We start from the raw sequence: 230,686 nt of genomic DNA, 5'->3' as shown, positions 1-230,686 counted from the left end.
ACGACTTCAATGCTTGAGATCGGCACGCCGAATTCTCTTGCAAGAAAGCGCACGATATGATCGGTTGCCTTGCCGTTGCAAGGCGTAGCCGTGATACTGACCTTGAGCTGATGCCCTTTAATTTGGCCAATAGTATTTTGTTTTGCGCTTGGCTTGCCGAGAATATTCAGGATGAGTGTATTGCCCTCCCAGGAAAAAAACGAACGCTGCATTGTATGACACGCTCCGTTGGTTCCTGGGTTGACTGGGTTACGTTTCATGGCGCCATCCTGACTCCCTGAAGCTAGCCACTCGCGGAAAAGCGACGCTCCTCACTTCCTGAGCATGGCTTTCAAGTTCACAGAAAGGCTTGAGCTCATGAGGTCTGCCGCGAGGCTATATATTTTGACAGAGCAATTCTCGCTTCCTACAGCCAAGTAACGGCCATTTGGCGTGAATGCGATCGCATGTGTCGAATCATCAAGTGATAAGCGCGAGTGTGCTGGTATATCAGTCGTAGTTGACCAGGTGTTAACGTTTCCATTGCAGCTCACAAGCCATTTGCCGTCTGGTGAGAATGCAACACGGTTCATGGTGGACCCATGCAGAGCCTGTCTGAGCGTGGGTAGATAAGAGAACGTTTGTTTAAGGGTAGGCACATCCGTTTGGATTGACCACATTTGGGCGGTGCCATTGGCATTGCCTGCGGCTAACCACTTACTGTCTGGAGAAAACGTCACAGAGGTTACGTTTTCAGCTGAAAGCATGCGTAAGAGTTTAGGCGTTTTGGTTTTTAAAGTGTCAGAGTCGATTGACCATAGCCCAATCTTGCAGCCAGAGTAAGCAGCAAACCATTGTTTATTGGGCGAAAGTGCAATATTTTCCAGTGTGCGGTGAGGCTCCGACGTATGTATGTGCTGTTGTAAAACCTGAGCGATGCCGGGCCGCAGCTCTTCAGCTACTGCTAGCCAGCTAGTTGCATTAAGCGAATAACAGTAAGCTGAAGGCTTGGTTTTGAGTGGAATGGAAATTGGCTTAAAGTCAGTTTCTTTAAGTTTAGCTGGCGTAGATTGCCGCCAGGAGCCAATTGCCTGCGTCGCGTGCTCCACTGGATTGTCGTTAAAGGGGGAGTCTAAACGAGGTGCTGATTCAGAATGAGCTTCAGGAACAGGCGACGTATTATGGTTGAACGCATAAGTGCGCAGAGTAGAATAGGCCGATTGAAGTAAGCTTAGAGGACTCAATAACATGAATGATTCCTGAATAAAAACCGTTAATTTAGAGTGCCGCGCTTTATTATGGTGCTTGATAAAGCAGCTAGAACCGAGACTATTGCAATTGGGCTGAATGCATAGGCCGGAAAGTTTTTGCATTTGATTTTACAGGATTCTCGATAGCCATCATGGTGGTAGAGCGCTTATCTTGATGCAATGTCCAGGATCTGTGCATGTGCAAAGAGAGGCCGTTAGTTTCTACCTCCCACAAGTTGATAGAATGGTCTGATCCCCTGGTTAACAATAATGGATTTTGAGCCAGTGTAGGTTGCCACATAACGGATAATAAGTCTTTGCTACAGTGTCGAATAACGGCCCGAGATTGGCCAGGATCTAGTGACCATATGCTAAAAGTATTATTAACACTGGTTGCAGCGAGTTGTTTGCTATCTTCTGAAAACACGAGGCAGTTGATAGCCGCCATATGCCCTTTAAACGTATAGCGCAGACTAGGCGGCGTGGTTTGGTTTGCTGCAAATGACCAAAGCCTGATGACGCCATCAGTGCTACCTGAAGCTAGCCAAAGATTATCAGGTGAAAAGGTAATGCAAGTCGCATCAAAAAATGTGTTAACAGTATCTGTTAGTTTGAAGCTATTAACTGTGCCATACACATAAATAAATTGATTGCTGCTTGAGGCTAGCCACTGGCCATCATTGGAGAATGAGACCTGATAGATCGAGTCAGAAATGGATAGTTTACGGAGTAATTTTGGCTCTTTCTGGTCGTTGAGCGACCATATAAAAATTTTCTTGAAAATTGTGCCTGCGGCTAGCTGAGTGACCTCTGCCGTTTGTAAAAACGCCATGCTACTTACGCTCAGTCCGTCACAGCTTAATGTGTTATAGAAGTCAGCAGGCTGGTTATTTTCGATTTTTCGTAAGTGAATCATGCCATTGTAGCTAGCTGAAGCCAACCACCGGCTATCTTCAGAAAAAGCGATGCTGCTGACCCAATCGGTATGGCTTTTAAGCGCGTGCTGTGCGGTGGAAGTACGCGACCATAATTGAACGGTTGCATTCGTACTTGAGAAAGCGAGCCATTTACTATCACGTGAGACGACACTACATATGATCGGCGGCTCTTCAGCTAAATTCTGTGGCGCTGGAAGAGCGGGCGGGTTGGATTCGGAATTTGACGAGGTGTGTAATGAGGAGAGCGGTTTAGTATTGAGTGTCTGTGCGAGCGCGGCAATACAAGATGAATTGGAATAATGACGAATATTTGACAGCATAACTTACTTAGTAAAAACATTATTTGATTTATTTATTAGAATAAAATTCCTAATATATTTATGTTATCACAACTTGAGCAAAGAATAAAAGGAGTTTCGTCTGGAGCGAGACTGAATCCTGAGGCAGGATAAAGCGGATGGATGTCTGATTTTAGATGAGAATGCTGCATTTTATTTTTATAAAATGCAGGATCTCGATTAAAACATTGGCTTTTTTAAAGCGAGTTTACTGTTTACCCGTACTACCGAAGCCACCCTCTCCGCGTGTGCTTGGCACAAAATCATCGACAATATTAAATGCAACTTGCATGACAGGTACGATGACCAGTTGAGCTAACCGCTCAAAGGGTGCCAGCGTAAAAAGAGTGTGTCCTCGGTTCCAGGTGGAAATCATTAACTGCCCTTGATAATCGGCATCAATTAGCCCCACCAAATTGCCCAGCACAATCCCGTGTTTATGCCCCAGCCCTGAACGTGGCAAGATAAGCGCGGCATAGCCGGGATCCTGCAAATGAATCGCTAATCCTGTGGGCACTAAGGCGGTAGCGCCAGGTTCAAGCGTTAGCGGAGCATCAAGACACGCGCGCAAATCAAGGCCAGCGCTACCGGCGCTTGCATAGTGCGGTAATTGGTCGCGCATGCGTGGATCGAGGATTTTAATATCGATTTTCATGTTTAATTCGTGGTGGCTAGGCGTTGGGCAATTTCAGCGATTAATGTGCGCGCAAGCATTTGCTTATCCATGCGCGGTAGTGGGGTGGCGCCTTTTGCGTCAAACAAGGTGACTTCGTTATCCTCGCAGCCAAAAGCTTTAGGCCCAAGATTACCAACTAAAAGCGGCACATTTTTGCGGATGCGCTTTTCCTGTCCATGTTTTTCAAGCTCGTTACTTTCTGCGGCAAAGCCGACGCAAAAAGGGGGCTTGGGCAAATGGGCGACCTGCTGCAAAATGTCTGGATTCTCAACAAAAGTGAGGCTCGGCACAGCAGACGCGCTATTTTTCTTAATCTTTTCGGCGCTGATCTGGTCAACGCGCCAGTCGGAAACCGCTGCGACGGCAATAAAAATATCCGTTTCAGCGATTTGCGCCAGCACAGCATCTAACATTTGCTGAGCAGTTTGTACGTCGTGACGAATAACCTCGGCTGGCGTAGCGAGAGAGGTTGGACCTGCAATGAGCTGAACTTGGGCGCCACTTTGTACTGCTGCGCGGGCTAGCGCAAAGCCCATTTTGCCACTTGAACAGTTAGTCAGGCCGCGCACCGGATCGATCGGTTCATAGGTCGGGCCGGCTGTAATGAGCACCCGCTTGCCGCTAAGCCATTTGGGTTGGAAAAAGCCTGTGATGGCTTCCATAATGGTTGCGGGCTCAAGCATGCGACCTGCGCCCGTTTCGCCGCATGCTTGTGGTCCTGCATCGGGGCCAAGCACGATAATATTATCGGCGCGCAGTTGAGCCAGGTTGCGCTGTGTCGCTGGGTTTTGCCACATCTGTTGATTCATTGCCGGGGCAACGAGAAGTGGGCAGGTACGCCCAAGCGCTAAAGTGGATAAAAGGTCATCCGCATGCCCATGCGCAAGCTTTGCCATAAAGTCAGCGGAAGTGGGTGCAATCAGAATGGCATCTGCGGCGCGTGAGAGATCAATATGTGCCATATTGTTACTTATGCGCGGATCCCATTGGCTGGTATACACCGGACGGCCCGACAAGGCTTGCAGGGTGAGCGGCGTGATGAATTGGGTCGCGGCATCGGTCATGACGACTTGTACACTCGCACCCGCTTGGCTTAGAAGACGGGTGAGCTGCGCTGATTTATAGCAGGCAATCCCGCCGGTGAGGCCAAGCACCAAATGTTTGTTGAGTAGATCCATGTTAGCGTGTGCGGCGTACACGCCGCAGCTCATCAATAACCAACAAAATAGCGCCGCAGGTAATGGCACTATCGGCTACATTGAAAGCAGGCCAATGCCAGCCGCGTAAATGAAAGTCGAGAAAATCAATCACATGTCCATACCAGAGCCGGTCAATCACATTGCCAAGCGCCCCGCCCAAAATCAAAGATAACGCGGTACAGAAAAGTTTCTGGCCGCTGTGTCGCTTAAGCAAATAGCTTATAAAAAGCGCCACGCTTATGCCTAGCCCGCTAAAAGCCCAGCGCTGCCATCCGCTGGCATTCGCTAAAAAGCTAAAAGCCGCCCCTTTGTTATAAACCAGCACTAAGTTAAAAAATGAGGTGATTGGATGCGAAGAGCCATAAGCGTAAAGATTCAAAATGGAAAGTTTGCTGAGCTGGTCGCTCAAGATAATGAGGAGCGCTAGCCCAAGCCAACCGATGAAAGTTTGGCTATTTTTCTGATTGGCCATTATGCAACCCTCCGTGTCGGCTCACCGGCGCCAAATAGATTGTTAAAACACCTCATACATAAAGCTGGATGGTCTGGCTCAGTGCCTACATCGCTAGAATAGTGCCAGCAGCGCTCGCATTTTGTATGGGCTGAAGGAGTCACTTGAATGCCTTCGCTATTTTCATGCGCAACTTTTACAACTGTTGCGGTTGACGTGATCAAGACGAACTTTAGATCATTACCTAGGCTGGCCAGTGCTTCATAGCGTGCACCCGTCATCTTGAGTTCGACCTCTGCTTGCAGCGATGAACCAATCTGGCCGGCAGTGCGCGCGGCTTCAAGCGCTTTAGTGACTTCGCTGCGTATGGAGCGGAGCAATTGCCATTTAGCGATGAGTACGTCAGCCTCCGCTATGACTGGATAAGTATGATGTGTCTCGGTGAAAATCGTGGTGGTGTCCGGCTGTAGGATGCGCCACGCTTCTTCGGCGGTAAATGATAAAAAAGGCGCGATCATGCGCAATAGGCTGTGGGTAATATGATAAAGCGCCGTTTGCGCTGCGCGCCGCGCGGGCGCATCGGGCGCAGACGTATAGAGGCGGTCTTTCAGAATATCAAGATAAAAGCTACCTAGATCTTCTGAGCAAAAGGTTTGCAGTTTAGCCACGGCTGGATGAAATTCATATTGCGCATAATGCGTCAAAATGTCTTCTTGCAGAGTCGCGGATAACGCAAGTGCGTAACGATCCATCTCAAGCCAATTCTCTATCGGCTGTGCATGTTGCGCGTAGGTAAAATCAGACAAATTCGCTAATAAAAAGCGTAACGTGTTGCGGATACGTCGGTAGCTCTCGACCACCCGCTTTAAAATTTCATCGGAAATGGAGAGCTCGCCTGAGTAGTCAGTTGAAGCCACCCAAAGCCGGATCACCTCAGCGCCAAGGGTATCCGTGATTTCCTGTGGCACGATCACATTGCCCACAGATTTTGACATCTTGCGGCCTTGTCCATCGACGGTAAAGCCGTGCGTGAGCAGTGCTTTGTAGGGCGGTTGGCCATCGAGCATAGACGCGGTTAAAAGCGATGAATGGAACCAGCCGCGATGCTGATCCGATCCTTCTAAATACAAATCAGCCGGAAAATGGGTGGCATCCTGATGGGAGTGACGTAGTACATGCCAATGAGTCGTGCCAGAGTCGAACCAGACGTCGAGCGTATCGCGGTTTTTTTCGTAATGATCCGCTTCTGCGCCGAGTAATTCGCGCGGATCGAGCGTCTGCCATGCTTCAATCCCGTTTTGTTCAACGCGCTTGGCCACTTCTTCCAATAGAGCAAGCGTGTTTGGATGCAGCTCGCCAGTTTCTTTGTGCACAAAAAAAGCAATCGGTACGCCCCATTGACGTTGCCGTGATACGGTCCAGTCAGGGCGATTGGCGATCATGCCAAACAAGCGCTGCTTCCCCCAAGCTGGATAAAAGTGCGTCGCCTCAATGCCTTCTAATGCGGTAGTGCGTAGGGTTTGATTGCCTTCCTTAGGCATCAGATCCATGCCAACGAACCATTGCGAGGTCGCGCGGTAGATAATCGGCGTTTTATGCCGCCAACAATGCATATAGCTATGTGTATAGAGCTCGCTTCTAAATAAGGAGTTGGCTTGCTCGAGGGCCTCAACAATTTTAGCATTGGCTTGCCAAATCGAAAGCCCGCCAAAAAGCCCAAGCGATGCGGCGTAACAGCCATTGCCCAGTACCGGATTAATGATTTGCTCGTCATTGAGCTGATGGGCTTTACACGAAATAAAATCTTCAACGCCATAAGCCGGTGCTGAATGGACGACGCCTGTGCCGGTATCTAGGGTGACATAATCGCCGAGGTAGATGGGTGCCGTGCGTTGATAATCGGCATGCAGGGTGGCCAGCGGATGGTTAAAGCGCAGTCCTGCGAGTGCTTGGCCCGGTACCGACGCAATAATCTTGCCGCTTAATTGATAGGCTTGGAGGCATGCCTCAACGCGCTCCGTTGCCAATATGAGCAAGCCACGTGGCGTATCAACCAAACTATAGCTGAATTCTGGATGTAGATTAAGCGCCTGATTGGCGGGAATCGTCCACGGGGTCGTGGTCCAGATAACGATCCAACCCTTGCTTTGCGGCAGCGTGCTTAGGCCAAATGCTTGAGCAATTTTTTCGGGTTCTGCGAAAGCAAAGCCTACATCAATCGTAGGATCGGTTTTATCTTTGTATTCGACTTCAGCTTCAGCTAAAGCTGAGCCGCAGTCAAAGCACCAATTCACGGGTTTTAAACCACGAAAGATATAGCCTTTCTCAAGGATCTTGGCGAAGGCGCGGATTTCATTCGCTTCATTCGCAAAAGCCATCGTGAGATAGGGCGCATCCCAATCGCCCAGTACGCCCAGGCGCTGAAAAGCTGTTTTTTGTCGCTCAATCTGTTCGTTTGCATAAGTGCGCGCTTTGCGTTGCACTTCGGTAGTGGGCAGCGCTTTGCCAAATTTTTTCTCAATTTGAATTTCAATTGGCATGCCATGACAATCCCAGCCGGGTACATAGGCGGCGTCAAAGCCAGCCAGCGTGCGCGCTTTCACAATCATGTCTTTCAAAATTTTATTCACGGCATGGCCAAGATGAATATCGCCATTGGCATAAGGCGGGCCGTCATGCAAAACAAATTTGGGGCGACCTTGGCAAACCTGGCGAATTTTTTGGTAAACCTTTTTCTGTTGCCATTCTTTAATCCATTGCGGCTCGCGCTTAGGCAGCTCAGCGCGCATTGGAAAAGGTGTGTTCAGAAGGTTAACCGGATATTTTGCGGCCGGCTTTGCATCAGTTTTCTGGTTGCTCATATTGATAATCAGAGGAGATAAAGAATGCTCGCGCGTTTTCTACGTCGCGCGCAATTGCGGTGCGTAACGTGGCAAGGTCGTTATATTTTTCCTCGCCGCGCAGTTTTTCTAGAAATTCAATGCGTAATAGTTTGCCATAAGCGTTGCCTTGCCAATCGAGTATATGCGTTTCAAGCAAAATTTGGCCTGAATTGTCGACTGTAGGCCGGATGCCAAGGCTGGCGACGGCGGGCAACGGAGCTCGGGCTAGCCCATGTACCGCCACCGCAAAAATCCCGGAAAGCGCTAGGTGTTGAGGCGCCACCCGGAAATTCAGAGTCGGAAAACCCAGCTCGCGGCCCAGTTTATTGCCATGTATGACATGGCCGCTCATCATATAAGAGCGGCCCAGCAAAACGCGGGCCAAGGCTAGGTCTCCAGTGCGCAAGGCCGTACGTATGGCAGAACTAGAGATGCGCTGGCTGTCATTCGTCAGGGTGGCGATTTGCTCAACCTCAAAATGATATTGTGTGCTGGCGGCTAGTAAGGTAGCGAAATCGCCCGCCCGTTTTGCGCCATAGCGAAAGTCATCGCCCACTAAAATCCAGCGCGTATTGAGACCTTGCACAATAATGTGTTGGATAAAAGCCTCTGCCGTTTGGCTAGCGAAGGTTGCATTAAATGGTTCAACCAGCACTTGGTCAACGCCATAGAGGCTTAAGGCTTCAAGTTTGTCGCGCAAAAGTGCAATGCGTGGCGGGGCGCTTGCCGGATTAAAAAATTCACGCGGATGGGGTTCGAAGGTCATCACGCACACTGGCAAGCCGCGTAGCTTAGCTTGCTCCCGCAGGCGCGTAAGCAACATTTGATGCCCGCGATGCACACCATCAAAATTGCCAATGGTTAAGGCGCAAGGTGCTGGGTTGCGCGCGTTGGAAAGACCTCTAAAAACTCTCACGTTCAGTCTCGATGCAGTTGTGCCCAGCCATGTGTCTGCTGTGACTGATGATGATACTCAGAGTGAATGAGGCGCTCTCGATTGCGCAAATGATCTGACACTTTCCGATGCGATACCGCCATAAGCTCAATTTCCGCCTATTTAACTGCTTGCTGTGCTGGGTCAATATTCCATAGAGCTAGGTCATTTCTTTTTGGGCTAGCTCAGATATGGGCGCTAGCAAGTATAGCACTAGGCGCTCATTGCTAAAGCGAATGAATCGGTCGTCTTTAATGTTTAACTCTAATGTTAAAATCCGTTAATGAAAAAAATTGTCATTCTAATTTCCGGGCGCGGCAGCAATATGGAAGCTATTGTGCGCGCCTGCGAGATGCAGCGTTGGCCTGCGCGCATTGCGGCTGTCATTGCCAGTCGGGCGGATGCAAAAGGTTTGCTCTTTGCTCGCGCGCACGGGATCGCGACGGTTGTGGTTGAGGCAAAAAACGATCCTGAGCGTGAATCATTTGAAGCCGCATTGGTAGCGGCACTGGATTCATTTACGCCAGATTTGATTGTATTAGCGGGTTTTATGCGAGTGCTTACGGCAACTTTCATTGAGCGCTATGCAAACCGTATCCTCAATATTCATCCTTCTTTGTTACCGAGCTTCCGAGGCCTAAATACGCACCAGCGCGCGTTAGACGCTGGGATTAAAGTGCATGGTGCAACGGCTCATTTCGTTAACGCACAGCTCGATGGCGGGCCAATCATTGCGCAGTCGGTAGTCCCGGTACTGGCGGGCGACGATGAAGCAACGCTGGCGGCGCGTGTCTTGGCAAGCGAACATATTCTCTATCCGCGCGTAGTCTGCTGGTTTATCGAGGACCGACTTACGCTTGAAGGCGCGCACGTGGTGCTGACCCCCCCTGAACCCCAATGCCTGATTACTGGCGCAGATCTAATATGAAAAAACTAGCCCCTTGGCTGATCGATCAAAGCGAAGCTTTGCTCAATGAATTATTAAAATTTACCGGCCCAGCAGATGCTGTGACGAGTCGTTTTTTCCGTTCCCAGCCGAAATTGGGTCATACCGAGCGAGGGATTATCGCGGAAGCCGTATTTGCTGTCTTACGCCGTAAACTTGAGTGTGCGCATTTAGCTGAAAGCGGTAGTAGTCGGCCCAACCGACGGCTGGCACTGCTCGGATTAATGCAAACGGTAGGACGTCAAAGCTTGCTGCCATCGGTATCTGCTGCTGAAGTGGAATGGCTTGAGCGCGTCTCAAAAATTGACCCGGCTAGCTTACCTCTGCGCATTCGCATGAATCTACCGGACTGGCTGGTCACCGCTCTCAGCCAGCAAATATCTGGGAAAAGTTTGAGCGCGGATGAAGGTGAGCGTCTGGCCGTCGCTCTTAACCACCCCGCGCCGCTCGATTTGCGCGTGAATTCAATTAAATCAAATCAAGCTGACGTACTCGCTCTGTTAGCCGAAGCAGGTATCGAGGCGCAGCCTACGCCATTTGCACCTTTGGGCGTGCGCGTGACGGGTAAGCCGGCATTAAATCGCTTGCCCGCGTTTGAGCAGGGGTATTTTGAAGTGCAGGACGAAGGTAGCCAATTGCTGAGCTATCTTGTTGCCCCCAAACGAGGCGAAATGGTGGTTGATTTTTGTGCCGGAGCAGGTGGTAAAACGCTTGCGTTAGGCGCACAAATGCGTTCCAGCGGGCGCTTATATGCGTTTGATGTGGCCGATCGGCGGCTTGCCAAACTCAAGCCGCGGCTTGCAAAAAGCGGTTTATCTAATGTGCATCCGGTACGCATTGATAGTGAACATGATGCAAAAATCAAGCGCTTGGCTGGCAAGATTGATCGGGTTTTGATTGATGCGCCCTGTAGCGGTTTAGGTACGCTGCGTCGCAACCCTGATCTTAAATGGCGGCAAACGCCCGTTTCAGTCGCTGAATTAGCGGTGAAGCAAGCCTCGATTCTCGCTAGCGCTGCGCGTCTGGTTAAGCCAGGTGGGCGTTTAGTTTATGCGACCTGTAGCTTACTCGCAGCCGAAAACGAAGCAGTGGTTGAGGCTTTTATGGCAGCCCATCCAGAATTTCAATTAGTGCCGGCTCATAGAGTATTAGCTGAGCAGCAGATTGATCTTAATACAGGGGATTACCTCTCTCTATGGCCGCATCAACACATGACGGATGGTTTCTTTGCCGCAGTGCTTGAACGCCGCGTTTAAAGTTCAAATTAGGCGGATCCCCAAAGACAGGATATAGGCGCAGCAAAGAGACGATCTCCGAATGGAATAATGTTTTCCCCATTGTAAAGAACAATCCCTAGCTTAAATTCATCTTGGCAGATATGTGCCAGTTTGCGTAGCCCTTTAAAATCATCGGCATAGACTGAAGCCGAGGCCTTAATTTCGATACCCAGTACCGCGCCGATTTCGTTCTCAACCACCAGATCGACTTCATTTTGTTCTTTGTCTCGATAGTGATGAAGCGTATACGCTTCATCACACCATGTGATTTGCTTCATGATTTCCGAGACAACGAAAGTCTCAAGAATTGGACCGAATAAGAGGCGGTTTTCTGCAATTCGTTCAGTGGTTAGGGCGAGCAAATTGGCCAGTAATCCAGAATCAAAAAAATGCAGCTTGGGCGTTTTAATCATTCGCTTAATCTGATTGCGGAACCAAGGTTTGAGGCGATAAACAAGAAATAATTGTTCAAAGACGGCCAAATATTTACTTGCGGTTTTACTATCCAGACCCAGTTGGCCCGCAATTTGAGTGAAATTGATCAGCTGTCCAGAGTGATGGGCGAGAATTTGTAGTAGGCGAGGTAGATGGTCAAGTTTCTCAATGCTTGAGACGTCCCGTACGTCGCGCTGTAAGAGCGCATGCAGATAATCACGCCGCCATGCGTAACGGCGTTTTGGATTTTGACGCACAAACATTTCCGGATAACCGCCGGTCAACACGGTTTGCACCAGGGCATGATCAATCATGACTTCCGCTGGTTTGACAAGTTTGCCGGCAAATGCATGCTTTAGGAATGCTGGCTTTTGATTGCGGATTTCAGCCAACGAAAGAGGTAAGAGATGTACGATTTCAATGCGTCCGGCTAAACTTTCCGACACGGTTGGCATAGTGAGTACATGGGTTGAGCCCGTGAGTAGGAAGCGTCCAGGCCGACGCTCATCATCCACGGCCTTTTTGATTGCGCGTAACAATTCGGGGGCTCGTTGCACCTCATCGATAATGGCATAATCAAGCTGGCGCACGAATCCGGTTGGGTCATTGCGTGCCGCAGCGAGCGCCGTGTCATCATCCAGCGTAATGTAGATAGCGTCTGTGCTGGCAAGTTGACGCACCAAAGTGGTTTTGCCGCACTGACGTGGGCCGTTAATCATGACCACCGGCGTGTCTTTAAGCGCTGTCAGGATGCGTTCAGTCGAAAAGCGTGGAAAAAGAGTTGTTTCCATTCCGGCCATTTAGGATTTATGCTCCGTCTAATTCGGATTTAAACTTCGTCTGATCTGGATTATAGTCTCGTCCAATTCGGATTAAAAGCTTTTGTAATTGACTCATGAACCTCTTTTTTAGTATCAGCGGACCGCTTATTTTGGCAGTATCCTTAGTGGCTGCAAGCGCTGCCCGCGGGCCAGTTGATTATTATAAGCCGCCGGTCGTATTGAAGGCGCAAGGCACGATGCAGGCTGCTTTTGTGCCACGTGATGATGTTGAAGGACTCATCGTAGACGCTGTGCAAGGTGCGCGCAAACAAGTACTCGTGCAAGCGTATCTGCTCTCTAATAAGCGAATTATCCAGGCTTTAATAAAGGCTCATGCGCGCGGCGTTGAGGTGCGCATATTAGTGGATGCTACGCGGCTAGAGGAAGGGCGTGATGCGCGTATAACCGCACTGGCCAAGGCGGGTATTTGGGTGCGCCGCGAAGTGAAGTATCGTAACGCGCATAACAAAATTATCATCATTGATGCTGACAGCGCACATCCAGTACTGATTACCGGCAGCTTTAATTTTACGTATACCGCGCAACGAAAAAACGCAGAGAATATGCTCATTATTCGGGATTTTCCGGCGCTTGCACATGAATATGCAAAGAATTGGCGGCGGCATGCGGATAACGCTTTGATGTATTGATTTTCGAGAGAGTTTTATTCCTGCAACAAGGGGCCGGTTGCGCAAGATTATCGAGTCATTCCGCCGCCGTGCACTGGTCGCCATACGCTATAACGCCCATGTTAAAGCACTATACGAACGCCTACGTACCCGCGGTAAATCGACTATGTCTGCCCTCGGTGCATGCATGAGAAAATTCGTCCATCTTTGTTTCGGCGTACTTAAATCACGCCTGCCATATGATGACAATTATGGAAAAATTGTTTGACTAAGAGGACGGTATCTTGTATGCAGAACTAGTCAACCAGAAAGGTCTTACTCGAGACAGATAATGCATTTTCTGAGAAAGCAAGCACATTCACTCCAGAAAAAGATTATGCCTCTCTAATAAGCATGCTGACCCATCAAAATTCGAAAATCAAGGTTAGCGAAGCAATGGCGAAAGTAAAGGAAAAATTAGGTAAGGATTATCTAGAATCGGATTGGAGTTAGCCCGTAACCGCTAAATTAACCTTTCAATTACCCACAGATTTAACGCGTTTAAAGCCTGTTAACAATGATCGAGTTCTGTTAACGTCATTGCTCGTACAGATGATGAGACCTATGGATGTTAAAAAGAAAGCGTGGCAAAGATAGCAGGGTAGGAAAGAGTGAAGATCAGAAATGGTTTGAAGAGGAGATAGGACAGAATAAGTTCCGCGATGAACGCCTTACGAAGAGATTTAGGCTGGTCCTAGAGCGTTTGTGGTCTTACGTTGGTCAGAGTATTCCGATGGCCTTTCAGGACTGGAGTAACACGAAAGCAGCCTACCGGTTTTTTTCGAATGCTAAAGTGAGCGAACAGGAAATCCTAAGTGGGCATTACGAAGCAACTCAAAAGCGGTTTGAAGCCTCAAGAGGCCCCATATTAGTATTGCAGGATACGACCGAATTCTCATATAAACGAGAGCATCCGGAGTGGATAGGCGCGACGCGTGAAGTTGCAGGTCGCAAAGACCAGATGGGGAAGAACATCAAATATACGGTGTGTGGGATTTTGATGCATTCGAGTCTGCTGGTTACCACACAAGGTGTTCCACTGGGGTTGGCAGCAATCAAATTCTGGACGCGCAAGAAGTTCAAGGGGACCAGGGCCCTCAAGTGTAAAATTAATCCAACACGCATTCCGATCGAAGAGAAGGAAAGTTATCGGTGGCTCGAGAATTTGCGGCAATCCACCGCATTGCTTAGCGATCCCCAGCGGTGTGTCCATGTAGGTGATCGCGAAAGCGACATTTACGAACTCTTCTGTTTAGCGCAAGAGCTCCAAACAAATTTCTTGGTTCGGACCTGTGTGGATCGGCTCGCAACAGATGGGAAGCATACGATCTCGCAAGAAATGGAAGAGGTTCGCGTTAATGGAATACATCGAATTACGGTTCGAGACTCTAAGGGTAAGGAGCATCGAGCTGTGCTGGAGCTTCGATATCATCGCATAAAGGTGTTGCCTCCCATCGGCAAACAGCGTCGTTACCCGCCTTTGCATCTGACGGTGATTCATGCATTTGAACGGGACGCACCTGCAAGCAGAGAGCCTATTGAATGGAAGTTGATCACCAATTTATCCGTGACTTCTCGCAAGCAAGCTATTGAAAAATTGGACTGGTATGCACTACGCTGGAAAATAGAGGTATTCCACAAAGTCCTCAAATCAGGCTGTAAGGCTGAAGAGTCCAAGCTGCGTACAGCTGAGCGGCTAGTCAATCTCATTTCTATATTCTGTGTCGTGAGTTGGCGTATCTTCTGGATGACTATGCTACATCGAGCTGCGCCAGATATATCGGCTGAAATCGCGCTGACGCCTTCTGAAATGCAGCGGCTTGATCAATTGGTCAAAGATAAGCCGAAAAATGTAAATGCCAATCCTCTTACACGGTACATCATTAAGCTAGCTCAACTAGGGGGCTATCTAGCTCGAACCGGTGATCCTCCTCCTGGTAACACCGTTATCTGGCGTGGGTTACGAAAACTTATTGATATACAGATCGGTTTTGAACTCGCTCATAATTGTGGGTAATTGCAAGTAAATTAACCGCACTTTGCTTGAATAAAACCCTAAACCTGCGCCCCAGCATTCGGATCATTACGATCATATTTCGGTTTAATCGGTTTAATCAGATCCTCGCGCTTGACCCCAAGCCACATGGCAATCGCTGCTGCAACAAAAACCGACGAATAAATACCGAACAAAATCCCGATCGTGAGCGCTAACGAGAAAAAATGTAGCGTGGGCCCACCAAATAATAACATCGCTAACACCATCATCTGGGTGCTACCGTGCGTGATGACGGTGCGCGAGATGGTGCTAGTAATCGCGTGGTTAATGACCTCGATGACCGTCAACTTGCGGGTTTTAAGGAAAGTTTCCCGGATCCGGTCGAAAATCACGACCGATTCATTGACTGAGTAGCCGAGCACAGCGAGCACTGCGGCTAGGACTGAGAGAGAGAATTCCCACTGAAAAAAGGCAAAGAAGCCGAGAATAATGATTACATCATGCAAATTGGCAACGATGCCGGCAATGGCATATTTCCACTCGAAGCGAAACGACAGGTAAATAATGATTCCGAGCACAACACAGAATAAGGCAAGCAGCCCATGCATCGCCAGTTCTTTACCGATTTGCGGCCCGACAAACTCAACTCGTTGTAGGCGAGCTTGCGGGGTACCTGTGTTGAGCGCCTTCATCACGTACTCGCTTTGCTGCGCAGATGACATTCCGGTTTTTAATGGCAGCCGGATCAATACGTCACGTGAGGTGCCAAAAGTTTGTACTTGCGCATCGCTATAGCCAAGCTTAGCCAGTGTGGCGCGCACTGGCTCAAGCTGAGCTTGCTGAGGGTAATTCACTTCAAGCACTGTCCCCCCCGTAAATTCAACGGATAAATGCAGTCCACGAGTGAGCAAAAAGAATACTGCCGCAACGAAGGTCAGCAATGAAATTGCGTTGAAAATCAACGCACGCTGCATAAATGGGATGTCTTTGTGAATACGGAAAAATTCCATTTCGTGCTCCAGATCAGCGTGACATATCTTGGCTGTCCGGTGTTGTCGGACGCCATATTTGGCCAATTGACAAAGACTTCAGCTTGCGCCGTCCGCCGTACCAGAGGTTGACTACACCACGCGCAAAGAAGACCGCCGAGAACATTGAAGTCAAAATGCCAATGCAATGTACAACCGCAAAGCCGCGGATTGGCCCTGAACCAAATGCGAGCAAGGCAAGGCCCGCAATCAAGGTGGTGACGTTTGAATCTAAAATGGTGGCCCACGCTTGTTGGAAGCCAGATGAAATCGCAGTTTGCGGCGGCGCGCCATGGCGCAGCTCTTCACGGATGCGCTCGTTGATTAATACGTTAGCGTCGATGGCCATGCCAAGGGTGAGTGCAATCGCAGCAATGCCGGGCAAAGTCAGCGTGGCTTGCAACATTGAGAGAACGGCAATCAATAGCAGCAAATTAAGCGATAGAGCCAAGACTGAAATCAGCCCAAATAGCATGTAGTACGCCAACATAAAAAGAGCGATTGCGGCAAAGCCGTACAACACTGAATCAAAACCTTTCTTAATGTTGTCGGCGCCTAAGCTGGGCCCAATCGTGCGCTCTTCAATAATTTCCATGGGCGCTGCCAGTGAGCCTGCGCGTAAGAGCAAGGCAAGATCATTGGCGGCGGCAGTAGAGGCGGAGCCCGTGATTTGAAAACTCTCGCCAAGTTCAGATTGAATCGTGGCGACTGTCAGGACTTCGCCTTTGCCTTTTTCAAACAGCACAATCGCCATGGGCTTGCCAATATTGTCGCGCGAAATGCTTCGCAGCACACGGCCGCCTGCGGCATCTAAGCGAATTTTGACAACCGCTTGCTGGTGTTCATCAAAGCCTGCTGCGGCATCGGCAATCCGGTCTCCGGTGAAGATAATCTGTTTTTTGAGGAGTACAGGGGTGTGATTGCCCTCAGTGAAAAGTTCATCGCCAGTGGGGACGGGGTCGTTTGCATTAGGGTAACGCGGTGCATTTGCATCGACGAGGCGGGCCTCAAGGGTTGCGGTGCGGCCGATAATGTCTTTAGCTTTAGCGGTGTCTTGTACGCCAGGCAGTTCTACGATGATGCGATCTGCGCCTTGTTGTTGAATAATGGGTTCCGCCACCCCGAGTTCATTGACGCGATTATGTAATGTTGCGATATTTTGCTTTAGCGCATTTTCTTGCGTGATGCGCAGCGCGTCTGGAGAAAACGTGCCAAGCACTTGATAGCCGTCGGCGGTGCTTTGCACGCTCCACTGCAATTCACTGAATTTGTCTAGGAGTAAGGCACGCGCAGCTTTGGCTGGCTCTTCGGCGATAAAATTGATGCGGATGGTATGTGCCACGCGACTCACGCCGCCGCTACGAATTGCGCGCTCACGTAGCAGTGTGCGAATATCGGTTGCGCTGGTATCGAGTTTTTTAGCCAGCGCGCCGGCCATATCAACCTGTAGTAGGAAGTGCACGCCGCCACGCAAATCTAAACCGAGGTACATGGGGAGCGCATGCAGTGCAGTCAGCCATTTAGGCGAGGCACTTTGTAAGTTTAGAGCAACGATATAAGCGGGATTGGCGGGCGTTTGATTGAGTGCTTTGGCCAGTAAGTCCTTGGCCCGTAACTGGGTATCTGTATCGGCAAACCGCACGCGTATGCTAGCGTTATTGGCGTTGTTGTCGAACGTAGCGCCAAGCGCTGTAATTTGGTTTAAAGCTAGCGTGCCTTCTACTTTTTTTAATATATCGTGATCGATTTTCACCGTGGCTCGGCCGCTTGAAATCTGCACTGCGGGCGTTTCGCCAAAGAAGTTAGGCAATGTATATAACAGACCGATGGCGAGCGCCATCAACATCACGATATATTTCCACAGAGGATAGCGGTTCATTGGCGGGCGTAGTGAAAACAGAGAAAAACAAAGGACGCAGCCCTATGTCTAGCGCTGCTTTTATTTGCAGGGCTGTCACAAAACCAGCGCAGATTCGCGCGCAGTTTGTGAGAGCCTTTTGCAGAGAGAGGTTTTATAGTGCTTTGATAGTGCCTTTGGGCAAGGTCGCCGTCACAGCATTTTTTTGCACGGTTATTTCAACGCCATCAGCGATTTCAATGCCGATATAAGCCTCGTTGACTTTGGTGACTTTACCAACAATCCCGCCATTCGTGACGACTTCATCACCTTTTGCCATGGCAGCGAGTAAGTTACGGTGTTCCTTCTGCCGCTTCATTTGTGGGCGGATCATAATGAAATAGAGTACCGCGAACATCCCGAGTAGGGGTAAAAAGCTCATCCAGTTAGGTTGAGCACTAGCAGCAGCACCAGCGCCTTGCGCAAGAGCATGGGTAATAAACATGCTAAATCTCCATGAGTGGATAGTCAAAACGGTTGGGCATTCTACCACCGAGTAGGTATTTTATATATATTTGCATATAGAAGTTGCGTATCCGCGCAAAACAGTAGGGTTTATCCTACGCCACGGGCGCGCTCAGCTTTAAATTTTTGCACAAATGCACCAAATCCGCGCGCACTAATCGCGCTACGCATTTCACGCATTAATTCAAGATAATAATGCAAATTATGGAGCGTGTTGAGGCGCGCGCCAAGGATTTCGCCAATCCGATGTAAATGATGTAAATAGGCCCGCGAAAAATTCTGGCAGGTATAACAAGGGCACGTTTCGTCGAGCGGGCGCGGATCTTTACGGTGCGCGGCATTCTTGATTTTTAAATCGCCAAAGCGAGTAAAGAGCCAGCCGTTACGCGCGTTGCGGGTTGGCATCACACAATCGAACATATCAATTCCGGCTGCCACGCCAGCGACTAAATCTTCCGGCGTTCCTACGCCCATTAGGTAATGAGGTTTATCGGCGGGTAAGCGAGGGGCGACATGATTCAAGATGCGCATCATGTCTTCTTTAGGTTCGCCTACTGAAAGACCGCCAATCGCATAGCCAGCAAAATCAAGTTCCATTAATCCTGCAAGCGATTCGTCGCGCAAGCTTTCGTGCATTCCGCCCTGCACAATGCCAAATAATGCATTTGGGTTGTTGAGTTGATTAAATTCGTTGATTGAGCGCCGCGCCCAGCGTAAAGACAAGTGCATCGAGTCAGCTGCTTGCGAGAGCGTGGTAGGGAGGCCTGCGGTGGTGTAGGGGGTGCACTCATCGAATTGCATCACAATATCTGAATTCAATTGGTGCTGTATCTGCATCGATACTTCAGGAGATAAAAAAAGGCGATCGCCATTCAGCGGTGAGGCAAAGGCGACACCTTCCTCGGTAATTTTGCGCAACGCACCGAGACTAAATACCTGAAAGCCACCTGAGTCGGTCAGAATAGGCTTTTGCCAGCTGATAAAGCGATGCAAGCCGTTATGGGCGGCAATTGCGTCCAGTCCTGGGCGCAGCCATAAATGAAAAGTGTTGCCGAGAATAATCTGCGCTTCAATCTGATCCAGTTCAACGGGCGCCATGGCCTTGACCGCGCCATAGGTGCCCACCGGCATAAAAACGGGCGTTTCAATGACGCCATGATTTAATTTGAGACGGCCGCGGCGGGCCTGGCCGTCGACATTGAGTAGGTCAAAAGTTAACATGGTCGGTGAGTTAAAAACATAGCGTCGCCATAGCTGAAAAAGCGATATTTCTGTGCGATTGCATATTGATAGGCGGTGTGGATGGTATCGAAACCAGCAAAGGCGCAAACCAGCATTAATAGCGTCGATTTTGGCAAATGAAAATTTGTGATTAATTGATCGACTAAGCGAAAACGATAGCCAGGAGTGATAAATATATCGGTTTCGCCACTGCCTGCGCGCAGCGGGTCGATGCCGGCTCCTTGGGCTGCGCTGATTTGTGCCGCGGCTTCTAATGCGCGCAGTGAGGTTGTGCCTACTGCGATGACACGCCGACCTGCCGCACGCGTGCGGGCAATTGCCTCAACCAGTGAGGGTGATATTTGATACCATTCACTATGCATGCGGTGCTCTGCAAGATTTTCGGTGCGCACCGGCTGAAAAGTGCCAGCGCCAACATGTAAGGTGAGGGTTGCGCGCTGCACGCCGTGCGCATCAAGCTGCGCGAGTAACGCTTGATCAAAATGCAACCCGGCCGTGGGCGCAGCGACTGCCCCTGGGTTGGCGGCATAGACCGTCTGATAACGAGTTTCATCGGTTGCATCGGGCGCGTGCGTGATATAAGGTGGCAATGGCAAACGCCCGTAACGTTCGATTAAGCTTAGGCAATCGGCTGGAAAGTGCAGGGTGTAAAAAGGTGCAGTAGCATCAGCTTTACTCGGCTCGCCGATAGTGACCTCAAATGCATCTGCCAGACGTAGTGTGCTGCCAACGGCGGGGCGCTTGCTTGCGCGCACTTGCGCGAGCGCTGTGCGTGCGCCGATAATACGCTCGATTAGCACCTCGATCTTGCCGCCGCTGGCTTTGCTGCCCAAAAAGCGCGCTTTTAGCACCTGTGTGTCGTTAAACACCAATAGATCGCCTGCCGCGATGCACGTTGGCAATTCTGCAAAGCGCCGATTAGTCAGGTGCGCTGGTGTGCACGTGTTGTCGACTTCAAGTAAGCGACTTGCGCTGCGGTTAGCGAGAGCCGTCTGCGCAATTAATTCGGCGGGCAGTTTAAAATCAAAGTCAGAAAGTGTATACATGTAAGGGGCCTATAGCTAAAGGCCAGCTTAGATAACGCGTAAAACCCAATATTGTACTTGTATCTGGTTAAAGCTCTACAGAAAGGCTGTGATGCCGGCATCTAAAATCTTATTACCTGAACCCTTGACTGAAATTCCGCCCGCTGTCACGCCGGCGGATCGGCCTAAGCCAAATTCTGGGCGGCAAGCGGATAAGCTGGCTAAGCTCGGGCTAAAGCGCGCGCTCGATCTGGTCTTGCATTTGCCGTTACGCTATGAAGACGAAACCACTGTCACGGCGATTGGGGATCTGCTGGCTGGTGCAACGGCTCAGGTTGAAGGGGAGATTACACACCATGAAATTACGTATCGGGGGCGACGTCAATTATGCATTACGCTCACCGACGAAAAAGGTGATCCGCTGGTATTGCGCTTTTTGAATTTTTACGGCTCGCAAGTTAAGCAACTGGCCGTGGGTGTACGACTCCGCGCACGCGGTGAAGTGCGCGGTGGATTTTTTGGCATGGAAATGGTGCATCCGGCGTATCGGATGGTAGCCCAGGGCGATCCCTTGCCGCAGGCGCTGACGCCTATCTATTCAACTTGCGCCGGCTTGAGTCAAGCGTACTTGCGCCGAGCAATCGAGAATGCGCTGACTTCGACTCCGCTGCCGGAACTGCTGCCGGATGCCCTGAATACCGAGATTATTGCGCCTCTGCAATTGCCGCCGCTTGCGGCCGCAGTGCGCGTGCTGCATCATCCGCCGCTTGGTGTGGATGCAGATGCATTAGTTGAGCGTACACATCCTGCGTGGCTCCGCATTAAATTTGAAGAGCTCCTGGCGCAGCAGTTGTCATTAAAGCAGTCGCATCTACAACGGCGTACCCGTTTAGCGCCAGCGCTTGTAGGTTGTATGTTGAGCGCAGCACTCCCGTTGCTTGAGCGTTTATTATCTGCACTGCCGTTCGCGTTAACGGCTGCGCAACAACGTGTGCAAAAAGAAATTAGCACGGATTTAGCGCTTCCTCATCCGATGCAGCGGCTTTTGCAAGGCGATGTGGGTAGCGGTAAAACGGTCCTGGCTGCGCTTGCTGCGGCGCAGGCGATTGATGCGGGTTACCAAGTTGCGCTGATGGTGCCTACTGAGCTTCTGGCTGAGCAGCATGTGCGTAAATTGCAAGGTTGGTTTGCGCCGCTTGGGATACACGTTGCATGGCTTACGGCAGGTCTTAAGGCTCAAGAGAAGCGCAGCGCCTTAGCGGCAATCGTGACGGGACAGGCGCAGTTGATCGTCGGTACGCACGCTATGATTCAGGATAAAGTCGAATTTGCCCGCCTTGGGCTCGTCATTATTGATGAGCAGCATCGTTTTGGGGTAGCGCAGCGCCTGGCGTTACGGGCCAAGGCGCAGGGCGAGGTCGATCATTCAAACTGGCAGCCGCATCAATTAATGATGAGTGCGACCCCTATCCCACGTACGCTGGCGATGAGCTATTACGCGGATCTCGATGTTTCCACCCTGGATGAGCTACCGCCTGGCCGTACGCCGGTTTTGACGAAGTTGGTGTCACAGGCGCGGCGTGATGAGGTGATTGAACGGGTGCGGCAAGTCGCGCTGGCTGGCCGGCAGATATATTGGGTGTGTCCATTCATAGAAGAAAGCGAGACATTGCAATTGCAAACGGCTGAGGATACTTTCACGATGTTATCTGCGGCGTTGCCTGAATTACAGATTGGTCTAGTTCATGGCCGACTTAAGTCCGCAGACAAAGCTGAGGTTATGGCGGCGTTCACGCGCCATGAGATTCAATTACTGGTTGCTACTACGGTGATCGAAGTAGGGGTTGATATACCCAATGCGTCGCTGATGGTGATTGAGCATGCTGAACGTTTTGGTTTGTCACAGTTGCATCAATTGCGCGGCCGCATCGGACGGGGGAGCGCTGCTTCCGCTTGTGTCTTGTTGTATGCTGGGCCATTGTCGTACGCGGCGCGGGCGCGCTTAAATACATTGCGCGCAACTAATGATGGCTTTGAAGTTGCGCGGCGTGATCTTGAAATCCGTGGTCCTGGCGAGTTTCTTGGAGCGCGCCAGTCTGGCGCTGCAATGCTACGTTTTGCTGATTTGCAACAAGATGCTTGGCTGATTGAGCCGGCCCAACGCGCGGCGGATTATTTGCTGAGCAAGCATCCAGAGGTTGTGGCGCAACACTTGAAGCGTTGGCTAGCAGGCCGAGAGAATTATTTAGAGGTATGATGGACCTATAGTAATTTGATGATAGCAGTAAGCGTGCCCATACTGAGCAAAATGATGATGCCCAGTATTGAGCTAAGTTTAATGGTCATGCGTAGCTCGAGCTTTTCAAAGTCGGACCGAATGGCTGATTCATATTTGCGCAAGTCGGTTTGAGTGGCTAATTCAGCCGCATTGTGCGAATCGCGCACTGCTGTTGCAATAGCTTTAGCTTGCGCGTCGGGTATATTGGCTTCTTTTAGCCTTTCGACAAATTGAAGTGTATCGAAGGTAGTTGCATTCATCTGATAACCTCCATTGTTTGGTTGAATTATAAACTAATTTGATGTTTTGCGAACATCCTTTTGACGTGTATTGAGCGTATCTGCTCAGGCACGTTGGGCTTGTATGCAAGATCAAAATAAGGTGGCCATTTCAATTTTTAGTGCTTTGATGCGCTTTAAAAAGTAGCTCAAGAACAGCGCGGCGCCTACTCTCCTTTTCGGGAGATTTTTTTAAATGCAAAAATCCTTTATAATCTTGGGTTTTCCGTTTACGCCTCCGCGGAAAACAAATAGGGAGAGCCTGCGACTAAAATACAAGCAGGAAAAATAAGGGGCGGTTTATTTTGGATCAATCATGAAAACATTTTCTGCTAAACCTGCTGAGGTTACGCATAAATGGTATGTGGTTGACGTGAAGGATAAGGTCCTCGGTCGTGTCGCCAGTGAAGTGGCGCGCCGTTTGCGCGGTAAGCACAAACCCGAGTTCACTCCACACGTCGATACCGGCGATTTTATCGTTGTCGTCAACGCTGCTCAGTTGAAAGTCACTGGCAATAAAGCAACTGACAAAAAGTATTTCCGTCACTCGGGTTACCCGGGTGGTATTTATGAAACGACTTTCAGCAAAATGCAAGAGCGTTTCCCAGGGCGCGCGCTAGAAAAGGCGGTTAAAGGCATGTTGCCTAAAGGCCCGCTTGGGTATGCAATGATCAAGAAGCTTAAGATCTATGCAAACGATTCCCACCCGCATACGGCACAGCAGCCGCAAGCCCTAGAAATCTAAAGAGACCGTTATGATTGGAAACTGGAACTATGGCACAGGCCGCCGCAAAAGTGCGGTTGCGCGCGTTTTTATCAAGCCGGGTAGCGGCAATATCATTGTTAATGACAAGCCAATTGCTGAGTACTTCTCGCGTGAAACATCGTTGATGGTTGTGCGCCAGCCGCTTGAGCTGACGGAGCATGTCAAAACGTTTGATATTAAAGTCAACGTAACCGGCGGTGGCGAGACCGGACAAGCGGGGGCGGTGCGTCATGGTGTGACGCGCGCCTTAATGGATTACGATTTGACATTAAAGCCGGCTTTGTCGAAAGCGGGTTTTGTGACTCGTGATTCCCGTGAAGTTGAACGTAAGAAGGTTGGCTTCCGTAAAGCTCGTCTGCCTAAGCAATTCTCGAAACGCTAATCGATTGCGCTGCTGCGCAATGGCGAGTAGATTTTTGCTTGAAAAAAGCCGCTTATGCGGCTTTTTTCAAATTGGAAAATAGTAGAAGTTTTTACCTATTTAAGCAGAAGCCAGCCGCATTAAAGCGCGTTGTAATGTCGGGATTCGACTTAAGCCGTCGATCGGCTCTATAATATCGAACCCCCTGTTTTTTTGGAGAACATGATGAGCGCGGCAATTGAAGTTTCTGCAGCGAACGCTCCCTCAACGCCATTGATTTTTACGGATAGCGCAGCGAGTAAGGTTAAGCAATTAATCGATGAAGAAGGCAACCCAGCGTTAAAATTACGCGTTTTCGTGCAAGGTGGTGGTTGTTCTGGTTTTCAGTACGGCTTTACTTTTGATGAAACCATTGCCGAAGACGATACGGTGATGGATAAAAACGGTGTTCAGCTCCTGGTGGATGCAATGAGCTATCAATATTTAGTAGGCGCTGAAATTGATTATAAAGACGACCTAAATGGCGCGCAATTTGTTATTAAAAATCCAAATGCAAGCACCTCTTGCGGCTGTGGCTCGTCATTTTCTGTCTGATGTTTATTCAGTATTAGTGTAGTTTTAAATCTAAAAAAATAATGTCGTCAATCCCTCCCATCGCACGGATGGCAAACGCGATCCGTGCGTTAGCCATAGATGCCGTGCAACAAGCGAATTCTGGTCATCCCGGTATGCCAATGGGCATGGCTGAAATTGCCCTAGCTCTTTGGCATCGTCATTTGAAACATAACCCTAATAACCCTAATTGGCCTGACCGTGACCGCTTTGTATTGTCAAATGGACATGGTTCAATGCTGTTGTATGCATTGCTGCATTTGACGGGTTACGATGGTTTGCCAATCGAAGAACTCAAGCATTTTAGGCAGTTGCATAGTAAAACTCCGGGGCACCCTGAAATTGGTGTAACCCCAGGGGTTGAAACCACCACGGGCCCACTTGGACAAGGTCTGGCAAACGCGGTTGGGATGGCGCTGGCTGAGGCGCTGCTGGCGCAAGAATTTAATCGGGACGAGCTCAAAATCGTCGACCACTATACTTATGCTTTTGTTGGCGATGGCTGCCTCATGGAAGGCATCTCGCATGAAGCATGTTCATTGGCGGGCACGCTAAAGCTAGCCAAATTGATTGTATTGTATGACGACAATGGGATTTCGATTGACGGTGATGTCAAACATTGGTTTGCCGACAATACTGCGCAGCGTTTTGAAGCCTATGGCTGGCATGTGATTCGTCAAGTGGATGGGCATGATATCGAAGCCGTCGATGCGGCGATTACGGCCGCGAAAAAAGCGCATAAGCCAACTTTGATTTGTTGCCAAACCGTGATTGGCAAGGGCGCTCCAACTAAAGCTGGGGGGCATGAGGTGCATGGTGCTCCGTTAGGCGCAGCTGAGGTCGCTGCCACCCGCGTCGCGCTCGATTGGCCTTTTGAGCCTTTTGTCATACCCGATGAAGTCTATGCAGCTTGGAATATGCGTGAAACCGGTGCGCGTGCTGAGGCTGACTGGCGTGAGCGCTTTGACGCCTATCGCGCTAAGTACCCGCAGCAAGCGGTTGAGTTTATGCGTCGCATGAAAGGCGAGCTGCCTACGCATTGGTCTGAGACGACGCGCGCCTTTATCGCGGGCACTCATGCAAAAGCTGAAACCATCGCGACTCGTAAGGCTTCGCAACAGACGATTGACGGTTTGGCTGCGATTTTGCCTGAATTGCTCGGCGGCTCAGCGGATCTGACGAGCTCAAATCTGACCAACTGGAAAACCGCAAAACCCGTGCGCGCTACTGAAGATGGCTTGCAATTCGGTAATCATATCAATTATGGCGTGCGTGAATTCGGCATGAGTGCGGTGCTCAATGGCATAGCCTTGCATGGTGGTTATCGACCATTTGGCGGAACTTTTTTAACGTTTTCTGACTACAGTCGCAATGCGCTGCGGGTCGCAGCTTTAATGAAGGCGCGCTCGATCTTCGTGTTTACGCATGATTCCATCGGTTTAGGTGAAGATGGCCCGACGCATCAACCCGTCGAGCATCTCGCGAGTTTGCGCTTGATTCCGCAGCTCGATGTATGGCGCGCGGCGGATACGGTTGAAACCGCGGTGGCGTGGGTGCAAGCGGTTGCCAGGCAAGGGCCTAGCTGTCTAGTATTTAGCCGCCAAAATCTGCTGTTTATCCAGCGTAGCGAGACGCAAATTGAGCATATCGCTAAGGGGGGGTATGTGCTACGCGACTGGAATGAAGAGGTCGTAGCGCACAAATTGATTGTGCTTGCGACTGGCTCGGAGGTTGAGCTGGCCTTAGCGGCGATTGAGCCGCTAGCACGGGTAGGTATCGCAGCGCGGGTTGTCTCCATGCCCTCAACGACGGTGTTTGACCGGCAGGAAGCGGATTGGCGCGAATATGTGTTGCCCAAAGGGGTTATGCGGCTTGCGCTTGAGGCCGGTTCGAGCGATTACTGGCGCAAATATGTTGGGCTCGAAGGTGGCGTGATTGGCCTTGATAGATTTGGCGAGTCAGCTCCGGCAGCCACATTGTTCGAGCATTTTGGCTTTACGGTGGAAAATATTGTCGAGCAGGCGCGCGCCCTTTTTATATAGCATCGATTGATGCAAAGTTTGTGTGCGCGTCGTAGCTCTACTTGATTGAACAGCTCGCTGCAGTGCGGCTATTTATCGAGTAGGCGATGGCGTGCGCGTTCATGACTCAGTTCAGTAATCAGGAGAGAAAAATGACGGTTCGCGTCGCAATTAATGGCTATGGCCGGATCGGCCGCAATACGCTGCGCGCATTTTATGAAGCAGGCAAAACACATGATCTAGAAATTGTGGCGATCAATGATTTGGGTGATGCTAAAACAAATGCGCATTTGACGCAATATGATACGACGCACCGTCAATTCCCCGGTACCGTAGAAGTGCAGGGTGAAGATCTAGTGGTGAATGGCGATCGGATTCGAGTGCTGGCGCAGCGTGATCCGGCTGCTTTGCCGTGGGGCGCGCTCGGGGTGGATGTGGTGTTGGAATGCACCGGTTTTTTTACCAGCAAAGAAAAGGCCAGCGCTCATTTGCAAGGGGGCGCGAAGAAAGTCATTATTTCAGCACCAGGCGGTAAAGATGTCGATGCCACGATTGTGTATGGCGTGAACCATCAGACGCTAAAAAAAGAGCACACCGTCATTTCAAATGCCTCATGCACGACGAATTGCCTGGCTCCTCTGGTTAAACCTTTGCATGACACACTCGGTGTGGTTAATGGTTTGATGACGACCATTCACTCGTATACCAATGACCAGGTGTTGACGGACGTTTATCATGAAGATCTACGCCGCGCGCGCTCGGCAACACAAAACATGATTCCAGCTAAAACGGGGGCGGCTTCAGCGGTTGGCTTGGTATTGCCCGAACTCAATGGCAAGCTAGATGGCTTTGCCATTCGTGTGCCAACCATCAATGTCTCGATTGTTGATTTATCCTTTGTGGCAGCGCGTGATACAACTGTAGATGAAGTCAATGCAATCCTAAGAGAAGCGGCTGACGGTCCGTTAAAAGGTATCCTCGCCTATAACACACTGCCGCTGGTTTCGACCGATTTTAATCACCATTCAGCTTCATCAATTTTTGATGCGACGCTGACTAAAGTATCGGGCCGACTCGTTAAGGTCTCTAGCTGGTACGATAATGAATGGGGCTTCTCAAATCGAATGCTAGATACAGCAGTGGCGTTTGCGAAAGCGAAGTAAACCCGTTTGAATCTCAAGTATTCTCTATAAGTTGGTCCAGAGCGGCCAACTTAGTCATAAGATGCGAACAGTTCTTATTCATATGGCTGAGGATACCTGATGCAAAGCTTTACGCGTAATCTTTCCCGTTTATTTCCACACTCAAGTAGTACTCCATCTGTTGCGCAAGAACTGGCCTTTAAAGAAGAAAAAAAGGGTTGCTCGTCGTCATCGCGGAACCGACTAAGTGACTCACTAGGGGGGGATATAGGTCCAAAGGCTAGCCTGCCGAGAGCTAAAGAAACCAGATCAAAATTGAATGTTGCACAGCCAGGACCAGGTCCTAAGGCCAAAAGACCTTCATCTGTACTGAGCGCCGCGGAGTCTATCAGCGAGACAGCCTCTGTAAAAGAGGCGGGAGATGGCCATGAGCACGGCCACGGCGCGGTCATGGTTGATTTGGATGAGGCCGTACATGCAGTTTATATTCTGCTTAAAAAATTGATCGAAGCGGGGCGCGCGAGCGGTGATGAAACTCTGACGTGGTTTAAAGAGCTGCAAGAAGAAGCGGAATTATTAAAAAATGCCCCCCTTGAGCATGCCGCGCATCAAGTGAGTCCTACCGGCGGAGTGGATTTTGGTGTGTCCATGGGAAGCTCCGGCTTGATTTCTGTTCTAGCGCTGTTTGCCATCAGAGAGGGTCTACGTGCACGAAAAACCGCGGCTGCCGAGTATCGAGAAAAAAGCGGACAGGCACGTAAGCTAGGCAAAGAGATCAAGAAGCTGGACGGCCTCATTCAAGAAATAGAAAAACTGTTGCACACCGCAGAAATGCAGGATGCGTTGGGGGACGTCTGCGCGTTGGCTAAACAAACTAGGCTGTGTAAACATCAAAAACTGCAAGACACGCAGTTTTCACGTGAGATGAAACGTCTTGACAAAAAAATTGGTGGAGCTTCGCTTGCTTCAGGCAGTACCATTTTAGCTAAAGCGCTAGCAGAAAGTGTCACGCAAATTGGCTTAGCTGCCAGTGCCCATCAGCTTGATGTTGCTCAATTGATTGCGCAGGGTTTACTCACCAGTTCAGCTGCAACCACTGCAACAGCGGTTGGAACTGCTTCGACGCTGGTGTTGGGACCGGCAGCTGCGCTCGGAGCGACTGCGCTTGGCGCCTATTTTGTTAAAAAATCACGCAAGCAAAAGCAGCAGATCCAGCAAGGCAAGGCGAGTGTCGATGCTGCTTGGGCCAAATTGCGAGCAGACATTGAACGCGGCACCGCAGAGTTATCAGCAATCGACGACTATTTAAAATTTCTAGGTATCAAATTAGCTCAGCGTGAAGAGTTTGCAAAATCCTTTCTGAAATGGAATAGCGGTTTTCTAACGGGTAGCACCGTTTATGCTGGCAGTACATTGGCGAAGATGGGCCTCACAGTGGCTTCCTTAGCCGGTGCTGGCGCTGCGGCTAACCCAGTTGGCTTAGGCGTGTTACTGGCGGCCACCATTGCGGGTGGTTTAACCATGACGGTTTGTTCGCAGCAATTCTTACATAGCCATGATAAGCAAAAACGCTACGATGATTATCAAATTGAAGATGATCTTGAATTAGACAAGGATTTCCTAGCTACGGTAGATATTAAACATGAGCAAGGTGAAAAAAAAGGTCTTGAATTGCGGTCTCGTTTTTATCAGCAGGCTCAGGCACGCGAAACTGTGCGGCAGAATTTGCTTGCGCAGGTCGCATTAGAAAATCAAAAACGTTATCGATGGATTCCGTATTCAACGGATCGAGAAAAAACGGCTGAATCTGAAAAACCACCTGTTTCAAAGCTTTCTTCCTTTAAGAAGAGCTTATATGCACGTTGGCAAGCGAGCGCAGAATTTACGAAAAAACTAATCACTAGCCATGATTACAAAGCCGCCCGAGAAATCTATCAACAGGTCCGGGCTGAAAAACGCAGTGGCTTTGGCAAACGCACCTTGAAGCAGTGGCTGGACCAAGCGGGCAATGATGCCGCTCAGATTGCTTTCATGCAGCAGGCGCTAGGATTACAGCTCGCTTATCTAGAGCAAAAACATAAGGTACAGCTCGAGTTACGGTCGGCATATGTAAACGCGGGAGCCATCAAAAGTTTTGTTGAAGATGACAGTATTCAGATAGGTTTTGACAGCGATCTTCAAGTGCGTGACGAGTTAATGGAAGAACTTAAAGATTTAGCTGGCAAGGGGCTAGATATTCCTGAGGGGCTCAGTCTGCAACTCGCTCATTTTGAGCGTAAATGTGACGCCCAGTCAGATTTTCAGTTGGCATATCTGAACCAGGCCGACGCTCGCATCAATGTGGAAACCATCAAAAATTTTGTTGAAAATGAGGATATTCAGTTAGGTTTTCAAGGTAATTTCATAAGGCGTGATACGTTAAAGAGCGAAATTAAATCTCTAAACGATAGTCAGCAAGATATTCCTGAGGAGCTCAGCCTGCAACTCGCTCATCTGGAGCGTCAATGTGACTTGCAATTAGATTTACAGCTGGCGTATCTAAATTTAGACTCTATCGATACAAAACCCATTAATACTTTTCTTAAAGGCATTGAGACCCGCTTAGGATTTGAAAAGGGTATCAAGTTACATGACGAAGTAAGAAGCTTACTTAAAGAACTAGAGGAGAGTCGGCTCAAAGGGCAGGAGCGGTCACCAGAAAATCTACTCAGACTCAAAGAGTCCTTTATGCTTTTACAACAAGGACGGAGTTCTCGTTCTAGACAAAAGTTGTCAACTGAAACTGCCCAGCCAACCATCGACTGTAACCTGCGCTTTGCAGAATATTTATTGGAGATAGCGCCAAAACGCTATCGCGATTTACGCGGCAAACTGATTGGAACCGAAATTCAAGCGGCGCGATTACGCGAGTTGGCTGGCCAAAAATTGAATCCCGGTTCACAAACCAGTGAGGTGGTTCAAGCTAAGGCTAAGTCCTCGAATTCAAGCAAGCCTCAGATAGTAAGAACAGAAACGACAAATACGACAAATACGACTCTCGTTCAAAGTAGGCGGAGTTCGTTAACGCTAAACTCTGATGCTGATACGATAGATCGTGCTTCATCAGCAATGCTCAGTAAACCTAAGGGCAGGCAGTTGACACTGTCCGCCGAGTTAGAGGCATGGCATAGGTATTATGAGCCTTGGGTTGATTCTAAATTGATCTAATTAAGTCTTCTTATGCGGACAGTTTTCCTTACGGCAGGAACCATATAAAGAAAGCGAATGCTCATGCAAGACAAAGCCGAGGCTTTGGGCAATTATTTGCTGACGCCGTTCAATTTCGGAGTCGTAAAATTCCTCGACTAAACCACAGTCAACACAAAGCAAATGATCGTGATGCGTGCCTTCATTGAGCTCGAATACGGCTTTGCCCGATTCGAAGTTGCTGCGGGTCAGTAACCCCGCCTGTTCAAATTGCGTGAGCACTCGGTAAACTGTAGCCAGGCCAATATCGAGTTCTTCGGTAAGGAGGGTGCGGTACACATCTTCGGCGCTCAAATGCCGGATCGTGCTATTTTGAAAAATCTCGAGGATTTTTAGCCGTGGCAGCGTCGCTTTGAGGCCAATGCTTTTTAAATCGGAATGATTGCTCATGGTTAGCTACGAGTCACAAGTAAAGGGTACAATGCATATCTTTATGCATCAGAGATGAGTGGACCGAGTCATAATGTATGGCGCGAGAAAGCACCCTCTTTTTAAACGGATGAGTGGTTCATAGTCTTCGGTAGGTTATTCGTTCCAGCAACCTATTTAGTCAAAATTTTTAAAATGAAATTGTTTTTTTTCACGTTTAACCGCTTCAGCTCATTGGCTTTTCCGCAGACCATAAGACGACGGCCCCTGGCGCTAGCGTGTGCGATGTGGTTGGCGGCTTGTTCGACCTATAACGACACAACTCAACGGATTGCCCAGCACATTACACCCTACCAGATTACTGTGGTGCAGGGCAACTTTATTTCCCGTGAAGCTGTCGCTAAATTGCAAGTTGGCATGCCGCGAGAGCACGTGCGCGCAGTGCTAGGCACGCCGCTTTTAATCGATACTTTTCATCCACATCAGTGGGATTATATTTTTTACTTTAAGCGTGGCGCAACTGAAGTGGTGCAGCGTCGCCATTTGGCAGTCTATTTTGAGCGTGATCAGTTATCGCGCTGGGTAGGCGGCGAAGATTTGCCTTCCGAAAATGAATTACTCGCTGAAATTGACGGCGACCGGCGCGCTAACACGCGTAGTAAACAGAACGCATCTGCGCGTTCGCCACGTGCTGATAACCCATGAGCGCGCTTAAAATTGCGCTCGCGGGTGCTTCCGGTCGCATGGGGCGGATGCTGATTGAGACCGTGCTTGCTACGCCCAGCGTGCAGTTGGTTGGGGTTTATGAACGCGCCAATAGTGCGCTGATAGGGCAAGACGCGGGGGCTTTTTTAGGCCAATGCACAGGCGTGAGCGTTTCGAATGAAATGCACACGGTGTTAGCGGCGGCTGACTGTTTGATCGACTTTACGCGTCCGGAAGGTACGCTGGCCCACTTACCAGTAGCCGCTGAACATGGCGTGAAGTTAGTGATTGGAACCACGGGTTTTACACCTGCGCAACGCGCCGAGATTGAAGCGGCCGCGAGTAGAGTGCCGATTGTATTCGCGCCGAATATGAGCGTTGGTGTGAATGTGACGTTTAAGCTGCTTGAGCTTGCCGCACGTTTTTTAGCGAGCGATTACGATATTGAAATTATTGAGGCGCATCACCGGCATAAAGTCGATGCGCCATCAGGCACGGCCCTTAAAATGGGCGAGATCGTCGCGCAGGCATTAGGCCGTGATTTGGCGGAAGTGGCGGTATATGGCCGTGAAGGCGTGACCGGAGAACGCACATCTTCAACCATTGGTTTTGCCACAGTGCGCGGCGGCGATATTGTGGGCGACCATACGGTCCTTTTTGCGGGTCCTGGCGAGCGGATTGAAATTACGCATAAATCAGCTAGCCGCCTGAGCTATGCTCAAGGCGCGCTACGGGCCGCACATTTTCTGGCGGATAAGCCCAATGGCCTATTTGATATGCAAGATGTGCTGGGGCTGCGTTAATTAAGCTGTAATCAGTATAGTCATCGCTTACGCTGCGGGTGCAGCGGCTATGCGACTTCATGCAATTTCCCATTTACTTTATTGAAAATTTTACCCCTTATGCAAGAAAAGTATATTCCTGCCGAGGTTGAATCGGCGATGCAGCGTCATTGGGCGCAACACAATGTATACCAGGCAAACGAAGCTGCGCCCCGGGACAAGAAGTTTTATTGCGTATCGATGCTACCTTATCCTTCTGGCAAGCTGCATATGGGGCATGTGCGCAACTATACAATCAATGATGTGATGGCCCGCTATCTGCGGATGAAGGGCTTTAATGTATTGATGCCGATGGGCTGGGATGCTTTTGGCATGCCAGCGGAAAATGCCGCAATGGCGAATGGTGTGGCGCCTGCGCAATGGACCTATGACAACATTGCCTATATGAAAAAGCAGATGCAGGCGATCGGACTAGCTATAGATTGGTCGCGTGAAATTGCAACCTGCGAGCCAGATTACTACAAATGGAATCAGTGGCTGTTTTTAAAGATGTTAGAGGCGGGAATTGTTTATAAAAAAACCGGCACGGTGAATTGGGACCCCGTTGACCAAACTGTATTGGCGAATGAACAAGTCATCGATGGCCGTGGCTGGCGCTCAGGCGCGTTAGTGGAAAAACGCGAAATTCCAATGTACTACATGCGGATCACGCAATATGCGCAAGAGCTATTAGATGCGCTTGATGATCTGGGCTGGCCTGAGCGGGTTAAGCTGATGCAACAAAATTGGCTGGGTAAGAGTGTCGGGGTCAATATTAGCTTCCCATATCAACTCGATGGAGAGCACAAACAGTTACGGGTTTTTACAACCCGTGCCGATACTCTAATGGGGGTTACGTTTTGCGCGATAGCTGCGGAACATCCGTTAGCGCTGCGTCTGGCGCAAAAGCGTCCAGAATTACAGGCCTTTATAGAGGCCTGCAAATTAGGGGGCAGCGCAGAAGCTGACTTGGCAACGCTCGAGAAAAAAGGCATTGCTACGGGGTTTTTTGTTCAGCATCCTCTGAGCGGGGAAGAGATTGAAGTATGGCTTGGTAATTACGTATTAATGAGTTATGGCGAAGGCGCAGTCATGGGCGTGCCGGCCCACGATGAACGCGATTTCGCTTTTGCGCTTAAGTATGGGTTGCCGATTAAGCAAGTCATTGCAGTCAATCAGCAACCTTACTCTAATACTCATTGGGCCGCTTGGTATGCAGAGAAAGAAAATGGCATCTGTGTGAATAGTGGGAAATACGATGGTTTAGCTTATGAGCCGGCCGTCCAAGCGATGGTGGCTGATTTAAGCGAACGCGGTCTGGGTGAGCAGCGTGTGGTTTGGCGTTTGCGTGATTGGGGGATTTCTCGGCAGCGTTATTGGGGGACGCCGATTCCCCTGATTCATTGCGCGGCATGTGGAGAGGTGCCGGTTCCCGAGGCGGATTTACCGGTTGTACTGCCGGAGGATCTCGTGCCAGATGGCAGCGGAAATCCGCTGGCCAAATCAGCTGCTTTTGTGAATTGTAGTTGCCCTAAATGTGGTGCGCCCGCGCGCCGTGAAACCGACACGCTAGACACCTTTGTTGATTCATCTTGGTATTTCTTACGCTATACCTGCCCGGCTGCGCAAATAGGTGGCAAACCGTCGATGATTGATGCGCGCACTGAGTATTGGATGCCAATGGATCAATATATCGGCGGCATTGAACATGCGATTTTGCATCTGTTGTATTCGCGCTTTTGGACCAAAGTGATGCGGGATCTCGGTTTGGTAACATTTTCTGAGCCGATTAAGAACTTGCTAACGCAAGGCATGGTGCTAAACGAAACTTTTTATCGTGAGAATGCTACGGGTAAGCGGATTTGGTTTAATCCGACTGAAGTCACCTTGCATCGTGATAGTAAAGGCCGAGCTTGTGGTGCGACGCTCAACACGGATGGGCTGCCGGTTGAGATAGGGGGCATTGAAAAAATGTCTAAATCAAAGCATAACGGAGTCGACCCACAATCCTTGATCGATCAATATGGTGCAGATACGGCGCGCTTATTTACAATGTTTGCCGCTCCGCCCGAGCAACAGCTTGAGTGGTCAAGTGCAGGGGTGGATGGCGCGAGTCGCTTTTTGCGTAGGCTGTGGGCCTTTGGCTATGCACAGGCTGAGTCAATGGCGCGCGCCGCCGCAGTACATTCCGGTGCGCTAACGGCTAGCCCATACTTAACTCATTTAACTGAGCCACAAAAAGCGTTGCGCCGCGACATTTATCGCATTTTGAAACAAGCTGAATTTGATTATCAGCGTGTTCAATACAATACAGTTGTCTCAGCGGCGATGAAAATGCTGAAGGCGCTTGAAGCTGCGGTAGACGCTCAAACGCACGAAAACACAGAAATGTGGAGCCTAGTGGTGCGTGAGGGATATGGAATTTTGTTGCGTATACTATACCCAGTAGTGCCGCATATTGGCTGCACCTTGTGGGATGGACTCGAGTTTAACGCTGAATTTGGCCGTACTTTATTAGATGCACCCTGGCCCGAAGTGGATGAAAGTGCGCTGGAGGCGATGCAAAGTGAGTTAGTGTTGCAAATCAATGGCAAGGTGCGAGGCGCGCTGACCGTTGCAAAAGAGGCTTCCCGTGCTGAAATTGAGCAAGCGGCGCTGGATCATGAGATATTTAAGCGCTTTAGCAATGGACAGCTGCCAAAGAAAATTGTGCTAGTGCCAGGGCGCCTTGTCAACCTAGTGATTTAAAGAGGTTTTTATGATGAGCGTCCGCTTGGCTGCAGTGCCGATGGTCTTGATCATGTTGCTAGCTGCTTGCGGTTTTCAGCTGAAGGGACGGCAGGATTATGCTTTCAAGCGCCTTTATATCGAGCCTTCTGGTATGGTGAGTTCGTCCATGACTGCGCGTTTAAAACGCATGATTCAGGCTGGCAGCGATACGCTTGTAGTCGATGAAGTGCGCGATGCCGGGGTGATTTTATCCATCTCGACTTCGCGCAATCAGCGCGCTTTAAGTTTGACTGCCCAAGGGGTGGTTGAAGAATATGAGCTGGTTAGCACCGTGACTTATGCATTAACGAGCACAGATGGCATGGTATTGGTTCCATCCAGTATGATGCGACTCAATCGGTCAATGACATATAGTGACCGCTACACACTCGCTAAGCAAACTGAAACTGAATTGCTGTATCGTGATATGGAAAATGACGCCATTGATCAATTAATGCGGCGCTTGGCTTTGGTCAATGCACTTAAACCTGTCAACGAGTCTGTGCCGGTAGTGCAACCGCGTGCGCCATTACCGCCGCCGCCGCTTTAAGTGACCTAGCAATAATCGATTGCGCTTAAGACAACACACTTATGCAACTGCGTGCTGATTCTCTCACGCGCCATTTACGTAACGAGCTTGCAAGACTCTATATCGTGTTTGGCGATGAGCCTCTTCTGGTACAGGAAGCGCTGGACGAAATCCGCGCCGCGGCCCGCGCTGCGGCCCGCGCTGCGGATTACACTCAACGCTCTATTTTTACAGTAGAGCGTGGTTTTGACTGGAGCTTAATGCTTGGTGTAAGTCAATCGATGTCGCTTTTTGGTGAGCGTCAATTGCTTGAATTACACCTCCCGAGCGGCAAGCCGGGCAAAGAGGGGGGGGAAGTTCTAAAAAGACTCGCTGCCGAGTCCTCGCCAGACAGGGTGATTTTGATCATCTTGCCGAGACTGGATGCCGCCACACAAAAAACCGGGTGGTTTACCGCTTTGCTCGAAGCTGGCATGGCGCTCCGCATTGATCGTATCGAGCGCGCGGCGCTGCCAGCATGGATCCGCCAGCGCTTAGCCGCTCAGGGCCAAAAGGTAGCGTCTGGCGAGGCCGGTCAGCGCACACTGCAGTTGATGGTAGAACGGGTCGAAGGTAATTTACTTGCCGCGCATCAAGAAATTCAAAAGCTTGGGTTGATCTATCCGCCAGGTGAATTGAGTGCTGAGCAAATCTGTGATGCGATATTAAACGTTGCGCGTTACGATGTTTTTAAACTGAGTGAGGCTATGTTAGCTGGCGATGTGCGCCGGCTCACCAGCATGCTAGAAGGTTTGCGTGGCGAAGGCGAAGCGCCTATGCTGGTATTATGGGTCTTGGTTGAGGAGCTACGCACGCTTTTACTGCTTAAACGTGGAATCGCAGCTGGCCGGCCGCTGCCGCAACTGTTGCGTGAGCAGCGCGTATGGGGTCCGCGCGAAAAACTCATTGGGGCTGCGTTAGCGCGTTTGAACGAAGCGGCGCTGCTGGCGGGCTTAGCGTTTGCGGCGCGCCTAGATCGCCAACTCAAAGGGCTTGTAAAACTTTGGGCAACCGAATCGCGTAGCGCTTTGCTGCCAGCAGATCCGTGGCACGGCCTGTTTGAGCTAGCCATGAGCGTAGCGCGGCCCAATCAATCAAAAAATGGTTTTTATGGATCTTGATCACTACATGACCAACCTCGGTCAACGCGCGCGTACAGCCTCACGAGTGATGGCGCGCGCGACAACCGCCGCGAAGAATAATGCGCTGGAAACGATTGCTTCTATGCTTGAGCAAGACATCGCGTTATTAAAAGAAGCCAATCAACATGATTGCGCGCAGGCTCAAGCAAAAGGCTTGGATGCCGCCTTTATTGATCGCCTTACGTTATCTGATGCAGCGCTGCGCACCATGATTACGGGCTTGCGGCAGGTGCTTTCATTACCGGATCCAGTGGGCGAAATCAGTGAACTTAAATCCCGTCCGACGGGGATTCAGGTCGGTCGAATGCGGGTGCCCCTTGGCGTGATTGGGATCATTTATGAAGCGCGTCCTAACGTCACCATTGATGCCGCCGCGCTGTGCCTAAAGGCGGGCAATGCGGTGATCTTGCGCGGTGGCTCAGAGGCGCTACAGAGTAATTTGGCGCTGGCGCGCTCAATCAGTGCTGGCTTGGCGGCAGCGGGTTTGCCCGCTGATGCGGTGCAACTGGTTGCCACAGCGGAGCGTGCCGCCGTGGGCAAGTTGGCGACCATGACTGAATATATCGACGTGCTTGTGCCGCGTGGCGGCAAGGGTCTGATTGAGCGCCTGATGCGTGAAGCCCGCGTGCCAATGATTAAACATCTAGATGGCGTGTGTCATGTATATATCGATAACGCTGTGGATCTGAACAAGGCGTTGCGGGTTTGTGACAATGCCAAGACGCAACGCTACGGTACATGTAATACGATGGAAACATTACTGGTTGCAGCCAGTATAGCGCCCCAAATTTTGCCCCCACTTTGTCGCTTATATCAGGATAAGGCCGTCGCATTACGCGTCTGTGCACAAAGTCGGGCCGTGCTTGAGCAAGCAGGGATTGGCTCTCTGACTAACGCAACCGAGGCCGATTGGCGCACCGAATATCTTGCGCCGATTCTTGCGATTCGGATGGTTGACGATTTAGATGCGGCAATTGACCATATTAATACTTATGGCTCAGCGCATACCGATGCAATTGTGACCGAAGATTATGATCATGCCCAACGTTTTTTGCGTGAAGTAGACTCGGCAAGTGTTATCGTGAATGCTTCAACGCGCTTTGCTGATGGCTTTGAATACGGACTAGGCGCGGAAATTGGCATCTCAAATGACAAGCTGCACGCGCGTGGGCCGGTTGGTCTAGAAGGTTTAACTTCATTAAAGTATATTGTCTTAGGTCATGGCGAAGGACGGAACTAAAAAACGGGGAAATAGGGTAAAACGTATGATGTTTTGTCCGTTTGAACCGGAATATTCCGCTATCTGAAATGACTGCAAAACTAATATGCCGCTGTGGTCAGCGGTCTGGCATAATATCCAGCCTGGTTATCTTTGCTATGTGTCGTGCGGCAATTTATGTCTGACAGCCTACGGTTATTGTAAAACCTGTCAGTTGGCCTCTTTTTCTAAAAAATACTCATGCTTTGGATTAAATCGTTCCATCTCGTTTTTGTTGTATCGTGGTTTGCGGGCTTGGCCTATCTGCCGCGTATTTATATGAACCTCGCACAAGAAACCGAGCCCGCAGCAGTCAAACGTCTGCTGCTGATGGCTCGTAAGCTCTTTCGCTTTATGACGATTATTGCGGTGCCCGCGCTTAGCTTCGGACTTTGGTTATGGTTGGTGGTTGGCATTGGCCTTGAAGGCCCAGGCAATGGCTGGATGCACGCGAAGCTAAGTATCGTTGCGCTTTTGATCGCGTATCATATTACCTGCGGTAAATTGCTGGCCGCGTTCGAGCAAGGGCGCAATAAGCGTAACCCATGCTGGTATCGCGGATTGAGTGAGTTGCCGGTATTAGGTTTGCTGGCAGTCGTACTTTTGGTGATTTTTAAACCGTTTTAAACCGTTTTGCATGTGACAAGCGGCATTGTGCTGAAAAAATAAGCTGCCTTTGGGCAGCTTATCGAAAATCATTTAAAAAATATTTAGCACACCACAATCCAGAAAAGATAAATGTGCTTAGGAATTTTCGGGGTTTGAAGAATTCTCTGTACGTGTTTCACCACACTCCGCTCAAAATGATGTTTTAGGCTAAATACCTTTGGCTAAAATGCGCAGGGAAACAAAAGAGGTGTACCGTGAGCTATTGCCTGTAATCTGTTCAAATCTATAATTTTCAGAAATGCAATAAAAAGGAAAATAAACGATGATGATCAACTCCGTGGGGGCAAGCTCTTCAAGCGCGCGTCCAAGCGCATCCGTGGTTTCGCCAAGCTGTAAAGCAACTGGCGGAGTATCAAACAACAATCGATTGAAGCGTAGCGAAAGGCCCCGAAGGAGCTTTTGCTACGCTATGAGTACAACATGTAAAAGTGAATGAGAGCCAATTCCATCGCTGGTTAGCGCTACCCTAATTTGTTTGAAATGGCATCTAAGATGCTTTACGTAATTCACGCGGGGTAAATCTAATCACCGAATGGGTTGGATCTGACCTGATATCGGTAGGAATTTCCCCTTTTTCCTCAAAGAAAAAACGTTTCTCTCCAAAAGCCGGGACTAAGTCATCTAACCAAGTCGCCTTGGGATCAAATTTGGCATAAAACGGCCGACGCACCCAGTCTGGGTTGCGCGCTTGTAGAAACTGTAGAGCAAACACTTTTTCGTTATGAATATTAACGATGCCATCGATTGCCACTTTACCCGGGAAAGCGCTCATGGACGGTCCGCGCACAGTACGAGCTAGGCCGGAGACGCTTTGATAAGCGGCCTGAAAAATCTCATAAGCTTTGGCGAGCGGCAATTGAAAATATTCATGCGGCCCAGTATCGCGCTCAACAAACATATAGTATGGAATCGCCCCTAGACGAACGCCTAAGGTCCATAATTCGGCCCATGCTTTAGCATCATCATTGATGTGGCGAATCAGCGGAGATTGCATACGCACTGTCGCGCCAGTTGAAAGAATACGTTTTAAGGCTTTTTGGGCAATCTCTTGACGTAATTCAATCGGGTGATTGTAGTGCCCCATCAGCGCTAAATTCTTGCCTGCTTTTACAACTTTCTCAAAAAGCCGCAATAAATCGTCAGCGTCTTTATCGGTCACAAAACGATGTGGCCAATAGGCAACCGATTTGGTGCCAATCCGAATATTCTGAATATGAGCCAGCTCTGCATCCAGTAGCGGTTCAATATACTCGGTGAGCGAGCGAGTATTCATAATGAGTGGATCACCTCCGGTAATCAACACATCGGTGACTTCTTTATGCTGCTTTAGATAAGCGGTGAGTTCGTTTGACTCTCTTGCATCGAATTTAAGTCCTTCCATGCCAACAAATTGTGGCCAACGGAAGCAGAACGTGCAATAAGCATGGCAGGTTTGCCCAGCGCTGGGGAAAAACAACACGGTCTCTTTATATTTATGTTGTAGGCCTTGTATCGGAGCGCCATCTAGCAAGGGGACGTTGTGCGTCATTTGACCGGCTGGATGCGGATTCATCTGCAAGCGAATTTTTTTTACTTGCGCTTCAATGGCCGCCTCATCTTTTTTAATCAGCACTAAGTCTCTGAGCTGAGCGTACTCTGCGGGCGGCAACATCGTTTGATGAGGAAACGTGAGGCGATAAATTGGATCATCTGGCACGCGATCCCAATCAATCAGTTCGCTCATCACGTATTGATTTGTGCGAAAGGGGAGTACGCGCGAAACAACAAGCACCGCCTCGCGCAGCTCAAGCGGAATTTTCTCCCATTGCGGTGATTGCTGGATCGATTGACGCGTATAGGGTTTAAATTTTGGTGGAGTTAAAACCTCTTGAGTCATGATATACACCCCTATTTGGTCTGATTTTTTTAAACATTGCGCTTAATTTAGCTTAATCCTGTGGCAACTTAGGCGCCTCGTGGTGACGGTTGACAAATACACCCGTCAGCGCCACAACGACCGCTAATGCTGCCGTAATGATCATCTCCATACGGTGATTCGGCTGGATAAACATGGCAATTAAAATAATAATAATTGCCACAATTACAATCCAAGTTAGCCATGGAAAGAGCCACATCTTAAGTTTTAGCTGATTGCCATTAGCGAGTAAGCGTGTGCGCAAACGCAGTTGAGAAATGGCGATCACCAAATAAACCAGCAAGCCGATGGCGCCTGAAGTCGCAAGCAAGAAAGTAAATACTTGCTTAGGCATCAAATAATTTGCAATGACCGTTAAAAAAGCTACGGCGGTAGAGGCTAACACGGCTAATGCTGGCACGCCATTGCGCGTGGTGCGTTGGATCGCCGCAGGAGCGTCGCCGCGCTGGCTAAGCGAAAAAATCATCCTGGAGGCGGTGTATAAAGCGGAATTGAGGCAGCTAATTAATGCGATGAAGACAATCACATCCACTAGCGCTTTGGCGTAGGGGATATTAATTAATTCAAGCACCCGCTGATACGCGCCGATTTCTGGCAAGAGCGGATCGTCCCATGGCACCAACGCAATCACGACAAAAAGAGAGGCTAAATAGAAGATGCTGATACGCCAGATGACAGAATTAGTGGCTCGGGTGATTTGCCGGACAGGGTTTTTAGATTCCACCGCCGCAATGGTCGAGACTTCTGCGCCAAATAAGCTGAACATGGCGATGACCATGGCCCCAAGAACCGCCTCGAAGCCGTTTGGCGCAAAGCCCCCCACGGTACTGAAGAGCGCATCCATGCCGCTCACACTGCTTGCTGGGAAGAGGCCCATGATAGCGCCTAAGCCAATGCAGATAAAGGTAATAATGGCCGTTACTTTGATCAATGCAAACCAGAATTCAAGCTCGCCATAATAGGCGACTTTTAATAAATTACTGAGAGTCAAAACAGCGGTGATGGCTAAAGCAAAGATCCAAGTCGCCGTGTTTGGAAACCATGAATGTAAAATAATGGCTGCGGCAGTTGCTTCTAGCGGAATCACTAAAACTTTACGCCACCAATAAAGCCAGCCAATAGTAAAACCCGCCCACCGGCCAATCGCATGATCGGCATAAGTAGAAAATGAGCCTGTATCTGGCAAAGCCACCGCCATTTCGCCTAACATCCGCATGACCAATAAAACCAGTGCCCCTGAAATCAGGTACGCAATGATTACCGCAGGCCCAGCCGCGGCAATTGCATGTCCAGAGCCAACAAATAAACCCGCACCAATTACGCCTCCAATCGAAAGCATTGCAACGTGGCGTTCCTTGAGTCCAGTATCGAGAGTACCGCGAGCTGTTGATGTGGCCGTTCGGCCGCTCAGTGCTTTGGTCATGCCTTTTTTCAATTTCTACTCCAATATTTTGAACATCCCGCTAGAATCACCAAGGTTTTTCTAACGCTAAATTAACCAGAGCCTTCCAAACCAGATAGATTGAATTCTGGAATATGCAATTCTGTCGATATATATTCACCTGAAAAAGCGAAAAAAAACAGTAGATTTACCTCTATTCTGGTGAATAACCTACTAAAATAATGCCTTCGCGTAAAGAAACGCGCAGTCTAACAAAATTTATGCCTTCACTCGAATTCTTTGCGCCTTGCCCGCGTGGCTTGGAGGCAGTATTTGCCGACGAGCTGCGTGAAATTGCACTCCAGACGCCTCTTACAGTGGGCGCTATTGCACCTGGCGGGGTATATTTTACCGGCGCATCTGCAGCTGCTATGGCAGTGAACTTGCATTCGCGTATCGCCAGCCGCGTCCTATTAAAAATAGCACGACAATCTTATCACAATGAAAACGATATCTTTGCGTTTACGTTTGAGCAGCCTTGGGAGGATTGGTTCACTGCGCAACAAACATTACGCGTGGACCTTACTGCGCTTAAAACCGCAAACCTGCGTAATTCAGGTTTTGCGGCCTTGCGTGTAAAGGATGCGATCTGCGATCGTTTGCGTAACACGACAGGAGCACGGCCTAATATTGATACCCTAACGCCGGATGTGCGCGTGTTTGCTTTTCTGGATGCGACGCATTGCACGCTTTATCTGGATACAACTGGCGAGGCGTTATTTAAGCGCGGCTGGCGCTTGGCGAAAGGCGCCGCACCGTTACGCGAAAACCTAGCCGCGGGTATCTTACGCCTCAGCGGCTGGACGCCCGCCGTGCCGCTCTATGATCCGATGTGTGGCAGTGGCACTTTTGTCATAGAGGCGGCCCAGATAGCGCTTGGTTTAGCGCCTGGAGGCGAGCGTCATTTTGCGTTTGAAAAACTTAAGTCCTATGATCTGAGCGCATGGCCCGCATTCAAGGCGGCAGCGCTTGAAGCGCGAGATGCAGCGCGTCGTATGCCTAGAGAGTTAAATATTTTTGGCAGTGATATTTCGGGGGATATGCTGGTCAAAGCACAGGCCAACTTAGAACGGGCAGGACTGCGTAATCTATGGTTAAAGCAAGTGGATGCGCGCGTAATGGCAGCGCCTACGGAAACGCCCGGCATCCTCATTGCCAATCCGCCCTATGGCGAGCGGGTTGACGTGCGTGGCTCAGCGTCGCGAGCGCGCAGCCAAGAGCGCGGGACGTACACGCAGCACGCCCAGCGGGGAGAATTTTTTCACCGTGAGCAGACCGATGAGGCCCACGAGGATTTCTTTCGCGCTTTGGGCGATGCCCTGAAGCAAAGATTTACCGGTTGGCAAGCCTTCGTCTTAACTTCCGACCGCAGTTTGCCTGGTCAAATGCGTTTGTGCGCAGCAAAGCGGACTCCGCTTTTCAATGGCCCGATCGAATGCCGGCTGTTCCGCTTCGATCTTGTCAAGGGTTCGCTGCGTGAGTCGCGCTCAAATAAGGAATAAATTGGAAGGGTTAATCTAGCGCTTTAACCATTTCCTCAATCACTTGCTTCGCATCGCCAAACACCATCATGGTTTTAGGCATATAAAAAAGCTCATTATCTAGCCCGGCGTAACCCGTTGCCATTGAGCGTTTATTGACAATCACGGTGCGCGCCCTATACACATCAAGGATAGGCATGCCTGAAATGGGCGATTGGGGATCGTTTCTAGCCGCTGGATTCACAATATCATTTGCCCCAAGTACAAGTGCGACGTCAGTTTGGCTAAATGCAAGATTAATCTCATCCATTTCAAACACTTGTTCGTAAGGTATTTCGGCTTCAGCCAACAGCACATTCATATGGCCGGGCATCCGGCCCGCGACGGGGTGAATTGCATAACGCACTTGGATGCCTTGGCTGGTGAGCTTGCTGGCTAATTCTTTAAGCGCATGCTGAGCACGTGCTACGGCGAGTCCGTAGCCTGGCACAATCACTACCGATTCAGCGTTGGCAAGTGCAAAAGCGGCGTTATCGGCACTCGCTGCTCGGACGGGTCGATCAATGCGCGCGGAATGAGTTGCCGAAGGCGCTTCCTGACCGAAGCCGCCCAGCAATACATTTAAAAATGACCGATTCATCGCGCGGCACATGAGGTAAGACAAAATGGTGCCAGATGCGCCCACGAGCGCGCCGGAGATAATCAGCATTTGATTATTCAGGGAGAAGCCAATGCCCGCCGCGGCCCAACCCGAATAAGCGTTAAGCATAGATACGATGACAGGCATATCTGCGCCGCCAATCGGAATAATCAGCAGTACACCTAGGGCAAAGGCGAGCACGGTCATTAAAATAAATGGCAACCAATTTTGCGAGAGCAAGAAAAGCACCCCAAAACCGAGCATCGTAAGCGCCAACATCAAATTTAATCGATGCTGGCCGGCATAAACGATCGGGTGTTTTTGCAACAGTCGGCAGCGGTACTTGCCAGCGAGTTTGCCAAAGGCAATCACTGAGCCAGAGCAGGTCATAGCGCCAATACAGGTGCCAATAAAAAGCTCAGCGCGATGACTGTAAGGCAAATACTCCGTAGTTGAAATTAGAAAAGCGGCTGGTTCAGCCACGACTGCATAGGCGATGCAAACGGCAGCAAGCCCAATTAATGAATGCATGGCAGCCACCAGTTCAGGCATTTTTGTCATTTCAATGCGGGCGGCTGCCAACATACCCAAGCCGCCCCCCGCCACAAGCGCGCCCAGTAACCAGGCCGATCCTGCTCCGAGAACGGGCGCTTGTTTGACGATGAGCGCACAGGTCGTAAGAAGTGCCAGCGCCATGCCGGCCATGCCGAACAGATTGCCGCGCTGTGCGCTTTTGGGGTGAGATAAGCCCTTTAGTGCTTGAATAAAGCACACTGATGCAAGCAAATACAGCAGCGTAACGAGGTTCATATTCATTGCGCATCCTGGTCGGTGAGCGAGCGGATTTTTTGGGGTGCATGGAGTTGGTTTTTTCCCTTTTTCTTTTTGAACATGGCTAACATGCGGTGCGTGACCCAAAAGCCGCCAAAAACATTAACTGCGGCCAGTAACACTGCGGCCGCGCCGAAGAGCCGGCTAGTAGGGTTACTTGTGAGTGCAGTGGCGAGCATTGCACCGACGATGACAATCGCTGAAATAGCATTCGTTACGGCCATTAACGGGGTATGCAGCGCTGGCGTGACATGCCAGACAACTTGATAGCCAACATAAATAGCCAGCACAAAAATAATCACATTAAGAGTTGTGTGATTGATCATATCCATTGTTGGTCTCCATGACAAAATTGAGTCTCCAGATTAAGCGCAAAGCGTATGAGCTGTTATTGGATGGCGCATCATCAGCGTGCGCCTTAGACTGAAAAACCGTGGCTTACGGTTTATGAGCGGGTTTTAATTGTTGGCCAGCATGGCACAGGAGTGTCGCGGCCACAATTTCGTCCTGCAAATTAATCGCCAATGCGCCGCTTGAATCAATAATGAGTTTTAGAAACGCCAGTATATTGCGCGCATAAAGCGTAGACGCGTCCGTCGCGGCGAGTGCGGGTAAATTGGTATAGCCGGCAATTTGTACGCCATGGCGAGTCACGACCTTATCCGCCTCGGCCAAAGCACAATTGCCTGCGTCCGGATTCGATGGGGTGCCCTGTCCAGCGGCCAGATCAACAATTACGGAACCGGGTTGCATGGTTTTGACCGTCTCTTCGCTGATTAATATAGGTGCAGGGTGACCTGGAATCAGTGCGGTCGCAATAATAATGTCGGCTTGCCGTATCCGTTCTTGTACTTGCGTTGCTTGGCGTTGCAACCAGCTGGCCGGCATGGGCCGCGCATAGCCGCCACTGCCTTCTCCGGCAGCACGCTCGTCGTCGGTTGCGTACGGCACGCTAATAAATTTTGCGCCAAGCGATTCTATTTGCTCTTGCACCGCCGGACGGGCATCGGATGCTTCTACCACCGCGCCGAGCCGTTTTGCGGTTGCAATGGCTTGTAGGCCTGCGACTCCCGCGCCAAGGACCAAGACCCGCGCCGCTTGCACGGTGCCGGCTGCGGTCATCAACATAGGTAAGAACCGGGGATACAATGAAGCCGCCAAAAGCACGGCGCGATAACCGGCGATATTAGCCTGTGACGATAAAACATCAAGGCTTTGGGCGCGGGTCGTGCGCGGGGCGGCTTCTAGTGCGAAAGCGGTCAGGCCGGCTTGGGCAAAACGCTCCGCCTGCTCAGTATTCAATGGATTAAGCATGCCCACTAAGACTGAGCCCGGTTTGCTCAAAGCCAGTTCAGCTGGATTGGGGGCGTGGACTTTAAGTACGAGATTAGCTGCGAATACAGTATGTGCCTCACCGATCTCAGCGCCAGCCATGAGAAACGCTTGATCACTGAACCAAGCGCGCGCACCGGCGCTCTTTTGTACTGTGACGCGGTGCCCTTGAGCCACGAGTTTGCTCACGGTCTCAGGCGTCGCCGCGATACGCGTCTCACCTGGATAGGTCTCCAGCGGGATACCAATATGCATTTTATTTTTCCTTGGTATGTGAATCAGATTATGGTGTTTTAAGTATTCTAACTGGATTGAACGGAATCCGATATTGGCTTATGGTGATGCTGAAACCATTCCGCAAAACTAGCGTCTTCAAGTGCATAAGATCGCGCGCGGATTTGAGCGCAAACATAGCGTTTAACCCAGCTTCAGTGGTGAGTGCGCATTGCGCTTCATCTACGATTAAAATAATCGGTTGTTGAGTAATATGGTGCAAAATGCGTAACGCGTCCGCCAAGGTGGTGTTTGGCGGCAAGCCGGATTGTTGAAAATCTAGCATAAGCGAGCCCATCACCGCGACTTTATCGAGTTTTGCCGCTTTTGCTAAACGGGCAATGATGCCGTCAAAGGAAGTGATCTTAGCTTTGATTGTTTCAGCAATGAGTGTAGCTGGACGGGTATTTTTGTCTGGCCATAGATCAACATAAATGGGGACCCATTCGCGCGCTTGAGCCTGCGGAATCAGATCTTCGTTAAGAAAAGTACTTTTGCCAACCCGTCGTGGCCCAGCCAAGAACAGGCCAGAACGTGAATTGGCAATCCCTACGCCCATGAGACTATCGCACGCTATGGGCTAATGCGGGTCGTTTATAGGTGAACTGGATGAGCATAAGAATACCCTTTTATGTAAGAATATTTTTAACGCCATAAATGATGGCTGGAGAAATAATTTGCCATAAAAGGCCTTGATTGAAGTAATAAGTTATGACTAAGCAACGTATCGTAGTAGGCATGTCAGGTGGGGTCGATTCATCGGTAGCGGCCTGGCTACTTAAACAACAGGGCTATGAAGTGATCGGTCTTTTCATGAAAAATTGGGAAGATGACGATGACGATGAATATTGCTCAACGCGCCAGGACTGGCTGGATGTTGTATCCGTCGCTGATCTGATTGGGATTGATCTTGAGGCGGTTAATTTTTCCGCGGAATACAAAGATCGTGTATTTGCTGAATTTTTGCGCGAATACGCCGCGGGGCGCACGCCCAATCCAGATATACTATGCAATGCTGAAATCAAATTCAAAGCTTTTCTGGATCATGCCTTTGCTTTAGGTGCGCAAAAAATCGCCACCGGCCATTATGCGCGCGTGCAGCAGGCAGCGAGTGGCAGTTTTCAGTTGCTCAAAGCCCATGACCTCTCGAAGGACCAAAGCTATTTTCTACACCGGCTGACGCAACACCAACTGGCGCGGACGGCTTTTCCTTTAGGCGAATTGCCCAAAACTAAAGTGCGCGAGCTTGCCGCCCAAATTGGCTTGCCTAATGCGCAGAAAAAAGACTCAACCGGGATTTGTTTCATTGGCGAACGGCCATTTAGAGAGTTCTTGAACCGCTATTTGCCGCATCAGCCAGGCCCAATGAAAACGCCCGACGGGCGCGTAGTGGGTGAGCATATTGGGCTAGCGTTTTACACGCTCGGGCAGAGAAAAGGGATTGGACTGGGCGGTAGCCGAGAAGGTAATGGTGAACCCTGGTTTGTGGCCACGAAAGATCTTGCGCAGAACACCCTTTATGTTGTGCAAGGGCACGATCATCCATGGTTAACGAGCTTAACGTTACAGGCGAGCGATGCGAGTTGGGTTGCGGGTGAGCCGCCGTCGGATAGGTTGATCTGCCACGCTAAAACGCGTTATCGGCAGACAGATATGCAATGTGTTGTAGAGGGGAGCGAGAAGGATCATTTTGCGTTGCGTTTTAATGCAGCGCAATGGGCTGTGACGCCTGGGCAATCCGCCGTATTGTATGACGGTGATATTTGCCTGGGCGGAGGGGTTATTGATCGGGTTAATGTTTAGACCGTGACGTTGCTGAAATGCATTTGCTTTGCATATTTTAAGCGTGTTGTAATTTTGCCTTTGCTGAGAGCTGACCTGTTCCCCGTAATTAGCTAGATACCTGAGTAGAATCCGATGGTTTATCCACGCCAATGCTAAAATCGCATCTCTATAAAAAAGCGATTCTCCCATGGCTGATACTATTTTTACCTCTTCTGACCCGATTCATACCCTAACCGCGCTTTCCCCGCTTGATGGCCGCTACGCAGCAAAGACGGAGGCGCTGCGCGCATGGCTCTCAGAAGCCGCCTTCATGCGTCATCGCGTTACGGTTGAAATTCATTGGCTGCTTGCGCTATCTGCCGCAGGCTTACCGGAGGTACCTCGTTTTTCTGCGCAATCTGAAGCTTTTCTGCTGCGGCTCATTGAGACCTTCAGCGTAGAAGATGCATTGCGCATCAAGCAAATTGAGCAGGTCACTAACCACGATGTCAAAGCGGTTGAATATTGGCTGAAGGAGTCCGTTAAAGGGCAAGCTGAGCTAGAGCGTGCAAGTGAATTTATTCATTTTGCTTGCACCTCAGAAGATATTAATAACACGGCTCACGGAATGATGCTTAAGGGCACTCGTGAAACCGTATTGTTGCCGGTGTTAAAGACGTTGCACGCGCGGCTAGTCGAATTGGCGCATGCTCAGGCTAGACAGCCCATGTTGTCGCGTACGCATGGCCAGCCGGCTAGTCCGACTACACTTGGCAAAGAAATTGCCAACGTTGCGGCTCGCCTATCAAGCGCGATTGAGTGCATAGCTGCTGTGCAGGTATTGGGTAAGATGAATGGTGCAGTGGGTAATTACAACGCCCACTTAAGCGCCTACCCAGAGCTTGATTGGCCTGAGTTTTCGCGCGCAGTAATTGAAAAACGGCTGGGATTAACTTTCAATCCGTACACGATTCAGATTGAACCACACGATTACATGGCTGAATTGTTTGATGCGATTGCCCGCGCCAATACTATCTTGCTTGATTTGAATCGTGATCTGTGGGGTTATATTTCGCTGGGTTATTTCAAGCAGAAAACTAAAGCCGGCGAAGTGGGTTCTTCCACCATGCCGCATAAAGTGAATCCGATTGATTTTGAAAATTCAGAAGGCAATCTGGGGTTAGCCAATGCGCTCCTGCGCCACTTGTCCGATAAATTGCCCGTTTCGCGTTGGCAGCGCGATCTGACGGACTCGACGGTGCTACGCAATATAGGCGTTGCTCTGGGTCATGCCTTGCTGGCCTATGAGGCCTGCCTGCGTGGGCTTGCCAAACTCGAGGTGAATCCACAGCGACTTAACGCTGATCTGGATGCATGTTGGGAGGTGCTGGGCGAAGCCGTGCAAACGGTGATGCGCCGTTATGGTGTGCCTAACCCGTATGAGCAGCTCAAAGACTTAACTCGTGGCAAGAGCATGACCCGTGAAGTATTGCATACGTTTATTCATACCTTGCCGATTCCGGAAGAGGCGAAAACGTATTTGTTAGCGCTAACGCCAGCCTCATATATTGGTAAGGCGATTGAATTAGCGGCACGTGTTGGTTAGTTTAAATAAAGGATAAAAATCCCTTGCTAGATATCAATATTTGGGTGATAATTAAACCAAATGGGTTGATCTGTGGAGGAGAAATGTTACGCGTGCCGAATTTGAGAGAATTAAGGAGGTTGGTTATGGCTATGGCAATATTTGATACATTAAGATGTTCTAAACGTCTGCAGGAAGCGGGGGTTCCAACTGCACAAGCAGAAGCTGAGGCAGAGGTTCTGTCTGAAGTTTTTGCCGTTAACTTACAAGAATTAGTAACCCAAAAGGACCTGTTGGCCACCAAAGAAGAGTTACGGCATGAAATAAAAGATGTGCGTAATGATTTGAGTAATCAAATAAAAGATGTACGTAATGAATTGAACAATAAGATAGACGGCGTACGTAATGAATTGAGCAATAAGATAGACGGTGTACGCAATGAATTGAGCCATGAAATCAAGGATTTACGATTTGGCCTTCTCAAATGGATCATCGGGCTGGCGATTGCGCAAAGCGGTTTATTGAGTGTGTTCAAATTTTGGCCGGCGGGTTTGACGGCGTAGCGTTATTGCTTATGGCTCGAATGGCGTTGGCAATCTCTTTTGCGATGCGTTCAATCGCCTGCCGGTGGCCTTCGACGATTGCATCATAGCGAGGTGTAATCGTCTCTTTTGTCATTGTGCTCTCTGCAAGCGTTGTGAAAGTAGGTTGCTGAGGCAATCCAACCGCTTGTACGCTCCAGATTGCATCAATCAATGTATGGCTACCTTCTTCTGCGTTGAGGGCGGATTCGAAGTGCCGCACATTTAATCTGACTCGATAGACAGGCCGATTGTCTGCATGTGGCGTTTGATAGACATCTAATGTGGAGAGTTGAGTGGCTAGCGAGGTTGATAAGACATAACGAATTTCTTCATTTAACGGCGCTAGCCAGCGTTGTTGCTCTTTGATTTCCGCCCGACCTGGGCGGGTGGTTATGACGAGCTGCGGGCGCGTGACTTGGGCGGGGATCTCAACGGGCAGCACTTCAATATAAAATGTCGGATCAGCAGGCGGTGCGACTGATGCTGCGGGCGGCACGATTGCGTTGCTCAAAGTATAAAAATGCGTGCGTGGCGAAGACGTGCAGCCACCGCTTATGATTGCTGCGCAGAGTGTGAGGCTAGCCATCAGCGCTGCTGAACGTCTTTTGCATCGGGCTCGCAGATAATAAGTCATTAATTGTCTCTCGATTTGCCGTGAATCAACGCTTCTGGATGTCGCTCTATATAATCAGCCAGTGCATTGAGCGATTGCAGGGTGCGAGTTAGAGCCGTCAACGCTTGATGAATATCGGTCTGTAATGGAGAACCCTGTTGTAGGGTCGCATTGGCGGCATCAAAGGTTTTCTGCGCAGACAGTAGCATATCCCTGGCTTGTGGTGCAAGTTGGGTCTCAAGCTGCTGGAGTAGATGGTTGGTGCGTTTAAGGGTGCTATTCAGATGCAAGCCAATTTCATCAAAGGGTATTTTATCCAGTTTGCGCACTAATTCAGTCACTTGCAACTGTAATTGGTCAAGCGTATTCGGTAGCGTTGGCAGTTCGAAAGGTTGGCGCGTCGGATCAAATTTGACCGGCGCAGCTTTGGGGAACATATCGAGCGCAACGTATAACTGGCCGGTTAGCAGATTGCCCGTGCGTAATTGTGCGCGTAAACCCCGCTTGCTTAGAGTTGTTAATAATTGTGCCTTTTGTTCCTGACCTTTGGGGTTGAATGCCTGAGCAAAGCTTTGGCTCAGCCGGTCGGGGTAGAGGATCGCTGTGACAGGCATACGTAGAGTGTGAGTTTTTGGGTTGTAATCCACACCAATCGATTCGACCTGGCCAAGCGTGATGCCGCGGAAATCGACGGGAGCGCCAACTGAAAGGCCGCGCAGGGATTGTGCAAAATTGAAGACAATCCGGATTGGCTGTGCACCCGTCCCCTGCATTGCATCTGCTTCATCCGCAGCGAGCTGAAAGTGGCTGTTGTTTGGGGCGGCTTGATTGAGTGTTTGGCCTGGCGGCGTTTGGAACGCGATGCCGCCGATGAACATCGCGACCAACGATTGCGTATTGAGATCAAAGCCATTCGCATTGAGGTTTAAATTGATTCCGCTAGCATGCCAGAAACGAGTATTGGCGCGCACATACTGATCATACGGCGCATGAATAAATATACTGAGCGTTACGCCACGGCCATCTTTATCGAGCTGAGACGCCACCACGCGTCCGACTGGCACGCGCCGGTAATAAACAGGGGAACCAATATCGAGCGAGCCGAGAGTGTCGCTGTGTAGCGTAAATGGCTGTCCCTTTTGATCGCCGGTAATCGCCGGGGGTGTTTCAAGGCCGATGAAGTCTTTGCATACTTGATTTGCTTGACCTGCATCAACGCCAATATAAGAACCGGATAACAAGGTATTCAGTCCCGATACGCCATTTGCTGCAATGCGGGGCCGCACCACCCAAAAACGCGTATCGGTAACGGCAAAGCTAGTGGCATTCCGAGTTAACTCAACCTCAACCAGCACTTGCGATAAATCTTTGCTTAATTTGATCTCTTTCACCTCGCCAATCTCGACATCTTTATATTTGACTTTGGTAATGCCTGGCTCAAGCCCCTCAGCGGTTTTAAAGCTAATGACGATGGTTGGGCCGGAAGCTAAAATGGCCTGCCCGGCAAGCCCAATGCCAATCAGCGCAGCGAGCAGTGGAATTAACCAAACCAACGAAGGGACCCAGCGTCCGCGCGGCTCGACAACCGGGGTGGGGAGCCGCGCCGCCAACGGTTGCTGGGCTGAATTTGAATTACGTGTTTTGGGTTTGGTCATGGTTGTTAATCGATAGAATCGAGGTTGTCCCACATCAAGCGCGGATCGAATTGCCGCGCCGCAAGTAACGAAAGTATCACCACTGCGCCAAACGCAAGCGCGCCGGGACCTACGGTAATAACCATGAATGAACTAAATTTGACCAAGCCTACGGTTAGCATGATGACAAAAATATCCAACATTGACCAGCGACCAACGCGTTCAATCAGTCGATATAGCGCTGTGCGTTGTCGGCGTTGCCAAGTTGCGTTGCATTGAGCGCTTAAGACAAGTAAGCTTAAGACTGCCAATTTGAGTAATGGGACCAAGATGCTTGCGATAAACACAAGTGTCGCTAGCGCCCAAGAGCCGCTTGTCCAGAAAAGGGCGATCCCGCTCATAATCGTGTCATCTCGGATGCCAAAAGGGGATTGGGTACGCATTACGGGTAATAAATTAGCCGGTAGATAGAGCATCGCAGCGGCGCTTAAGAAGGCCCAGGTGCGCGCTAGGCTATTCGGTTTGCGCAGATAAAGCCGGTGACCGCAGCGCATGCAGACAAGTGCATGCTCATAACGCTGGACTTGTTGGCAGATTGGGCAAGCCACTAAGCCAGCTTGTTTGGCGCTGAGATGTTTCATCTTGCAACAGTCTTGGCGGATGTGTCGGTCAGCGCGGGTTGACTTTCCGCTTGGCTAGCGGTTGCTGCTGTTGCAGCATGAGCAAGTTGCCAGAAATGCTGCGGATTAAATGCACTCAGTGGGGTAAGCAGTAACGTCAGCGCGCCGAAAGCGAACAGAGCCGGACCAGGAGTTACGTGCGCTAGACTCGATAATTTAACTAAAGTAATAAGCATGCCAAGCATAAATACTTCAAGCATAGCCCAGGGCCGCACGCATTGAATCATGCGGACTACTGTATTAAAGCCAGGGGCTATGCGGCCCGCTTGCAATGAAGTGAGCAAATAGATCAACGCAGCAAGCTCAGCTAAGGGGCACAAGAGGGTTGCGCTAAAAATAAGCGCGGCCACAATCGGCGCTCTTTCGCGCCAGAGTTGTTCAATGCCGCCAAGCAGAGTGGTTTGACTGGAGAGGCCTCTGATTTCGAGTGTAGCAATCGGAAAGCTGTTAGCAATGACGAACATAATCGTGCTCGCAAGTGCTAGAGCGAGTAGGGTGCGGGTATGATGTGCAATAGGCCGATCAAGTAGGGCCCCGCATTGTACGCAGCACGCAACCGATCGCTTGCTCAGTAGGATTTTGCGATGGAGGGTGTCGCACTTGCTGCAAGCAAGTAGTTCATCAGTTTGTGTATTTTGTTGTAATACCATAATCGCTTAATGATATAGAACGCTAAGACGGAATATAAAAAGGAGATTTTTTCATGACTCAGACACCAGCTCTTACCACTTCAGGTCAATATACCTCACCTGCCATCGCGTTGCACTGGTTGATTGCGCTTTTGATAGTCTGTACCTTTGGCTTAGGATGGGTGATGACGGATATTCCGGCGGGTACGCCAACTAAAATGCAATATTATGCGTGGCATAAATGGCTGGGTGTCACGGTCTTTATGTTTGCGGTTTTGCGTGTGTTATGGCGGGCTACGCATCGGCCGCCGGCGTTACCTTCTCAGTTACCCGTTTGGCAGCGTTGGGCCGCGCATTTAGTGCATTTTCTACTTTATCTGGTGATGTTTGCCGTGCCTTTGTTTGGCTATTTGTTGAGTTCATCAGCAGGTGCGCCGGTGGTTTATTTGGGCCTGGTGCCGCTGCCTGCACTGATTGAGCCTGCCCCCGCGCTGAAACCTATTTTTAGAGCGGCGCATATTTATTTAAATTATGCGCTTGCAACCTTGGTGCTCCTGCATTTGTTAGCCGCGCTTAAACATCGGTTCATTGACCGCAACGGCGTGCTTGCGCGTATGTTGCCATGCTGTAAGTGTAAGAAATAAGACTTGCTTTTTGGCCGTTCGGGCTTGCTAAGAAACCTGTTTTTTTATACAGTATATGGTATGCTAATTTGCAAAGCGGTATTTAGACAAAGCGCCGCCTGTCTCTACAAAGGATGATTCATGGAAGTAAGTAAAAAAGGTCAAGCGAATTTAACCGCTGAAAAAGGCAAAGCGCTTACTGCTGCGCTAGCACAAATTGAAAAGCAATTTGGCAAAGGCTCAATTATGCGTTTGGGCGACGGTGAAGTGGTTGAAGATATTCAGGTCGTTTCTACGGGCTCATTAGGGCTGGATATTGCACTTGGGGTAGGCGGCTTGCCGCGCGGCCGCGTGGTTGAAATTTATGGGCCAGAATCTTCAGGGAAAACCACGTTGACTTTACAGGTGATTGCTGAGATGCAAAAACTTGGCGGCACGTGTGCTTTTATTGATGCGGAGCATGCTCTTGATGTTCAATATGCAGCAAAGCTGGGTGTTAAAGCGTCTGACCTTCTGATTGCACAGCCGGATACAGGCGAGCAGGCGCTTGAAATTGCAGATGCGTTGGTGCGTTCGAGTTCGGTTGATTTAATTGTGATTGACTCGGTTGCCGCGCTTGTGCCTAAAGCGGAAATTGAAGGCGAAATGGGTGATTCTTTGCCTGGGCTGCAAGCACGCTTAATGTCACAGGCATTGCGTAAGCTTACAGGAACCATCAAGCGGACAAATTGCCTAGTTATTTTTATCAATCAAATCCGGATGAAAATCGGCGTGATGTTCGGTAACCCGGAAACCACAACAGGTGGCAATGCGCTGAAGTTCTATGCATCGGTACGGCTCGATATTCGGCGCATTGGCTCAATCAAAAAAGCGGATGAGGTGATTGGGTCTGAAACCCGTGTGAAAGTGGTCAAAAATAAAGTTGCTCCGCCATTTCGTGAGGCCATTTTTGATATTTTGTATGGCGAAGGCATTTCTCGTGAGGGTGAAATCATTGACCTTGGCGTACAAGCTAAAATTGTCGAAAAGGCGGGTGCTTGGTATAGCTACAACGGTGAGCGGGCCGGGCAAGGAAAAGATAATGCGCGGGAGTATCTGCGCGAAAACCCGGACATTGCGCGTGAGATTGAAAACAAAGTACGTGCTTCATTTGGTGTGAATGCAGTGACCAGCGCTGATGAAATTCAAGAAAAAGTTTAAACAACTGCCACCCAGCGGAAACCAGCAGGATTTCTCGTTCACCTGTTGGTTTTACCCGCTCTCAAGAGCCTAATATATTGCAACAATGTACGCTAAACCTAGTTTAAGGGCGCGCGCGTTGGGTTATCTGTCGCGGCGAGAATATAGCCGTGCCGAATTACATCGCAAATTAATCTCTTATGCAGATCCTGAAACAGATCTCAATCTTCTACTGAATGTTTTGCAAGATGAAGGTTATTTATCCGATGCGCGCTTTGCTGAAAGTGTGGCGCATCGTCGCGCGGCGCGTTGCGGAGTGCATCGGATTATTAACGAACTCAAGCAGCATGAGCTGGACGCGACGTTAATCGAACAGGTTAGTGCAGATTTACAGGCATCTGAATTCACCCGCGCTAAAGCTATTTGGCGCAAAAAATACGGGAACTTTCCCACGACCTCTATTGAGCGCGCGCGCCAAACGCGTTTTCTGGCGATGCGCGGGTTTGCTCACGCAACCATTGCAAGACTGCTCGGCGGCGGCGATGAAGATTGAGAGCTATGTTATGTTAAAATCAAGGGTTTCAAAGGCCTGTTTAAAGGAATCAGCGAATGAATATTCACGAGCACCAGGGTAAAGAAATCCTGCGCAAATTTGGGGTTGCTGTACCACGCGGCAAACCGGTGTTTACAGTTGATGAAGCGGTGCAAGTTGCGCAAGAGCTTGGTGGTCCGGTATGGGTTGTGAAAGCACAAATTCACGCCGGTGGCCGTGGCAAAGGCGGCGGCGTAAAAGTAGCAAAGTCGATTGATCAAGTGCGCGAATATGCAGGCCAAATTCTGGGCATGCAATTAAAAACGCACCAAACGGGTCCAGAAGGGCAAAAAGTGCGGCGTCTGCTGGTCGAAGAAGGCGCCGATATTAAAAAAGAGCTTTACCTTGGCTTGGTCGTAGATCGGGTGACGCAGCGCGTGACAGTTATGGCGTCTAGCGAAGGCGGCATGGAAATTGAAGAAGTCGCTGAAAAAACGCCTGAGTTGATTCATAAAGTAACGGTTGAGCCAACCCAGGGTTTAACCGATGCGCAAGCCGATCAATTGGCGACAAGTATTGGTATCCCATCAACTTCATTGGCGCAAGCGCGTACCATATTGCAAGGGTTATATCGGGCATTTTGGGAGACTGATGCCTCACTGGCTGAAATTAATCCATTGATTTTAACGGGCGACGGTCAAGTCATGGCGCTTGATGCTAAATTCAATTTTGATTCAAATGCGCTTTTCCGCCATCCTGAACTTGTTGAATATCGCGATTTAGATGAAGAGGATCCGGCTGAAGTAGAGGCCTCAAAATTTGATCTGGCGTATATTTCGTTGGACGGCGATATTGGTTGCTTAGTGAATGGCGCGGGCCTGGCGATGGCGACGATGGATTCAATTAAGCTCTTTGGTGGCGAGCCAGCTAACTTTCTTGATGTAGGCGGCGGCGCCACTACTGAGAAGGTAACTGAAGCCTTTAAAATCATGCTTAAAAACCCTGAGCTGAAAGCCATTTTAGTGAATATCTTCGGCGGCATTATGCGTTGCGATGTGATTGCTGAAGGCGTGATTGCCGCATCCAAGGCAGTGCAATTAAAAGTGCCGTTAGTCGTACGCATGAAAGGGACCAACGAAGATCTCGGCAAAAAAATGTTGGCCGAGTCTGGCTTACCCATTATTTCGGCCGACAGCATGGAAGAAGCTGCGCAGAAAGTCGTGGCGGCGGCTCAATAACTTAGGTCGTAATTCTGACTTAATTCCCCCGGATACGGATCATCATATTGAGCGGGCGCGTATTTTAAATACGCGCCCGCTCAAACGAAAAAGCTGAAAAGAGGCTGATATATGTCGATTTTGATTAACAAAGATACAAAAGTTATCACACAAGGGATCACGGGTAAAACCGGGCAGTTTCATACCCGTACTTGCCGTGATTATGCAAATGGCCGCGCTGCTTATGTAGCGGGCGTAAATCCCAAAAGAGCCGGCGAAGATTTTGAGGGTATTCCTATTTTTGGCAGTGTAAAAGAAGCCAAAGCAAATACCGGCGCTACCGTATCGGTAATTTACGTGCCGCCAGCGGGCGCTGCGGCAGCTATTTGGGAAGCGGTGGAAGCTGAGCTTGACCTTGCGATTTGCATCACCGAAGGGATTCCAGTGCGCGATATGATCGAGCTCAAAGATCGCATGCGTCGTGAGAATCGTAAAACGCTATTGTTGGGACCCAATTGCCCAGGCGTGATTACCCCTGATGAACTCAAAATCGGCATTATGCCAGGCCATATTCACAAAAAAGGCCGCATCGGCGTGATTTCGCGTTCAGGCACGCTGACTTATGAGGCGGTGGGGCAATTGACGGCGCTAGGTCTGGGGCAGTCTTCGGCGGTAGGCATCGGCGGCGACCCTGTGAATGGTTTGAAGCATATCGATGTATTGCGCCTTTTCAATGATGACCCTGAGACTGATGCAGTTGTGATGATTGGTGAAATTGGCGGTTCCGATGAAGAAGAGGCCGCTATCTGGGTTAAAGCGAATATGAAAAAACCTGTGGTTGGTTTTATCGCGGGCGTGACAGCGCCGCCAGGCAAACGGATGGGCCATGCCGGCGCAATTATCTCTGGTGGTAAAGGCACTGCTGATGAAAAACTGCAAGTCATGCAGGCATCTGGCATTAAGGTTACAAGAAACCCATCTGAAATGGGCCGCTTGTTGAAATCAGTACTATAAGCTAATCGACATAAATCGCGCTGGGCCTTTAAGGGAGGGATGTTCATGCTAGAACTGCTGACAGAACTTCATTGGGGCGCAGTCGCGCAAATTGTAGCGATTGATATTCTGCTGGGCGGCGATAATGCGGTGGTGATCGCACTGGCCTGCCGTAACTTACCCGCCCAACAGCGTATGCGCGGAGTATTAGGGGGGACCGCTGGCGCAATTCTGTTGCGCGTATTGTTAGTCGGTTTCGCGGTTACTTTGCTGCATATCCCCTTGCTGAAAATGCTTGGCGGTTTGATGCTGCTTTGGATTGGCGTCAAACTAATGCAGCCTGAAGCCGATGAGCATGACACCATTCGGCCTGCTGATCGGCTGCTGGGGGCCATCAAAACAATTATCATCGCAGATTTTGTGATGAGTCTTGATAATGTGATTGCGATTGCCGGCGCGGCGGAAGCAGCGCAGCCTGAACAGCGTATTTTCCTTGTCATATTTGGTTTGTTGCTCAGTATCCCAATCATTATTTGGGGGAGCCAGTTAGTGCTTAAGTTGTTGACGCGTTTTCCAGCGATTGTTGCAGCGGGCGCTGCATTACTGGGCTGGATTGCGGGTGGCCTTATCGTTAGTGACTCATTGGCACAGAAAATTCAAATACTTGCCACGCCGCTGGCGAGTTATATTGCGAGCGTTATAGGCGCTGTGCTGGTGGTAGTACTGGGTACAGCAATTAAAAGGCGCAGTGCGCGGCTAGGCAAATCCTAGCGTTATCTTTTAGTCGATCGGACGACTATCCGTATATTTCCCTCCTCATTATTCTCCCGCTTATAAGGCGTGTGGCGTGCTAGCCGCTGAATCATTCGGTATGCGCTAACAATAGTTCGCCTTCGCTTCTTATTTCCGGAGGTTTGTGCAATGGCGCAGTGGCTATATAACAGCATAATTTATTATTGGGGTTTCGCGCAGCGCGTGCATTTGCGTTCAAATCTCCGTTGGCTTGGTTTTACGCTGATTGAATTGATGATTGTGCTGGCGATTGTCGGCATTGTTGCTTCTTACGCGATTCCTGCATATCAAGATTATTTAGCCCGTAGTCGTGTGGGAGAAGGTTTATCGCTTGCCGTGTCAGCGCGGCTCGCGGTGGCGGAGAATGCAGCAAGTGGCGCGCCGTTCGAGAGCGGGTTTGGTCCGCCAGGTGCCACGCGTAATGTTGCGTCAATCCGTATTCTTCCGCAAAATGGGCAAATTGTTATTACATATACGCCGCGTGTAGCGCCGGCTGGCTCAAATGTGCTTGTGCTGGTTCCTTCAGCGCTGAATGATCTGGTTGCGACGAGTGCTCGGATTAGCTTGGCGGTAGATGTTGTGCAGTTAGGCTCGCTGAGTTGGGAGTGTTTTGCTGCGGGTAAAACGGCATCGTCTTTGCCAGCGCCTGGGCCGTTACCTGCTGAGTCGGCTACGCTGCCTACTCGGCTCGCTCCGGCAGAGTGCCGAATTTAAGATTAACGTCAGTTCGGGTTAAGCGAGCGCATTCTGGCTAATGGTGATGCCACATACTCGATATCGAGGAATTGAGTCCTTTTAATGCAAAGGCCCTTGATTTTGCTGTAACCCACCATTCGCAAAAGATTCAATCGTACGCTCAGGAATCGCGCTAGCATGAATATGCGAGATTCTCCATTTGCCGCATTCTTGCACTAACACATAGGTTGTTAGCACCAATTTAGGCTGCTCATCCGGATTAATCGAGTTATGCGCCTCAGTCACGATATAGATTGCGGTGCTTGGGCTTTCATAAGAACGCGTATCAAGCACTTGGATTTTGGGCGCGCCATATTCAAATTGCTGAGCTAAATTAGAGCGAATCGTATCTAGTCCATTAAAAAGAATGCCGTTCGCGGTAATAAAACTGGTCGCGTCCTCGTCAACCCAAAGCGCCATAATGTCTTCTAGCCTGCTTTCAGCGAGTGCATGGTAGTACGCGTGTAACGTATCAATGGCCGTATCAAATGGGCGAGTGAAGGAAGGCATGGCGTACTCTCTTAACTTTCTATTAGCAGCATCTCACGTAATTGCTCGAATACATGTTCTGGTTTGAGTTGACGTAAGCAATTTAAATGGCCTAACGGGCATTCGCGCGCAAAACACGGACTGCATTCAAGATGTAACCATTGTACTCGTGCGCGGTCAGTTAGGGGAGGGGTATGGCGTGGGTCGCTTGAACCATAAAGTGCCAGCAGTGGCCGGTGTAACGCAGCCGCCACGTGCATCAGCCCGGAATCATTGCTCACGACAACACTGGCGCTGGCAATTAGGGCGCACGCCTCATTGAGGGTGGTTTGTCCGCACAAATTACGCACGTGGGGCGTTTGTTCAGTGATGCGCGCGCCAAGCGGCGTATCTTGCGCTGCGCCAAGCGTAATAATTTGCGCGTAGGGGAAAGCATAGGCAATCAGTTGGGCAAGCGTTGCAAAATGTTCTGTTGGCCAGCGCTTGGCGGCGCCATATTCTGCGCCTGGGCAGAATGCGATGAGAGGTGCTTGCGCAGTCAGCTTAAAGCGTTGCAAAACCTGTGCAGCTTTAGGTTGATCGAGTGTAAGGCGTGGGACAGGAAGCTCAGCGGGCAACCCCGCGCGCGGCGCATAAGCGAGCGCTGCGTAATGGCGCACCATGGGCGGCCGCTGTGCGTTTTTACGTGGATTGGGGTGGCGCACATTGATGAGTCCATACCGGTGCTCGCCATGATAGCCAATGCGTAGCCGAATTTGCGCAAGCCAAGGGATTAAAGCGGATTTTGCTGAATTTGGCAGTATAAAAGCGGCATCGTAATGAGCTGCGCGCAGCGTCTGCGCTAGCTGCCAACGTTGTCGTAATTGGAGCTTTTTATGCGCGAGTTGGGTTGGGTAGACGTGATTGATTTCCGGCATCTGCTCCAGTATCGGCGCAACCCAGTTTGGTGCGATTGCATCAAGGGTAATCCGCGGATGTAGCTTTTTGAGCAGAATGAAAAGGGGCTGCGCCATAAGCGCATCGCCAATCCAATTGGGAGCGATGATGAGTGCACGTTGCATGAGGGGGAACTGGCTAAAAGATGAGTGGCTAAGTCGAGGCTAGGGCTGGACCATTCAAACAAACTTAAACAAGCAAAAATGCTGTTGGTGTTAAACGGATGTTGTATCGCCTGTCGCGGTTTCGTGATTGTCCAGCGCATAGCACGCGCCGCAATAAGGGCAACTCGCTGCGCCATGGCTCACATCAATAAAAACCCGTGGATGTGAACTCCAGAGAGGCATTTGAGGATTTGGGCAAAAAACGGGGAGGGCAGCCGGATTCACTTTGAGCAGTGGAGTTTGCATCATCTATCTTTCTCTTTAAATGGGGGTAAGCCAGTGGCTATATTGAGGGTTTTTACCGGCCACAATCTCGAAGAATGCACGTTGCAGCTTTTCTGTTAGCGGGCCACGCTGTCCCGTGCCGATGCAACGGTTATCGAGTTCTCGAATCGGTGTAATTTCAGCGGCGGTGCCAGTGAAAAAAGCCTCATCGGCGCAATACATTTCATCGCGGGTAATGCGTTTCTCAATCACTTCAATTTGATGAGCGCGCGCAAGCGTCATCACAGCATCGCGCGTAATGCCATCTAAGCAAGAGGATAGGTCTGGAGTATAAAGCCGGCCTTTTTTAACGATAAATACATTCTCGCCCGAGCCTTCTGATACGTAACCATCGGTATCGAGCAAAAGCGCTTCATCATAGCCGTCAATGCTGACCTCTTGGTGAGCGAGAATTGAATTAGCATACCAGCCGCTCGCTTTTGCGCGAACCAGTGAAACATTGACATGGTGCCGTTGTAGCGATGACGTTTTAACCCGAATGCCGCTGCTTAATGCTTGCTCGCCGAGATAGGCGCCCCAGGGCCAAGCGGCGATTGCAATGTGAACCGTGTTGCCCTTGGCTGAAAGCCCAAGTTTTTCAGCGCCAAGCCAAGCAATCGGGCGGATATAACATGATTCAAGTTGGTTCGAGCGGACGACTTCGCACTGAGCATTGAAGATAGTTTGCTGATCAAACGGCAAAGTCATTTGGAAGATTTTTGCCGAATTAAAGAGGCGTTGCGTGTGTTCGTTGAGGCGGAAGATCGCGGTGCCAGTCGTCGTTCGATAAGCTCGAACCCCCTCAAACACGGCCATGCCATAGTGCAAAGAATGGGTGAGGACATGGATATTAGCTGCGCGCCAATCAACTAATTGACCATCCATCCAGATTTTGCCGTCGCGGTCTGCCATTGACATAATGAGGTATCCTAAATACAGCTTTTGAAGATTAAGGTTTCTTATTATAAATCAGGCTTTATTGCATTCATCTAGCGCAGCGCGAAAAATGGTTAAAAGTTTTCCTTAGTCTGCCGAGAGACACCTCGTTAGCGCTGACTATTTTTCGTCGCTTATCGAAAAGCTTCCGATCTTTTGTGTGCGGAGTAAGATGTCAGTTTTCTGCAAAGTAGATGTTCTTACATAATACAGGTAAAATATCGTCCTTTTTCAGTGAAACAATGATGCTTTGCCAAGCAAGTTTGGCGCACATTGTGTTTGACGTTTAATGATTTTCACTCTTTTGCAGCTTCGATCTGCACTACGCCTCTAATGCCTGAGATTCTGCGCCTTACTGATTTGATTGCTGCTGGCAAATTGGCCGGCAAGCGAGTGTTTATCCGCGCCGATCTGAATGTGCCGCGCGATGAGACGGGCCGTATTACGGACGATACACGCATCCGTGCCTCTTTACCCGCGATCACTACAGCCCTTGCTGCTGGAGCCGCGGTGATGGTGACCTCCCATCTGGGGCGGCCGGTTGAAGGCCAGCTTAAACCAGAAGACTCTTTAGCGGCTGTCGCTCAGCGCTTGGGCGAGCTATTGGGCCGTACTGTGCCATTGATCAGAGATTGGGTTGAAACAGGCGTTAAGCTTGCGCCTGGGCAGCTCGTGCTGCTTGAGAATTGCCGGGCAAATCCAGGAGAAAAAGCGAATGCAGATGCTCTCGCCCAGAAAATGGCGGGGCTATGCGATATATATATTAATGATGCATTTGGTACTGCGCATCGGGCCCAAGCCTCCACGCATGGTATCGCAAAATATGCACCGATCGCGGCGGCAGGGCCTTTGCTTGCAGGCGAATTAAACGCATTGAAACGCGCGCTTGAGCAACCTAAGCGGCCGCTTGTGGCAATCGTTGGTGGTTCAAAAGTATCGACCAAACTCACCATTTTGAAGTCACTGGCGCATAAAGTCGATCAGTTGATTGTGGGGGGCGGCATTGCGAATACATTTATGTTAGCGGCGGGTTTGCCAATCGGCAAATCGCTTGCTGAAGCGGCTTTAGTCAGTGAAGCTAAGGCCATCATTGACTTGATGCAACAACGTGGCGCAGCGGTACCGATTCCGCTTGATGTCGTGACGGCAAAAACGCTGAGCGCCACAGCCCAACCCGAAATCAAGCCAGCCCATGCGGTGGCGGAAGATGACTTAATCCTCGATCTGGGTCCCACCAGCATGGGTCAATTGACAGCGCTATTGGCTAAGGCTGGCACCATCATCTGGAATGGCCCCGTGGGAGTGTTTGAGTTTGATGCCTTTGGTCAAGGGACTCAATCGCTTGCGCGAGCGGTTGCTGACTCGGCTGCATTTTCCATCGCAGGGGGCGGCGATACACTGGCGGCGATCACAAAATATGGCGTCTCTGAACAAATAGGTTATATTTCAACCGGCGGTGGCGCTTTTCTTGAGTTCCTGGAGGGCAAAACGCTGCCTGCTGTAGAGGCGCTTATGACTTGCTTAGAATCGGTAGATTGATTTTTACGGATGGGTTGCGTCACTCCGAATTGCCATGGCGATTCGGCGCGCTGGGTTGTGCGCCAGTGAGTGGATGCATCAACATAATTTTATAGATTTGAATTAAGGAGAAAGCACGTGCCTCTCGTATCCATGCGCCAATTGCTTGACCATGCTGCCGAAGAAGGTTATGGGCTGCCAGCCTATAACGTAAATAACTTGGAGCAAGTACAAGCGATTATGGCGGCGGCTGATGAAGTCAATGCGCCCGTGATTATGCAAGCATCAGCGGGTGCTCGCAAATACGCTGGCGAAGCCTTTTTGCGCCATTTAATTGAAGCTGCGGTTGAGGCTTACCCTCATTTGCCGGTGGTCATGCATCAAGATCATGGTCAATCGCCAGCCGTTTGCTTAAGCGCGATTCGTAGCGGTTTTACGAGCGTTATGATGGACGGCTCGCTGCAGGAAGATGGTAAAACCATTGCTTCTTATGAATATAATGTAGCAGTTTCAAAAAAAGTGGTCGATTTTGCGCATGCTATTGGCGTGACAGTCGAGGCTGAATTAGGGTGCTTAGGCTCGCTAGAGACAATGCGCGGCGATAAAGAAGATGGCCATGGCGCGGAAGGCGCAATGAGCCGTGAACAACTCTTAACCAATCCAGAGCAAGCGGCTGATTTTGTCCGGCAGACCCAATGTGACGCGCTGGCGATTGCCATTGGCACATCGCATGGCGCCTATAAATTCACTAAAAAGCCAACTGGCGATATTTTGGCGATTGAGCTCATCAAAGAAATTCACCGGCGCTTGCCAAACACGCATTTAGTGATGCATGGCTCATCTTCGGTGCCCCAGGAATTATTGGCTGAAATCCGAGAATTTGGCGGTGACATGCAACAAACGTATGGCGTACCGGTTGAAGAAATTCAAGAAGGAATTCGACACGGTGTGCGTAAAATCAATATTGACACGGATTTGCGGCTGGCTATGACGGGGGCAGTACGCCGCTTCTTAGTTGAAAACCCCAGCAAATTTGATCCCCGTGAATATCTAAAGCCTGCTCGTGCTGCTGCGCAAGCAATCTGCAAAGCTCGCTATCTCGCTTTTGGCTGTGAAGGGCAGGCGAGCAAAATTAAATCCATGCCGCTTGAAAAAATGGCGCAACGTTATCAAAAAGGCGAGCTTGCGCAACAGGTGCGGTAAGACTTAGCGCACTTGTACATAGGCAAAAATATTTTTTATGTTGTCCTCTACGCTTTATCAGTCGGCACTCTCTTCGCTCAGTCTATTAAACCGCGGCAAAGTCCGCGACAATTATGCGCTAGGCAAAGATAAGTTGCTGATTATTACGACCGATCGCATCTCTGCGTTTGATGTGATACTGAATGAACCCATTCCTGGTAAAGGCTGGGTTCTTAATCAGATGTCAAATTTCTGGTTTGCGCGCTTTGCGCATCACGTGCCCAACCATTTAACCGGGATTGCGCCTGAAACCGTGGTTGCTCCTGATGAGCTTGAACAGGTTAAAGGTCGCGCAGTGGTGGTTAAGCGGTTAACGCCCATTTTGGTTGAAGCTGTGGTGCGTGGTTACCTAGCGGGTAGTGGTTGGAAAGATTATCAAGCCACCGGAGCGGTATGTGGCATTGCTCTACCCGCTGGCCTGAAAAATGCGCAACAATTGCCGCAGCCGATTTTTACGCCAGCGGCCAAAGCTAATCTTGGTGAGCATGACGAAAATATTTCTTTTGCTGCGGTTGAAGCATTAATTGGGCCGGCATTGGCGGCGCAAATCCGGGATCTTAGCTTACTGCTTTACCGTGAAGCAGCGGAATACGCGGCAACCCGCGGGATTATTATTGCTGATACTAAATTTGAATTTGGCTTAGATGAGAACGGGGTTTTGCACCTGATGGACGAGGTCTTGACGGCGGACTCATCGCGCTTTTGGCCGGCTGACCAATATCAGGTGGGTGAAAATCCCCCATCGTTTGATAAGCAGTTTGTGCGTGATTGGCTCGAGACGCAATCTTGGTCAAAGACTCCACCTGCCCCTACATTGCCAGCCGCTGTGATCGAAAAAACAGCAGCAAAATATCACGAAGCGCTTGAGCGTTTAATGGGCGAAATTTAACCAGCTAATGTAAGGCTAAGCAGATGGAAAATGACCAGCGACAGAAGCCATTGATAGGCGTGGTAATGGGCTCCGCCTCGGACTGGGAAGTCATGCGGCATGCGGTGCACATTTTAAAAGAGTTTGGGGTGCATTATGAAGCTCAAGTTCTTTCTGCCCACCGTATGCCTGACGAGATGCTAGCTTATGCGCAGAATGCGCGCGCGCGCTCACTGGTGGCAATTATTGCTGGTGCTGGAGGCGCGGCGCATTTGCCGGGTATGCTCGCCGCAAAAACCACGGTACCGGTATTGGGCGTGCCGGTGCCAAGTCAATATCTGAGAGGGGTTGATTCGCTCCATTCCATTGTGCAAATGCCAAAGGGCGTGCCGGTGGCAACTTTCTCGATCGGCGAAGCAGGTGCTGCCAATGCCGCTTTATTTGCCATCGCGCTATTGGCTAATGTTTCTGCTGAATATGCTCACAAACTTGAACTGTTCCGCCAGCAACAACATGATGCTGCGTGTGCTGCAACTCTGCCTAATCTCTAATTCTAATGTTTGCTCCTAGCTTTCCAATTTTGCCTGGCGCGTGGCTTGGCATACTGGGTGGCGGCCAGCTTGGCCGCATGTTTTGTTTTGCGGCCCAAACCATGGGTTACCGGGTAGCCGTGCTGGACCCGAATCCAGCGAGTCCAGCAGGCGTAGTAGCGGACCGTCATTTCTGCGCAGCTTACGAGGATGAGGCCGTGTTGGCTGAATTTGCTCAGCTATGCGCAGCGGTTTCAACTGAGTTTGAAAACGTGCCAGCGGTAAGCCTTGAGTACCTAGCGCGCACAATCTATGTTAGCCCGGCGAGTCACTGTGTTGCGATTGCGCAAGATCGGATTGCAGAAAAGCGTTTTATGGAAAGCTGTGGGGTTGCGGTTGCGCCTCATCTCATCATAGAGTCGGCAGATAAGCTTACGCAGTTTAGCCAGCAACAGCTCAATTCAGTTCTACCGGGTATTTTAAAAACCGCCCGCCTTGGCTATGATGGCAAGGGCCAAATTAAGGTGGCGAGCGTAGCCGAACTACAGCATGCTTATGCTGAGCTTGGTGAGGTGGCTTGTGTGCTTGAGAAACAGGTGCCGATTGCGTATGAAGTCTCTATATTGATTGCGCGCAGCGTAAAGGGTGCAACTGCTGTTTACCCACTGGTACGCAATACGCATCAGCATGGCATTTTGATGCAAACGGTTGCCCCGGCGCCGAATGTGCCGCCAGCACGGGCTGATGCTGCAACTCGCACGGCCTTGGCGTTTGCCGAGCAGTTGCGCTATGTGGGGGTTCTTTGTGTTGAATTCTTTGTGCTGGAAGATGGCTCATTATTAGCCAATGAGATGGCTCCACGCCCACACAACTCGGGTCATTACACGGTAGATGCTTGCGCTACCAGCCAATTTGAGCAGCAAGTACGAGCCATGACAGGGCTGCCATTGGGTGACACACGACAGCATTCGGCGGCGGTTATGCTAAACCTGCTAGGAGATCTTTGGTTTGCTGGAGGGGCGCATCAGCAAACGCCGCCATGGCATGATGTGATTGGATTGCCAGCGGCACGGCTCCATCTCTACGCAAAAGAGGACGCACGTCCAGCCCGTAAAATGGGGCATTTAACGCTTACTGCGGCAACCTTGGACGAAGCTGCTGCTGCTGCGTGTGAAAGTGCGCGGCTGTTACAGATGATACCAACTAAAGCGGGTGGGCAATATCCGTTTGATTAGCACCTGCGGTATGATTTATTTTCTGGCATAAGCGCGGTGATTGTATTGTCAGAAAGCTTTGTGACTAGCCTTTCTGTAGGCCTCCTTCAATTAAATATTGTGCAACAGGCATAATGTCTATATGAATGCCTCCCGGTAATGATGTTCGGTGTTAAGCATCAATTGGACAAACTGCTTATCCATTTCATGCCTTTCTTTTGCCAGATAATCATCTCTGAAATAATCTTCGAACTCAATACATAATATCCGACCCTTCGGCAGCTCGGCCGCGAGTTGGCTCGTGCGCATATACGGTGTTTGCGCATCGGCTGTTGTTGTGGGGGCAGAAGAACCAGATGAATGGAGAACGTTCACGTCCGGATCTGTGAGCTCGGGTGCTCGACCTCCGACTTTGGGTTACCCTCAAGTCCGACGACGTTTGAGAAAGATTGGCTTGCCCGTCAGATCACGCTGGCAGCATAATCCGTTCGGATAAGGGATATGCTAAACGGGGACAAGGTCAGTATTTTAATTTGATGATAGCGTATCTCAATAGTGACTGCGGTTTTTATTTCGGCTAGATATAGTTTACTTCGTACTAGAAGCTTTAATACTCGAAAACTCTTTGTATATTGCTCGACAGGATTTTCTGTTGCTTGCTGCAAAACTCTAACTATTTTCTACAATGCGAGAAAAATATGCATTCACTTTGTAAGCCGTCGCCTTCTCTGCCAGGGCTAATTCCTAGTGTCACACAGGCTTCCTCTGAAAATTCGATTGATCAAAATAGACAAAATCAGCTTTGGGTTGCAGATGTATTACCTAGGAAGCAATTACTGTCACAAGAAAATTTACCGCGTGCAACATCATTACCTGCAGCTAACGGTCAAGCTATGTCAGCGATAGCGCGCTGTCCGCCTGAAGTGTGGGGAAACGTATTCAAGTACGTAGACGCAAAAGGTATTAAAAGTGTACGTAGGAGCTCCAAAGAGATGGATAGTATGGCCAGTCCAGAGCTGAGATTGATTACTTTGGATAGTGATAGCCCAAAAGATTTTGCAGAGGTAATGGTTTTACTCAAAAAAACGAGATGGAGAGCCAAACTCATTCTAGAAAATACTGCATGTACAAATGAAAATTTGAAAAACTTACCTACAGACATAAGGTATTTGAAACTCAGATTTCAGCGCGAAGCGCTCGATCCTAAGGTTATTGAGGCACTACCTGATTTGGAAAAATTGGAGTCTTTGGATCTAAGCGGCTCTCGGCGTTCTGGGGAGGTGATTGCCGCGCTTCTCAAGAAGACGCCCAATGTAAAAACGTTAAATTTAAGCAGGTGTAAGGCTATCGATCTTGAAGCCCTTAAGGCACTACCTGCTTTGGAAAAGTTGGAGTCTTTGGATCTAAGAGGCTCTAGGCTTTCTGGGGAGGCGCTTGCCGCGCTTCTCAAGAAGACGCCTAATGTAAAAACGTTGGATTTAAGCGGGTGTAAGACTATCGATCTTGAAGCTCTTAAGGCACTACCGGTTTTTGAAAAATTGGAGTCTTTGGATCTAAGCGGCTCGAAGTTTTCTGAAGCGGCGATTGTCGCGCTTCTCAATAAGACACCTAATGTAAAAACGTTAAATTTAAGCGGGTGTAAGGCTATCGATCTTGAAGCGCTTAAGGTACTACCTGCTTTGGAAAGGTTGGAGTCTTTGGATCTAAGTGACTCGGAGTTTTCTGAAGAGGCGATTGCTGCGCTTCTCAATAAGACGCCTAATGTAAAAAGGTTAGATTTAAGCGAATGTAATGGCATCGATCTTGAAGCCCTTAAGGCACTACCGGTTTTTGAGAAATTGGAATCTTTGGAGCTAAGAGACTCGGAGTTTTCTGAAGCGGCGATTGTCGCGTTTCTCAATAAGACGCCTAATGTAAAAACGTTAGATTTAAGCGGGTGTAAGGCTATCGATCTTGAAGCCCTTAAGGCACTACCGGTTTTTGAAAAATTGGAATCTTTGGATCTAAGCAGCTCCGGGCTTTCTAAAGCAGCTATTGTCGCGTTTCTCAAGAAGACGCCTAATGTAAAAAGGTTAGATTTAAACGAGTCCGAAGACATCGATCTTGAAGCCTTTAAGGCACTACCGGTTTTTGAAAAATTGGAATTTTTAAATCTAAGCAGCTCCGGGCTTTCTAAAGCAGCTATTGTCGCGTTTCTCAATAAGACACCTAATGTAAAAACGTTAAATTTAAGCTATTGTAATGACATCGATCTTGAACCCCTTAAGGCACTACCGGTTTTTGAAAAATTGGAATCTTTGGGTCTAAGCAACTCGAAGTTTTCTGAAGCGACGATTGTCGCGTTTCTCAAGAAGACGCCTAATGTAAAAACGTTAGATTTACGCGGGTGTAAGGCTATCGATCTTGAAGCCCTTAAGGCACTACCGGTTTTTGAAAAATTGGAATTTTTAAATCTAAGCAGCTCCGGGCTTTCTAAAGCAGCTATTGTCGCGTTTCTCAATAAGACACCTAATGTAAAAACGTTAAATTTAAGCTATTGTAATGACATCGATCTTGAGGCGCTTAAGGCACTACCGGTTTTTGAAGAATTGGAATCTTTGGATCTAAGCGACTCGGAGTTTTCTGAAGCGGCTATTGTCGCGTTTCTCAATAAGACGCCTAATGTAAAAACGTTAAATTTAAGCTATTGTAATGACATCGATCTTGAGGCGCTTAAGGCACTACCGGTTTTTGAAGAATTGGAATCTTTGGATCTAAGCGACTCGGAGTTTTCTGAAGCGGCTATTGTCGCGTTTCTCAATAAGACGCCTAATGTAAAAACGTTAAATTTAAGCTATTGTAATGACATCGATCTTGAGGCGCTTAAGGCACTACCTGTTTTGGAAAAATTGGAATCTTTGGATCTAAGCAACTCGGAGTTTTCTGAAGCGGCTATTATAGCGTTTCTCAATAAGACATCTAATTTAAAAACGTTAGATTTAAGCGGGTGTAATGGCATCGATCTTGAAGCCCTTAAGGCATTACCCGCTTTAAAAAAAATGGAATCTCTTCGGCTTAGATTGGTCGCTCTATAACCAGAGACTAGATCACACCTGGGTTACTCAACTTATCTGATTCCTGAAATTATGCAGGGAACGGTATTGCAATGCGCTATGAGGGTGTTGATCATTTTGTAATGCTCAAATGCAATGGCCAAGTTGTTCGCTGCGGCTACGGCATCCGGTTTTGGCATGAGGAGCGATGTAATCGCGCTTCATGGTCTTTACAAAGTCTCTGCCCCGCCATTACTTTGAGAGCTACAAATTTAAGTGAATGACTGTGTCCGGTTATTTAAGGGGCCAATCCACGATGATAGCGTATCTCAATAGTGACTGCGGTTTTTATTTCGGCTAGATATAGTTTACTTCGCACTAGAAGCTTTAATACTCGAAAACTCTTTGTATATTGCTCGACAGGATTTTCTGTTGCTTGCTGCAAAACTCTAACTATTTTCTACAATGCGAGAAAAATATGCATTCACTTTGTAAACTGTCGCCTTCTCTGCCAGGGCTAATTCCTAGTGTCACACAGGCTTCCTCTGAAAATTCGATTGATCAAAATAGACAAAATCAGCTTTGGGTTGCAGATGTATTACCTAGGAAGCAATTACTGCCACAAGAAAATTTACCGCGTGCAACATCATTACCTGCAGCTAACGGTCAAGCTATGTCAGCGATAGCGCGCTGTCCGCCTGAAGTGTGGGGAAACGTATTCAAGTACGTAGACGCAAAAGGTATTAAAAGTGTACGTAGGAGCTCCAAAGAGATGGATAGTATGGCCAGTCCAGAGCTGAGATTGATTACTTTGGATAGTGATAGCCCAAAAGATTTTGCAGAGGTAATGGTTTTACTCAAAAAAACGAGATGGAGAGCCAAACTCGTTCTAGGAAATACTGCATGTACAAATGAAAATTTGAAAAACTTACCTACAGACATAAGGTATTTGAAACTCAGATTTCGGCGCGGAGCGCTCGATCCTAAGGTTATTGAGGCACTACCTGATTTGGAAAAATTGGAGTCTTTGGATCTAAGCGGCTCTCGGCTTTCTGGGGAGGTGATTGCCGTGCTTCTCAAGAAGACGCCTAATGTAAAAAGGTTAGATTTAAGCGAGTATCATGCTATCGATCTCGAAGCCCTTAAGGCACTACCTGCTTTTGAAAAACTGGAGTCTTTGGATCTAAAATACTCGAAGTTTTCTGGGGAGGTGATTGCCGTGCTTCTCAATAAGACGCCTAATGTAAAAAGGTTAGATTTAAGCGAGTGTAATGGCATCGATCTTGAAGCCCTTAAGGCACTACCTGCTTTTGAAAAATTGGAGTCTTTGGAGCTAAGAGACTCGAAGTTTTCTGCAGCGGCGATTGTCGCATTTCTCAATAAGACACCTAATGTAAAAACGTTAAATTTACGCGGGTGTAAGGCTATCGATCTTGAAGCCCTTAAGGCACTACCTGCTTTTGAAAAACTGGAGTCTTTGGAGCTAAGAGCCTCTTGGCTTTCTGGGGAGGCGATTGCTGCGCTTCTCAAGAAGACGCCTAATGTAAAAAGGTTAGATTTAAGCGAGTGTCATGCTATCGATCTTGAAGCCCTTAAGGCACTACCTGCTTTTGAAAAATTGGAGTCTTTGGATCTAAGGGCCTCTCGGCTTTCTGGGGAGGCGCTTGCCGCGCTTCTCAATAAGACGCCTAATGTAAAAAGGTTAGATTTAAGCGAGTGTAATGGCATCGATCTTGAAGCCCTTAAGGCACTACCTGCTTTTGAAAAATTGGAGTCTTTGGATCTAAGGGCCTCTCGGCTTTCTGGGGAGGCGCTTGCCGCGCTTCTCAATAAGACGCCTAATGTAAAAAGGTTAGATTTAAGCGAGTGTCATGCTATCGATCTTGAAGCCCCTAAGGCACTACCGGTTTTTGAAAAATTGGAGTCTTTGGATCTAAGGGCCTCTCAGCTTTCTGGGGAGGCGCTTGCCGCGCTTCTCAATAAGACGCCTAATGTAAAAAGGTTAGATTTAAGCGAGTGTAATGGCATCGATCTTGAAGCCCTTAAGGCACTACCTGCTTTTGAAAAATTGGAGTCTTTGGAGCTAAGAGACTCGGGGTTTTCTGCAGCGGCGCTTGCCGCGCTTCTCAATAAGACGCCTAATGTAAAAACGTTAAATTTACGCGGGTGTAAGGCTATCGATCTTGAAGCCCTTAAGGCACTACCTGCTTTTGAAAAATTGGAGTCTTTGGAGCTAAGAGACTCGGGGTTTTCTGCAGCGGCGCTTGCCGCGCTTCTCAATAAGACGCCTAATGTAAAAACGTTAAATTTACGCAAGTATCATGCTATCGATCTTAAAGCCCTTAAGGCACTACCTGCTTTTGAAAAATTGGAATCTTTGGATCTAAGCGACTCGGAGTTTTCTGAAGCGGCTATTGTAGCGCTTCTCAATAAGATACCTAATGTAAAAACGTTAGATTTAAGCTATTGTAATGGCACCGATCTTGAGGCGCTTAAGGCACTACCGGTTTTTGAAAAATTGGAGTCTTTGGATCTAAAATACTCGAGGCTTTCTGGGGAGGTGATTGCCGCGCTTCTCAATAAGACGCCTAATGTAAAAAGGTTAGATTTAAGCGAGTGTAATGGCATCGATCTTGAAGCCCTTAAGGCATTACCTGCTTTTGAAAAATTGGAATCTTTGGATCTAAAATACTCGAAGTTTTCTGCAGCGGCGATTGTCGCGTTTCTCAATAAGACGCCTAATATAAAAAGGTTAGATTTAAGCGAGTATCATGCTATCGATCTCGAAGCCCTTAAGGCACTACCTGCTTTTGAAAAATTGGAGTCTTTGGATCTAAGAGACTCGGGGTTTTCTGGAGAGGCGATTGCCGCGCTTCTCAATAAGACGCCTAATGTAAAAAGGTTAGATTTAAGCGGGTGTAATGGCATCGATCTTGAAGTCGATAAAGCATTATCCGCTTTAAAAAATTGGAATCGGTCGCTCTATAACCAGAGACTAGATCACACCTGGATTACTCAACTTATCTGATTCCTGAAATTATGCCGGGAACGGTATTGCAATGCGCTATGAGGGTGTTGATCATTTTGTAATGCTCAAATGCAATGGCCAAGTTGTTCGCTGCGGCTACGGCATCCGGTTTTGGCATGAGGAGTGATGTAATCGCGCTTCATGGTTTTTACAAAGTCTCTGCCACGCCATTACTTTGAGAGCTACAAATTTAAGTGAATGATTGTGTCTGGTTATTTAAGGGGCCAAGCCAGCGGGTCAACCATTAAAAAGGCCAAACCTTGTTATAGCTGAATACCAATAAATAGCCGGCCCCATATCCAATTTTAATGCGCTTGTTCTAGCGTAAGTAAGGCCTGCTTGAGATGCAGCCCCCCTGCATAGCCCGTCAAACTGCCATTTGCTCCAATCACTCGATGGCAGGGGATGATCACAGCAATCTGGTTTGCGCCATTGGCCGCGCCTACCGCACGTGCCGCTGTTGGGCAGTCTAGGATACGGGCCAGCTCGCCATAACTCAGAGTTGTGCCGTACGGAATAGCGGTGAGTTGTTGCCAAACGCGCAGCTGGAAAGCCGTGCCTAATGGCGCGAGCGGCAAGTCGAATTGTGCTCGTTGACCTAAGAAATATTCCTCAATTTGCTGTTGGACAAAGGCTGTTTTAGCATTTTGCCATTCGACATTCATCCCCTGCAACAAACGACGCGCGGCCTGGGTTTCTCCGGCGAATGCCAGTCGCGCTAAAGCGCCTTCGGTGGTAACGATAGCCGTCATTTGCCCTAGTGGAGTGGAAAATTTTCCGCCAAAATAATGTGTTTGAGATTGCATGGTATCGCTCCTTAGGCTTGTGTTGCTACACTGGCCCAAACATGGCAGGTAGCGAGGCTGCGATGTGGGGCGAAAGGGGCCATTAGAGCAGTCATCTGTTCTAGGCTTGGCCTCAGTGGCAATTGATATAGGCGTTGTAGTCCTATCGCCAATCCGCTGTCGCCAGCCGGCATGCAGTCGGCTAACCCTAAACCGCGCATTAAAGTGTAATGCGTGGTCCATGGTCCCAGACCGCGTACACTGCGTAAGGTGCGTTCCGCGACTTGAGCCGAGCCTTGCGCTAAGCGCTCTAATGGCAATTGCCCGGAGCAGATGGTTTGCGCAGCATGAATCAAATATTCTGCTTTAGAGCGTGAATAACGTAACGCGGTTAATTCAGAGGGATCCATCGCAGCAATGCGTTCGGGTGATGGATGAGTATATTGACCGCCTGTGCCAGCTGGGTCACCGGCGTGTTTGATCAGGGCGCGCCGTAGTTGTACCGCAAAAGCTAGATTAATTTGTTGGCCGATGATGGCCCATGTGAGCGCCTCAAAAGCGCCTGGCGCTAGAGGAATGCGTAGACCACGGTGATTTGCAACGAGCGTTCGCACATATTCTTGTTTATTGGCTCTTGCCTCAAAACTGGCGTTGTCACTATATAAACCTAACATGCGCATAGCGATAACATGTGCGTTAACCATCGTTTGCGGCGCAGGTGCGCCATCATATTCAACCTCACACCAAGCACCTGACGTTTGCAAGGTGAGCTTGAGCTTCACCAATAGGCGGTTGAGTCTGAGTGGAATAGAGATCTGTTGACCACAGACGTGTTCAAAGATGCCCTCGCGATCTCGTCCATGGTAACAGAGCGCATCAAGTGCCCGAAAATCTGCCGGGAGTTGCAATAAGAAACTCTTTGACTCGCGTAAAGCCCGATAGGCGCCTGGCGTCATTGCGGTCGTGGCCAGAAACTGCCGATGGAAGGTGGCCTCGCTCTCAAAACCGGCTTCATGAGCTAGATCGATCACCCGCTCATTTGAATCAATTAAACGTTGGCAAGCGAAAGAGACTTGTTCTTGGCGCAATAACGCCGCCGGGGTTAGATGGGCATGAGTGCGGATGAGATCCGCTAAATTTGTGATGCCAATGCCTGCGGTTGCGGCGAGACTATTCACATCCTTAAATGCGCTAGGCTCAGCGCGTAGGCGTTCAATTAAGCCTTCATAGAGGGCCTCATCCCAACGCTTGCCGCGCGCAAAAAGATCTGGGCGACATCGTTTGCAGGCGCGCAAGCCGGCAGCAATTGCTTCAGCTTCACTAGCAAAGAAGCGTACATTGTCAAATTTAGGTTTGCGCGCAGGGCATGATGGCAAACAGTAAATGCCGGTGGTCAGCACGCCAGTGAAAAACCGCCCATCATACGTTTGGTCTTTGGCAACGCTCCGCTCGTACATGGTTTGTTTACTTAATTTCATTATGCTGTTCCAGTTTTCTGCTGAAGGTCGATTTTTCAACTGCCACGACTTAAAAACGAACGTGCTGTACATCTATTAGACTGCTGGTTTAGGCGTTGCTTGGTTTTCATTTAGAGCAACCGTCATTTTGTAGTAAATTGATCACTAACAGCTTACTTTGGTTAAATCTGGCCCACCTCTCACAGACACCGCTGGAAGTAAAATTCATGGTATTGTGGGCTAACGAGTGCTTTTTCTATGTGCCATACTGTGTTAACCGTTTTTTTTAATTTTGTTTGCCGATTTAGGTTAGGAGGTTTCGTCCATGCACGATAACTTCTTGTCCAAGTTCATCTTGTCTGATTCAGGGGGTAGCCCACCTACAGCTTTGCCCGTTGACGGAAGCGGCATTGCGCATGCAGCTCACGTGCTTGAAAGAGGGGAGTTGCTTGCGTTTCCAACTGAAACTGTCTATGGCCTTGGCGCGGATGCAGAGAACCCAGCGGCAATTGCGCGGATTTATGCAGCTAAAGGCCGACCTTTGAATCATCCGGTGATTGTGCATCTTGCTCCCAATGCAGATCTTGCTTACTGGGTCAGTGGAGCGCTTCCGTCGAGCGCGCGGGCGTTGATTGATGCATTTTGGCCTGGGCCGCTGACCCTGATTCTCTTACGTGCTGCCCATATTCCAGATGCGGTAAGCGGTGGTCAGTCTTCAATTGGGCTGCGCTGTCCGGCGCATCCGGTGGCGCAGGCGTTGTTATGCGCTTTTCGCGGGCCAGGCGGCAAACGTGAGCGTGGGCAAGGAGGGGTGGCAGCGCCGTCCGCTAATCGCTTTGGCCGCGTTAGTCCAACGCGCGCCCAACATGTCTACGATGAATTCGGAGCCACTGTACCCATCCTGGATGGTGGGGCATGCGCAGTCGGGATTGAATCGACCATTTTAGATGTATCGCGGGGGTTTCCAGCGCTGTTGCGCCCCGGGGGCATTAGCGCCGAGCAGCTCGCTGAAGTGTTGGGGGAAATGCCGCAATTGCCTATGCAGCTCAATGCAGTACCGGCAGAAGAAGAAAAAGAAGCGTTGCCTGCAAAGAGTGGCGAGAGCGCACCACGCGTTTCGGGTACGCTACGTGCGCACTATGCGCCGCGTATCCCGCTCGCTTTACTCACGGCAGATGAAATCATGCAAGCGCTGAGAGTGCGCACTCAAGGCCAACCGGTTGTGGTGATTGCGCGCGCGCCTTTGGCTGAGCGGTGCGCAACACCGTGGGCACAATGCGCCGAAGTGCGTATTATTCTTGCGCCAGAAGAACCCCGTACGTATGCACGTAAGCTCTATAATCTGCTGCGCGAACTGGAAAATACGGATGCTAAGCGTATCTTGATCGAAAAACTACCGGCTGCAGCAGAGTGGGCTGCGCTCAATGACCGTTTGAGTCGGGCTGCCGCAGCGTTTGACTTGACGCAATAACGTTTCTCGCTGGTGTGAGAAACGCGATCAGAAAAATGTTTAAGGTTAAGCGTTCCATAAAAAAGTGATGCGCGCTTCGCCTTTGCCGGCCACTTTAATCGGCTGGGTTTGTTCATTTTCTTGATAACGCACCCGTACAATATACTCGCCTGAGGGCAAGTTCACCAACATATAAGGGCCGCGCGAATCAGCTTGTAGTACTTCGCCGCCATGTTGATCTGTAATATAAACGCGCACTCCAGTTAAATAGTCGCGATTTGGGCTGCTAAAGCTGAGTAATAGGGGCCAACGTTTGACTACATTGAGTATCGCTTTTGACTCATTTGGCCCAACCCCGCCTGAAATAAAGATGACCTTGCCTTGACTTTGGGGTTGTGGCAGGCCGGAGGAACTATCATGGCTGGGTTGAGCCTGAGCACTATAGCCTCCTAAGCAAATGCTGAGTGCGGCGATCAGGGTAATGGCAGGACTCCAGTTGGATCTTGCGTGATAAGTAGGCTTGATTGGCATGAGAAATATTATATGAATAATTAAGCATAATCGTTTTTAAACGATATTTTACTAGCAGATGCTCGCATCTGCCCAGGATTGAAACTTTTGCAAGAGTCTTTTGATTGCACCCAAAGGTTTTTTGCATTAGGCTGCTGCGTATCTTTATAGTCTTCGTCCAAGCGGAGCTTAGTCATTTTGATAATGCGATTTTCTACCCTACGTCGATTGCCGCGGGTAGCCCAAGTTGGGTGTCGCGTGGCTCTTATATTGGCGTCAATTTGCTTAGGCGCCATTATAAATATAGCCAATGTGCATGCGAGACCCCCTCACCCCAAAGCCCCTGTAATTGCGACCGGTGTCTTACCTCCTACGGTGCGCACCGCTTTGTTGCAGGCAGGCGTGCTGCCATCTTCTATGAGCGTGGTGGTCGAGCGGATTGATGAAGCACGGCCAATTCTCTCGGTGAACGCTAAGCGAGCCATGATTCCTGCGTCGACGATCAAGTTGCTGACGACTTTCGCAGGGCTTTCTATACTAGGCCCGGATTTTCGTTGGCAGACCAAAGCCTATGCGGATGGCGAGCTCAAAAATGGCATATTACGAGGTAATTTATATATCAAAGGCAGCGGCGATCCTAAACTGATTCCCGAAGAGTTAATTGACCTGGTTGAACAAATCCGTCAAGCCGGGGTGGTGAGTATTGAGGGAGATCTGGTGTTAGATAAAAGTTATTTCGCCGACTCGACGCGTTATGTCAAGTGGTTTGATGAGAATGCGAATGCGCCCTATAAAGTGAATCCGGATCCTTTGTTATATGCGTTTAAGTCGCTCACTTTCACGCTTACGCCACAAGCCAATGGGGAAATGCTGATTATGGCTACACCCCCGCTTGAGCAGTTATATATTACCGATACTTTGCACATCACGCCTGGCGCGTGTGCGGGCGGGCCTGCTGCGGTTGTTCCTGCCGTGCAGTTTACAGCGGACGGCAGCACGCGCGTAGCGTTTTCTGGTGAGTACCCATTGGCTTGCGGGACTCGGGTGAAAAGTGTTTCAGTGTTGGATCATACGCAGTTTTTCGCGAGAGGTTTTTTGGCTTTATGGCGGCAATCAGGTGGGACTTTCAGCGGACACGTGCGCGAAGGGCCGCATTTGAACGAAGCAAAGCTTGTTGGGTTGCATAAAGGGCCGGTGTTGGCTGAGATTGTGCAAGATATCAATAAATTCTCAAATAACTCGATGGCGAATAATCTTTTCTTGACGATTGGCGCACAAAGCGCTAAGCCGCCAGCGGATCTCGCCAAATCAGTGGGGGCGATTAAACAATGGCTGCACCGCACGAGCCTCACCATGCCTGAGCTGGTTATCTCTAATGGTTCAGGTCTGTCAAATGAAGCGCGCATCAGCGCCCGCTCGTTAGCCGCATTGTTACGGGCGGCGAATCAAAGTTCAGTGGCTCAAGCTTTTGTAGAATCATTGCCGATTGTAGGCGTGGATGGGACCATGCGCTATCGCTTGCTCAATACGCCGCTGGTGGGGCGAGCACGGATCAAAACCGGTACGCTTAATGAGGTGCGCGCGATAGCGGGTTATGTGAGCGCAGCAAACGGCGCTAGCTATATTGTTGTCAGTATGATTAATGATCCACGCGCACCCGCTGCGCAGGCCGCTCATGATGCACTCCTTGAATGGGTCTACCAAAGATTGCATTAAAAAGATAACGTATCTTCTCTCTGATCTGTCACTTGAATACATTGCATCATTGCAACGAGCACTCGGCTTAAACGGTCGATTGCCACCCAAACCTGCACGTTACGCTCTGCCAAGAAAAGCCAACGCTTGGATTCGCATTGGCTCGTTACGTTTTGCAACAGCCCCTCACTTTTTCTTACTGCGCTTTGCGCCACAATTCTTCGCGCGCTATCTGTAACGCCAATCTCCAAATCCAATAATTGGGCTAGATAGCTGCTTTATTCATTGTGACATGGCACGTGATGAGCACTATGCATCACCGTCCTCCGGGGACGCCCCTGTTGGCTAACCGGTTCATTCATTTGTTAAGTGTGGCTTTGCAAATATGAATCACGATCTTTACCAGCATGGTGCTTTTGATCCTTCCAAGGCGCATCTGCGAGTGGCGCGGACGCATAAAAAAATCAGCAACGGAAAGAACCTGCGGTGCGTATTCAGTGCTCTGGCGCTTGCTATACCAATGGTGCTCACAGCGTGTGGCGGAGGAGATGGCATAATGCCTGATGACATTATCAATCCGCCGGCTACCCATTATCAAATCGTATCATTTGGCGATAGCTTGTCAGATGTAGGGACATATGCACCGATAGCCTCAAACCTTGGGGGCGGGCGCTTTACCACCAACCCAGGGCAAGTATGGACGCAAGTGGTGGCGAGTTATTATGGTGCGACACTCAGTCCGGCGTTTACCGGCGGCTTTGGCGTACCCATTACAGCCAATCCTGATGGCTACGGTTATGCGCAAGGCGGCTCTCGGGTGATCGATCCTACGGGGGAGGGCCATCAGCCCAATAATTTAGGGGCAATTACCATGCCGGTGGCGGCTCAAGTCCAAAGTTATCTAGATGTACATGGCAACTTTAAACCGAATCAGATTATTCTACTGAATGGTGGTGGCAATGATATCAAGATAAATGAAAAAGCCGTCGCTGAAAATAAAATGGCTCCTACTACGGCGGCTGATAATGTGACGACGGCAGCGAATGCGCTTGCTAGAGTGGCTCAGTCGATGGTTAAAGCAGGGGCGCGCCGAGTGGTTGTGGTTAATGTATCCGATGTCGGTAGAACGCCATTCGGTATAACCCGGCCGGATAGTGGTGTAGCCTTGACGCAATTGACGGTGTTATTTAATGATACGCTGGCGCGGGCGCTACAAGCACAGCAACCCGCGGTGGCTAATGTCATCATTACGGTTGATGCGTTTAGCTTCTTTAATCGGATGCTGGCTTCTTATCAAGCAGAAGGTTTCAGTGTCGGTAATACAGGTGTCGCATGTAATTTTCAGCTCTTGCCGCCGCAATTCGGCAGTTCGCTTTTCTGCTCGCCTAGCATCTACACCGTGCCAAATGCAGATCAAACTTATATGTTTGCTGACGGAGTGCATCCTACAACACGCTTGCACGCACGTTTTGCCGCTTATGTTCAAGAACGGCTTGCTACAGCCACTCACTGACATCAACTGACGTGCTTGATAGAGGGGGATTTTTCCCTCTCTATTTCATTTTGCTTGAGCTACATTTTTAATCGCTTTGGCTGCATCTAGCTTGCACATTCTTGCTGGCCATGAGTTGAGTAAACGCTAACGCTTGAGCCTTACAAAGATCAACTCTCTCACAGTGCCTTGCTATACTTTTTCCTACGCAGGCCCATACGTTAAGAATGGATGAGCCTAAATAAGGTTTTGGATTGAGTGATACGGGGGCAAGTTTATAGAATAGCGCATGCTCTAATTTGGACGGATAATAATTGGGTCGTCATGACATTTACTCTAACTCCATAGGCTAATCTTAAATACGATGAATGCTAAATCTGAGCAATCCCTTGACGAAACTGCACAAGAGCGGGCAATACTGGCGCCAGGTGCATGTGAGATACTTGATTTTTGGTTTGGCGCGCCAGGCTCGGCAGAATATGGCGGCGACCGCGCTTTATGGTTTAGCCAATCTGATGCAATAGATGCGGTGATTCGTAGCCGCTTTGAGGCCGTGCATGAGAGCGCTATGGCTGGACAATGCGATGCATGGGCCAGGACCCCATTGGGGGCATGTGCGTTGATCGTATTGTTGGATCAATTCTCGCGCAATTTATATCGCGGTACGGCGCGTGCATTTGCCTCTGATGCGCGTGCGCTTGAAGTCGCGCTGACGCTGGTTGGCAGTGCCGAAGATCGCTGTTTGCCAACGCCCTATCACCGTTGGTTTGTTTATATGCCGTTTGAGCATGATGAGTCTATGCACGGCCAGCGTGAATCTGTGCGCTTGTTCGAGGTGCTTAAGTCTGAAACCGGTCTAAGTGCTCCTCTAACCTGGGCGCTTAAGCACGCAGAGGTGATGACGCGATTTGGGCGCTATCCGCATCGAAATGCTATTTTGGGGCGAGTGTCCAGTGCCGAAGAAGAAGCATTTTTACACGAACCAGGCTCGTCTTTTTGATGAAGGCTAGCATCGGCGGTATCCAATATCTTGTTTGATAAATAAAATTCACCTATAGGAATCACCATGTATATCGAAAAGCGTATCAAAAGGGAGGTGCGATGAAACGAATTGGCGTAGTTTTAAGTGGTTGCGGTGTTTTTGATGGTGCCGAAATACACGAGTCCGTATTCACTTTGTTGGCTATAGAACGCGCTGGTGCGCAGGCTATTTGTTTTGCGCCAGATAAACCGCAACTTCATGTGATCAATCACTTATCGGGTGAAACGACTACCGAAAAACGTAATGTTTTAGTGGAGTCGGCGCGCATTGCTCGCGGTAAAGTCAAGGCTCTTTCCGACGCGGATCCTACTCTGTTAGATGCTCTAGTTTTACCGGGTGGTTCTGGGGTGGCGAAAAATTTAAGTGACTTTGCTACGCAGGGAAGCGATTGCTTGATTGAGCCAGAGCTTAGTCAATTAATCCAAGAAATGTATAAAGCGGGCAAACCCACTGGATTTATCTGTATTGCTCCGGCACTCCTCCCTAAATTATTCAAAAATCTGACTGATCAACCTGTGCGCCTAACCATTGGTAATGACAGTCATTTGGCGGCAATGATTGAGAAGGTGGGTGGGCAGCATGTGATTTGCGCGACGGATGCGATTGTGGTCGACAGTAAGCACAAAGTAGTGACTACGCCGGGGTATATGCGCGAAGATGCATCAATCGTAGGGGTTGCGCAAGGAATTGATGCGTTGGTTAAGAAGGTATTGGAATTGATTTAAACTGACATGAGGCCCGCCACCGCCAAACACTTTGAATGCGTGACTGGCGGGTTTTTCAAGAGAGTTTTGTGACTACCATTTATGACAAATGGTGCCGGAAAGAGGAGTCGAACCCCCGACCTTCGCATTACGAATGCGCTGCTCTACCAACTGAGCTATTCCGGCAAGAGCGGCGATTATAACGAGCTTTTTGCTGCGCTGCCAAGTTTGCATGATGAAATGAGGCTAACACTCACCAACGCAAAGATCGACAAATAGCCGATTAACGACCAAGTTGGCAGCGAAAGTCCGAGAATCGGTGCATAGGGTACTTCGCATAATCGGCTAGCGGTAAACGCGGACGGTAGAATCCAGGCCAAGGGAAGGTTGTCGACAATCGGGCGAAAAATGTCGAAGCCACAGCTAAAGAATGGATGTTTAAGGACCCAGATTTGGCGCGCCGCTGCAACGATGCCGCCGATGGTTGCAATCAGGGTGAATCCGTGTAGCGCTAAGTTCAGGCGGCGTTGGCGCACGCTAGCGCCGGTTAGCGCAAAAAGCGCAATCAATATATAGGCATAGCGCTGTAAGATGCATAATGGGCACGGAGCTTCGTTTTCAAAAAATTGAAGATAAAATGCACCGCTTAGAAATGCGATACTAATTAGGCCACTTAGCCCAAGTAAACGGGGTGAGCGGAGCCAGTTGAACCTTGGATTCATGAAAATGGATAAAATGGAATCGCTAAATTAAAAACTATTGTAGCGCGAAGTGACCACAATCGCTGTTCGCTTAAGCTATAGTTCGGGGATAAGCGCTGTTTTTTAGCGCGGTGGCTTAATTTAATTACATTATTGTATCTGCCTTCAAGGACATATACTGCATGCAGCATACCATTGGTTTTATTCATGATCTGGCGGTGATCATGCTGATCGCGGGGATTGTTACCGTACTTTTTCATCGTTTTAAGCAGCCCGTTGTGCTGGGTTACATTGCCGCGGGGGTCATTATTGGACCCCATACGCCACCGTTTGAGTTAATTGGCGATGAAACCTCGATTCATACGCTAGGCGAGCTTGGCGTAGTTTTTCTGATGTTTTCGCTAGGGCTTGAATTCAGTTTGCGCAAGCTGGTTAAAGTTGGCGTAACCGCGATTGTTGCCGCATTATCGGAGATTGTTCTGATGCTATGGCTCGGCTATGAAATTGGCCGCGCCTTTGGCTGGAAAACCATGGATGCGCTTTTTCTGGGGGCCATGCTAGCAATTTCGTCTACGACGATTATTGTCAAGGCGCTAGATGAGCTGGGTTTAAAGCGTGAGCGTTTTGCGCAAACTGTATTTGGTATCTTAATTGTTGAAGATATCCTTGCGATTGCGATGATTGCGTTGCTTTCGGGGATTGCGAGTAGTGGTTCGGTAGATGCGGGCAGTGTAGTGATCACGCTTGCGCGTCTCATGTTGTTTATGGTCGTATCATTGGTGCTTGGGCTACTGCTTGTGCCGCGTTTATTGCAATATGTGGCCCGTTTTAAACGCGATGAGATGCTGCTGATTACAGTGCTTGGCTTGTGCTTTGGGTTTTGTTTAATCGTCGTTAAACTGGATTATAGTATTGCGCTTGGAGCCTTCTTAATCGGCGCAATTATGGCTGAATCACGCGCGCTCCATTCGATTGAGCGGGTGGTTGCGCCGCTCCGCGATATGTTTAGCGCAATCTTCTTCGTGACGATCGGGTTGATGTTGGATTTACGCGCGCTGGTGGACCATGCTTGGCCGATTGCAGTGATTACGGTGGCAGTGGTATTTGGCAAAATTCTCACCTGCGGACTTGGCACCTTCGTCGCGGGTTGCGATGGCCGCACTTCAATGAGAGTGGGGATGAGCGTGGCGCAAATTGGCGAGTTTTCGTTCATTATTGCGGCGTTGGGTGTATCTTTGCATGTGACCAGCGATTTTCTTTATCCGGTTGCGGTTGCGGTTTCTGCGCTAACAACGTTGTTTACGCCTTATCTGATTCGGGCTGCCGATCCTCTGACGCAGCGTATTGCGGAGATTTTGCCGCGTCCAGTGGTCAGCTTATTTTCTAATTACGCGCAATGGTTATCCAACTTGCAGCCCACTGGCGATAATGCCGCGGTGTTTAGAGTGGTACGCAATATTGTGCTACAGATTGCGATTAACCTTGCGCTGGTTGCGGCTATCTTTATCGGGGTTTCTTATTTTGCGATCCGGGTTGATGACTGGGTTAACGCTCGGGTGCCGGATGAGAGAATCCAAAACGTTTTGTGGTGGAGTGCGGCGCTGGCGATCTCGATGCCTTTTTTGGTTGCAATCTACCGTAAGCTTAAATCGCTGGCGCTTTTGTTAGCCGAAATTAGCGTGCGACCAGCGGTCACCGGGCGTTTTACGACCAGTATCCGTTATGCGCTGGCTGAACTTGTGCCAGCGATTGCGATGTTTGGCGTATTTTTATGGGTGGTGGCTTTAAGCGGACGGATTCTACCTCCAGTCGATTTATTGATTGCAGTTTTAGCCTGCGCCGCGCTTTTACTTGTGGTACTGTGGCGCTGGTTTGTGCGGGTTCATGCTAGATTACAAATTGTGTTGCGTGAAACTTTTCATGATAATCAAGACCATGGTTAGCGTGTGGTTTTTTCCGCCGGCCGCTAGAAAATAGAGAGTGCTCATTTGAATAGGCAATTTTGTAATGAACGACAACTCAAAATCGACCGTAGTTGAACCCTCTGCGACAACTGCTGAGCCAGCCTTGGCGCTAGAGAGTTCTGCAACCGCTTCTTATGCAAAAGAAAATGATTCAGCCTGGTCGGTCTTTGGGCGTAGTGTTGTCGCGCGTTTGCGTATGTTATATGGCCGCGCCACGCAGCAAATTACACAACGCACTTTGCGCATCGGTATCTCGGCGCGGATTTTTCATCCGGAACCAGGCGGCAAAGGGCTACGTGGCAAAACCCTGCAGTATTTGGAAGAGTCTATTGCACATTGGGTGATGTCGCGCGATGTATTGGTGTTTATGATTCCGACCGTGGGTCATCAGGGCATGTTACATCCTAGCAATATCCGGCTGCGCGATTACGCCAAGCAATTAGATGGGCTGGTACTGCAAGGGGGCGCTGATGTTTCACCGCAATCGTATTCGCCGGAGGCGACACGCCCTGAGTGGCCAGGAGATCGTGTGCGCGATATGTATGAGCTTGAACTCTTGCACGAATTTATTGAGGCAGGGAAGCCTGTGTTGGGTATTTGCCGCGGTTGCCAGTTGATTAATGTGGCCTTTGGCGGGACTTTGTATCAAGACATTGCGAGCGATGTCCCCACGGCGGGCGTGCATGTGAACGATCGATATGATTTGCATCATCATACGGTTAATTTTCCTACTGGCTCGTCCTTTTCCAAGCTATTTTTAGCGGGCGATGCAACCGTCAATTCAATCCATCATCAAGCGGTGAAAACGCTGGGGCGCGATCTGTCAGCCGAAGCCATCTCAGCGGGTGACGATATCATTGAAGCGGTGCGTTACAACAAAGCGCCATTTGTTGTAGGGGTGCAGTGGCATCCTGAATTTCATCGTGCTTCTGGGCCGGAGTTACTTGACTGCACGCCGCTGCTGGATAGTTTTTTACGGGCCGCGCGCGAGACGCGCTTTTAGCGGCGTAAAATTTTTCTGGCAGATCCAGATCGTCTTCTTTTGGGCACCACATATCCGTCTTGTGGGCATATAAATAGCAATCACGCAAAGCGCTTTCTGGCGTTAGAGCCGATAATCCATAAATTTTTTCCCCCCATGGAGAAAATTTTGCATACCAAGTGCGGGGGCGGCCAAAGGCGAGGACCCCTTCCATTTCCGGTTGAGAAGGTGTTGGGCCAAAAGTGCTGCCACATATGTTCCGGCAGCCATGGTCTAAGGTCTACCTTGGCGCGTTTGACTAATATGTCCGTGTTATGTTGAGCAAACTCACGCAATCCATTTATAGCGTCGCTGGTTGATTTGTTATAGAGCTTGGCGCGAACCTCCATCATTTTTACAAAATAGTGGGGGTCGCTGAATTTTTGCTCAATACGTTGAGCGTGCTGGGTTTTTAAGAACCACAAATTTCGCCTTGGAATACTCAGTCTTTAATCGTCCAATGAGTGCAGCGAGCAATACCATCGATAATTAAGATATGCAGTAGCTCAGCAACATTACGCTCGGTTTTGGCATCAAGATGGTGATTTTTTATCACGATTCTATGGATAAGTTATCAATTTTGATAACTTATCGTTGATTTTTGCATTGATCAAGATGTTTAATTTTGGTCAGTCCTCAGCGGTATAATATTACAGACTGGATCCAAATATTCTCAGGCTGCGCTGAATGATCGATTTAAGAAAAACACCTCTTTACGCTACTCACTGCTCATCTAATGCCCGTATGGTTGATTTTGGCGGGTGGGCTATGCCTTTGCATTATGGTTCACAACTAGATGAGCATCATGCGGTGCGCGCGGCGGCGGGCATGTTCGATGTCTCTCATATGTGTGTGATCGATGTGGGTGGTACGGTCGGCAGTGATGATGTGCGCGCATTTTTGCGCTATGCGCTCGCCAATAATATTGACAAACTTAAAACCCTGGGGCGGGCGCTTTATTCGTGCATGCTCAATGCCCAGGGTGGGGTAATTGACGATTTAATTGTTTACTCTATTCGTGAAGACCTGTTTCGTGTCGTTGTAAATGCGGCGACGGCCGAAGCAGACATGGTCTGGCTTAACCAATTAAACGCTGAAGGTGAATTTGGCGTGACACTGATGCCGCGCCGCGATTTGGCGATGATTGCCGTGCAAGGCCCACAGGCGGGTGAGAAAGTCCTGAATCTAGCGCCTACAGTGCGTAGTGCGGCCGCAGCGCTAAAGCCATTTGAGTTTGCGCTTGCGCCAATTACGCCGTATGGGGAAATGTTGCTCGCGCGCACCGGCTATACTGGCGAGGATGGTTTTGAGCTGATGCTTGCGGCGGAGGCGGCAAGCGATGTGTGGGCCAAGCTGGTTGAGGCTGGTGTGCGTCCTTGTGGTTTGGGCGCGCGCGATATGCTGCGGCTCGAAGCCGGCATGAATTTATATGGCCAAGATATGGACCTTAACACCTCGCCACTGGATGCTGGTTTAGAATGGACCGTCGATCTAGTCTCAGCGCGAGATTTTGTGGGTAAAAGAGCGGTATTACACGCGGGTTGCCAGGCGGTTTTTGCTGGACTCATACTGTGTGAGCCGGGTGGTGTTTTGCGGGCGCAGCAGAAGGTGCTGACGGCCGCTGGGCCGGGGCAAATTACAAGTGGTACATTTTCACCTCTATTGCAACGGTCGATTGCTTTTGCGCGTCTGCCATTAGGCGTGCAGGTAGGGGATACGGTGCAGGTCCAAATTCGTAACAAACCATGCGCTGCGCAGGTTGTGAAATTGCCTTTCGTACGTCATGGCAAAGCGTTAGTCAATGGATGTTAAATTTCCCGATGATGCATATTTAAGCAAAAGGAATAACCAATGAAACTCCCAGCAGATTTAAAATATACGGCATCCCATGAATGGGTGCGGGTTGAGCCCGATGGTGCTGTCACGATCGGAATTACTGACCATGCGCAAGAAGCGCTGGGCGATATTGTTTTTTTAGAGTTGCCCACGGAAGGCACAGGAATTGTTGCTGGCAAAGCATTAGCGGTGATTGAATCAGTTAAAGCGGCCTCGGATATTTATGCGCCTATATCTGGCGAGGTACTTGAAATAAATGAGAAGTTAGCAGATGAGCCCGGCGCGGTGAATGCTGATCCATATGCGGCTTGGCTGTTAAAAATGAAGCCTTTTAATGAGGCAGAATTTGCGTCATTAATGGACGCTGAAGCATACCGCCAATCGATTGGTGGTTAGTTGCCAGAAAATTAAACTGACTTTAACGCTTAAAGTCAGTTTTTAAATTCGCATAGTGAATCCTGCGTGGTATTCGCTTACTTAGTTTTGCGATAGCCTCCGTCAAGCAGAATCTGAAATTCAATTCAACTCCCGATGCAACCTCTTTCCCTTAATTTAGTCGACTCCCCTCATTCTCTCCAGGCATGCGAAGCTTACGACAGCTTTGCCAAACGGCACCTTGGCTTAAGTGACGCTGAACAACAGCAGATGCTGGGTGAGCTTGGTTTTACTTCACGTAAAGCCTTGATTGACGCGGTTGTCCCGGCTGATATCCGACGCCATGATGGATTGCCATTAGGCGCTTTCAGTGAAGCTAAAAGCGAAGCGCAAGCATTGGCTGAACTGCGCGCATTGGCAGCGCAAAATCAGGTATTGCGTTCTTTTATTGGGCAGGGCTATTATGGCACGCATACCCCCAGCGTGATTTTGCGCAATGTGCTAGAAAATCCGGCTTGGTATACAGCTTATACACCGTATCAACCAGAAATTTCACAAGGGCGTTTAACCGCTTTGCTGAATTTTCAGCAGATGGTAACCGACTTAACCGGTCTGGCGCTGGCGAATGCATCGATGCTTGACGAGGCCACTGCGGCAGCCGAGGCAATGGGCTTGTTGTGGCGTGTTAGTACCACCCAATCACAGATATTTTATGTGGCTGAAGATGTGTTGCCGCAAACCATTGCGGTGGTGCAAACGCGAGCGCAGGCGCTAGGCATCGACGTCGTCGTCGGACCTGCCGCGGCGGCGCTTCAAGCCCAGGCGTTTGGTGTATTGCTGCAGTATCCAGGGGTTGATGGCGCGGTGCGTGATGATCAAGCACTCGTGAAAGCGCTCCAGGCGATCGGAACGCGGGTTGCCGTGGCCGCAGATTTGCTGGCTTTAACGTTATTAACGCCACCCGGTGAATGGGGGGCAGATATTGCGCTGGGCAATACCCAGCGTTTTGGCGTACCGATGGGGTTTGGCGGTCCGCACGCGGCCTATTTTGCGGTGCGCGATGAATATAAACGTCATTTACCCGGACGTTTAGTCGGCGTCACGGTGGATGCACAAGGCAACCCTGCGTTGCGGCTTGCACTACAAACCCGCGAACAGCATATCCGCCGTGAGAAGGCCACCTCAAATATTTGCACGGCGCAGGCGCTGCTAGCCATTATTGCGAGTATGTATGCGCTCTATCATGGCCCATCAGGTCTGCGCGCTATTGCTTTGCGCGTGAGCCGATTCACGGAAATCCTGGCCGCGGGGTTTGAGCAACTCGGGTTTGAGATGGTGAATCAGACCTCCTTTGATACTCTGACGATTAAGACCGGTGCCTTAACCGAGAAGATACATGTGCAAGCTGAGCAGCATGGGATCAACCTGCGGCGGATTAATGCAACGCAGGTCGGGGTGTCACTCGATGAAACCACAACGCGTACAGATTTGACTGAGCTATGGACGGTATTTAGCGCCGTTAGCCGGACCGCGGAGGGGGTAGCTAAACCCTTGAGCGAAGCGGTTAAAGGCGACGCAGCGGGGGCAATCGCTCGGTTTTCATTACCCGAGATTGAGACGTTGGACGCTACGACAGGTTCGCGCCTACCGACCTCGTTGCTGCGCCAAAGCCATTATTTAACGCATCCAGTCTTTAACCGCTATCACACAGAACACGAAATGCTGCGCTATCTACGGAGCTTGGCGGATCAAGATTTAGCGCTTGATCGCACGATGATTCCGCTGGGTTCATGTACGATGAAGCTGAATGCAAGCTCGGAAATGCTGCCCCTGAGTTGGCCTGAATTTGCGCAGATGCATCCGTTTGCGCCCGCGTCGCAGACGGTAGGCTATCGCGCGGTGATTGAGCAATTAGAACAGATGCTGATTGCTTGCACCGGCTATGCTGCAGTCTCGTTGCAGCCCAATGCGGGTTCGCAAGGTGAATACGCGGGGTTACTCGCGATTCGCGCGTATCATGCGTCGCGTGGGCAAGCGCTGCGTGATGTTTGCCTTATTCCGGCCTCCGCGCATGGCACTAATCCAGCCTCGGCGCACATGGCGGGTATGCGGGTGGTCGTCGTGCGCTGTGCTACAAATGGCGATATTGATCTTGCCGATCTACGCGCGCAAGCCGCGCAATACGCGCCGCAGTTAGCCGCGATAATGATTACTTATCCATCTACGCATGGCGTATTTGAGCGCAATGTGCGAGAAATTTGCGAGATTGTGCATACGCATGGTGGCCAAGTGTATATCGATGGCGCGAATATGAATGCGATGGTCGGTTTATGTGCTCCCGGTCAGTTTGGCGGTGATGTTTCGCATCTTAATCTGCATAAAACTTTCTGTATTCCACATGGCGGTGGCGGACCGGGTGTGGGTCCAGTGGCCGTGGCTGCGCATCTCGCGCCATTTTTACCAGGCCATGGCGCGACGCCAAGCCAGGCCGGTGACGTAGGCCCTGTTTCAGCCGCGCCATATGGCTCAGCATCAATTTTGCCCATTTCATGGATGTATATCGCCATGATGGGGGCAGCGGGTCTGACTGCGGCGACTGAATGCGCGATCTTGGCGGCAAATTATTTGGCGCATAAGCTGGGTGCGCACTACCCGCTGTTGTATAGCGGCCCGCGGGCAAAAGTAGCGCATGAATGTATCCTTGATCTGCGGCCTTTGAAGGAGATCACTGGCATTACGGTGGAAGATGTGGCTAAGCGCTTGATTGACTATGGTTTTCATGCGCCGACAATGAGTTTTCCGGTGCCTGGTACGCTCATGATCGAGCCAACTGAATCGGAATCTAAAGCCGAACTTGATCGCTTTATTGATGCAATGATTGCAATTCGCGCTGAAATCCGCGAGATTGAAGAGGCTCGGGCTGATCGTGTAGACAATCTGCTTAAAAATGCGCCGCATACGGCTCAAGTGGCGACCGCAAGTGCTTGGCCGCATAGTTATTCGCGTGAAGCTGCCGTGTGGCCGCAGCCGATCGTGTTGAAGCATAAATATTGGCCGCCCGTTGGTCGGGCGGACAACGCTTATGGCGATCGGAACTTATTTTGCTCCTGTATGCCAGTCGAAGAGAGTCCGCTCGCGGAACCTATAGAAGAGGCATAGAGCGGAATAAACCGTAGATTGTTTCACATATGCAGCCTAGCGCGGGTAGAGTGCACCCAATATCCGCGGCCCTGCTGCGCCAGTCACTGAGGCTAGGTTGCCCGGGGCGCGTGTGACAAAACGCATGGCAAGCCAAGCAAAGGCGCAGGCCTCAACCTGCTGCGCGGGTACGCCAAGCGTATCCGTGGTAGAAAGGGTGGTGTGCGTCATACCAGCGCTGTTAAGGGCGGTGCCTAGCATTTGCATCAACACGGGATTGTGCGCGCCGCCGCCACAGACATAAACCGCTTGGCATTGACTGGCAAATTGTGCGATGGCTCGCGCAATGCTATGTGCGGTCAAGGCGGTGAGCGTGGCTTGTACGTCTTGAGGCGGCAAGGTATCGAATTTTTCTAGGCGGATATTCAGCCAAGAGGGATTAAACAGTTCACGTCCCGTACTTTTGGGGGGAGGGAGAGCAAAGTAGTGTCCGGCAAGCAAAGCGTCTAACAAATTCTGATGGACCTTTCCGCTTAACGCAAAACGGCCATTTGTGTCGTAGGGTGTACCAAGATGCAAATTTGCCCAATAATCAAGCAGGGCATTACCTGGGCCGCAGTCAAAACCACCGGTTGTATCCTCTGCCGTGAGAATGGTGATATTACTGATGCCACCAATATTGCAAATCACGCGGGTTTCATTAGGCGCGCCAAACTGTACTGCATGAAAAGCGCAAACAAGGGGTGCGCCTTGCCCACCTGCGGCAATATCTCGGCTACGGAAATCGGCCACGACGTCGATGGAGGTTAATTCTGCCAGCCGTGCTGGATTATTAATTTGCCGTGTGTAGCCTAAGGTGGGCTGATGGCGGATAGTCTGTCCATGCACGCCAAGCGCTTGTACCTGGCTAGGCTTAAGCGCAGCTTGTTTGAGCAGTTCGTTGGTCGTTAGCGCATAGTCATGGGCTAATTGATTGGCGATCTGCGCTTCTCGCTCGATCTCATTATGCCCAGGCGTTTGCAGGGCAAACAGCGCTTCACGTAACGCCGGTTCAAAGTTCCGCGCTGAAGCAGCGAGTACCTGTAGTGGCTGGTCGGGTACAAACTGAACGGCGACCCCGTCCACGCCATCAAAACTTGTGCCAGACATTAGGCCCAAATAAATACTTTGTGCCAAAATGCACTCCTTAAGAATTTGTGTCAATATACTCGATTCGGCCTATTTTGTTTCTCAATAACATTCACTAACCCATTTGATTTAGCGTGAAGACTCAGCACTCTCCTACCCAATCCGTACTTTCCGCACCCATTACTGATGAGGTAAAAGCCGCACTGGCGATTACGCAACGCGGTTGTGATGAACTCTTGATCGAAGAAGAGTTTATCCAAAAGCTTGCGCGTAGCGCCGCCACTGGCATACCTTTGCGCATTAAACTCGGACTTGATCCGACTGCGCCAGATATCCATTTAGGGCATACGGTGGTGCTCAATAAAATGCGCCAATTGCAGGACTTGGGGCATACCGTCATCTTTCTAATTGGTGATTTTACTTCACTCATTGGCGACCCGTCTGGGCGCAATGTGACTCGCCCGCCGCTTACACGTGAGCAAATCGAAGCCAACGCAAAAACTTACTTTGAGCAAGCCTCGCTGGTATTAGACCGAGCTAGGACTGAAATTCGCTATAACAGCGAATGGTCAATGGCGCTTGGCGCGGATGGCATGATTAAGCTTGCCTCACGTTATACGCTTGCGCGGATGCTTGAGCGCGATGATTTTACACAACGTTTTCAGGGTAATACGCCGATTTCGATTCACGAACTCTTATATCCATTAATGCAAGGATACGATTCAGTGGCTTTAAAAGCTGACCTCGAGCTCGGCGGCACGGACCAAAAGTTTAATTTGTTGGTTGGGCGTGAATTGCAAAAACAATATGGGCAAGTCCCTCAGTGTATTCTAACGATGCCTCTACTAGAAGGGTTAGATGGCATTGAGAAAATGTCCAAATCCAAAGGCAATTATATTGGCATTCAGGAAAAACCCGCTGATATGTTTGGTAAGTTGATGAGCATTTCAGATGATTTGATGTGGCGCTATTATGAGCTGTTGTCAGCTCGCAGTTTAGCTGAGATTGAAGGGTTTCAAGGTGAAGCTAGCGCCGGACGCAATCCACGTGACTTTAAAGTTTTGCTCGCACAAGAAATGGTCACTCGTTTTCATTCTGTCACCGCTGCTGAGCGCGCCTTAGAAGAGTTTAATCACCGTGCGCGTGGCGGCGTGCCAGAGGATATTCCGGCGCTTACGCTAAATGGCGCGCCGCTGGCGATTGGCGCTTTGTTAAAACAAGCCGGCTTAGCGCCATCGACGACGGAAGCCATGCGCAATATTGAGCAAGGTGGGGTACGGATTGATGGTGCAGCGGTGTCTGATAAAGCGCTTAAAGTAGAAGCTGGGATCTATATCGTGCAGGTCGGCAAGCGGCGCTTTGCACGCGTTACGGTGTTAGCCTGATTTTTATCTTGTGCAGTACGACCTTACTGTATATCCTAGCGCCGTTTCTAAAAGCGTTAAAGTTACTCAATTTCTTGGGTATCCCAGAGTTCTCGAATGGGTCCACCCTCCGGTGCCGCGAGCCCAAAATGTCGGTAGGTCAGTAAGGTCGCAATTCGCCCACGCGGTGTCCGCTGTAGAAAGCCTTGTTGGATTAAATAAGGTTCAAGTACGTCTTCGATTGTATCGCGCTCTTCGCCGATTGCCGCGGCAAGATTGTCTACGCCGACGGGCCCGCCATCGAATTTATGTAAAATGGCTTCAAGTAATTTGCGATCCATCAGATCAAAACCCACTGGATCGACATCCAGCATGGAAAGAGCGGCATCCGCGATAGCCACCGTAATCTCGCCGTCCGCTTTGACCTGGGCATAATCGCGCACGCGGCGCAAGAGACGGTTTGCGATACGTGGCGTGCCGCGCGCGCGCCGCGCGATTTCAAAAGCGCCATCGTCCGCGATGGTCACCTCAAGCAATTGCGCTGAGCGGCGGACAATTTGCGCCAGCTCTGCTGCATCATAGAATTCAAGCCGCGCAACAATGCCAAAGCGATCGCGTAGTGGATTCGTCAACATACCCGCGCGCGTCGTTGCGCCAATCAACGTGAAAGGCTGTAAATCTAGTTTCAAGCTGCGCGCCGCAGGGCCCTCGCCGATCATAATATCAATTTGATAATCTTCGAGTGCGGGATACAAAATTTCTTCGACGACTGGAGAGAGTCGGTGAATTTCATCGATAAAAAGCACATCGTTGGCTTCGAGATTGGTGAGCAAAGCGGCTAAATCGCCTGCGCGTTCAAGCACTGGCCCTGAGGTCTGCCGCAAATTGACGCCCATTTCGCGCGCGATGATATGGGCGAGCGTAGTTTTGCCGAGCCCTGGTGGCCCAAAGAGCAACACATGATCGAGCGCTTCAGCGCGTTTTCTGGCGGCTTGCACAAAAATTTCCAGTTGCGCGCGCACTTTTTGCTGACCTATATAGTCATTGAGTTGGCGTGGCCTGAGTGCTCGTTCAAAGACCTCTTCATGAGGCGAGGTAGAGGTTGTAGCGACTAGGCGGGGGCCTGAAAGAGCGTCGGTTTCGATCATGATTGAGCGGGTGGTAAACGGTTAAGGCGGATCTAAACTATGTTTTTGAGAGCGCTTTCAAGGCAAGTTTAATGCCGTCCGACACGCTGCTGCCAGCGGGTACGCTCTTAATTGCCAACAGCGCTTCTTTTTCCGAATAGCCGAGTGCAAGCAAGGCGTTAAGAATATCGGCCGTGTTTGCGTTGAGCGCATTGCCGGCTACAGCGCCTAGCTCAATGCCCAGTTTGCCTTTTAATTCAAGCAACAGTCGCTCGGCGGTTTTTTTGCCAATGCCCGGTATGCGGGTGAGCAGAGCTGTATTTTGCGCGGTCACGGCTTGCGCTAAATCGTTTACGCTCATGCCGGAGAGTACGGCAAGCGCCATACGCGCGCCGATACCGTTGATTTTAAGCAATTCACGAAAAGTCGAGCGCTCTGGCGCAGTCGCAAAACCATAGAGTAAATGCGCGTCTTCGCGCACTAACAATTGTGTGAGCAGTACCACTGACTCGCCCGCTGCGGGTAACGTGTAAAAAGTGCTCATCGGCACAGCGATTTCATAGCCAATGCCATGGCAATCGATCAGTAGATGCGGTGGATTTTTTTCCAGTAAAATGCCAACGATGCGACCAATCATGAGAACAATAAAAGCGGATTTAAACAGTAAGTGTAGCGCATTCGGGGCAAACCGTTAGCGGAGTCTGATCAATTCCTGTGACGAACCGGCTAAAAACAATGATTTTCTCAACCGACAAGCCGACCGCGGCGTAGACGGTACCCCTTTTGGGTGAGCGCAGGCGCAAGTCCGCCCAGCGTACTCAGCGCGCCGCTACTATGCGCATGGCAAATCGCAACGCCAAGCGCATCAGCCGCATCTGGGCCCGGCAAGTTATTTAACTGCAAGAGTCTTGCAACCATTTGCTGGACTTGCTCTTTGCTGGCGCGTCCATGGCCCACAACGGCCTGTTTGAGCTGGAGCGCGGTATATTCATAAACCGGCATGCCCTCTGCCACCAGGGCGCAAATTGCTGCGCCACGCGCCTGGCCGAGCAATAGTGTAGATTGCGGATTCACATTGACAAAGACTTTTTCAATGGCGGCTTGCATCGGCGCATGCTCACCCAGTAGCGTGGCAATGCCTTTAAAAATTGTGCCGAGCCGTTGCGGCAGATCGGCATTGGGGGTTTTGATAACGCCGCTGGCGATATAATTTAAGCGCTGACCGTTTTGTTCGATCACGCCAAAACCCGTAACCCGCAAGCCGGGGTCAATGCCGATGATTTTTATGCTACCCATTCAATTGCATGCTTTGCGTAAAAAGAAGGTGCGTCAAAATCAGCCTGACCCGCGCTTGCCTCAGTCAATGCCGAAAGTGACGTGTGCCGGTCAATACCATAGCGATGTTATGCTCATCTGCTGCGGCGATGACCTCATCATCGCGTACCGAGCCGCCGGGTTGAATAACGCAAGTTGCGCCAGCAGCAACGATCACATCCAGCCCATCTCGAAACGGAAAAAATGCATCCGAAGCGGCCGCGCAACCGGCTAGGTTTAAGCCAGCGTTTTCTGCTTTAATACGAGCAATGCGAGCGGCATCAATGCGGCTCATTTGACCTGCGCCAATGCCAAGTGTCATATGCTGCGCACAAAACACGATAGTATTCGATTTAACAAACTTAGCGACCTGCCAGGCGAATAACGCATCCTCCATTTCTTTGGGCGTTGGATGTCGCTTGGTGACTACGCGTAGTTCATGCAATTGAATGTTTTTTGCATCTGGCGATTGCACTAATAGACCGCCACCGATGCGCTTCAAATCAAAAATATTGAGTGTCTGTCCAAGTGGAATCTCAAGCACTCGCAGGTTTTGTTTGGCGCTCAGCAATTCTTTCGCGTCAGCGCTAAAGGCAGGTGCAATCAGCACTTCAACAAATTGTTGCAGCACAGCTTGCGCAGTGACGGCATTGACTTCGCTATTAAATGCGATGATGCCGCCAAAAGCTGAGGCTGGGTCAGTTTGGAAGGCTTTGGTGTAAGCGGCCGCAGCGCTGTCTGCAAGTGCTGCGCCGCACGGGTTTGCATGTTTAACAATCACACAGGCATGGGCCTCGGTAGGGTTGGCGTTGAAACTTCTAACGCATTCCCAGGCGGCATCGGCATCGGCGAGATTATTATAAGAAAGTTCTTTGCCTTGTCGTTGACGATAATTTGCGAGCGTACAGTTAGGAGGAGTAAGGTCTCGGTAAAACGCAGCCCGCTGATGTGGATTTTCGCCATAGCGTAGATCTTGCACTTTCTCAAAGGCTAAATTGAGCACGGCTGGGTATGCGTTGCGTGTAGCATGCGTCAAATCGTCGCCCAAGCTGCTTAAATAATTTGTAATGGCTCCATCGTATTGAGCGGTATGCGCAAAGGCTTTGGCCGCAAGCCGAAAATTCGTGGCGTAACTCACCGTAGGCGTGTCTTGCGCGCGTATTTCGTCAAGCACGGTGCTGTAATCAGCCGGATCAACGATGACGGTGACATTACGATGATTTTTAGCGGCCGAGCGCAACATCGCCGGACCGCCGATGTCGATATTTTCAATTGCCTCGGCGAGTGTGCAATCGTCACGCGCAATGGTTTGGGCGAATGGATAAAGATTCACGACCAGTAGATCAATGGTTGCAATCTCGTGCTCTTGTAATGACGCCATATGGGCCGAAAGGTCGCGCCGCGCGAGTAAGCCGCCATGTATTTTGGGATGCAAAGTTTTGACGCGCCCATCCAGCATTTCGGGAAAGCCCGTGTAATGGGCAACTTCAGTAACAGCTATGCCTGCTTCAGTTAGATGTTTAGCGGTACCGCCGGTTGACAGAATGGCTATGCCAAGTGAAGAAAGCGCGCGCGCAAGTTCAATAATGCCAGATTTATCCGAAACAGAAAGGAGTGCTTGTTTGATCATTATTTATTAGAAATAGAAAAACTAGCCGCCAAAACAGGGGCGGCTGAATTGCTACAGCAAATCGTGTTGTTGTAGCTTCTTACGCAAAGTATTACGGTTCATGCCAAGGTATTTGGCCGCTAGCAGCTGTTTTCCGCCGGTCCGAGCAATAATATACTCAAACAGGGGTTTTTCGACGCATGTGATAACCATTTTATAGAGGTCATGCGGGTCTGAGCCGTCCAGATCTGCAAAGTAGCTATCTAGACTTTTGTGTACGCATTGTTCGATTTCACCTTTGCTCATACAATTCGCCACTGAGTTTGAGGAAGTAACGTGATAAGAGATGCAGTGCAACGACTCTGAAAGTGATTAAAAGGACGCGTGTGATTGGCGCAGAGCGGGTAGAACGACATCAATGAAACAGGATTCGGCATCATATATTCAAACTTACAGCAGAGGGAGGGAGCGCGGAGAAAAAAGGAGTACATTCTAACTTAACCTGCAGGCTATTTTGCACTCCTGCGCTTGAAATCTTCTATGAAGAAAATATATTGATAGTAAAGCAGGGGGGGCGGTGAGTGTGAAGTGGTCTGCTGGCCCCTGCGCCGCTTAAACGAGCCCAACCAGAAACTCTTATTCAACGTTTATTGGCACACCCAGCCATCAACTCTAAGCAAAAAACGGCCCTAAAAATATTTACAATAATTTTAGCCTTTCTGTTTTGCGCTCTGCTATTTAGAAAGAAAGCTTAACGCCATTTTTAAACTTGTGCGGCAATCATTTTAATAAGTTGGCTCGTATTGAGATGCAGGTGTCTAATATGTGAGAATTTGAATTCTTAACGGTAATTAAATTGCATTTAATATTAAAATTAAATTTTGGTTAAGTGGTGGCTGGTGTATTTAATTCATTGTATTGTGCTATTCATTATTTTCTATTCGTTTTTTATGACATTTTTTCTTCTAATGGATTTGGTATGTAGCACATATCTTATATGCTATATATCTCCTTTCATTTTGCATTAAGGCTGCTATTTAATTACTATTGTCACATGTTGATTAAGAGGCTTTGTAATTTTTCATGAGCTGCTCCGTTAGTTGATGTGAAGGATTGGTTTTTTATGGTAATTAATATTTTGGGAAATTAAATTGTGAGTAATTTATTTAATTTATCGTTTAAGTTTCCCAGGGAAATTCTCAATGAAATCTCGGAACGGATGGATGATGAGACAAGAGAAATCTGTGCATCTGCATTGAGTGAAGATATTCCCGCTCCTGACAGCGAAAAAAATAAGAAGAGTGCATCTCATTTTTTGCAACGGCTTCCATCATCATTACAGCTGGGCATATTGGAGCAGAGAAAAGACCTTAGGCAGTTTGCACTTAAGCTGCCCTCAGACAACATAGCTCAGCAAAGTAAGAATAAGAATAAAGAGTTAGTTGAACAATATATTCGATTAACGCCATCGTTAAAAGGATTTTCTGAATATAAGCAAATGCTAGAGAATGTCGATACATGCTCACGTTTTGCTGAGATAGAGCCGAAAACTAAAGAGTGGATAGAACAAAAGCTTATGAGAAATCTGGGCCGTATGCCACCTGATCCTGATTTGTGGAATGGAGTACTGACCCTGTGTGGTTGGAAAATCGAAACGGAAGGAAATGAAGCGGGATTAGCCCAGGAAGAAAGTGGGAGCTCCAAGTTACTGGCTTTGGTCAACTTAATTCCTAAGCAAGTCGTCCATGCTGTCGTGTTAGAAGCGGCCGAAAGATGCCTCGATAAGGACCCGAGTAGCGCGGTATTGAAGCTCCTGATTTCAACTATTCTTGAGTTTAAAGGTTCACTTTTGTCAAGAGATGCATCGGTTTTATCAGCGGAGTTGGCTTTAGAGAGTGAAATAGGCTCGAGACTATTGGCCTATGCGGATTTTATTCCTGATAAAGAGCTCAGCTCTGTATTACTAGATGTTACCGAAAGATGTCTTGATGCTGATTGGAAAGATATCTTGCCAAATAAGCATGCTGTCTATGGTTTCAAATTACTAGAACAGCAGTTACCAAGGATGCCTCAAGAAGATTTCCCTGTTTTATTGAATGGCTTAGTGAAAAAAGTTTTTCCTAAGCTAGACCGGTTAATAAGGCCGGATCTAAATAATTCTGAAATAAATATGCAAGTTAATCCCTTGGATCCCAGGTGGGCGAGAGGGAGAATAGTGGAGGTTATAATAGAATTTATAGATAATCTTCCTGAAAATGAGCGCGCTAAATTATTAATTGGCACCATCGGAGATTTAAGTGGTGTGAGTGGAATTGATGCCGTAAGAGAGCAGTTTTATTATAATATAAGTTGCATATGGCTGGCAGGTTTAACTGATTCGGTTTTATTTAAAGATGTGTTATTAAAGTTACTGCAGGAAATGCCCAGGTCGAGTGCGGGTGGGCTCCCGTTAGATATTTTTCTTAATAATTTTAAGGAATTGGATTTTTTAGATAGAGTTCCTGATGAATCATTGCAATCGGTATTAATTGAGTTAATCAGTAAATCTGAATGTTGGGAGCCGCTCGGTGCAACTTTGGCGATTGTTAAAACGCTGGAAAGACAACTGCCGCGTTTATCTAGCATCTCTCGCGCTTCTATATTAATGTCTTTAGTCGAAAACATCAAAATGGATAAGCAAGCACAGCCTGAGGCACATGCGCTGTTGGACGAGAGTCTTTTGCTACTTTCCCCAGCAGAGCGGCAGCCTATTGTTGACGTGTTAGACGCGATCATGAAAAATGAATTGTCGGCTACAACGATGGCTAAATAACGGGGCTTAAGCGAGAAATATTTTCAAATAGAGAGCGAACGATAGATTTGATAGGTAGTTCCTGATTCAATTAGCTCCGCTGGCCAAACATCATATGTTGTGCCAATCTACGTTTGAGCGGTGCAAAGCAATCCAGTGCAGTCAAAGCAAGTCCATAGCTGGGCGCAAGTAATGGGCTAAATAGCGGTGCAAAGCTGCTCGTAAAAATGCGTGCCAATAAATCGGTAGCGGTGATGGTTAATTGCCGATCAGCGCGTCGGCGCTGTGCAAATTGGACTAGAGCTGCGGGTGTCGGGCCTGCTTCGGACAAAGCCTCGACTAATGTATACGCGTCACGTAAGCCTAGATTTAACCCTTGCCCGGCTACTGGATGCAAGGTTTGAGCTGCATTGCCAATTACCGCGGTGCGATGCTCGGTAAGCGTTGCAGCCGTGCTCAAGTTCAGTGCAAAGGCCGCCCGCCCGTTGATTTCGGTAAACCGTCCGAGACGTGAGCCAAATAGCGTGCCTAGTTCGGTTAAAAAGTCGGTTTGGTTGGCGTGCAGCCGACGTTGCGTATTGTCGGGGTGGCCACACCAAACTAGCGCATAGCTTGCGTTGCGCTCGCCCCCTAAAGGAAGCAGTGCCAGTGGGCCTTCGTCAGTAAAACGTTCCCACGCGATATAAGACTGTGGTGTATCGACGCTGATGACGCCGACCAACGCGACTTGCTGATAAGCGCGAGTATTGCTGGATGGGGTGTTGAGTGCAGCAGAAGATTGAGCGTGATATTGGCCGCCTTCGGCATGGATTAAAAGCTGAGTGCGTAGCGTGCGTGCCCCGTTGGCGGTTTCAAGCGGCAGTGTGACGCCATATGCATCTTGCATAGGTACGCCGGCCTTGGTTTGGGTAACGCGTTGTAGTGTGTGGAGCGGCAGTGCATTTTCGAGCGCAGAGAGCAACGCGCCGTAACGGACAACATAGCCTAGTGCTGGTAAATGATGTTCACGGCAGTCGATCAACGTACGTCCAAAATGTCCACATTGCGAGATATGTACTTGTTTAATCGGTACCGCTGTCGCTGGCCAGCCTAGTGGTGCAAGTAGGCTGCGACTGCCCTGCGAGAGCGCAAAGGCACGCGGATCGTGCTGCGATGAGGAGGGTTGTTTGGCATCAATCAGCGCAATCGACATTGTGCGCGTTGCGCTGCGGCGCATCAGCCAGCCCGCTAGGGCAAGGCCAACTGGCCCGGCGCCAATAATGGTGAGATCGAAATCAAAAGGGGGACTGAGCGAGCGGGACATGGTTTGTTTTAGCGCGTGTTCTCAGAATAAACCGCTGGCAGGGTTTTTGTCATTGGGTGTTGAGCAGTTGGAGTTGTGCGGGCGTCCCCACATTGGCCCAATTGCCCTGATACAGTTCACCGCTTGCACACTGTGCTTTAATCGCAGCTAAATAGTACGGGGTGAGTGCGCAGCGCGTGCCAGGCTTGAGGTCATAAAACATCCGAGTATCGTACACGCCGATATTGCCGAAGGTCAAACGCGCAGCATCGTGAAGCGATAGCCGGCCCTTTTCAAGGGCAAAATCGCCGTTCGGATGATATTCAGGATTCGGGACCATCACTAGATGCATATGGGGTTCAGACAAATTTTGCATCCGTTGCATGGGTTGATGCAGCGCGCAATAGTCATAATCGGTAAAAATATCGGCGCTCACGGCAACGAAGGTGCAGGGCTTTTGTTGTGCCTCGAGTAAAGGGAGGGCCTGGGCAATCGCGCCGGCTGTTTCTAGTGGCTCAACTTCAGCGGAATAGCGAATCTGCACGCCCCAGCAAGAGCCATCGCCGAGTGCTGCCTCAATGTGCTCTCCCAACCAATGATGGTTGATGATGATGGTCGTGAACCCGGCTCGTGCTAAGCGCTCAATTTGCCATACGATAAGTGGCTTGCCTCGCGCAGTGAGTAGGGGCTTGGGGCAAAAATCGGAGAGCGGGCTCATACGTTCGCCACGTCCAGCAGCGAAAATCATAGCGGTTTGAGAAGAAATCATCGTAGAAAAAATAGCATTGTGCTCGAAGCGTGGCGAATTCCGTAATATTAAAGCTACGAGTCCGCTTTGGAGTCGAGAATTATTTTATTCATGAAGCCCATATTGTAAGGTTGGCGCGTGGCTTGAACAATAAGCGGCGGATGGACCTATGACTCAAGAAAAACTCCGCGTATTTTTAAACTTGTTGGCTTATCAGCTCGCGCGCAACATGATCGGCCCTAACGCGACAGCCGCGCAGGCCGTGGCGCGATATAACATCACCCATGCGCTGGGCCTCGCAGAGCTAGGAATTTGGAAAACTCAGATATAAAAGGCTATTGATTATTTAATCTTTGCATCCTCGATTTTGTCTAAGATCGGCAACAATGGTGCTAATTCACGATAGCGTTGCGCGACATTACGCACATAAACGATAAACCTTGGTGTGTCAGCTAAATAGCTTTCTTTGCCATCTAAATAATAAAGTCGTGCGAAAAGTCCTAAGATTTTTAAATGTCGTTGCAAGCCCATCCATTCCAGCTCACGGTAAAATTGTGCAAAGTCGGTGCGCACCGGTAAGCCGGCTTTTTTTGCTCGCTCCCAATATTTGGCAATGCAATCTAACTCAAATGATTCATCCCAACTAATAAAGGCATCGCGGAATAAAGAGACGACATCATAGGTAATCGGGCCTAGCACCGCATCTTGAAAATCAATGACTCCTGGATTGGGAGGAGATGCCATGAGATTGCGTGGCATATAGTCTCGATGCATAAAGACCTGGGGTTGCGCGTGCGCGTTTTCAACCAATAGGGTAAAGATGGAGTCGAGCGTTGCGCGCAGGGTCTGATCCACCGTGATGCCCAAGTGGCGCTCAAGATACCAGGTGGGAAATAACTCAAGTTCTCGACGCACAAAAGCTTCATCGTAAATCGGTAGAACCTCTGCGCGCGTTGCGCATTGCCAGCGGATCAGCGCATTGAGCGCAGCGTCGAACAAGGGGCACGTTTCTAGAGGATCTGATGCGCTTAAAATAAGGTTAAGGTAGGTGGTGCGACCAAGGTCAGTGATGAGCATAAAACCATGGGTGAAATCGCTTTCATAGACTTGGGGGCTATGGATACCTGCTTGGGCTAAGAGTAATGCAATTGCGGCGAATTCAACGCATTTTTGAGGGGGCGGGGCATCTACCGCAAGTAGAGTTGAACTTTGTAATCCGGCGCTAGCAAGTCGGAAATAACGGCGTGCTCCTGCGTCTGCGCTAGCGGGTTCAAGTGAAGCTAAATCTAATTGATAATGCTTAGGTAAAGTTGCTAGCCAATCTGAAAGTAACGTTAGGCGAGTATCAACCGGGGAAGGGTATGTCATCAAAATATAACGAAAAGAGATCTATCTTGCTTATATAATACCCGATTATTTTTTGCGTTCTGTTCGGCTAAGACCTGTTTGAAATCAATTTTTAGACATCTGACGCAGCAGTAACGGTTTTTAATTTCTTTGTTAACTTTGCCTCAATCTACTCATCCGCGTCTCTCATCTTTGTTGATTGCTTTGCTGGCGTTGCCAGCGAGTGCGCCGCTTACCGCTTTTAGCCAGCCACGCGAGCTGGTGATCAGCGCGGGCGCGCCCGTTTCGGGGCTGACGCTAGCGCCGCGGCTTGAAGAGCATCCGGGTCAGGGCGCGGCAAGATTTGTGTTGGGCGATCAAGTCGAAGCGCAGGGCGAGCAAGAGGTAACTGTTTCGGGCTCGGCTGAGGTGCGCACTTCAACTACGGTGATCAAAGGTGATCGGTTGCATTATGATGCGGCTACGGATCAAGCGGATGCTTACGGTAATGTGCGTATTATCAATAAGGGTAATACTTTTAGCGGACCTGAAGCGCATTTAAAGATTAAGGAAAATGAGGGCTATATGCTTTCGCCTAGCTATCGCTTTACTGCTGGTGGTTCAGGTAACGCGCAACGGATTGATGTGCTGGATCCAGAGCGCATAGTCATTACGCGGGGCTCCTATACAGGGTGTCCATGTTTGCAGCCGGCTTGGAATATCAAGGCGAGCCACGTTGAACTTGATAAGGCGAATAACTTAGGCGTGGCGCGTAATGGTGTATTGTTCTTTCAGCAGGTACCGCTTTTTGCGAGTCCTTATTTGTCATTCCCATTGGCTAATCAACGGGTTTCTGGTTTGTTGCCGCCAGTGGTTGCGTTGGGCTCGACGGCGGGAGTTGATGCTACGCTACCGTATTATTTTAATATTGCCCCCAACCGTGATTTGACGCTTTATCCACGTTATATGTCGCGCCGTGGCATGCAACTTGGCGCGGATTACCGTTATTTGTCTCCCACTTACTCAGGCTCGATCAACGTTGAATATTTGCCTCATGATGAAGTCATGCAGAGCAGACGTTATGCAATTCGTGTGCAACACGCGCAGGAGCTGGGCAATAGCTTAGGGGCTTATGTCAACTATAATCGTGTATCGGATTATACTTATCCGGAGGATTTAACGGCCGGTAATATGTTTATGAACGGCATGCAGTTGCTCTATCAACAAGAAGCGGGTTTGACGTATAACCGCGGGCCTTGGTCCGCGCTGGCGCGCGTGCAGCGTTGGCAGACCTTGCCGCCATCATTTGCACCGTATGGGCGAGAACCCGAATTAAATGTTAAATATGAGCGTTATGACGCATATGGCTTCGACTTTGGCGCGCAAGCGAATTATTCGCGTTTCAAAATCACGACGGCAGATTTAACGGAAGGTGATCGGGTTTTTTTGAGTCCCTATCTAAGTTATCCGTTACTTAGCACAGCTTATTTTATTGTGCCAAAACTGCAATATCATTTGGCTGCATATGATTTGAGTGCGATTGCTTCAATGGCCAGCGCTTCCCAACCGCGCCATCTTAATACGGCAATTCCAACTTTGAGCTTAGATAGCGGGCTGATTTTTGAGCGTTCGGTGCGCTTTTTCGGAAAAGAGTATATTCAGACCCTTGAGCCACGGTTATATTATGTGTATACACCTTATCGAGAGCAAAATTTCATGCCGCTCTTCGATACGGCGGAGGCTGATTTTGGTTTGGCTGAAATTTATACTGAAAACTCCTTTGTAGGGAATGATCGGATTGCTGACACCAATCGCTTGACGGCAGGTATAACGACACGTTTTAGTGATTCAGTAACGGGAGACGAGCGTGGACGTTTAGTGGCGGCGCAGCAGTATTATTTTCAGCAACAGCGAGTCACTCTACTGCCCAATCAGCCGAATCGGATGGCCAATCATTCCGATTTATTATTAGGCGCGGCGTTTAGGTTAGGGGCGGGTTTCAGCTCGGAAACCGCTGTGCAATTTAATGCGGATAATAATGAATTGATCCGTTCCAATCTTGGTTTTGGCTGGAGCCCTGCTGATCGTAAAGTGTTTAATTTGGCGTATCGTTATACGCGTGCCAATCCAACGCTTAATTATCAGCCGATTAAACAAGCCGTGATTTCTGCGCAGTGGCCATTAAGCCGGCGTTTATATGGAGTAGGGCGACTTAATTATGGCCTCGATAGCCACCGTTTAGTCGATAGCCTACTCGGTTTTCAGTATGATGCGGATTGTTGGGCGTTTGGCTTGGCGATCCAGCGCTTTGCTAATGGGATTGAGCTAAGTGGCGCGAATGCGACTGGCACACGCGTGCTGGCGCAGCTCGAGTTTAAAGGGTTGTCGAGAATTGACAATGGGTTAATTGAGCAATTGCGCACGAGTGTGCCGGGATATGTTGGACTGCCACCGCCACCGCCACCGCCATCGCGTTTTTCAAATTATGAGTAAGTGAATTGTTTATGCGAATTTTTGATTGGGTTAGACCATCTTTTGTAGCGTTTTTGACAGTTTTGTTGGTATTTTCTATGCCTACTATGGCGAAACCGCAAAAACCTTTGTCTTCTGCGGTTCAGGAGGTGGATCGGGTACAGGTGGTTGTGAACCATGAAGTCATTACCCAACGCGAGTTAGAGGCCCGTTTGGAGCTCGTGACACGCCGCCTACAGCAGACGAAGGCTCCTCTGCCGCCTGCTGCACATTTAAAGCTCCAGGTACTCGAGCAGATGGTACTAGAGCGCCTGCAATTGCAAACGGCAAAACAGGAGGGAATTACGGTTAATGAGGAAACGATTGATCGTACGCTTGAGCAAATCGCACAGGCCAATCGATTGTCGCTTGAAAAATATCGTGATTGGTTAAAGGAGCGGGGCATAGCCTGGCCCATCTTTGTCACTGACGTAAAGAACGAGCTGATTCTCAGTCGTTTACGTCAAAAAGAGGTGGATCAAAAAATTACTGTCTCTGATGCGGAAGTGGCGAATTATCTGGCCAATCATCAGGCTGCTGAGAGCGCTGAAAAATCTCTTCCCCAGCCAGAAGACGTGCGGCAAACGCTTGGCATGCACAAAGCTGAACAAGCCTATGCGGACTGGCTGCGAGAGTTGCGAGACAGCAGTTTTATTCTATATAAAACGGATAGCGCAGCGTTGTAATTGGATGCGCTTGGTTTGGGCTTAACTTATGCATACAGACGTTGCGCTTGAAATTGCGATTACCACGGGCGAGCCAGCCGGAGTTGGCCCGGAACTCACCCTGTTGGCTTTAGCACATGCGCTGTTAGTTGAGTCTCCTCTCTGGCCTGATGTACATTTTACTGTGCTCGGCGATAGTGCATTACTGGAAATGCGCGCCAAGGTGGTCGGGGTTAACTGGCGAGCGCTGTTGGCGACCGGGCGGATAGGGGTGCGCCATGAAGCACTGAGCGCGCCGGTCACAGCAGGCCGGCTCAACGCAGCGAATAGTCGCTATGTACTTGCGTTGCTTGATGTCGCTATCGCAGGGGCATTGGCCAAGTCTTTTGATGCGATTGTGACAGCTCCGCTACAAAAAAGTGTGATCAATGAGGCCGGCATTCGATTTACTGGCCATACGGAATATTTGGCTACGCGCACGGGGACTGCGCAGGTCGTTATGATGCTGGCGGGCCAGCATACTACGCGAGCGCAATCGGTTGCGCCCACTATGTCAGTGTCCCCGCCTAGTTCTTCCCCCTCTCGAAGTTCATGTCGGCCGGGTCAGGCTTTTCGCGTGGCGTTGGCGACGACTCATCTGCCGCTCAAAGAGGTGGCCGCAGCGCTGACGATAGACAAACTGATTGGTACGCTACGCATTATAGATGCTCATTTGCGTCGTGACTTTGGCCTCCAGGAACCTCGCATTTTAGTGACAGGATTGAATCCACATGCGGGTGAACAGGGTCACCTGGGGCATGAGGAAATTGAGGTTATTAGCCCGGCACTAGAGTATGTGCAGGGCTTAGGGATTGGTGCGCGTGGTCCTTATCCGGCAGACACATTGTTCCAGCCACGCTATTTGGATCAGGCAGATTGCGTGCTTGCGATGTATCATGATCAAGGGCTACCGGTGCTGAAATATGCAACTTTTGGCACGGGCATTAATGTGACGCTTGGTTTGCCAATTATACGTACTTCAGTCGACCATGGCACTGCATTGGATTTGGCCGGTACCGGTCAGGCTGATCCGGCGAGTTTGTTAGAAGCAATTAACGCTGCAATTACAATGGCGCGTTATCGCCGTTTCCCGGAGTCCAACTTGAGAGTTTTAGTCTGATGCAGAAGAACAGCGTTAGCGCAGAGAATAATCAGCGGTATCAAGGGCATATTGCTCGTAAACGCTTTGGGCAGAATTTCCTGGTAGACACGGGCATTATCGAAGGGATTGCGGCAGCCATCGCGCCGCAGTCAGATCAATGTTTAATCGAGATTGGCCCTGGTTTAGGCGCTTTGACAGCGCCCTTGCTGGCTCGCCTAGGTCAAACCGGCGTATTGCACGCAATTGAGCTGGATCGCGACCTTATTGTGCGCTTGCAAAAACGTTTTGGCGCTAGGCTTATCTTGCATTCGGCAGATGCTTTGACGTTTGATTTTCGAGCCTTCGCAATGGCGCAGACGGTTGCGCCGGCCCGGCTGCGTATTGTGGGTAATTTGCCTTATAACATCTCAACCCCATTGCTGTTTCATTTATTAAGTTGCGCGGACTGGGTTGCGGATCAGCATTTTATGTTGCAAAGCGAACTGGTTGAGCGTTTAGTGGCCAGCCCAGGAAGTAAAGCGTATGGGCGTCTATCGGTCATGTTGCAGTACCGTTATGAACTGGATAAGCTGATTGATGTTCCGCCTACTGCGTTTGCACCAGCTCCTAAAGTGGATTCCGCCGTCATTAGAATGGTGCCGCGCCCGTTGCATGCTTTGCCCACAGTAGATTGGGTCAGTTTTTCAGAGCTGGTGGCGGCGGCTTTCTCGCAGCGGCGCAAGATGTTGCGAAATGCATTGGCGGCTTATCGTGCGCGGATTGATTTTGAGGCAGTGGGTTTTGATCTTGCGCGTCGTGCAGAAGAGGTTGCCGTGTCTGAATATGTGGCGCTTGCGCAGCACTTATCCGCTGATTGAACTTTGGCGGATAGATGCTGTTTTAAACGAGAAGGCGCTGATTTATGGCCGCGAGGCGTTGCATCTCGGTTTCAATCCAAGTTTCAACTTCTGCGTTGACTTCGGCTGGCGTGCGGCCTATGGTTGGGATCGGTTTGCCAATTGAGACGGTGACGACGCCTGGATATTTTATGAAAGAATTGCGAGGCCATACATATCCGGCATTGTGCGCAATTGGAATGACCGGAACGCCAGCGCTCACTGCAAAATGCGCGCCGCCTACTTTGTATTGACCTCGGGTGCCAACGGGGGTACGGGTGCCTTCTGGAAACATAATGACCCATGCGCCTTCGGCCAGCCGCGCACGTCCTTGGCGTAGCATCGAGGCAAATGCGCTATGGCCTTTGCGGCGGTCAATTTGCACCATCTTCAACATGCCTAGGGTCCAGCCAAAAAAGGGTATAAACACGAGCTCTCGCTTAAAAACAAAGCATAGCGGACGTGGCAAAAGAGCGGGAAAGGCGAGCGTTTCCCAGGCAGATTGGTGCTTTGATAATAATACGGCAGGGCCGTTAGGCAGGTTATTAAAGCCTTCTAAATGGTAGGTGATGCCGTTCAAAAAGCGTAGCATCCATAAGGTCACGCGGCACCAAGCCGCTATCATTGCGTAACGGCGCTGGGCATTCATCAAAGGGAAAACTAAAAAGCACGCCAGCGCGTATGGAATAGTGAAAATCACCAAATAGAGCGAGAACAGTAATGAGCGAAGCAAAATGCCGAACGGTTGAGCGGGCCACATAGTCATTTAACCGGTAGTATTGGCTAGAAAATCAAGCGCGAAAGCCCATAAATCTTGGTGGACTTTAGTGCCGTTGGGTAGCGCACCCGCCTCATAAGTTGCGCGGCCCTTGCCGCTTAAGACCAGGTGCACGGGAAAACCGAGCGCCGCTCCTGCTGCTAGATCGCGTTGCGCATCACCCACTACAGGCGTAACGGCGGGTTCAATGTTAAAGCGGTCGACAATCATTTGCAGCATACCGGGTTTGGGCTTGCGGCAATTGCAATTGTCATGGGCGGTATGGGCGCAAAAAAATACGGCATCGATGCGCGCGCCAAATGCAGCCGCGGCTTGATGCATTTTAAGGTGAATCGCATTTAATGTCGCCATATCAAACAAACCGCGTCCAACGCCTGATTGATTGGTCGCGACGACGACTCGATAGCCGGCTTGATTAAGCCGTGCAATGGCCTCAAGACTACCCGTAATCGGGTGCCATTCGTCTGGTGATTTGATAAATTCATCGGCATCATGATTAATCACACCGTCGCGATCGAGGATAACGAGTTTTTTAGCTGTGCTCATGGTTAAACAGAGTCATTTTTCATTATGTGGCGTAGTTGGGCCGCGCTAGGTGGCTTAGCCCTAGAAACCAGTAGATATTTCATCGACTACCCGGTAGCCAGTTTTGAAAGGTCCGCCACGCAATTCATGAGGGTCCAGAGCTGCGTTAGCAGCGCGAGTCGGTTCGTCCGCAAAGCGCTATCTTCTGCATTCACCATCACTTTATCAAAGAATGAATCGACGTTGGTGCGCAATTGAGCCAGCGTGATCAGTACTTGAGTGTACTGTTGGGCGCTTAACTGTGTTTGGATCAATGGCGTGAGGGCTTCGAGTTGCACATAGAGATCTTTTTCGACGGCTTCAATAAGTAAGGTCGGCTGTACTGCGGCAGTGGGCTCGGCCGATTTTTTCAAAATATTGGTAATGCGTTTATTGGCCGCAGCCAGCGCCTGTGCTTCCGGCAGTGCAGCGAATACGCGCACGGCTTCAAGTCGTGCCGGTAGATCGTCAATACGCGTTGGCGCATGGCTCAGTACCGCTTCGATTTCATTGGCGTGATAGCCGCGCTCGCGTAATAAACCGCGTAGCCGGTCTAGCAAGAAAACCAATAGCTCAGCACTTGGATCGGTGACTTCTGGCACAGAAGCAAATGACGCGAAACCCGCGCGTAAAAGTTGCGCCAGATCGAGTGGCAAGGCTTTTTCCAGCACGATACGCAAGATCCCGAGTGCGTGACGGCGTAAGGCAAACGGATCCTTGTCGCCACACGGCGCCAGCCCAATGCCCCAGATGCCCACCAAGGTCTCAAGTTTATCGGCAAGCGCCACGATTGTGCTCGTGATTGAAGTTGGCAAGGTATCGCCGGCAAAGCGTGGCCGATAATGTTCGGCGCAGGCAAGCGCCACTTCCATAGGTTCGCCGTCGTGGCGCGCATAATATTGCCCCATGGTGCCTTGCAGCTCGGGAAATTCATTCACCATCGCGGTTAATAAATCCGCTTTCGCCAAGCGTGCCGCGCGTGCCACCTGTACAGGGTCGGCTTTCAGTTGGGAAGCAAGGGCTGTGGCGATGGCTTCGATACGTTCTACGCGCTGTAATTGCGAACCTAGTTTATGGTGGTAGATCACGTTAGCAAGCTGCGCTACCTTCTCGCTAAGCGGCTTTTTGCAGTCTTGTTCAAAGAAGAATTTTGCATCGGCCAGGCGCGCCTGCACAACGCGCTCATTGCCTTGAATAATCTTCTCAGGAGTGGTGGTTTCTAGATTTGACACGACTAAAAAGCGCGCTTGGAGGGAGCCGTTGGCATCGGTGAGCGCAAAATACTTTTGATTTGTTTGCATGGTCAAAATCAGGCATTCTTGCGGTACTGCAAGAAATGCCGGATCGAAGTGGCATAAATACACGGCGGGCCATTCGACGAGTGCGGTGACTTCATCGAGTAAAGACTCGGGCAGGTTAATGTGTGCTGGGCCAGCTTGTTCAAGGAGTTGGCTGCGGATGGTTGCGCGGCGGGTCTCAAAGTGTGTGAGTACTCGGCCCTCTTGTTTGAGTGTGTTGCTATAAGCATCCGCGTCCATGAGAGTGATTTCATGGGTTGACAAAAATCGATGCCCTAACGTTGTGCGTCCGGCCTTAAGCCCGAGAGCGCTGACTGGCACCACAGTTGCGCCATGTAACGCCAGCAGCTTATGTACCGGCCGCACAAATTGTACGAAAGAACCATCAGAAGCTTGATAGCGCATCATTTTGGGGATCGGAAGCTGCGCTAAGGTCTCATTCAGTGCTATTTGTAACGCCTCGCTTAGCACGGCGCCAGGTACGGTATGGTTTAGAAAGAGTGCTTCGGTTTTACCATCGAGGGCACGCTCAAGTTCTGCTAACGTTAAATCGGCAATACCGAGCTTAGTGAGTTTTTTAGTGAGAGCGGGGGTCGCTTGTCCAGCCGCATCAAGTGCAATGGAGATGGGCAGGATTTTCTGGCGCACGCGCTTAGGAGGGGCGGCGCTGCGAACTTGGCGGATCACTACCGCTAAACGGCGTGGGCTTGCATGCGACTCAAAATCAGGCGTCCCAGCAATCAGGTCAGATGCGTTAAGTTTTTCAACTAGGCCATTGGCAAATGCATCAGCAAGGCGCACCAGCGCTTTGGGTGGTAGCTCCTCGGTGACCAGTTCAATGAGTAAAGTATGGGTAGCGGATTGACTCATGGGGACGGGAATGAATACATGGCCTACTTAGGCCGAGGTTGAAATGGGAGTGCGCGTAAGCATTGGGAAGCCCAGTTTCTCACGAGAATCATAATAAGCTTGCGCAATTTGTCGAGACAAGGCACGGATGCGGCCCATATAGGCGGCTCGCTCAGTCACTGAAATCGCGCCGCGCGCATCGAGTAAATTAAACGTGTGGGCGGCCTTCATAATCATTTCATACGCGGGTAGCGCTAGTTGGACTTGAATCAGGCGTTTTGCTTCTGTTTCATAATGACTAAAGAAGCTAAAGAGCAGTTCGACATTCGACTGTTCAAAATTGTAATTGGACTGCTCCACCTCATTTTGATGAAAAACATCGCCGTAGGTCAGTCTATGGGGTTGATTTTGAGTGCCGTTGGGGTCAGCGCTAGCCAGTGCGGGTTTGGGCTGTTCAGTCCAAACCAGATCGTAGACATTTTCGACTTGTTGCAGATACATCGCGAGCCGTTCGATACCGTAAGTGATTTCTCCTAACACGGGTTTACAATCAAGACCGCCTACTTGCTGGAAATAAGTAAATTGTGTGACTTCCATGCCATTTAGCCAGACTTCCCAGCCTAAACCCCAGGCGCCTAAGGTCGGATTCTCCCAATCGTCTTCCACAAAACGTACATCATTTTGGGTGAGGTCAAGCCCGAGCGCTTTAAGTGAGCCAAGATATAAGTCCAGAATATTTTCTGGCGCGGGTTTTAACACCACTTGATATTGATAGTAATGCTGTAAGCGGTTTGGATTTTCGCCATAGCGGCCATCTTTAGGGCGGCGTGATGGCTGGACATAAGCTGCGCGCCAAGGCTCGGGGCCGATGGCGCGCAAAAAGGTAGCCGTGTGCGAGGTGCCCGCGCCTACTTCCATATCATAGGGTTGCAACAAGGCGCAGCCTTGTGCATCCCAATATGTTTGCAAAGTCATGATGATGTGCTGAAAAGTAAGCATTTAAAAATCCGGGCGTTCGTATATAAGCAGGGGGCTTAGAAAAGCGCAAAACTCACTATGCTAAGCGGGCTTTGCCGCAGGTAAGCTAAAACGTTAGATTTTAACGTTTATTGTTTGGCTTGGCGATTTTTGCTTAACTCAAATACAAGGTTAACTCGGATAAATGCAGGCTAAGTTTCAGTTAATGTGGGTTTGGATGCTCCGTCAGTTGCAGTTATTTCGGGTCGGAAATCGCGCTGATTGCAGGTTGCAACAGCTAGGTACCGCAGCTATATAACCATCCGTTCTACTTTCTCCCGTCCTTATTGATAACCTTCTCTAAAGCACGCAAACAATCGATAATGGTGTCAAAAGAGGGTGGGTTTCCTATGAACATGCCTGCACCAATCATAGATTGAAAGTCTTGACGTAATGCGGGTAGGGCCGTTTCGTTCGGTAGTAAGCGTAATTGGCCAACAAGACAAGCGTCATAGTTGGCATAGCTAGTGTTATAGAAAACTTTTTTATGTTTTATCACATCCGCCAGCAAACCACGATCTGCCAATGCGTTCTGCCCGATTGCAAGGTTGGCCAACATGGCTAGATCGTACCAATGACGCGACAGGCGTTCGCTATTAGATCGAAATTCACCACGCTGACATTCCACATGCATCAGCGTAGCTTTTTCCCAAAACGTGCGCATAGGCGATAGCACCTTTACCTGAGCGTAGGGGCAATCGAGTGCGGCAATGTGCTTTGCAATATCTGGCTGTACTTCATGTTCTTCATTGGGTTCAGTAATGTTCCGTCCGCCGAATTCGATCAGCACACTATTACCAATGTAGCTACCAGGAGTCTCAAACACGGTTGGATAGTACACGCGCAGTTGCTCGCCATCATCGCTGACGGTAACTTTATAGCTGCCTGGGTTGAATTCCGCGGTGAGTTTCTTATGAAAATACGGCGCTATGATGTGATGAACATGATCACGTACAAAAATTTTGAGTTCATCGCTAAATTTTTTCAGTCTGGTTTTGGATACATTCTTAGCAAATGGATCAAAAACGCCGTCTAAGCCGCGATAGTCGAGTGTGATATCCACGTCTTCAGAGAACCGTGCAATCGCCCCGAAAACTTTAGACAGCGAAGTGCCACCTTTGAAAGCCATAGGCAGCCTATCAGGCATAGTAAACAGAGCTTGCAAAACCCAACACACCCATACGTCTTTTTCAAGAATGTTAGGCGCGCGAGATAATTGCGCAGCAAGGCCACGCAAAATTTGAGATTGCTCGGTAGGAGAAAGGTGCAAAAAAGATTTAGGCATATAAACTTACTACGCGTTTTCTATATTGAGACATAACGTTACTCATCCATGCAGGCATGACGCTGGCCGCGGATTTGAGTATCTCGAATTCTTCGCTTGATAGTTTACGTTGGATTTTCTCGATCAAGGACAGAGTAACTTCTTTCTTGCCGAGATACCACATCGCAGCTAGAGCTAATCCAGCTGGCCGGCCTGCCAAAGCCAACTTGCGCTGACAAACATGCTGTAAACGAATTTCTAGCGTACCTATTTGAATCCGCCTGGACGGACCGGATGTGGAAAATACCGTTTGAATCGGAGCTTGGGTAGTTAGCTCCAATTTGCGCGCAGCTTCTGCGCCATGAACTTGGACCACAGCGCCATGAGTTTTGGCAATCGTTTCTGCTACTTTCATCGGCTCTGGCATTACTTTGCCTACAAAGCGGCTCACTTCAAGGCGCGCATAGACACCACGAGTTAGGCGTTCGATGATTCCAGCTTTAACTAGCCTGGAAAGATTTTGATCGACAGCTGCACGTGTACCGTATGCCAAGAGAATGTTCGGGGTAAAAGGCTCTCCGAGCGGTATTCTCTCGATGCACTGGCGAATCAATTTGACGGTTTTGATAGTCGTATTCATGTATGAAAATATACATGTATTTCTGACAAATTGAAAGGATAATCACCTTTCTAGTAACCTCATTGATTACAAAACTAGCCGCTGAGGAATAGGTATGGCAGGCTTTTTCCTCCAGACGCACATGGTGTGTCAGCGTGTCTTACTCCATTGCACACGCATGCTGACCGTTAACGCGTTTTCTTTACCAAAAAGGCTTAGCGCGCGAGCGCATACTCAACCTTTATCGGTTTATTGATGCGATCTTAACATTACCCAAAGAGTTTGAAATTATCTATAATAGTTCAATTAAACAATTCGAGAAGGAGTCGGAAGTGGAATATATTACGAGTGCTGAACGTATCGGTATGGAGCAAGGGCTTAAAGAAGGACTTAAAGAAGGGATTGAAAAAGGCCGGCAAGAAAACCGGCAGATGTTGAGTAATTTGTTGCTAGCCCAGCTAAAGTGTAAGTTTAAAAACTTAGCTGAACCTTATCTGCAGAAATTGGATGAAGCCGATGTAGATACTTTGCGCCAATGGGGCGAACGTATTTTTATGGCGCAAACTCTTGATGAGGTTTTTTAGTATTAAAGCGCCGTATCAGCGGATGTACAGCATCTTGATACGTTGTGCTGCAAAAATCGCGAGTAGCAGAAGCGAAACAACCAATACGGGCATATTCCCATAAGTAATATAGGGCGTAACTCCGACCCTGCCCTGCACACGCGCTTCAAGTGAGCCAATGCTGAAGGTCGTTAATTTTTTCTCAACCCGGCCATCATAGCCAATGATTGCGGTTGCCCCGGTATTGGTTGCGCGTAGCACTGGGCGGCCGGTTTCAAGTGCGCGCATTTGTGCAATTTGTAAGTGCTGGTCAAGCGCAATGGTGTCACCAAACCAGGCGAGGTTGGTTGCATTGACGAGGATGCCTGCTGGTATTGGTGTTTGGCGCAAAGTGCGGGCAATTTCTTCGCCGAAAATATCTTCGTAACAGATATTGAGCGCTAGCGGTTGCGCGCCAACGAAAAAAGGCTGTTGGATGGCGGGTCCGCGCGCGAAATCACCTAGAGGGATCTTCATCAATGCAACAAACCAGTGAAAGCCCCACGGAATGAATTCGCCAAATGGTACGAGGTGGTGTTTGTCGTAGCGGTAAAGAATCGGTGAGCGTGGGGTAACTCCAAACAAACTATTGGTCAAATCAACGGGACCTGTGGGCGTGAGAGTTGCACCAGCTGCGCCAAAAATAATGGCTGAACCCGTTTTGTCAGCAAAATCTCGTATCGTGTAGGCAAAAGATTCGGGTATATCTTGCTCTAAGACAGGGATTCCAGTTTCGGGGGTGATGATTAAGTCAGCCGGTTGAGCCGTGATAAGTTCTTGATAGAGTGCAATCGCCATGTCAACGCCTTGCTGCTCAAATTTGATTTCTTGCTGTACATTCCCTTGCAGAAGACGTACGGTAAGAGGTGCGTGAGGGGCTGGATTTGTCCAAGCCACTTTGGTGGCGGCGCTGCCGCCGGTTATGCATGTGACAAATATTATCAAAGGCGCAGACAGAACCCATTTGCCTCGCTTAAATGCAGCTATGAGCATTTGTCCTATGAGTGCGGCATTAAAAGCCAGCAGCCAACCTACCCCATAAACGCCGATGACCGCGGCATAACCCGCGAACGGACCCGCAACTTGCGCATAACCGCTGGCTAGCCATGGGAAGCCTGTGAGTATCACGCCGCGCAACCATTCGCTAAGAGCCCATGCGCTGGCAAACGCTAGGCTACTGCGCCAGTGAATAGAGGGGGGCGCTGCCATTATATCTGAGCGTGTAGCACTGCAAAAATACCATAAGGCCGCCGCTAAGGTCGGCCAGGCGGCTAGATACAAAGCGAATAAAATCAGGGCTGTGAGCGCGATGATAGCGGGCATGCCGCCATAAACGTGCATACTGATATAGAGCCAAAACACGCCGCTCGCAAAATGGCTAAAACCGAAGGCGCAGGCGCTGACTAAAGTGGCGCATAGCGTACGCCTATAGGCAATCAGTGTATAAAACCAGGTCAGCGTGGCGATTTCAAGCCAGCCCCCATATGGGGTAGGAGCGAATGACAAAGTATGGGCTAGCCCAGCCAAGATCGCGACTAGGAGAGGCCAGGGCTGTTGCCAATCTGGCGTAGCGCGTGCTTGAGCTGGTAGCATTGGAATTAACGTGCGGCAACTGCCAGCCATGAGGGCTTAATAGGGTTCAGCCTCGGATGGGGCCGTCTGCGATGTACGGCGCACAAGCAGCATATGAACCTGGCGCGCGTCGCTACGCAAAACTTCAAAGATCAGGTTATCAATGCGCACCGTTTCGCCACGATGTGGGACACGCGCAAAGCGATGGGTAATCAAGCCGCCAATCGTATCGACTTCTTCATCACTATATTGCGTGCCAAAGAATTTATTGAATTGCGCAATTTCAGTCAGAGCACGGACACGGCAGCGGCCCTCTGGTGAGCCAATGATATTATCTTCTTCTTCCTCGAAATCGTATTCATCTTCAATATCGCCAACGATCTGTTCGAGCACATCCTCGATGGTGATTAAGCCGGCGATACCGCCATATTCGTCAACCACAATTGCAATATGATTGCGGTTTACTCGAAAATCGCGCAGTAGCACATTAAGAGGCTTTGATTCAGGAATAAAAACCGCCGGGCGCAGCATCCCGCGGACATCAAAATCCTCTTCGGCATAAAAGCGCAGTAAATCTTTCGCTAGTAGAATGCCGATTACGTGATCCCGATTGCCTTCATAGACCGGGTAGCGCGAATGCTCTTTTTCAAGCACGAAGGGGATAAAGGTTTCTGGACTATGCGCAATATTGATCGCGTCTATTTGTGCGCGTGGCACCATAATATCGCGCGCGCATAAATCAGTTACTTGAAAGACGCCTTCGATCATTGAAAGCGAGTCTGCATCGATTAGATTGCGGTTATGCGCCTCTTGGAGGACTTCGAGTAGCTCGCTACGCGAATCAGGTCCAGGAGAAATAAGATCCGTTAGACGCTCAAGCAATGAGCGAGGTTTGCCGGTGAGTTTACGACTGGGGGAGACATCGTTCATAGGGATGCGTTGCAGCTATAGGCTACGCGTAAAAGTAAGAATCGTAAAAATAAGAAGCTAAAAGGATACACTAGTACTCGGCTTTTTTACATTGGCAACGCTTGAGCAGCGCTTCCAACGTCCGGTCAGGGATGCCGCTCGCGCGGAGTGCCTCAACCGTACGCGCTACGTAATCAAGCGTCGTGCCGCAGTGGCCCTGGGCATGTTCAAAAGCGGTACGTACCATATGATCTGGTAGGCGTCCAGCATAAGTGGGTTTATTGCGCTGCATAGCAAAGGTGAGGGCGCGTACACGGCGGCCATCTTCGAGTTGGCAAGAGAGCCAAACGGGACGGTACGAACCCATCGCCATTTCGCGTTGCCACAATTTTTCTAAATAAGGCATTGCGCCATCGGTAGCGATTCTAAGAGCCAGGCCAGCGCATGAGCCGCCCCGGTCAAGCGCTAGCACGAGGCCAGGGATCTGTGGCGTGCCGCGAGTGAGGCAGGACCACAAATATAGGCCCCGATGGTAGCCATAAACGCGGGCATTGCATGATTCAGCAGCGGGCAAATCAGGCTTCCAGATCAGCGAACCATAGGCGAAAAGCCAGAGGTCGGAAGTTCGATCCCATTGTTTTATCGAAGTATGTAGCGAATGCTCTAATTCTTCATGGGTGAGCGGGCAGACTTCGCCAAGCAGTGATGGGTAAGCTGGCGTAGCGGGCGCATTGCCTAGTTGGTTCATCATTTGCAATATTTATTTAGCAATATGGGTTATCAAAGCCAAGTTTGTTCAGTAGTTCAGTTTCCAGATTTTCCATAATCAACGCTTCCTCGTCAGCGTCGTGTTGATAACCTTGCGCATGCAAAACCCCGTGCACAATCAGGTGGGCGTAATGGGCCACAAGCGGTTTTTTTTGCGCGCTGGCCTCTTGCTCAATGACTGGACAGCATAGCACCAGGTCGGCAGTGACTGGGTCACCCAGGTTTTCTGCATAATTAAAAGTCAAAACATTCGTTGCGTAATCTTTGTTGCGCCAAGTGCGATTTAGCATTCTGCCTTCTTCTTCGTCAACCAAGCGTAACGTCAAAACGGCATCCGCAAAAAGTGCGGTCTTAATCCAGTGTATGAGCGTGGTGCGCGGCAGTAGCGCTTGATGCGATACGCTGTTGCTGGCAACGAATTGTACGGTAAGTTGTAGGCGAGGGGCGCGTTTCATGATGTCACAACTTTCCCGCGCAGCGAATTCGTATAAGCGTCTTCAATGACTAGCTCAATGCTTTGCCCAATTAAACGGTGATGCGTATGAAGTGGCGCGGGAAAGTTGACGACACGGTTATTTTCTGTGCGCCCGCAAAGCTCCGCCGGATTTTTGCGCGATGGCCCTTCAACTAATATGGATTGGGTCGTGCCGACCATGGTAGCGCTGATCTTTTTGGCATTGGCTTCAATTGCCGCTTGTAAGTGTTGCAGACGTGCCAACTTAACTTCATGTGGCGTGTCATCCGCTAGATTGGCGGCTGGGGTGCCAGGACGGGGGCTATAAATAAATGAAAAGCTCGTGTCATAGCCGATTTCGTCAACCAATGCCATCAATTGCTTAAAATCTGTCTCGGTTTCGCCTGGAAAGCCGACGATAAAATCCGTCGAAAGTGAAATATTAGGGCGAATCGCACGTAAGCGACGCACAATGGATTTATATTCAAGTACAGTATAGCCGCGCTTCATGGCGGCCAGAATCCGATCAGAGCCGTGTTGCACCGGTAAATGTAAGTGATTGACCAGCTTAGGCGTACTGGCATATGCATCAATTAAGCGTTGGCTAAATTCTTTGGGGTGGGACGTTGTGAAGCGGATGCGCTCAATGCCGGGAATTTCGGCAACATATTCAATTAAAGTAGCAAAATCCGCGGTTTCAAAGTGCTCGGCTTCCGCTGCGGAGGCTGCTTTAGGCTCGCCCAGGGGGCTTTGCCAAAGCCCCCGATAAGCATTCACATTTTGGCCTAGCAGGGTGACCTCACGTACGCCTTGTTCAGCCAGGCCAGCGATTTCAGTTAAGACATCAGGCAATGGCCGCGAGACTTCATCGCCGCGGGTATAGGGTACAACACAGTAGCTACAATATTTGCTACACCCTTCCATAATCGACACAAAAGCACTTGGGCCGTTTACTTGAGCCGGTGGCAGATGGTCGAATTTTTCGATTTCTGGAAATGAAATATCGACCTGAGCGCGGCCTGTGCGACGGCGTTGTTCGATCATACTGGGTAGTCGATGTAGTGTCTGTGGGCCAAAGACCAGATCGACATAAGGCGCGCGGGCTACAATCGCTTTACCTTCTTGGCTTGCCACGCAGCCGCCGACACCAATAATAAGTTCCGGTTTGGCTTCTTTTAGGATGCGTGCGCGGCCAAGGTCTGAGAAAACCTTCTCTTGCGCTTTCTCGCGGACTGAACACGTATTAAATAAAATAATATCGGCCTCTTCGGCTGAGGTTGTTTTAACCAATCCGTGCTCGAAAAGGTCGGTTGCAGTTGTTAGCACATCGGCCATTTTGTCAGAATCATATTCATTCATCTGGCAGCCGAAAGTTTTAATATAGACTTTCTTATTCATAAAAGGGCGCCGTTCTCAGAGGTAAAAACTGGGGGCGGTTAGAGCTGGCGTCTAACTGCGTTTTTTATACATGAACTAAACTAGAGATGGATAACGCGGCCGCACCAGAGCATATTTGCACAAAACGCGTATTATATCTGTCTATTGGTTTAAATAAAGTAGAGGAGTCGGATTTTGGAGAGTCAAAGAATACACCCTGATGAAGTTGATCTTGTGACGTTGCCGTGGCGCGTTGAGGATATTGACTTCAGTCAAATTAATTATACCGCTGTGCGAGGCAGTGAAGAGTTGATGCTCTTGTTGTGCGCTTCATCGTTTATTGAAAGCGGCTCTGATTTATATACCAAGAATTTAGTCGATTACTTTGGCGAAGATGCTGAGGTATCCGAGTGGCTTAGGGTGCACTGGGAGCATGAAGAATTGCAGCATGGGCGCGCACTTAAGGCGTATATAAACCATGTTTGGCCGCAATTTGACTGGGATCGTGCATTTGCGAATTTCTTTGCTGAATATTCTAAATTGTGCACCGTAGATGAATTCGAGAAAACCCACGCCCTTGAGATGGTAGCGCGCTGTGTCGTTGAAACTGGCACGGCTACGCTGTATCGAGCGATCAATGAATGCTCAAATGAGCCGGTGCTGAAAGAAATCACCCATAATATCCGCACAGATGAAGTGCGGCACTATAAATACTTCTTCAAATATTTTAAGAAATATAACGAAATTGAGCGAAATAGCCGTTGGGCTGTGTTGCGCGCACTGGTGCGGCGGCTCTTAGAAATTCGTAATGATGATACGGAAATTGCTTTGCGCCATGTGCTGGCGATCCGTTATCCGCAGCAGGTGGGCGACTTAGCTTATGCGCGGCAAATGAATACGCGCGTCAATAAACTAGTACGCCGTCACCTATCCGCGGATATGTGCTTGAAGATGTTGCTTAAGCCGCTTGATTTGCCAGCGCGCATTCTGCCAAGCGTGCATTATCCACTGACCAAGCTCACGCAACATCTATTTTTTCGCTAAGCCTCTTTTTAGAGTGGCGCCGAGCGCAAGTCATTGACTTGTTGCGGCGATACTGGCGTACCGTGGTTGTGCCAAGCCATGCGGATATAGGTGACCACCGCCGCGACTTCTTCATCAGACAGATGCTGAGCAAAAGGCGGCATTCCGTATGGGCGTGGATTATTGGTCGTAGAAGGCGGATAGCCGCCATTGAGCACCATCCGAATGGGGTTAACCGCTGAGTGCATTTGAATCGACTGATTGTCCGCTAGCGGTGGATAGGCTGGGGGTTGCCCGCGCCCGTCTGCTTCATGGCAGCTTGCGCACTGTTGTCCATAGATTTTTTCGCCTTGTGCAAACAGCTTTGCGCCAAATGTCGCCGAGGTAACGAGCTGCACAGGTTCAGGCGGCTCGCCCTTTTGTGGCAGTGCTTTTAAATACACCGACATCGCACGAATATCTGCATCAGACAGATATTGCAAGCTATTATGCACGACATCAGCCATCGGCCCAAAGACGGCACCGCGTTGCGAGACGCCGGTTTTTAACAGATCGTCAATATGCTGGAGATTCCAATCGCCAAGCCCGCTTTCTTTGTTTGAGGTTAATGAAGGGGCATACCAATTCTGCAACGGGATTAACCCCCCGCCAAAGGCTGCGCTTTGGTCGGAACCACCCAGTGCATTAATGCTGGTATGGCACATTGCGCAATGACCTAAGCCTTCAACCAGATACGCGCCGCGATTCCATTCAACGGATTGCTTTGGATCGGGTTGAAAATCTCCTTCAGAGAAAAAAAGCGTGCGCCACCCGATTAAGAGGCTACGATTATTGAACGGAAAGCGCATCTCATTAGGGCGGTTCGGTTGCTTAATCGCGGGCACTGAACGGAGATATGCGTAGATTGCGTCGGAATCGTCGCGAGTAACCTTCGTGTAGCTGGTAAACGGAAAGGCGGGGTAGAGCAAGCTGCCGTCTTTGGAGCGCCCGTTGTGCATTGCGCGATAAAAATCGTCTGAACTCCAAGTACCGATCCCGGTTTCATCATCAGGGGAGATATTGGGTGTATACAGCGTACCAAATGGCGTAGGCATAGGAAGGCCACCGGCAAACTGTTGGCCGCCGCGTACCGTATGGCAAGCGATGCAATCACCTGCGCGCGCAAGATAGTGACCGCGCTCGATCAATTCCGCCTGTTTCTCGGGCGCTATAGTGGGCGCGTTATGATGAGCCGCCGGTTTGCTGTTTTGCCAGAATGTGGGAAGCAGCACAAGCGCTGTAATGAATATAAGCGCTGCTACTGCGCCGGCTAACAATCCAAATAAGGTCTTGCGTTGCATGCTGAGTTCCTTGATTTTCTAAAAGTGCGCTTTTAACTCAGTGAGGCTGGCTGCCGCAGTTGAGCGGCAGTTTGAGCGAGCCTGCTGGAGCGGGAGTGGCATCGGGTGGCGCTGGTTGTAGCGCAAGCCAGGTGGAGACAGCGCGAATATCGGCGTCAGAGAGTTGGATCGCAATCGTATGCATGCAATCGGGCGCAGCCGCATGGCGTACCCCAGAGCGCCATGCGCCAAGCTGGGCACTGATGTAATCAGCATGTAAGCCCACTAGACCTGGAATGGCGGGTTCCGCTCCCGTCAGTTTTGCGCCATGGCAGGCAATGCAAGCGGGTACGTTTCTAGCCGAATCTCCATTCAGGGCAATCCGCCGGCCGCGTTCAAGCTGTGACAGCGGTAAATTGGAAGGCTCAGGCACTGGGTAAGGTGGATGCAGGTTGGCGTAATACACTGCGATTTCTCGTAGATAATCGTCAGAAAGATAGGTTACGAGGTAATTCATCGGCGCATATTTACGCCGTCCCTCACGAAAATGTTGCAATTGATTGTATAGGTAATCGGCTGGTTTGCCGGCTAACCGAGGGAAGTAATCATTGTCGGTACCTTCCCCTTGATTGCCGTGGCAGATCGCGCAGGCTTGTACGCGCGCAGCAATTGTATCTGGGGCTTGGGGCGTGGAAAGCTCAGCGTATGCGCTATTGAATAACCCGCCGCTACTGACTAGCAAGGCCGCTAAGATGCGGTGAAAAATATGTTTTAAAGCCACCGGGGACTCCATTTGTATCAACAGGGGTAGGCTAGATTTGACCTAGCCCACGGGTATGATAATTCTTTGTGACGGGTATTTTATCATTGAGTGATTCAGTTGCTAAATAGGTTGTGGTGGATGAGCCTAAGGTTTTTTTATAAAAGAGGAAGCGGACATGAACTAACGTGCCCGACAGTCGGCCCTAATGGGTCTTTTTGACTCCGTTTTCAAATCGCGCTACAATAGCGCTTTTTTCGCGTTCAAAAAAGGCGGAGAAACTAAATAAACGTTTAATTTATTCATGAGGTACACAATGTGCGCGGTCATAAAAACCGGTGGTAAGCAATATAAAGTTGCAGCTGGCGAAAAATTGAAAATAGAACAGATACCGGCAGACATTGGCGCAGAAGTGACTTTCGACCAGGTATTAGCAATTGGCGAAGGCGAATCAATCCGATTCGGCGCGCCGCTGGTGAGTGGAGCTAGCGTCAAGGCTACCGTGGTTGCCCAAGGGCGGCATCAGAAGGTCACCATCTTCAAAATGCGCCGTCGCAAGCATTATCAAAGGCATGCTGGCCATCGGCAGAACTATACTGAAGTGCGCATTGACGCAATTAACGGTTAAAGCGGTCTAAGGAGTTATTCATGGCACATAAAAAAGCAGGCGGGTCATCACGTAATGGCCGCGACTCAGAATCAAAACGGCTTGGCGTCAAAGTATACGGCGGCCAGGCAATCAATGCAGGCGGCATCATTGTGCGCCAGCGCGGTACGCGTATGCATCCAGGCGAGAATGTTGGCATTGGTAAAGATCACACGCTGTTTGCGTTGACTGATGGCCACGTATGCTTCACGATTAAAGGTAAAGCGAGCAAAAAGATGGTCAACGTGGTTGCCGTAGCTGCTTAACGCAGAACACGTAATCATCCGGTTTTTCCGGCTCAATGTAAAAGGCTCCGCCAGCAAGCGGGGCCTTTTGCGTTAATGCGCCCAAATAATCCGCGGCAGATGCAGACTCTAGCGGGTTGTCCTGTGCGGTGCAGGTGGACCAAATTGTGCAAACTATGGCCAATTAGAACTACAATGGATTTGTAAACCTATTTTAGGTAAATAGGTCATTAAAGTGGATTGAATAAAAGCAATGAAATTCATTGATGAAGTAAAGATAGAAGCCTTCGGTGGCGATGGTGGTAATGGCAGCGCATCAATGCGACGCGAGAAATTCATCCCATTTGGCGGGCCAGATGGGGGCGACGGTGGACGCGGTGGCAGTATCTACGCGGTTGCCGACCGTAACATTAATACTTTGATTGATTACCGCTATGCTAAAAAGCATCAGGGGGGCAGAGGTCAAAACGGACGGGGCGCTGATTGTTATGGAAAAAGCGGCGAAGATATTACGCTGCGGATGCCCGTGGGTACGATCATCACGGATCTTAACACCGGTGAAACCATTGCTGATCTGACGGAACATGAACAGCGCGTCACGCTTGCCAAGGGTGGGAGTGGAGGGTTAGGTAACCTCCATTTTAAATCGAGCACGAATCGTGCGCCACGCCAAAAAACCGAGGGCAAGGAAGGCGAATATCGCCTGCTTCGCCTGGAGCTGAAAGTACTGGCGGATGTCGGTCTATTAGGTATGCCGAATGCGGGTAAATCGACTTTTATCGCTTCAGTTTCCAATGCTCGGCCAAAAATAGCGGACTATCCATTTACCACGCTTGCGCCTAATTTAGGCGTGGTGCGGGTTGGCCCTAGTAAAAGTTTTGTGATTGCCGATATTCCAGGTTTGATTGAGGGGGCTGCTGAAGGGGCGGGACTCGGTCATCGTTTTCTGCGGCATTTGCAGCGCACTAGCGTGTTATTGCATTTAGTGGATATAGCGCCGTTTGATGAAGGGGTGGATCCGGTTGCAGAAGCGCGGGCGATTGTGAATGAGCTGCGTAAATACGATGCGGAGCTTTATGCTAAGCCGCGTTGGTTAGTGCTTAACAAAATTGATATGCTGCCAGACGATTTGCGCGCGGCACGGATTGCCGAATTTGTGAAACGTTTTGGCTGGGAAGGGCCGGTATTTGGCATTTCTGCGCTAAATGGGCAGGGTTGTGAAGCACTGACTTACGCCGTTTATGATTATCTTGCAAAGTATGGTCCTGCTGGCCGTGCTGCTGAAGCCGCGCAACTGGCGCTGGATGCGCGTTTTCGGGATGGGGTATCAAGCGATGCCGACGATGCAGGCCCTCTCTAAGCCTACTTCGCCGCAGCCGGTGGTTGTGGTTGCCAAACGCTTGGTGGTTAAGGTGGGCTCAAGCCTGGTGACCAATGACGGGCGTGGACTCGACCATGGTGTGATGCGGAGCTGGGCTGAGCAAATCGCGGGCTTGCGCAGACTTGGCAAAGAGGTTGTACTGGTGAGTTCAGGCGCGATTGCCGAAGGGATGCAACGGCTTGGTTGGAGCCGCCGTCCGCGTGAGATCGACGAATTGCAGGCTGCTGCGGCGGTCGGCCAAGTCGGGTTGGCGCAAGCGTATGAAAGCCATTTCAACGCGCACCAGTTGCGTAGCGCGCAGATTCTTTTGACGCATGCTGATTTGGCCGAGCGTGAACGTTATTTAAATGCTCGTTCGACTCTGCTGACTCTGCTGCGGCTAGGAGCGGTACCGATTATTAATGAAAACGATACCGTCGTTACCGACGAAATTAAATTCGGCGATAACGATACACTAGGCGCTTTAGTCACCAATCTGATCGAAGCGGATGCGCTGATCATTTTGACGGATCAGCGTGGTCTGTATACCGCCGACCCGCGGCAAGGCGCAAATGCGACTTTCGTTGCGGTTGCAGAGGCGGGTGATCCGGCTCTTGAAGTCATGGCTGGGGGTGCTGGAACGCAGCTTGGCCGTGGTGGCATGCTGACTAAAATACTCGCTGCTAAGCGCGCCGCGCATAGTGGTGCATGCACAGTGATTGCCAGTGGACGCGAACCCGAGGTACTGACCAGGCTTGCAGCGGGTGAAGCTATTGGCACTCAACTGACTGCGCGCACGCCGCGCATGGCTGCGCGTAAACAATGGATGGCGGATCATTTGCAGGTGCGCGGTCATGTGGTGATGGATGATGGCGCATGCACTAAGCTCAAGCAAGAAGGGAAAAGCTTGCTGCCAATCGGTATTTTGCAAGTACAAGGCGTGTTTGCGCGCGGTGAAGTGATTGCGTGTTTAAGTCCAGCGGGCCAAGAAGTGGCGCGTGGACTCACCAATTATAGTAGTGCCGAAGCGCGGCTCATTCAGCGTCGACCCAGTAGCGAAATTGAAGCGGTCTTAGGGTATATGCTGGAGCCTGAGCTGATTCATCGAGACAATCTTGTATTGAGCTAACCTGATCCGCTGCGCGAAGGCTGACGGCCATTTTCTGCTAGCGCTGGTGGTGTCGCATCGATTGGCTGAGTCTCTGCGCGTGCTGGCAAATGATGGATAAAGCGTGCTAATTCAACTAACGCTAGTTGATACACTTCGCGTTTAAATTCAATCACCGCCTCGCGTGGCACCCAATATTGATGCCAGCGCCAGGCGTCGAATTCTGGGTGCCCAGTGGCGCGTAAGCAAATATCGCAGTCACGCCCGACCATGCGTAACAAAAACCAAATTTGTTTTTGCCCACGGTAATGGCCGCGCGCTTCGCGTTTAATATATTTGTCTGGCACCTCATAACGCAACCAGTCGCGTGTGCGGCCGAGGACTTTGACATGTTCAGGTTTTAGGCCAATTTCTTCATATAACTCTCGATACATTGCTTGTATTGGAGTTTCGCCATAGTGGATGCCGCCTTGCGGGAATTGCCAAGAATGCTCGCGGATCCGTTTGCCCCAAAACACGTCATTGCGTGCGTTTAAGAGAATGATGCCGACGTTTGAACGAAAGCCATCGTGATCCAGCATACAACTACCCTTGAATCCTTTAAAATAACGCGATTATAAACAATCGCAGGCGTAGTGTACGATCCTTAGTTCATTGCGCTTGTTTTTAACCCTACTGCTGGGAAATTAGATGAAGGCCTCACGTTTTTTTATCCATACACTTAAAGATGCGCCTGCTGATGCGGAGATTGTCAGTCATCAGCTTATGCTGCGTGCTGGCATGATTCGGCGTATCGCGGGTGGTATCTATACCTATATGCCACTGGCTTTACGTTCAGTGCGTAAAATCGAAGCGATTGTCCGTGAGGAGATGAATCGAGCCGGGGCCCTGGAATTGCTTATGCCCGCTGTGCAACCGGCTGAATTATGGCAAGAATCACAGCGTTGGGCGCAATATGGGCCAGAGTTGCTGCGCTTGAAAGACCGCCATCAGCGCGATTTTGTGATTGGGCCTACGCATGAAGAAGTCATCACAGATATTGCCCGTAAAGAAATTAAAAGTTACCGGCAAATGCCTGTGAATTTTTATCAAATCCAAACCAAATTTCGTGATGAAATCCGACCACGCTTTGGCGTGATGCGCGGCCGCGAATTTATTATGAAAGATGCTTACTCATTTGACCCGGATAATGCTGGCCTAGAGCGTTCATATCAGAAAATGTATGCGGCTTATGAACGTATTTTTAAGCGGCTTGGTCTCGTGTTTCGAGCTGTGGCGGCTGATAATGGTTCGATCGGCGGGTCCGGCTCGCATGAATTCCATGTGATTGCCGAAACTGGAGAAGACAGCATTGCTTATTGCCCAACCTCAGACTACGCTGCCAACGTGGAAGCCGCTGATGCACTGCCATTAATTGAGCAACGCGCAGCGCCGCAAGAAAGCCTGACTAAAGTGGCTACACCGGATGCAGTAAAATGTGAAAATGTCGCAGCGCTGCTGGGTGTTCCGCTTGAGCGTACGGTTAAATCGATTGTGCTGGCGATTGATGCCCCCACGCAGGCTGAGGCTAATCCGCCCACCGCTAACCAGAATCGCGCTGCGGCGCTGCAAATCTGGTTGCTGCTATTGCGTGGTGACCATACCCTAAATGAAGTGAAATTGAGCAAACTGCCAGGCGCTACAGGCTATCGTTTGGCGAGTGAGTCGGAAATTATCGAATGCTTTGGCACAACGCCAGGCTATTTGGGGCCGCTTGGTATGCAAAAGCCGGTCAAGGTATTGGCGGATCGGACGGTCGCTATGATGAGCGATTTTATCGTTGGGGCGAACGACGCAGGCTTTCATTTAACGGGAGTGAATTGGGGGCGTGATTTGCCAGAGCCGATGGTGGCTGACCTGCGTAATGTCGTGGCGGGGGATCCTGCGCCAGATGGGAAGGGCGCGCTAGCCATTTGCCGGGGCATTGAGGTAGGGCACGTTTTTCAGCTAGGCACCCGTTATTCACAGGCGTTGGGTGCGACCTACCTGGATGAAGCGGGGAAAGCGCAGCCCTTAGTGATGGGGTGTTATGGAATTGGCATTACCCGCATTCTTGGCGCGGCCATTGAGCAAAATTCTGATGCGCGCGGCATTATCTGGCCGGAGGCGATGGCGCCGTTTGAGGTGGTGATTTGCCCGATTGGCTATGAGCGTAGCGAAGCGGTGCGGGCGGCGGCGCAAAGCTTATATGCAAGGTTGTTTGAGCTGGGCATTGACGTCATTTTAGACGATCGCGGCGAGCGTCCAGGGGTCATGTTTGCTGATTGGGAGCTGATCGGCGTGCCGCACCGGCTGGTGATTAGCGAGCGTAGCCTTAAAGAGAACCAGTATGAATATCAAGGGCGGCGAGAGGCCCAATCGACGTTGTTGGATAGTTTAGCGGCAGCAGACATTGTCGCCGCTAAGATTCAAGCAGCACTTAAAGATTAAAAGGAAAAGATTGTGCAATATGATTTTTTGACAGCGACTATTTTATTGATTTTGATTGTTGATCCGCTGGGCAATATTCCGATTTTTATTAACGCGCTGCGCAATGTTGCGACTGAGCGACGGGGGCGGGTCGTATTGCGTGAAGTTGCCATTGCTTTTATAACGTTGCTGATTTTTCTGCTGCTGGGCGAACACTTTTTGCGTTTGCTGCATTTGACGGACATATCGTTGCAATTGGCGGGCGGCATTATCTTGTTTTTAATCGCGCTGCGTATGGTTTTTCCGGCAGTAGACGATCGGATGAATTTGGAGGTGGTGGGCGAACCGCTGATTGTGCCACTCGCGATTCCCGCTCTGGCTGGACCCTCTGCGATGGCGACGGTGATGTTGCTCTCTTCTCAGGGGCCTGGACAGACCATCGAATGGATTGGCGCACTGACGGTCACCATGGTGGCTTGTGCGTTTGTGTTGATTTTAGCTGAACGGATTCAACGTCTGATGGGGGCGCGTACCGTGATCGCGTTGGAGCGTTTGATGGGGTTGGTGTTAATTGCGATTTCGGTCGAAATGATATTGGCTGGAATGCGGACTTTTATTCGCCAACTTTGAAGCTAGGCTAGCTTTGGGTTGAACGCCCAAGGCTAGCGTGCAAGACGTTCTTGGCGCTTAGCGCATTCCTGGCAGCATGCCCTTTAGATTGCGCATCATGCTCGCTAAGTTACCGCCCTTAAGCTTTTTCATCATAGTGCGCATTTGATCGTATTGCGCCAACATTCGATTGAGTTCTTGCACTTGAACTCCCGAACCCGTGGCGATGCGGCGTTTGCGGCTCGCTTTAAGCAACTCGGGCTTACGGCGTTCAAGTGGGGTCATCGCATTAATCATGCCTTCCATCCGGCGCACTTGGCCTTCGGCTTGATTCATTTTCTGTGGATTGTTGGTGGCTTGGAATTGCGCAGGCAATTTGTCGAGTAGCGATGAGAGGCCGCCCATATTTTTCATTTGCGAGAGCTGTGCTTTAAAATCATCGAGGGTGAAATTTCCTTTTCTAACTTTATCGGCGAGCTGTTGCGCAGCGTGCAAATCCACTTTATGTTGGGCTTGCTCAACCAAAGCAAATAGGTCGCCCATGCCGAGAATCCGGCTCGCCATGCGATCTGGATGAAAAGTCTCAAGGCCGTCAAGTTTTTCGCCAACACCGACAAATTTAATCGGCCGACCCGTAACATGACGCACGGATAAAGCTGCGCCACCCCGCGCATCGCCATCGAGTTTGGTTAAAATAATGCCTGTGAGCGGCAGTGTCGTATTAAAAGCTTGAGCGGTATTCACCGCATCTTGCCCGAGCATGGCATCAACCACAAATAGGGTTTCAGCAGGGTTTAAAGCGGCATGTAGAGCAGCGATTTCTTGCATCATTGCTTCATCAATGCCTAAGCGGCCCGCTGTATCGACGATGAGCACATCGTGATAGTGGTGTTGCGCCCAATTGAGCGCAGCCTGCGCAATTTCAAGTACCGATTGTTCAGGTCGGGCTGAAAAAAAATCTGCCTGAGCTTGTTCGGTCACGGTTTTGAGCTGAGCCATGGCGGCAGGTCGATAAATGTCGCATGAAACGGTCAGAACCTTTTTTTTCTGTTTTTCGCGTAAAAACTTGGCTAGCTTACCCACAGTAGTGGTTTTACCCGCACCTTGTAAGCCGGCCATTAAAATGATTGCAGGCGGTTTGACGGCAAGTTGCAACTCGCTAGTCTGGTTGGTCTCATCGCCGCCCATGATCGCCGTGAGTTCACGTTGCACCACGCCAACTAACGCTTGGCCTGGGGTTAAGCTGTCAAGCACCTCGGCGCCCAGGGCTTTTTCTTTGATGCGGGTGGTTAAAGCGCGCACTACGGGCAATGCAACGTCGGCTTCAAGTAAAGCCAGGCGCACCTCGCGCAGCATTTGCTGGGTATTTGCTTCGGTTAAACGGGCTTCGCCGCGCAGCGTTTTAACAATGCGCGTCATGCGCTGAGTGAGGGTATCGAACATAAAAGCAAGGTGAACGGTAGTATTTACAAACAACTTTTGAGAAATGGGCGACTCAGGTAAACTTAAGTTATGACTATTGTACTGTACGTGTTGACAGCGGCGCTCTATGGCGGCCTCGCGTCCGTAGCTTGGCGCCAGCATTGGCGTCAAAAGGGTATCGCTGAATATAGTAGCTTGCCAGCGCAGCCGCGTTGGAGCTGCGAGCGTCTATTGCTGGCAGGCGCATTAAGCGCGCATGGGGGGCTACTATACACCACGATCTTTTTGTCCGATGCAATGATTTTTGGCTTTGCCTTTGCGGTATCTGCCATGTTATGGCTTGGCATGGGTATTTACTGGCTTGAAAGCTTCTTTTTTGAGCTAGAAGGTTTGGTTTTATTGGCGCTGCCGCTGGCCGGTCTGGCCGCGTTATTGCCGCTGGCATTTGGTGGCGTGCGTTTATTGCCTTATGCAGCTACGCCATTGTTCAAATTGCATTTTGTCATGGCGAATGTTGCCTATGGTTTGCTCGCCCTGATGGCGCTCCATGCATTGCTCATGCTGCTGGTTGAGCGCAGATTGCATCGTATAGCAGGCACGCCGCTTCGTTGCACCGCGCCGCAACAAAATTGGTTTGGCAATTGGCTTGATTCATTGCCCCCTTTGCTGACGCTTGAGAAATTATTATTTCGCTTAATGGGGGCCGGGTTTGTGCTGCTGACGCTGACTTTGCTGTCAGGTATTCTTTTTAGTGAGCAGCTCTTTGAGCGCGCCTTGCGCTTTGATCATAAGACGATTTTTGCCTGTTTATCGTGGGCCATGTTTGGCGTTATGTTAATCGGCCGAAGATTTTATGGCTGGCGTGGTCGTGTCGTATTACGTTGGATCTTAGCTGCCTTTGTGACACTTTTATTGGCTTATGTCGGAAGCCATTTTGTATTTGAAGTGCTATTGCCGCGCCGAGTGGCATAGTTGATGAGGGTTTGCTCAATGGCGCGCGCGGACTCGTGGCCCAACCCAGATGCGGCAGCGCCCACTCAAGCGCTTATGGTTCATGAATAAAACTCAACCCAATGCTAAAGGACAATGCGTGAATACGCCGCTGATTGTTAATGAGCAAGGTTGGATTGAAATAACGGATGTGCAAGTTTCGCCTAATTTTGATGAGCGGCCGCTTGGCATGACGCCGACGCTGATTGTGATTCACAACATCAGCTTACCGCCAGATGAATTTGGCGGATCGCAGATCGAGGATTTATTTTGCAATCGACTTGATTTCGCGGCCCATCCTTATTATGAAAAGATACGAGGTTTGTGCGTATCTACGCATTTTCTGATTCGGCGTAACGGCGCATTGCAGCAATTTGTTTCCTGCGAGGATCGCGCCTGGCACGCGGGTTCGTCTAATTTCTTTGGGCGCGAGCGATGTAATGATTTTTCGATCGGGATTGAACTTGAAGGATCCGATACGGTCCCTTTTGAAGAGAGCCAATATTCTAGGCTTGCGGAGTTGGTTAAAGTACTGATTGACCGCTACCCGATTGGCGCACTGGTCGGGCATGAAGATATTGCTCCAGGACGCAAGACGGATCCGGGACCTCATTTTGATTGGCGGTGTTTACGCGATTTGAGCGGTCTGACGGATGACTATTTTCCTTATCAGCGGTTAAATGGGTGCTGACCACATGATGAAAGTGAGCCCGGCACAGAGAATGACGAGCTTAGCGCGCAGCAGGGGATGAGATTGAATCGCTCATTTGGCTAGATGACGCAAATTAAAAAAGTCAAGGACGTAAATAAAAAATAAAATGGTGTCCAGTGCCTAATAAATTCACTATACTTAGTATTCCAGATTTTTCTTGACACTATATATTGTGTTTTATCTGTATTCTAGTCACTCTGCAATGCGCGCCAACTCATGGTTTAAACACCGTATTAATCCATGCTGGATCCGTGTTTTGTGTATTTTCCGGCCTTCATGCGTAGATGCAAAGACGTATCGCTTTGAAGGCCGCTGCTTATTTTCAGCCGCGGTTCTGCCGCGCTTTCATTCAATCGATTAGGAGTTTTGCCGATGCAAACTACCGCTTATAAAACCGCAACCGGAGCGGACGAGCCGCTGGATCGTTCCGCTCACCACCCAGGCCTGCCACCCAGTCAAAATGTTGCTCTGGCTTTGCCTGCGCAGAGTGACACTTTAGCTGACTATAAGGTGATTCGTCGCAATGGCGCCGTGGTGGGATTTGAGCCCTCTAAAGTCGAAGTTGCGATGACTAAAGCTTTTTTGGCAGTGGGCGGAGGGCAGGGCTCTGTCTCCGCGCGCGTGCGTGAGCAAGTCACGCAGCTCACGCAACATGTGGTGCGCGCGCTGCTACGTAGTCGGCCGGCTGGCGGCACGTTCCATATCGAGGATATTCAAGATCAAGTAGAGCTTGCGCTGATGCGCGCTGGCGAGCATAACGTTGCGCGTGCCTACGTCTTGTATCGCGAGAAGCGGGCGCAGGAGCGTTCGCTGAGCGCTCAGGCGCAGCCAAGCATGGAAGAAAGCATCCGTGTGACAGAGGGGGATTCGATGCGACCGCTCGATTTGTCGGAGCTAAAAGCGTTGATTGCCTCTGCTTGCGCTGATTTAGGCAGTGCGGTGCAGGCCGAGCCAATTGTAACGGAAACCATTAAAAATCTTTACGATGGGGTGCCGCTTAGCCAAGTTTATGATTCGGCAATTCTTGCTGCACGCACCATGATTGAAAAAGATCCGGCCTATAGCCAGGTAACCGCGCGTATTTTGTTGCACACGGTGCGCCGTGAAGTGCTTGCTGAAGAAGTGACGTCTGCCGAAATGGCCACCCGCTATGCCGAATATTTCCCGCAATTTATTAAACGGGGCGTTGCAGCGGAGCTACTGGATGAGAAGTTATTACAGTTCGATCTAGAAAAACTCGGGGCAGCGCTTGATGCTAGCCGCGATTTGCAGTTCGGCTATCTCGGACTGCAAACGCTCTACGATCGCTACTTTTTGCACCATGAAGGGCGGCGCATTGAGTTGCCACAAGCCTTCTTTATGCGAGTGGCAATGGGGCTTGCTCTGAATGAAATTGAGCGCGAAGCGTGGGCTATTGAGTTTTACCATGTGTTGTCTCAATTTGACTTCATGAGTTCGACCCCAACCCTCTTTAATTCAGGGACGCGGCGCGCGCAATTATCATCCTGTTATCTCACGACGGTAGAGGATGATCTGGACGGTATTTATGAGGCATTAAAAGAAAATGCCTTATTGTCAAAGTTTGCCGGCGGCTTGGGCAATGATTGGACGCAAGTACGCGCGTTAGGCTCGCATATCAAAGGCACAAATGGCAAGTCGCAAGGGGTGGTGCCTTTTCTAAAAGTGGTGAACGACACTGCGGTCGCTGTGAATCAAGGCGGTAAACGTAAAGGCGCGGTATGTGCGTATCTAGAAACTTGGCATTTAGATATTGAAGAGTTTCTTGAGTTACGCAAAAACACCGGGGATGATCGCCGTCGCACGCACGATATGAATACCGCGAACTGGATTCCCGATCTGTTTATGAAGCGGGTGCAGGAAGAGGCCGATTGGACTTTGTTTTCCCCTTCCAGTTGCCCAGATTTGCATGATAAATTTGGTGCTGAATTTGAAGCCGCTTATGTAGGCTATGAGGAAAAAGCTGCGCGCGGCGAGATTAAACTTTTTAAAAAAGTGCCCGCGATTCAATTGTGGCGCAAAATGCTAGGGATGCTATTTGAAACGGGGCATCCTTGGATTACATTTAAAGATCCGTGCAATATCCGTTCCCCGCAGCAGCATATTGGCGTTGTGCATTCATCCAATTTGTGCACAGAGATTACGCTCAATACTAATGAGAGCGAAATTGCGGTATGCAATTTGGGCTCAGTCAATTTAGTGGCACACCTTAGACAGCACGCGGATGGCAGCTTAGAACTGGATCACGATAAGCTGAAAAAGACCATTCAAACCGCGATGCGTATGCTCGATAATGTCATTGACATTAACTATTACGCGGTGCAAAAAGCTCGCCATTCAAACTTGAAGCACCGGCCAGTAGGGCTTGGCATCATGGGGTTTCAAGATTGTTTGCATTTATTGCGCCATCCATATGCTTCGCAGGCTGCGGTTGAATTTGCGGATCGTTCAATGGAAGCCGTGTGTTACTACGCATATTGGGCCTCGACTGAGTTGGCCGCTGAGCGTGGCTGTTACTCAAGCTATCAGGGCTCATTATGGGAGCGGGGGATTTTGCCGCAAGACACACTGAAACTGTTGGCTGAGGCACGTGGCGGCTATGTCGAAGTCGATCAAACGAGTTCGCTTGACTGGGAGGTGTTGCGTAGCCGTATTGCGCAGCACGGTATGCGCAATTCAAATTGTGTGGCGATCGCGCCAACCGCGACGATTTCAAACATTATTGGGGTGTCGGCATGTATTGAGCCGACCTTCCAGAATCTTTATGTGAAATCGAATCTATCGGGAGAGTTCACGATAGTGAATGATTATCTCGTGCGCGATTTGAAAGAGCGCGGTCTGTGGGATGAAGTGATGGTCGCCGACCTGAAATATTTCGATGGCATGTTGGCTCGCATTGAACGCATTCCGACTGAATTGCGTGCGCTGTACGCGACCGCTTTTGAAATGGATCCTAAATGGTTAGTTGAAGCGGCCTCGCGCCGGCAAAAATGGATCGATCAAGCGCAATCTCTCAATATTTATATGGCGGGTGTTTCCGGCAAGCGGCTGGAAGAAATTTATCGACTCGCCTGGGTACGCGGCTTAAAGACGACTTATTATCTGCGTACGATGGCCGCGACCCATGTTGAGAAATCGACCGTGGCGCATGGTGCGTTGAATGCCGTATCGGCTTTGATGCCTGACAATCCTGACCCGCATGGTTCTGCGCCAACGGAGCAAGAGTCGGCGCCAGTGTGCATGTTGCGGCCGGGCGATGCGGACTTTGCTGAGTGTGAAGCTTGCCAATAAAAAACGATGAGCGCATTTTAGCTACCTGCTTAAGCGCATAGAAGTGTTGTATGCAAGTTGCATACAACACTAAAAAAACGCTTTTCACAAGCGAACTCTTTTATCCCTTGTGAAAAGATGGTACAAACCGATTTATATCGATGGTGGAATTTATGCTTAACTGGGACGAAGAGATCACGACCAAAACTCCCGCAACTGGCGAGCCGCAACTTCTTTCACCAAAGTCATCTATGACGGCGTTTGATAGTCCAGTTCGCCAACCGGATCAGCAACGCGTGAGGGTTGCTGATAAGCGCATTATTAATGGCAAAACGGATGTAAACCAACTGGTTCCATTTAAATACAAATGGGCTTGGGAAAAATATTTGTCTGGCTGCGCGAATCACTGGATGCCGCAAGAAATTAATATGTCGCGCGATATCGCGCTCTGGAAAGATCCAAATGGCCTGACTGAAGATGAGCGCCGTGTAGTAAAACGGAACCTCGGTTTTTTCGTCACCGCAGACTCGCTGGCGGCAAATAATATCGTTCTAGGGACTTATCGCCATATTACCGCGCCTGAGTGTCGTCAGTATCTGTTGCGTCAAGCGTTTGAAGAAGCGATTCATACCCATGCATATCAATATATTGTTGAATCACTGGGCTTGGATGAAGGGGAAATTTTTAATGCTTACCATGAGGTTTCGTCGATTCGTGATAAAGACGAATTTCTGCTCCCGTTTATCCATACATTAACTGACCCTGCTTTTAAGACTGGCACGCCAGCGGCAGATCAAGCTTTGCTGAAATCGCTGATTATGTTTGCGTGTGTGATGGAAGGCCTCTTCTTTTATGTTGGTTTTACGCAGATCTTAGCGCTTGGCCGACAAAACAAAATGACGGGCGCAGCCGAGCAATACCAGTACATTTTGCGTGATGAGTCATTACATTGTAATTTTGGCATTGATCTGATTAATCAAATTAAACTGGAAAATCCGCATCTATGGACTTCTGAGTTTCGCGCAGAAATTCGCGAGCTGTTTAAGACTGCCGTAGATCTCGAATACCGTTACGCTGAAGATACAATGCCGCGCGGTGTGCTGGGTCTGAATGCTTCAATGTTCAAAAGTTACCTGCGCTTTATTTGCAATCGACGGTGTACCCAAATTGGCCTTGAGCCGCTTTTCCCAAAGGAAGAGAATCCTTTTCCATGGATGAGTGAAATGATTGATTTAAAAAAAGAGCGTAATTTTTTTGAAACGCGAGTCATTGAGTATCAGACTGGCGGTGCGCTCAATTGGGAATAGTAACGCAGGCAAGATGGCGCTGAGCCTGACAAATTACATCTCCTTCAAAGATTGTTATGAAAAAAAACACTCGGTTTTGCAGTAGATTGATTCGGCAGCGGCCGGCCTGGGTGTCGGCATTTTTTTCGCATATACAGTGCCTAAATGAGGCCATATATGTGCAGCGGTATTCATTAGCGTAGGCCAAAAATAAGGCCTGCGTCGATGAATGGTTCGTTTTTCGTGAGAGCAGATAAGAAATGCATTTGCGAAAGTCGAGCCTCAATCAAGAGTGTTATTTGTTCGACTCTTCTCTAAAACTTGAAGGAGAAAATGATGGTGACTGCCAAGAAAAAACCCGCCGTAGGAAAAACGGTGGCTAAACCCGTGGCAAAGAAAGTTGCTGTAAAGAAAACGGCCACAGCTCAAAAAGCTGCGGTCAAGAAAGTGGTAGCGAAAAAAGCGCCAGCTAAAAAAGTTGTCGCTAAAAAAGCTGCTGTGAAAAAAGTAGTGGCGAAGAAGACTCCAGCCAAGAAAGTTGCTGTGAAAAAAGTTGCTGCGAAAAAAGCGCCAGCGAAAAAAGTTGTCGCTAAAAAAGCTGCTGTGAAAAAAGTAGTGGCAAAAAAGACTCCGGTCAAGAAAGTGGCCGCTAAAAAGGTTGCCGTGAAAAAAGTAGCCGCGAAAAAAACGGTGGCTAAAAAGGCCCCCGTGAAAAAAGTTGTCGCGAAGAAAGTCGCAGCGGTTAAGAAAGTGGTCGCGAAGAAAGCTACCGCCGTAAAAAAAGCCGTGGCTAAAAAAGTCAGCGCGGTGAAAAAAGCGGTGACGCCCAAAAAAAACACCTCGGTAACTAAGCCGACTCCTACAACTTCAGCGGCTATCCCATCAAACGCTACAGCAGGTGTCAAAACCGCACTAAATCCGACGGCTGCTTGGCCGTTTCCAACTGGCAGCCGACCGTAACTTTGGCCAGTGTAGGTGTAAGTTGATTTGCAGGCAGCTCACTGCATTAATTGATCGGGTGTTGATTCGATCCTATATCCCGCTGGTCAGCGTTTGCCAGACAGCGGGATATTCTTTCGATAGAAAGCGGGTTTCTTCTTAGTGGGTGACGCGAGTAACGCCGCCGCCTGATACTAGGCGTACGCGTTCGCCAGCACGAAATATCTCTGGCGTTGCTTCCTGCGTAATTGCGCGTATATCACCATTGTCAAGGCGTACGGTGATTTCCAGTCCATTACGTTTGGCGATGCCTCCTTCTATGGCATTGCCCGCGACGGCGCCGCCAAGCCCCCCCGCAATGCCTGTGAGCAGAGCGCCGCGTCCGCCGCCGATGCTACTGGCGGCAATTGCGCCTAAAGCCCCCCCGCCGAGGGCGCCTAGGCCGCTTGGCTGGCCATTGTCGGCTTGGATTTTGACAGCGCGCACGCTTTCAATCGTGCCCAAGCGCACGGTTTGTTCACGCTGCGCTTGGCGAGCTGTATAGACATCGGCCGACGAGCTTTGTAAGGCGCAGCCCTGTAGCGCGAAGGAACCCGCTAGCAAAGCCGCTGCTGTAATGCGAATCATGGGTTTCATACATTTATTCTCCAAAAATTCCCCAAAATTACTTACTGTAAGCTGTAAGAAAAAGTGTGTTTAAAATATTCATGGATTGTCTCCCAGCGGTGAGAGTAGCTTTGTGGGCCTTGATGAGCCGCTTTGATTGAGCCCATCAAATTAGCGAGACGGCCGGTTGTGGCCCAATCTAGGCCATGCTCAATCCCATACAGCACGCCGCCTCGGAATGCATCGCCGCAGCCAGTTGGGTCAATCACTTGCTCAACTGGAACGGCGGGAAGAGTAATAACATTCCCCTCGTGATAAATCAACGCGCCTTGTTCGCCACGCGTGACAATCATCGCTTGCACTCGTGCGGCAATTTGCGCAATCGACCAACCGGTTTTATCGCTTAATAGCTGTGCTTCATAATCGTTGAGTATGAGATAGGCGGAAAGTTCAATCATCTTTTGTAGTTCTGCGCCTTGGAACAGCGGGAGCCCTTGACCCGGATCAAACACAAAAGGAATGTTCGCGGCGGCAAACTGTTCGGTATGTTGGCGCATGGCGTCTCCGCCATCGGGCGCTACAATGCCAAGCGTGATGCCCTGCGTTTGGCTGACCTGGTTAACGTGCGCTTGCAACATTGCGCCAGCGTGAAAGGTCGTGATTTGATTATTTTCAAGATCAGTGGTGACCATGGCTTGCGCTGAATACATGCCCGGCAGCACGCGTAAATAGTCGGTTGGCAATTTAAGCTGCGCCAGATGGTCGAGGTAATCTTGCGCGTCTATCGCGCCAAGCGTTGCCATAATGTATGGGGTGCCGCCGAGTGCGCTCAGACTATAAGCAATATTACCCGCACAACCGCCAAACTCGCGGCGCATCGTAGGGACTAGAAAGCTAAGATTGAGAATATGAGCTTGTTGCGGCAGAATGTGCTCGCGAAAACGCCCCTCAAAGGTCATCAGGGTGTCATAGGCGAGCGAACCACAGATAAGAGTGCTCATAAAATTATCTCAATGCGGCAAGTGCGGCTTCATAGTTAGGCTCATGCTTAATTTCAGATACCCGTTCCGCGTGCAAAATTTGATTGTTTTCATCCAGCACAAGTACGGCGCGCGCGGTTAAACCAGCAAGCGGCGGGCTCGTTATCTCGACCCCATATTGCTGAGCGAACTCGGGATGGCGAAAGGTAGAGAGTGTGATCAGATTCTCGATGCCAGCGGTACTGCAAAAGCGTGCCGCGGCAAAGGGTAGATCTGCTGAGATGACCAGCACGATCGTATTCTTAAGCTGACTTGCAGCTTCATTAAAAGTGCGCGCCGAGGTTGCGCAAACGGGGGTATCCAGGCTTGGCACAATACTCAGGATTTTGCGTTTGCCAGCGAAATCGGCTAGCTTAACTTCAGCCAAGTCTTTGCCGGTCAGCGTAAAGGGAGGCGCTATTTGATGTGGGGCTGGGAAAGTGCCATTGATTCCGACGGAGGTGCCGCCCAAAGTGACTGTAGACATCGTAATTCTCCGATTGAAGCGTTGTTATAAATGATCTGCGGGAAGTCGTTGGCCAGTTAGACACACCCAACCTTCCGCTGTGCGCCAGACGGATAGCTTAAGCCAACGCGCATAATGGAGTATGAGTTCATCTATCTGGTGCTCAAGGATGCCAGAAAGCGCAAGCTGGCCGCCGGGGCGTATGTTGGCACATAACATTGAAGCCATCTGTTTTAGCGGATTAGCTAGAATGTTGGCGATAACAAGATCGAATTGGGCGGGTTGAGCCTCATCCGGGAGATGATAGAGAACCTCTACTTGATTCTGTTCACTGTTGCGGCGCGCCGCGGCAATCGCTTGCGGGTCGATATCGATGCCAACGACATGAGCTGCACCGCATTTTTTAGCCAAGATGGCCAGGATTCCAGAGCCACAACCGTAATCCAGTACAGTATGGCCTGTAGTCACGGTTGCTTCAAGCCATTCCATGCATAGGCGTGTCGTGGGATGACTGCCGGTACCAAAGGCTAACCCAGGATCTAAGGCGAGTAGCAACGCATCTTTAGGCGCGCTTGGGGGCAGCACATGCCAGGAGGGGACGACCCAAATGCGTTGGCCGATCGGGATCGGCTCAAACTGCGCTTGGGTCAGTTGAACCCAGTCTTGCTGCGGTACTTCACGCACATGATAGGGCGGCAGCGAGGTTAGACCAAGCTGATTAGCCGCAGCGCTAAGCAAAAGCGCTGGTTCATCGGACTCAGCAATGAGCACGCTTAACTTAGAATGTTGCCACGCAACATGAGTCGGTTCATGACCTGGCTCGCCAAACAGCGGCTTTTCATCAAGCGTATCGGCTTGTGCATCTTCAACTGTAACCGATAAAGCGCCTAACTCAAGCAAAATATCGGACAGTGCTTGTGCATCCGTTTGCGCGAGTTCGACCACGAGTTCACGATAGCTCAGCGGGTTCATGCCAGGTGACCTAAGTTAGGCCTTTTGAAGCGTTGCTTGATGCTTAGCCGCGAGCTTATTTTCAAGATAATGAATACTGGTGCCGCCTTCAACAAATTTTGCATCAAGCATCATCTCGCGGTGTAATGGAATGTTGGTTTGAATCCCTTCCACGACCATTTCAGAAAGCGCAATATGCATGCGGCTAATCGCTTGCTCGCGGGTGGCGCCATAGGAAATCACTTTGCCAATCATTGAATCATAATGAGAAGGCACAAAATAACTGTTATAGGCATGTGAATCGACTCGAATGCCAGGTCCGCCAGGCGCATGCCATGATGTAATGCGCCCGGGCGAAGGAATAAATTTATAGGCGTCTTCAGCATTGATTCGGCATTCAATTGCATGGCCTTTCAGAATGACTTCGCGCTGTTTAAAGCGGAGTTTTTCCCCAGCCGCCACGCGGATTTGTTCTTGTACGATGTCGATGCCGGTAATCATCTCTGTGACCGGGTGTTCGACCTGTACCCGTGTATTCATTTCGATGAAATAGAATTCATTATTCTCGTATAAAAACTCAAAAGTACCTGCGCCGAGGTATCCCATTTTTTTACATGCATCTACACAGCGGTCCCCAATACGCTCGACCAGGCGGCGCGAGATATGGGGCGCTGGCGCTTCTTCGATCACTTTTTGGTGTCGCCGCTGCATTGAACAATCGCGCTCCCCCAGCCAGATTGCGTGCTTAAATGAATCTGCGAGTACTTGAATTTCGATATGGCGTGGGTTCTCCAAGAACTTTTCCATATACACACTAGGGTTACCGAAGGCACGCCCAGCTTCTTCACGAGTCATATTGACAGCGTTAATCAGAGCGGCTTCCGTATGGACTACGCGCATGCCTCGTCCGCCTCCCCCACCCGCAGCTTTGATAATCACTGGATAAGTAATTTGTCGCGCAAGTTTGATGATTTCTTTCGGATCTTCAGGTAAAGCTCCTTCGGAGCCTGGCACACAGGGCACCCCAGCTTTGAGCATGGTTTGTTTGGCGGATACTTTGTCACCCATTAAACGGATGGTTTCGGGGCGTGGCCCAATAAAAGTAAAACCGGATTGTTCGACGCGTTCGGCAAAATCAGCATTTTCTGACAAAAAGCCATAGCCAGGGTGGATTGCCTCAGCGTCGGTGACTTCAGCCGCGCTAATAATGGCTGGCATATTTAGATAGGACTGTGCGGAAGGTGCGGGCCCAATGCAGACCGCTTCATCGGCTAAACGCACATATTTCGCTTCTTTGTCTGCTTCGGAATAGACAACCACGGTTTTGACACCGAGCTCCCGACAGGCGCGTTGAATGCGTAGCGCAATTTCGCCGCGATTGGCAATTAAGATTTTTTCAAACATATGACATTATTGGATTTTAGGCAATGACAAATAAGCGTTGCCCATATTCGACAGGTTGACCGTTCTCAGCCAAAATTTCTTTCACAATGCCTGTTTTATCGGCCTCGATTTCATTGAGGAGCTTCATGGCTTCTATGATGCAAAGGGTTTGCCCTTCTTTGACGCTATCGCCAATTTGTACAAAGGGCTCTGAGCCTGGCGAGGGGGCGCGATAGAACGTGCCCACCATCGGAGACTGAACAATATGGCCCTGCACCACCTCGCTAGCTGCCGCTTCTGCGTTTGACATTGGCGCAGTGCTAGCGGTCACTTCGGTCACGCTGGCTTGGATTGGCGCGTTAAATTGCGGTATGGGTCCAGGCGCTTGCATATAAACCGGCGCTGTATTTTTGACGATCCGAACCTTACCTTCTCCTTCGGTCACTTCTAGTTCAGAGATGCAAGATTCTGATACTAGGTCGATGAGTGTTTTGAGCTTACGTAAATCCATTGATAAGTTCCCATGAAAATAATGACTGCCGCAGCAGCGCCTAATAACTAATTAAATAGGTTTCAGTTGATCAAGCGCAAATTCAAGCGCAAATAGATAACTTTGCCAGCCAAAGCCGCAAATGACGCCAAGCGCCTGACTTGAAAGAAATGATTGATGCCTAAATGCCTCACGGCGGTGAATATTCGATAAATGTACTTCGATAAATGGAATATCTACACCAACTAACGCATCGCGTAGCGCTACGCTAGTGTGTGTAAGGCCGGCTGGATTGATAACAATGAAATCAATATTTTCTGCCTTGGCGTGGTGCACACGGTCAATTAATACTCCTTCGTGGTTGCTTTGAAAGGTCTCCACTGTAGCGTCTTCGGAGGCAGCGCGTTGTTGCAAGCGCTGGTCGATTTCGCTGAGTGTTAGGCGACCATATACCTCCGGCTCTCGCAAGCCGAGTAAATTGAGGTTGGGGCCATGCAACACGAGTAGCCGAGCAGTCATTTAATATCTAATTTAAAGAAATTGGGCGAACTTTACAGCCGAATAGCGAAGTTTGTCTAGTTTAATAAAAAAATAGGAAAGAAATGACTCGATTAGGAAAAATATATTTTGTATCCTAGTCAGCTTAAATAGCTATTATAGATTATTAAATTGTTGGCGGAACTCGGCGACGCTACGGCGACCCAGCGCAGTATAGTGAATTTCTCCTGCTTGATTCAGGATAACTGTAAACGGTAGTCCACCGCGCGTATTGCCAAAGCCGCGTGCCAACTCTATGCCACCGAAACCGGCAATATACACTGGATAAGGTACCGAAGTTTTTTGCGTAAACTGTAAGACATGACTCGCTGAATCAACCGCGATACCAATAAACTGAAGGCCGCTAGGCGCATATTCCTTATACAGCAGGGTAAGTGTTTCAATTTCTTGAATGCAATGCGAGCACCATGGCGCCCAAAAATGAATCACCAGGGGTTTGCCGCGGTATTGCGCAAGAGAGCGGGGGGGAAGCGCAACGGCGAGCGCGGGTGAAATGGGCGCAGTAGAGTTTGACAGTTGCGGCAATTGAGTCTGCCACCAATTGGCGGGGACAGATAAAGGCGTGCCAGCATGAGCGTTGGCGTAAAAGGAGGCGCTTGCCATCACCGCGGCAGCCCCTATCAATAAAGATATACCCAGAGATTTTCTAAACATTTCAATATGATACAGAAAATCTCATCACCTTGAACAGGCGCGGGGTGGTTTTCTGCGGTTGCCTCTCTCGGGTACAATTCTGGGTTTTATCAGTCTTTGTTGGCTGATCTGAGTTGAGCACAAACCTGATTTTTTATGCATATTCATATTCTCGGCATTTGCGGTACCTTCATGGGAGGGCTGGCTGTGCTTGCACGCCAAGCCGGTCATCGTGTGACCGGTTGCGATGCACATGTGTACCCACCGATGAGTACGCAGCTTGCGGCACAAGGCATTGAACTTATCGACGGCTACCACGCTGACCAACTTGCACTCAATGCGGACCTTTATGTAGTCGGGAATGTTGTGACGCGTGGCAACCCATTAATGGAGGCGATTCTAGACCAAGGTCTGCCTTACACCTCAGGCCCACAATGGCTTGGCGAACACGTGTTAGCGCAAAAATGGGTATTGGCAGTGGCCGGCACGCATGGCAAAACCACCACAGCGTCTATCCTTGCTTGGCTGCTCGAAGAAGCTGGATTGAACCCGGGTTTTCTAATCGGTGGCGTGCCACTTAATTTGAATATTTCGGCGCGACTCACGGCATCGAATTTTTTTGTGATCGAAGCAGATGAATACGATACGGCGTTTTTCGATAAGCGCTCTAAATTTATCCATTATCGTCCGCGCACTCTCGTGCTCAATAATCTCGAATACGATCATGCAGATATTTTCCCAGATCTGGCTGCAATTGAAACGCAATTTCATCATTTAGTGCGTATTGTCCCAGCGGCTGGGCGGATCCTTGTGAATGGCCGCGATGCAGCGCTTGCACGCGTGTTAAGCAGGGGCTGCTGGAGTGAAATTGAAGCTTTTGGGGTGGCCGACGGCTGGCAAGCAGAGCCGGTTGATGAGCGTGTCATGGATCAATCTTTTGCCGTGCATTGGCAGACCCAGCGAGTAGGCATGGTCAACTGGCAAAGCTTGGGTGAACATAATCGGCTCAATGCGTTAGCGGCCTTGGCTGCGGCCCGCCATGTCGGCGTAGCGCCGGCCGCCGGCGCTGCGGCGTTGGCGCGTTTTGCTGGGGTGAAGCGGCGCATGGAAACATACGGTAGCGTGGGCGGCATCACGATCTATGATGATTTTGCTCATCATCCGAGCGCAATTAGCACGACCCTGGCTGGGTTGCGCGCGCGTATCGGGCCCCAGGCCCGCATTTTGGCGGTGCTTGAAGCGCGCTCAAATACGATGAAATTGGGGGTGCTGAAATCCCAATTGCCAGAGAGCCTAGCTCAGGCTGATCTGGTTTTCGCATATGGGGCATCAGCGGGGCGCGACGCGCTCGGCTGGGATTTAGCTCAAACTCTAGCGCCACTGGGCGAACGTGTTTACCCTTTGAATGATCTTGAGGCGCTGGCGCACGCGGTCGTTCTGGCGGCGCGGCCAAATGATCATATTGTAGTGATGAGCAACGGCAGCTTTGGTGGTATTCATGCGAAACTGCTTGCCATGCTTTCTAAAAAAGAGAATGCCACAATCGATTTTGATTCAGGGAAGGTTGCGTGAACGTTTTTTTTGAAGATTCCGGCAGCTTTAAGGCCGGCACTGTACTCTCTCACCAGAATGAAACGTTGCAAGTTGAATTGCCCGGCGGGCGGCGGATTAAAGTAAAAAGTAAAGATGTGCTACTTGAGTTTTCAGCGCCGACAGCTGCTGAATTAATGCGCGCCGCTGAGGCGTGCGCTCAGGCCATCGAACTGGATTTTTTGTGGGAGTGCGCAGGGAGCGATGAATTTAACTTCGCAGCGCTCGCCGTGGAATATTTTGGCGCACAGGTCACCTCGATTGAGCGAGCCTCACTGGTTCTGCGTTTACATGGCGCCCCTGTCTATTTTCGTCGTAAAGGGCGCGGGCAATACCTGCGCGCACCAGAAGAGCAACTCAAAGCCGCATTGGCCGCTCTTGAACGGCGTAGCCAACAGGCAGCATTGCAGGCCACTTATGAAGCTGAATTAACCGCTCATCGATTACCGGCGGCTTTTGAGGGTAAGGTTCTCACTTTATTAACCAAACCCGATAAAAATTCAATCGAATACAAAGCGTTGGAGGCTGCAGCCAGTGTTTGCGGTGTTTCAGTCGCACAATTAATACTCGATTGTGGCGCGATTCCTTCTGCGCGTGCATTGCATGAGAGCCGTTTTTTGGCGGAGCATTTCCCACAGGGGACGGGCTTTGGCCCAGCAGTCGAATATTCTGGGCCGGCGGCCGAGAGCGGCTTCGACGAGTTACCGGTGACTGAAGTCCAAGCTTTTTCGATCGATGACATTAGCACGACTGAAATTGATGACGCTTTCTCGGTCGAATGGCTGGCCAATGATCGTTTGCGGATTGGCGTGCATATTGCTGCGCCCGCGCTTGGCGTCGCGCGGGACGACATGATTGACTTGATTGCGCGCACGCGTTTATCGACCGTCTATGTTCCGGGCGATAAAATCACTATGTTGCCCGCCGCGCTGATTAATACATTCACTTTAAAGGAAGGTGGGCTCCGGCCGGTACTGTCGTTTTATGCAATTATCGATGGCGCAACGCAAGATATTGTGGCCACCGAGACGCGCGCCGAGCGTGTATTTATTGCGCACAATCTGCGCCATAATTGGCTTGATGCAATCGTAACAGCAGAGGCCATTGCAGCAGGTGAGGGCGATTATCCCTATAAAAAAGAGATCGCAGTACTTTGGCCATTTGCGCAAGCGCTTTACGAAAAGCGGCAGACGGCTCGCATCAATTATGGACTTAAGCGCGAAACGCAGCGCTATACAGACTTTAATTTTGCTATCGACGGCGAATCGGTCTCGATCACCCCGCGCCGACGCGGTTCTCCGCTTGATTTGATTGTTGCTGAGTTAGCGATTTTAGTGAACAGCAGTTGGGGTGCGGTATTGGCTAAATATGATGTGCCAGGAATTTATCGGGCGCAACGCTCATTTGGCGTTAACCGCACGCGCATGCAAATTGGCCCAGAGCCCCATGAAGGGCTAGGGGTTGAGCAATATGCATGGAGCACCTCACCCTTGCGGCGCTATATCGATTTAGTCAATCAATGGCAACTTCTAGCCTGTACGCAACATGGTGTGGCGGCTAAATTGGTGGCTCCGTTTAAGCCCAAAGATGCAGATTTGTACGTGATTGTGCAAAATTTTGACGAAATTTATCAAGCCTATGCAGATCACCAGAATCGCATGGAGCGTTTTTGGTGCTTGCGCTGGCTCAAGCAAGAAAAGCGTGAACGTATGCTTGCCACGGTCCTAAAAGGAGATTTGGTTAGGTTTGACGAAATCCCGCTATTGCTGCATGTGCCTGGTCTTGGTGTGCATGCGCGCGATACTAAGCTGTGGCTCGATATTCTCGCGCTAGACGAGCTTACTCTTGAAGTTTCATGTCGCCTAGCACAAGTATTAGAGGGGAGTGAGGCTCAGACGGATCTATCTGGCGACACCGCGCTGAGCTGCCCATAAAAATGCCATGATGTTAACGGTTGATCACTATGCAGTGATTGGCAATCCGGTGCACCATAGCCAATCTCCGTGGATCCATGCTCGATTTGCCGCGCAGACGGGCGAAAATCTTTGTTATACGCGCCTATGCGCGCCGCTTGATGGCTGCGCCGAAACGATACGAGATTTTGTTGCGCGCGGCGGATGCGGATGCAATATCACTGTGCCGTTTAAACTCGATGCTTATGCGTTAGCGGATACATTATCGCCCCGCGCCGCGGCTGCGGGTGCAGTTAATACCCTAAGAGTTGATGCGGGTGGCCTGTATGGTGACAATACCGATGGCGTTGGTCTGGTCCGAGATATTGAAGGTAATCTCGGCTTGGCGCTAGCGGGCCACCGCGTTTTGTTGCTTGGCGCGGGTGGGGCGGCGCGCGGGGCCCTCTTGCCATTGCTGCAGGCCAAACTTGCCGAGATCGTGATTGTTAATCGTACGGCCGAGCGCGCGGCTGAGCTTGCCCATCATTTTGCGCAATTAGCTGCAGAAGTTGGGTGTCAGCTGAGCGGTGGAGGGGAAGCTGTGGCGCGTGGCACGTTTGATGTTGTAATCAATGCTACGGCCAGCAGCCTTACGGGGGAGCTGCCACTTTTCGATGCGTGCGCGCTGGGGGCAAATACGCTTGCCTATGACATGATGTATGGGGCGCAAGAGACGGTTTTTATGCACTATGCGCAGCGCCATGGCGCGTCTACTGCAGATGGGCTAGGCATGCTGGTGGAACAAGCGGCCGAAGCATTTTTTGTGTGGCGGGGAGTGCGACCTGAGAGCGTTTCAGTGCTGGCTGAGTTGCGCGCATTGCTGGGTCGCAAGTGAGCCAACTGAATTCAACACGCTTTTTTTTATTACAGGTGCTCATACTAGGCTAATGTAATGCGCCAAGCAAAATAATCCCAATCGTAATCGTAAGCGCGCCACCTAAGCGAGTTGCCATTTGCGCAAATGGCATCAATTGCAGGCGATGCGCGGAAGTTAAAATGGCTACATCGCCAATCCCTCCCATCCCACTATGGCAGGCATTAATAATGGCCCCTTCAATCGGATACAAGCCGACCCAACGTCCAACAAAGAAGCCGACCATTGTCAAGGTCACGACAGTGACAACAATGGTGATGAGGTTAGCCAGCGTGAACGCCACGAGTAACTGGTCCCATGGAGCAATCGTAATGCCGATTGCAAACAACAAAGGATAAGTCACAGTCGTAGAGAAAAAACGATAAACCGTGCGCGCGCCCTCTTCTAACTTAGGAGAAACTGCATAAGTCAATTTGGCGAGCACGGCCAGGAGCAGCATGGCGACTGGCGCAGGCAGGCCAATCAATTGATGGATTAAGATGCCTAATATATATAAGCAAATGGCAATCATGCCAGCCGACGCAAAATTTTCAACTGAAGCCGTAGGCAGATTGGTGTGGTTTGCCAAGACGCTATGGTCGCCTTTATGTAAGCGGCCTCTGCCACTGTAGCGCTGGTAACGTTTACCGAATTGGTTAAGTAAGGCGGCGCAGATAATTGCTGTCAAGTTGCCAAGCATGACTGCGGGTATAATCTGGGCGAATAATTGCCCTTGTGGTAGATTCAAAATCTCGGCGTAGCCAAGCGTAAGGGGAATCGCCCCTTCGCCAATGCCGCCGGCCATAATCGGGATAACAATATAAAAGAAAGTGTGGTGCGCCCCTAAACCGAGCGCCATCCCTGTAAGCGTGCCTACAATCGCAGCAGCGATCGAACCGATGGCTAACGGCACAAAAATTTTAGCAAAACCCTTAACTAGAGCCTGCCGGTCCATACTCAAGATACTGCCAACGACAACCGCAGCAATAAATAGATACAATACATTAGTGGCTTGCCAAAAATCTGTAATGGACCGGATGAGTTCATTTGGCAGTAATTGATAATAGGCCAGGCAGGAAGGTAAAAAAGTGGTCACGATCACCGGACCGCCGATTCTGCGCAAACCTGGAATGCGCGCGCCTAACTCAGCGCAGGTAAAGCCTAACACTGCGAGGATCGCAGCCATAACTGAAATATCAGTTGGAGTTTTACCCAGCGCAAATAAAGCGCCTAAGCAAAGCATCGTGACGCAGTATACGGGGAGCGGCACAATGCCGACCCGCTTGTCCATCCAAAGCCACCAGCGTAGTGCATGCGGTGGTGAGCTAGATGAAAGGCTATTCTGGTTAGGCTTGCTTGTAAGCTGCTGGAAAAATTTGCGCGTCAAAGCATAAGCACCTAAAGAAAAAACCTTCATCGTGGATTTCCTGCTTGGTCTATGTTTTTTATTTATAAGATGTCCTAATGTGTAAAATAAAGCGCGATTCGCTATAAATTATAGTTTTGGCAAAATTAGCCTACTTCACAAGGGTAACGTTCATAAATTATCGATGCCCATTAAGCAATGCTCATGCGGTCACAGTATTTGAGCATGAGCGAGCCGATGAGCAGACAAACGAAGAGTGGTGTAGTGAGTTTTGCTGGCAGCTTGTTCATTTATATAACAGGCCGATAAACTGTCGCAAATATCCACGTTGCGGCAGCGTACGTTAATCTCTTTTTAGGTACAGGTAAGTTTTAGATGGAAACAATTAAAACCGGGCTTTTAGGTTTCGGCACTGTTGGTCAAAGCACGTTTGCTGTGCTCCAGCGTAATCAGGGCGAAATTAGTCGTCGGGCTGGACGCGGCATTGAGATCAAACGAATCGCTGTGCGCGATAGCAACAAAGCGCGGGCCATACTAGGCAGGGCTGATTCAGTTATGTTGGACGCAGATGCTGAGGCATTGGTCTGTGACCCAGCTTTAGATATCGTAATAGAAACGATCGGCGGCACTACGATTGCGCGCGAATTAGTATTGCGTGCATTAGCCAACCGCAAGCATGTGGTGACAGCCAATAAAGCTCTGCTTGCGGTGCATGGCGCCGAGATTTTTGCCATGGCGCACAAGCACGGGGTGATGGTAGCATTCGAAGCAGCCGTTGCCGGTGGTATCCCGATTATCAAAATTCTGCGCGAAGGATTAAGCGCTAACCGAATTCAATGGATTGTCGGGATTATCAATGGCACGACAAATTTCATTTTGTCTGAAATGCGCGAGCATGGCATTGATTTTGAGACCGCTCTTGAGCGCGCTCAGCGCCTAGGTTATGCGGAAGCTGATCCGACCATGGATCTTCAGGGTATCGATGCAGCTCATAAAATAGCGCTGATGAGTGCGCTTGCTTTCGGCACCCCCATCCAATTTGACAGAGCATATATTGAAGGCATTAAAGAGTTGGCCCCGCTTGATATTCAATATGCAGAAGAATTGGGTTATCGGATCAAGCTGCTCGGAATTGCGCGACGGATTGCAGATAGCATCGAGTTGCGCGTGCATCCCACCTTGGTCCCAATCCAACATCTGCTCGCCAATGTCGAAGGGGCGATGAATGCGGTCGTTGTGCATGGCGACACAGTGGGCTCGACGCTTTATTATGGCAAAGGTGCGGGTGGCGAGCCAACCGCCTCCGCAGTGGTGGCTGATCTGATCGATGTGACGCGTTTACATACCGCAGACCAAAATCAGCGCGTACCCCCTCTTGCATTCCAACCGGATCAGTTATCAAATTTGGCAGTTTTGCCAATCAGTGAAGTGAAATGCCGCTATTATTTACGGCTGCGTGTCATGGACGTAAAAGGCGTATTAGCTAACATTACAAAGATTCTTGCTGATAATGATGTATCCATTGATGCTTTATTGCAAAAAAAATCACGCTTGCCTGATCCGGTGAGCGCTAATGAGACAGACGATTTAATCGTGATTACTCATCTGGCTGTTGAGAAGCAAATAAGTGCCGCGCTAGAGCAAATGGGTACCTTGACGACAGTTATGCCGCAGATGACAAAACTGCGGATTGAAACATTAAATGAAGGGTGTTAGTGCATGAATTATATTTCCACCCGTGGGGCTTGCGCAAACGAGCGCCGGACTTTTACTGACATTTTGCTCGCAGGCTTAGCTCCAGATAGCGGGTTATATTTACCTGCGGTTTATCCTTCGATTACACCGGACGAACTTGAGCGTTGGCGAGATCTGTCATATGCAGACCTTGCGTATGAAATTCTCGCTAAATTCTGTGACGATATTCCTGCCCAAGATCTGCGCGAGTTAACCCACAGTACTTATACTGCGCAAATATATCGCCATGCACGTGAGCCTGAAAAGGCTGAGCAAATTACACCCCTTAAGGCTTTAGGCATCGAAAACGGGGTGCCCCTTTACCTGCTTGAGCTATCGAATGGCCCAACGCTGGCGTTCAAAGATTTAGCTATGCAGTTGCTGGGTCGGTTGTTTGAATATACGCTGGCCAAATCAGGCAAACAGCTCAATATCCTGGGCGCGACTTCGGGCGATACCGGCAGCGCGGCTGAATATGCGATGCGCGGCAAGCAGGGGATTCGGGTTTTTATGCTCTCTCCCCACCAAAAGATGAGCCCGTTTCAAAGCGCACAGATGTATAGCCTGCAAGACCCGAATATCTTTAACCTTGCCGTAACAGGGGTATTTGATGATTGCCAGGATTTGGTCAAAGCGGTCTCCAACGACCACGCGTTCAAAGCCCAATATAAGATTGGCACAGTCAATTCGATTAATTGGGCGCGTGTGGTCGCACAAATTGTTTATTACGTTAAGGGTTGGTTAGCCGCCACTCAACCGGCTGCGACAAAATTAGGTCAGGCATCTGGATCTGAGGCGCTGCCTAAAGTGTCATTTTGTGTGCCATCGGGTAATTTCGGCAATGTCTGTGCCGGGCATATTGCGCGGATGATGGGTTTGCCAATTGATAAACTGGTTGTAGCGACAAATGAAAATGATGTGCTAGACGAATTTTTTCGCACAGGTGTTTACCGCATCCGCGATGCTGCAGGCACCTATCATACGAGCAGCCCGAGTATGGATATTTCAAAGGCATCGAATTTTGAGCGCTTTGTATTTGATTTGTTGGGGCGTGATGCGGCGCGGGTGCGGCAATTATTTCAGCAACTTGAAGCAAATCAAGGCTTTGACTTATCCGGCAGTGGTGATTTTGCGCGCATTCACCAGTTTGGTTTTGTTTCAGGCTGTAGCTCGCATAAAGAGCGTATGACGACCATCCAGCAGACCTATGCGCACTATGCAACGATGATTGATACGCATACGGCTGATGGCTTGACCGTCGCGCGCCGTTATCTAGAGCCTGGTGTGCCGATGGTGGTGCTGGAAACCGCGCAACCCGCTAAATTCAGCGCGGCCATGCGCGAGGCGCTAGGGCGAGATCCTGAGAGGCCGGCTACCTTTGCCGAGATTGAAAAATTGCCGATGCGCTTTGAGGTTGTGCCGCCGGATGCGCAGTTCTTGAAAGAGTTTATTGCTGCGCACACTGGATAAGCCCGTGAGTTCGTCCATTTTTTATTGACCTGCTTTTGCTTAACCTTCACTCAGCCTGGAATAGTCGCTGTGGCTCTGTAAAAAATGATACGTAGAGCAGGCTGATTGGGCAGGCCGCACTCAAAGTTGAGGTGAGGAGGTCGCGATGAGGTGTTGGTAGACGGCTTCCGTCTTTTGTACGAACAACATTTTCCCAAAATGTATTTTACTTTTGCGCCGCGCGGACTCTCCTATCGCTCGCAAGGTCTCAGGGTTGCCTATAATCTCCTGAAGTAACCTCGAGAGAGTATGGGGATCGTGTTGGGAGACAATCCAGCCATCTTCGCCCTCAGTGATGTTCTCTGGCAACCCCCCGCAATTTGTGACGATAACGGGCTTCCCCATCGCCATCATTTCGCGACAAGCAAAAGAAATCGCCTCTGCATAGGAAAGCACAAAACCAATATCGAGAGCCGCAATACAGGGTCGTACATCCAATAAGTTCTCAGCGAAGGTCACGTGCTCAGACATGCCGAGTTGTGCCACTTGTTGCCGCTGTGAAGCACTTGGACTTTCACCCGCAATCAAGATATGTACCTTTTCGCGCGTCGCGCCAGGCAATTTCGAGATTGCCGTTACCATATCGATCCACCCCTTGTACTCGGCCGTACCTGCAACACTCCCAACAATGAATTTACCCGCATGTTGAGGGCCGACCATACGCAAACGCGCTTGCTGGGAGGCAGCGTCGTCAAAAGGATGGAAGTACTCTACATCTACCCCGTTGGGGATTACCGACACCTCTCGCTTAGTATAGGGCGTACCATTAAGTAGATGACTAGTGTGGCGTGATACTGCAATCACGTGATCGGTTGCATATTTCACTCGGAGTTGACTGCCGAAATGCTTTCCGACGGGTAGCGAGTTATGTTTTGTATACACCACCTGCGGCCTCTTCCCATGCAAGCCGAAGAGAGCATACATGACCAAACGATGGTCCGGTGAACCGTTCACGTGCACAATATCGAAGCATTCTTTTTCGAACATCGTACGCAACCGTTTGCGCGTACTGAATATGTCCCGCCATTCCCTTGGCTTACTTGGAAAAGGCATATCGACTACGTTAACGTTGGGGATGGATTGGCAAAGCAGATACAACTTGCTGGTGGGAGGGGCTGCCACCCATATTTCATGACGCGCGCGGAGTGACTCGGCCAGGCTAGCTACATAGGTTGTATGGCCGCCGCCATAGCTCACGTGGAAGTTTGTGTACAGAATCTTCATAAATAGGATACTCAAGCGAGTCACACGATTGGAGGCTTGCGCGGTAAAGAGGCAGCGGCCTGTCACAGACGTGTATCTGGCAGGCCGCTTGAAACGGCAGTTTAGGCAGCCAGTAACGAGCGCAGCACAAAAGGTAAAATCCCGCCATGCTGATAATAATCCACCTCAATGGGTGTATCGATGCGTAGCAACAAAGGCACATGTTGTACCGCGCCATTTGCGCGGCGGATCGTGAGCGTCACTTGTTGCTGCGGTTTGATGTGCGCGAAACCCTCAAGATCAAAGCTTTCATCGCCCTGAAGGCCTAAGGTTTGCGCGTTTATGCCAGGCATGAATTGCAATGGCAAAACCCCCATACCCACTAAATTGGAGCGATGAATGCGCTCAAAGCTACAGGCAATCACCGCCTTTACGCCGAGTAATTGAGTACCTTTGGCGGCCCAGTCGCGCGAAGAGCCTGTGCCGTACTCTTCACCGCCAAAGATGATGGTGGGCACATCTTCCTCAAGATAACGCATGGCGGCATCGTAAATGGATAACAATTCTCCGCTTGGCTGATGCAGTGTAATGCCTCCCTCGACTCGCGTACCGTCTGCCTGGGGGGGGATCATCAAGTTTTTGATGCGGATATTGGCAAAGGTGCCGCGCATCATAATCTCATGGTTGCCGCGGCGTGAACCATAGCTGTTGAAATCGGCTTTAAGCACGCCATTTTTTTGCAGCCATAAGCCTGCCGGAGAGGTTTCTTTGATTGCGCCAGCCGGGCTGATATGGTCAGTTGTAACTGAGTCGCCAAAAATGCCAAGTGCGCGCGCGTTCTTAACGCTAGATTGATGCGCTGCAGGTTGCATCTTAAAATCAGTAAAGAAGGGCGGTTGCGCAATGTAAGTTGACTTTGGCCAGTTATAAACTTGGCCTTCAGTGCCTTCAATTTTGCTCCACAAATCGCCTTCTTGAGTGAGCTGTGCGTAGTTTTTTCTAAATACTTCCGCATTGAGTGCGACCTTGAGTAATTGATGGATTTCATCGTTTGTAGGCCAGATGTCTTTAAGATAAACATCTCGCACTTTTCCATCTTTATCGGTACCTTGGCCAAGCGGTTCAGTGATTAAATCGCGCATGATGGTGCCAGCGATTGCATAGGCTACGACTAGCGGTGGCGAAGTGAGGAAGTTGGCCCGTAGATTGGGGTGAATGCGGGCTTCGAAATTGCGATTGCCTGATAACACTGCGGCTGCGACGATATCGTTTTCAAGGATAGCTTCATTGAGTGCTGGTGTGAGATCGCCAGCATTGCCAATGCAGGTGGTGCAACCATATGCCGCCAGAGTAAAACCCAGTTTCTCAAGATAAGGCAGTAAGCCCGTGGCAGTTAAATATTCAGTGACGACACGTGAGCCAGGCGCGAGCGAGGTCTTAATATGTGGTGCGACGCTTAAGCCCATTTCAACCGCTTTCTTGGCCAGTAAACCGGCAGCCAAGAGTACGCTTGGGTTGGATGTGTTAGTACAGGACGTAATGGCGGCAATTAAAATGTCCCCATTGCTAATTTTGATGCCGTCACGGTTCATATAAACCTGTTCGAGCGCATTTTTATCTTTAGAAAAGCCGTTTTCGCTGACCGATTTTGAGAATAAATCAGTAAACGTTTGTTTCACTTGATTCAGTTCAATCCGATCTTGCGGACGTTTAGGGCCGGCGAGTGAAGGGCTTACCGTAGCTAAATCAAGCGTGATGACGCGCGTGTAGTCAATTTCACCCGCCTGCGGCATGCCATAGAGATGCTGTGCTTTGAAATAATTGCACAAAGCCTGGATTTCTTCTTGCGTGCGCCCGGTATTTTCAAAATATTCGATGGTTTTATCATCCACTGGAAAGAAGCCCATCGTCGCTCCGTATTCGGGCGCCATATTGCTGAGGGTGGCACGGTCGGGCACAGCAATTGAAGCGGCTCCGGTGCCGAAGAATTCAACAAATTTACCGACTACCTTTTCTTTGCGTAAAAGCTCGGTGACGGTTAGCACCAGATCCGTTGCTGTGACGCCTTCACGCAATTGGCCTTTTAACTCAAAGCCAATCACATCTGGAGTCAGAAAATAGACGGGCTGACCTAGCATCGCGGCTTCTGCTTCAATGCCACCTACCCCCCAACCGACGACGCCAATACCGTTGATCATTGTGGTATGGCTATCGGTGCCAACCAGCGTATCAGGATAATAAATAACGTTATGCTCCGCATCAGTCTGAATTTTCTGATGATGTACGCCACGCGCGAGATATTCGAGATTCACTTGATGAACAATGCCAACGCCGGGCGGCACGACGTGAAATGTATCAAACGCTTGCATGCCCCATTTCATGAACTGGTAGCGTTCCTGATTGCGCTGGAATTCCAGCTTCATGTTTAAATCGAGGGCATCTTTACGGCGGAAATAATCGATTTGAACTGAGTGATCAACGACTAAATCAACGGGCACTAAAGGCTCGATCAATTTGGGGTCGCGCCCCATGTGTCGAGCGACATCACGCATTGCAGCAATATCAGCCAGCAGCGGCACGCCCGTGAAATCTTGTAACACCACACGCGCGACAACCAGCGGAATTTCTTCAGTGCGGGTAGCCTTGGGTTGCCAATTTGCGAGTTGTTCAATATGCGTACGCGTAATTTTGCGGTCATCGTAATTGCGTAATACGGATTCAAGCACCAGCCTGATTGAGACGGGTAAGCGCTCAAGTTTAAGATTAAGCGCCTGACCTAGCTGTGGCAGTGAGTAAAACTGACCAATTTGGGTGCCGCTATCGAATTCTTTAAGTGTGTTGTAAAGAGAATGAGCCATTTTGTCCTTATCCGCGGAAATCGCTAATCTTCTGCGCTGCTTTTCCTCAAATGCTGATGCACGATGTTTTATAGCAGGGTGCAGCAGCCTGAGAAAATGCTAGCCCTCTGATTTGCGAAAAGCCTGTTTAACGAGTTTTGCGAATTGCCTCCGCCTGGGTTGGCGCGGGAATGTCCTGCGCAATCATTGCGTGTGATCTGCATTCATCGGCAAGGCGTTGTTTATATTGACCTTTGTCATTGAAAAGCATGGCTTTAGATGGAATTACAACCCAACTCATCCCACTGGCTGGATCATAAAAGCGATCAGCGCCGGTACTGGTCTGGACGCGCGGCAGTCGGTAGTTCTTACGATTCCAGCGCATGGTAAGGATTTGATCGCGCTGCATATCACCGGTGATCCAGAGAGGTTGGTTGCCTTTGCATAGCCATTTCACTGGCTGAGCAGTCGTGGCGTTTGCTTTAGCCGCCCCATTTTTTTTGCGCGCTGCATGCTTGCGCAAGCGTTCGGCTGTTGCGGATGCGTTTGAAGAGGTTGTGGCCGGAGTGGCTCGTGTAACCGCATCGCTTGCTAGCGCCCCGGGGACGCTAGTGAAGAGATAGATGAAGGTGGCGATAACTAGGTTTCTCATATAGGTCTCCTTTTTATACCGTTTATTTCAACAATATTGACTACCCAAGCAAATGTTTTACGCCATTTTGTTCTTCGAGCAGTTCTTGCAATGCAAGATCCATTCGCTCGCGCGAAAACGCATCGATCTCAAGGTCTGATACTAAAGTGTATTCTCCATTTGCGGTAGTCACTGGAAAACCGTAGAGCAGATCTTTAGGAATGCCATAAGCTCCATTGGAAGGAATGCCCATTGTGACCCAACGCCCATTGCTGCCTAATACCCAGTCGCGCATATGATCAAGCGCGGCATTTGCTGCAGAAGCGGCCGACGACAAGCCACGCGCTTCGATCACGGCGGTTCCGCGTTGCGCTACAGTGGGAATAAAAACCTTGCGATTCCAGTTTTCATCATTGAGCATTTGCTGCAAATTTACGCCTTTTACCGTAGCGAAACGAAAATCTGGATACATTGTAGGCGAATGATTGCCCCAGACAATCACTTTCTCGATTTCCGTGATGGGCTGTTTTGATTGAGCAGCAAGTTGCGATAAAGCGCGATTATGGTCAAGGCGCATCATTGAAGTGAAGTTTTTCTGCGGTAAGTCGGGTGCAGATTTCATGGCGATATATGCATTGGTATTAGCCGGGTTGCCGACGACCAATATTTTTACATTGCGGCTGGCTACTTCGTTTAGAGCACGGCCCTGTACCGTAAAGATTTCGGCATTTGCGCTTAGGAGTTCTTTACGCTCCATTCCTTTGGAGCGGGGGCGCGCTCCAACTAACAATGCGAAATCAATATCTTTAAAAGCAATTTTAGGATCATCTGTAATAATAATGTCTTGCAACAGTCCAAAGGCGCAATCTTCAAGCTCCATGACGACCCCCTTCACAGCAGCTTGCGCCTGCGGCAAATCTAATAGCTGCAAAATGACTGGCTGATCTTTCCCTAGTAAATCGCCATTGGCGATACGAAAGAGCAGTGAGTAAGCAATTTGTCCGGCAGCGCCGGAAATGGCGATACGCTTTGCAGGTTTAGGCATAGTTATTTCCTGATAGAGTCATTAAACAATCCGCGTGTAAAACCGGCGCGGCGCTTGATATCGGTCCCAAGTCTAAAAGCCGCTGTTTTGAAAGTCAATATTATCATGTGTCTTATATAAGACATATTAATTAAAACAAGAGTAGACGGTATGAGTGGGCTGTGCTCCAATACTAGAATGAATCGTAGCCCACCCACTTTATCCAGAATCCCTACTGAAATTGCGAACAGCGAGCAGATAGGGTTGTCGCATGCGCCTACTTTTAGCCCTCTTTATCAACAAATTAAAGCACTTATTACGCAGAGTCTAGAAGCAGGCGAGTGGAAGCCAGGCGCACCCATTCCAAGCGAGGTTGAGCTCGCCGCGCGCTATCAGGTCAGTCAAGGCACTGTACGTAAGGCAATCAGTGTTCTGGCAGCTGAAAATTTGCTGGTCCGTCGACAAGGCAAAGGTACTTTTGTGGCAACCCATAGCGAAGCGCGCGCGCAGTTTCGTTTTTTGCGCTTACTCTCAGAAGAAGGGGCACCGGCCGGGTACACAAGTCATTTGCTTGAGTGCCGGCGCTTGCGTGCGCCGGCCGAGATTGCGCAGCCGCTTGAACTTAAGCCCAATGAACCCGTGATATTAATCAAACGTACTTTACAGTTTGGTGAGTTGATTGCCGTATTCGATGAAATTTGGTTGCCAGGCAGTCTATTTCGAGGGCTAACGCCAGAGCGATTGGCCGCGTATCATGGGCCGCTTTATGGCCTCTTCGAGACAGAATTTGGCACGCGTATGATTCGCGCTTCAGAGAAAATTCGTGCATTAGCAGCGGATGCGGCGGTTGCAGCAGCGCTTGGAGTGGCGCCTGGTCACCCACTATTAAGTGTGGAGCGGGTGTCTTATACCTATGGTGACCGGCCAGTTGAAGTGCGGCGTGGTTGGTATGTGACGGATACGTTTTATTATCAGAATGACTTAAGTTAATTTGAGTGATTCTATTGAGCTTGAAAATTAAAGGCGGTGCTATGTTGATCGAGCGGGTGAGGCAATCAACTAAAAAATACAACAAGAGTTTTAGATCAATATAGCCATTCGGCTAGCTGTAAATCATTTGGTGCGCACAAGATAATAGCGGTTATCCGTAATCGTATTTATTGTTGCGCACCAAATAAAGATGAAAAAGCTATCTATGCCGCATGACGCGCTGTTTAAGTCTTTTTTAAAAGATATTGATATAGCGCAAGAGTTTTTGCAGCTTCATTTGCCGCTGTATCTGCAAAAAGAATGTGATTTCAATACGCTGCAACTGGTTTCAGGTGCTTTTGTGCAAAGTAATCTCAGCCAGCGCTTTGCCGATATCGTGTATTCAGTCAGTAGCCCGGACGGGCAAGACAAACTGTATATCTTAATGGAACACGAGAGTACCGCCAGTGCTCTGCCGCCGTTTAAGCTTTCAAGTTACCTAAACGGCATTATGCAGCAACATCTTGAACAAGGCCATAAACAACTCCCTGCTGTATTTGAGATGATTTTCTACCGGGGCGAACGGCCTTATCCTGGACCTACGAATTATTTGAATTGTTTTAAGCGCAAGTGGTTAGCGCAAAAACGCTTGGGGCTGCCGGCGTCGGTCCAAATTCTAGATCTATCCACCCTTCTAGACGCAGAAATAAAGCGCTTTAAACGTATGGCGGCGCTAGCGCTTGCGCAAAAATACATCGGCACGCAGAGTTTAATGCAGTTTGCGCCACAGTTAGCCGAACTGCTGCAATGCTATCCCTTACCAGTTGAAAAACTTAGACAATTAATCTACTATTTAGTTGAAGAAGGGCGTGACGATGATGGGCAATTTTTACAGTACTTGATGGAAAACGTAAGACAATGTCGAGAGGATGGAGAGATGAAAACATTAGGGCAACTTTTGCGAGAAGAAGGGCGTGAAACAGGGTGGAGAGAAGGTTGGCGAGAGGGCCAGCGCGAAGGTGAGCAACTGAAAGCGCTTGCCATTGCTCAAAATCTCCAAAATATAGGATTAGGGTTAGATACAATTAAAAAAGTCACGGGTCTTTCTGACCTGAAAGCGCTGACATAAATTCTTTCAACTTTGGGCCGTCCTAGAGATTTTAATCTTTAGACGGCTTGTTCATATCAAGCTTTATCGCCTGTTTGGCCCCCTATTTACAGGCGTTTTGTGTGCCAGCTTTAGCTATGCGAAGCCTCCCCAGTGTCAGATGAACGAAAAACGCGTTAAAATCTCAGGTTGTGGATTCAATGAGGTTTAACCGTATGGCTGAAACTAGAAAAAAATCAAGGCCGGAATTTCGTAATATTGGGATCGGACAGATTCTCAGTTACCGGCTTCCGTTGCCAGGGATCGTGTCAATTTTGCACCGTATTAGTGGCGCACTGCTTTTTCTTTCTTTGCCGTTTTCTCTGTATTTGTTTGAGCAAAGCCTAGCTTCAGCGCAGAGCTTTGAAGTATTAAAGGGTTTTGCGAGTGGTGCATTGGTTAAGTTAAGCCTTTTATTGATCATTTGGGCTTTTATATTCCATTGCTTTGCTGGTCTTCGTCATTTGCTGATGGATCTGCATTGCGGGGTGGCTAAAACCTCTAGTAAAAGAACGGCGGCGGTCGTATTTGCCCTCTCGTCAATAGTCACTCTTGCTATTGCGCTCAAACTATTCGGAATTTATTAAATGGCAACGCACAATAACTTTGGCCCTAAGCGACTCGTGGTTGGCGCGCATTATGGTTTACGTGACTGGCTAGCGCAGCGGGTGAGCGCGGCCGTGATGGCTATCTATGCGCTGATTCTACTCATTTGGTTTTTTGCTGCAAAAAATTTTTCATATGAGGGTTGGACGTCGATTTTTGCTGCGCCATGGATGAAAGCGGCCACTTTGGTTGCGCTGCTGGCGCTTTTCTATCACGCTTGGGTGGGCATGCGTGATATTTGGATGGATTATGTAAAACCGCTTAGCGTGCGGCTAACGCTGCAAGTATTGACGATCGTATGGCTACTGACCTGTGCAGGTTATGCCGTGCAGATTCTGTGGAGAGTATAAGAATGGTCGCTGTTAAGAGTACGTTGCCCCGCCGCCGTTTTGATGTAGTGATTGTCGGTGCGGGAGGCTCGGGGATGCGTGCCTCGTTGCAATTGGCGCAGGCAGGTTTGTCGGTTGCCGTATTATCTAAGGTATTTCCAACTCGTTCGCATACGGTTGCCGCTCAAGGTGGAATTGGCGCCTCGTTAGGCAATATGAGTGAAGACAATTGGCATTATCATTTTTACGACACAATCAAAGGCTCGGATTGGCTAGGCGATCAAGACGCGATTGAATTCATGTGCCGCGAGGCGCCCCGCGCAGTGTATGAGCTTGAACATTTTGGCATGCCGTTTGATCGTAACCCGGATGGCACGATCTATCAGCGTCCGTTTGGCGGGCATACCGCAAATTATGGCGAGAAACCTGTGCAACGTGCTTGCGCTGCGGCGGATCGAACGGGGCACGCGTTGCTTCATACGCTTTACCAACAAAATGTCAAAGCAAAAACCCAGTTTTTTGTTGAGTGGATGGCGCTTGACCTCATCCGCGATCAAGAAGGGAATGTACTTGGCGTGACGGCACTGGAAATGGAAACCGGCGAAGTTTACATTTTAGAAGCCAAATGCACGCTTTTTGCAACAGGTGGCGCAGGCCGCATTTATGCGGCTTCAACGAATGCCTTTATAAATACCGGCGATGGTCTTGGGATGGCGGCGCGGGCGGGTGTCCCGCTCCAGGATATGGAGTTCTGGCAGTTTCACCCAACTGGCGTGGCGGGCGCTGGTGTGCTCATTACTGAAGGGGTGCGTGGCGAGGGCGGAATTTTGCGTAATGCCCATGGCGAACGGTTTATGGAACGTTACGCTCCGACCTTGAAAGATTTAGCGCCACGCGATTTTGTTTCGCGGGCCATGGATCAAGAAATTAAAGAAGGTCGCGGGTGTGGCCCACGGCGGGACCACGTGCTATTGGATCTATCCCATATTGGGGCTGAGACGATCGTTAAAAGATTGCCATCAATCCGTGAAATCGCCCTGAAATTTGCTAATGTGGATTGTATTTTAGAGGCGATTCCAGTTGTGCCCACGATTCATTATCAAATGGGGGGTATTCCGACTAACATTAACGGCCAAGTCGTCGCTGGGAATGGCAATAACCAAGCCCCAATTAATGGTTTTTACGCGGTTGGCGAATGTTCGTGCGTATCCGTGCATGGCGCGAATCGTCTTGGCACCAATTCATTGCTGGATTTAGTGGTGTTTGGCCGGGCCGCGGGCAACCATATTATTAAGCAAGTGAGCGCCCAACGTGAACATAGGCCATTGCCAGGGGATGCCGCTGAGCGCGCGCTAGCGCGTTTAGCTAAGCTTGAGGCAAGTACGGCTGGCGAATATACGCAGCATATTGCGGGTGATATTCGTCAGACCATGCAAGACCATGTGGGTGTTTTTCGAACCAATGATCTATTGGCGGAGGGCGTTGTAAAGATGACTGAGCTGGCTGAGCGTGTGCAGCACGTCCATTTGCGAGATAAATCAAAAGTATTTAATACAGCACGGGTTGAAGCCCTAGAATTGGCTAATTTGATTGAAGTAGCGCGGGCCACGACGACTTCAGCCGAAGCGCGTAAAGAAAGCCGTGGCGCACATGCGCACCGCGATTACCCAGAGCGCAACGACATAGATTGGATGCACCATACTCTTTGGTATAGCGCAGATAATCGTTTGGACTATAAACCCGTGCAAATGAAGCCGCTGACAGTTGAAACTGTACCGCCCAAAGCGCGCACCTTTTAAGTATGCCTTATTTTTGCTAGATAGGCCGGACTTAAGCATCAAGCATAACAAGTTTGTACATACAGTGTGTGGGTGCTTTAAGTTAGGCTAACGGAAATTCGAGATGACAAAACGTATTTTTGAGATTTATCGCTACGATCCAGACCAAGACGCCGCGCCGCGTATGCAGACTTACGAACTTGAACTCGACGCGCATGACAAAATGCTGCTCGATGCGTTGATCAAGCTGAAATCCATTGACGAGTCGTTGGCGTTTCGTCGCTCATGCCGCGAAGGCGTATGTGGCTCGGATGCAATGAATATTAATGGCAAGAATGGTCTGGCCTGCCTGACTAATATGAATGAACTGCCGCAACGCATTACGCTCAGACCATTGCCGGGATTGCCTGTCGTGCGCGATTTGATTTGTGATTTTACGCATTTCTTTGATCAATACCATTCAATTAAGCCTTATTTGATTAATGATGAGCCCTTGCCCGAGAAAGAGCGCTTACAATCGCCACAAGAGCGTAATGAACTGGATGGGCTGTATGAATGTATTTTATGTGCCAGTTGCTCAACCTCTTGCCCGAGCTTTTGGTGGAATCCAGACAAGTTCGTCGGGCCGGCTGGTTTATTGCAAGCGTATCGTTTTATCGCGGACAGCCGGGATCAAGCGACCGGAGAGCGCTTAGATAATCTAGAGGATCCTTATCGCTTATTCCGTTGCCACACCATTATGAATTGTGTTGACGTTTGCCCGAAGGGGCTGAATCCGACGAAGGCGATTGGTAAAATCAAAGAACTTATGGTGCGTCGTGCAATCTAAGCATCCGTTTCGAGCCGCTAGCTAAAATGGAAAGCGCTTCCCATCAAGCAGACCCACTGCAACGCGCCCGCTTGCGTTGGCGGGCACGGCGCGGGCTGCTTGAAAACGATCTCATCATTGAACGTTTCTTTAGTCGTCATGAGCATGAGCTAAGCAATGCCGAAGTGGGGGCATTAACTCGGCTATTGGAGCTCAGCGATAACGATTTGTTAGATTTACTCCTTGCTCGAACGCAGCCACAGGGTGAGTTCGCCAGTTCAGACGGATTACGTGTGCTGGCGCTGTTACGCGCTAGTTAAATGAACTACATACTCTAGTTTCATTGTAAAGCCTAGGCAAGCCCACGGTTTGCTTTGTTGCAACATCCGCTATGCCATTTTTTAACTCGAGGACGCTTATGACTCCATCCGATGTAAAAGCGACGCTTTCTTTTAGTGATGGCTCGCCCAGCGTTGAGCTGCCAATTTACCAGGGGACACTTGGTCCTGATGCGATCGATATTCGTAAACTATATGGTCAGACTGGAAAATTTACATATGATCCTGGTTTTATGTCTACGGCAGCCTGTAATTCAGCCATTACCTATATCGATGGCGAGAAAGGCGAACTCCTGCATCGCGGCTATCCGATTGAGCAGCTTGCGGTGCATGGCGATTTCTTAGATGTTTGCCATTTACTATTAAAAGGCGATTTGCCCAATTTGGAGCAGAAGCGAGAATTTAGCGAGCTTGTCACTAAGCATACGATGGTGCATGAGCAGATGCAGTTTTTTTTCCGGGGCTTTCGGCGCGATTCGCATCCCATGGCAGTACTAACGGGTTGTGTTGGCGCTCTATCTGCGTTTTATCATGATTCATTAAATATTAATGATGCGCGCCACCGCGAAGTATCGGCCATCCGGCTCATCGCTAAACTACCAACGTTGGTTGCGATGGCTTATAAATATAATACTGGAATGCCGTTCGTATACCCGCTCAATGAGCTGTCTTATAGCGCTAATTTTATGCGCATGATGTTCGCCAATCCGTGCGAAGAATATAAGATCAACGATGTCTTGGTACGTGCTCTTGACCGCATTTTGATTTTGCATGCCGACCATGAGCAAAATGCTTCAACCTCAACGGTACGGCTGGCCGGGTCGTCCGGCGCTAACCCATTCGCTTGCGTGGCGGCAGGTATTGCGTGTCTATGGGGGCCTGCGCATGGCGGGGCGAATGAAGCCGCGCTGAATATGCTAGAAGAAATTGGCTCGCCAGAACGGATTCCAGAGTTTATTCGGCAGGTTAAAGATAAGCAATCAAGCGTAAAATTAATGGGCTTTGGCCATCGCGTCTATAAGAACTATGATCCACGCGCTAAGCTCATGCGCGAGACGTGCCACGATGTGCTGGAAGAGTTAGGCTTGCATGACGAGCCGCTCTTCAAATTGGCGATGGAGCTAGAAAAAATTGCGCTCGAAGACGAATATTTTGTCTCCCGCAAACTTTACCCTAATGTCGATTTCTATTCAGGCATTGTGCAACGTGCATTGGGTATTCCAACTTCGATGTTCACTTGCATTTTCGCTATGGCGCGCACAATTGGTTGGATTGCTCAATGGAATGAAATGATTTCTGAGCCGGACCAAAAAATTGGCCGACCACGTCAGCTTTTTGTTGGGCGGACACCGCGTGAAGCCAAACCAATTGAGCAGCGGTAGCGAAAATGACTAAAATCGCAGTCTTGGCAGGGGATGGGATCGGCCCGGAGATTGTGGCGCAAGCGCTCAAGGTTCTGGAGGCGCTTGACGTCTCTTTTGACTTTGAACAAGCGCCAGTGGGGGGCGCCGGCTATGAAGCGGATGGACACCCCTTGCCCGCAGCAACGCTAGCGTTGGCGCAGGCCGCGGATGCGATTTTATTTGGCGCGGTGGGCGATTGGAAATACGATACTCTGCCGCGTGAATTGCGCCCTGAACAAGCCATTTTAGGTTTGCGCAAGCATTTGCAATTATTCGCTAATTTGCGTCCGGCGGTTCTCTACGCAGAACTTGCGCTGGCTTCGTCTTTGAAACCAGAAATTGTCGATGGCCTGGATATTTTAATTGTGCGCGAATTGAGCGGCGATATTTATTTTGGCCAGCCGCGTGGAATCCGGCCGGCGCCGGATGGCCCTTTTAAAGGTTGCCGTGAAGGTTTTGATACGATGCGCTACAGCGAGCCTGAAGTGCGCCGGATTGCCCAGGTCGCATTTCAGGCCGCGCAAAAACGCAGCCGGCGGCTGACTAGCGTGGATAAAGCCAATGTGCTTGAGACCTCTCAATTGTGGCGTGAAACAGTCATTGATGTGGCGCAAGACTACCCGGATGTTGCGCTGTCGCATCTGTATGTCGATAACGCAGCGATGCAGTTGGTGCGAGCGCCTAAGTCATTCGACGTGATTGTGACCGGCAATTTATTTGGAGATATTCTTTCTGATCAAGTAGCGATGTTAACCGGTTCGATTGGGATGTTGCCTTCTGCTTCGCTGAGCGCGGGCCATAAAGGGCTGTATGAGCCGGCGCACGGTTCGGCGCCGGATATAGCCGGTCAGGATTTAGCTAATCCGTTGGCGACGATTTTATCGGCAGCGATGATGTTGCGCTATTCATTGCAGCAGCCGCAGCAGGCTGATCGGATTGAAGCTGCGGTCAAAAAGGTATTGGCGCAAGGATTGCGTACAGCGGATATTTGGACCCCGGGTATGCATAAAGTGGGTACTCAAGCAATGGGTGAGGCGGTGGTTAAGGCACTGGCGTAGCTTGAGCAACTGGGTATTAAATGAGTAAAAAGATGAAGACTGTTGGTTTGGTGGGTTGGCGCGGCATGGTGGGCTCAGTTTTGCTGCAACGCATGTGCGAAGAAAACGATTTTGCATTGATTGAACCGTTATTTTTTAGTACCAGTAGTGCAGGTGCCGCGGCACCGTCTCTAGCTAAAAATGAAACGAAGCTGAAAGATGCCTATGATCTTCAAGCGCTCAAGCAGTGTGAAATTATTATAACTTGCCAAGGCGGCGCTTACACAACGGAGATATTTCCCAAGCTGCGCGCGGCGGGTTGGGGGGGGTATTGGATTGATGCTGCTTCTTCGCTGCGGATGGAAGAGGATGCCGTCATTATCTTAGACCCAGTCAATGCGCACGTGATTAAAGACGCATTAGGCCGTGGTGTTAAAAATTATATTGGTGGCAATTGCACAGTTAGTCTCATGTTAATGGCGCTTGGCGGTCTTTTTCGCGCGGGTTTAGTCGAGTGGGTCAGTGCGATGACCTATCAGGCCGCTTCTGGTGCTGGCGCTCAGAATATGCGTGAATTACTGCAACAAATGGGTACGCTATATGGCGCGGCCAAGCAAAACTTAGCTGATCCGACCGCCGCCATCTTGGACATTGATCACAGTGTGTTGGCTGCTATGAACAGTGAGCAAATGCCGGTAGCTCAGTTTGGCGCGCCGTTGGCGGGCTCGTTGTTGCCTTGGATTGACCAAGACCTGGGCCAGGGTTTATCGCGCGAAGAATGGAAAGGGGCCGCTGAAACCAATAAAATTCTCGGCAAACCACCATTAGGCGTGGCGGGCTCAGTACCTGTAGATGGCATTTGCGTGCGTATTGGCGCGATGCGTTGCCACGCACAAGCATTGACCATTAAGCTCACGCAAGACGTGCCGCTCGCTGACATTGAAAATACCATAGCGGCAGCGAATGACTGGGTAAAAGTGGTCCCAAATGAACGCGTTGCATCGCTGAATCAACTCACGCCGGCAGCCGTTACAGGTACGTTATCCGTGCCGATTGGCCGATTGCGCAAGCCGGTCTTAGGTAACCAATTTCTGTGCGCATTTACGGTCGGTGATCAGTTACTTTGGGGCGCGGCTGAACCTTTACGGCGGATGCTAAGAATTTTATTGGCCGCTCCATGAAATTTAAGCAACCGCGCGCATTGAGTGTGTAAGCCACGATGCGTATTGCTTTAGGTTTACAATATAACGGCACGCCATTCTCCGGTTGGCAGTCGCAACGGCACCGCAATACGGTGCAAGATGTGCTGGAACACGCCTTGGCATTATTTGCCACATGTCCGTTGAAGACCGTCGCTGCCGGGCGGACCGATGCGGGTGTGCATGCGTTGGGTCAGGTCGTGCATTTTGACACTGAGGTGCAACGTCCTATATTTGCGTGGGTGCGCGGTGTCAACGCTTTTTTGCCAGATAGCATTGCGGTGCAATGGGCCAAGCAGGTGCCCGCTGAATTTCATGCGCGCTTTAGCGCCCATGAGCGGACTTATTACTATGTGCTGTATACGCATGCGATTCGCGCGCCCCTTTTGGCCGGCCGCGCTGGATGGGTGCACCAGGCTGAGCTTGATCTGAGCAATATGCGCGCCGCAGCGCGCATATTGCTGGGCGAGCATGATTTTTCCGCCTTTCGCTCTTCTGAATGTCAGGCTAAATCGCCGTGTAAGCATTTATATGCGCTGGATATTGAAGCGCGGGGCCACTTTATTCATTTTCGTTTTAGGGCGAATGCCTTTTTGCATCATATGGTGCGAAATATCATGGGCTGTTTGGTTGAAATTGGTCGCGGCAGGCAATCCGTTGATTGGCTGCAAACGGTACTTGCTGCGCGTGAGCGCCGCCGCGCCGCGCCCACTTTTATGGCGGATGGCCTATATCTTGCAAAGATTGGCTACCCGCCCGCTTTGAGCGTGCCCGCGCCTGAGCTGGCGAGTCAGTCGTGGGGAGAAGTATGGTCGCACAGCAGCTAGCAACGGGGTTACACGCACGCACGCGGATTAAATTCTGTGGCTTGACGCGCCCACAAGATATAGAGCAGGCAGTGAGCTTAGGTGTGGATGCGATTGGTTTTGTATTTTATCCTGCCAGTGCGCGAGCGTTGAGCTTTTCTCGAGCGGCGGAATTGGCGCGCTATGTGCCACCGTTTGTCTCATTGGTTGGATTATTCGTCAATCCAGATGCAGCTATGCTACGCCAGGCGATAGAAGCGGTCCCTTTATCTATAGTGCAATTTCATGGCGATGAAACGCCTGCACAGTGCTTAACGCTTGCCGCTAGCGTGCGCTTGCCGTGGCTGCGAGCTCTGCATGTCAACGCTAGCGGCTTAGCAGAGTCTGCCGCATTATTAGAGACCGCCCATCACTACGCTGCTGCGGATGGCCTGCTGCTCGATACATTCAGCGACGGATATGGAGGCAGCGGGCAAAGTTTTGATTGGTCGTGCATTCCAACCGCATTGGCCTCGCGGATTATTTTGAGTGGTGGTTTAAACGCGGAAAACATTAGAGATGCGATTATGCGAGTGCGTCCTTACGCAGTTGATGTATCTACTGGAATTGAAGTCTTGGAGATCAAAGGCGTGAAAGATCATAGCAAAATGGCGGCCTTTATGCGCGCGGTGAAGGCGGCCGATAGCTGCTAAATTGGATTGAGACCTAGAACCAAATGTATAACTTACCTGATCCACAAGGCCATTTTGGCCCATATGGGGGCATTTTTGTTGCGGAGACTTTGGTTCATGCACTGACGCAATTAACGCGTGTCTACCAGCAATCTCAACAAGACCCCGATTTTATTGCTCAATATCATACGGAACTTAAGCATTTCGTAGGCCGTCCATCGCCGATTTATTATGCGCAGCGTTTAAGCGAAAAACTGGGGGGCGCCCAGATTTATTTTAAACGTGAAGACCTGAACCATACTGGCGCTCACAAAATCAATAACGTGCTGGGCCAAGCCTTGCTTGCGCAGCGTATGGGCAAATCACGCGTGATTGCAGAAACCGGTGCGGGTCAGCATGGAGTAGCGACAGCTACGATCGCAGCGCGCTTTGGCATGGAATGCGTTGTTTATATGGGCGCTGAAGATATACGCCGACAAGCTGCGAATGTTTATCGCATGAAGTTGCTTGGCGCGCAGGTCGTGTCAGTTGAAGCGGGTTCAAAGACTTTAAAGGACGCGTTGAACGAGGCGATGCGCGATTGGGTTACGCAGGTTGAGAACACATTTTATATCATCGGCACAGTCGCAGGCCCGCACCCCTATCCAATGATGGTGCGGGATTTTCAGCGGGTGATTGGCGATGAATGCAAAACGCAGATGTTAGAACTGGTTGGGCGTCAGCCTGACGCTGTGATCGCTTGCGTTGGCGGAGGCTCCAATGCGATGGGCATGTTTTATCCGTATATCGAGGATACCCAGGTTCAGTTAATCGGCGTAGAGGCGGCCGGCGCAGGGATTGCAACAGGGCGGCATGCGGCCTCCCTTACGGCTGGCTCGCCAGGCGTATTGCATGGCAATCGAACCTATTTATTACAAGATGAAAACGGGCAAATTAGAGAGACGCATTCGGTTTCGGCCGGTCTCGATTATCCAGGCGTGGGCCCTGAACATGCCTGGCTTAAAGATATAGGCCGCGCACACTATGTCAATATGACTGACGATGAAGCATTGCAAGCATTTCATGATTGCTGTTTGATGGAAGGGATTATTCCCGCGCTTGAATCAAGCCATGCGATTGCTTATGCGCAAAAATTGGCGCCAACCTTGGGACAGGATAAAATCTTGCTGGTTAATTTGTCTGGCCGGGGGGATAAAGATATGCATACTGTTGCTGAAGCCGCTGGCATTAAACTGTAAAGCATTTTTATATATGTCGCGAATTCAAAATACTTTCGCCGCTTTATTTGCGCAAGGTCGTAAAGGGTTGATTCCATTTATGACAGCAGGTGACCCCGAACTGTCAAAAACGGTGACCTATATGCATGCATTGGTTGCCGGGGGAGCGGACATTATCGAGCTGGGCGTGCCGTTTTCCGACCCCATGGCGGATGGACCGGTGATTCAACGTTCATCCGAGCGTGCATTAGCGCGTGGCGTTACGTTGACTCAAGTATTGGCTGATGTGCACGCATTTCGTCAGCACGATACGGTGACACCGGTCGTACTCATGGGTTATGCCAACCCGATTGAACGCATGGGTGCGGGGTTTCCGGCTCAGGCGCAAGCCGCAGGTGTCGATGGCGTACTGGTGGTCGATTATCCGCCCGAAGAGGCGGAAAATTTTGCGCAGCAGATGCGGGCCCATAGCATTGATCCGATTTTTTTACTAGCACCGACTTCAACTGCTGAGCGCATTGCAGCTGTAGCGCAGCTGGCTAGCGGTTATGTCTATTATGTATCGCTCACAGGCGTGACGGGCACAGGGCAGCCGGCGTTGGCGCGTGTCGCCAGTCAGATCAAAGCGATTAAAGCGCGGATAGCGTTGCCAGTGGGGGGCGGTTTTGGCATTCGTGATGCAGCTACGGCATGTGCTGTGGCGAGCCATGCTGATGCGATTGTAATGGGCAGCCGGATTGTCGAACTTCTAGCAGAAGCGCCGCCCGCAGACGCGGTACAATTACTCACTGATTTTATTGCACAAATAAGACATGCGCTCGATACGGACGTAAAGTTAGAGCGTAGTTAGGAAACTAAGGATAGAAGATGAGCTGGCTTGATAAATTACTGCCACCTAAAATTAAACAGACCAATCCGGCAAATCGTAAAAGCATGCCTGAAGGTCTATGGGTTAAATGCCCCTCATGCGAGGCGGTACTCTATCGCAATGATCTAGAGAGTAATTTGCACGTTTGCCCTAAATGCGATCATCATATGCGGATTGGTGCGCGGGCACGCATCGATAGCCTACTGGATGCCGAGGGCCGTTATGAAATTGGCCAAGAAATTGTGCCGGTCGACTCGCTTAAATTCAAGGATAGCCGCAAATATACCGAGCGCATTAAAGAGGCGATGGAAGATACCGGTGAAACCGATGCATTAGTTGTGCAAGGCGGCGCGATTCATACCTTGCCAGTCGTTGTCGCCTGTTTTGAGTTTTCTTTTATGGGCGGATCAATGGGCTCGGTGGTTGGTGAGCGTTTTGCGCGCGGTGTGAAAGTTGCGCTTGAGCAACGTGCGCCATTTATTTGCGTAACAGCTTCGGGCGGCGCGCGTATGCAAGAAAGTTTGCTGTCTCTTATGCAAATGGCAAAAACAACCGCAATGTTGACCAAACTTTCTGAAGCTAAACTTCCCTTTATTTCCGTCTTGACTGACCCAACCATGGGCGGCGTTTCGGCGAGCTTTGCTTTTTTAGGCGATATCGTGATTGCTGAGCCTAAAGCCTTAATTGGTTTTGCCGGGCCGCGCGTGATTGAACAGACCGTGCGCGAGAAACTACCGGAAGGTTTTCAACGCTCCGAGTTTTTACTGCAAAAGGGTGCGCTTGATATGATCGTTGACCGTCGTCGGCTACGTGAAGAAATTGCCCAGTTGTTGGCGTTGCTCACGTTACAGCCGCATGATGCTATAGCTCCTTAGAAAATTGGCCTAGGCATTTTTATGGCGTTACTGCTTTGATTAATAATGGATTTGCTGGGTTTACGCTGCGGGTATATCGACTGAATGATCGTTTTTCCAACTCTAGCCGCCTGGCTGACTCATCTTGAAACTGCCCATCCGCTCGGCATTGATTTAAGTCTGGAGCGGGTCAGTCAAGTTAAAGACGCTCTCGCACTGGATTTTAAGTGTCCGGTGATCACCGTGGCCGGTACCAATGGCAAGGGTTCGACCTGTGCGTTGCTTGAGTCTATTTTGCTCTCTGCAGGTTATCGGGTTGGCTGCCATACGTCACCTCATCTTCTGTCATTTAATGAGCGGGCACGCGTCAATGGCGAGATGGCCTCTGATGCGGCCTTATTGCCCCACTTTGAGGCCGTCGAACGCGCGCGCCATAGCTTGGCTGACCCCATCTCGCTGACGTACTTTGAATTTACTTGGCTGGCGATCGCGCACTGGTTTGCCGCCAGTAAACTGGATGCCGTGATTTTTGAAGTCGGCTTAGGCGGGCGTTTAGACGCAGTCAATAGTCTCGATACAGATTGCGCGATTGTGACCAGCATTGATATCGATCATGCTCAGTACCTGGGCGACACGCGCGAAAAAATTGGCTTTGAAAAGGCCGGCATTTTTCGCCCTGGCAAACCGGCAATTTGTGGTGACCCCTTGCCCCCGCATAGTTTGATTGACTACGCTCAGCGTATCGGCGCAGATTTATGGCTGGCTGGCCGTGATTTTGGTTATCAGGCACAAGCGGGCAATGAACGTCAGCAATGGCGCTATAAGGGGCGCACTCTAGCGCGCGCGGCGCTGGCGTATCCGGCCTTACGCGGTGCTAATCAATTGCTAAATAGCGCTGCGGCGCTGGCGGCGCTTGAAGCGCTGCGCGATAGCTTGCCGGTTTCAGCGCAACAAATCCGGCTTGGATTAGCGCGGGTGGAATTAACGGGCCGCTTTCAGATTCTGCCTGGTAAGCCGGCCGTCGTGTTGGACGTTGCGCATAATCCTCATGCGGTGGCGGCGTTGGCAGAAAATCTAAGCAATATGGGGTTTTTCCCCTATACCTACGCAGTCTTTGGCGCGATGAAGGATAAAGATATTGCGGCTATCCTGCGACTGATAAAAAATCAAATTGATTACTGGTATATCGCCGATTTGCCGACCTCGCGTGCTGCGCCTGCCACCCTGATTGAGGCGCTTTTGCATGAAATACAAGCCGCGGGTAAAAGTCGCGCCGCGGCACTCAATCCGCCTTCCAGTATCGAATCTTTTGCAACACCAGCACAAGCTTACGCAAAGGCATTAGCGAATGCCACAGAGAATGATAGAATTATCGTTTTTGGATCTTTCTACACGGTGGCGGATGTCATTGCATATCGGCAACGCCAGTCATAAATGGGTGGACCTTCCAAAATTTCATGGTGCAAGGTAACGTGGTTTAAGCCATTTATGGGATTTTTCTCGTTCGGCAGTAAAGGTAATGAGCGGCGTACTGCAAACGGTGCATATGATGTGCGGGCAGGGCGCTCAGACAAGGCCGCAGCGGCCCGTGAAAAGGCGCAGCCGCGTGAAAAACGCAGTGCACGCAACGCTGGACAAGAAGCCCTACTCGATCCGCTACTGCTAGAAAAGCGCCGTGCGCGTAGCCGCTTACTGGGGGCGGTAGTGCTGGTGGCTGTCGCCATAGTGATTTTATCTAAAGTGCTGGAACCCGGTCCTAGGCCACCCATTGATGACATCGCAATCCACGTGGCGGCTCCGGCTAAAATGACGCCAGCGTCGGCATTGAATCCAGAGAAGTCTTTAAGTGTTCCGGATAAGCCCGCAACACCTTTTGCTGCGCAAAAGTCTATCCCCAATACAAACAATCTAGCGGCAAAAGCGCCTTCGGCGCTGCCATCTGTTACGCCTAGTCAGCCCGTTCAGCCAACTCGTAAGCCCGCTCCACTCTCTACGGCAACGAATTTGCCGTCGCTTGCTACAGCCCCTTCCACGCAAGCTAACCCACGTATAAAAACGAACCCGCAAATGGCCGCAAAGGGGGCCAGCGCACTCCCTAACAATCGTTTTGCAGTTCAGCTAGGCGCTTTAAATGACGAGCCGCGCGCTCGCGCCTGGGCGGAGCGCTTAAAGGCGGCGAATATACCTGCTTATTTAGAGCGTAAGAAGTTGCCTAATGGCAGCCAACAGTTTTTTGTGCGTGCCGGACCTTTTAACGATCGCGCAAGTGCTGAGGCAGCAAGCAAACGTATTCGAGAGCTTGGATTGGCTCAGATGAATCTAAAAACCACTAAACAAACGGCTAAATAGGGGCGCTCATGCTGACGATATTCGACTTTATTGTGTTGCTGGTGCTTGGTTTTTCGGTTTTGCGCGGCTTATGGCGCGGTTTAGTGGCTGAAACCTTGGGTTTGATTGGTTGGATCGTCGCTTTTATCATTGCCGTAAAGGGTGTGAGCAGGGTTGCGCCTTATCTGCCAGCGCATTGGCCGGGGGGCCAATGGACGCAGTTTGCATTGGCGTTTGCGCTCATTGTGATCGTTGTGTTGCTCGCCGCAAGTGTGCTGAATGTCTTACTGAACCGGCTCGTCGGTGTGGTTGGACTGGGCACGCTTAACTCATCATTGGGTATGCTTTTCGGTTTATTGCGCGGTTTCGTGCTGGTAGTCGCGTTGGCGGCAGTGCTGGCGAGCATAACGGATTTGCCCCAACAACGATTTTGGCGTGAAGCATTACTCCGTCCTTATGTAGAGTCGGGAGTGCGGATTATGAAACGCATGCTGCCCGATGCGCTAGCGCGTTATGTGCAGGTACATCACGAATGAAGTAAAATGATTGTGCCGTTGCTCAAAAGTGTTAAAGAGGCAGTAAATAGCCGTTGGCAAGCTAGTTAGGCACTCTAAAACAAGAATATAGTCAAAATTTGTGTCATTTGAAGGACCCGCCATGTGTGGCATTGTAGGTGTAGTTTCAAAATCTCCGGTTAATCAGTTGCTGTATGACAGCCTGTTGTTGTTGCAACATCGTGGTCAGGACGCTGCGGGTATCGCCACAGCAAATGGCAATACCTTCTATATGCATAAAGCCAATGGCATGGTGCGTGATGCTTTTCGGACGCGTAATATGCGCTCGTTGCCTGGCACATGCGGCGTTGGCCAGGTGCGTTACCCAACGGCGGGCTCAGTCAGTAGCCAAGAAGAAGCGCAGCCTTTTTATGTGAATGCGCCATATGGGATTATTTTGGCCCATAACGGCAATTTGACGAACTCTCGGCAATTAAAAGACGAGCTGTTTCGGATTGACCGGCGCCATATTAATACTCATTCCGATACAGAAGTTTTGCTGAATGTACTGGCGCATGAATTGCAGATGGCGAGCGCGGGTTACTCGCTAGATCCTGAGATGTTGTTTAAAGCTGTCAGCGGGGTACACCAGCGTGTACGGGGTTCATACGCGATTGTCGCAATTATTGCGGGTTATGGTCTGTTAGCCTTTCGTGACCCTTACGGCATTCGCCCGCTTTGTGTGGGTAAACTTGAAACCGAGCAGGGTGACGAATGGATCTGTGCGTCTGAATCCGTGGCGATTGAAGGGCTTGGCTTTGAGTTGGTGCGTGATGTAGCCCCGGGCGAAGCGATTTTTATTAGCTTTGATGGCGATTTTTATAGTCGTCAGTGTGCGCCTGCGCCAAGCCTTAATCCCTGTATTTTCGAATACGTGTATTTGGCGCGCCCAGATTCTTGCCTGGATGGCGTGCCCGTTTATAATGCGCGGCTGCGCATGGGTGACTATCTAGCGCAAAAAATCGAGCGCGTAATCTCGGCTGGAGATATAGATGTCGTGATGCCCATACCTGATTCAAGCCGGCCAGCCGCAATGCAGGTGGCGAATCGGTTGGGCATTGAATACCGCGAAGGCTTTTTTAAGAATCGCTACGTAGGTCGTACTTTTATTATGCCGGGTCAAGCGGTGCGCAAAAAGTCAGTGCGCCAAAAGCTCAATGCGATGCCGGTTGAGTTTAAAGGCCGCAATGTGTTGATTGTCGATGACTCAATCGTGCGCGGCACAACCAGCCAAGAAATCGTCCAAATGGCGCGCGACGCGGGCGCTAACAAAGTCATCTTTGCCTCTGCAGCGCCACCGGTTAAATTTCCGAATGTCTATGGCATTGATATGCCAACCCGGGGGGAGCTTGTCGCCCACGGTCGTAGCGACGAAGAAGTGGCGCGTATCATTGGTGCCGACCAACTCATTTATCAAGACGTAGCAGCCATGAAACAAGCTGTGCGCGATTTGAATTCGGCGCTTACTTCTTTTGAAGCGGCGTGTTTTGATGGCCGCTATATAACCAACGATGTTACGCCAGATTATTTGAATAGCCTAGAGTTGGCGCGGCTGGCACCAGCAGCGCTTAGCGAGCGCGATGCGAACGCGGACCATGAAAAAGCATTTTCGCAATTGCATTTGCAATTGTCAGCGGAATAAATAATTTGGACTGATCATGGATGAGTTTAATTTTGATACGCTAGCTGTTCGCGCCGGCAGCCTGCGTACGGAATTCAATGAGCATTCGGAGGCGCTTTTTTTAACCTCAAGCTTTTGCTTTGCCAGCGCTGCCGAAGCCGCTAAAAGCTTTGCCAACTCAACCGAAGAACATTACACCTATTCGCGTTTTGCCAACCCGAGCGTTGACATGTTTCAGCGTCGGCTTGCCGCACTTGAAGGCGGAGAGATGTGCGTGGCGACGGCATCTGGAATGAGCGCCATCATGGCAGCTGTCATGGGAGTGTTGCAAACAGGAGACCACCTGGTCAGCTCGCGCAGTATTTTTGGCTCGACCATCAATATGTTCTCAACACTTTTTAGTCGCTTTGGGATTCATACGACATTTGTCGATCTGACGGATCATCAGGCCTGGCAAAGTGCGGTGCGGCCTGAGACAAAAATGTTTTTTCTCGAGACTCCCTCTAATCCGCTGACGGAAATCGCTGATCTTAAAAAAATTGGAGACATTGCCAAAGCGGCAAACGCTTTGCTTGTCGTTGACAATTGCTTATGCACGCCAGCGCTACAACAACCACTCAAACTTGGCGCAGATTTGGTTGTGCATTCGGCAACAAAATATCTAGATGGGCAGGGCCGCGTATTGGGTGGCGCCATAGTGGGCTCTAAAGCCCTAATGCAAGAAAAAATCCTTCCATTTGTGCGCAATACTGGGCCAACTCTGTCCGCTTTTAACGCGTGGATACTACTCAAAGGGATGGAAACCCTGACCGTGCGGCTTGAGCGCCAATCTAAAAATGCTCTTACGCTTGCGCAATGGCTGTTGACTCAGCCAGTGGTTGATCAAGTCTTTTACCCAGGCCTGCCTTCGCACCCACAATATGAACTTGCTCAGCGGCAACAGCGCGCAGGAGGGGCATTACTGTCATTCGAGGTCAAAGGTGCTACCCCCGAAGCGAAGCGCGCCAATGCCTGGCGCCTGATGGATCAAACCCGCCTCTGTTCAATCACCGGTAATCTAGGCGACACGCGCACCACCATCACACATCCAGCGACCACCACACATAGCCGCATTTCGCCACAAGCCCGCGCGGCAGCAGGGATTACCGAAGGTTTGATTCGGCTGGCGGTTGGGCTTGAGCATAGCGATGATCTGCGGCAGGATTTAGCGCGTGGGTTGGGGAAGTAATTAGGAACGGTGATTCGTCGTTAGGCTAAGCAGGCAAGCTACGTAATGTTCGATCTGTTTGTTCAGCAGCAATCAGACGTTCCGCGTCCAGATTTCAGAGCGATGAGCCCATTGGGTTTTTTCAGCTTGTCATTCTGTCCATGTTTTCAACCGTAATTTAAAACTGACGCACAACTAAAATAGAAGTTTTTCGACCTGTTTTTATTATTTATCTGGTCAATTCCATAAATAGTAATTTTTGAATTCCTTGATTTTACCGTCCCCATCGCCTAGCATTAATTCATAACGATTTATAGAATAAAAATAAAGCAATTTTATAGTTATATTTTATTAATTAAAAATATAAATAATTGGGCGTGCATGGATTAATAGCCATTTGGTAAATCGTCTGAATTAGGAGCCTTTGAGTGATTTTTTAGTTTTAGGAGATTGCAATGGGTGCCGTAGAAAGTGTTCTTCATGAAGTAGAGAGAGTAACCATAAGACCCTTGGGGGAGGTTGTGCGAGAAGTTGAGAGAGTGACAGTAAGGCCACTAGGAGACGCTGCACGCGGCGTAGAGAAGGCCGCGATAAGGCCATTAGGAGAAGCGGCGCGTAGCGTAGAGAAGATAACGGTTCGACCTTTAGGCGAGATCGCGCGTGAATTAGAGAAATTGACAATAAGACCGCTGGGCGAGGTTGCGCGTGGCATAGAAAAAGCGACGATAAGGCCGTTGGGCGAGATTGCTCGTGATTTGGAGAGGCTGTTGGTTAGGCCCGTAGGAGGTTTTGCAAGTAGAACCTTATTACTCATGGGGCGTTTGATAGATGTCGTTGATCGAGAATCGTTGGCCGTCCCTCTTGCAGATATACAAGCTAAGAAAGAAAAGCTAGAAAAAATGGCGGAAGACGCTCTGGAATTAGAAGGCGATATAAATGAAGCAATAGCAGAAACGCCAGTCACTAAAGAAGATAATTTAAGGTGTCTAGGCGAGATGCACAAAGTGGTTATCGAGCTTCGGGAAGGCATAGCGCAGGCGCAAGATAATACAAAGCTTATGATGCAAAATGCTGAGCTTATGGAAGACAAGACGGAGCTTATTCAAAATAACACCGAACTGGTTAAAAACAATGGAGAGCTGATTCAAAGCATGGAAGGGCTAGTCCAAGATCAAGAGGAGCTTAGACGTGAAAATCAAGAACTAAAAGATCGAATAAATTTTTTAGAAGCTGGGTTTCTGGCTGCGGTAGAAGATAATAATGAATCAGATTATATTCACATTGATAGTGGTAGTGATGATGATAGAAGTTCGCCAAAAATCTTTGCCTAAATGGGGTATTTACCATTTTCTCTTTAAATAGCGATGCAGCCAGTTTCTATTTCAATCTTATTGCTTACTCTCTCTTTTATTGGTTGCGGCGGAGATAATCATGATAACACTCCAATTCCCATAGAACAGAATAACCAGGATAATAATACCAATCCCATAGAACCTCGCCTCAAACCGAAAAGAAATGAAAGAGCCATAAAACCTGTAAAAGAAATTATAAGAGATTTCGAAAAAGTGAATAGAGATCCTTGGGAGGCTTTGAACGGTGAAAAAGACTCCTTAGAAGGAGTTGCACTTGATGTGGAAATATCATTTCCTCAACCTATTGGCGAGCTCATGAGTAGAGTCATACTATTGAACAGATATCTACTGAGCATAGTTAAGTATGGTTTGAATATAGAGGGCTGGCAAGATATTTTAAATAAAATTTCTAGTGATCTATTTGAATTAAAGTCAGAGATAAATTTTTTGTTAGAGGGAACGCCAGAAACTGATGGGAGTAAATTGCTTTATATATATGATTTGAATAAAATAATTGATCTTCTCATAAATAGTGTGGAGGAAATTAATGAAAATGCAATAATATTTACTGAGAAACCATATTGTATTATTGAGGATAAAGGTTTTCTTTTAAAAAGGAAGGCGGAGCTTACTATGAAGAATAGAGAGCTTGCTGCTGTTAATCTATCACTTCGCAATGATAATTTGGCGCTTAAATGTAAACAAATTGAATTAAAAGAGGAAATTAGATCTAAAGAGGAATTATTAAGGGCAAGCAGATTGTTGGGGGAGCTTATAAAGCAATTTAGTTAATTAGTCGCCCCTGATGAGAAATGGTGCCTCCCTAATGGTTAAGCGGTTTGCAAGGTAAAATGAAGTCTGTCAATTCGTTTGGCCGCGTCGATCCCCTCCGCTAATAGCTCTCTCCTGCTTCGCCAAGACGATTGCGCCAACGCGTCAGACTCGATGGATCAATTTTCTAAGCGCGAAATGTGAGAGGCCTATAAGAAGGTCAAGGCCAACTGAGATGTTGCAAGCATTGATTCGTAACTGAATAAAGAGCGACAGAGTTAATCGAATGCAGATATGAAATAAAAGATTGGAAAATAAAAATTAACTAATTTTGGAAATCTGCTAGAACTGGAACAAGCAGGGTTATTGGGTAGTACTTGATTGGATCGATAGTTGCAATAGTTTATTTGAATTTTTAAGGTGCTACTGCTGGCTTACATCTTTCTTCTGAAAGTCAGAATCTTCTAATTTTGACAAGGGTACATAATATGACCTTGCACGAGGTTACCGAAACATTACAGCAATGTCAGGTATTTGGCACGCCTGAATGGATTGCGCCAAGCTAGAATGGCGGTCAAGTCTACTCGTATGCTAAAACATGCACGAGTGCGTTACCGTACGACAGAAACTGAGTCCTGGGAAATATACGAATCGCTTAGCGACCAAAACACTGCCAGGCCAAGCAATGCTAAAAATTGGATGCGCATCGTGTCGGAAATTGCCTCGCAACAGCAGGTACTGACAACAGTACCATTATGACGCCGCTACGGGTGGCGCAGGCGATGGCAGATAAGCAACCGGCTCTAAGCTATATCCCTGTCCAACAAGGCACAGGCATCGGTCAGCAATCAAACGTCGTCAAAATGGGTTACTCTGAACAGGGTTAGGCTCAAAGTTACGGTAGACGATACTGATCAGGGAAATTTGGTCTTTGAGAGTCAACTTGCCGATTATGCAAATAAAGATTGCGTGGATACTCGCACGCTTACGCCAGAAGCGGCAGATCAACGCTATTTAACTCCTGGGCAAGGCGATAGCCGATATGTGCGGCGAGAAGAGCGGACATTTCCAGAGCTCAAATCTGGCTATCAAGTACTACCAAGCGGACTGATTTTGCAATGGGGTACTGTTGGCACGCCGCATGGCAATAATGGGTCAGTGGGTCAAATTTCTGATTAAGTTTTCTAACGACTCATTTAACGTGTTTTTGACAGATCGAGCGGGCACTGGTTGCCATGCAGGAGCAGCTGTACCTTAAGCGGATAATCCAACTGGTTTCCAGGCATACGGACGAAGCATAGAACATCGCGGGATTTCATGCACCGGATTTGGCTGGTGTGCCATCGGTCACTAACACTGGTTGCGGAAAAGTCTGCAGATTTCGGAGCAAAATAGATAAGGCTTACATCACTGTAAGCCTTATGATACTTGGTAGGCCGTGCTGGGTTCGAACCAGCGACCAACGGATTAAAAGTCCGCTGCTCTACCAGCTGAGCTAACGACCCAAAGAAGAGCGGAATTATATTAACGAATGCTAAAGCCTGTCAATCAAAATTACATTTAATTTAATGTATTTGCGCAAGTTTAGTGCGCGCATTCTTAGCTGCGTCACTTGCACCGTATTGTGCAATCACTTGCCTTAAAGTTTGACGCGCCATGTTTTTTTGCCCTTGTTCAAATTGATTTTGTGCGATTGAAAATAAAGCCTCTGACGCGCGCTCATGGCTTGGATATTCTTTGACTACGCTTTGCAGCATCTCGGTCGAGCGTTTGTAATCACGGAGCGCATAAAAAGCATTACCAAGCCAGTAGCGTGCAGTAGGTTGGTATGCGCTTTTCGGGTATTTCCAGAGAAAGCCCTTGAATGCGTTTGCGGCACGTGCAAAATCGCCTTTTTGAAATTGCGCTAATGCTGCTTTGAAGGCATTTGCCTCGAGTTGCGCGGGGTCTAGTGCGCTGCTAGCAGGTTGTTGTGGTGACTGCTGCTGCTGTTGCGGCTCAACTCTCTTCAAACGCCCGTCGAGGTCGGTGTAAAATTCTTTCTTGGCTTTTTGCATATCGACTAGCTGGTTAGCTAGCATTTCGTTTTGGCCGCGTAAAGTTGCAACTTGTTGTTGAAGTTGTTCGAGTTGGTTGGCTTGATTGAGAATCGTGCGTTGTGCAGCAGATAATTGGTCGGCCAAGTTATCGGTCCGGGTGCGTAAATCGAGTACTGCCCGACGTGCTTCGTCATCGTCAAATAGACCAGCTTGCGCTGGCGTTATTGCGTTGAGTAGCAGCGCACTGACTGCTATGGTAGCGAGCGCGCTGCGTAGCCTAGTGCAATCAAAGTAGGAAGATAGAGATAGGCGGGTCATGGTTGGCAATTAGGGTTGGTAAACGAGATCTGCGCGACGATTTTGGGCCCAGGAAGTTTCGTTATGCTCAATCGCTAGAGGTTTCTCTTTACCTAGGCTGACGGCTTCTATTTGAGTGTCTGCTACTCCCATCAAAGATAAGGTGCGACGTACAGCTTCTGCGCGTTTTTGGCCGAGCGCGAGATTATATTCACTGGTGCCGCGTTCGTCGGTGTTGCCTTGGATCAGAATGTGGTGTTGTGGATGGCTTTTCAGATATTGCGCATGCTGTTGCAGCAGTTGTTGGTGTTCGCTATTGACGGTGTAGCTATTAAGTTCAAAATAGATGCTACGCTTTGCCAGCGGGTTGTTTGGATCGTTCAGTGGGTCGACCGCAGTTTGCGTTGTGTCGGTTGGCTGGGTTTGTGTACCGGCCGCGTCGGTGCTATTTCCAGTCCCTGCTTGGGGGTCGAGCTTCACGCCTGATTGGCAGGCAGCGAGTGCGCCAATCAGAAGAGTGGCGAAAACTAGGCGAAGCTTTGACGTCATTTTTTAACTCCTAAAGATTTAACAAAGAATAATTTGTGCTGCGTTTTTGGCCTAAATCGGTGTGCTGTGTGACGCAAGAACGCCTGTTCATACTATAACCGCCCCTCATTTTTTTATCTTTACGTTTGTCATTTATTGAGTAAAAGGCCCCCAGGAAGGTTCGCGTATATCGCCGTCTTTAATCGATAGAATTTGACGTGTACGCCCATCCGTAGAGACTGTAGCGAGTACGCCACGCTGCTCTACGCGGGTTGCGTACAGAATATATTTACTGTTAGCCGAGAAGCTAGGAGATTCATCATAGTTCGTGTCAGTTAAGGCAATCGCCTCGCCTGTGCTGAGCTCTTGTATATAAAGTTTGAGTGCGCCGCTTACGCGTGAGATGTATGCCAGTAATTTGCCATCTGGGCTCAGGCGTGGGCTAGTGTTTTCACTGCCTTTGAAAGTCATGCGCTGGGCAGCACCGGCATTGGCTTCGCCATGGATCGACATGCGATAGATTTGTGGCGCGCCGCCACGATCACTGGTGAAATAAATAGATTGCCCATCCGGAGAGAAGCGTGGTTCAGTATCGATGCTATTGCTGTTTGAGAGACGGCGTAAACTGCTGCCATTGGCGTTGATCAGGTAAATTTGTGTGTTGCCAGGCAAAGAAAGGGCGACGGCAAGCTGATTGCCATCGGGGGACCAAGCGGGCGCGCTATTACTCCCTTTTTGATTTGAGACGATGATCCGTTGTTCTGAAACTAAATCCTGGACATAGATGACAGGTTTTTTACGTTCAAATGACACATAAGCGACTTTTGTGCCATTGGGCGACCAGACTGGTGAAATGATAGGTTCGGAGCTGGTCAGAACGGTACGCGTGTTTTGTCCATCTGAGTCGGCGCGTTGTAATTGATAACCGCTGCTGGTGCGTGTGACATAGGAAATTCGGGTTGCAAAAATACCGCGTTCATTCAGTAATTTCTGGTAGATATAGTCAGCGATTTTATGTGCGCTCAAGCGTAGTTCGCTGACTGGGCTAACGAGCGAAAGTCCGCTGAGATCTTGCTGTTTGACGGTATCGTAGAGTCGAAAGCGCACCTCATACTGGCCGTCGGCTAAGTGGGCGACGCTGCCGGTCACCAGGGCGTCAGCGCCTTTTGCGCGCCAACTGTTTAAGTCCACGGCGTTGGTTTCAGCGATCGGTGCAAGGCCTGCATTGAGGTTGGTAAACCGGCCGCTACGGGCTAAATCAGCGCGGATAATTTCGCTAATCTGCTGAGGCGCTGCGCTTTCATCGCGAAAATTTGCGATGGCAATTGGTAAAAAATTTGAGCCAACGCCAGCAATATCAATCTTCAGTTGCGCGTGCGCGGCAGTTGTCGTGGCAAGTAAGCAGACTGCGGTTACTGTTCTAAGAATAAACTGGATAATCAGATTCATAATGAATTTAGGTTGGTATTTTGTCTTTTTTGTCTTAACTACAAGTCTATGGTAACAGGTAGCAAAATAGCATGACACGATCGCGTTGCGAAAGTTTTATGTGTGCATATAGGGTTTCTAATTCGGCTCGTGAAACAAGCGTAGCTTAATCATTGAGGCGATAGGTAAAAGTAAAACTAGACGGAGCTTTGCCATCGCTGTCGCGTGGCATAGGGTCAGATTTTTGTACGGCACGTAATACGGCATTGTCCCACCCCGGATTGCCGCTAGTTTTTGTGATTTGTGCGTTTAGGATCGTGCCATCGGGGGCACATTGTACGGATACAACAGCTTGTGGATTGCCATCCGTTGAGTCTGCGCTGAATGCCATATTTGATTTAACGTGTCGTCGTACTTTATCGACATAGCCGGCTGAACTGTGGCCGCCTGCGCCAGTGCTTGAGCCGTTCGTGCTTATGCCATTGGCAGCTGGGTTCTGGCCGGCAATGCCTTGAAGCGCTAAGAGGCGCGCTTGGCGTTGCTGTTTTGCCACGTTCCGCGCTTGTTGTTGTGCCTGGAGGGTTTTCTGTTGTTCGGCAAGTTGCAGCTTATGTTGCGCTTCTCGCACTTTCTTCTCTTGTGCTGCGTGTTGCTGACGCTCTTGCATCTTCTGTGCTGCTTGCTGTTGCTTGAGTTGCGCTAATTGCTGTTGCGGTACGGTTTCTGGCTTAGAGGGTTGGGTTTGTTGGAGGGCGATCTCAGCTTGCTCGGGCTGACTGGGCACTGCTGGCGCAGTTTGCTCTACAACTGCGGAGGTTGGCGTAGCTTTGGGCGTTGTTTCAGGCGGGGCGCTCCATAACTCGGCCTCGGCACCGGCCGGCGGGTTGCTTTGCCAGCGGATGCCATAAAATAGAAAAGCGAATAATAAGGTGTGCATGAGCACGGCGCAGATAAGAGCGCGTCGAGTACCGCGTTCGCGTGGCGGGAGAAATGGGGATGGAGTATCGTGTTTCATTTTGACGCTTGAACGTATAAACCAACGCGTTTGATGCCCCAAATTTTTAGATCGGACATCACGCTCATTACGGTTTGATATTGGAGATTTTTATCGGCTGCGATCACTACGGGTTGATCCGGAGCTAAGTTTTGCTGTTTTTGCAAGAAAGTCTGTAACTCAGCTTTTGATAGCGTGTCTTCACGCATCCTGCCACTGTTTTGATAGCGTATCGACAGTCCTCCGTTGGCGTGGATGTTGAGCGTAATGGGAGGCGCGTGTTGGGCGAGCGCGGCATTGCCAACACTCGGTAAATTGATGATCGAGGGCGTCACAAGCGGTGCTGTCACCATAAAGATGACGAGTAATACGAGCATCACATCAATATAAGGCACGACATTAATTTCAGCCATCGCACGGCGACGGCTACGAGTCGTAGATCGGATAGAAGTGGCGGGCATAAGAGTACTCTCTCAAAGAGATTAGATTTGCAACTTCAAGGCTGAGTATGCGTTTGGCGTTGTAAAATATTTGAAAACTCTTCAATAAAAGTCTCAAAACGAATGGATAGCCGGTCGATATCGTGCGCGTAGCGATTGTAGGCGATTACCGCTGGGATGGCGGCAAATAAACCAATTGCAGTTGCAACCAGCGCTTCAGCAATGCCAGGCGCAACGTTCGCAAGCGTGGCTTGCTGGACGCTCGCTAAGCCGCGAAATGAGTTCATAATGCCCCACACAGTACCAAACAGACCGATATACGGGCTGACAGAACCCACTGACGCTAAAAAAGAGAGATTCGCCTCAAGCACATCCATTTCGCGCTGAAAAGCAGCCCGCATGGCGCGCCGGGCGCCGTCTAAAATCGCGCTCGCGTCATGCATATTTTTTTCTTTGGTTTTTAAAAATTCACGCATGCCGGATTCAAAAATCCGCGCCAGCGCGCCTGCGTTGTGGCGTTGATCAACCGTACCCTGATAGAGAGCCTGCAAATTCCCACTCGCCCAAAAATCATGTTCAAAACGCTCCGTTTGCGCGCGCGCGTTGCGTAAGGCAAACCACTTTTTAAAGATAAATGTCCATGACACTAACGAGAGCGTTAGCAGTAATGCCATGACGGCTTGCACCAAGACGCTGGCATGAAGAATAAGAGAAAAAATGGATAAATCTTGGGTCGAAGAGGTGATCATAGAACGCACAGAACAGATGAAATAAGAGAGTGAATTTGAGCTGGAGGGGGGTTATTCCCGATGCACAGCTAATGCGCTAAATGATTGCGCAACGGGCATCAGCTCTATACTGTTGACGTTAACGTGCGCGGGGCGGTTAGTGATCCAATAGATCGCTTCGGCAATATCTTCTGCGGTCAACGCTTGTACATTTTGATAAAGTGTAGCGGCTTTTTGATCATCGCCGTTAAAGCGCACATTTGAAAACTCCGTGCCGCCGCATAAGCCCGGCTGAATGTCCGTAACCCGCACCGCAGTGCCTGCTAGGTCAGCGCGTAAATTGAGGCTGAAGTGCTTTACGAAGGCTTTGCTGGCACCGTAGATATTACTGCCTGGGTAGGCATAATTGGCGGCAATCGAGCTTATATTTACAATATGGCCTCGATTACGTTTAACCATAGCGGGCAAAAAGGCATGCGTCATGCGTACGAGGCCATTGATATTGGTGTCTATTACGGTTTGCCAATCCTCCAGCGCTGCTTTTTGCGCAGGAGCTACGCCCAGCGCTAAACCGGCGTTATTGATGAGTACGTCAACTTCGGCGAAGTCAGGCGGCAGCGAGCCAGGCAGGGCTGCAATTGCGGCGTGATCACGTACATCGAGTGAGATGGGCAGTAAGCGCTCGCCGATTTCGTCGGCGAGCGCGTGCAATCGATCCGCGCGGCGTGCAGTCGCAATCACGCGATGGCCTGCCTGGGCGAAGGTTTTTGCAATAGCTTGGCCAAAGCCAGCGGAAGCTCCAGTAATAAGTACGATCATATTGAGGGGCACCTTATTGTATGATTGAGGTTTTCTCCGCCAGTTATGCATATTGCTCTCTAGATGAGTAGAGCAAAAGGGGGAGGGTTTTTAAGCGGACGCGGCATATTGCTGAGTTCGCGGCAGCAGATTCTTGCTATTAAGGGTTCTGCATAATTAAAGACTACCAAGAATTTTGTGTAAGATGATCGGTGAATCATAGCAAAATGTTCGTTCGCTTGTACTTTAAAGCGGTTTTTTCGGTCCAGTTACCTTGACTCATTAAAGACGTTCCCATGTTTGACAAAACCAAGCACACTATTGCAAATATTGATCCTGAATTATGGCAGGCAATCCAGCAAGAAGACCAGCGCCAAGAGGCTCATATTGAGTTGATTGCATCGGAAAACTATACAAGCCCGGCGGTGATGGCCGCGCAAGGTTCGCAATTGACGAATAAATATGCGGAAGGCTATCCGGGCAAGCGTTATTACGGTGGCTGCGAATATGTCGATAAAGTTGAGCAGCTTGCGCTTGAGCGTGTCAAAAAGTTGTTTGGCGCCGAGGCAGCAAATGTACAACCGAATTCTGGCTCGCAAGCCAATCAAGGGGTATTTTTTGCGATGTTAAAGCCGGGGGATACCATTTTGGGCATGAGTTTGGCGCATGGTGGACATTTAACGCACGGCTCACCTGTCAATATGTCAGGCAAATGGTTCAATGTGGTGAGCTATGGTCTAAATGAGGCTGAAGATATCGACTATGAAGCGGTAGCCCACCTAGCTAAACAGCATACCCCAAAATTAATGATTGCAGGCGCTTCAGCGTTTTCATTGCAGATTGATTTTGCGCGTCTAGCGAGTATTGCCAAGTCGGTCGGCGCGTATTTTATGGTAGATATGGCCCATTATGCGGGCTTGATTGCGGCAGGTCTTTATCCTAATCCAGTGCCCCACGCTGATTTTGTGACAACAACAACGCATAAGAGCCTGCGTGGCCCGCGCGGGGGCGTCATTTTGATGAAAGCCGAATACGAAAAAGCGATTAACTCGGCGATTTTCCCGGGTATCCAGGGCGGCCCGTTGATGCATGTGATTGGCGCAAAAGCAGTTGCATTTCAAGAGGCGTTGGCACCAGAATTCAAGCAATATCAGCAGCAAGTGCTTGATAACGCCAGAGTGTTAGCCGAAACTTTGGTTAAGCGCGGGCTGCGGATTGTTTCGGGGCGCACTGAAAGCCATCTGATGCTGGTTGATTTGCGCGCGAAGCACATTACGGGTAAAGCGGCCGAGGCTGCCTTAGGTGCTGCGCATATCACGGTGAATAAAAATGCGATTCCCAATGACCCTGAGAAACCTTTTGTGACAAGCGGCATCCGTTTAGGTTCTCCGGCCATGACCACACGTGGTTTCAAAACCGCCGAAGCTGAGCAGGTGGGGCATTTAATTGCGGATGTGTTAGAAGCGCCTGATGATGCCCATATACTTGAGCGGGTGCGCGGTCAGGTCGCCGAATTGACCAAGCGCTTTCCGGTGTATCGTTAAGCGGTTATGCGTTGTCCCTTCTGTCGGCATGAGGACACCCAGGTGGCCGATTCTCGGCTGGCGGAGGATGGTGCCGCCATTCGCCGCCGCCGCCGGTGTCCTGGATGCGATAAGCGCTTTACGACTTATGAGCGAGTCGAGCTAGCCTTGCCCGCTGTGGTAAAAAAAGAGGGTAGCCGAGTCGAGTTTGATCGCCATAAAATAGCGGCGAGCATGCAGCTAGCATTGCGTAAACGCCCGGTGAGCGCAGAGGCGGTGGATGATGCCATTGCACGGATTGAGTATCAACTGTTAAGTGCCGGAGAACGTGAGATCCATAGCGATAAGCTGGGTGAGTTGGTCATGCATGAGTTGCGCCAGCTTGATAAAATTGCGTACGTGCGTTTTGCCTCGGTTTATCGAAGCTTTGAAGATGTTTCCGAGTTTCAACAAGTTATTAAAGAAATTAAGCAGTTGCAAACCGCTGAGCCGTTGCCTCGCAAGCGCTAATCTGTTTGCACTATAAGATGGGGCTCGTTACGCGCCACTCTAGAAAGTTTCCATAACCAATTGATTATAAAAAGTTTTTTAATTTAAGTTCAATATAAGAAATCAATTGGTTAGGAATTTGTGTGGAATGATGTGCATTAGATATATTCGTATTTAGAGTATTCGGCCTATAATTCCCCTTTTTCCGCCTAACTGTGTAATAAATTGATGAATGTTCTTGTAACTGGCGCTAATGGTTTTATTGGCCGCGCGGTGTGCCGTAAATTGCTAGCCACAGGGCATTCGGTCAATGCGCTAGTGCGGCGCGCCAGCAGAGATGGGGAGGGCGTGCCGGAGCTGGTGCATGAGGCGGCGGATTTTGCGGATATAGAAAGCACTTTGCTGGGCGCTGCGCCGCCGCAGGTTGTGATTCACTTGGCCGCGCGCGTACATCTCGTGCGCGATGCATCGTCAGCGCCGTTAGAAGCATTTCGAGCTACTAATGTGATTGGCACATTGCGGGTTGCGCAAGCTGCGGCACGAGCCGGGGCGCGTCGCTTTATTTTTATGAGTAGCGTCAAAGCATTAGGTGAGGTAGAACCTGGCAGGCCTTGGCGTGAAGAAGATTCGCCCGCGCCAACGGATCTTTACGGCATTTCCAAATACGAAGCTGAAAAGGCATTGACTATACTGGGTCGTGAGACGGGTATGGAAATTGTGATTGTGCGTCCTCCTTTAGTATATGGTCCAGGCGTACGTGCGAATTTTTTGCAGTTAATGCGGGCTATTCAGCGTGGTTTTCCGCTCCCGTTGGGTGCTGTGCAGGCCCAGCGCAGCTTTATTTATATCGAAAATCTTGCCGATGCGATGGCTCAATGTGTAACCCATGCCGCGGCAGCTAACCGAGTTTTTCATGTTAGCGATGGTGTTGACTTATCCGTTGCGCAACTTGTGCTTGAGCTGAGCCGGGCTTTAAACACGCCTGCCCGATTATGGCGTGTGCCAATGCCCTGGCTGATTTGGCTAGGTCGTTTAACGGGGCGGACCCTGCAGATGAATCGTTTACTTCAGCCGTTACGCCTCAACATTACGCAAGCGCGCGCAGTTTTAGGTTGGGCGCCGCCGTATGCTATGGAGGCCGGATTAGTGCGTACTGCAACCTGGTATCAAGAGTCTGAGGTGGCCGTAGTAAAATGAGAACGAGCCGCCTCACTAGCTTAGCGTTGACAATAATAAAAAAAGAGCGGGCAGATCACGGGCCAATTTTGCATGATCTCGTTGAATTTTACTAATATGATTGATGCCGCCATCCTTTGGTTTCAATTGCCGGGCTTGGCGTTAGTTGCCGCCGCGCTGGCTGCTGCCATTTTGCGGGGTTTGCTGGCGCTAGAAAAAGTACGGCAATTTGCCCCCGATGTACCCAACCATCGTTCGTTGCATACCCAGATTACGCCGCGGATTGGCGGATGGGTTATGGTGCCGATCATTGCGCTAGGCACCCTATTTTGGGCGCGGAACTTATGGCCAATCGCATTGGCTGCATTATTCGTGGCTTTCGTATCGCAATTTGATGATCGGCGCGGCCTTTCCGCACGCGTGCGTTTTGCCGCTCATGGACTGGCTGTACTGATGGTAATGTTGGGCTTTTCTTTATCGCTAGCAGGTTGGGAATTGGTATTGATCGCATTTTTATTGCTGTGGCTGATCAATTTATACAATTTTATGGACGGTGCTGATGGTTTGGCCGGCGGTATGACGCTTTTTGGGTTCAGCGCATACGCAATCGCTGCTGCCAGCGCGGCTCCTGATTTGGCAGGTGTTGCTGCTTTAGTCGCAGGAGCAGCAGCCGGTTTTTTAGTATTGAATTGGCCGCCAGCGCGCGTATTTTTAGGTGACGCAGGATCGGTATCATTGGGCTTTTTAGCTGGCGCGCTGGGTTTTTTAGGTTGGTTGCGCGAAGTTTGGCCGTTTTGGTTTCCAGCGTTAGTATTTTCGCCATTTATTGCGGATGCATCGGTGACGCTCTGTAAGCGGCTATTGCGTGGCGAGAAATTTTGGCAAGCGCATCGTACGCATTACTATCAGCGGATGATTCAAATGAATGGCAGCCATCTTGGTCCAGTCCGCATGGCGTATGGGTTAATGGCGGCGAGTGCGGGGTTGGCGCTGATTAGCATGCAAATGCCAATGAGCATTCAGTGGACAGTGCTTGCCGCATGGGCGTTAGTATTGATTTCATTGGGGTGGCGCATTGATTGCCGTTGGCTTCAATACATTCAAGAAGGAACTCACTGATGTTTCGACTTAAAACCACTCGGCTCTCTTTGATTGTATTCTTTTTTGATTTGAGTGCAGTTGCCATCGCGTGGTTAGCTGCTTATCTTGTCCGTTTTAATGGCGAAGTGCCACAAGAATTTAAAGAAAGTGCGCTGTGGGCATTAGTTTGGGTATTGCCGATTCATGGCTTGGCTTTCCGCATATTGGGCTTGTACCGCGGCATTTGGGTTTTTGCGAGCTTGCCAGATTTACTGCGCATCGTGCGCGCGGTTGTAGCCAGTACCTTCGCAGTTATAATCGGCGCAGCCATGCTCCAGCCGGACCCAATCATACCGCGTTCGGTGTTTATCGTAGCACCGATTTTTCTGTTTCTAATTATGGGGGGTGCGCGGACCTTCTATCGAACTATCCGAGAGTTCTATCGTTACGGTGGCCTGATTGCTCAAGGCAAGCCGGTGCTTCTGTTAGGTGCGGGTAGTGCAGGCGCAAGCTTAGTGCGTGAATTAATGCGCTCAAGTGAATGGCGTTTAGTTGGGTTGCTAGATGATGATTCTACTAAACACGGTCGTGAGATTCAGGGATATAAAATACTGGGCTCGATTAATGAGCTGCAACGCTGGGCCAGTGAATTTAAGGCCGAACATGTGATTATTGCGATGCCATCGGCACCGCTTGAGATGCACCGGCAGGTGACTACTTTGTGCGTGCGGGCGGGGGTCAATGTAATGGTGTTGCCTGCATTAACACAGCTTACGCAAGGGCACGCCTTTCTGTCGCTCATACGGCAGGTTAATTTAGAAGATCTTTTAGGCCGAGAAACCATTGCGATTGACACCGCCCATGTTGAAGCGCTTCTCAAAGATCGGGTGGTCATGGTAACCGGTGCGGGTGGTTCGATTGGCTCCGAGCTATGCCGGCAAATCTTGCGCTTTGCTCCTGCGCAATTAATTGCGTTCGAGTTATCTGAATATGCGATGTATACGTTGACTGAGGAGTTGCGCGAGAAATTTCCTGAGTTTTCGGTAGTGCCCGTGATAGGAGATACAAAAGACGCGTTATTGCTTGATCAAGTTATGCAGCGCTACGCTCCGCATATCGTTTTTCATGCGGCGGCTTACAAGCACGTACCTCTGATGGAAGAATTAAATGCCTGGCAAGCGGTGCGGAATAATGTATTGGGTACCTATCGGGTGGGGCGCGCAGCAATTCGCGCCGGCATTAAACATTTTGTGCTGATTTCAACTGATAAAGCAGTCAACCCAACTAATGTAATGGGCGCGACTAAGCGTTTGGCTGAAATGGCATGCCAGGCGCTACAACAGACCACCCAGTTTACTCAGTTTGAAACGGTGCGCTTTGGTAATGTATTAGGTAGTGCGGGTAGCGTGGTGCAAAAATTCCAAAAGCAAATTGCTAAAGGAGGGCCTGTGACCTTGACGCACCCAGAAATTACGCGCTTTTTTATGACAATCCCTGAAGCATCGCAATTGGTATTACAAGCGTCAAGCATGGGGCAGGGCGGCGAAATTTTCGTTCTCGATATGGGGCAACCGGTACGTATCGTTGATTTGGCGCGTGATTTAGTCCGACTCTCTGGGTTGACTGAGGATCAAGTCAAATTTACTTATACGGGTTTACGTCCCGGCGAGAAATTGTATGAAGAACTACTCGCATGCGATGAAACAACGCGTCCGACACCCCATATAAAATTACGTATTGCGCGCGCCAGGGAGGTCCCTAGTTCATTCCTGGATGAGGTGTTGCCATGGCTGATGCAACGGCGGATCTTAACCGACGCTGAGGTGCGGCGTGATTTACGGCGCTGGGTTCCAGAATATTCTCCGCTCGTGGGGCCGATACTGGCAAGCGTGCCTAAAGTTGTTGGGTGTATTCCAGCTGCGCGTGAATAACTCTTTATAAGATCAATTGATATTTTGTATGGCAACCAGTTCAACTAAAAAACATTTTCCCGCCCTGGAAGACATCCGTGAGGCGCTGCAAAAAGCATCGCTGATTGCTTTTATGGCGTGGAGTGACGTCAGAGCGCGCTATAAGCGCAGTGTATTAGGCCCTTTCTGGTTAACGTTAGGCACTGCGGTAGGCACAGTCGGGCTTGGTTTTATTTGGAGTGAATTATTCAAAATTGACCGTAGCATTTTTATTCCTACGCTGACTTCTGGTTTAATCATTTGGCAGTTTATTGCAGGTTGCATTACCGAAGCGCCTACTGCATTCACCCGTCAGGCAGCGATTATTCGTAATTTAGTTCTGCCGCTCTCAATTCACCCAATTCAGCTAGTGGTTAAGCATTTAATCAACTTGTTACATAATTTACCAGTTTTTTTTGTGGTGTCTATAGTATTTAACGTTAATTTCACTTATTATTCGTTGCTGGTCGTGCCTTGCTTGCTTTTGGTCGTCGCCAATTTACTTTGGATTACCTTAATGCTTGGCTTATTGGGTGCTAGGCTGCGGGATCTTGAATATTTAGTAATGGCGATTATGCCGATTCTGATGTTCTTGAGTCCGGTGATGTATCGACCGAATTATTTACCTTTTAGTCAAAAATTGATGTGGCTTAATCCGTTTTCCCATTTGATTGAAATAGTACGCGCCCCTTTATTAGGGATGCCGCCTTCTTTATTTGTGGTTTGTATTAATCTTGCTATTTGCGTATTGGGTTGGTTAGTGGCGCTTGTATTTTTTAGTAAGAAGAAAACGCGTGTGGCGCTTTGGGTATAACTACCTAATATATGACAGTTACTTATGGCTAGCTTAATATTTAAGAACGTTACGGTTCAATACCCGATTTATAATAGCCGCAGTCAATCGTTGCGGAACCAGCTTGTGCGTATTGGCACAGGTGGGCGAATTGAGGGTGAGGCTGGGCGGATTCAAATTGTGACTGCGCTCAAAGAGGTTAGCTTCGAGCTTAAAAAAGGCGATGCAGTTGGGCTAGTAGGCCATAACGGCGCTGGCAAAAGCACGATGCTGCGCACAATGGCGGGAATTTATACGCCAGTGGCTGGCCAGATTATACGAGAAGGTTCTGTTGCGACTGTGCTTGAGATGGGCGCAGGGATGGATCCTGAACTGACCGGCTATGAGAACATAACTCGTATCGCCGTATTAATGGGCATGTCAATTGCGCAAATTCATAAGAAAACCCCGGAAATTGAGGAATTTACTCAATTAGGGAACTTCTTAAATTTACCCGTTAGGACTTATTCGGCAGGTATGGCGACACGCTTAATGTTTGCTGTTGCGACCTCAACTCAGCCGGATATTTTATTGGTTGATGAGATATTTGGAACGGGGGACGCTGAATTTCAAGTTAAGGCGAGGGAGCGGATGGAGGCATTGATTTCGTCTGTGGGTATATTTGTCTTTGCTTCGCATGATGTGGATTTGGTTCGTAGTTACTGTAACCGGTTTTTTAAGCTCGAGCATGGTAATGTGGTTGAGATTGGGGCCGGGGATGCATATTTTAAATAGCTCGCTATGATGAGTGGAATTACTAACTTAACTTCTCTATTTTCAGACAAAACTGTCGATATTATTGTTCCTGTTTTCCTCGGACTGGAAGATACTCGGCGCTGTATTCAATCAGTTTTGACTAGCCGATTGCGTACACCTTTCCGTTTGATTGTAATTAATGACGCTAGTCCTGATCCGGAAATTAACCAATATCTTCGAAGTCTGGTTGATCATGATCCTCGTCTGCTCTTATTAGAAAATGAGCAAAACCTTGGATTTGTCCAAACTGCCAATCGAGGAATGGCGCTGGATAAACAGCGAGATATAGTCTTGCTTAATAGCGATGCTGAGGTTGCAAACGATTGGCTTGACCGTTTAAAGCGGGCTGCTTACTCGGAGCCATTAGTTAGCAGCGTGACGCCTTTTTCTAATAATGCGACCATCTGTAGCTATCCGCGTTTTGGTAAAGATAATCAAATACCGCAAGGATTTAACACGGCTACTTTGGACAGCTTGTTTAGCCAAGTTAATGCTAATAAGACAGTAGATATTCCAACTGCTATCGGTTTCTGTATGTATATTCGCAGGGAATCTCTAAGCCAGGTTGGTTTGTTCGATGTAGATAACTTTGGCAAAGGTTATGGTGAAGAAAATGACTTTTGCATGCGAGCTCATAAGCATGGATGGAAGCATGTATTAGCACTGGATACATTTGTTCGACACGTCGGCAGTGTAAGTTTTGGTGCCAATAATCTACGTCGAAAAATGGCAACAGAAAGGGTGCGAGTTTTGCACCCCAGTTATGAATTATTAGTTCATAGGTATACCATGAACGATCCCGCTCGTATCGCTCGTATGACAGTTGATTTTCATCGAATTAATAGTAGTGAAATTCCTGCGCTGCTCTTTGTTACGCATTCGCGAGGTGGCGGTACAGAGCGACATATCCACGAGCTTGCGACGCTGCTTTCGGGTAAAGCCAATGTTTTTGCTTTGCGCCCTTATCCAGGTGGTCAAGTGCAATTAGAATGGTTGCATTCGAATGAGTGTTTGCAGTTGTATTTTCATTTTCCGGAGCAAAAATCTGAGTTGATTAGCGCACTGCGAGATCTTGGCATTGCTCATGTACACTATCATCATTTATTAGGTCATGACTCCTTGATTTCGGGCCTACCAAAGTGGCTGGGCGTGGACTACGATTTTACTGCCCATGATTATTACCCGCTTTGCCCGCAGATTTCATTGACTCAAGCGAATAATCGTTACTGTGGTTTGGAAGGCATAGAGCAATGCAAGGGTTGTCTGAAGGTTTCCCCAGCTCCGGGAAAAGTTGACATTGAAAGCTGGCGCAGTAGATACCGAGATTTTTTAATCGGTGCGCGTAATTGCCTTGCTCCGAGTGAAGATACAGCTCGGCGTTTTCGAGCACTGCTACCGGAAATTAATATTCATACAGTTCCTCACCCTGATTTGGATGACTGCGCTATTCCGCAGCCAACGCATAAGCCTCTCGCAAATGATGCAATCCTCCGTGTATTTGTGATTGGTGCGCTTGGCCCTATTAAGGGTGCTGATGTTTTAGAAGCAGTGGCTATTCAGGCTGCGCAGTTAAGTACTTTGGTGGAGTTTCATCTGATTGGTTTTGCCTATCGTGGGCTAAAAGTTTTGCCTAAAGCGAATCTGACAATTCATGGGGAATATAAGGAAGCTGATCTTGCCAAGCTTCTTAGTACGCTTAATCCAGACGTTGTTTGGTTTCCTGCTTTATGCCCTGAAACATACAGCTATACGCTCAGTGCTTGTTTAAAAGCGGGTTTGCCGATAGTTGCGCCGGACTTAGGTGCTTTTCCAGAAAGGCTTGCTAAACGTAGCTGGACTTGGGTGTCTGCATGGGATCGTTCGCCTTTAGAGTGGTTGGAATTTTTTATAGATATTCGAGAGGCTTTCGTTACTGGCACTAGCCCAGCTGTGTTGCCTGCAGTTTCTCATGTGCCAGAGCATAACTTTTATCGTGATATTTACTTGGATGGAATTAAGGCGCTGCCCCAGCGAGAAATAAAAACCTCCTCCATAAAAATTTACCGTACTATACCGGAATTGCCCGGATATGCAGGGCGGCAACAAAACGTCAAGCTTAAATTGTTAGGTATGCTTGTATGGTTACGTAATACAATGTGGTTACGTAGCGTTGCAAAGCGCATTCCCATGCAATGGCAGATGCGTGTGAAAAGTTGGTTGGTTCGCTAAATTAAATACTTAATATGCACCAGCCTAACAAGTTAGCAGGAGATCAAACTCAGTTATCTGTGTCAGTAGTAACCTTCAAACCAGATATTGTGCTTTTACAGCGCACGCTCGCAAGCTTACACCGTGCAATCATTTATTTACGCGCGCAACGAGGTAGAGCTTTATCTGTTTCGGTTGTGCTCGTTGATAATGGCAATGGCTGTATTTCTGATGCTTGGGAAAGTGCTTTTAAGAGAGATGCGATTGAATGCAAAGTGATTACTGGGCACGGCAATGTTGGTTATGGGCGAGGTCATAATCTGGCACTAGAGTGCTCGACTAGTGATTACCATCTTATTTTAAATCCTGATGTTGAAATGTCGGAAAATGCTCTGGCTCAAGCACTAGATTTCTTTGATCAGCATCATGATATTGCATTGATTGCACCACATGTTTTGGATGAATATGGTGTTACTCAGTATTTGTGTCGATGTTTCCCGAATTTATTAGATTTATTTGTGCGTGGCTTTTTACGAGGCAAAGCGCAGGATTTATTTGCAAGCCGGCTTGTGCGCTATGAATTGCGCGATTTGGTTGATACAGCTGATCAAAATTTAAATGCATTTATTTCACCACAGATCATTAGTGGGTGCTATATGCTATTCCGAATGAATGTGCTAAAGAAATTAGGTGGTTTTGATCAGCGTTATTTTTTATATTTTGAAGATTATGATTTAAGTCTCCGTGCAAGTGCAATAGCTGGTATTGCTTACGTGCCTGCGGTACGTGTTATCCATTTTGGTGGCGGGGCTTCTAAGAAAGGTTGGCGCCATATCTGTATGTTTACTGTGTCTGCGTGTCGATTTTTTAATCGCTTTGGATGGCGTCTAATATGAACGTTGGGTTATGACGGTAGAGCATTTTTATTGCGTCGGTTAGTATTTTCTCAAATTGCATGTAAGGCACAGTCAAAATCTGGGCGCTATTACAAATCAAGTTTACTTATGCAGAAAAATTTTATCAACAACAATTTTGATTTTCTTCGCCTTGTCGCGGCTTATCTGGTTTTATTTAGTCATCAATTTGCTCTGACTGGACGTCTAGAACCGAATATTGGCGTCCAAAGTCTGGGAGGGCTTGGGGTTTTGATCTTCTTCTCGATCAGCGGCTACTTGGTTGCGCAGAGTTGGGAACGAGATCCTTCTGCTTGGCGTTTCTTGGCAAAGCGCGTCTTGCGAATCTGGCCAGGGCTGATAGTTGTTACTGTAGTAACGGCGCTATTACTTGGGCCGAGTGTATCCACCCTTTCATTTAGAGGCTATTTTCTATCTTCGGCAATGTGGGATTTTTTTAGCAATCTGAAGCTGACAGTGCGGTTTGAATTGCCGGGTGTATTCACAGATAATCCTTACCCGAGAGCCGTAAACGGCTCGTTGTGGACACTTCCAATAGAGTTCCGATGGTACCTAATATTATTGGTATTGGGGATGGTTGGCCTGCTTCGCCACCAATCTCTGCTTTTGATTGGTGCTGTTGCGCTTGCGGTGTTTATTTTTGTGATTCACGATGTCCAGCACAATCCACAACGAAAGCCGAGTCTCGAATTAGGTGCGTTTTTTTGTTATGGAGTATGTCTGCATTATTTCCGAGATTTTTGGTCAATGTGGCCAAAGCTAGTATTAGCTATTTTCGGCTTGGTTGGAGCTATCTTTGTAGCTATTGGCTACGAATATGCGGCCCTCTTTCTTGTTTTACCGATGTTGGTTATTTTCTTTGGCTCTGCATCAACGCCATTTATCCGGCGCGCGGGGCGTTTTGGGGACATTTCATACGGCCTCTACATTTATGCATTCCCGGTGCAGCAGACGGTCATTATGCTCACCGGAAATCTTCTTTCGATATGGGTCACATTGGTTATTTCGACCATAGTCACTGTAGGGTTGGCATTTCTGTCTTGGCACCTAGCCGAGCGCCCAGCACTACTGTTAAAGAGGAAGCTTGGGAAGGAGTGGCCCCCATTCATCCTAAAGCGGAAAATTAGTCAACCTGATGTTGATTCGTTTTGACGGATACTTTTAACCTACCTAAAAGGAGTGAGTAATGCGTCAAAACAAAGCACCGTATCCATCGGCCTTTCGTCAACAACCCCCACCGTCTGTTCGCGTTAGTAACGCTTTCTGTTAGTCCCAACTCCACCGCCACCGCGTGATCATAGGCTCACACTTGTCGTGTCTTCCACCGCCAGCAGCAACTCGTGCGTTTGTGCTTGCCGCGCCGTCGAGGAAAATCCTCCTGCTTTGATGCTTTGCGGTTTATCGCACGCTTGCCCTGATCGGCACGGCCTTCTATCTGGTTCTTGTCCTTGTCCATCGGCTTGCGGTTTCGCTCCACGCTTGGTTGCCCTTACTCAGTTACGCTTTGCTTCGTTTGCTGTGATCAACTTATGGGAGGACTTGCACCTCCAAGAGTGCGCCCATGCTGGGCGCACGAAAAAAAACCGCCTGTAGGCGGTTGGTAATATGAAGTCCATGAATGTCTAAAGAAAGGGTCGCAGTAGAGGAATGCGCCGAGCAATAAAAATCGTGCTAATGGATATAACGAACACAATAATAGAAACTACGGGTATAGCAATCCATGCATTTGCGCTTTGGATAGGTGTGAGATAAATCCATCTACCAACCAAGCTGATGATAAAGAGATGTAAACAATAAGCTCCCAGGGTACAATCTGCGATGGATGAAACGAGGGGAGAGGGGTTACTTGCTGGTCGTGACATCACAGCAGAAAATAGGCCACACGCAGCAATAATGACGAATGGTGATGAATATTCATAAAACGCTTCAGCTGGTTTTCCGGCGCGCGCAGAGAGCCAATATGTGATTGCCATGGTTGCGAGTGATCCCAATCCATATAACGTGAGTGCAAGGCTGTAATGAATTTTCTTTTGAGCTAAGCTTGCTCCAAGCAATAAAAAGCCTGCATACCCACTGAAATGGGAAAGGTGGTAGACAACAGTCATGTGCCCTGTGCTTAATGTAGGATAGCCTTGTGTATTCAATACAGTAGAAATAGCGGGTCCTAATGAGCTAACGAGAAACCAGATGATTAAAACCCATAAGCGTTCACTCGAAGTGCTGGTTTGGTAAAATCGCCTTAAAAGAGGGATAAGCGCATATATGCCAATGATTGCATAGAGGAACCATAGGTGATACATGACAGGCCCCGAGACAATTTCAGTTAACCAGTTGCCTGTTTCCACATGATTGCGTTTTAGCCACCACAAATAGAAAAGTGACCATACAATAAGAGGCGGGAGAATACGGAGTAGTCGCTTTTTCAAGAAAACGATAACGGGTTCTACTTTATGCAAAAGTGTGGTGCCTGAGATCATGAGAAACAGAGGAACACAAACCCGTGAGAATGAGTCTAAGAAATTAACTGCCCACCACTCTTTGCCGAATGAGCCAAATTGTGGGGCAGAGACATGCACAACCACCACTAAAAAGCAGGCTAAAATGCGCAGCCAAGCTATTCGATTATCCATTGAATGAGTCCACTATAAAAGAAAGGTGATTATAAAGAATAAGATTTAATAGGGCGATGCGTATTTGATGAACCCATTGAATTTAGCACTACAGGCGGTCAGGTTCATGACTTGATAAGTTGCCGAAAACGGAAATGGTGATAGCAGATAAGGGCTATGACAGTGCAAAATTACGAGAGCAGTTTTTCCAAAAAGCAAGCAAAGTTGTCATTCCTAGAAAGCGCAATTCAATCAAAGAAAATGAAGATTAAGAGGGAAAATGAAGGGGCCTGTCAGATATTTTGTGGAGCCTATCGAGCCTATCCGTTTTTTTGCCCGCCCACGGCTCCCATACCCAGTGAAGCCAGCAATTGCAGTACCCAAGTTGCCACCACTGCTTTTACTCAGAACGCTATTCTGACTGCCTTTACTGGACCTGACCGACAATCTTTTGAGACTCGAGGAGGTTATCAAAAATTGCCTGGCGGATTTACTCTCCAATGGGGACTCACTTCTACCGGCGGCGACGGAATGTCCTATGTGACTTTTCCTGTCGAATTCTCAACGAAATGTATGGGCATTCATGGCACTCACGTTTGCTTTGGGACATTAGCCTTTTCTACCGCCTCTATTTCTGATGTTATTAGGGAGGCGATTCTTTGAATCAACACTCTGGACTGAAAGGGTCTGGTTTCAGACCCCCTGCGGATTATTCACCTGCCAGCGCCACTGATCAACGCACATCCGCTCAATCCCATGCACAGCGCGCCAGCCCATGACGCGCTGTGCGGCGCCAGGGTTGGCATAACATGAGGCAATATCACCTTCTCGCCGCGTGACAATTTCATAAGGGATTTTACGCCCACTTGCCGTCTCAAATGCGCGGATTATTTCAAGCACGCTATAACCCTGCCCAGTCCCAAGATTAACCGTGAAGCCTAGATTGCGCTTGGCGAGCGTATCAAGTGCCGCGAGATGCCCGCGCGCAAGATCCACTACATGAATATAATCGCGCACCCCTGTGCCGTCAGGGGTTGGCCAATCTCCGCCAAAAACTTTTAATTGCTTAAGTTTGCCAATGGCGACTTGCGCGATATAGGGCATCAAATTATTAGGTACACCGTTTGGATCTTCGCCGATTAACCCGCTCTCATGCGCGCCTACAGGATTAAAATAACGCAAAGCCGCAATTTTCCAGGTTGGATCTGTGGTAGCTAAGTCACGCAGGATTTGCTCGGCCATGACTTTAGTTTGCCCGTAAGGATTGGTGGCTGACAGTGGAAATGACTCGTCAATCGGCACAGAATTCGGATTGCCATAGACAGTTGCTGACGAGCTAAAGACAACATGCTTGACGTTATATGTCTGCATAATCTCAAGCAAGGTCAGGAGGCTGTCGATATTATTGCGGTAATATTGAAGTGGTTGCGCAACCGACTCGCCTACGGCTTTTAAGGCGGCAAAATGGATCACAGCCTGGATTGAATAGATCTTGAACACATGCGCAAGCGCATCTCGATCACAGGCATCGGTGGCAAAGAACGGCACAGATTTGCCCGTGATTTGCTCAATACGTTTGAGTACCCCACGTTTACTATTGCTCAGATTGTCAAGCGCCACCACCTCGTAACCTGCATTAAGCAGCTCAACGCAAGTGTGCTAGCCAATATAGCCGGTGCCGCCTGTGACTAAAATAGTTCCTTTATGGTTTGCTTGCATATTTCTTGATCAGTTAAACTAAGAAGATGTGGGCAAAAGCCCAATAGGCTATGATGCGCACATCGCATAAATGCTTATTTCAGAAAGGTATGAATTAGAGATGGGTTGAGGCTTGCATTATAAATTGCATCCCTATAAATGTCTGAGAATCTAATTTTTTCTTTGCTTTTTTAAGGCTTATTCGTTTAATGATTTCAAATTCAATTTTTAAAGCATACGATATTCGTGGCATTGTTGGTCAGACGCTGGATACGAGCGTTGCGCACAGCATTGGCTTGGCGTTTGGGAGCGAAGTGCGCGCCCTTGGTGGCGATGCAGTTGCAATCGGCCGCGATGGACGTTTATCCGGCCCAGAGTTGTCCAGAGCGGTAGCGGATGGCCTGCGTGCCGCAGGAGTCGATGTTATCGATTTAGGTTTGGTGCCAACGCCACTGGGTTATTTTGCTACCCATGTACCGCTCAATGGCCGTCAAGTTGATTCTTGTATTGTCGTAACGGGTAGCCATAATCCGCCGAATTACAATGGTTTTAAGATGGTGTTGCGCGGTGCGGCGATTTATGGCGAGCAAATTCAAGCGTTGTATAAACGCATCATAGCTGAAGAGTTTACCGCCGGGCAGGGTAATTATCAGACACACGATTGTGTGCCAGCGTATATCGAACGGATTGTGAGCGATATTAAGCTTGCACGCCCATTAAAAGTGGTTGTGGATTGTGGCAATGGGGTAGCGGGTGCGATTGCGCCCCATCTTTTTAGAGCGCTCGGGTGCGATGTGCATGAGCTCTTTTGTGAGGTGGATGGACATTTTCCGAATCATCATCCAGATCCGGCTCGCCCTGAGAATCTGCAGGATGTGATTGATGTATTGGCGGCGGGTGATGCAGAAATTGGCTTTGCGTTTGATGGCGATGGTGATCGGCTCGGTGTGGTGACCAAAGATGGCCAGATTATTTATCCGGACCGTCAGTTGATGCTGTTTGTTCAGGATGTATTGTCGCGCCATGCAGGCGGGCAGATTATCTATGACGTAAAATGCACGCGTAAGCTCGCGCCATGGATACGGACCCATGGCGGCGAGCCGTTGATGTGGAAAACCGGTCATTCACTCATTAAAGCAAAGCTGCGTGAAACCGGCGCACCGCTGGCGGGTGAAATGAGTGGGCATATCTTTTTTAAAGATCGCTGGTATGGCTTTGATGATGGGCTTTATACAGGCGCGCGGCTACTTGAAATACTGTGTCGCACGGATGACCCAAGTGCATTGCTCAATAAGCTACCCGATTCGATTGCAACACCTGAGTTACAAATAAAATTAAGCGAGGGAGAAAATTTCAAGCTGATTGAAGAATTACAAAAATCTGCGCGCTTTAATGGGGCCGATGAAGTTGTGATGATCGACGGTTTGCGGGTTGAATATCCAGATGGTTTTGGTTTGGCGCGGGCCTCCAATACTACGCCTATGATGGTGCTGCGCTTTGAAGCAGATGACGAAGAAGCGCTTGAGAGGATTCAACGAGATTTTCGTCGCGTGATTCTGGCGAAAAAGCCTGATGCCAAACTGCCTTTTTAAGCGCTTTTAACAAAAAAGAACCCACGTATAATTGTTGTTTAGGTTGTTGGCCATTTCATTCTGATGCAGAAAATATTAATTGTTAAAGTATCGTCACTTGGCGATGTGGTGCATACAATGCCGGTGATTGCCGATATTCGGCAGCAGCATCCGACCGCACAAATTGATTGGCTAGTTGAAGAAAGCTTTGCGGATCTTGTGCGTCTAGTGGCTGGGGTCAGCTGCGTGATTCCATTTTCGTTACGTCGTTGGCGTAAACGCTTATGGTCGCCGGCGACCTGGAGTGAAATAGGTCAATTGCGGCGGCGTTTAGCCAGTGAAGCTTATGACCTTGTGATTGACTGCCAGGGACTCATCAAAACTGCTTGGGCCGCGCGTTGGGCGCGTGCAGGAGGTGCTTGGATAAGTGGGCTGGGTAATCGCACGGAGGGTTCTAGTTATGAATGGCCGGCACGCTTTTTTTACGATCAGCGGGTTTCGATTGAGCCGCGTACTCATGTCATTGAGCGCTCACGCCAGTTGGTTGCCGCTGCGCTTGGAGATCCTGTGCCGTTAGCGACAGAGGTTGATTTTGGCTTGGATCTGCACGCGGCCGCAGCGGCGTTTATAGAAACGGGTTTTAAGCTGCCATCGCCCTACGTGGTTTTGGTGCATGCTACTTCGCGTGCAGATAAGCAATGGCCGCAAGAACGATGGATCGAACTTGGGCAGTTATTACTCCGTGCGGGCATATCGTTAGTCTTGCCCTGGGGGCAGGCGGCAGAACGGGCTGTCAGCGCAAAAATCAGCGGGTGGCTCAATGCGCGTATGGCGTCAGTGAGCAGTACAAAAGCAGCCGCCTATGTGCCACCAGCCTTAACCTTGCCGGCAGTGACGGGTTTGCTGGCTGGTGCAGCGGCTACAATAGGTGTTGACACCGGGCTGGTGCATATTGCGGCGGCATTAAGGCGGCCCACTATTGAGCTTTACAATTTTGATACCGCTTGGCGTACAGGGGGGTATTGGGCGCCAGACATTGTTAATTTGGGCGGTGCTCAACAACCTGCGGGAATGGGTGATGTACGGCGCTCACTGGTTGATTTCGGTCTATTGTAATCCGCTTATGTTCAGTCATTTTTGTGTCTAATACCTGCACACGTCTGGCGCGGCGCGCGATTTTTGCTCTCCTGGCTAAGGCTTTTTGTTAAATCATCATTGATGCTACGCCAAATTTATTGCGCTTTATGGTGGTTGATCGCTCCTATTGCTGTGTTGCGACTTTTATGGCGTTCCCGCCGTGAGCGCGGTTATGCTCGGCATATTGGCGAACGTTTCGGCTTTGGCTATGCGCCTGACTTGTCAGAAAGTGGCGCGCCTTTGCTGTGGGTGCATGCAGTCTCGGTAGGCGAGACGCGCGCAGCACAGCCATTGATCGAAGCTTTACTCACAGCTCACCCAGAGGCGCGCGTACTCCTTACTCATATGACTCCTGCTGGTCGGGCCATGGGCGAGGCGCTTTTGGGCACGCGCGTATTGCGGTGCTATTTGCCTTACGATATGCCATTTGCAGTGCGACGTTTTTTAGCGCGCTATCGGCCTGTGCTTGGCGTGGTGATGGAAACAGAGGTATGGCCAACGCTAATCGATGAGTGCCGCCAAGCGGATGTTCCGCTGGCATTAGTGAATGCTCGCATGTCTGAGCGTTCTTATCGGCGCGCGGCTAAATTTGGGCCGGCAGCGCATAAAGTCTTTGGCGGATTGGCTCGCGTATTTGCGCAAAGCGAAGCGGATGCAAAACGACTTAGCGCGTTAGGCGCGCGCCAAGTCACGGTCCTAGGAAATCTCAAGTTCGATATGACTACGCCCGCTGTGCTGGTCGCTCGCGGTCAAGCGTGGCGTTTAGCATTTGGCACGCGCCCAGTGTGGGTTGCGGCAAGCACGCGTACGGGTGAGGAAGCGCTGATACTCGATGCATTTAAACGTAGCGGGCTGGCGGATGAGGCTGTATTGATTTTAGTGCCACGTCATCCGCAACGGTTTAACGAGGTTGCTGCATTACTTGCACGCGAGGGGTGGCGTTTTGCTCGGCGCTCCGCTTTGAATGCGTCTGCGGCTAATGGTACCGATTCCGCCCAGCCACCTTTGTTTGAGTCTAATATGCAAGTATGGCTTGGCGATTCGATGGGTGAGTTGGGCGCGTATTACGCTGCGGCGGAGGTGGCTTTTATCGGCGGCAGTCTATTGCCATTTGGTGGGCAGAATTTGATTGAGGCCTGTGCGGCGGGGGTGCCCGTTTTAATTGGCGCATATACCTTTAATTTTGAGCAGGTCAGCGCAGATGCAATTGCAGCAGGCGCGGCGCGGCGCGTAGCGGACTCAGCGGAACTTGGGGCAGCGTTGCGCACATTGCTTACAGATCGGTCTCTGTGCACAACCATGAGTACTGCAGCGGTAGCGTTTGCTGCGCTCCACCGCGGCGCAACCCGCCGCACCGTGGAAGCGCTAAGGTTGCTGCTCAGAGACTCAAATTAAAATTTCTTGCAGGACTTTAAAAGCTAAAGTGTGGCGCTTCGATTGCATTGACTAAAGGGGTGACCCAAGTTTCAAATAAATCTTCGCTGTGGTATTCCTTTTCACGCACGCAAGTAATCAGTTGCGCTTTCATCACTGGTGCAGCTCCAACAAAAGCGCACAGGCGGCCACCAGGCTTAAGTTGGGTGAGTAATGCGGGCGCCAAGGTGGGTAATCCGCCGGAAATCACAATAACATCATAAGGTGCTTGCTGTGGCCAGCCGTGCACCCCATCGCCGATTATAACGCTGACCTTTGAGATATGGTTTTTACGCAGATTTTCTTGTGCGAATGCGGCAAGTTCAGGATGGATTTCGACCGTCAATACTTGCGCACTGTGATAGGAGAGGAGGGCCGCCATATAACCGCTGCCCGTGCCGATTTCAAGGATTGATTCATGGGGTTTCAACTGAAGCGCTTGTATGAGCCGTGCTTCAGTTTTGGGGGGCAACATATGCTGTCCGCAAGGCAGCGGAATTTCTAGATCAGCAAAGGCAATATTTTGGTAGGCGGGGGGCACGAAATTTTCGCGCTTAATGATTTCAAGCAAATTCAGCACATCCTGGTCGGACACCTGCCAGGGGCGAATTTGCTGTTGAATCATATTGTAGCGGGCCTGTTCGAGATTCATAATAAAAGTGGCTATTTAGCGTAGGCCGAAGTATGATAAAAATTAGGTAAACACGATAGAAAGAGCTGCCAAAAGCTCAGCGTAAGTGGCGTGCAAGCAGCCACTAAGTTTATGATAACGGGTATTGTATCAAACTGATGAAACGATGAGTCTTCCTTTCGCTATGACTAAGCGTCGCCGCCTGATCTTAGGGGGAGGTGTTGGCTTGTTTGTGTTTGTGGTATTGCTGCTTGCTTGCTCAAAATCGATCTTCCTATTTGTTTCTGGGCGGTATACTTTCCCGGTGCAGAAAATCCAGGCAGCGGTCGAGAAAAAATTTCCCTATGAGCAGCAACTTCTACAGCTTTTTAAGCTCAAATTAACTCAGCCTCAAATTACTTTACAACCCAAAACGAATCGGCTCGCGATTGCGTTAAACGCGCATATTAGCAGCCCTTTTATGGCACAACCGGTAACGGGCCAGTTCACGCTTAGCAGCGAGCTTGCCTATGATCGAGTGAGTCGCTCGGTGGTGCTTAAACATCCACAAATTGAGCACTTGCAACTGGATGGCATGGAAGATGAATACAGGCGACAAGTCAACACTGCTGCTGCGTTGCTGGCGTCCCAGTTATTGGATAACTATCCAATTTATGCTTTTAAGCCTGATCAATTGTTATTTGCTCACGTAAATTATGAACCCAGTACAATCACTGTTGTATCGGACGGGATGCGGATACAGCTTGTCGAGCGTTAAAAGCTGGAGAGCTCATAAGGCGGTCTCTTGGGTGCCCTCGGTTTTCACTGCTACGAAATTTAGCTCAATCTTCGCTAGACTGCACTTCAGTGTATCGAGCTGTTAGTTTTAGGATGTTGGGACAGGATAATTCGTCTGCGCCTCGAGTTAGTTTTGTGGCGGCTTAAATCGTGCTTAGCAAGGTATGATTGGATTAGATAGCAACATAACGGATACTCATTTACTCTAGCAAAAAGGAACGTGATTTGAACATCGATTGGATACTTGCATTTAAGGCTCTGTTACTTGGCATAGTCGAAGGATTGACTGAATTTCTACCGGTTTCAAGTACGGGTCACCTGATTGTGGTGGGGAGTTTGCTTAATTTTACTGGCGCGCAAGCCAAGGCATTTGATGTGGTGATTCAGTTTGGCGCGATTCTCGCCGTCTGCTGGGAATTTCGCCGTAAGATTGGAGAGCTTGCAAGTGGTATCGTGAGCCGCCCAAATGCGCGTCGTTTTATCTTAAACATTGTTGTTGCGTGCATACCCGCCGTGGTCTTCGGGCTGATTTTTGATAAGCAGATTAAAGCGCTCTTGTTTACGCCAGTGTCCGTTGCGTTAGCGTTGGTGATTGGGGGGATCGTCATTCTGTGGGCGGAGTGGCGACAATCTCATGGGAATAAGATGCCACGCGTGCGCACGTTAGATGAGCTAACTGTAACAGATGCGCTCAAAGTGGGGCTAGCGCAATGTTTGGCTTTAATTCCTGGTACATCTCGTTCAGGTTCAACGATTATTGGCGGTATGTTATTTGGGCTTGAGCGACGCATTGCGACAGAATTCTCTTTTTTCTTAGCGATGCCTCTCTTGTTTGGCGCGACCGTCTATGAATTATATAAAATGCGCACATTGCTTGAGGCAATTGATATTGGCGTTTTTATTCTGGGTTTGGTCGCCGCGTTTGCGAGTGCATTCATTTGTGTGCGCTGGTTATTGCGCTATATCACTACGCATGATTTTAAAGTTTTTGCCTGGTATCGGATTGGTTTTGGTTTATTGATTCTAATCACCGCCTATACTGGCGTGATCAAGTGGACGGCATAACCCTTTAGTCTCAGCTGGGGGGCATACGCCCCCTGATCGAATTTAGTCTGCGCGGCGCTGGAATACCAAATCCCACACTCCATGTCCGAGCCGCAACCCACGTTCTTCAAACTTAGTGACCGGGCGATAAGCGGGGCGCGGTGCGTAGTCGCTTGCGGTATTTTCGAGTAAAGGTTGAGCGTTGAGTACAGCGAGCATTTGCTCAGCATAGTTTTGCCAATCTGTGGCGCAATGCAAGTAAGCGCCGGCTTTAAGGCGAGAGGCGAGTAGGCTGACGAAAGGAGCCTGGATCAAGCGACGTTTATGGTGTCGTTTTTTATGCCATGGATCTGGGAAAAAAATATGAATGCCATCTAAGCTCGCAGGGGGGATCATCCGTTCAATGACTTCAACCGCATCGTGTTGGATGATGCGAATATTCTCAAGCTTGTGTTCACCGATGAGTTTTAATAATGCGCCCACGCCGGGCTGATGGACCTCAATCCCTAAAAAATTGCTATCAGGCAAATGGGCTGCAATGTCGGCTGTTGCGGCACCCATGCCAAAGCCAATCTCTAATATACAGGGTGCGTTGCGCTTAAAAGTCGCTTGCCAGTCAAACGCAGCGGCGGTGGCTGAACAAGGCAATACAAAGCGTGGCGCCAGCGTGTCGAGTGCGTGCTGCTGTGCATTGGAAATGCGTCCAGCGCGCGTCACAAAACTGCGCACGCGCCGCTTGGCTAAATCTGAAGTGGGGCTAGATTCTATCAATTTCGATTCTTGTGGATACGGTCAAAAGCCAGCGCGCGCGCTGCTTCTGCCTCGCTACTAAAAAAACGACGGCGCAATTGTTGGATTTGCAATGCTTTTTCGTCGTTGGATAAACCTGCGGTGATTTCAATCTGTGTCCGTTGGTTGGCGTAATCTGCGTATTGCGTTTGCCAGGCTTCTTCTGCCTGGCGTGTTTGTTGGATGCGCTCGGTGGCTTCCGGGCTAAGCTCCACAGGTTGGTTTTCTTGTGGCGGGCCTAGTGCTGACAAACGGTGCTTCTTTTCCGCTTCACTTAGGGTTGTATCAACCCCAATTTTAAAGCGTTCTAGCATGGTTTGGTTTTCTTTATTTTCTTGTGCAAACCAAACTTCGGCTACATCGCTGAGGTATTGTTGCTGTAAAGCCTGTTCCTGATTAAGCGTTGCCAGCATTTCATCTACTGTGCCGGAGGCTGATGACTGGCTGGCCTGCTGTCCGAGCGCGGTGCGATAAGTTTGATAGCGTTGCCATAAATCTAGCGCCTCTTGGATCGCGCTAGCCGAGGTGAGTTGGGCGGTAATCTGCTGAAGCGCAAAAGCATTGAGTTGTTCAGCGGGGAGTTCATTTTGCGCAATCAGCAGGAAATCAAAAAAATCGCGCACATCGCTGGTTTTTTGTAAATGTTGACTCGCATCCTCTTTCAAGAGCGGAGGTATGGTTGTCCCTTGTAATGAGGGGGGCAGGTTAACGCTGATGGAAGACCCAGCATCACCGGCAAGCCACGGCATTGGCACAAAGGTTTGGGTTGCGGATGCGGTAAGCTGTGCTGCAGCTGGCGCGGAAGATGCCGTTATGCGCCAGCCAAAATATCCCCCCGCGGTTCCAAGCACGGCCACGAGTATTCCCAGCCATATTGAATGCTTGATCATGGTTATGTTTTGAAGAACTTAGAGATTATTATTAACGAGCCGTATCAAGTGCGCATAAATGACGGCTCGTGGATCAGGCGAACCTATTTGTAAACGACCGGCGACGCCATTCGTTTCGTTTAAGTGATCCCATTTATATGTCCCCAGTACTTTACCAAATAAGGCGCTGCATACTGGCACTGCACCGTCATTCTCCCCTCCTTCTTTTAACTTGATCATCGTACCCGATACGGATAGGACGAGATCGATAAAACTAGGCATTTTTAGGTTGCTAAAGTCAAACGGCCGGTAGTAATAATTGCCCGTCCAAGAGTAAAGTTTTTGCACGTAGCCATCGCGCACATCTTGCTCTTGACCATACCCACACCTTTGCGAACTGAGTCCGGCAGTTGGAAAATCTCGCGTAAAAGCGGCAGCGCCTGCTGGTGTCATGAGTTTGAGCGGTTTTTCGACGTCTTGCTCATAATTTGCATCATTAAACCAGCTCATCAGAGTTCCAACAAAATTGGCGATGGGTGCGGCCAGTTTAACTAAAAAGCGACCCATATCCGTTTCGGCATATTCTAGCAGCTCGGTTCCTTTATGCGGCGAGCCGATGGTGGTGATGGAGGCAACTTGCGCGGGCATAATCGTCGCTACATAACGGGCATCAAAGCCGCCCTGGCTATGTCCAATTAAATTGACCTTTGGCGCGCCAGTTACATCCAATACGCGCTGTACTTGCGCGCGTAATTGTTCACCGCGCACTAACTCACTATTAAAAGCGGCAACATCCGCGACATAAACTTGTGCGCCATGACGGGCGAGGTAAACTGGAATTTGATACCAAGATTCTGATACGCCAAACCGAATCGCGGCACCGGCTATGCCGTGAACTAACACGATAGGGTACTGTGTATGCGCCGTCTGATCGGTTGCGCTAACCGAAGGTCTAGAGGCAATGATGTCGTACCCGGCACAAGCGAATGAACTCACTAAAAGCGCACTTGCTGCGATACAAAGTCTGAATAAGCCATGCATTTTCATAACCCTAGCTCCCTATATATGGCTTTAAATATGGAGTTCTTTGAAAGCAAGATAGTTAGATGGCTAAAGGCTTTTAAGCGTTATGCGAAGCAAACGCTGAAGATGCGAAGTGGTTGCTTTAGAGTGGCTTTTCAGGCGTTGCCTTGAGGCTTGCTGGTTAAGGTTGTAGCGAGGTGCTATGCTTCGCGTTTTTGATTTTTTAGATTTGTATGAAGCGTGCTCATCGATATACATCTGGGTTGATTATGGCTTGCGCTACGACTTTGCCCGTTCAGGTCAGCGCCCAATCCGAAGAAGAAGTACGCCATGGCTTAACACATCGGCCTGTGGTCGTGACAGCAACGCGGCAAGCTACGCCGCTGAAGGTCGTAACGCATCCTAAAGAATTTAACCCAGCGCCAGTAAGTGATGGTGCGGACTATTTGAAAAAAATTCCTGGGTTTTCGGTGATCCGAAATGGAGGGGCAAATGGGGACCCTGTATTGCGCGGTATGTTTGGCTCGCGTTTAAGTATTCTGACCGATGGCGGCACATTATTGGGGGCATGTGGCGGCAGAATGGATGCGCCAACTTCTTATATTTCGCCTGAAAACTATGATGAGCTGACGGTCATTAAAGGGCCTCAAACCGTAACTGGAGGCCCAGGGGCTTCTGCCGGTACGATTCGTTTTGAACATCGCCCGCAAAGATTTGACACGGCAGGCATCCGCTTTGACGGAAGTGTGTTGGGGGGAGCATGGGATCGTAACGAGCAAAGAGCCGATTTAACCGTAGGCGCTGCAGAAGGGTATCTACGGCTGATGGCGAACCGGGCACATGCCGGTGATTATGTAGATGGGGCTGGCCAGACCGTGCCATCTGGCTGGGATAAATGGAACACGGATGTAGCGCTAGGGTGGACGCCTGCGGCTCATACACGCTTAGAATTGAGCGCTGGTACAGGCGATGGCGCAGCCCGGTACGCTGGGCGAGGGAAGGATGGCGCGCGCTTTAAGCGCAATAGTTTCGGTTTGCGTTTTGAGAAAAAACATTTAAGGGGTTTATTCGATACGCTGGAAGCGCAGATTTATTACAATCACGCAAATCACGTAATGGATAACTATACATTGCGCCCGATTCCGTCGCAGGGGCCAAGTGCGTCTGAATTAGAGCGCCAGGTTGTAGGGGCGCGTCTGGCGGCTACTTTGCCGTGGGGCAATGACGTCAAACTGGTGAGTGGTTTGGATGCGCAGACTCATCAGCGCCAAGGGCGTTTTAGTAAAGGGTTTGGCGCTTACAAAAGCCAGCCATGGAAGAAACAAGTCAGTTTCTCTCAGATAGGCTTTTTTAACGAATTAACCTGGTATATGACCGAGCAAACGCGTGTCATGAGTGGGGCTCGCTTAGACTGGATTCAGACCAAAGATCATCGCTCACCTCCTCATCTCACTTCAAATCAGCAGCGTCATGCCGTCTTGCCTAGCGCCTTTGTGCGTTATGAACGTGATTTAAATCGTCTTCCTGCGATGTTGTATATAGGCGTTGGTCACGCCGCGCGTTTTCCTGATTATTGGGAGCTTTTTTCGCCTGACTTTGGCCCCACGGGTTCGCTGAATGCGTTTGCTGGTATCCAGCCTGAAAAAACCACACAGCTTGACTTGGGTGCGCGCTATGCGACTGATCGGTTGCAAATATGGACATCGGCCTATTTGGGGTACGTGAATAATTTTATTTTATTTAAAGCGCTGAATAAAAAAACTCAGGCGACGCAGATCAATGGCCACATTATGGGAGGCGAGTTGGGGGCGAGTTGGCAGTTAGCGAGTCATTGGAGCGTGGAGAATAGCCTGGCCTATGCCTGGGGTGAAAATACCCATGAAGGTAAGCCTTTGCCTCAGATGCCACCGTTAGATACGCGTTTTGGGCTACGTTATGATGATAGCCGTTTATCGGCTGGGGCAATCTGGCGGTTGGTTGCCGCGCAGCATCGATATGCATTAGCTCAAGGCAATGTGGTAGGCAAGGATTTGGGTCCAAGTGCCGGCTTTGGTCTATTGTCACTGAATGCGGGTTATCGAATCAATAAAATCGCGCACTTGGCAGTGGGGATTGATAACGTATTGAACAAAAATTATGCTGAGCATTTAAATCGAGCAGGGAATGCAGAATTTGGCTACCCTGCAGATAACTCGGTCCCGATTCACGAGCCGGGGCGGATGGTGTGGGCGCGGCTTAGATTGAAGTTTTAGGCGTAGTGATTGTTTAGTTTAACAAAATAGAATCCTGCTATATGTAAGATTCTATTTTGTGTACTCTTTGACAAGATCGCTTAATCTAGCCACTAGCGTGATTTAAAGTCAGTTAATCACATTACCAGACTTTAGGAGAGCTGCTAAAATAATCGACTTTTGAATCGTCTCTATTAGGTTTGCTTAGAGTCTTGGTATTAGAATTTACTTGAGTGCTCTCCGGCGCAAGAGGGTTTCTGCATGAAATCTTTGCTATATCAAAAATCCTCAATTTTCTTGCTAGGCCTTTCTCCATTAAAGTATGCATATCAGAAATCATTTCCTCTAAATTAATAAACCGATCTTTGCTTGTGAGATTATGTTTATTAAATTCTGTGTATTCTTTTCTTAAATTTAAGTGGTTTATACGTAAGGCACTATATAATTCTGCAATATCAGAAATTGAATCTTTGTTTATTTTTGCTATTTCAGTGTTTATTTTTTTTCTATCAGATTCTTGTGTCGAATCCTTGAATAAACTGATTCCTTTTCCCTCGCTATCATAGGCATTAATGCCGATTTCATGAAGCTTATTTATATAAATACTTTCGATTTCAAAAGGTAATTTTTCTATCAGAGATGATAAATCATCACGTATTTTTTTTACTTGATTTCGAGTATTTTGAAGGTTTTCTTTATCGTATGAAGTATGCTCCATACTTTGTAGTTCCATCTTGGCTAAATCATTATTTTTTTGTTTTAATTGGAGGAAAATATCACATACATTGGAAATAAGTTGTTCAGGTGTGTTTGCTTCAAGTAAGGTCACTGGCTCTTTGACTAAAGAGAGTGCATTTCCTGCCGCAGAGCTCTGAGAATTGTGAGATGTTTGAGGAGGCAATAGGGCCTGTTGATGATCTACTGGCGCTGAGGATAAGCATTGTCTTACTGGATAATTGCTGTGTTTTGAGAGGTTAGAGTCAGAGGCTGACGGATTTTGAGATACCGTCGAAATACTCGTCATTTTCCATGGTTGCTCATTAGTGGCTTGACTGCCATTTGTCTGAGTAAATATTGTTGCATACATACTTGCCAAATATTTCAACATTTTTTGCTTTCCTAAATGATAGAAGCAAAAATCTAATGCCGAACTTACTTGTTGAGAAAGTAAATTGCGAAATTTATCTCATCGGGCCGAAGTTCTATTCTTAAATAATAAATTCTGCAACGCCGCAGGAGAGTCAACCATATAATCGGCTTGCCATTTTTCAGGTAACCATTGCCCGCCATAGCCATAAGCTGCGGCAATGGTTTTCATCCCGGCTGCCTGGCCAGCCTGTATATCGCGTAAATCATCACCGACATAGGCAATCTGAGCGGGTGTAAGCTGAAGTTGCTGAGCCGCGTATAAAAGCGGTGCGGGGTGTGGCTTGGCATGAGCTGTCGTGTCTCCACTAACGACACAGCTTGCATGGTTGGCTAGGCCGAGCCGTTCGACTAACGGTTGCGTTAAGCGAGTGATTTTGTTCGTTACAATACCCCAGCGCACATGATGGTCGGAGAGTTTGGCAAGCAATGCGGCAATGCCTGGAAACAGCTCTGTTGCACTGTCAAGGTCAGCTGCATAGTTAGCTAAAAATTCTTCAACCATAGTTGGAAGGTCAGCGTGTGTTGCATCCCCTCCGAATGCGCCTTTGAGTAGTCCGCGCGCACCGGCAGAAGCAAACGGACGTAATTGCTCAAGCGGTAGCATCGTCATACCGCGTGCTTGACGCATTTTATTGGCTGCCGCTGCAAGGTTAGGGGCAGTATCAGCCAGCGTGCCATCCAGATCGAAAAGAATCGCCCGTTCAGCACTGGGTGAAATAAATGAGGTATTGGTTTGACTGGACATAGAAACAGCCGGATTAAATTAGTTGAATGCAAGCTCAATTGGGTCGCCCGGAAGCGGCTTTAATCTAAGCTTATTGGGCTGAGTTTTCAGGCTTCGCGCATACAAGCCAACATATAATTAATGCGGGTGTCATTAGAGAGTGTAAAGCGCTGGCTGATAGGCGCATAGCTGACCCCTTTAAATGCGTGTAAACGCAAACCTGCTGCGCGCACATAGGCACTCAATTCAGCCGGACGGATAAAGCGCGCATAGTCGTGTGTGCCGCGTGGTAGCATCCGCGCGATATATTCTGCTGCAATAATGGCAAATAGATAAGCTCTTAAATTGCGGTTAAGGGTTGAAAAGAATACCCAACCGCCCGGTTTAACCAGTTTAGCGCAAGCAGTAACAATGGCACCAGGGTCTGGTACATGCTCTAGCATTTCCATGCAAGTCACCACATCATAAGCGCCAGGCTCACGGAGGGCGAGTGCTTCGGCTGAAATTTCTTCGTAGTCTAGTGTGACGCCACTTTCAAGGCGGTGTAACTCAGCGGCGTTTAATGTATCAGAAGCTAGGTCAATGCCTTTGACCTGAGCGTTAAGCTGAGCCATTGATTCAGCCAAAATACCTCCGCCACATCCTACATCTAAGATGCGCTTGCCATTCAGCTGCGCATAAGAATTGATCCATTCAAGCCGTAATGGGTTGAGTTGGTGCAGAGGTTTGAATTCGGCACTAGGATCCCACCAGCGATGGGCCAAAGCGCTAAATTTTCTGAGTTCGTGTGGGTCAGCGTTGATCATCAATTTAATTTGGACCGTAAAAAAAAGCCCTGCAGCAGCAGGGCCTTCGCATCACATATACAGCTTAGTTTAATAAGCAGGCTGATTAGCTTGCTCGGTTACGGTGCCTACCACTTCAATTTCAACGCGGCGGTTTGGAGCCAAACAGGCGATCAAATCCTTCCGCTTCTTTTGGTGGCAATCGGTCACTACAGGATTGCGTTTGCCTTTAGCTTCCGTGTAAATCCGATTGGCATCAACGCCTTGACTTGCCAAATAGTTTTTAACGGCTTGAGCCCGTTTCATTGAAAGCTGGTCATTGTAATGTTCCTTACCGAGTTTATCAGTATGGCCAGTTGCAACAATGACTTCAAGGTTAAGGCCTCGGACCTTTTGCACGAGTGTATCCAATTCGACTTTGCCGTTTGCTTTGAGCTCTGATTTGTCAAAATCAAACAGTGCATCCGCCTGATACGTTACTTTTTGGCTAGTAATTTTCGGCACGACAGGGGGGGTCTCAGTCGCTTGAACGACCAGCGCACCATCGCATTTTGGATTAGCGGTGGTTGGCGTCCAAGATGTACTGCGCCAGCACAGCTCATTGGAGCCATTAGTCCACACATATTCTTGGCTGCCATTGGCCCAATTGTCGGTGCTTGTTTGTTGCGAGAGCGACACCGATTGTGCCGAGGCGGATGCAGCGAAAGCTGCAATAGCTGCGATGAAAGCGAGCTTGGATAGTTTGTTCATATTTCTCCTCTCGAATTTGAGATTATCGCAGGTTTGCTGCGCGTCTGATGATTTGAAAAATGATGCTCGCAGGATGGCATTGAAAGCAAGTGAAAAATACTCAATAAATTGCACTGCAATGTCTGTTTGCGCATAACTATTCTGCCATATTGCACTCTTCAGTCGGTGAAGATTCCTTCTAAAGCGGACGGTGATTATGCAATTGTGGCAGGCACGCAACAGGTGGGTGAGGGTAACTGGGCTTGGACAAAGAGCTGCGCATGCTAAAATTACGCGTTTTTCATCTGTAACTTGGCTCTTGATACAGCCCCTTATTCTTTAAGGCAGTAGCCGTTAGCGCGGCTTCTTGCCGTAGAACCAACTAGCCTGATACATGGATCAATTCGCCAAAGAGACTTTACCCATCTCACTCGAAGAGGAAATGCGTCGTTCTTACCTCGATTACGCGATGAGCGTGATTGTAGGACGCGCGCTGCCTAGTGTGTATGATGGCCTTAAGCCAGTGCATCGGCGTGTGTTGTATTCAATGCACGAGCTGAATAATGACTGGAATCGTGCGTATAAAAAATCCGCCAGAATTGTCGGGGATGTCATCGGTAAATATCACCCGCATGGCGACGCAGCAGTCTACGGCACGATTGTGCGCATGGCGCAAGACTTTTCGTTACGTTACATGCTGATTGACGGTCAAGGTAATTTTGGTTCGGTTGATGGGGATAACCCCGCCGCGATGCGTTATACCGAAATTCGGATGGCTAAGATCGGCCATGAATTGTTGGCAGACCTGGATAAAGAAACCGTCGATTTCGAGCCGAATTATGATGGCAGCGAAAATGAGCCGGTGGTGCTGCCCGCGCGGATGCCGAATCTACTGGTTAATGGCTCGTCAGGGATTGCGGTTGGGATGGCAACGAATATCCCGCCTCATAATTTGAATGAAGTGGTGGATGCTTGCCATTTGCTGCTGGACCGTCCTGAGTCTTCGATCGACGACCTAATCGAGATTATCCCAGCGCCTGATTTTCCAACGGCTGGCATTATTTACGGTATTGCTGGGGTACGTGATGGCTATCGTACCGGCCGCGGCCGTGTGGTGATGCGAGCTAAAACGCATTTTGAGGAAATCGATCGTGGCCAACGTAGCGCGATCATCATTGACGAGCTACCGTATCAGGTCAATAAACGGATGTTGCTTGAGCGCATTGCTGAGTTAGTGCATGAAAAGCGGCTTGAGGGCATTTCCGATATTCGGGATGAATCAGACAAGAGCGGCATGCGAGCTGTGATTGAGCTCAAACGGGGTGAAGTGCCAGAAGTGGTGCTGAACAACCTGTACAAAAATACCCAGTTGCAAGACACCTTTGGCATGAATATGGTGGCCTTGGTCGATGGTCAGCCAAAGCTCCTGAATCTGAAAGAAATGCTGGTGTGTTTTTTAGCGCATCGGCGAGAGGTGATCACCCGCCGTACGGTATTTGAATTGCGCCGTGCACGTGAGCGTGGGCATGTGTTGGAAGGGCTTGCAGTTGCGTTGGCAAATATTGATGAATTTATTGCGATTATCAAAGCGGCTCCTTCGCCACCGAGCGCGCGGCAAGAATTAATGGTGCGTGCGTGGGATTCGCCACTGGTGCGCGATATGCTATTGCGCGCCGCGAGCGATACGCCTGGCGGTGGCGCCGCGTATCGGCCAGAAAGCTTAAATCCGAGCTTTGGGATGCAATCTGATGGGCTCTACAAATTATCCGATGTGCAGGCGCAGGAAATTCTGCAAATGCGCTTGCAGCGACTGACTGGGCTTGAGCAAGATAAGATTTTGGCAGAGTATCGTGAGATGATGACGCAAATCTCTGATCTGCTGGATATTTTGGCAAAACCGGAGCGGATTCGCACCATTATTAGTGATGAGCTAGCGGCAATTAAAAAAGAATTTGGCGATGCGCGTCGTTCACAGATTGAATTCAATGCAACTGAGCTCAATACGGAAGATTTAATTACGCCGCAAGACATGGTTGTGACGCTGTCGCATAGCGGCTATGTGAAGGCGCAGCCATTATCCGAATATGGTGCGCAAAAACGGGGTGGACGAGGTAAGCAAGCGACTTCGATGAAAGAAGACGATTGGATTGAAACCCTATTTATTGCGAATACGCACGATTATATTCTGTGTTTTTCTAATCATGGCCGAGTATATTGGGTTAAGGTTTATGAGGTGCCACAGGGTTCGCGCAACGCGCGAGGGCGGCCTATCGTTAATATGTTCCCATTGATTGAAGGTGAACGGATTACCGTGGTGCTCCCGGTGAGAGAGTTCTCTGCGGAACGTTATATCTTCATGGCTACCTCGCTTGGCACGGTTAAAAAAACCCCGCTTGAAGCCTTTAGTCGGCCGCTCAAAAAAGGAATTATCGCGGTCAATTTGGATGAAGGCGATTATTTGATTGGCGCGGCGATTACGGATGGTGAGCATGATGTCATGCTTTTTTCAGATAGTGGCAAGGCAGTGCGTTTTAGTGAAAACGATGTGCGGCCGATGGGGCGCGGTACCCGTGGTGTGCGCGGCATGCGGCTAGAAGAGGGGCAGCAGGTCATTGCCTTGCTGGTAGCTGATAATGAGCGTCAGTCTGTATTAACGGCTACTGAAAATGGCTTCGGAAAGCGTACCCCAATTGCTGAATATACGCGTCATGGACGTGGCACTAAAGGGATGATTGCGATTCAAACAACGGAGCGTAATGGCAAAGTGGTCGCCGCCGTATTAGTTGAACCAGAACATGAAATTATGCTGATTACAACGGCGGGGGTATTGATCCGTACGCGTGTTTCAGGCATACGAGAAATGGGCCGGGCAACCCAAGGTGTTACACTTATTAGCCTGGACAAAGGGACCACATTATCGGGGCTGCAACAGGTCGCTGAAACCGAAGCAGAGGAAGATGCGGATACCGAGACCAACCTTGAGGCAGATTCTGGCCTTGACACACAGTTAACTTCTACGGAGTAATACATGCAGATACAATTTAAACAGTGGATGTTGTTAGCCCCTTGGTTTTTGTTGGCGCCGGCTTTTTCTATGGCTCAGCCGCTGTCTATGCAGGGTGAAGCGCCTTCAGCTATGGTTCCCGCAGCAGCGCCGCTTGATCCGGCTCAGCAGGCAGCAATTAAAGATTTGCTGGCGGCAATTGATGCGGATAAGCATGCTACTGCAATTGGCAACAGCGCCCAGATGCAAATGAAGCAGTTAGTGCCGGCGATTTTGTCCGATGCATTGTCAGAGAATAAAAAACTCACTGATGCACAAAAACGTGCAGCCGTTCCACAATTACGGCAAAACGCGTTAGCTAAGCTTGCGGAGCAAGCCGGCCAGCCGTTTACAACCGCGCAATTTCACCAAGATGCGCTGCAAGCACAACGCGATGCTTATGCTAAGTATTACACTACAGATGAAGTTAAAGATTTAACCAAATTCTACAAAAGTAAAACGGGCAGCAAATTTCTACAAGTACAAGACCAAGTGGGTAGTTATGTGCTTAACAGTTTAATGCAGAAATACATGCCACCGTCGGTCCAAGCGACGCGTGAACAAGCTGATAAAGAAATTGAGTTGGTCGCTAAATCGCGTACTCCGCAAAAACCGGCAAACAAGACTACGAAGTAATCCGAGTGATGCGTTTTTAAAAAGAATGGCCGTTTTGCATATCGATGCAAAACGGCCATAATGCATTTAAATCTAGGTCAGATAAGCGCGTTCTTTCCTGCACGTCTTCTCGATGGCGCAAGCATAGGTCAGAAATGATGTGGTTTTGCCTGATACAAATGATGCTGTGTTGTGTAGTTCGGTGCATGATAGCAACGAAAAGATGACCTAAACACCCTTGAATACAAGTCATACAGATGCGCGCCTTTAATTTCTCCGCCGGTCCGGCAGCACTACCCGTTGACGTGTTGCAACAAGCTGCCGATGAGATGCTGGATTGGCAAGGCACGGGTATGAGTGTCATGGAAATGAGCCACCGTAGCCGTGAATTTGAATCGATTCATCAAGCTGCATTGGCGGATTTAGCTGAATTACTCGATCTACCGGCAAATTACCGGCTGCTTTTTTTACAGGGTGGGGCACTTGCCGAAAATGCGTTAGTGCCATTAAATTTGCTTGGCGCGCGTAAAGTGGCGGACTATGTAGTAACGGGAGCTTGGTCGCTTAAATCACAACTGGAGGCGCGCCGTTATTGTGACGTGCACATTGCTGCTACGAATCAAAAAAAAGCACCTCATTCTCACCAAGATAGGGAGCTGATTGGGATTCCCGCGTTTACAGACTGGCAGGTGTCGGCTGATCCGGCCTATCTCCATATCTGCACAAATGAGACTGTGAATGGGGTTGAGTTTTTTGACATCCCGCATTTAGGCGAGGTGCCATTAGTTGCTGATGCTTCATCCCACTTATTATCGCGCCCGTTGGATGTAACCCAATTTGGCGTAATTTACGGGGGGGCGCAGAAAAATATTGGTATCGCTGGAGTGACTTTAGTCATTGTGCGCGAAGATCTGTTAGATCGGGCGCTGGCGATTTGTCCTTCGGCTTTTACATGGAACACTGTTGCCGCACACGACTCAATGTATAACACGCCGCCTACTTATGCGATTTATATCGCGGGTCTAGTTTTCAAATGGCTTAAGCGGCAAGGCGGGCTAGCTGCGATCGAAGCGTGCAATATTGAAAAAGCGCAACGACTTTATCAGACCATTGATGCCAGTGATTTTTATATTAACCGGGTCGAGCCAGCCGCTAGATCACGCATGAATGTGCCATTTTATCTTGCTGATGAAACGCGTAACGATGACTTTTTAGCTGGTGCGCGTGCGCGCGGCTTGCTGCAATTAAAAGGCCACACGTCAGTTGGCGGCATGCGCGCCTCAATTTATAATGCAGTACCGCTTGCGGCAGTATCTGCGCTAGTTGATTATATGCAAGAGTTTGAGCGCCGCCATGCCTAGCAAGGCGCTGCTCACAGAGCTCAAGCTGGAGCCGATGATCTACTTTTTTATTGCCGCTTTATTTTGAGATAGCATGGATGATGAACAGCCGATACTGCAGCCTTTACGCGACCGTATTGATTTGATCGATGAGCAGTTGCTTGGGTTATTAAACCAACGAGCAGAGCTGGCGCTTGAAATCGGCGCGATCAAAAAGCATTTCAAAACGCCGATATTTCGCCCTGAGCGTGAACTATTGGTGTTTACGCGCTTACACGCGCTTAACCAGGGGCCTTTGCAAACGGAGCAGATTGCCGCGATTTGGCGAGAAATCATGGCGGCTAGTCGCTCTCTTGAAAAACCATTCACGGCTGCCTTTCTTGGGCCGGTTGGTACCTATAGCGAAGAGGCTCTATATAAATACAGTGGGTCTGCGGTAGAAACGTTGCCTTGTCCATCGATCGATGAAGTCTTTCGAGCGGTTGAAGCGGGGGCTGCCATGATGGGTATTGTCCCGATTGAAAATTCGACCGAGGGCGCAGTCTCACGCACGCTGGATTTACTTTTAGACTCCTCGCTTAGGCTAACGGGTGAAGTGGTGCTGCCGATCCAACATAATCTATTAACTCGCACGGGTACATTGGCTGGCGTCTCGCGTGTGTGCGCTCATGCGCAAGCGCTGGCGCAATGTCAACATTGGCTGACGCTGCATGCGCCACAGCTTGAGCGGCAAGCGGTGGCGAGCAATGCCGTGGCGGCTCAGTTGGCGGCTGCGGATGCAAGCGTAGCGGCGATTGCTGGTGAGCGCGCTGCGACGCGTTACAATTTAGCCATAGCGCAGGCAATGATTCAAGATGATCCACATAACCGCACGCGCTTTGTGGTGATTGGTGGGCAAGCGTGCGTGCCTACTGGGCACGATCAAACTGCGCTGATCTTAGCGGTAAAAAACGTAGCGGGCGCAGTATTTCGGATGCTCGAGCCTTTGGCGCGCCATGGCGTATCAATGACGCGTTTTGAATCGCGGCCCGCTAAAAGCGGTGCTTGGGAATATTATTTTTATATCGACCTAGCCGGGCATTATGCCGATGCTCCATTAGCTGCCGCGTTTGCAGAATTAGAACAGAGCGCGGCGTTTATTAAAATCTTGGGCTCTTACCCGCGGGCGTATTGATATGTACTCAGACGTGCCTTTTTCTGCTTCTCCTTCAGAGGTTTTACCCGCTAGTGATTTCTCGTTTAAGAAATTAGTGATTGTTGGCGTTGGCTTGATGGGGGGCTCTTTGGCGCGCGCACTACGGCGGGCGCCTACTGAAGCGAGAGGAACCATTGTTGGGGTTGGCCGCACGCTAGATTCTATGACGCGCGCGCTGCAGCTAGGGGTGATTGATCAAGCTGTCGCGTTGTCTGATCGTATGGCATTAAGCCAAGCCTTGTCTGGCGCAGATTTAATTGTCTTGGCTGTGCCTGTGGCGCAAACGGGGGGGGTGCTTGAATGCATTGCACCGCACCTTGAGGCGCACGCGCTAATCACGGATGTGGGCAGTACAAAACTGGATGTGCTGGCTGCCGCGGCGACTGCTTTGGGCGATAAAATCAGTCAGTTTGTGCCAGGTCATCCAATTGCTGGACGTGAGTTAAGCGGTGTTGAGGCAGCGCTAGATACGTTATATGCGAAGCGTAATGTAGTGCTGTGCCCGCAGCCAGAAAATACGGAGTTAGCCTGTGAACGTATCGCAGCAATGTGGCGCTCGGTGGGGGCTAAGATTCATATTATGACGCCAGCGCAGCACGACCAGGTCCTGGCTGCGGTGAGTCATTTGCCGCATTTGCTGGCCTTTGCATTGATTGAGCAGTTGCTTACAATGGGCAACTTAAAGCTTAAATTGGCTCTTGCGGGGAGCGGGTTTCAGGACTTTACTCGGCTGGCCGCCTCAAACTCGGAAATGTGGCGCGATATTTGTCTGGCTAATCGGAGCGCCTTGTTGGCGGAATTAGACGGCTATCTGACAGTGCTAACTCATTTGCGCAGGGCGCTTGAAGAAAGTGATGGCTTAGCCATTGAAGCACTGTTTGAGCGAGCTCGTACAATACGCACACACTGGTCATTATCTAAAAATGAAACATCTTGATTTAGGGCCGTATACCTATGCCGGGGGTACGGTGCAGTTACCAGGCTCCAAAAGCATCTCAAACCGCGCGCTTTTGCTAGCGGCGCTGGCCTCTGGAAAAACCGTTATCGCTAATCTGCTAGAGGCGGATGATACGCGCGTGATGTTAGATGCATTAACTCAACTTGGCGTGCATTACGTACGGCAAGGCCAAGATTATCTAATCGACGGGGTAGGCGGCACGTTTCCCGTCAGAAAAGCTCAGCTTTTTCTGGGTAATGCGGGTACTGCGGTGCGGTTGTTAAGCGCCGCGCTCGCGTTGCAAGCCGGAGAGGGGAGTGCGTATCAGATTTTAGGCGTACCGCGTATGCACGAAAGGCCGATTGGGGATTTAGTGGATAGTTTGCAAGAGCTAGGCGCATCGATTACCTATTCTGGGCGGGCGGGTTTTCCGCCATTGCTGATTGAGCGTATGCAGCAAAGCGCACCTCCGCAGCAACTCTACGTGCGCGGCGATGTGTCAAGCCAATTCTTAAGCGCTCTGCTCATGGCGCTCCCGCTGCTGCCAGCGGCGACGCGGCGCGCCATGCTCAAAATTGACGGAGACTTGATTTCAAAGCCCTATATTGATCTTACGATGACTCTGATGGCGCGCTTTGGTGTGCCAGTAGAGCGTGAGGGCTGGCATCATTTCACTCTTGCCACAAATTCCTCCTATCAAGCGCCGGGCCATATAACGGTTGAAGGGGATGCTTCATCGGCCTCTTATTTTTTGGCGGCTGGCGCCGTGGGCGGAGGGCCGTTGCGAGTGATTGGGGTAGGGCGCGCAAGTATCCAAGGCGATATTGGCTTTGCTGATGTGTTGACGCAGATGGGCGCAAATGTAACCATGGGGCCGGACTGGATCGAAGTCAGTGGTGTTGCAAATAGCCAACGCCGGCTTAAAGCCATTGATATGGACTGTAATTTAATCCCTGATGCTGCGATGACAATCGCAGTGCTGGCTCTTTTTGCTGAAGGGACTAGCATATTGCGTAATATTGCAAGTTGGCGGGTCAAAGAAACGGATCGTTTAGCCGCGATGGCGACTGAACTGCGGAAGCTGGGCGCGGTAATTGAGGTGGGGGCGGATTTTTTGCGTATTACGCCGCCGGCTACGCTAAGCGCAGGGGCGGTGATTGATACGTACGATGATCACCGCATGGCTATGTGCTTTTCGCTCGTGAGTTTGGCTGGGGTGCCGCTGAGAATTAATGATCCAAATTGTGTGGCCAAAACATTTCCTGACTATTTTGAGCGCTTTGCCGCAATTGTGCGATGACGACAGTTAGAGAACATGCAAAACAGCATACAAAACTGCACGCACCTGTCATCTCGATTGATGGACCAACGGCGTCCGGCAAGGGGACTGTAGCGCAGCAAGTGGCGCAGCGTTTAGGCTTTCATTATCTTGATAGTGGCGCACTGTATCGGTTGCTGGCTTTGGCGAGTCTGCGGCGCCAGTTAGCGGTACGGGATGTGGCTGCTCTGACGCTATTAGCGCGCGAACTGCATATTGTATTTAAAGACGGATATGTAAAGCTCGATGGCGTTAAGGTATCTAATGAAATCCGCGCGGAAGAAATTGGCAATCGTGCTTCTGAAATTGCCACGCACGCACCGGTGAGAATCGCGTTACTTGCCCGGCAGCGGGCTTTTCGCACATTGCCGGGTCTCGTGGCAGATGGTCGTGATATGGGTACGGTGGTTTTTCCAGACGCAAATTTAAAGGTTTTTCTGACGGCAAGCGTTGAGGCGCGCGCGCAAAGGCGCTATAAACAATTGATAGAGAAAGGTTTTCCTGCTAGTATAGAAACCCTTTCGCAAGACTTGGCTAAGCGCGATGCGCGTGATATACAGCGCGTGAGTGCGCCGCTTAAGCCTGCTAAAGATGCGAAAATACTCGATACGTCCAATCTTTGTGTGGAACAAGTGGTTGGTAAAATATTCGAGTGGTTCGTTGCATTATCGATCCCTGTGTCGCAGCACGCCCATGCGGGTGCATAGGCAGATTGCCATAGGGCGCGGTGATGCTTAGGTTGGTTGCTTTTTGAAAACTTGAAAAGAGCAGCTTGGTGATTAACTTTTAACCCCGCGCACAGTTTTGCCG

205 protein-coding genes, 2 tRNA genes and 8 pseudogenes (1 of these 215 running past the window's edge) are annotated in these 230,686 nt (G+C 49.6%); 120 read left to right on the top strand and 95 right to left on the bottom strand.

Going from position 1 to position 230,686, the window contains the following annotated elements; translation table 11 throughout:
- From MPB2EB_RS07150 to MPB2EB_RS07115, 8 genes are all read right to left on the bottom strand, one after another.
- A protein-coding gene (locus tag MPB2EB_RS07150; protein WP_232534430.1) for a DUF167 domain-containing protein crosses the window boundary here: on the bottom strand, positions 1-260 show its 5' portion. It extends 97 nt beyond the left edge of the window; 260 of the gene's 357 nt are visible here — the first part of the coding sequence; it begins with the start codon at positions 258-260; the stop codon falls past the left edge of the window.
- A gap of 51 nt (positions 261-311) precedes the next feature.
- On the bottom strand, positions 312-1,229 hold the full coding sequence (locus MPB2EB_RS07145; protein WP_185181643.1) for a WD40 repeat domain-containing protein: 918 nt from the start codon (positions 1,227-1,229) through the stop codon (positions 312-314).
- A 79-nt stretch (positions 1,230-1,308) separates the two neighbouring features.
- The gene (locus MPB2EB_RS07140; protein ID WP_185181642.1) at positions 1,309-2,487 is read right to left on the bottom strand and encodes a WD40 repeat domain-containing protein; all 1,179 of its coding nucleotides are present in this window, start codon (positions 2,485-2,487) and stop codon (positions 1,309-1,311) included.
- A gap of 226 nt (positions 2,488-2,713) precedes the next feature.
- The gene (gene dut / locus MPB2EB_RS07135; RefSeq protein WP_185181641.1) at positions 2,714-3,160 is read right to left on the bottom strand and encodes a dUTP diphosphatase; all 447 of its coding nucleotides are present in this window, start codon (positions 3,158-3,160) and stop codon (positions 2,714-2,716) included.
- Positions 3,161-3,162: 2 nt separating this feature from the next.
- A complete protein-coding gene (coaBC, locus tag MPB2EB_RS07130; RefSeq protein WP_185181640.1) occupies positions 3,163-4,359 on the bottom strand; it encodes a bifunctional phosphopantothenoylcysteine decarboxylase/phosphopantothenate--cysteine ligase CoaBC in 1,197 nt (398 codons plus the stop codon).
- Between the two features lies 1 nt (position 4,360).
- The gene (lspA, locus tag MPB2EB_RS07125) at positions 4,361-4,852 is read right to left on the bottom strand and encodes a signal peptidase II (RefSeq protein ID WP_185181639.1); all 492 of its coding nucleotides are present in this window, start codon (positions 4,850-4,852) and stop codon (positions 4,361-4,363) included.
- Complete coding sequence (ileS, locus tag MPB2EB_RS07120) at positions 4,852-7,692, bottom strand: isoleucine--tRNA ligase (RefSeq protein WP_185181638.1); 2,841 nt, start codon at positions 7,690-7,692, stop codon at positions 4,852-4,854. The genes lspA and ileS overlap by 1 nt, the downstream gene beginning before the upstream one ends.
- Positions 7,673-8,629 (bottom strand): bifunctional riboflavin kinase/FAD synthetase, encoded by a 957-nt coding sequence (locus MPB2EB_RS07115; protein ID WP_185181637.1) that lies wholly within the window; start codon positions 8,627-8,629, stop codon positions 7,673-7,675. The genes ileS and MPB2EB_RS07115 overlap by 20 nt, the downstream gene beginning before the upstream one ends.
- Before the next feature lie 301 nt (positions 8,630-8,930).
- On the opposite strand from MPB2EB_RS07115, the gene purN reads away from it, so the two are divergent.
- Positions 8,931-9,575, top strand: a complete 645-nt coding sequence (gene purN / locus MPB2EB_RS07110) for a phosphoribosylglycinamide formyltransferase (protein ID WP_185181636.1) — start codon at positions 8,931-8,933, stop codon at positions 9,573-9,575.
- On the top strand, positions 9,572-10,849 hold the full coding sequence (locus MPB2EB_RS07105; protein ID WP_185181635.1) for an RsmB/NOP family class I SAM-dependent RNA methyltransferase: 1,278 nt from the start codon (positions 9,572-9,574) through the stop codon (positions 10,847-10,849). Before purN ends, MPB2EB_RS07105 begins: the two co-directional genes overlap by 4 nt.
- An 8-nt stretch (positions 10,850-10,857) precedes the next feature.
- On the opposite strand, the gene MPB2EB_RS07100 is transcribed toward MPB2EB_RS07105, so the two are convergent.
- The gene (locus MPB2EB_RS07100; protein WP_185181634.1) at positions 10,858-12,096 is read right to left on the bottom strand and encodes an ATP-binding protein; all 1,239 of its coding nucleotides are present in this window, start codon (positions 12,094-12,096) and stop codon (positions 10,858-10,860) included.
- 104 nt (positions 12,097-12,200) lie between these two features.
- Here MPB2EB_RS07100 and MPB2EB_RS07095 point away from each other — a divergent pair, with 104 nt between their 5' ends.
- The 3 genes and pseudogenes from MPB2EB_RS07095 to MPB2EB_RS07090 all read left to right on the top strand — a co-directional run bounded on the left by MPB2EB_RS07095 (position 12,201) and on the right by MPB2EB_RS07090 (position 14,811).
- On the top strand, positions 12,201-12,776 hold the full coding sequence (locus tag MPB2EB_RS07095; protein ID WP_185181633.1) for a phospholipase D family protein: 576 nt from the start codon (positions 12,201-12,203) through the stop codon (positions 12,774-12,776).
- A 70-nt stretch (positions 12,777-12,846) separates the two neighbouring features.
- A pseudogene (locus MPB2EB_RS08540) lies at positions 12,847-13,023 on the top strand (IS110 family transposase); the annotation flags it as partial.
- 339 nt (positions 13,024-13,362) lie between these two features.
- Positions 13,363-14,811 carry an IS4 family transposase gene (locus tag MPB2EB_RS07090; RefSeq protein ID WP_185181187.1) on the top strand — a complete coding sequence of 483 codons (1,449 nt, stop codon included), beginning with the start codon at positions 13,363-13,365 and terminating at the stop codon, positions 14,809-14,811.
- 38 nt (positions 14,812-14,849) lie between these two features.
- Here the strand turns inward: MPB2EB_RS07090 and secF are convergent, their stop codons facing one another.
- From secF to queA, 5 genes are all read right to left on the bottom strand, one after another.
- A complete protein-coding gene (gene secF / locus MPB2EB_RS07085) occupies positions 14,850-15,800 on the bottom strand; it encodes a protein translocase subunit SecF (protein ID WP_185181632.1) in 951 nt (316 codons plus the stop codon).
- Positions 15,801-15,813: 13 nt separating this feature from the next.
- Entirely contained in the window at positions 15,814-17,697 is a 1,884-nt protein-coding gene (gene secD / locus MPB2EB_RS07080; RefSeq protein WP_185181631.1) for a protein translocase subunit SecD, read from the bottom strand.
- Positions 17,698-17,830: 133 nt separating this feature from the next.
- The gene (yajC, locus tag MPB2EB_RS07075) at positions 17,831-18,160 is read right to left on the bottom strand and encodes a preprotein translocase subunit YajC (protein WP_185181630.1); all 330 of its coding nucleotides are present in this window, start codon (positions 18,158-18,160) and stop codon (positions 17,831-17,833) included.
- A gap of 110 nt (positions 18,161-18,270) precedes the next feature.
- On the bottom strand, positions 18,271-19,401 hold the full coding sequence (tgt, locus tag MPB2EB_RS07070) for a tRNA guanosine(34) transglycosylase Tgt (protein WP_185181629.1): 1,131 nt from the start codon (positions 19,399-19,401) through the stop codon (positions 18,271-18,273).
- Complete coding sequence (queA, locus tag MPB2EB_RS07065; RefSeq protein WP_185181628.1) at positions 19,395-20,468, bottom strand: tRNA preQ1(34) S-adenosylmethionine ribosyltransferase-isomerase QueA; 1,074 nt, start codon at positions 20,466-20,468, stop codon at positions 19,395-19,397. The genes tgt and queA overlap by 7 nt, the downstream gene beginning before the upstream one ends.
- A 91-nt stretch (positions 20,469-20,559) precedes the next feature.
- Between queA and recG the strand changes: the two genes are divergently transcribed.
- Positions 20,560-22,704 (top strand): ATP-dependent DNA helicase RecG, encoded by a 2,145-nt coding sequence (gene recG / locus MPB2EB_RS07060; protein WP_185181627.1) that lies wholly within the window; start codon positions 20,560-20,562, stop codon positions 22,702-22,704.
- 5 nt (positions 22,705-22,709) lie between these two features.
- Here the strand turns inward: recG and MPB2EB_RS07055 are convergent, their stop codons facing one another.
- The gene (locus tag MPB2EB_RS07055; RefSeq protein ID WP_185181626.1) at positions 22,710-22,985 is read right to left on the bottom strand and encodes a DUF1640 domain-containing protein; all 276 of its coding nucleotides are present in this window, start codon (positions 22,983-22,985) and stop codon (positions 22,710-22,712) included.
- 334 nt (positions 22,986-23,319) lie between these two features.
- Between MPB2EB_RS07055 and rplM the strand changes: the two genes are divergently transcribed.
- The 6 genes from rplM to MPB2EB_RS07025 all read left to right on the top strand — a co-directional run bounded on the left by rplM (position 23,320) and on the right by MPB2EB_RS07025 (position 31,112).
- Complete coding sequence (rplM, locus tag MPB2EB_RS07050) at positions 23,320-23,748, top strand: 50S ribosomal protein L13 (protein ID WP_185181625.1); 429 nt, start codon at positions 23,320-23,322, stop codon at positions 23,746-23,748.
- Between the two features lie 10 nt (positions 23,749-23,758).
- Positions 23,759-24,151 (top strand): 30S ribosomal protein S9, encoded by a 393-nt coding sequence (gene rpsI / locus MPB2EB_RS07045; RefSeq protein WP_185181624.1) that lies wholly within the window; start codon positions 23,759-23,761, stop codon positions 24,149-24,151.
- Between the two features lie 204 nt (positions 24,152-24,355).
- Positions 24,356-24,724, top strand: a complete 369-nt coding sequence (gene erpA / locus MPB2EB_RS07040) for an iron-sulfur cluster insertion protein ErpA (RefSeq protein WP_185182697.1) — start codon at positions 24,356-24,358, stop codon at positions 24,722-24,724.
- Between the two features lie 68 nt (positions 24,725-24,792).
- Complete coding sequence (gene tkt, locus MPB2EB_RS07035; RefSeq protein ID WP_185182696.1) at positions 24,793-26,784, top strand: transketolase; 1,992 nt, start codon at positions 24,793-24,795, stop codon at positions 26,782-26,784.
- A 131-nt stretch (positions 26,785-26,915) separates the two neighbouring features.
- Entirely contained in the window at positions 26,916-27,926 is a 1,011-nt protein-coding gene (gap, locus tag MPB2EB_RS07030; RefSeq protein WP_185181623.1) for a type I glyceraldehyde-3-phosphate dehydrogenase, read from the top strand.
- Between the two features lie 294 nt (positions 27,927-28,220).
- Entirely contained in the window at positions 28,221-31,112 is a 2,892-nt protein-coding gene (locus tag MPB2EB_RS07025) for a hypothetical protein (RefSeq protein WP_185181622.1), read from the top strand.
- Here MPB2EB_RS07025 and fur read toward each other — a convergent pair whose 3' ends face one another.
- Positions 31,113-31,541 (bottom strand): ferric iron uptake transcriptional regulator, encoded by a 429-nt coding sequence (gene fur / locus MPB2EB_RS07020; RefSeq protein ID WP_185181621.1) that lies wholly within the window; start codon positions 31,539-31,541, stop codon positions 31,113-31,115. It abuts the gene before it with no gap.
- A gap of 174 nt (positions 31,542-31,715) precedes the next feature.
- Here fur and MPB2EB_RS07015 point away from each other — a divergent pair, with 174 nt between their 5' ends.
- The 7 genes from MPB2EB_RS07015 (at position 31,716) to MPB2EB_RS06985 (ending at position 39,410) form a co-directional block, all read left to right on the top strand.
- Complete coding sequence (locus MPB2EB_RS07015; RefSeq protein ID WP_370576594.1) at positions 31,716-32,225, top strand: outer membrane protein assembly factor BamE; 510 nt, start codon at positions 31,716-31,718, stop codon at positions 32,223-32,225.
- Entirely contained in the window at positions 32,222-33,028 is an 807-nt protein-coding gene (dapB, locus tag MPB2EB_RS07010) for a 4-hydroxy-tetrahydrodipicolinate reductase (RefSeq protein ID WP_185181620.1), read from the top strand. Before MPB2EB_RS07015 ends, dapB begins: the two co-directional genes overlap by 4 nt.
- A 99-nt stretch (positions 33,029-33,127) precedes the next feature.
- Positions 33,128-35,794, top strand: coding sequence for a leucine--tRNA ligase (leuS, locus tag MPB2EB_RS07005; protein ID WP_185181619.1), 2,667 nt, complete (start codon positions 33,128-33,130; stop codon positions 35,792-35,794).
- A gap of 13 nt (positions 35,795-35,807) precedes the next feature.
- Complete coding sequence (gene lptE, locus MPB2EB_RS07000) at positions 35,808-36,365, top strand: LPS assembly lipoprotein LptE (protein ID WP_232534518.1); 558 nt, start codon at positions 35,808-35,810, stop codon at positions 36,363-36,365.
- A 41-nt stretch (positions 36,366-36,406) separates the two neighbouring features.
- Complete coding sequence (gene holA, locus MPB2EB_RS06995; RefSeq protein WP_185181618.1) at positions 36,407-37,504, top strand: DNA polymerase III subunit delta; 1,098 nt, start codon at positions 36,407-36,409, stop codon at positions 37,502-37,504.
- Positions 37,494-38,765 carry a glutamate-5-semialdehyde dehydrogenase gene (locus tag MPB2EB_RS06990; RefSeq protein ID WP_185181617.1) on the top strand — a complete coding sequence of 424 codons (1,272 nt, stop codon included), beginning with the start codon at positions 37,494-37,496 and terminating at the stop codon, positions 38,763-38,765. The genes holA and MPB2EB_RS06990 overlap by 11 nt, the downstream gene beginning before the upstream one ends.
- 219 nt (positions 38,766-38,984) lie before the next feature.
- Complete coding sequence (locus MPB2EB_RS06985) at positions 38,985-39,410, top strand: CopD family protein (RefSeq protein WP_185181616.1); 426 nt, start codon at positions 38,985-38,987, stop codon at positions 39,408-39,410.
- A 189-nt stretch (positions 39,411-39,599) separates the two neighbouring features.
- Here the strand turns inward: MPB2EB_RS06985 and MPB2EB_RS06980 are convergent, their stop codons facing one another.
- The 3 genes from MPB2EB_RS06980 to MPB2EB_RS06970 all read right to left on the bottom strand — a co-directional run bounded on the left by MPB2EB_RS06980 (position 39,600) and on the right by MPB2EB_RS06970 (position 42,790).
- Positions 39,600-39,812, bottom strand: a complete 213-nt coding sequence (locus MPB2EB_RS06980) for a hypothetical protein (protein WP_185181615.1) — start codon at positions 39,810-39,812, stop codon at positions 39,600-39,602.
- Between the two features lie 127 nt (positions 39,813-39,939).
- Positions 39,940-41,328 (bottom strand): KamA family radical SAM protein, encoded by a 1,389-nt coding sequence (locus MPB2EB_RS06975; protein WP_185181614.1) that lies wholly within the window; start codon positions 41,326-41,328, stop codon positions 39,940-39,942.
- Positions 41,329-41,380: 52 nt separating this feature from the next.
- Positions 41,381-42,790: an amino acid permease gene (locus MPB2EB_RS06970; RefSeq protein ID WP_185181613.1), complete on the bottom strand. Its 1,410-nt coding sequence runs from the start codon at positions 42,788-42,790 to the stop codon at positions 41,381-41,383.
- A 239-nt stretch (positions 42,791-43,029) separates the two neighbouring features.
- Between MPB2EB_RS06970 and MPB2EB_RS06965 the strand changes: the two genes are divergently transcribed.
- Positions 43,030-44,310 carry a class I SAM-dependent RNA methyltransferase gene (locus tag MPB2EB_RS06965; protein WP_185181612.1) on the top strand — a complete coding sequence of 427 codons (1,281 nt, stop codon included), beginning with the start codon at positions 43,030-43,032 and terminating at the stop codon, positions 44,308-44,310.
- Between the two features lie 10 nt (positions 44,311-44,320).
- On the opposite strand, the gene MPB2EB_RS06960 is transcribed toward MPB2EB_RS06965, so the two are convergent.
- The 4 genes from MPB2EB_RS06960 to MPB2EB_RS06945 all read right to left on the bottom strand — a co-directional run bounded on the left by MPB2EB_RS06960 (position 44,321) and on the right by MPB2EB_RS06945 (position 47,924).
- Positions 44,321-45,745, bottom strand: a complete 1,425-nt coding sequence (locus tag MPB2EB_RS06960; RefSeq protein WP_185181611.1) for an NAD(P)(+) transhydrogenase (Re/Si-specific) subunit beta — start codon at positions 45,743-45,745, stop codon at positions 44,321-44,323.
- On the bottom strand, positions 45,742-46,092 hold the full coding sequence (locus tag MPB2EB_RS06955; RefSeq protein ID WP_185181610.1) for an NAD(P) transhydrogenase subunit alpha: 351 nt from the start codon (positions 46,090-46,092) through the stop codon (positions 45,742-45,744). The genes MPB2EB_RS06960 and MPB2EB_RS06955 overlap by 4 nt, the downstream gene beginning before the upstream one ends.
- A 106-nt stretch (positions 46,093-46,198) precedes the next feature.
- On the bottom strand, positions 46,199-47,347 hold the full coding sequence (locus MPB2EB_RS06950) for a Re/Si-specific NAD(P)(+) transhydrogenase subunit alpha (RefSeq protein WP_185181609.1): 1,149 nt from the start codon (positions 47,345-47,347) through the stop codon (positions 46,199-46,201).
- Positions 47,348-47,375: 28 nt separating this feature from the next.
- Positions 47,376-47,924, bottom strand: a complete 549-nt coding sequence (locus tag MPB2EB_RS06945) for an ATP-binding protein (protein ID WP_185181608.1) — start codon at positions 47,922-47,924, stop codon at positions 47,376-47,378.
- Between the two features lie 152 nt (positions 47,925-48,076).
- Between MPB2EB_RS06945 and mnmA the strand changes: the two genes are divergently transcribed.
- The 3 genes from mnmA (at position 48,077) to MPB2EB_RS06930 (ending at position 51,277) form a co-directional block, all read left to right on the top strand.
- On the top strand, positions 48,077-49,168 hold the full coding sequence (mnmA, locus tag MPB2EB_RS06940; RefSeq protein ID WP_185181607.1) for a tRNA 2-thiouridine(34) synthase MnmA: 1,092 nt from the start codon (positions 48,077-48,079) through the stop codon (positions 49,166-49,168).
- Between the two features lie 169 nt (positions 49,169-49,337).
- Positions 49,338-50,735: an adenylosuccinate lyase gene (gene purB / locus MPB2EB_RS06935; RefSeq protein WP_185181606.1), complete on the top strand. Its 1,398-nt coding sequence runs from the start codon at positions 49,338-49,340 to the stop codon at positions 50,733-50,735.
- A gap of 23 nt (positions 50,736-50,758) precedes the next feature.
- Positions 50,759-51,277, top strand: a complete 519-nt coding sequence (locus MPB2EB_RS06930) for a hypothetical protein (protein ID WP_185181605.1) — start codon at positions 50,759-50,761, stop codon at positions 51,275-51,277.
- Here the strand turns inward: MPB2EB_RS06930 and MPB2EB_RS06925 are convergent.
- The 4 genes from MPB2EB_RS06925 to MPB2EB_RS06910 are packed head-to-tail and all read right to left on the bottom strand — an operon-like array spanning position 51,246 to position 54,689.
- Positions 51,246-51,884: a membrane integrity-associated transporter subunit PqiC gene (locus tag MPB2EB_RS06925; RefSeq protein ID WP_185181604.1), complete on the bottom strand. Its 639-nt coding sequence runs from the start codon at positions 51,882-51,884 to the stop codon at positions 51,246-51,248. The genes MPB2EB_RS06930 and MPB2EB_RS06925 overlap by 32 nt on opposite strands.
- A gap of 47 nt (positions 51,885-51,931) precedes the next feature.
- Entirely contained in the window at positions 51,932-53,566 is a 1,635-nt protein-coding gene (locus MPB2EB_RS06920) for an intermembrane transport protein PqiB (protein WP_185181603.1), read from the bottom strand.
- A 5-nt stretch (positions 53,567-53,571) separates the two neighbouring features.
- Entirely contained in the window at positions 53,572-54,186 is a 615-nt protein-coding gene (locus MPB2EB_RS06915; protein ID WP_185181602.1) for a paraquat-inducible protein A, read from the bottom strand.
- On the bottom strand, positions 54,183-54,689 hold the full coding sequence (locus tag MPB2EB_RS06910) for a paraquat-inducible protein A (RefSeq protein ID WP_232534429.1): 507 nt from the start codon (positions 54,687-54,689) through the stop codon (positions 54,183-54,185). Before MPB2EB_RS06910 ends, MPB2EB_RS06915 begins: the two co-directional genes overlap by 4 nt.
- Before the next feature lie 239 nt (positions 54,690-54,928).
- On the opposite strand from MPB2EB_RS06910, the gene MPB2EB_RS06905 reads away from it, so the two are divergent.
- From MPB2EB_RS06905 to MPB2EB_RS06875, 7 genes are all read left to right on the top strand, one after another.
- Positions 54,929-55,498: a cytochrome b gene (locus MPB2EB_RS06905; protein ID WP_185181600.1), complete on the top strand. Its 570-nt coding sequence runs from the start codon at positions 54,929-54,931 to the stop codon at positions 55,496-55,498.
- A 120-nt stretch (positions 55,499-55,618) separates the two neighbouring features.
- Positions 55,619-56,677, top strand: coding sequence for a recombinase RecA (gene recA / locus MPB2EB_RS06900; protein ID WP_185181599.1), 1,059 nt, complete (start codon positions 55,619-55,621; stop codon positions 56,675-56,677).
- 85 nt (positions 56,678-56,762) lie between these two features.
- Positions 56,763-57,209: a recombination regulator RecX gene (gene recX / locus MPB2EB_RS06895; RefSeq protein WP_185181598.1), complete on the top strand. Its 447-nt coding sequence runs from the start codon at positions 56,763-56,765 to the stop codon at positions 57,207-57,209.
- A gap of 56 nt (positions 57,210-57,265) precedes the next feature.
- Positions 57,266-58,426: an ADP-forming succinate--CoA ligase subunit beta gene (sucC, locus tag MPB2EB_RS06890; protein WP_185181597.1), complete on the top strand. Its 1,161-nt coding sequence runs from the start codon at positions 57,266-57,268 to the stop codon at positions 58,424-58,426.
- 111 nt (positions 58,427-58,537) lie between these two features.
- Positions 58,538-59,419: a succinate--CoA ligase subunit alpha gene (sucD, locus tag MPB2EB_RS06885; RefSeq protein ID WP_185181596.1), complete on the top strand. Its 882-nt coding sequence runs from the start codon at positions 58,538-58,540 to the stop codon at positions 59,417-59,419.
- Between the two features lie 45 nt (positions 59,420-59,464).
- A complete protein-coding gene (locus MPB2EB_RS06880; protein WP_185181595.1) occupies positions 59,465-60,169 on the top strand; it encodes a TerC family protein in 705 nt (234 codons plus the stop codon).
- A 150-nt stretch (positions 60,170-60,319) separates the two neighbouring features.
- Entirely contained in the window at positions 60,320-60,904 is a 585-nt protein-coding gene (locus tag MPB2EB_RS06875; protein ID WP_185181594.1) for a pilin, read from the top strand.
- Positions 60,905-60,985: 81 nt separating this feature from the next.
- Here the strand turns inward: MPB2EB_RS06875 and MPB2EB_RS06870 are convergent, their stop codons facing one another.
- From MPB2EB_RS06870 to MPB2EB_RS06855, 4 genes are all read right to left on the bottom strand, one after another.
- Positions 60,986-61,435, bottom strand: coding sequence for a nuclear transport factor 2 family protein (locus tag MPB2EB_RS06870; RefSeq protein WP_185181593.1), 450 nt, complete (start codon positions 61,433-61,435; stop codon positions 60,986-60,988).
- Between the two features lie 11 nt (positions 61,436-61,446).
- The gene (waaF, locus tag MPB2EB_RS06865) at positions 61,447-62,475 is read right to left on the bottom strand and encodes a lipopolysaccharide heptosyltransferase II (protein ID WP_185181592.1); all 1,029 of its coding nucleotides are present in this window, start codon (positions 62,473-62,475) and stop codon (positions 61,447-61,449) included.
- 90 nt (positions 62,476-62,565) lie between these two features.
- On the bottom strand, positions 62,566-62,763 hold the full coding sequence (locus MPB2EB_RS06860; RefSeq protein ID WP_185181591.1) for a zinc-finger domain-containing protein: 198 nt from the start codon (positions 62,761-62,763) through the stop codon (positions 62,566-62,568).
- 12 nt (positions 62,764-62,775) lie between these two features.
- On the bottom strand, positions 62,776-63,696 hold the full coding sequence (locus MPB2EB_RS06855) for a branched-chain amino acid transaminase (protein ID WP_185181590.1): 921 nt from the start codon (positions 63,694-63,696) through the stop codon (positions 62,776-62,778).
- 351 nt (positions 63,697-64,047) lie between these two features.
- Between MPB2EB_RS06855 and MPB2EB_RS06850 the strand changes: the two genes are divergently transcribed.
- The 6 genes from MPB2EB_RS06850 (at position 64,048) to MPB2EB_RS06825 (ending at position 72,160) form a co-directional block, all read left to right on the top strand.
- The gene (locus MPB2EB_RS06850) at positions 64,048-65,253 is read left to right on the top strand and encodes a phosphoglycerate kinase (protein ID WP_185181589.1); all 1,206 of its coding nucleotides are present in this window, start codon (positions 64,048-64,050) and stop codon (positions 65,251-65,253) included.
- Positions 65,254-65,370: 117 nt separating this feature from the next.
- The gene (gene fba / locus MPB2EB_RS06845; RefSeq protein WP_185181588.1) at positions 65,371-66,435 is read left to right on the top strand and encodes a class II fructose-bisphosphate aldolase; all 1,065 of its coding nucleotides are present in this window, start codon (positions 65,371-65,373) and stop codon (positions 66,433-66,435) included.
- Positions 66,436-66,472: 37 nt separating this feature from the next.
- On the top strand, positions 66,473-67,363 hold the full coding sequence (locus MPB2EB_RS06840; protein WP_185181587.1) for a phosphoribosylaminoimidazolesuccinocarboxamide synthase: 891 nt from the start codon (positions 66,473-66,475) through the stop codon (positions 67,361-67,363).
- A gap of 23 nt (positions 67,364-67,386) precedes the next feature.
- Positions 67,387-67,893, top strand: coding sequence for a 5-(carboxyamino)imidazole ribonucleotide mutase (gene purE, locus MPB2EB_RS06835; RefSeq protein ID WP_185181586.1), 507 nt, complete (start codon positions 67,387-67,389; stop codon positions 67,891-67,893).
- Between the two features lie 5 nt (positions 67,894-67,898).
- Entirely contained in the window at positions 67,899-69,107 is a 1,209-nt protein-coding gene (locus tag MPB2EB_RS06830; RefSeq protein WP_185181585.1) for a 5-(carboxyamino)imidazole ribonucleotide synthase, read from the top strand.
- Positions 69,108-70,255: 1,148 nt separating this feature from the next.
- On the top strand, positions 70,256-72,160 hold the full coding sequence (locus MPB2EB_RS06825) for a hypothetical protein (RefSeq protein WP_185181584.1): 1,905 nt from the start codon (positions 70,256-70,258) through the stop codon (positions 72,158-72,160).
- 27 nt (positions 72,161-72,187) lie between these two features.
- On the opposite strand, the pseudogene MPB2EB_RS06820 reads toward MPB2EB_RS06825, so the two are convergent.
- A pseudogene (locus tag MPB2EB_RS06820) lies at positions 72,188-72,390 on the bottom strand (integrase core domain-containing protein); the annotation flags it as partial.
- A gap of 677 nt (positions 72,391-73,067) precedes the next feature.
- Between MPB2EB_RS06820 and MPB2EB_RS06815 the strand changes: the two are divergent.
- Positions 73,068-75,146, top strand: a complete 2,079-nt coding sequence (locus tag MPB2EB_RS06815; protein ID WP_185181583.1) for a hypothetical protein — start codon at positions 73,068-73,070, stop codon at positions 75,144-75,146.
- On the opposite strand, the pseudogene MPB2EB_RS06810 reads toward MPB2EB_RS06815, so the two are convergent.
- The 3 genes and pseudogenes from MPB2EB_RS06810 to MPB2EB_RS06800 form a co-directional block, all read right to left on the bottom strand.
- Positions 75,134-75,336, bottom strand: a pseudogene (locus tag MPB2EB_RS06810) (integrase core domain-containing protein); the annotation flags it as partial. The gene MPB2EB_RS06815 and the pseudogene MPB2EB_RS06810 sit on opposite strands and share 13 nt — an antisense overlap.
- Positions 75,337-75,451: 115 nt before the next feature.
- Positions 75,452-75,952 carry a methylated-DNA--[protein]-cysteine S-methyltransferase gene (locus MPB2EB_RS06805; RefSeq protein ID WP_185181582.1) on the bottom strand — a complete coding sequence of 167 codons (501 nt, stop codon included), beginning with the start codon at positions 75,950-75,952 and terminating at the stop codon, positions 75,452-75,454.
- Positions 75,953-75,963: 11 nt separating this feature from the next.
- Positions 75,964-77,409 carry a DNA-3-methyladenine glycosylase 2 family protein gene (locus tag MPB2EB_RS06800; RefSeq protein WP_185181581.1) on the bottom strand — a complete coding sequence of 482 codons (1,446 nt, stop codon included), beginning with the start codon at positions 77,407-77,409 and terminating at the stop codon, positions 75,964-75,966.
- Positions 77,410-77,713: 304 nt separating this feature from the next.
- On the opposite strand from MPB2EB_RS06800, the gene MPB2EB_RS06795 reads away from it, so the two are divergent.
- On the top strand, positions 77,714-78,859 hold the full coding sequence (locus tag MPB2EB_RS06795; RefSeq protein ID WP_185181580.1) for an L-threonylcarbamoyladenylate synthase: 1,146 nt from the start codon (positions 77,714-77,716) through the stop codon (positions 78,857-78,859).
- 45 nt (positions 78,860-78,904) lie between these two features.
- On the opposite strand, the gene MPB2EB_RS06790 is transcribed toward MPB2EB_RS06795, so the two are convergent.
- The gene (locus MPB2EB_RS06790; RefSeq protein WP_185181579.1) at positions 78,905-79,369 is read right to left on the bottom strand and encodes a carboxypeptidase-like regulatory domain-containing protein; all 465 of its coding nucleotides are present in this window, start codon (positions 79,367-79,369) and stop codon (positions 78,905-78,907) included.
- 183 nt (positions 79,370-79,552) lie between these two features.
- On the opposite strand from MPB2EB_RS06790, the gene dacB reads away from it, so the two are divergent.
- On the top strand, positions 79,553-81,064 hold the full coding sequence (dacB, locus tag MPB2EB_RS06785) for a D-alanyl-D-alanine carboxypeptidase/D-alanyl-D-alanine-endopeptidase (protein ID WP_185181578.1): 1,512 nt from the start codon (positions 79,553-79,555) through the stop codon (positions 81,062-81,064).
- Here the strand turns inward: dacB and MPB2EB_RS06780 are convergent.
- Positions 81,061-81,294, bottom strand: coding sequence for a hypothetical protein (locus MPB2EB_RS06780; protein ID WP_185181577.1), 234 nt, complete (start codon positions 81,292-81,294; stop codon positions 81,061-81,063). The two genes, dacB and MPB2EB_RS06780, sit on opposite strands and share 4 nt — an antisense overlap.
- A 305-nt stretch (positions 81,295-81,599) precedes the next feature.
- Between MPB2EB_RS06780 and MPB2EB_RS06775 the strand changes: the two genes are divergently transcribed.
- The 3 genes from MPB2EB_RS06775 (at position 81,600) to elbB (ending at position 84,302) form a co-directional block, all read left to right on the top strand.
- Positions 81,600-82,556 (top strand): SGNH/GDSL hydrolase family protein, encoded by a 957-nt coding sequence (locus MPB2EB_RS06775; protein WP_232534428.1) that lies wholly within the window; start codon positions 81,600-81,602, stop codon positions 82,554-82,556.
- A gap of 343 nt (positions 82,557-82,899) precedes the next feature.
- Positions 82,900-83,535: a DUF924 family protein gene (locus MPB2EB_RS06770; RefSeq protein WP_185181576.1), complete on the top strand. Its 636-nt coding sequence runs from the start codon at positions 82,900-82,902 to the stop codon at positions 83,533-83,535.
- Between the two features lie 101 nt (positions 83,536-83,636).
- Positions 83,637-84,302, top strand: coding sequence for an isoprenoid biosynthesis glyoxalase ElbB (gene elbB / locus MPB2EB_RS06765; protein WP_185181575.1), 666 nt, complete (start codon positions 83,637-83,639; stop codon positions 84,300-84,302).
- Positions 84,303-84,391: 89 nt separating this feature from the next.
- Here elbB and MPB2EB_RS06760 read toward each other — a convergent pair.
- Together MPB2EB_RS06760 and MPB2EB_RS06755 are read right to left on the bottom strand one after the other, a co-directional pair.
- A tRNA-Thr gene (locus MPB2EB_RS06760) sits at positions 84,392-84,467 on the bottom strand.
- An 11-nt stretch (positions 84,468-84,478) separates the two neighbouring features.
- Positions 84,479-85,003 (bottom strand): disulfide bond formation protein B, encoded by a 525-nt coding sequence (locus tag MPB2EB_RS06755; protein ID WP_185181574.1) that lies wholly within the window; start codon positions 85,001-85,003, stop codon positions 84,479-84,481.
- A gap of 161 nt (positions 85,004-85,164) precedes the next feature.
- Here MPB2EB_RS06755 and MPB2EB_RS06750 point away from each other — a divergent pair, with 161 nt between their 5' ends.
- Both MPB2EB_RS06750 and MPB2EB_RS06745 read left to right on the top strand, forming a co-directional pair.
- Complete coding sequence (locus tag MPB2EB_RS06750) at positions 85,165-86,925, top strand: cation:proton antiporter (protein ID WP_185181573.1); 1,761 nt, start codon at positions 85,165-85,167, stop codon at positions 86,923-86,925.
- A 160-nt stretch (positions 86,926-87,085) separates the two neighbouring features.
- Positions 87,086-87,949, top strand: a pseudogene (locus MPB2EB_RS06745) (gamma-glutamyl-gamma-aminobutyrate hydrolase family protein); the annotation flags it as partial.
- 80 nt (positions 87,950-88,029) lie between these two features.
- Here the strand turns inward: MPB2EB_RS06745 and MPB2EB_RS06740 are convergent.
- On the bottom strand, positions 88,030-88,392 hold the full coding sequence (locus MPB2EB_RS06740) for a hypothetical protein (protein WP_185181572.1): 363 nt from the start codon (positions 88,390-88,392) through the stop codon (positions 88,030-88,032).
- Positions 88,393-88,654: 262 nt separating this feature from the next.
- On the opposite strand from MPB2EB_RS06740, the gene gcvT reads away from it, so the two are divergent.
- From gcvT to gcvP, 3 genes are all read left to right on the top strand, one after another.
- Positions 88,655-89,779, top strand: coding sequence for a glycine cleavage system aminomethyltransferase GcvT (gene gcvT / locus MPB2EB_RS06735; protein ID WP_185181571.1), 1,125 nt, complete (start codon positions 88,655-88,657; stop codon positions 89,777-89,779).
- A 39-nt stretch (positions 89,780-89,818) separates the two neighbouring features.
- The gene (gcvH, locus tag MPB2EB_RS06730) at positions 89,819-90,199 is read left to right on the top strand and encodes a glycine cleavage system protein GcvH (protein WP_185181570.1); all 381 of its coding nucleotides are present in this window, start codon (positions 89,819-89,821) and stop codon (positions 90,197-90,199) included.
- Between the two features lie 135 nt (positions 90,200-90,334).
- Entirely contained in the window at positions 90,335-93,337 is a 3,003-nt protein-coding gene (gcvP, locus tag MPB2EB_RS06725) for an aminomethyl-transferring glycine dehydrogenase (RefSeq protein WP_185181569.1), read from the top strand.
- Between the two features lie 36 nt (positions 93,338-93,373).
- On the opposite strand, the gene MPB2EB_RS06720 is transcribed toward gcvP, so the two are convergent.
- A complete protein-coding gene (locus tag MPB2EB_RS06720; RefSeq protein ID WP_370576593.1) occupies positions 93,374-94,492 on the bottom strand; it encodes an anhydro-N-acetylmuramic acid kinase in 1,119 nt (372 codons plus the stop codon).
- An 86-nt stretch (positions 94,493-94,578) separates the two neighbouring features.
- Between MPB2EB_RS06720 and tyrS the strand changes: the two genes are divergently transcribed.
- Entirely contained in the window at positions 94,579-95,829 is a 1,251-nt protein-coding gene (gene tyrS, locus MPB2EB_RS06715) for a tyrosine--tRNA ligase (protein ID WP_185181568.1), read from the top strand.
- 62 nt (positions 95,830-95,891) lie between these two features.
- Here tyrS and ruvB read toward each other — a convergent pair whose 3' ends face one another.
- The 5 genes from ruvB to MPB2EB_RS06690 all read right to left on the bottom strand — a co-directional run bounded on the left by ruvB (position 95,892) and on the right by MPB2EB_RS06690 (position 100,164).
- Positions 95,892-96,956, bottom strand: a complete 1,065-nt coding sequence (gene ruvB, locus MPB2EB_RS06710) for a Holliday junction branch migration DNA helicase RuvB (protein ID WP_185181567.1) — start codon at positions 96,954-96,956, stop codon at positions 95,892-95,894.
- A 37-nt stretch (positions 96,957-96,993) separates the two neighbouring features.
- Entirely contained in the window at positions 96,994-97,572 is a 579-nt protein-coding gene (gene ruvA / locus MPB2EB_RS06705; protein ID WP_185181566.1) for a Holliday junction branch migration protein RuvA, read from the bottom strand.
- Between the two features lie 107 nt (positions 97,573-97,679).
- Entirely contained in the window at positions 97,680-98,222 is a 543-nt protein-coding gene (ruvC, locus tag MPB2EB_RS06700; RefSeq protein WP_185182691.1) for a crossover junction endodeoxyribonuclease RuvC, read from the bottom strand.
- Positions 98,223-98,295: 73 nt separating this feature from the next.
- Positions 98,296-99,879, bottom strand: a complete 1,584-nt coding sequence (purH, locus tag MPB2EB_RS06695; protein ID WP_185181565.1) for a bifunctional phosphoribosylaminoimidazolecarboxamide formyltransferase/IMP cyclohydrolase — start codon at positions 99,877-99,879, stop codon at positions 98,296-98,298.
- 51 nt (positions 99,880-99,930) lie between these two features.
- On the bottom strand, positions 99,931-100,164 hold the full coding sequence (locus MPB2EB_RS06690) for a Fis family transcriptional regulator (protein WP_185181564.1): 234 nt from the start codon (positions 100,162-100,164) through the stop codon (positions 99,931-99,933).
- Positions 100,165-101,011: 847 nt separating this feature from the next.
- On the opposite strand from MPB2EB_RS06690, the gene MPB2EB_RS06685 reads away from it, so the two are divergent.
- Complete coding sequence (locus MPB2EB_RS06685; protein WP_185181563.1) at positions 101,012-102,670, top strand: hypothetical protein; 1,659 nt, start codon at positions 101,012-101,014, stop codon at positions 102,668-102,670.
- Positions 102,671-102,740: 70 nt separating this feature from the next.
- Here MPB2EB_RS06685 and MPB2EB_RS06680 read toward each other — a convergent pair whose 3' ends face one another.
- Both MPB2EB_RS06680 and murU read right to left on the bottom strand, forming a co-directional pair.
- Positions 102,741-103,952: a UbiH/UbiF/VisC/COQ6 family ubiquinone biosynthesis hydroxylase gene (locus MPB2EB_RS06680; protein ID WP_185181562.1), complete on the bottom strand. Its 1,212-nt coding sequence runs from the start codon at positions 103,950-103,952 to the stop codon at positions 102,741-102,743.
- Between the two features lie 49 nt (positions 103,953-104,001).
- Positions 104,002-104,700 (bottom strand): N-acetylmuramate alpha-1-phosphate uridylyltransferase MurU, encoded by a 699-nt coding sequence (gene murU, locus MPB2EB_RS06675; protein ID WP_185181561.1) that lies wholly within the window; start codon positions 104,698-104,700, stop codon positions 104,002-104,004.
- A gap of 148 nt (positions 104,701-104,848) precedes the next feature.
- On the opposite strand from murU, the gene MPB2EB_RS06670 reads away from it, so the two are divergent.
- On the top strand, positions 104,849-105,010 hold the full coding sequence (locus MPB2EB_RS06670; RefSeq protein ID WP_185181560.1) for a hypothetical protein: 162 nt from the start codon (positions 104,849-104,851) through the stop codon (positions 105,008-105,010).
- Positions 105,011-105,021: 11 nt separating this feature from the next.
- On the opposite strand, the gene MPB2EB_RS06665 is transcribed toward MPB2EB_RS06670, so the two are convergent.
- A complete protein-coding gene (locus MPB2EB_RS06665; RefSeq protein ID WP_185181559.1) occupies positions 105,022-106,047 on the bottom strand; it encodes an aminoglycoside phosphotransferase family protein in 1,026 nt (341 codons plus the stop codon).
- Positions 106,048-106,176: 129 nt separating this feature from the next.
- On the opposite strand from MPB2EB_RS06665, the gene MPB2EB_RS06660 reads away from it, so the two are divergent.
- From MPB2EB_RS06660 to rsmA, 4 genes are all read left to right on the top strand, one after another.
- Positions 106,177-108,498 (top strand): LPS-assembly protein LptD, encoded by a 2,322-nt coding sequence (locus MPB2EB_RS06660; RefSeq protein WP_232534427.1) that lies wholly within the window; start codon positions 106,177-106,179, stop codon positions 108,496-108,498.
- A gap of 77 nt (positions 108,499-108,575) precedes the next feature.
- Complete coding sequence (locus tag MPB2EB_RS06655) at positions 108,576-109,202, top strand: SurA N-terminal domain-containing protein (RefSeq protein ID WP_185181558.1); 627 nt, start codon at positions 108,576-108,578, stop codon at positions 109,200-109,202.
- A 28-nt stretch (positions 109,203-109,230) separates the two neighbouring features.
- On the top strand, positions 109,231-110,340 hold the full coding sequence (gene pdxA / locus MPB2EB_RS06650; RefSeq protein ID WP_185181557.1) for a 4-hydroxythreonine-4-phosphate dehydrogenase PdxA: 1,110 nt from the start codon (positions 109,231-109,233) through the stop codon (positions 110,338-110,340).
- Complete coding sequence (gene rsmA / locus MPB2EB_RS06645) at positions 110,340-111,179, top strand: 16S rRNA (adenine(1518)-N(6)/adenine(1519)-N(6))-dimethyltransferase RsmA (RefSeq protein WP_185181556.1); 840 nt, start codon at positions 110,340-110,342, stop codon at positions 111,177-111,179. The genes pdxA and rsmA overlap by 1 nt, the downstream gene beginning before the upstream one ends.
- 22 nt (positions 111,180-111,201) lie before the next feature.
- On the opposite strand, the gene MPB2EB_RS06640 is transcribed toward rsmA, so the two are convergent.
- The 6 genes from MPB2EB_RS06640 to MPB2EB_RS06615 all read right to left on the bottom strand — a co-directional run bounded on the left by MPB2EB_RS06640 (position 111,202) and on the right by MPB2EB_RS06615 (position 117,607).
- On the bottom strand, positions 111,202-111,957 hold the full coding sequence (locus MPB2EB_RS06640) for a 1-acyl-sn-glycerol-3-phosphate acyltransferase (RefSeq protein ID WP_185181555.1): 756 nt from the start codon (positions 111,955-111,957) through the stop codon (positions 111,202-111,204).
- Between the two features lie 6 nt (positions 111,958-111,963).
- Positions 111,964-112,521, bottom strand: a complete 558-nt coding sequence (gmhB, locus tag MPB2EB_RS06635) for a D-glycero-beta-D-manno-heptose 1,7-bisphosphate 7-phosphatase (protein WP_185181554.1) — start codon at positions 112,519-112,521, stop codon at positions 111,964-111,966.
- A gap of 86 nt (positions 112,522-112,607) precedes the next feature.
- A complete protein-coding gene (glyS, locus tag MPB2EB_RS06630; protein WP_185181553.1) occupies positions 112,608-114,707 on the bottom strand; it encodes a glycine--tRNA ligase subunit beta in 2,100 nt (699 codons plus the stop codon).
- A gap of 27 nt (positions 114,708-114,734) precedes the next feature.
- On the bottom strand, positions 114,735-115,685 hold the full coding sequence (gene glyQ / locus MPB2EB_RS06625; RefSeq protein WP_185181552.1) for a glycine--tRNA ligase subunit alpha: 951 nt from the start codon (positions 115,683-115,685) through the stop codon (positions 114,735-114,737).
- 286 nt (positions 115,686-115,971) lie between these two features.
- Positions 115,972-116,988, bottom strand: a complete 1,017-nt coding sequence (locus tag MPB2EB_RS06620; protein WP_185181551.1) for a nucleotidyl transferase AbiEii/AbiGii toxin family protein — start codon at positions 116,986-116,988, stop codon at positions 115,972-115,974.
- On the bottom strand, positions 116,981-117,607 hold the full coding sequence (locus MPB2EB_RS06615; protein WP_185181550.1) for a DUF6088 family protein: 627 nt from the start codon (positions 117,605-117,607) through the stop codon (positions 116,981-116,983). The genes MPB2EB_RS06620 and MPB2EB_RS06615 overlap by 8 nt, the downstream gene beginning before the upstream one ends.
- Positions 117,608-117,918: 311 nt before the next feature.
- On the opposite strand from MPB2EB_RS06615, the gene MPB2EB_RS06610 reads away from it, so the two are divergent.
- Positions 117,919-118,170 carry a hypothetical protein gene (locus MPB2EB_RS06610; protein WP_185181549.1) on the top strand — a complete coding sequence of 84 codons (252 nt, stop codon included), beginning with the start codon at positions 117,919-117,921 and terminating at the stop codon, positions 118,168-118,170.
- Positions 118,171-118,185: 15 nt separating this feature from the next.
- Here the strand turns inward: MPB2EB_RS06610 and lnt are convergent, their stop codons facing one another.
- From lnt to miaB, 5 genes are all read right to left on the bottom strand, one after another.
- The gene (gene lnt, locus MPB2EB_RS06605) at positions 118,186-119,811 is read right to left on the bottom strand and encodes an apolipoprotein N-acyltransferase (RefSeq protein WP_185181548.1); all 1,626 of its coding nucleotides are present in this window, start codon (positions 119,809-119,811) and stop codon (positions 118,186-118,188) included.
- Positions 119,812-119,817: 6 nt separating this feature from the next.
- Positions 119,818-120,690 carry an HlyC/CorC family transporter gene (locus tag MPB2EB_RS06600; protein ID WP_185181547.1) on the bottom strand — a complete coding sequence of 291 codons (873 nt, stop codon included), beginning with the start codon at positions 120,688-120,690 and terminating at the stop codon, positions 119,818-119,820.
- A 70-nt stretch (positions 120,691-120,760) separates the two neighbouring features.
- Positions 120,761-121,420 (bottom strand): gamma-glutamylcyclotransferase, encoded by a 660-nt coding sequence (locus MPB2EB_RS06595; protein ID WP_370576592.1) that lies wholly within the window; start codon positions 121,418-121,420, stop codon positions 120,761-120,763.
- A 13-nt stretch (positions 121,421-121,433) separates the two neighbouring features.
- Positions 121,434-121,892 carry an rRNA maturation RNase YbeY gene (ybeY, locus tag MPB2EB_RS06590; protein ID WP_185181546.1) on the bottom strand — a complete coding sequence of 153 codons (459 nt, stop codon included), beginning with the start codon at positions 121,890-121,892 and terminating at the stop codon, positions 121,434-121,436.
- On the bottom strand, positions 121,889-123,289 hold the full coding sequence (gene miaB / locus MPB2EB_RS06585) for a tRNA (N6-isopentenyl adenosine(37)-C2)-methylthiotransferase MiaB (protein WP_185181545.1): 1,401 nt from the start codon (positions 123,287-123,289) through the stop codon (positions 121,889-121,891). The genes ybeY and miaB overlap by 4 nt, the downstream gene beginning before the upstream one ends.
- A 189-nt stretch (positions 123,290-123,478) precedes the next feature.
- Here miaB and MPB2EB_RS06580 point away from each other — a divergent pair, with 189 nt between their 5' ends.
- Positions 123,479-124,312, top strand: coding sequence for a ferritin-like domain-containing protein (locus MPB2EB_RS06580; RefSeq protein WP_185182688.1), 834 nt, complete (start codon positions 123,479-123,481; stop codon positions 124,310-124,312).
- 8 nt (positions 124,313-124,320) lie between these two features.
- On the opposite strand, the pseudogene MPB2EB_RS06575 reads toward MPB2EB_RS06580, so the two are convergent.
- Positions 124,321-125,496, bottom strand: a pseudogene (locus MPB2EB_RS06575) (cytochrome c); the annotation flags it as partial.
- A gap of 172 nt (positions 125,497-125,668) precedes the next feature.
- Entirely contained in the window at positions 125,669-126,403 is a 735-nt protein-coding gene (locus MPB2EB_RS06570) for a c-type cytochrome (RefSeq protein ID WP_185181543.1), read from the bottom strand.
- A gap of 283 nt (positions 126,404-126,686) precedes the next feature.
- On the opposite strand from MPB2EB_RS06570, the gene rplU reads away from it, so the two are divergent.
- The 4 genes from rplU to proB all read left to right on the top strand — a co-directional run bounded on the left by rplU (position 126,687) and on the right by proB (position 129,750).
- Positions 126,687-126,998: a 50S ribosomal protein L21 gene (gene rplU, locus MPB2EB_RS06565; protein WP_185181542.1), complete on the top strand. Its 312-nt coding sequence runs from the start codon at positions 126,687-126,689 to the stop codon at positions 126,996-126,998.
- A gap of 20 nt (positions 126,999-127,018) precedes the next feature.
- Entirely contained in the window at positions 127,019-127,282 is a 264-nt protein-coding gene (gene rpmA / locus MPB2EB_RS06560; RefSeq protein WP_185181541.1) for a 50S ribosomal protein L27, read from the top strand.
- A gap of 232 nt (positions 127,283-127,514) precedes the next feature.
- Complete coding sequence (obgE, locus tag MPB2EB_RS06555; protein WP_185181540.1) at positions 127,515-128,621, top strand: GTPase ObgE; 1,107 nt, start codon at positions 127,515-127,517, stop codon at positions 128,619-128,621.
- Complete coding sequence (proB, locus tag MPB2EB_RS06550; RefSeq protein WP_185182687.1) at positions 128,605-129,750, top strand: glutamate 5-kinase; 1,146 nt, start codon at positions 128,605-128,607, stop codon at positions 129,748-129,750. Before obgE ends, proB begins: the two co-directional genes overlap by 17 nt.
- Positions 129,751-129,821: 71 nt before the next feature.
- Here proB and MPB2EB_RS06545 read toward each other — a convergent pair.
- A pseudogene (locus MPB2EB_RS06545) lies at positions 129,822-130,310 on the bottom strand (RNA pyrophosphohydrolase); the annotation flags it as partial.
- A 109-nt stretch (positions 130,311-130,419) separates the two neighbouring features.
- Between MPB2EB_RS06545 and MPB2EB_RS06540 the strand changes: the two are divergent.
- Positions 130,420-132,198, top strand: a complete 1,779-nt coding sequence (locus MPB2EB_RS06540) for a proline--tRNA ligase (RefSeq protein WP_185181538.1) — start codon at positions 130,420-130,422, stop codon at positions 132,196-132,198.
- Between the two features lie 12 nt (positions 132,199-132,210).
- Positions 132,211-132,807 (top strand): MarC family protein, encoded by a 597-nt coding sequence (locus tag MPB2EB_RS06535; RefSeq protein ID WP_185181537.1) that lies wholly within the window; start codon positions 132,211-132,213, stop codon positions 132,805-132,807.
- 57 nt (positions 132,808-132,864) lie between these two features.
- Here MPB2EB_RS06535 and ffh read toward each other — a convergent pair whose 3' ends face one another.
- A complete protein-coding gene (gene ffh, locus MPB2EB_RS06530) occupies positions 132,865-134,229 on the bottom strand; it encodes a signal recognition particle protein (RefSeq protein WP_185181536.1) in 1,365 nt (454 codons plus the stop codon).
- A 69-nt stretch (positions 134,230-134,298) separates the two neighbouring features.
- On the opposite strand from ffh, the gene MPB2EB_RS06525 reads away from it, so the two are divergent.
- The 5 genes from MPB2EB_RS06525 (at position 134,299) to MPB2EB_RS06505 (ending at position 141,444) form a co-directional block, all read left to right on the top strand.
- Complete coding sequence (locus MPB2EB_RS06525) at positions 134,299-135,180, top strand: inner membrane protein YpjD (RefSeq protein ID WP_185181535.1); 882 nt, start codon at positions 134,299-134,301, stop codon at positions 135,178-135,180.
- Positions 135,181-135,262: 82 nt separating this feature from the next.
- Positions 135,263-135,889, top strand: a complete 627-nt coding sequence (gene ampD / locus MPB2EB_RS06520; RefSeq protein ID WP_185182686.1) for a 1,6-anhydro-N-acetylmuramyl-L-alanine amidase AmpD — start codon at positions 135,263-135,265, stop codon at positions 135,887-135,889.
- Positions 135,890-136,282: 393 nt separating this feature from the next.
- Complete coding sequence (locus tag MPB2EB_RS06515; protein WP_185181534.1) at positions 136,283-139,219, top strand: ribonucleoside-diphosphate reductase subunit alpha; 2,937 nt, start codon at positions 136,283-136,285, stop codon at positions 139,217-139,219.
- A 140-nt stretch (positions 139,220-139,359) separates the two neighbouring features.
- On the top strand, positions 139,360-140,505 hold the full coding sequence (locus MPB2EB_RS06510; protein WP_370576591.1) for a ribonucleotide-diphosphate reductase subunit beta: 1,146 nt from the start codon (positions 139,360-139,362) through the stop codon (positions 140,503-140,505).
- A gap of 315 nt (positions 140,506-140,820) precedes the next feature.
- Entirely contained in the window at positions 140,821-141,444 is a 624-nt protein-coding gene (locus MPB2EB_RS06505) for a histone H1-like DNA-binding protein (RefSeq protein WP_185182685.1), read from the top strand.
- Between the two features lie 138 nt (positions 141,445-141,582).
- Here the strand turns inward: MPB2EB_RS06505 and MPB2EB_RS06500 are convergent, their stop codons facing one another.
- The 8 genes from MPB2EB_RS06500 to MPB2EB_RS06465 form a co-directional block, all read right to left on the bottom strand.
- On the bottom strand, positions 141,583-142,059 hold the full coding sequence (locus MPB2EB_RS06500; RefSeq protein WP_185181532.1) for a hypothetical protein: 477 nt from the start codon (positions 142,057-142,059) through the stop codon (positions 141,583-141,585).
- Between the two features lie 32 nt (positions 142,060-142,091).
- Positions 142,092-143,030, bottom strand: coding sequence for a carbohydrate kinase family protein (locus tag MPB2EB_RS06495; RefSeq protein ID WP_185181531.1), 939 nt, complete (start codon positions 143,028-143,030; stop codon positions 142,092-142,094).
- A gap of 4 nt (positions 143,031-143,034) precedes the next feature.
- Positions 143,035-143,535 (bottom strand): thiol peroxidase, encoded by a 501-nt coding sequence (tpx, locus tag MPB2EB_RS06490; RefSeq protein ID WP_185181530.1) that lies wholly within the window; start codon positions 143,533-143,535, stop codon positions 143,035-143,037.
- 24 nt (positions 143,536-143,559) lie between these two features.
- Positions 143,560-144,477, bottom strand: coding sequence for a 50S ribosomal protein L11 methyltransferase (gene prmA, locus MPB2EB_RS06485; RefSeq protein ID WP_185182684.1), 918 nt, complete (start codon positions 144,475-144,477; stop codon positions 143,560-143,562).
- A 24-nt stretch (positions 144,478-144,501) separates the two neighbouring features.
- Positions 144,502-145,869 (bottom strand): acetyl-CoA carboxylase biotin carboxylase subunit, encoded by a 1,368-nt coding sequence (gene accC / locus MPB2EB_RS06480; RefSeq protein ID WP_185181529.1) that lies wholly within the window; start codon positions 145,867-145,869, stop codon positions 144,502-144,504.
- A 16-nt stretch (positions 145,870-145,885) separates the two neighbouring features.
- Complete coding sequence (gene accB, locus MPB2EB_RS06475) at positions 145,886-146,359, bottom strand: acetyl-CoA carboxylase biotin carboxyl carrier protein (RefSeq protein ID WP_185181528.1); 474 nt, start codon at positions 146,357-146,359, stop codon at positions 145,886-145,888.
- A gap of 51 nt (positions 146,360-146,410) precedes the next feature.
- Complete coding sequence (gene aroQ / locus MPB2EB_RS06470) at positions 146,411-146,857, bottom strand: type II 3-dehydroquinate dehydratase (RefSeq protein ID WP_185181527.1); 447 nt, start codon at positions 146,855-146,857, stop codon at positions 146,411-146,413.
- A gap of 135 nt (positions 146,858-146,992) precedes the next feature.
- Positions 146,993-147,550: a TlpA disulfide reductase family protein gene (locus tag MPB2EB_RS06465; protein ID WP_185181526.1), complete on the bottom strand. Its 558-nt coding sequence runs from the start codon at positions 147,548-147,550 to the stop codon at positions 146,993-146,995.
- A 135-nt stretch (positions 147,551-147,685) separates the two neighbouring features.
- Here MPB2EB_RS06465 and mpl point away from each other — a divergent pair, with 135 nt between their 5' ends.
- From mpl to aroE, 3 genes are read left to right on the top strand one after another with little or no spacing between them, the layout of a single operon-like run.
- Positions 147,686-149,101 (top strand): UDP-N-acetylmuramate:L-alanyl-gamma-D-glutamyl-meso-diaminopimelate ligase, encoded by a 1,416-nt coding sequence (mpl, locus tag MPB2EB_RS06460; protein WP_185181525.1) that lies wholly within the window; start codon positions 147,686-147,688, stop codon positions 149,099-149,101.
- Entirely contained in the window at positions 149,098-151,053 is a 1,956-nt protein-coding gene (locus tag MPB2EB_RS06455) for a ribonuclease catalytic domain-containing protein (RefSeq protein WP_185181524.1), read from the top strand. The genes mpl and MPB2EB_RS06455 overlap by 4 nt, the downstream gene beginning before the upstream one ends.
- A gap of 7 nt (positions 151,054-151,060) precedes the next feature.
- Positions 151,061-151,906: a shikimate dehydrogenase gene (aroE, locus tag MPB2EB_RS06450; protein WP_185181523.1), complete on the top strand. Its 846-nt coding sequence runs from the start codon at positions 151,061-151,063 to the stop codon at positions 151,904-151,906.
- 49 nt (positions 151,907-151,955) lie between these two features.
- Here aroE and MPB2EB_RS06445 read toward each other — a convergent pair whose 3' ends face one another.
- A complete protein-coding gene (locus MPB2EB_RS06445; protein ID WP_198422348.1) occupies positions 151,956-153,215 on the bottom strand; it encodes a 2-hydroxycarboxylate transporter family protein in 1,260 nt (419 codons plus the stop codon).
- A gap of 450 nt (positions 153,216-153,665) precedes the next feature.
- Between MPB2EB_RS06445 and MPB2EB_RS06440 the strand changes: the two genes are divergently transcribed.
- A complete protein-coding gene (locus MPB2EB_RS06440; protein WP_185181521.1) occupies positions 153,666-155,006 on the top strand; it encodes a homoserine dehydrogenase in 1,341 nt (446 codons plus the stop codon).
- A 3-nt stretch (positions 155,007-155,009) separates the two neighbouring features.
- Positions 155,010-156,494: a threonine synthase gene (gene thrC, locus MPB2EB_RS06435; RefSeq protein ID WP_185181520.1), complete on the top strand. Its 1,485-nt coding sequence runs from the start codon at positions 155,010-155,012 to the stop codon at positions 156,492-156,494.
- 120 nt (positions 156,495-156,614) lie between these two features.
- On the opposite strand, the gene MPB2EB_RS06430 is transcribed toward thrC, so the two are convergent.
- The 4 genes from MPB2EB_RS06430 to MPB2EB_RS06415 form a co-directional block, all read right to left on the bottom strand.
- Positions 156,615-157,757 carry a glycosyltransferase gene (locus MPB2EB_RS06430; RefSeq protein WP_185181519.1) on the bottom strand — a complete coding sequence of 381 codons (1,143 nt, stop codon included), beginning with the start codon at positions 157,755-157,757 and terminating at the stop codon, positions 156,615-156,617.
- Positions 157,758-157,858: 101 nt separating this feature from the next.
- Positions 157,859-160,594 carry an aconitate hydratase AcnA gene (acnA, locus tag MPB2EB_RS06425; RefSeq protein ID WP_185181518.1) on the bottom strand — a complete coding sequence of 912 codons (2,736 nt, stop codon included), beginning with the start codon at positions 160,592-160,594 and terminating at the stop codon, positions 157,859-157,861.
- Between the two features lie 127 nt (positions 160,595-160,721).
- The gene (locus tag MPB2EB_RS06420; RefSeq protein WP_185181517.1) at positions 160,722-161,225 is read right to left on the bottom strand and encodes a hypothetical protein; all 504 of its coding nucleotides are present in this window, start codon (positions 161,223-161,225) and stop codon (positions 160,722-160,724) included.
- A 40-nt stretch (positions 161,226-161,265) separates the two neighbouring features.
- Positions 161,266-162,249, bottom strand: a complete 984-nt coding sequence (locus tag MPB2EB_RS06415) for a malate dehydrogenase (RefSeq protein ID WP_185181516.1) — start codon at positions 162,247-162,249, stop codon at positions 161,266-161,268.
- Positions 162,250-162,399: 150 nt separating this feature from the next.
- Here MPB2EB_RS06415 and MPB2EB_RS06410 point away from each other — a divergent pair, with 150 nt between their 5' ends.
- The 24 genes from MPB2EB_RS06410 to MPB2EB_RS06295 all read left to right on the top strand — a co-directional run bounded on the left by MPB2EB_RS06410 (position 162,400) and on the right by MPB2EB_RS06295 (position 185,270).
- The gene (locus tag MPB2EB_RS06410; RefSeq protein WP_185181515.1) at positions 162,400-163,218 is read left to right on the top strand and encodes a GntR family transcriptional regulator; all 819 of its coding nucleotides are present in this window, start codon (positions 162,400-162,402) and stop codon (positions 163,216-163,218) included.
- 190 nt (positions 163,219-163,408) lie between these two features.
- Positions 163,409-164,326 (top strand): Rpn family recombination-promoting nuclease/putative transposase, encoded by a 918-nt coding sequence (locus MPB2EB_RS06405; protein ID WP_185181514.1) that lies wholly within the window; start codon positions 163,409-163,411, stop codon positions 164,324-164,326.
- Positions 164,327-164,520: 194 nt separating this feature from the next.
- Complete coding sequence (gene sdhC, locus MPB2EB_RS06400) at positions 164,521-164,931, top strand: succinate dehydrogenase, cytochrome b556 subunit (protein WP_185181513.1); 411 nt, start codon at positions 164,521-164,523, stop codon at positions 164,929-164,931.
- Positions 164,932-165,300: a succinate dehydrogenase, hydrophobic membrane anchor protein gene (sdhD, locus tag MPB2EB_RS06395; RefSeq protein ID WP_026921347.1), complete on the top strand. Its 369-nt coding sequence runs from the start codon at positions 164,932-164,934 to the stop codon at positions 165,298-165,300.
- A 2-nt stretch (positions 165,301-165,302) separates the two neighbouring features.
- The gene (gene sdhA, locus MPB2EB_RS06390; protein WP_185181512.1) at positions 165,303-167,078 is read left to right on the top strand and encodes a succinate dehydrogenase flavoprotein subunit; all 1,776 of its coding nucleotides are present in this window, start codon (positions 165,303-165,305) and stop codon (positions 167,076-167,078) included.
- A gap of 103 nt (positions 167,079-167,181) precedes the next feature.
- Positions 167,182-167,886, top strand: coding sequence for a succinate dehydrogenase iron-sulfur subunit (locus MPB2EB_RS06385; RefSeq protein ID WP_026921345.1), 705 nt, complete (start codon positions 167,182-167,184; stop codon positions 167,884-167,886).
- Positions 167,887-167,912: 26 nt separating this feature from the next.
- Positions 167,913-168,185, top strand: a complete 273-nt coding sequence (locus MPB2EB_RS06380) for a succinate dehydrogenase assembly factor 2 (RefSeq protein ID WP_185181511.1) — start codon at positions 167,913-167,915, stop codon at positions 168,183-168,185.
- A 98-nt stretch (positions 168,186-168,283) separates the two neighbouring features.
- Positions 168,284-169,585 carry a citrate synthase gene (locus MPB2EB_RS06375; protein WP_185181510.1) on the top strand — a complete coding sequence of 434 codons (1,302 nt, stop codon included), beginning with the start codon at positions 168,284-168,286 and terminating at the stop codon, positions 169,583-169,585.
- Positions 169,586-169,590: 5 nt separating this feature from the next.
- Complete coding sequence (leuB, locus tag MPB2EB_RS06370; protein WP_185181509.1) at positions 169,591-170,664, top strand: 3-isopropylmalate dehydrogenase; 1,074 nt, start codon at positions 169,591-169,593, stop codon at positions 170,662-170,664.
- Positions 170,665-170,696: 32 nt separating this feature from the next.
- A complete protein-coding gene (asd, locus tag MPB2EB_RS06365; RefSeq protein WP_185181508.1) occupies positions 170,697-171,824 on the top strand; it encodes an aspartate-semialdehyde dehydrogenase in 1,128 nt (375 codons plus the stop codon).
- Positions 171,825-171,862: 38 nt separating this feature from the next.
- Positions 171,863-172,669, top strand: a complete 807-nt coding sequence (truA, locus tag MPB2EB_RS06360; protein WP_185181507.1) for a tRNA pseudouridine(38-40) synthase TruA — start codon at positions 171,863-171,865, stop codon at positions 172,667-172,669.
- Complete coding sequence (locus tag MPB2EB_RS06355; protein ID WP_185181506.1) at positions 172,651-173,340, top strand: phosphoribosylanthranilate isomerase; 690 nt, start codon at positions 172,651-172,653, stop codon at positions 173,338-173,340. Before truA ends, MPB2EB_RS06355 begins: the two co-directional genes overlap by 19 nt.
- Positions 173,341-173,363: 23 nt before the next feature.
- The gene (trpB, locus tag MPB2EB_RS06350) at positions 173,364-174,557 is read left to right on the top strand and encodes a tryptophan synthase subunit beta (RefSeq protein ID WP_185181505.1); all 1,194 of its coding nucleotides are present in this window, start codon (positions 173,364-173,366) and stop codon (positions 174,555-174,557) included.
- Positions 174,558-174,570: 13 nt separating this feature from the next.
- Positions 174,571-175,386, top strand: a complete 816-nt coding sequence (gene trpA, locus MPB2EB_RS06345) for a tryptophan synthase subunit alpha (RefSeq protein WP_185181504.1) — start codon at positions 174,571-174,573, stop codon at positions 175,384-175,386.
- 17 nt (positions 175,387-175,403) lie between these two features.
- Positions 175,404-176,279, top strand: a complete 876-nt coding sequence (accD, locus tag MPB2EB_RS06340; RefSeq protein ID WP_185181503.1) for an acetyl-CoA carboxylase, carboxyltransferase subunit beta — start codon at positions 175,404-175,406, stop codon at positions 176,277-176,279.
- 84 nt (positions 176,280-176,363) lie between these two features.
- Entirely contained in the window at positions 176,364-177,692 is a 1,329-nt protein-coding gene (gene folC / locus MPB2EB_RS06335) for a bifunctional tetrahydrofolate synthase/dihydrofolate synthase (protein WP_185181502.1), read from the top strand.
- Between the two features lie 54 nt (positions 177,693-177,746).
- Positions 177,747-178,607 carry an SPOR domain-containing protein gene (locus MPB2EB_RS06330; protein ID WP_185181501.1) on the top strand — a complete coding sequence of 287 codons (861 nt, stop codon included), beginning with the start codon at positions 177,747-177,749 and terminating at the stop codon, positions 178,605-178,607.
- Between the two features lie 8 nt (positions 178,608-178,615).
- A complete protein-coding gene (locus tag MPB2EB_RS06325) occupies positions 178,616-179,122 on the top strand; it encodes a CvpA family protein (RefSeq protein ID WP_185181500.1) in 507 nt (168 codons plus the stop codon).
- Positions 179,123-179,243: 121 nt separating this feature from the next.
- Positions 179,244-180,782 carry an amidophosphoribosyltransferase gene (purF, locus tag MPB2EB_RS06320; RefSeq protein WP_185181499.1) on the top strand — a complete coding sequence of 513 codons (1,539 nt, stop codon included), beginning with the start codon at positions 179,244-179,246 and terminating at the stop codon, positions 180,780-180,782.
- Positions 180,783-180,798: 16 nt separating this feature from the next.
- Positions 180,799-181,989, top strand: a complete 1,191-nt coding sequence (locus MPB2EB_RS06315; protein ID WP_370576590.1) for an O-succinylhomoserine sulfhydrylase — start codon at positions 180,799-180,801, stop codon at positions 181,987-181,989.
- A gap of 434 nt (positions 181,990-182,423) precedes the next feature.
- Complete coding sequence (locus MPB2EB_RS06310) at positions 182,424-183,299, top strand: hypothetical protein (RefSeq protein WP_185181498.1); 876 nt, start codon at positions 182,424-182,426, stop codon at positions 183,297-183,299.
- Positions 183,300-183,332: 33 nt separating this feature from the next.
- On the top strand, positions 183,333-184,112 hold the full coding sequence (locus tag MPB2EB_RS06305) for a hypothetical protein (protein ID WP_185181497.1): 780 nt from the start codon (positions 183,333-183,335) through the stop codon (positions 184,110-184,112).
- 734 nt (positions 184,113-184,846) lie between these two features.
- Complete coding sequence (locus MPB2EB_RS08575) at positions 184,847-184,978, top strand: hypothetical protein (protein WP_255491205.1); 132 nt, start codon at positions 184,847-184,849, stop codon at positions 184,976-184,978.
- 37 nt (positions 184,979-185,015) lie between these two features.
- The gene (locus MPB2EB_RS06295; RefSeq protein ID WP_185181496.1) at positions 185,016-185,270 is read left to right on the top strand and encodes a hypothetical protein; all 255 of its coding nucleotides are present in this window, start codon (positions 185,016-185,018) and stop codon (positions 185,268-185,270) included.
- A 250-nt stretch (positions 185,271-185,520) separates the two neighbouring features.
- On the opposite strand, the gene MPB2EB_RS06290 is transcribed toward MPB2EB_RS06295, so the two are convergent.
- The 8 genes from MPB2EB_RS06290 to MPB2EB_RS06255 all read right to left on the bottom strand — a co-directional run bounded on the left by MPB2EB_RS06290 (position 185,521) and on the right by MPB2EB_RS06255 (position 191,364).
- Positions 185,521-185,596: transfer RNA gene (locus tag MPB2EB_RS06290), tRNA-Lys, on the bottom strand.
- Between the two features lie 60 nt (positions 185,597-185,656).
- Positions 185,657-186,448: a tol-pal system protein YbgF gene (ybgF, locus tag MPB2EB_RS06285; protein ID WP_185181495.1), complete on the bottom strand. Its 792-nt coding sequence runs from the start codon at positions 186,446-186,448 to the stop codon at positions 185,657-185,659.
- 9 nt (positions 186,449-186,457) lie between these two features.
- On the bottom strand, positions 186,458-186,976 hold the full coding sequence (gene pal / locus MPB2EB_RS06280) for a peptidoglycan-associated lipoprotein Pal (protein WP_185181494.1): 519 nt from the start codon (positions 186,974-186,976) through the stop codon (positions 186,458-186,460).
- A 132-nt stretch (positions 186,977-187,108) separates the two neighbouring features.
- The gene (gene tolB, locus MPB2EB_RS06275) at positions 187,109-188,404 is read right to left on the bottom strand and encodes a Tol-Pal system beta propeller repeat protein TolB (RefSeq protein WP_185181493.1); all 1,296 of its coding nucleotides are present in this window, start codon (positions 188,402-188,404) and stop codon (positions 187,109-187,111) included.
- 145 nt (positions 188,405-188,549) lie between these two features.
- Positions 188,550-189,398 (bottom strand): cell envelope integrity protein TolA, encoded by an 849-nt coding sequence (locus MPB2EB_RS06270; protein WP_185181492.1) that lies wholly within the window; start codon positions 189,396-189,398, stop codon positions 188,550-188,552.
- Positions 189,395-189,838: a protein TolR gene (tolR, locus tag MPB2EB_RS06265; protein ID WP_185181491.1), complete on the bottom strand. Its 444-nt coding sequence runs from the start codon at positions 189,836-189,838 to the stop codon at positions 189,395-189,397. The genes MPB2EB_RS06270 and tolR overlap by 4 nt, the downstream gene beginning before the upstream one ends.
- Positions 189,839-189,873: 35 nt before the next feature.
- Complete coding sequence (gene tolQ / locus MPB2EB_RS06260) at positions 189,874-190,566, bottom strand: protein TolQ (RefSeq protein ID WP_185181490.1); 693 nt, start codon at positions 190,564-190,566, stop codon at positions 189,874-189,876.
- A 51-nt stretch (positions 190,567-190,617) separates the two neighbouring features.
- Positions 190,618-191,364: an SDR family oxidoreductase gene (locus MPB2EB_RS06255; protein WP_185181489.1), complete on the bottom strand. Its 747-nt coding sequence runs from the start codon at positions 191,362-191,364 to the stop codon at positions 190,618-190,620.
- Positions 191,365-191,639: 275 nt separating this feature from the next.
- Between MPB2EB_RS06255 and glyA the strand changes: the two genes are divergently transcribed.
- The 10 genes from glyA (at position 191,640) to MPB2EB_RS06205 (ending at position 203,401) form a co-directional block, all read left to right on the top strand.
- Positions 191,640-192,887 (top strand): serine hydroxymethyltransferase, encoded by a 1,248-nt coding sequence (glyA, locus tag MPB2EB_RS06250; RefSeq protein ID WP_185181488.1) that lies wholly within the window; start codon positions 191,640-191,642, stop codon positions 192,885-192,887.
- Between the two features lie 6 nt (positions 192,888-192,893).
- Positions 192,894-193,376 carry a transcriptional regulator NrdR gene (gene nrdR, locus MPB2EB_RS06245; RefSeq protein ID WP_185181487.1) on the top strand — a complete coding sequence of 161 codons (483 nt, stop codon included), beginning with the start codon at positions 192,894-192,896 and terminating at the stop codon, positions 193,374-193,376.
- A 204-nt stretch (positions 193,377-193,580) separates the two neighbouring features.
- Positions 193,581-194,552, top strand: a complete 972-nt coding sequence (locus tag MPB2EB_RS06240) for an NAD-dependent epimerase/dehydratase family protein (protein WP_185181486.1) — start codon at positions 193,581-193,583, stop codon at positions 194,550-194,552.
- 72 nt (positions 194,553-194,624) lie between these two features.
- Entirely contained in the window at positions 194,625-195,650 is a 1,026-nt protein-coding gene (locus MPB2EB_RS06235; protein WP_232534425.1) for a glycosyltransferase family 4 protein, read from the top strand.
- Entirely contained in the window at positions 195,650-197,542 is a 1,893-nt protein-coding gene (locus tag MPB2EB_RS06230) for a nucleoside-diphosphate sugar epimerase/dehydratase (RefSeq protein WP_185181485.1), read from the top strand. Before MPB2EB_RS06235 ends, MPB2EB_RS06230 begins: the two co-directional genes overlap by 1 nt.
- Before the next feature lie 28 nt (positions 197,543-197,570).
- Positions 197,571-198,374 (top strand): ABC transporter permease, encoded by an 804-nt coding sequence (locus MPB2EB_RS06225; RefSeq protein ID WP_185181484.1) that lies wholly within the window; start codon positions 197,571-197,573, stop codon positions 198,372-198,374.
- A 24-nt stretch (positions 198,375-198,398) separates the two neighbouring features.
- Entirely contained in the window at positions 198,399-199,127 is a 729-nt protein-coding gene (locus MPB2EB_RS06220) for an ABC transporter ATP-binding protein (protein WP_185181483.1), read from the top strand.
- Between the two features lie 6 nt (positions 199,128-199,133).
- Positions 199,134-201,356: a glycosyltransferase gene (locus MPB2EB_RS06215; RefSeq protein ID WP_185181482.1), complete on the top strand. Its 2,223-nt coding sequence runs from the start codon at positions 199,134-199,136 to the stop codon at positions 201,354-201,356.
- 14 nt (positions 201,357-201,370) lie between these two features.
- Complete coding sequence (locus tag MPB2EB_RS06210) at positions 201,371-202,231, top strand: glycosyltransferase family 2 protein (protein WP_185181481.1); 861 nt, start codon at positions 201,371-201,373, stop codon at positions 202,229-202,231.
- A 108-nt stretch (positions 202,232-202,339) separates the two neighbouring features.
- Entirely contained in the window at positions 202,340-203,401 is a 1,062-nt protein-coding gene (locus MPB2EB_RS06205) for an acyltransferase (RefSeq protein WP_185181480.1), read from the top strand.
- A gap of 470 nt (positions 203,402-203,871) precedes the next feature.
- Here the strand turns inward: MPB2EB_RS06205 and MPB2EB_RS06200 are convergent, their stop codons facing one another.
- Positions 203,872-204,879, bottom strand: a complete 1,008-nt coding sequence (locus MPB2EB_RS06200; protein WP_185181479.1) for an acyltransferase — start codon at positions 204,877-204,879, stop codon at positions 203,872-203,874.
- Between the two features lie 72 nt (positions 204,880-204,951).
- Between MPB2EB_RS06200 and MPB2EB_RS08535 the strand changes: the two are divergent.
- Positions 204,952-205,127, top strand: a pseudogene (locus MPB2EB_RS08535) (transposase); the annotation flags it as partial.
- Between the two features lie 424 nt (positions 205,128-205,551).
- Here MPB2EB_RS08535 and galE read toward each other — a convergent pair.
- Positions 205,552-206,577, bottom strand: a pseudogene (gene galE / locus MPB2EB_RS06190) (UDP-glucose 4-epimerase GalE).
- Positions 206,578-206,765: 188 nt separating this feature from the next.
- On the opposite strand from galE, the gene MPB2EB_RS06185 reads away from it, so the two are divergent.
- From MPB2EB_RS06185 to waaA, 3 genes are all read left to right on the top strand, one after another.
- A complete protein-coding gene (locus MPB2EB_RS06185) occupies positions 206,766-208,148 on the top strand; it encodes a phosphomannomutase/phosphoglucomutase (protein WP_185181477.1) in 1,383 nt (460 codons plus the stop codon).
- A 63-nt stretch (positions 208,149-208,211) separates the two neighbouring features.
- Positions 208,212-209,243, top strand: a complete 1,032-nt coding sequence (waaC, locus tag MPB2EB_RS06180) for a lipopolysaccharide heptosyltransferase I (RefSeq protein ID WP_185181476.1) — start codon at positions 208,212-208,214, stop codon at positions 209,241-209,243.
- Positions 209,244-209,345: 102 nt separating this feature from the next.
- Positions 209,346-210,659: a lipid IV(A) 3-deoxy-D-manno-octulosonic acid transferase gene (gene waaA, locus MPB2EB_RS06175; RefSeq protein ID WP_185181475.1), complete on the top strand. Its 1,314-nt coding sequence runs from the start codon at positions 209,346-209,348 to the stop codon at positions 210,657-210,659.
- A 16-nt stretch (positions 210,660-210,675) separates the two neighbouring features.
- Here the strand turns inward: waaA and MPB2EB_RS06170 are convergent, their stop codons facing one another.
- Entirely contained in the window at positions 210,676-211,329 is a 654-nt protein-coding gene (locus MPB2EB_RS06170) for a protein-L-isoaspartate O-methyltransferase (RefSeq protein WP_185181474.1), read from the bottom strand.
- Positions 211,330-211,474: 145 nt separating this feature from the next.
- Between MPB2EB_RS06170 and MPB2EB_RS06165 the strand changes: the two genes are divergently transcribed.
- A complete protein-coding gene (locus tag MPB2EB_RS06165; RefSeq protein ID WP_185181473.1) occupies positions 211,475-212,065 on the top strand; it encodes a DUF1439 domain-containing protein in 591 nt (196 codons plus the stop codon).
- Between the two features lie 251 nt (positions 212,066-212,316).
- Positions 212,317-213,150, top strand: coding sequence for an undecaprenyl-diphosphate phosphatase (locus MPB2EB_RS06160; RefSeq protein WP_185182681.1), 834 nt, complete (start codon positions 212,317-212,319; stop codon positions 213,148-213,150).
- A 42-nt stretch (positions 213,151-213,192) separates the two neighbouring features.
- Here the strand turns inward: MPB2EB_RS06160 and trmB are convergent, their stop codons facing one another.
- The 3 genes from trmB to MPB2EB_RS06145 are packed head-to-tail and all read right to left on the bottom strand — an operon-like array spanning position 213,193 to position 215,834.
- Entirely contained in the window at positions 213,193-213,900 is a 708-nt protein-coding gene (trmB, locus tag MPB2EB_RS06155; protein WP_185181472.1) for a tRNA (guanosine(46)-N7)-methyltransferase TrmB, read from the bottom strand.
- Positions 213,897-214,808: a lipase secretion chaperone gene (locus tag MPB2EB_RS06150; protein ID WP_185181471.1), complete on the bottom strand. Its 912-nt coding sequence runs from the start codon at positions 214,806-214,808 to the stop codon at positions 213,897-213,899. The genes trmB and MPB2EB_RS06150 overlap by 4 nt, the downstream gene beginning before the upstream one ends.
- An 18-nt stretch (positions 214,809-214,826) precedes the next feature.
- Positions 214,827-215,834, bottom strand: coding sequence for a triacylglycerol lipase (locus tag MPB2EB_RS06145; protein ID WP_232534424.1), 1,008 nt, complete (start codon positions 215,832-215,834; stop codon positions 214,827-214,829).
- A gap of 209 nt (positions 215,835-216,043) precedes the next feature.
- Between MPB2EB_RS06145 and MPB2EB_RS06140 the strand changes: the two genes are divergently transcribed.
- Positions 216,044-218,062, top strand: coding sequence for a TonB-dependent copper receptor (locus MPB2EB_RS06140; protein ID WP_185181469.1), 2,019 nt, complete (start codon positions 216,044-216,046; stop codon positions 218,060-218,062).
- A gap of 121 nt (positions 218,063-218,183) precedes the next feature.
- On the opposite strand, the gene MPB2EB_RS06135 is transcribed toward MPB2EB_RS06140, so the two are convergent.
- The 4 genes from MPB2EB_RS06135 to ompA form a co-directional block, all read right to left on the bottom strand.
- Positions 218,184-219,149 carry a hypothetical protein gene (locus tag MPB2EB_RS06135; protein WP_185181468.1) on the bottom strand — a complete coding sequence of 322 codons (966 nt, stop codon included), beginning with the start codon at positions 219,147-219,149 and terminating at the stop codon, positions 218,184-218,186.
- A 78-nt stretch (positions 219,150-219,227) separates the two neighbouring features.
- Positions 219,228-219,935: a phosphoglycolate phosphatase gene (gph, locus tag MPB2EB_RS06130; RefSeq protein ID WP_185181467.1), complete on the bottom strand. Its 708-nt coding sequence runs from the start codon at positions 219,933-219,935 to the stop codon at positions 219,228-219,230.
- A gap of 86 nt (positions 219,936-220,021) precedes the next feature.
- Positions 220,022-220,720, bottom strand: coding sequence for a bifunctional 2-polyprenyl-6-hydroxyphenol methylase/3-demethylubiquinol 3-O-methyltransferase UbiG (gene ubiG / locus MPB2EB_RS06125; RefSeq protein ID WP_185181466.1), 699 nt, complete (start codon positions 220,718-220,720; stop codon positions 220,022-220,024).
- Positions 220,721-220,789: 69 nt separating this feature from the next.
- Positions 220,790-221,449 (bottom strand): outer membrane protein OmpA, encoded by a 660-nt coding sequence (gene ompA, locus MPB2EB_RS06120; protein ID WP_185181465.1) that lies wholly within the window; start codon positions 221,447-221,449, stop codon positions 220,790-220,792.
- Positions 221,450-221,822: 373 nt separating this feature from the next.
- On the opposite strand from ompA, the gene gyrA reads away from it, so the two are divergent.
- The 7 genes from gyrA (at position 221,823) to cmk (ending at position 230,583) form a co-directional block, all read left to right on the top strand.
- Positions 221,823-224,453 (top strand): DNA gyrase subunit A, encoded by a 2,631-nt coding sequence (gene gyrA, locus MPB2EB_RS06115; RefSeq protein ID WP_185181464.1) that lies wholly within the window; start codon positions 221,823-221,825, stop codon positions 224,451-224,453.
- Positions 224,454-224,456: 3 nt separating this feature from the next.
- A complete protein-coding gene (locus MPB2EB_RS06110; protein WP_185181463.1) occupies positions 224,457-225,107 on the top strand; it encodes a DUF2059 domain-containing protein in 651 nt (216 codons plus the stop codon).
- Between the two features lie 236 nt (positions 225,108-225,343).
- Positions 225,344-226,447, top strand: coding sequence for a 3-phosphoserine/phosphohydroxythreonine transaminase (serC, locus tag MPB2EB_RS06105; protein WP_185181462.1), 1,104 nt, complete (start codon positions 225,344-225,346; stop codon positions 226,445-226,447).
- 73 nt (positions 226,448-226,520) lie between these two features.
- Positions 226,521-227,600 carry a prephenate dehydratase gene (gene pheA / locus MPB2EB_RS06100; protein ID WP_185181461.1) on the top strand — a complete coding sequence of 360 codons (1,080 nt, stop codon included), beginning with the start codon at positions 226,521-226,523 and terminating at the stop codon, positions 227,598-227,600.
- A gap of 1 nt (position 227,601) precedes the next feature.
- Positions 227,602-228,558, top strand: coding sequence for a prephenate dehydrogenase/arogenate dehydrogenase family protein (locus MPB2EB_RS06095; RefSeq protein ID WP_185181460.1), 957 nt, complete (start codon positions 227,602-227,604; stop codon positions 228,556-228,558).
- Entirely contained in the window at positions 228,545-229,858 is a 1,314-nt protein-coding gene (gene aroA / locus MPB2EB_RS06090; protein WP_185181459.1) for a 3-phosphoshikimate 1-carboxyvinyltransferase, read from the top strand. Before MPB2EB_RS06095 ends, aroA begins: the two co-directional genes overlap by 14 nt.
- Entirely contained in the window at positions 229,855-230,583 is a 729-nt protein-coding gene (gene cmk / locus MPB2EB_RS06085) for a (d)CMP kinase (protein WP_185181458.1), read from the top strand. The genes aroA and cmk overlap by 4 nt, the downstream gene beginning before the upstream one ends.
- The last annotated feature ends 103 nt before the right edge of the window (positions 230,584-230,686 follow it).

The organism is Mycoavidus sp. B2-EB (assembly GCF_014218255.1).
GTDB lineage: Bacteria > Pseudomonadota > Gammaproteobacteria > Burkholderiales > Burkholderiaceae > Mycoavidus.
Note: the sequence above shows the minus strand (reverse complement) of the source record. Positions and strands in the feature narration are given on the sequence as shown.

Coding starts and splice junctions, on each gene's coding strand:
- MPB2EB_RS07145 (WP_185181643.1), bottom strand. CDS start 1,229: ATGTTATTGAGTCCTCTAAGCTTACTTCAATCGGCCTATTCTACTCTG.
- MPB2EB_RS07140 (WP_185181642.1), bottom strand. CDS start 2,487: ATGCTGTCAAATATTCGTCATTATTCCAATTCATCTTGTATTGCCGCG.
- dut (WP_185181641.1), bottom strand. CDS start 3,160: ATGAAAATCGATATTAAAATCCTCGATCCACGCATGCGCGACCAATTA.
- coaBC (WP_185181640.1), bottom strand. CDS start 4,359: ATGGATCTACTCAACAAACATTTGGTGCTTGGCCTCACCGGCGGGATT.
- lspA (WP_185181639.1), bottom strand. CDS start 4,852: ATGGCCAATCAGAAAAATAGCCAAACTTTCATCGGTTGGCTTGGGCTA.
- ileS (WP_185181638.1), bottom strand. CDS start 7,692: ATGAGCAACCAGAAAACTGATGCAAAGCCGGCCGCAAAATATCCGGTT.
- purN (WP_185181636.1), top strand. CDS start 8,931: ATGAAAAAAATTGTCATTCTAATTTCCGGGCGCGGCAGCAATATGGAA.
- MPB2EB_RS07105 (WP_185181635.1), top strand. CDS start 9,572: ATGAAAAAACTAGCCCCTTGGCTGATCGATCAAAGCGAAGCTTTGCTC.
- MPB2EB_RS07100 (WP_185181634.1), bottom strand. CDS start 12,096: ATGGAAACAACTCTTTTTCCACGCTTTTCGACTGAACGCATCCTGACA.
- MPB2EB_RS07095 (WP_185181633.1), top strand. CDS start 12,201: ATGAACCTCTTTTTTAGTATCAGCGGACCGCTTATTTTGGCAGTATCC.
- MPB2EB_RS07090 (WP_185181187.1), top strand. CDS start 13,363: ATGTTAAAAAGAAAGCGTGGCAAAGATAGCAGGGTAGGAAAGAGTGAA.
- secF (WP_185181632.1), bottom strand. CDS start 15,800: ATGGAATTTTTCCGTATTCACAAAGACATCCCATTTATGCAGCGTGCG.
- secD (WP_185181631.1), bottom strand. CDS start 17,697: ATGAACCGCTATCCTCTGTGGAAATATATCGTGATGTTGATGGCGCTC.
- yajC (WP_185181630.1), bottom strand. CDS start 18,160: ATGTTTATTACCCATGCTCTTGCGCAAGGCGCTGGTGCTGCTGCTAGT.
- tgt (WP_185181629.1), bottom strand. CDS start 19,401: ATGTTAACTTTTGACCTACTCAATGTCGACGGCCAGGCCCGCCGCGGC.
- queA (WP_185181628.1), bottom strand. CDS start 20,468: ATGTATACACTTTCTGACTTTGATTTTAAACTGCCCGCCGAATTAATT.
- recG (WP_185181627.1), top strand. CDS start 20,560: ATGCCGGCATCTAAAATCTTATTACCTGAACCCTTGACTGAAATTCCG.
- MPB2EB_RS07055 (WP_185181626.1), bottom strand. CDS start 22,985: ATGAATGCAACTACCTTCGATACACTTCAATTTGTCGAAAGGCTAAAA.
- rplM (WP_185181625.1), top strand. CDS start 23,320: ATGAAAACATTTTCTGCTAAACCTGCTGAGGTTACGCATAAATGGTAT.
- rpsI (WP_185181624.1), top strand. CDS start 23,759: ATGATTGGAAACTGGAACTATGGCACAGGCCGCCGCAAAAGTGCGGTT.
- erpA (WP_185182697.1), top strand. CDS start 24,356: ATGAGCGCGGCAATTGAAGTTTCTGCAGCGAACGCTCCCTCAACGCCA.
- tkt (WP_185182696.1), top strand. CDS start 24,793: ATGGCAAACGCGATCCGTGCGTTAGCCATAGATGCCGTGCAACAAGCG.
- gap (WP_185181623.1), top strand. CDS start 26,916: ATGACGGTTCGCGTCGCAATTAATGGCTATGGCCGGATCGGCCGCAAT.
- fur (WP_185181621.1), bottom strand. CDS start 31,541: ATGAGCAATCATTCCGATTTAAAAAGCATTGGCCTCAAAGCGACGCTG.
- MPB2EB_RS07015 (WP_370576594.1), top strand. CDS start 31,716: ATGAAATTGTTTTTTTTCACGTTTAACCGCTTCAGCTCATTGGCTTTT.
- dapB (WP_185181620.1), top strand. CDS start 32,222: ATGAGCGCGCTTAAAATTGCGCTCGCGGGTGCTTCCGGTCGCATGGGG.
- leuS (WP_185181619.1), top strand. CDS start 33,128: ATGCAAGAAAAGTATATTCCTGCCGAGGTTGAATCGGCGATGCAGCGT.
- lptE (WP_232534518.1), top strand. CDS start 35,808: ATGAGCGTCCGCTTGGCTGCAGTGCCGATGGTCTTGATCATGTTGCTA.
- holA (WP_185181618.1), top strand. CDS start 36,407: ATGCAACTGCGTGCTGATTCTCTCACGCGCCATTTACGTAACGAGCTT.
- MPB2EB_RS06990 (WP_185181617.1), top strand. CDS start 37,494: ATGGATCTTGATCACTACATGACCAACCTCGGTCAACGCGCGCGTACA.
- MPB2EB_RS06985 (WP_185181616.1), top strand. CDS start 38,985: ATGCTTTGGATTAAATCGTTCCATCTCGTTTTTGTTGTATCGTGGTTT.
- MPB2EB_RS06975 (WP_185181614.1), bottom strand. CDS start 41,328: ATGACTCAAGAGGTTTTAACTCCACCAAAATTTAAACCCTATACGCGT.
- MPB2EB_RS06970 (WP_185181613.1), bottom strand. CDS start 42,790: ATGACCAAAGCACTGAGCGGCCGAACGGCCACATCAACAGCTCGCGGT.
- MPB2EB_RS06965 (WP_185181612.1), top strand. CDS start 43,030: ATGCCTTCACTCGAATTCTTTGCGCCTTGCCCGCGTGGCTTGGAGGCA.
- MPB2EB_RS06960 (WP_185181611.1), bottom strand. CDS start 45,745: ATGAATATGAACCTCGTTACGCTGCTGTATTTGCTTGCATCAGTGTGC.
- MPB2EB_RS06955 (WP_185181610.1), bottom strand. CDS start 46,092: ATGGATATGATCAATCACACAACTCTTAATGTGATTATTTTTGTGCTG.
- MPB2EB_RS06950 (WP_185181609.1), bottom strand. CDS start 47,347: ATGCATATTGGTATCCCGCTGGAGACCTATCCAGGTGAGACGCGTATC.
- MPB2EB_RS06945 (WP_185181608.1), bottom strand. CDS start 47,924: ATGGGCGTAGGGATTGCCAATTCACGTTCTGGCCTGTTCTTGGCTGGG.
- mnmA (WP_185181607.1), top strand. CDS start 48,077: ATGACTAAGCAACGTATCGTAGTAGGCATGTCAGGTGGGGTCGATTCA.
- purB (WP_185181606.1), top strand. CDS start 49,338: ATGGCTGATACTATTTTTACCTCTTCTGACCCGATTCATACCCTAACC.
- MPB2EB_RS06925 (WP_185181604.1), bottom strand. CDS start 51,884: ATGGCTAGCCTCACACTCTGCGCAGCAATCATAAGCGGTGGCTGCACG.
- MPB2EB_RS06920 (WP_185181603.1), bottom strand. CDS start 53,566: ATGACCAAACCCAAAACACGTAATTCAAATTCAGCCCAGCAACCGTTG.
- MPB2EB_RS06915 (WP_185181602.1), bottom strand. CDS start 54,186: ATGAAACATCTCAGCGCCAAACAAGCTGGCTTAGTGGCTTGCCCAATC.
- MPB2EB_RS06910 (WP_232534429.1), bottom strand. CDS start 54,689: ATGTTCGTCATTGCTAACAGCTTTCCGATTGCTACACTCGAAATCAGA.
- MPB2EB_RS06905 (WP_185181600.1), top strand. CDS start 54,929: ATGACTCAGACACCAGCTCTTACCACTTCAGGTCAATATACCTCACCT.
- recA (WP_185181599.1), top strand. CDS start 55,619: ATGGAAGTAAGTAAAAAAGGTCAAGCGAATTTAACCGCTGAAAAAGGC.
- recX (WP_185181598.1), top strand. CDS start 56,763: ATGTACGCTAAACCTAGTTTAAGGGCGCGCGCGTTGGGTTATCTGTCG.
- sucC (WP_185181597.1), top strand. CDS start 57,266: ATGAATATTCACGAGCACCAGGGTAAAGAAATCCTGCGCAAATTTGGG.
- sucD (WP_185181596.1), top strand. CDS start 58,538: ATGTCGATTTTGATTAACAAAGATACAAAAGTTATCACACAAGGGATC.
- MPB2EB_RS06880 (WP_185181595.1), top strand. CDS start 59,465: ATGCTAGAACTGCTGACAGAACTTCATTGGGGCGCAGTCGCGCAAATT.
- MPB2EB_RS06875 (WP_185181594.1), top strand. CDS start 60,320: ATGGCGCAGTGGCTATATAACAGCATAATTTATTATTGGGGTTTCGCG.
- MPB2EB_RS06870 (WP_185181593.1), bottom strand. CDS start 61,435: ATGCCTTCCTTCACTCGCCCATTTGATACGGCCATTGATACGTTACAC.
- waaF (WP_185181592.1), bottom strand. CDS start 62,475: ATGCAACGTGCACTCATCATCGCTCCCAATTGGATTGGCGATGCGCTT.
- MPB2EB_RS06860 (WP_185181591.1), bottom strand. CDS start 62,763: ATGATGCAAACTCCACTGCTCAAAGTGAATCCGGCTGCCCTCCCCGTT.
- MPB2EB_RS06855 (WP_185181590.1), bottom strand. CDS start 63,696: ATGTCAATGGCAGACCGCGACGGCAAAATCTGGATGGATGGTCAATTA.
- MPB2EB_RS06850 (WP_185181589.1), top strand. CDS start 64,048: ATGCCTGAGATTCTGCGCCTTACTGATTTGATTGCTGCTGGCAAATTG.
- MPB2EB_RS06840 (WP_185181587.1), top strand. CDS start 66,473: ATGTTGTCCTCTACGCTTTATCAGTCGGCACTCTCTTCGCTCAGTCTA.
- purE (WP_185181586.1), top strand. CDS start 67,387: ATGGAAAATGACCAGCGACAGAAGCCATTGATAGGCGTGGTAATGGGC.
- MPB2EB_RS06830 (WP_185181585.1), top strand. CDS start 67,899: ATGTTTGCTCCTAGCTTTCCAATTTTGCCTGGCGCGTGGCTTGGCATA.
- MPB2EB_RS06805 (WP_185181582.1), bottom strand. CDS start 75,952: ATGCAATCTCAAACACATTATTTTGGCGGAAAATTTTCCACTCCACTA.
- MPB2EB_RS06800 (WP_185181581.1), bottom strand. CDS start 77,409: ATGAAATTAAGTAAACAAACCATGTACGAGCGGAGCGTTGCCAAAGAC.
- MPB2EB_RS06795 (WP_185181580.1), top strand. CDS start 77,714: ATGCACGATAACTTCTTGTCCAAGTTCATCTTGTCTGATTCAGGGGGT.
- MPB2EB_RS06790 (WP_185181579.1), bottom strand. CDS start 79,369: ATGCCAATCAAGCCTACTTATCACGCAAGATCCAACTGGAGTCCTGCC.
- dacB (WP_185181578.1), top strand. CDS start 79,553: ATGCGATTTTCTACCCTACGTCGATTGCCGCGGGTAGCCCAAGTTGGG.
- MPB2EB_RS06775 (WP_232534428.1), top strand. CDS start 81,600: ATGCCTGATGACATTATCAATCCGCCGGCTACCCATTATCAAATCGTA.
- MPB2EB_RS06770 (WP_185181576.1), top strand. CDS start 82,900: ATGAATGCTAAATCTGAGCAATCCCTTGACGAAACTGCACAAGAGCGG.
- elbB (WP_185181575.1), top strand. CDS start 83,637: ATGAAACGAATTGGCGTAGTTTTAAGTGGTTGCGGTGTTTTTGATGGT.
- MPB2EB_RS06755 (WP_185181574.1), bottom strand. CDS start 85,003: ATGAATCCAAGGTTCAACTGGCTCCGCTCACCCCGTTTACTTGGGCTA.
- MPB2EB_RS06750 (WP_185181573.1), top strand. CDS start 85,165: ATGCAGCATACCATTGGTTTTATTCATGATCTGGCGGTGATCATGCTG.
- gcvT (WP_185181571.1), top strand. CDS start 88,655: ATGATCGATTTAAGAAAAACACCTCTTTACGCTACTCACTGCTCATCT.
- gcvH (WP_185181570.1), top strand. CDS start 89,819: ATGAAACTCCCAGCAGATTTAAAATATACGGCATCCCATGAATGGGTG.
- gcvP (WP_185181569.1), top strand. CDS start 90,335: ATGCAACCTCTTTCCCTTAATTTAGTCGACTCCCCTCATTCTCTCCAG.
- ruvB (WP_185181567.1), bottom strand. CDS start 96,956: ATGATCGAAACCGACGCTCTTTCAGGCCCCCGCCTAGTCGCTACAACC.
- ruvA (WP_185181566.1), bottom strand. CDS start 97,572: ATGATTGGTCGCATCGTTGGCATTTTACTGGAAAAAAATCCACCGCAT.
- purH (WP_185181565.1), bottom strand. CDS start 99,879: ATGATCAAACAAGCACTCCTTTCTGTTTCGGATAAATCTGGCATTATT.
- MPB2EB_RS06690 (WP_185181564.1), bottom strand. CDS start 100,164: ATGAGCAAAGGTGAAATCGAACAATGCGTACACAAAAGTCTAGATAGC.
- MPB2EB_RS06680 (WP_185181562.1), bottom strand. CDS start 103,952: ATGTCCCGCTCGCTCAGTCCCCCTTTTGATTTCGATCTCACCATTATT.
- murU (WP_185181561.1), bottom strand. CDS start 104,700: ATGATTTCTTCTCAAACCGCTATGATTTTCGCTGCTGGACGTGGCGAA.
- MPB2EB_RS06670 (WP_185181560.1), top strand. CDS start 104,849: ATGACTCAAGAAAAACTCCGCGTATTTTTAAACTTGTTGGCTTATCAG.
- MPB2EB_RS06665 (WP_185181559.1), bottom strand. CDS start 106,047: ATGACATACCCTTCCCCGGTTGATACTCGCCTAACGTTACTTTCAGAT.
- MPB2EB_RS06655 (WP_185181558.1), top strand. CDS start 108,576: ATGCCTACTATGGCGAAACCGCAAAAACCTTTGTCTTCTGCGGTTCAG.
- pdxA (WP_185181557.1), top strand. CDS start 109,231: ATGCATACAGACGTTGCGCTTGAAATTGCGATTACCACGGGCGAGCCA.
- rsmA (WP_185181556.1), top strand. CDS start 110,340: ATGCAGAAGAACAGCGTTAGCGCAGAGAATAATCAGCGGTATCAAGGG.
- MPB2EB_RS06640 (WP_185181555.1), bottom strand. CDS start 111,957: ATGTGGCCCGCTCAACCGTTCGGCATTTTGCTTCGCTCATTACTGTTC.
- gmhB (WP_185181554.1), bottom strand. CDS start 112,521: ATGAGCACAGCTAAAAAACTCGTTATCCTCGATCGCGACGGTGTGATT.
- glyS (WP_185181553.1), bottom strand. CDS start 114,707: ATGAGTCAATCCGCTACCCATACTTTACTCATTGAACTGGTCACCGAG.
- glyQ (WP_185181552.1), bottom strand. CDS start 115,685: ATGCTTACTTTTCAGCACATCATCATGACTTTGCAAACATATTGGGAT.
- MPB2EB_RS06620 (WP_185181551.1), bottom strand. CDS start 116,988: ATGCCTAAATCTTTTTTGCACCTTTCTCCTACCGAGCAATCTCAAATT.
- MPB2EB_RS06615 (WP_185181550.1), bottom strand. CDS start 117,607: ATGAATACGACTATCAAAACCGTCAAATTGATTCGCCAGTGCATCGAG.
- lnt (WP_185181548.1), bottom strand. CDS start 119,811: ATGGCTGGCAGTTGCCGCACGTTAATTCCAATGCTACCAGCTCAAGCA.
- MPB2EB_RS06600 (WP_185181547.1), bottom strand. CDS start 120,690: ATGAACGATGTCTCCCCCAGTCGTAAACTCACCGGCAAACCTCGCTCA.
- MPB2EB_RS06595 (WP_370576592.1), bottom strand. CDS start 121,420: ATGATGAACCAACTAGGCAATGCGCCCGCTACGCCAGCTTACCCATCA.
- ybeY (WP_185181546.1), bottom strand. CDS start 121,892: ATGAAACGCGCCCCTCGCCTACAACTTACCGTACAATTCGTTGCCAGC.
- miaB (WP_185181545.1), bottom strand. CDS start 123,289: ATGAATAAGAAAGTCTATATTAAAACTTTCGGCTGCCAGATGAATGAA.
- MPB2EB_RS06570 (WP_185181543.1), bottom strand. CDS start 126,403: ATGGAGTCCCCGGTGGCTTTAAAACATATTTTTCACCGCATCTTAGCG.
- rplU (WP_185181542.1), top strand. CDS start 126,687: ATGTGCGCGGTCATAAAAACCGGTGGTAAGCAATATAAAGTTGCAGCT.
- rpmA (WP_185181541.1), top strand. CDS start 127,019: ATGGCACATAAAAAAGCAGGCGGGTCATCACGTAATGGCCGCGACTCA.
- obgE (WP_185181540.1), top strand. CDS start 127,515: ATGAAATTCATTGATGAAGTAAAGATAGAAGCCTTCGGTGGCGATGGT.
- proB (WP_185182687.1), top strand. CDS start 128,605: ATGCAGGCCCTCTCTAAGCCTACTTCGCCGCAGCCGGTGGTTGTGGTT.
- MPB2EB_RS06540 (WP_185181538.1), top strand. CDS start 130,420: ATGAAGGCCTCACGTTTTTTTATCCATACACTTAAAGATGCGCCTGCT.
- ffh (WP_185181536.1), bottom strand. CDS start 134,229: ATGTTCGATACCCTCACTCAGCGCATGACGCGCATTGTTAAAACGCTG.
- MPB2EB_RS06525 (WP_185181535.1), top strand. CDS start 134,299: ATGACTATTGTACTGTACGTGTTGACAGCGGCGCTCTATGGCGGCCTC.
- ampD (WP_185182686.1), top strand. CDS start 135,263: ATGAATAAAACTCAACCCAATGCTAAAGGACAATGCGTGAATACGCCG.
- MPB2EB_RS06515 (WP_185181534.1), top strand. CDS start 136,283: ATGCAAACTACCGCTTATAAAACCGCAACCGGAGCGGACGAGCCGCTG.
- MPB2EB_RS06510 (WP_370576591.1), top strand. CDS start 139,360: ATGGTGGAATTTATGCTTAACTGGGACGAAGAGATCACGACCAAAACT.
- MPB2EB_RS06505 (WP_185182685.1), top strand. CDS start 140,821: ATGGTGACTGCCAAGAAAAAACCCGCCGTAGGAAAAACGGTGGCTAAA.
- MPB2EB_RS06500 (WP_185181532.1), bottom strand. CDS start 142,059: ATGAAACCCATGATTCGCATTACAGCAGCGGCTTTGCTAGCGGGTTCC.
- MPB2EB_RS06495 (WP_185181531.1), bottom strand. CDS start 143,030: ATGAGCACTCTTATCTGTGGTTCGCTCGCCTATGACACCCTGATGACC.
- tpx (WP_185181530.1), bottom strand. CDS start 143,535: ATGTCTACAGTCACTTTGGGCGGCACCTCCGTCGGAATCAATGGCACT.
- accC (WP_185181529.1), bottom strand. CDS start 145,869: ATGTTTGAAAAAATCTTAATTGCCAATCGCGGCGAAATTGCGCTACGC.
- accB (WP_185181528.1), bottom strand. CDS start 146,359: ATGGATTTACGTAAGCTCAAAACACTCATCGACCTAGTATCAGAATCT.
- aroQ (WP_185181527.1), bottom strand. CDS start 146,857: ATGACTGCTCGGCTACTCGTGTTGCATGGCCCCAACCTCAATTTACTC.
- MPB2EB_RS06465 (WP_185181526.1), bottom strand. CDS start 147,550: ATGTTTAGAAAATCTCTGGGTATATCTTTATTGATAGGGGCTGCCGCG.
- mpl (WP_185181525.1), top strand. CDS start 147,686: ATGCATATTCATATTCTCGGCATTTGCGGTACCTTCATGGGAGGGCTG.
- aroE (WP_185181523.1), top strand. CDS start 151,061: ATGATGTTAACGGTTGATCACTATGCAGTGATTGGCAATCCGGTGCAC.
- MPB2EB_RS06445 (WP_198422348.1), bottom strand. CDS start 153,215: ATGGACAAGCGGGTCGGCATTGTGCCGCTCCCCGTATACTGCGTCACG.
- MPB2EB_RS06440 (WP_185181521.1), top strand. CDS start 153,666: ATGGAAACAATTAAAACCGGGCTTTTAGGTTTCGGCACTGTTGGTCAA.
- thrC (WP_185181520.1), top strand. CDS start 155,010: ATGAATTATATTTCCACCCGTGGGGCTTGCGCAAACGAGCGCCGGACT.
- MPB2EB_RS06430 (WP_185181519.1), bottom strand. CDS start 157,757: ATGAAGATTCTGTACACAAACTTCCACGTGAGCTATGGCGGCGGCCAT.
- acnA (WP_185181518.1), bottom strand. CDS start 160,594: ATGGCTCATTCTCTTTACAACACACTTAAAGAATTCGATAGCGGCACC.
- MPB2EB_RS06420 (WP_185181517.1), bottom strand. CDS start 161,225: ATGAGAAACCTAGTTATCGCCACCTTCATCTATCTCTTCACTAGCGTC.
- MPB2EB_RS06415 (WP_185181516.1), bottom strand. CDS start 162,249: ATGCCTAAACCTGCAAAGCGTATCGCCATTTCCGGCGCTGCCGGACAA.
- MPB2EB_RS06410 (WP_185181515.1), top strand. CDS start 162,400: ATGAGTGGGCTGTGCTCCAATACTAGAATGAATCGTAGCCCACCCACT.
- MPB2EB_RS06405 (WP_185181514.1), top strand. CDS start 163,409: ATGAAAAAGCTATCTATGCCGCATGACGCGCTGTTTAAGTCTTTTTTA.
- sdhC (WP_185181513.1), top strand. CDS start 164,521: ATGGCTGAAACTAGAAAAAAATCAAGGCCGGAATTTCGTAATATTGGG.
- sdhD (WP_026921347.1), top strand. CDS start 164,932: ATGGCAACGCACAATAACTTTGGCCCTAAGCGACTCGTGGTTGGCGCG.
- sdhA (WP_185181512.1), top strand. CDS start 165,303: ATGGTCGCTGTTAAGAGTACGTTGCCCCGCCGCCGTTTTGATGTAGTG.
- MPB2EB_RS06385 (WP_026921345.1), top strand. CDS start 167,182: ATGACAAAACGTATTTTTGAGATTTATCGCTACGATCCAGACCAAGAC.
- MPB2EB_RS06380 (WP_185181511.1), top strand. CDS start 167,913: ATGGAAAGCGCTTCCCATCAAGCAGACCCACTGCAACGCGCCCGCTTG.
- MPB2EB_RS06375 (WP_185181510.1), top strand. CDS start 168,284: ATGACTCCATCCGATGTAAAAGCGACGCTTTCTTTTAGTGATGGCTCG.
- leuB (WP_185181509.1), top strand. CDS start 169,591: ATGACTAAAATCGCAGTCTTGGCAGGGGATGGGATCGGCCCGGAGATT.
- asd (WP_185181508.1), top strand. CDS start 170,697: ATGAAGACTGTTGGTTTGGTGGGTTGGCGCGGCATGGTGGGCTCAGTT.
- truA (WP_185181507.1), top strand. CDS start 171,863: ATGCGTATTGCTTTAGGTTTACAATATAACGGCACGCCATTCTCCGGT.
- MPB2EB_RS06355 (WP_185181506.1), top strand. CDS start 172,651: ATGGTCGCACAGCAGCTAGCAACGGGGTTACACGCACGCACGCGGATT.
- trpB (WP_185181505.1), top strand. CDS start 173,364: ATGTATAACTTACCTGATCCACAAGGCCATTTTGGCCCATATGGGGGC.
- trpA (WP_185181504.1), top strand. CDS start 174,571: ATGTCGCGAATTCAAAATACTTTCGCCGCTTTATTTGCGCAAGGTCGT.
- accD (WP_185181503.1), top strand. CDS start 175,404: ATGAGCTGGCTTGATAAATTACTGCCACCTAAAATTAAACAGACCAAT.
- folC (WP_185181502.1), top strand. CDS start 176,364: ATGATCGTTTTTCCAACTCTAGCCGCCTGGCTGACTCATCTTGAAACT.
- MPB2EB_RS06330 (WP_185181501.1), top strand. CDS start 177,747: ATGGGATTTTTCTCGTTCGGCAGTAAAGGTAATGAGCGGCGTACTGCA.
- MPB2EB_RS06325 (WP_185181500.1), top strand. CDS start 178,616: ATGCTGACGATATTCGACTTTATTGTGTTGCTGGTGCTTGGTTTTTCG.
- purF (WP_185181499.1), top strand. CDS start 179,244: ATGTGTGGCATTGTAGGTGTAGTTTCAAAATCTCCGGTTAATCAGTTG.
- MPB2EB_RS06315 (WP_370576590.1), top strand. CDS start 180,799: ATGGATGAGTTTAATTTTGATACGCTAGCTGTTCGCGCCGGCAGCCTG.
- MPB2EB_RS06310 (WP_185181498.1), top strand. CDS start 182,424: ATGGGTGCCGTAGAAAGTGTTCTTCATGAAGTAGAGAGAGTAACCATA.
- MPB2EB_RS06305 (WP_185181497.1), top strand. CDS start 183,333: ATGCAGCCAGTTTCTATTTCAATCTTATTGCTTACTCTCTCTTTTATT.
- MPB2EB_RS08575 (WP_255491205.1), top strand. CDS start 184,847: ATGACGCCGCTACGGGTGGCGCAGGCGATGGCAGATAAGCAACCGGCT.
- ybgF (WP_185181495.1), bottom strand. CDS start 186,448: ATGACCCGCCTATCTCTATCTTCCTACTTTGATTGCACTAGGCTACGC.
- pal (WP_185181494.1), bottom strand. CDS start 186,976: ATGACGTCAAAGCTTCGCCTAGTTTTCGCCACTCTTCTGATTGGCGCA.
- tolB (WP_185181493.1), bottom strand. CDS start 188,404: ATGAATCTGATTATCCAGTTTATTCTTAGAACAGTAACCGCAGTCTGC.
- MPB2EB_RS06270 (WP_185181492.1), bottom strand. CDS start 189,398: ATGAAACACGATACTCCATCCCCATTTCTCCCGCCACGCGAACGCGGT.
- tolR (WP_185181491.1), bottom strand. CDS start 189,838: ATGCCCGCCACTTCTATCCGATCTACGACTCGTAGCCGTCGCCGTGCG.
- tolQ (WP_185181490.1), bottom strand. CDS start 190,566: ATGATCACCTCTTCGACCCAAGATTTATCCATTTTTTCTCTTATTCTT.
- MPB2EB_RS06255 (WP_185181489.1), bottom strand. CDS start 191,364: ATGATCGTACTTATTACTGGAGCTTCCGCTGGCTTTGGCCAAGCTATT.
- glyA (WP_185181488.1), top strand. CDS start 191,640: ATGTTTGACAAAACCAAGCACACTATTGCAAATATTGATCCTGAATTA.
- nrdR (WP_185181487.1), top strand. CDS start 192,894: ATGCGTTGTCCCTTCTGTCGGCATGAGGACACCCAGGTGGCCGATTCT.
- MPB2EB_RS06235 (WP_232534425.1), top strand. CDS start 194,625: ATGATCTCGTTGAATTTTACTAATATGATTGATGCCGCCATCCTTTGG.
- MPB2EB_RS06230 (WP_185181485.1), top strand. CDS start 195,650: ATGTTTCGACTTAAAACCACTCGGCTCTCTTTGATTGTATTCTTTTTT.
- MPB2EB_RS06225 (WP_185181484.1), top strand. CDS start 197,571: ATGGCAACCAGTTCAACTAAAAAACATTTTCCCGCCCTGGAAGACATC.
- MPB2EB_RS06220 (WP_185181483.1), top strand. CDS start 198,399: ATGGCTAGCTTAATATTTAAGAACGTTACGGTTCAATACCCGATTTAT.
- MPB2EB_RS06215 (WP_185181482.1), top strand. CDS start 199,134: ATGATGAGTGGAATTACTAACTTAACTTCTCTATTTTCAGACAAAACT.
- MPB2EB_RS06210 (WP_185181481.1), top strand. CDS start 201,371: ATGCACCAGCCTAACAAGTTAGCAGGAGATCAAACTCAGTTATCTGTG.
- MPB2EB_RS06205 (WP_185181480.1), top strand. CDS start 202,340: ATGCAGAAAAATTTTATCAACAACAATTTTGATTTTCTTCGCCTTGTC.
- MPB2EB_RS06200 (WP_185181479.1), bottom strand. CDS start 204,879: ATGGATAATCGAATAGCTTGGCTGCGCATTTTAGCCTGCTTTTTAGTG.
- MPB2EB_RS06185 (WP_185181477.1), top strand. CDS start 206,766: ATGATTTCAAATTCAATTTTTAAAGCATACGATATTCGTGGCATTGTT.
- waaC (WP_185181476.1), top strand. CDS start 208,212: ATGCAGAAAATATTAATTGTTAAAGTATCGTCACTTGGCGATGTGGTG.
- waaA (WP_185181475.1), top strand. CDS start 209,346: ATGCTACGCCAAATTTATTGCGCTTTATGGTGGTTGATCGCTCCTATT.
- MPB2EB_RS06170 (WP_185181474.1), bottom strand. CDS start 211,329: ATGAATCTCGAACAGGCCCGCTACAATATGATTCAACAGCAAATTCGC.
- MPB2EB_RS06165 (WP_185181473.1), top strand. CDS start 211,475: ATGAGTCTTCCTTTCGCTATGACTAAGCGTCGCCGCCTGATCTTAGGG.
- MPB2EB_RS06150 (WP_185181471.1), bottom strand. CDS start 214,808: ATGATCAAGCATTCAATATGGCTGGGAATACTCGTGGCCGTGCTTGGA.
- MPB2EB_RS06145 (WP_232534424.1), bottom strand. CDS start 215,834: ATGAAAATGCATGGCTTATTCAGACTTTGTATCGCAGCAAGTGCGCTT.
- MPB2EB_RS06140 (WP_185181469.1), top strand. CDS start 216,044: ATGAAGCGTGCTCATCGATATACATCTGGGTTGATTATGGCTTGCGCT.
- MPB2EB_RS06135 (WP_185181468.1), bottom strand. CDS start 219,149: ATGTTGAAATATTTGGCAAGTATGTATGCAACAATATTTACTCAGACA.
- gph (WP_185181467.1), bottom strand. CDS start 219,935: ATGTCCAGTCAAACCAATACCTCATTTATTTCACCCAGTGCTGAACGG.
- ubiG (WP_185181466.1), bottom strand. CDS start 220,720: ATGATCAACGCTGACCCACACGAACTCAGAAAATTTAGCGCTTTGGCC.
- ompA (WP_185181465.1), bottom strand. CDS start 221,449: ATGAACAAACTATCCAAGCTCGCTTTCATCGCAGCTATTGCAGCTTTC.
- gyrA (WP_185181464.1), top strand. CDS start 221,823: ATGGATCAATTCGCCAAAGAGACTTTACCCATCTCACTCGAAGAGGAA.
- MPB2EB_RS06110 (WP_185181463.1), top strand. CDS start 224,457: ATGCAGATACAATTTAAACAGTGGATGTTGTTAGCCCCTTGGTTTTTG.
- serC (WP_185181462.1), top strand. CDS start 225,344: ATGCGCGCCTTTAATTTCTCCGCCGGTCCGGCAGCACTACCCGTTGAC.
- pheA (WP_185181461.1), top strand. CDS start 226,521: ATGGATGATGAACAGCCGATACTGCAGCCTTTACGCGACCGTATTGAT.
- MPB2EB_RS06095 (WP_185181460.1), top strand. CDS start 227,602: ATGTACTCAGACGTGCCTTTTTCTGCTTCTCCTTCAGAGGTTTTACCC.
- aroA (WP_185181459.1), top strand. CDS start 228,545: ATGAAACATCTTGATTTAGGGCCGTATACCTATGCCGGGGGTACGGTG.
- cmk (WP_185181458.1), top strand. CDS start 229,855: ATGACGACAGTTAGAGAACATGCAAAACAGCATACAAAACTGCACGCA.